This window comes from Streptomyces sp. B6B3 (genome assembly GCF_039871525.1).
Classification (GTDB): Bacteria; Actinomycetota; Actinomycetes; order Streptomycetales; family Streptomycetaceae; genus Streptomyces.
In genome coordinates, this window is the sequence record NZ_JBDPLU010000017.1 from 1 (window position 1) to 208,803 (window position 208,803).

The following is a 208,803-nucleotide window of genomic DNA, read 5'->3' on the forward strand; positions in this document are numbered from 1 at the left end:
GACCACTCGTCGAGCGCCACCACCAGCGGCGCGGGGCCCCCCCGGCCGGCGCCGCCCTGCGGAGCCAGCGTGACCCGGCCTGCGTGCGTGGCCGGACCATCCCGGCCTGGGCGACCCTCGGGCGGCCGGCGTCCGTGCCCGGGCCACGTCGGCCGAGGTCATCACCGGTGGCACGGCCGCCACACAGGGTCCGCCCGGCAGGGCCAGCGTGACCAGCCGGCGTTCGTGCCGCCCGGGCGCGGCTGGCGCCTGCCTCTCGGCCCCGCGGCCGGCCGCCGGTCGGCCAAGCAGCACCAGGCAACCGGCCCGCACACCGGGCCGTCCCGGCCAGGCCACCCCCGCAACCCTTCGGGGCCGGGTCGCTGGGCGCGGCGGGGTGGGATGTACGGGTGGAGCGGCACGCGCGGGACGGCGCCCGGGCTGTCTCGGTGAGCGGGGGAGCCGGCTTTCGCGCCCGGTCGGCGTCGTTCAGGCCCGGGCTGTCGCCCAGGCGTGCTGGACCCGCAGCGACTCGCGTACCTCGGCGAGTTGGGTCGCGACGGCGGACGGTGCCGTGCCGCCGCGGGCCGAGCGCGCGGCCAGCGAGCCCGCCACCGTGAGCACCGAGCGCACCTCGGGGGTGAGCCGGGGCGAGATCTTGGCGAACTGCTCGTCGGTGAGCTGGTCCAGCTCGATGCCCTCCGCCTCGCAGACCTTGACGCACTCCCCCGCGATCTCGTGGGCGTCGCGGAACGGCACGCCCTCCCGCACCAGCCATTCGGCCACGTCGGTGGCCAGGGAGAACCCGGCCGGCGCCAGCTCGCCCATCCGGTCCCGGTGCACGGTGAGCGTGGCCAGCATGCCGGTGAAGGCCGGCAGCAGCACCTCCAGCTGGTCGCAGGAGTCGAAGACCGGCTCCTTGTCCTCCTGGAGGTCCCGGTTGTACGCCAGCGGCAGCGCCTTCAGCGTCGCCAGCAGGCCCGTCAGGTTCCCGATCAGGCGACCCGACTTGCCGCGCGCCAGCTCGGCGATGTCCGGGTTCTTCTTCTGCGGCATGATCGAACTGCCCGTGGAGAACGCGTCGTGGAGCGTGACGAAGGAGAACTCCTTCGTGCTCCAGATGATGACCTCCTCCGCGATGCGCGACAGGTCCACGCCGATCATCGCGGTGATGAAGGCGAACTCGGCGACGAAGTCGCGGGACGCCGTGCCGTCGATCGAGTTGGCCGCGGAGCCGCCCTCGAAGCCCAGGTCGGCGGCGACCGCCTCCGGGTCCAGGCCCAGCGAGGAGCCGGCGAGCGCGCCGGAACCGTACGGCGAGACGGCGGTCCGCGCGTCCCACTGCCGAAGCCGCTCCGCGTCCCGCCCCAGTGCCTGGACGTGCGCGAGCACATGGTGCGCGAAAAGCACCGGCTGGGCGTGCTGCAGGTGGGTGCGGCCCGGCATGGCCACGTCCGGGTGGGCCTCGGCCAGGCCGACCAGCGCCTCCTGGAGGTCCGCGAGCAGGCCGGCGACGATCCGGGCGTGGTCCCGCAGGTACATCCGGAACAGCGTGGCCACCTGGTCGTTCCGCGACCGGCCGGCGCGGAGCTTCCCGCCGAGCTCGGGGCCCAGCCGCTCCAGCAGCCCGCGCTCCAGGGCGGTGTGCACGTCCTCGTCGGCGACGGTGCCGGTGAACGAGCCGTCGGCGACGTCCGCCTCGAGCCGGTCGAGCCCGGCGAGCATCCGGGTCAGCTCGTCCTCGGTCAGCAGCCCGGCGCGGTGCAGCACCCGGGCGTGCGCCCGGGAGCCCGCGATGTCGTACGGGGCCAGCCGCCAGTCGAAGTGGACCGAGGCGCTGAGCGCCTCCAGGGCCGCGGCCGGACCGTCCGCGAACCGTCCGCCCCACAGCCGGACGTCGCCCGGTCCCGCGCCGCCCTCGGGTTCCTCGTGCCGCACGTCGCTCACCGGACCGGGCCCCGCGTGCTGGCGATCCGGCCGACGCGGACGGTGGTGTCCGGTCCGCCGGAGTGGGCGAGTACGACGCGCTCGGGCACGGGGCCTCCTCGGGAAACATGCAGGAACGCGAATAAGTATGCAGCGCTCTGCATGACGAGTCAAACCGCGGTCGCCGCCCCCAGGCGCCTCTCCCCCGGACCAGCGTCGCATACTGCCCAGATGGGGAAAACATACGAACGCATAGCCGGCAGGCTGCGGGAGTTCATCGAGCGCCAGCCCGTGTTCTTCACCGCCACCGCACCGCTGTCCGGCGACGGTACCGTCAACCTCTCGCCGAAGGGCGTGACCGGCTCCTTCGTCGTGCTGGACGAGCACACCGTGGCGTACCTCGACTTCGCCGGTTCCAACGCCGAGACGATCGCCCACCTGCGGGAGAACGGCCGCATCACGCTGATGTGGTGCGCCTTCGACGGACCGCCCACCATCGTCCGGGTGCACGGCCGGGGCGAGCCGGTGTTCCGCGACGACGCCCGCTTCGGCGAGCTGCTCGCGCGCTTCCCCGACGCCGAGGAGCCCTACCGCCACGGCCTCCGCGCGATCATCGTGGTCACGGCCGAACTGGTCCGTGACACCTGCGGCTACGCCGTGCCGTTCCTGGACTACCGGGGCGACCGACCCCTGCACGCCTCCCGTTTCGCGCGCGAGACGGACGAGTCGCTGGACGCCTACTTCACCAGGAAGCCGCACGTGGCAACGAGCATGGACGGCCTGCCGGGACTGCCGCTGCCGCTGCCGCCAGCCCCCGCCGGGACCCGGTGCGAGCCGGCCGAGGACGGTGATCTACCCTCGGCCGCGAGCCGGACGACCAGCGATCCTGGAGGCGAACATGCTGGCGACTTCCCTGGGTGAGGGCGCGGAACTGCGTCCCCTCGAACCCTGGCAGGCGCCCCTGCTGGCGGCCTACACCGACCGGGTGCGGGAGCACCTGACGCCGTGGCTGCCCTGGGCCCACGCCGTGACGGACGTCGACTCGGCCCGGTCCTTCCTGCAGGGCTACGCCGACCGGCAGGCCGCCGACCGCGGTCGGATCTACGGCATCTGGCTGGGTGACGAACTGGTGGGCGGGATGATCTTCCGCCTGTTCGACATCGACCAGGGATCGTGCGAGCTGGGCGCCTGGCTGGCCCCCGAGGCGCAGGGCCGGGGTCTGGTCACCGGCGCCGCCTCGGTGATGACCGACTGGGCGGTCAGGCAGCGCGGGATGTCCCGGGTGGAGTGGCTGGTCAGCCCGGCGAACGCGCCGAGCATCGCGGTCGCCCGGCGCCTCGGGATGACGCACGAGGGGACGCTGCGGAGCGTGTTCGCCATGGGGGGCGAGCGGCACGATCTCCAGGTGTGGGCGGTGCTCGCCGATGAGTGGCTGCGCCGCGAGGGATAACCCACACGGGTGATCCGTGCGCGGGTTGTGCGGCGACCGGGTCGAGCAGTGGCCGGAAAGTAACGCCAGGTCAGCTCCCCCGAGCCGTCTCAACGCGCCGTGCGCCGTGCGCCTCCGGCGTGAACCGGAACTCGAACGCGCCGTTCCTGCACGTGCGTTGGGAGGCCAAGCTGAGCGGACGATCATCCTGCGAGGGAGTCCCGCGATGTCCGTCAGCCTTGGCATGCCCGCCCCGCCCGCCCCCGCCCGTCGCACCACCCGCCGCGTCATGGTGGGTGGGGTCCCCGTGGGCGGGGGCGCGCCCGTCTCCGTGCAGTCCATGACCACCACCGTCACCGCCGACGTCGACGCCACGCTCCAGCAGATCGCCGAACTCACCGCGGCGGGCTGTCAGATCGTCCGCGTCGCGGTGCCCTCCCAGGACGACGCGGACGCGCTGCCGGCGATCGCCGAGCGGTCCCGCATCCCCGTCGTCGCCGACATCCACTTCCAGCCGCGCTACGTCTTCGCGGCCATCGACGCCGGCTGCGCCGCGGTGCGGGTCAACCCGGGCAACATCCGGCGCTTCGACGACCAGGTGCGGGAGATCGCCCGGGCCGCCGCGGCCGCCGGGGTGCCCATCCGCATCGGCGTCAACGCCGGCTCCCTCGACCCGCGGCTGCTGGCCAAGCACGGCAGAGCCACGCCGGAGGCGCTGGTGGAGTCCGCGCTGTGGGAGTGCTCGCTCTTCGAGGAACACGGCTTCACCGACCTGAAGATATCCGTCAAGCACCATGATCCGGCCACCGTCGTCGCGGCGTACCGGCAGCTCGCCGAGCGGTGCGACTATCCGCTGCACCTCGGCGTCACCGAGGCCGGGCCGCTGCTGCAGGGCTCCATCAAGTCCGCGGTGGCCTTCACCCAGTTACTCACCGACGGCACCGGCGACACCATCCGGGTCTCGCTGTCCGCGCCGCCGGTGGAGGAGGTGAAGGCGGGGCTCGGCATCCTGGCGTCCCTGGGCCTGCGGGAACGCTCGCTGGAGATCGTCTCGTGCCCGTCCTGCGGGCGCGCCCAGGTGGACGTCTACCGGCTGACCGAGGAGGTGGCCGCCGCGTTCGACGGTTTCCCCCACCCGTTGCGGGTGGCGGTGATGGGGTGCGTGGTCAACGGCCCCGGCGAGGCGCGGGAGGCGGACCTCGGGGTGTCCTCGGGCAACGGGAAGGGCCAGATCTTCGTCCGCGGGCGCACGGTGCGCACCGTGCCGGAGGCCCGGATCGTCGAGGCGCTCGTCGAGGAGGCGCTCCGGCTGACCGAGGAGGCCGCGGACAGAGCCGGTGAGGCCGAGGGCGGCGGGAACGGGGGCGAAGGGGACGGCGGGGACGGAGGTGGCGGGGACACCGGGGATCCGCCGGGCCCGCGGCGGCCGGCCGGGGCGGGGAACGGCGCGACGGCGGTCGAGGGGGCGGTCCGCTCATGACCACCGCGCCCGAGACCCAGGGGGAGCGCGGCACCGCGCGGGAGGCCCTGCACCGCGCCCGTGCCCTCGTCGACCCGGCGCTGCGCGAGTGGGTGGGCCGGCTGCCCGCCCCGGTGTCCCGCGTCGCCTCGTACCACTTCGGCTGGACCGACAGCGCCGGGCGCCCGGACGACGCGCCGGCCGGCAAGGCGCTGCGGCCGGCGCTGGTGCTCGGCTGCGCGGAGGCGGTGGGCGGCTCGGCCGAGGCCGCGCTGGTCCCCGCGGTCGCCGTGGAACTGGTGCACAACTTCTCGCTGCTGCACGACGACATCCTGGACGGCGACACCACCCGCCGGCACCGGGCCACGGCCTGGACGGTGTTCGGCTCCTCCGCGGCGCTGCTCGCCGGGGACGCGCTGCTCATCCACGCCAGCCGGGTGCTGGCCGACCGGCCGGTCTGGCCGCGCACCGACACCGGCATCCGATGGTTGAGCGAGGCCGCCACCCTGCTGATCGAGGGGGAACAGACGGACCTCAGCTTCGAGGAGCGCTCGCACGTCACGCTGGTCGAGTCGCTGGCGATGACCGAGCGGAAGACCGCCGCCCTGCTCTCCTGCTCCTGCGCTCTGGGGTCGCTGTGGGGCGGCGGCTCGCCGGACCAGACCGAGGAACTGCGCCGGTTCGGCCTCCACCTCGGCATGGCCTTCCAGCTGGCGGACGACCTGCTCGGCATCTGGGGCGATCCGTCGGTCACCGGCAAGCCGGCCGGCGCCGACCTGTCCAGCCGGAAGAAGTCGCTGCCGGTGGTCGCCGCGCTGGACTCCGGCACGGCGGCGGGGAGCCGTCTCGCCGAGCTCTACGGCCGCCCCGAGCCGCCCGAGGACGCCCAGGCGCGGGCCGAGGAGGTCGCGCTGCTCGCCGCGCTGGTGGCGGAGGCCGGCGGCCGCTCGTGGGCCGAGGAGATGGCCGAGGAGCAGCTCGGCCGGGCGCTCTCCTGCCTGCGCGCGGCGAGCCCCGAGGGACCGGCGGCCGCGCGCCTCGCGGCCCTGGCCCGGTTCGCCGTCCGCCGCGACCGTTAGCCCGTCGGTCCCGTCCGGCCCGTCAGGCCCGCCCGGCCCGTCGGCACACAGGACCGCATAAGCCCCAAGCCCTCCGTCGGATCCGTCAGGCCCCGCCGGGCCACCGTTCCGTCCACCACCGCGACCCGCCCGGGGCCGTCAGGCCTCGCCCTCCTTCTCCTTCTGCGCCAGACGCAGCAGGTGTTCGGCGAGCGCCTGACCGCCCGTGGGCTCGCGACTGATCAACAGCAGGGTGTCGTCGCCCGCGATCGTGCCCAGGATGTGGTGCAGCTCGGCCTGGTCGATCGCGGAGGCGAGGAACTGCGCGGCGCCCGGCGGGGTGCGGGCCACCACCAGGTTGGCCGACGCCTCCGCCGAGATCAGCAGCTCGCCGGCCAGTCGCGCCATCCGCTCCTCCTTGGCCGACTCCCCCAGCGGCGCCCTGGGGGTGCGGTAGCCGCCCTCGCTGGGCACGGCGTAGATCAGCTCGCCTCCGGTGTTCCGGATCTTCACGGCCCCCAGGTCGTCCAGGTCGCGGCTGAGCGTCGCCTGGGTGACGTTCAGCCCGTCGTCGGCGAGCAGCTTCGCCAACTGGCTCTGCGAGCGCACCGGCTGGCGGTTGAGGATCTCCACGATCCTGCGGTGCCGGGCGGTGCGCGTCTGGGGTACGGACGGCCCTGCGTGGTGCCGCTCGTCTGTCATGCTCCCTCTCCGGGTCATCGGTCCGCGGCCGCGGAATCCACGGCGTCCAGGACGCCGGGGAGCGCCGAGAGGAACGCGTCCACCTCCGCGTCGCCGATGATCAGCGGCGGGGCGAGCCGCACCACGTCGGGCGCGACGGCGTTCACCAACAGTCCCGCGTCCTGAGCCGCCTGTTGCACGCGCGGTGCAAGTGGCTCGGTGAGCACGATACCCAGCAGCAGTCCGGCACCCCGGACGCGGTCCACCAGCGGGTGGCCCAGACTCCAGACTCCGTCACGCAGCCGCTCCCCCGCGTCCTTGACCCGCTGGAGCAGGTCCTCGGAGGCGATGGTGTCCAGCACGGCGAGAGCCGCGGCGCAGGCCACGGGGTTCCCGCCGAAGGTGGAGCCGTGCCGGCCGGGGGTGAGCAGGAGGGCCGCGTCGCCGAAGGCCATGGTGGCGCCGATGGGCAGCCCGGCGCCGAGTCCCTTGGCCAGCGTGATGACGTCGGCCTCGACGCCCTGCGCCTGGCCGGCGAACCAGTGTCCGGTCCGGCCGATGCCGGTCTGCACCTCGTCGAGCACCAGCAGGGTGCCGGTGGCGCGGGTGATCTCCCGGGCCGCGGCGAGGTAGCCCTCGGGCGGCACGACGACGCCGTTCTCGCCCTGGATGGGCTCGACGATGACCAGCGCGGTGTCGGTGGTGACCGCCGCGCGCAGCGCCGCGACGTCGCCGTACGGCACGTGGTCGACCCGGCCGGGCAGCGGCTGGAAGCCGTCCTGCTTGGCCGGCTGGCCGGTGAGCGCCAGGGCGCCCATGGTGCGGCCGTGGAAGCCGCCGACGGTGGCGACCATGTGGTCCCGGCCGGTGAGCCGGCCGATCTTGAACGCGGCCTCCACCGCCTCCGCGCCGGAGTTGGAGAAGTAGACGCGGCCCTCGCGGCCGGCCAGGGCCAGCAGCCGCTCGGCGAGCGCCACGGGCGGCTCGGCGACGAAGAGGTTGGAGACGTGGCCGAGCTGCGCGATCTGGTCGGAGACGGCGCGCACCACGGCCGGGTGGCCGGTGCCGAGCGAGTTCACGGCGATGCCGCCGACGAAGTCCAGGTACTCGCGCCCGTCGGCGTCGTAGAGCCGGCTGCCCTCGCCGTGGGTGAGCGGGAGGCGCGGGGTGCCGTAGTTGTCCATCAGGGCGCCCTGCCAGCGGGTGGTCAGCTCCTGGTTGCTCATCAGCTCACGCTCCTCGTGCCTGTCCGTGTCCCGTCCCCGTACTCGTGTGCGGCGGTCCCCGCGCGCCCGGGTTCCCGCCTGCCGCCCGCGCCGGTCACGGGTCGGGGACGACCATCGTGCCGACGCCCTCGTCCGTGAAGATCTCCAGCAGGATGGCGTGCTGGACCCGGCCGTCGATGACCCGCGCGGTGCGCACGCCGTTCCTGACGGCGTGCAGGCAGCCCCGCATCTTCGGGACCATGCCGCTGGCCAGCTCCGGCACCAGCTTCTCCAGCTCGCTGACGGTCAGCCTGCTGATGACCTCGTCGCTGTTCGGCCAGTCCGCGTACAGCCCCTCGACGTCGGTGAGCACCATCAGCGTCTCGGCGCCGAGGGCGGCGGCCAGCGCCGCGGCGGCGGTGTCCGCGTTGACGTTGTAGACGTGGTGGTCGTCGGTGCTCCGGGCGATGGAGGAGATGACCGGGATCCGGCCGTCGTCCAGCAGCGCCCGCACGGCGCCGATGTCGATGTCAGTGATGTCGCCGACCCGGCCGATGTCCACCCGCTCGCCGTCGACGTCGGCGTAGTGCTTCGTCGCGGTCATCAGGTGGGCGTCCTCGCCGGTCATGCCGACCGCGAGCGGGCCGTGCCGGTTCAGCAGGCCGACGAGCTCGCGCTGCACCTGGCCGGCGAGCACCATCCGGACCACGTCCATGGTCTCGGGCGTGGTGACGCGCAGCCCGGCGCGGAACTCCGAGGTCAGGCCGAGCCGGTCGAGCTGCGCGGTGATCTGCGGGCCGCCGCCGTGCACCACGACGGGACGCAGGCCGGCGTGCCGGAGGAAGACGACGTCCTGGGCGAACGCGGCCTTGAGCTCCTCGTCGACCATGGCGTTGCCGCCGAACTTGATGACCACGGTCTTCCCGTGGTGGCGGGTCAGCCAGGGCAGCGCCTCGATGAGGATCTGCGCCTTGGGCAGCGCCGTGTGCCGGCGCGTCGGGGTCGCCGTCATGAGGAGTACGCGCTGTTCTCGTGGACGTAGTCGGCGGTGAGGTCGTTCGTCCAGACGACGGCGGACGCCTCCCCCGCGGCCAGGTCGGCGGTGATGCCGACCTCGCGGAACCGCATGTCCACCGTGTTCCGGTCCTCGCCGACCGAGCCGTTCTTGCAGACCCAGACGCCGTTGATCGCGACGTTCAGTTGGTCGGGCTCGAAGGCGGCGGCGGTGGTGCCGATGGCGGCCAGCACCCGGCCCCAGTTCGGGTCCTCGCCGTGGATGGCGCATTTGAGCAGGTTGTTCCTGGCGATGGAGCGGGCCACCTCGAGGGCGTCCGCCTCGCTGGCGGCGCCGACCACCTCGACGCGGATGTCCTTGGAGGCGCCCTCGGCGTCCCGGACCAGCTGCTGGGCGAGGTCGGCGCAGACGGCACGGACGGCCTCGGCGAACTCCGCGTACGGCGGGGCCACGCCGGCGGCGCCCGAGGCGAGCAGCAGCACCGTGTCGTTGGTCGACATGCAGCCGTCGGAGTCGACCCGGTCGAACGTGGTCCGGGTGGCGGCGCGCAGGGCCTGGTCGAGCGCGGCGGCGTCCAGGTCGGCGTCGGTGGTGAGCACGGCCAGCATGGTGGCCAGGCCCGGGGCGAGCATGCCGGCGCCCTTGGCCATGCCGCCGACGCGCCAGCCCTCGCCCTCGACCACGGCGGTCTTGTGCACCGTGTCGGTGGTCTTGATGGCGATGGCGGCGCTCTCGCCGCCGTGCCCGGAGAGCTCCCGGGCGGCCGTGTCGACGCCCGGCAGCAGCCGGTCCATCGGCAGCCGCTCGCCGATCAGGCCGGTCGAGGCGACGGCGACCTCGCCGGCGCTGTGGCCGAGCGCGGCGGCCACCCGTTCGGCCGTGGCATGGGTGTCCTGGAAGCCGAGCGGTCCCGTGCAGGCGTTGGCGCCGCCGGAGTTGAGGACCACGGCGGAGACCCGGCCGCCGGCCAGCACCGTCTCGGACCAGACCACGGGGGCGGCCTTCACCCGGTTGCTGGTGAAGACGCCCGCGGCGTCCAGGCGCGGCCCCTGGTTGACGACGAGCGCGAGGTCCGGGTCGCCGCTCTCCTTGATTCCGGCGGCGACGCCCGCCGCGGTGAAGCCCTGTGCGGCCGTGACGCTCATGGTGCGACTCCGATCGTGGGAAGGCCCAGATCCTCGGGGAGGCCGAGGGCGAGGTTCATGCTCTGCACCGCGCCACCCGCGGTGCCCTTGGTGAGGTTGTCGATGGCGCTGATCGCGACGACGCGGCCGGCCGTCTCGTCGAGCGCGACCTGGAGGTGCGCGGCGTTCGACCCGGACACCGCTCCGGTGCTGGGCCACTGGCCCTCGGGCAGCAGCCGGACGAACGGCTCGGCGGCCAGCGCCTTGGCGTACGCCTCGCGCAGCGCGGTGCCGGTCACGCCTGGTCTGGCGCGCGCGGAGCAGGTGGCGAGGATGCCGCGCGGCATCGGCGCCAGGGTGGGGGTGAACGAGACCGTCACCCGCTCCCCCGCCACCCCGGAGAGGTTCTGGATCATCTCCGGGGTGTGCCGGTGGGTGCCGCCGACGCCGTACGGGCTCATGGCGCCCATCACCTCGCTGCCCAGCAGGTGCGGCTTGGGCGAGCGCCCGGCGCCCGAGGTGCCGGAGGCGGCCACGATCACGGCCTCGGGCTCGACGAGCCCCGCCGCGTACGCCGGGAAGAGCGCGAGGGTGACGGCGGTCGGATAGCACCCGGGGACGGCGACCCGCCGGGTCCCGCGCAGCGCCTCGCGGGCCCCGGGCAGCTCGGGCAGCCCGTACGGCCAGGTGCCGGCGTGCGGCGAGCCGTAGTACCGCTCCCAGTCGGCCGCCTCGGCCAGCCGGAAGTCCGCGCCGCAGTCGACGACCAGCACCTCGGGGCCGAGCTCCGCGGCCACGGCGGCGGACTGGCCGTGCGGCAGGGCGAGGAAGACGACGTCGTGGCCGCGCAGGGCCTCGGTCGTCGTCGGCTCCAGCACCCGGTCGGCCAGCGGCCCGAGCTGCGGCTGCAGCACGCCGAGCGGCTGCCCCGCGTTGGACGCGCCGGTCAGGGCGCCCGTCTCGACCTCGGGATGGCCCAGCAGCAGGCGGAGGATCTCGCCCCCCGCGTAGCCGCTGGCTCCCGCCACAGCAGCGCGCACCGCCATCGTTCATGCCTCCGTCCCGCGAATAGCATGAGTATACGTAGCGCAGAAGATCTATGCAATCCCCTTCTCGTCCCGGCCGGCGCCGGATGAACCCGGATGAACAGCGGTGTGCCGCGATGAAGATTTTGTCCGGACTGTTGACGTAAATGGGAACGCCTCGGACACTCGTCCGCATGGCAGAGCAGGAAGGTGTGCTGGCGCGGCTCCGGCGCGGTCACGAGGAGCGCGTGCTCGACCTGCTGCGCCGTCACGGGGCGCTGAGCCGGGGCGAGTTGGGACGGCGTTCTGGCCTGTCGCGGACCACAATGCACGACATCGTCTCCGGCCTGATGGCCAACGGCGCCGTGCTGGCGTCGGCGCCCGAGCGGGTGGCGCGGGGACGCGGCCGGCCCGCGGAGTCCCTCAGCCTGAACCCCGCCGCGGGGCAGGCCATCGGCATCGACTTCGCGCACCGGCGACTGCACGTGGCGATCGTCAACGTGGCGCACGAGATCGTCGGCTCCGCCAGCGAGGGCCACGCCGCCGACCTGCCCTGGCAGCGCCGCGTCGAGATCGCCGACCGGCTGATCGGCGAGCTGTCCGAGGGCGAGGTGCGGCTCGGGGCGCTGAAGGCGATCGGCGTCGGCGTCGTCGGCCCCGTGGGCAGCCCGGGCGAGGAGAGCGCCGCCTCCCGGCAGCTCGACGCCGTGCCCACCGTGCTCCGCAAGCGCTTCGGCGTCCCCGTGCTGATGGACAACAACACCCGGCTCGCCGCCCTGGCCGAGTCGATCTGGGGCGCGGCGGCGGGCTGCCAGGACGTGCTCTACCTGCGGCTGTCCCACGGCGTCGGCGGCGGGCTGGTGCTCGGCGGCTCCCTGCACCGCGGCGCCCACGGGGTGTCCGGCGAGTTCGGCCACATCACCGTCGACCCGGCCGGCCGGCCGTGCCGGTGCGGCAGTCGGGGGTGCCTGGAGACCATCGCCTCCGTCAAGGGCGTGCTGGACGCCCACCGCGAGGCCGGCGGGCGGGCGCGGAGCCTGCGCTCGTTGGTGGCGGCGCTGGAGGCGGGCGACGCGGACGTGCGCGACCTGCTGGCGCGGGTGGGCGGCCACGTCGGGCTCGTGCTCGCCGCCGTGTGCAACACGGTGGGGCCCGATCTGGTCGTGCTCGGCGGGGAGGTGGCCGAGGTCGGCGGCGCGCTGACCGAACCGGTGGAGCACGCGCTCCGCGCCCACGCCATGCCCATGATCCGGCGCCGGCTGAGGGTTCGCCAGGCGCGGCTCGGCGAGATCGGCGGCGCGCTGGGCGGCATCGCCCTCGTGCTGCACGAGTCGCCGCTGCTGGCCGGCTACCCGGCCGCACCCGACCCCGACGAAGGGTTGCGCTCATGACAGCAGTCACCGTTCCGGACACCGCGTCGAAGGCCACTCCCCGGGAGACCGGGCGACGGCGCTCGGTTCCGGCCCTCGTCCTCAACCTGGTCGCCGTGCTGATCGGCCTGGCCGTCTGGTCGTCGCTCGCCGCGGCGGAGGTGGAGGGCCTGCCCGGGCCCGTCACGGTCGGCGAGCGGGCCGGCGAGATGATCTCCGACGGCACGCTGGGGACCGACGTGCTGGCCAGCCTCAGACGCGTGCTGACCGGGTTCGCGCTGGGCACCGGGCTCGCCGTCCCCGTCGGCTTCCTGATGGGGTGGTACGGGGTGGCCCGCGGGCTGATCGAGCCGTACGTGCAGTTCTTCCGCACGATCCCGCCGCTGGCCATCATCCCCCTGGCGATCGTGCTGCTGGGCATCGGCGAGACCTCGAAGACCTTCGTGATCTTCCTGGCGGCGTTCCTCTCCAGCGTCGTGGCCACCTACCAGGGCGTCGTGGACGTGGACCGGACGCTCATCAACGCCGCACGGGTGCTCGGGGCGCGGGACCGGACGATCTTCCTGAAGGTCGTGGTGCCCGCCTCCACCCCGTTCATCCTGGTCGGCATGCGCATCGGCCTCGGCGCGGCCTGGTCCACCGTGGTCGCGGCCGAGCTGATCGCCGCGCAGGAGGGGCTGGGGCGCCGGATGCAGCAGGCCCAGCTCTACTACGACCTGCCCACCATCTTCGTGGCGCTGATCAGCATCGGCCTGCTGGGCCTGGCGATGGACCGCCTGCTGCTGCTCGCCGAGCGTCGCCTCACCTCCTGGCAGGAGCGCCGATGAACCCGAGCACGACGGCCGACCCGACCGCCGACGCGACGCCCAAGATCTCCTTCCGCGAGGTCGTCAAGACCTACCCGATGAAGGCCGGGACGTTCACGGCCCTGGACACCGTCTCGCTGGATATCGCCGAACGCGAGTTCGTCACCGTCGTCGGGCCCTCGGGATGCGGGAAGAGCACCCTGCTCGGCATGGCCGCCGGGCTGGTGGAGCCCACCGCGGGCGAGACCCTGCTGGACGGCCGGCCGGTCCGCGGGCCGGGACCCGAGCGGGGCGTCATCTTCCAGCAGTACGCGCTCTTCCCGTGGCTGACGGTGCGGCGGAACGTCGAGTTCGGCCTCCGGCTCGCCTCGATCTCCGCCGAGGAGCGCCGGCGGCGCGCCCAGCGGGCCATCGACCTGGTGGGCCTGGGCGACTTCGCCGACGCGCTGCCCAAGACCCTGTCCGGCGGGATGAAGCAGCGCTGCGCGATCGCCCGCGCCTACGCGGTCGACCCGCAGGTGCTGCTCATGGACGAGCCGTTCGGGGCGCTCGACGCGCTGACCCGGGTGCAGATGCAGGACCAGCTCCTCGCGACCTGGAGCAAGGAGCGGCGGACGGTCCTGTTCATCACCCACGACGTCGACGAGGCGGTCTACCTGGCCAGTCGGGTCATCGTCATGGCCAGCCGCCCCGGCCGGGTCCATCGGACCATCGACGTCGACCTGCCCTATCCCCGAACCGAGGCGATCCGGCTGTCACCGGAGTTCGCCCGCATCCGCAACGACGTGTGGCACTCCGTCTACCACCAGACACCGGCCGCGTCGGACGCCTGAGACCTCCCCGAAGACCTCCCCGGAAACCTCTCCACACACCTCCCCAGAAGGGACGTCAGCGCATGCGTGTGTCTCGTCGCACCCTGCTCACGACCGCGTCGGCGACGCTGGCGGGGCTGGCCCTGCCCGCCTGCGGCTCGGGCGGCGGCTCGAACGGCGGCCGGGTCCGCTTCGGCTACATCGCCGACTTCAACGGCGCCAGCCTGCTCGCCATCGCCGAGCGGCAGGACCTGTGGAAGCGGCACGACCTCTCCCCCACGACCGAGGAGTTCACCAACGGCCCGCTCCAGGTCCAGGCGCTCGGCGCCGGGGACCTGGACTTCGGCTACATCGGCCCGGGCGCCCTGTGGCTGCCGGCATCCGGCCAGACCAGCATCGTCGCCATCAACACCCTCACCAAGGCCGACCGGGTCATCGCCAGGTCCGGCATCACCAGCGTGGCCGACCTGGCGGACCGGCAGGTCGGCGTGCCGGAGGGCACCTCGGGCGAGATGATCCTCAACCTGGCGCTGCGGGACGCCGGCATGTCCCTGGAGGACGTCCAGAAGGTGCCGATGGACCCCTCCACCGTGGTCTCGGCCTTCTCCTCCGGGCAGATCGAGGCGGCCGGTATCTGGTACCCACTCATCGACACCATCAAGGGCAACGTGCCCGACCTGGTCGAGGTCGCCGCGACCGACGACTTCCCCGACCACACCTTCCCCACCGCGTTCGTGGCCGGCAACGGCGTCGACTCCGAACTCGCCGAGAAGGTGGTCGGGGTCCTCCAGGAGGCCAACGACTGGCGGGCGGAGAACCCCGACGAGGCCGTCCGCCTCACCGCCGAGATGCTCGACCTGGACCCGGAGGCGGTGGCGTCCGACGCCTCCCACGTGGAGCTGCTGACCACCGCCGACCTGGTGGACCGCACCGACGACGGGACGGTCGTGGGGTGGTTGGACGGGCTGAACGAGATCTTCGCCGACACCGGCCAGCTCTCGGACGTCCCGGACGCCACCTCCTACTACTCCGGCGACGTCTACTCGAGGGTCTTCCGCGCGTGAACCTCCTCTTCCTGATGACCGACCAGCACCGGGTCGACACGCTGGGGTGCTACGGCAACGCCCACGTGGACACCCCGAACCTGGACCGGCTCGCCGCCACCGGCACCCGCTTCGACCGCTGTTACACCCCCACCGCGATCTGCACCCCGGCGCGGGCCAGCCTGCTCACCGGCCAGGCCCCGTTCCGGCACCGCCTGCTGGCCAACCAGGAACGCAACGTCGGCTACCTGGAGGACCTGGCGGAGGACGCCTTCACCTTCCCCGACGCCCTGCGGCAGCGCGACTACCAGCTGGGCCTGGTCGGCAAGTGGCATGTCGGCACCCACCGCACCGCGGCCTCGTTCGGCTTCGAGGGACCCCCGCTGCCCGGCTGGCACAATCCGGTGGACCACCCCGACTACCTGGCCTATCTGGCCGAACGCGGCCTGCCGCCGTACCGGATCTCGGACCGGATCCGCGGCACCACGCCCAACGGCAACCCGGGCAACCTGCTGGCCGCCCGGCTGCACCAGCCGGTCGAGGCGACGTTCGAGCACTACCTGGCGACCCGGGCCATCGAGCATCTGGAGCGCTACGCCGCCACGGGACGGCCGTTCTTCCTGGCCACCCACTTCTTCGGCCCGCATCTGCCCTACCTGCTGCCGGACGCGTACTTCGACCGCTACGACCCCGACCTGGTCGAGCTGCCCGCGTCGATCGCCGAGACCTTCGACGGCAAACCGCAGGTCCAGCGCAACTACAGCGCGCACTGGACGTTCGACTCCATGCCGCTGGAGGTCACCCGCAAGCTCATCGCCGTCTACTGGGGCTACGTCTCCCTCGTCGACGAGCAGCTCGGCCGGATCCTGGACCGGCTGGACGAGCTCGGCCTGGCCGGGGACACCGCGGTGTTCTTCACCGCCGACCACGGCGAGTTCACCGGCGCCCACCGGCTGCACGACAAGGGTCCGGCGATGTACGAGGACATCTACCGCATCCCCGGCATCGTCCGCCTGCCCGGCGCCCCGCCGCAGGTCAGGCAGGAGTTCGTGAACCTGATGGACTGCACCGCCACCATCCTGGAGCTCGCCGGCTGCGACCCCGCGCCCGCGGTGGACGGCCGCAGCCTCGTCCCCCTGCTGCGCGGCGAACACCCGGCGTGGGCGCCGGACATGACCGCCGAGTTCCACGGCCACCACTTCCCCTATCCGCAGCGCATGATCCGCGACGAGCGCCACAAGCTCGTCGTCAACCCCGAGTCGGTGAACGAGCTGTACGACCTGCGCGCCGACCCGCACGAACTGCGCAACCGCTACGAGCATCCGGAGCTGCGGCCGGTGCGGCGGCGCCTGATGCGCCGGCTGTACGACCTGCTGCGCGAGCGCGGCGACAACTTCTACCACTGGATGACCCCGATGTACGACATCGGGGCCCTGGACCACGACCCCAGCCTGAGCGTCTTCGAGACGGAGGAGACCCCCCGATGAGGCGCACCGAACTCTCCCGACGCCGCCTCCTCGCGGCCACCGGCTCCGGCGCCCTGACCGGCTGGGCCGCGGCCGGCCGGGGCCACGCCGCACCCGCGCCGGGGGGCGGACCCGACCCCCGCGCCATCCCGCTGAACGACGTCCCGCTGAACGACGGCTGGCGCTACGTCGGCGCCGCCGGGGCGGACGCCAGGCTGCCCGGCTTCGACGACACCGGATTCCCCGAGGTGTCGCTCCCGCACACCGCCGTCCCGCTGTCCTGGCGGCGGTGGGACCCGGCCGACTGGTCGGACCGGTTCGTCTACCGGCGCCGCGTGACCCGGCCGGCGGACACCCGGGGGATGCGGGTGTTCCTGGACTTCCAGGGGGTGCTGACCAGCGCGGGCGTCACGGTCGAGGGCACCGACCTGCCCCCGCACGTGGGCGGGTACCTGCCGTTCAGCCACGAGGTCACCGACCTGCTGGAGCCGGGCGGGACCGGCCTCGTCGCGGTCACCGTCGACGGCACCTGGCAGGACGTGCCGCCGGGCGGCTCACCCGACGGGCCCGACGCCATCGACTTCCTGGAACCGGCCGGGCTGACCCGCGAGGTCGCGTTGCGCGCCGTGCCGGAGACCTTCCTGTCCGACGTGTGGGCCGCCCCGGCGGACGTCCTCGACGCCGACCGCCGACGCGTCGAGGTCACCTGCGCGCTCGACGCGGCCGGGCCCGGCGACCTGCCGCTGCGGCTGGTCGCCCGGCTGTGGGACGGGGACACCCGAATCGCGGAGTCGACGCGGGAGGTGCCCGCGGACGCCGCCCTGGCCACGCTCACCCTCGGCGACCTGGGCCCGGTGCGGCTGTGGGACGTGGTGCGCCCCGCGCTCTACCAGGTGGAGGTCGTGCTGTTCGTCGGCGACGCCGCGGTGCACCGCGTGGCCCGCCGGATCGGCTTCCGCGAGGCGCGGTTCGAGGCGGACGGCTTCCACCTCAACGGCGAGCGGCTGCGGCTGGTCGGGCTCAACCGGCACGAGCTGTTCCCCTACACCGGCATGGCCATGCCGCCGCGGGTCCAGCGGCGCGACGCGGAGTTCCTGCGGCACGAGCTCAACTGCGCCCTGGTCCGCTGCTCCCACTACCCGCAGTCCGAGGCGTTCCTCGACGCCTGCGACGAGGTGGGCCTGCTGGTCTTCCAGGAGCTGCCGGGCTGGCACTACATCGGCGGTGCGGCCTGGCAGGACCGGGCGGTCGCCATGGCGGAGGAGATGGTCCGCCGGGACCGGAGCCGCCCGTCGGTGGTGCTGTGGGGCACGCGGATCAACGAGAGCGTGGACAGTCCGCTGCACGCGCGCTGCGAGCGGGCCGTCAAGGCCCTGGACCCGACCCGGCAGACGACCGGGGCGATGAACCTCAGGACCGAGGAGGAGATCGCCGGCTTCGACCACGACGTGTTCTCGTTCAACGACTACCAGGTGGGTCCCGACGAGCACGTGAGCCTGCGCCCGCCGGTCGAGGGCAGGCCGTACCTGGTGAGCGAGGCCGTCGGCCAGTTCCCCCGGTTCCGGCAGCACTACCGGAGGATCGACGACCTCGCCGTCCAGCAGCGGCAGTGCGTCGAACACGCGCTCGCCCACGCGCAGGCCGCGGCGGACGACCGCTACGCCGGAGTCGTCGGCTGGGCCGCCTTCGACTACCCGAGCCGGCACGGCACCGTGTACGAGGCGCTGAAATGGTCGGGCGTGGCCGACGTCTTCCGGGTGCCCAAACCGGGCGCGGCGATCTACCAGGCCCAGGTCGACCCCGCGGTGCGCCCGGTCCTCCTGCCCGCCTTCCACTGGGACTTCGGCCCCGGCTCCCCCGCCGAGGGACCGGGGCCCGACGCGGTGATCTGCTCGAACTGCGACCGGCTGGAGATCTATCTGGACGACGCCCACCACGCCACCGTGCACCCGGACCGGGAGCGCTTCGGCGAGCTGCGCCACCCGCCGTCGTTCGCGGACCTCAGCGTGCCCGGCGGCACCCGTCCGGAACTGCGCGTCGACGGCTACGTCGGCGACCGGCTGGTCGTCTCCCGGCGGTTCAGCGGCGACCCCGCGGGCGACACGCTGTCCCTGGTCGCCGACGACGCCGAACTTGTCGGCGACGGCCGCGACGCCACCCGGGTGGTGTTCCGCGTCGTCGACGCGCACGGCGCGCCGCGCCCGTACGTGTCGGGAGACGTGGCGCTGGCGCTGACCGGGCCCGGCACCGTGGTCGGCGACCGGCCGTTCCCGCTGGGCGACAACGGCGGCGTCGGCGCGGTCTGGGTGCGGACCGCCTCCGGCGGGGGCGGCGACATCCACCTCACCGCGCGGCTGGCCGGCTACCCCGAGGCGGCGGTGCGGATCGCGGTCACGCCGCCGGCCCCGCCGCCGGCGTGACCGGACGGCGGGGCCGCGACGCGGGAGGTCAGTCGGTGCCGGACTCCATCGCGACGTGGTCGAGCAACGCGTCGTCGCCGGTGACCTCGCCGCGGGAGGCGATCGACTCCGCCCCGCCCTCGGGCATCGCGCCGATCAGCCCGGTCGAGGCGGCCTGCGCGGCGCCGATCAGCGCCGGGTGCTGGCTGCCGACCATGCCGAGCCCGGCGTACTGTTCGAGCTTGGCGCGGGAGTCGGCGATGTCCAGGTTCCGCATCGTCAACTGACCGATCCGGTCCACCGGGCCGAAGGCGGAGTCCTCCGTCCGCTCCATGGAGAGCTTGTCCGGGTGGTAGCTGAACGCCGGTCCCGAGGTGTCCAGGATCGAGTAGTCCTCACCGCGCCGCAGGCGCAGGGTCACCTCGCCGGTCACCGCGGTGCCGACCCAGCGCTGCAGCGACTCGCGCAGCATCAGCGCCTGCGGGTCGAGCCAGCGGCCCTCGTACAGCAGCCTGCCGAGGCGCCGCCCCTCGGTGTGGTAGCTGGCGAGGGTGTCCTCGTTGTGGATCGCGTTGACCAGCCGCTCGTACGCCGCGTGCAGCAGCGCCATGCCGGGGGCCTCGTAGATGCCCCGGCTCTTCGCCTCGATGACCCGGTTCTCGATCTGGTCGGACATGCCCATGCCGTGCCGGCCGCCGATGGCGTTCGCCTCCAGCACCAGGTCCACGGCGGAGGGGAAGTCCTTGCCGTTGATCGTCACCGGCCGACCCAGCTCGAAGCCGATCGTGACGTCCTCGGTGGCGATCTCGACGCGGGGGTCCCAGAACCGCACGCCCATGATCGGCTCGACGGTCTCGATGCCCGCGTCGAGGTGCTCCAGGGCCTTGGCCTCGTGCGTCGCGCCCCAGATGTTCGCGTCGGTGGAGTACGCCTTCTCCGTGCTGTCCCGGTACGGCAGGTCGTGGTCGCGCAGCCACTCCGACATCTCCCGGCGGCCGCCGAGCTCATGGACGAAGGCCGCGTCCAGCCACGGCTTGTAGATCCGCAGGGCGGGGTTGGCGAGCAGCCCGTAGCGGTAGAACCGCTCGATGTCGTTGCCCTTGAAGGTGGAGCCGTCCCCCCAGATCTGCACGTCGTCCTCGAGCATCGCGCGCACCAACAGGGTGCCGGTGACCGCGCGTCCGAGCGGGGTGGTGTTGAAGTAGCCGCGGCCGCCCGACCGGATGTGGAACGCGCCGCAGGACAGGGCCGCGAGTCCCTCCTCGACGAGCGCCGCGCGGCAGTCGACGAGCCGGGCGACCGCGGCGCCGTAGGTGGTGGCGCGGCCGGGCACCGAGGCGATGTCGGGCTCGTCGTACTGACCGACGTCGGCGGTGTAGGTGCACGGAACCGCGCCCTTCTCGCGCATCCACGCGACCGCGACGGAGGTGTCGAGACCACCGGAGAAGGCGATGCCGACGCGTTCGCCGGCGGGCAGGGAGGTGAGTACCTTAGACACGATCAGGATTATATGCACTCCTCTGCATGGTCATGCAACCCGGGGGGACGATCCGACCTCTCCCGACCGCGTGCCGCATGGCCCGGCGGCGGCGCCTCACCCGCCGGGCCGACCCGTCCTCCGCCGCTCGGGGGAGGCGGTCAGGACCCGCGGGCGACGCGCCCGCGGAGGCCGTCCGCGCAGGCTGAGGGCCTGACCGCAGGGAGGCGTCGGCGTGGCACGGTGGGACGGGATGGGCCGTATCGGGGGTTACGGGGCGGCGTTGGCGATGACGCCGTACCTGGTGATCAAGATCTCGTGGGTGGTGGGCGCGCTGTTCGGGCTGCTGCCGACCGGCGGCGACGCCACGCTCGCGGAGTGGGTGGTGCTCAACGGCGCCACCGTCGTGATGGCGGGGGTCGGCATCGCCCTGGCGCTCGCCCTGGTGCGGCCGTGGGGGATGCGGATACCGGGTCCGCCGCTGGCGCTGGCGGCCTGGGTGGGGGCGGGGTTCCTGGTGTCGGTGCTGCCGTTCGCCGTCGTCGGTTCGCTGCTCGGGTCGGACGACGCCGAGCCGGACGGGGCGGCGGACGGTCCCGCCGCGACCGACCCCGGTGGCGACGCCGGCGCCACCCTGCCGGCCTGGGAGGCCGGGCTGATCCAGGCCGGTTTCGTCGGCATGGGGCTGGGCCTGGCCCTCGCCCTGCCCGGGTACCTGCGGCGACGCTGGCCGACGGCCTTCGCCGGCCGGCTCGGGGACGGTCCCGGCCGGTCGTCGGTCCGGTGGGCCATCCGGTCGGCGATCGCGGCCGGCGCCGTGCCGGGAGCGGTCTGGCTGTACTGGGCGGCCGGCGGCACCGCGGGCCTGGCCCACCCGGACCGGCGGGACACCGCCTGGTACCTGCTGACGGCGCTGGGCGCGTGGTGGGCGCTGGCCGCGGTGGCGGCCGGCTGGGCGGTCGCCGCCGGTCGGCCGGCGGGGACGCCCCGATGGGTGCCGCTGGCGCTGGGCTGGCTGGGTTCGGGCTCGCTGTTCGCGTGGAGCGGCTGGAAGCTGCCGCTCACCCTCTACGTGGCGCTGGCCCGCCCGGACGACACGGTGCCGCCCGAGCACCCCGCGGTCGCCGTGGCGTTGTACGGGGTGGCGATCACGGCCGGCGCGGGGCTGCTGCGCGCGCTGGTCGACGCCGCCCGCCCGCGGGACCGGCCGCCGGGCTGACGGCCCGGCCCGCGCCGCGGGCGGCGGCCGGCTCAGGGTGCGCCCACGACGCCGGCGTCGTGGGCGATCAGACCGGCCTGGGTGCGGTTCGCGCAGTCCAGCTTGTCCAGCAGCCGCGAGACATGGCCCTTGACGGTGGCCTCGGAGAGGTACAGCCGGGCCGCGATCCGCGCGTTCGACAGGCCCTCGCCCAGGCAGGCGAGCACCTCCACCTCCCGCTCGGTGAGCGAGCCGACGAGCCGCCTGGCGCGGTCCCTGGCCGGATGGTCGTCGCTGGACGCCGCGACGAGCCGGCGGGCGGCGGCGGCCGACAGCACGGTGTGCCCCTCGGCGGCGACCCGCACCAGCCCGATCAGGTCCTCCGGCGGGGTGGACTTCACCAGGAAGCCGGCGGCGCCGGCCCGCAGGGCGCGCAGCACGTACTCGTCGGCGTCGAAGGTGGTCAGCACGACGACCGCCGGCGGATCCCGCAGTTCGGCGATCCGCTCGATCGCGGTCAGCCCGTCCATGCCCGGCATCCGCAGGTCCATCAGCACCACGTCGGGCCGTTGTCGCGTCACCGCCTCGACGCCCGCCGTCCCGTCGTGCGCCTCGTCGACGACCTCGACGTCCGCGGCCGAGCCGAGGATGGTGCGCAGGAACCGGCACACCATCGGCTCGTCGTCCACCACGACCACCCGCACCGTCCGGTCCACGGTCACGCCACCGCCTCGGCGGTGGGCACGTACCCGGGCAACGCGGCCTCCACCCGGAAGCCGCCGTCCGGCGTGGGGCCGGCGCGCAGCGTCCCGTGCACCAGCTCGATGCGCTGCCTGAGGTGGGCGATGCCCAGTCCCGAGCCGGTGGCGGCCAGCGCGCCGCCGGGCCGCCCGGTGGGCGGCGTGTTCCTGACCGAGACCCGGACGCCCGACTCCGCGTACTCCACCCGCACCTCGACCCGGGTGCCGGGGGCGTGCTTGCGGACGTTGGTCAGCGCCTCGCGCACCACCCGGTACGCGGTACGCCCGACGACCGGCGACGCGAGCTCCCGGTCGCCCTCCTCGACCAGTTCGGTCGGGACGCCGACCGCGTTCGACTCGGCGACCAGCCGGGCGACGTCCGCGGCCGTCGGCGCCTCGTCGCCCGCCGCGCCCTCGGCCGGCGCGCGGAGGATGCCGACCAGGTCCCGCAGCTCGTCCAGGGCCTGGCAGCCGGCCGCGCGCAGTTCCTCGGCCGCCTGCCGGGTCGCCTCGTCGGCGGCGGTCATCCGCAGCGCGCCGGCCTGGAGCACCATCAGGCTCACCCGGTGGGTGACCACGTCGTGCATCTCGCCCGCCAGCCGCTTGCGTTCCTCGGCGCGCGCCTGCTCGGCGAGCAGGTGCCGCTCGCGTTCGGCCCGTTCGGCGCGCTCGGTGAGCGCCAGCACCAGCCGCCTGCGGGCGTCGAAGTACAGCGCGAGCAGCGGGCCGAGGGCGGTGCGCAGCAGCCCGATGGTGATCACGGTGATCGACGGCTCCCACGGGCGGGCGACGACGATGGTGAAGGCGGCGAGCGCGACGAGGGCCACCCGGCGGCTCGCCCGGCCCTCCCGGTGCCGGGTGTAGAACAGCGGCCCGTACGCGGCGACCGCGGTCGAGAAGGGCGCCCAGACGTTGCCGCCGCTCGCCGGCGTCAGCGCGTGCAGCGGGGAGATCAGCAGCGTCACCAGCAGCGTGTATCCGCCCAGGATCGCGATGACCGTCAGCGGGGCCCGGCGGCGGGCGATCAGCGAGAGGCAGGCGAGCGCCTGCCCGACCAGCAGCGCCCAGGCGAGGGCGCCGGGGTCGTTCGGCCACCAGCTCCCGCCGACGAGCGTGGCGCCGGTGTCGACGAGTGCGAGGAGGACCGCGATCGCCAGGTCCGGGCCGACGCCGCGGGCGCGAACGCACCGTGGGTCGTTCATGCCGCATACCGTAGGACATTTCCCGCGGGGTTCGGCCTGGTAGGGGACGATCGGCGGGGGCCGCCCCCTACGAAAGTCGCATGCCGGCGCCGGAGACCCTCCGTTCGCCGAGCCGTCGCCGACGGCCGGCGCTGTTCCGGACCCGGTCCGCGGGCGTGGAATCGTGGCATGGCAACCGAACGCAACTCCCGCACGACCACGGCCGGCCTTGGCCGCTACGAGATCGACCCGGACGCCTCGACCGTCGCCTTCCGGTGCCGCGCCGTGTTCGGCCTGGTGCCGGTGCGCGGCACGTTCACCGTGCGGAGCGGGACGGTCGACGTCGCCGAGCCGCTGGCCGACTCCCGGATCCGGGCCGAGATCGACACGGCCAGCTTCCACACCGGCAACCGCCGGCGGGACGACCACGTGCGCTCCCCCGACTACCTCGACGCCGCCCGGCACCCCCTGATGACGTTCGTCGCCGACCAGGTGAGCGTGTCCGCCGTGGCCGGCGCCCTGACCGTGTGCGGCGTGCGCCGGCCGGTGCGGCTGGCCGTCACCCAGGCCGACGCGACGGCGGACGCCCTGTCCGTGCGCGCCACGACGCGGGTGGACCGCACCGCGTTCGGGATCACCACGGCCCGCGGCATGACCGGCCGGTGGCTCGACGTGACCCTGGACATCCGGTGCGCGCGCCGATGAGCACGCGGTCCGACCGGGGCGCCGTCGTCGTGGCTGACCTGCACAGGAGCTACGGCGCGGTGCGGGCCGTGCGCGGGGTGAGCTTCACCGTCCGGCACGGGGAGATCTTCGCGCTGCTCGGCCCGAACGGCGCGGGCAAGTCGACGACGCTGGAGATCCTGGAGGGGTTCCGCGCCCGCGACGGCGGGCGGGTCGAGGTGCTGGGTCTGGACCCGGGCGATCGCGCGGTCGGGCGGGAACTGCGCGAGCGCGTCGGGCTGATGCTGCAGGACGTCGCGGTCGAGCCCTACCTCACGGTGCGCGAGACGGTCGCCCGCGACGCCGGGTACTACCGCGCCCCGCGGGACGTGGACGAGGTGATCGCGCTGGTCGGCCTCGCCGGCCTGGAGCGGCGGCGGGTGCGGTCGCTCTCGGGCGGCCAGAAGCGCCGGCTGGACCTGGCGCTGAGCCTGGTCGGGGATCCGCGCCTGCTCTTCCTCGACGAGCCGACCACCGGCTTCGACCCCACCGCGCGGCGCGCGGCCTGGCGCCTGGTGCGTTCGCTGCGGGACGCCGGCACCACCGTCGTGCTCACCACGCACTACATGGAGGAGGCCCAGGCGCTGGCCGACCGGGTGGCGGTGCTCGCCGAGGGCCGGATCGTCGCGGAGGGCGCGCCGTCGGAGCTCGGCGGTCGCGCCGCCGCGCCGACCCGGATCGGCTTCGCGCTGCCGGCCGGATGTTCCCCCGCCGACCTGCCGCTCGCCGCCGCGCACGGGGTCGTGGCCGACGAGGACGGGCTGGTGACGGTGCGGACCGACGAGCCGACCGGGACGCTGCACCGGCTGACGGCCTGGGCGCTGGGGCGGGGTGTGACGCTCGACCGGCTCGCGGTCGAGCGGCCGAGCCTGGAGGAGGTCTACCTGGGCCTGACCGACGGGGCCGCGGCGGCCCCGGAGCGGAGCGTCCGGTGAGCGCGACCGTCGCCCGACCCACCAGGTCTGGCGCCGCCCTGGCCTGGCACCAGGTCCGCTACGAGCAGCTGTCGTTCTGGCGCAACCCGCAGAGCGCGTTCTTCACCTTCGTCCTCCCGGTGCTGGTGATCGTGGTCTTCGGCGTGATGTTCCACGGCGGCGAGCGCAGCGACTACTTCCACGGCGTGACGCCGTTGCGGTACTACGTGGCGACCATCGCCGTCGTGTCCGTGCTCGGCGCCTGCTACAGCCAGCTGGCCATCGTGCTGGCCACCCGGCGGCAGAACGGGATGCTGAAGCGGGTCCGGGCCACCCCGCTGCCGACGTGGACGTACTTCGTCGGGCTGCTGGCCCACTGCGTCGTGGTGAGCGTGGTGGACGTGCTGCTCATCCTGGGCGTGGGCCGGCTCTTCGGGGTGCCGGTGCCCGATCCCGGCCAGTGGCCGGCGATCGCGGTCACCCTGGTGCTGGGCGCGACCGCGTTCTGCGCGCTGGGCGTCGGCGTCGCCTCGCTGGTCCGCAACGCCGAGGCCGCGCCCGCGGTGGTGCAGTTCGTGCTGTTCCCGCTCGTGTTCGTGTCCGGCACCTACCTCCCGATCCACTCCGACGCGGTGAACGCGATCGCCGGCGCGCTGCCGGTGCGGCCGTTCAACGAGGCGCTGCTCGGCGCCTTCGCCCAGCAGACCGGTTTCGCCTGGCGGGAGCTGGCGGTGCTGCTGCTCTGGGGCGGGGTCGGGGCGCTGGTCGCCGTCCGCCGCTTCCGCTGGGACCCCGGTCCGGGCGGCGGATGACCCGTCACCCGCCGGCCGGCGGCAGGTTGTGGTTCAGCCGGAAGGTGTTGGCCGGGTCGTGGGCGGCCTTCAGGGCGGTGAGCCGGCGGAGGTCCGCGGCCCGGTAGGCGGTGCGCACCCGGTCCGCCGAGGCCGGTCCCTCGGGTCCCGTGCCGTGGCCCATGAAGTTCACCAGCCGACCGGCGAGCCGCGGCCCCAGGGCGGCCAGCAGGGCTCGGTGGGCGGCCATCGCCCGGGCGTCGTCCGGGCCGCCGAGCCGGGAGAGCACGCCCAGGCTGTAGCGGGCGTCCCGGTGGCCCACGGCGTTGGGCACGGCGGGCGGCCGGGCCAGCGCGCCGCCGAGATGCCGCACCTCGACGATGCACGGCACCGCCGCCTCCGGCCCCGCGAGCTCGACGACGCTCGGCACCGCGGCCTCGTCCAGATCGTCGAGCAGGGCCACGTCGCCGTTCCACGGCATCGGCACCGAGGGGTCGTCGTGCACGCTGTCGGCCGCGGTGAACGGGAGGCCGGCGAGGTGGTCGAGCAGCCGCGGGCCGAGGGCGCGCAACGGCGCCACGCACCGCTCCCCCGCCGCCTCGGATCCGGTCCAGGCCACGCGCACATGCGCCACGTGCCGGCCGCGCAGCGGCTCGGGCAGCGCGGGCACGTCGGGCAGCGGCACCAGGGCCAGCGAGGAGTTCATCTCCTCGGGCACGGTCGCCGTCCAGCGCCGGTAGCCGTCGAGGATCTCGGCGGCGCGCGCCGCGCCGCCCGCGTCGAAGTACAGGCCGCCGCCCCAGATCCGGGTGAGCGGCACCAGGCCGATCTCCAGGGCGGTCACCACGCCGAAGTTGTCGCGCCCGCCGCGCACCGCCCAGAACAGGTCGGGCTCGGCGTCGGCGGTGACCCGGCGGGACCGGCCGTCGGCGGTGACCAGATCGAACGCGTGCACCCGGTCGGCGGCGTAGCCGAAGGTGCGGCCCAGCAACGGCAGCCCGCCGCCGACGGTGTAGCCGACCGCGCCGACATGCGACGCGGAGCCGCTCAACGGGGCCAGCCCGTGCCGGGCCGCGGCCTCGATCACCTCGCCCCAGCGCACCCCCGCGGCCAGCCGCGCCCGGCGGGCGGCGGGGTCGATGCTGACCCCCGTCATCCGCCGGGTGGTGACCAGCACCCCGCCCGCGGCGCCGAACGCGGCCCCGTGCCCGGTCGCGGAGACCCCGACCGGCAGGTCCGCGGCGGCGGCCAGGGCGACCGCCGCCCGCACGTCGTCGGCTCCGGTGGCGCCCACGATCACGTCGGGGCGCTGGTCGACGGCGGTGTTGAAGCCCGACCGCTCGGCGTCGTACTCCTCGTCGCCCGGCACCAGCACCGGCCCCCGGACCCGGTCCCGCAGCGTGCCCAGGTCGTTGTCGCGTAGCCGGCCCATGGCCTGCCCCTTTCGTCTCACGTTCGCGTCCCGCGCGCCGTCGCGCGCCCGGCGGCCGATCCCGCCTGCCGCCGGTCTGGGCCACAGGTTGCCTCCCTAACCTGACACCCCCCGTCAACTTTTTCGGGCGATGCTGGGCGGGTGAAGTCCGATCGCCTGCTGTCCCTGCTGCTCCTGTTGCAGACCCGCGGCCGCGTGCCTGCGGCCGAGCTCGCCGCGCGCCTGGAGGTCTCGGTGCGCACCATCTACCGGGACGTCGAGAGCCTGTCGGCGGCCGGCGTGCCGGTGTACGCCGAGCGCGGAAGGCACGGCGGCATCGCGCTGCTGCCCGGGTTCCGCACCGACGTCACGGGGCTGACCGCGGAGGAGGCGCGGGCGCTGTTCGTGCTGGTCGCCCAGGGAACCCACGAGGCGCTCGGGCTGCGCGAGGCGCTGGGCTCGGCGCTGCGCAAGGTGATGGCGGCGCTGCCGGCGCCGCACCGGCCGGCGGCCGAGCTGACCAGCCGGCGGGTCCTGGTGGACCCGGACCGCTGGCTGGTCGGGCGGCCGAGCGCCGACCTCGGGGTGTTGCAGGACGCCGTCTTCGCCGACCGGCGGCTGCGGATCGGCTACCGGCACAGCGGCGCGGCCGAACCGCGCACCTACACGGTGGATCCGTACGGGCTGGTCGCCAAGGCGGGGACCTGGTACCTGGTGGCGGACCGGCGGGGTGTGCCCCGGCTGTTCCGGGCGGACCGGGTGGTGGCGGCCACGCTGACCGCCGCGCCGGTGCGGCGCCGCGCCGGTGTGGAGCTGGCGGACGTCTGGGAGGTGCTGCGGCGGCGGGTGGAGCGGCGGCCCGTGGCCCTGCGGGTCCGGGCCCGGGTGCGGCGGGCGAAGCTCGACCTCTTCCTGCGCCTGGTCGGCCATTCGGTCCTGGAGCGGCCGGAGCCGGCTGGGCCGGCGGAGACGGCGGGACCGGAGTCCTGGGTGGAGGTGACGCTGGGCTACGAGGTGCTCGGGGCGGTGCACCAGCTGCTCCAGCTGGGCACGGAGGTGGAGGTTCTCGACCCGCCGGAGGCGCGGGCCCTGCTGGCCCGCACGGCGTCCGCGATCGCCGAGCGCTACGCGGATCCGGCGAATCCAGGAGATCCGGAGGATCCGGGGAGCGGTTCGGTCGAACGGGCGACCGGATAGGTTGGCTCGCATGGCGAGGGGCGAACTGCTGGGCACCGGGCGGACGGCGGACGTCTTCGCCCTCGACGACCACCGGGTGCTGCGCCGTTACCGCGCGGGCACCGACGCCACCGCGGAGGCCCGGGTGATGGCCCACGTCGCGGCGCACGGGTATCCGGTGCCGGCCGTCTTCCCGGGTGACGGGGACCCGGCCCGCGGGGATCTGGTGCTCGAGCGGTTGGCCGGGCCGACCCTGGCCACGGCCGTGGTCGCCGGGGAGGTGACCGCCGAGCGGGCCGGCACGATGCTGGCCGGGCTGCTGAACGCGCTGCACCGGCTGCCGCCCCGGCCGGAGGACGAGCCGGGGGCGCGGGTGCTGCACCTGGACCTGCACCCGGAGAACGTGCTGCTGACCCCGCGCGGTCCGATGGTCATCGACTGGGCGAACGCCGTCGCGGGCCCGCCGGGGTACGACCGCGCGGTCTCCGCGCTGATCCTCGCCGAGGTCGTGGCCGGCGAGCACCCACTGGCCGACGCCGCGCACCGGATGCTCGCGGAGCTGTTGCCGGGCCTGGACGCGGCCGGCGGACCGGCCGACCGGGACGGCTGGCCGGCCGACCTCGCGCGGGCGCACGCCCTGCGCGCCGCCAATGCCACGCTGAGCGCCGAGGAGCGGGCGCGGCTGGGCGAGGCGGTGGCGCTGGTCGGGACCCTCAGCCCAGCCGCAGGCTCCAGTGGCCGCGCGACCCGCTGATGCTGACCACCGAGAGCGGATGCACCTCGGTGCGCCAGTACGACTGCGGCGGCGCCTTGAGGGCGTAGAGCATGGCCGCGCGGATCACCGAGGACTCGGTCACCGCGACGATCCTGCCGTCCCCCTCGATGGGCCGGGTGTCCAGCCAGCCGCCGATCCGGGAGACGAACGACAGCAACGGCTCCCCGCCGTGCGGGGCCGACCGCGGATCGGACAGCCACAGGTCCACCGCCTCCGGCTCCCGGGCGGCCACCTGCTGCAGGGTCATGCCGCGCCACCGGCCCATGTCGCAGTCGCGGAGTGCCGGCTGGGCGATCGGGGAGAGCCCGAGCGCGTCGCCGGTCTGCCGGCTGCTCGGGGTGGGCGAGCAGTAGCGCAGCTCGGCCGCCGCCAGGGGCACCAGGGCGGGGATGGCGCGTTCCACCGCGTGCCATCCCACCGAGTCGAGTGGGCGGTCATCACCGAAACGGGCGTCGAGAAGCGGCGCACTGCGCGCTGCGGCGATCAGCGTGACCAGCATGCGGCGATCGTACGAGCAGCCGAACAGACGCACCAGCAGGGAGCGCGAAGCCGAAGGGGAAATCCGCGCGCCGCGTGCCACCGGCCGGAAAATCCGAACTCCCTTTCCTCTTAGCGAACTTCAGCACCAGCCACGCGCAGGCGCCGCAAACCCTCCAGGAGTTCGGGCACCCCGGTCGCCGGCGCGAAGCTGAGGCGCAGATGGGGGGCCGGCGGTTCGGCGGCGAAGTAGGGGTGCCCCGGCGCGACGGCGACGCCGGCCCGCAGCGCGGCGGCGGCCAGCGCGGCGTCGTCCGCGCCCTCGGGCAGCTCCAGCCAGAGATGGTTGCCGCCGCGCGGGGCGTGCGGCGGGCGGGCACCGGGAACGACGGGGGGACCAGCCGTCAGCGCGGCCAGCACCGCCTCCCGGCGCTGCCGCAGCGCGGCGGCCACCGTCCGCAGGTGCCGGCCCCAGGCCGGCGCGCCCACCAGTTCGAGCGCGGCCTCCTGGAGCGGACGCGGCACGAAGAAGCTGTCCACCACCTGGATGGCGCGGAGCCTCCGGAACACCGGTCCGCGGGCGGCGAGGGCGGCCACCCGCATGCTGGGCGAGGTCACCTTGGTGAGCGAGGAGACGTGCACCACCGTGCCGTCCGGGTCCTCGGCGGCGAGGGTGGGCGGCAGCGGCCCGGCGTCGGCGTGGGCGAGCCGGCGCGCGAAGTCGTCCTCGACGACGAACGCGCCGGCGGCGCGCGCCGCGGCCAGCACCCGCGGCCGGCGGTCGGCGGCGAGCACCGCGCCGGTGGGGTTGTGGAACAGCGGCTGGCAGACGAAGACCCGTGAGCCGGTGGCCCGCAGGGCGCGTTCCAGCAGCTCCGGGCGCACCCCGTCGCGGTCGACCGGGACCGGCACCGGGCGCAGCCCGGCGGCCCGGGCGATGGCGAGCATCCCCGGATAGGTGGGCGACTCGACGAGCACGGGCGCGCCGGGCGGCGCCAGGGCACGCAGCGCGGTGCTCAACGCGCTCTGCCCGCCGGCGGTGATCAGCACCTCGGCGGCGGTCACCGTCCCGGCTCCGCCGCCGATCTCCCGGGCGAACCAGGCCCGCAGCTCGGCCAGGCCCTCCATCGGCGGTCGTCCCCAGGCGCCGGGGCGGCGCCCGGCGCGGGCCAGCGCGGCGGACAGCGCGCGTTCCGGCCGGAGACCGGGCGCGAGGTAGCCGCCGCTGAGCTCGATCACGCCAGGCGGCGGCGCCGCCAGGGTGGCCAGCACCCCGCTCGCGTCGACGGTGCGCGGTACCCGCGGCGAGCCCGTCTCGGCGCTCAGCGAGACCTCCTGCCACGAGGTGTCCCCGTCCGCCGGCGGCGCGGCGGGTGGCGCGGCGCGGAACGCACCGGCGCCCGGCCGGGTGACCACGAGCCCCTCGGCGGCGAGCACGGCCAGCGCCCGGGAGACGGTCACCGGACTGACCCGATGGCGTTCCACCAGTGCGCGACTGGCCGGCAGCTTCTCACCCGGAGAGTAGCGGTGAAGCTCCTCACGCAGGGATGCGGTCAGCTGGGCCACACTGCTATCGTTGATCATGAGAGTCCAGGATAGCGCTATCGCCCGAGAGTCGGTAGCGGTTCCGGCCCCGCCGGCCGACCGCGGCGGGCTCGCGCTCGCCGGCCTCGGCGTCGCCGTCTTCTCCCTGACCTTCCCGACCACCAGCTGGGCCCTGGAGGGCTTCGGCCCCTGGTCGGTGACGAGCGTCCGGATCGCGCTGGCCGCGCTGATCGCGGTCGGCTGCCTCGCCGCCGCCCGGGTCCCCCCGCCCGCCCGGCGGCACTGGCCGGGGCTGGTCACGGTCGCCGCGGGCTGCGTCCTGGGCTTCCCGCTGCTCACCACGTTCGCCCTGCGCACCACGACCGCCGCCCACGCGGCGGTGGTCGTCGGCCTGCTGCCGTTGACCACGGCCTGCTACGCGGCCGCCCGGGGCGGCTTCCGACCGCGTCCCGCGTTCTGGGCCGCGGCCCTGGTCGGGGCCGCGGTGGTGGTCGGCTTCACGCTGCGGGAGGGCGGCGGCACCCTGGGCGCGGGCGACCCCTACCTCTTCGCCGCGCTGCTGTTGTGCGCCGCCGGCTACGGCGAGGGCGCCCGACTGGCCCGCGACCTGCCGGGCTGGCACGTCAGCGCCTGGTCGCTGGTGGCGTGCCTGCCGCTGTCGCTGCCCGGCGCCGCGCTGGCGCTGCTCGTCGAGCCCGCCGCGCCGACCTGGCGGGCCATGGCGGGGGTGCTGTGGCTGGCGGTGGCCGCCCAGTTCCTCGGCCTGCTCGCCTGGTACCGCGGGCTGGCGCGGGCCGGCACCGCCCGGGCCAGCCAGCTCCAGCTCGCCCAGCCGCTGCTCACCCTCGGCTGGGCCGCCCTGCTGCTGGGCGAGCGGCTCACCCCGCTCACGGCCGCCGCGGCGCTGGCCGTGCTGGTCTGCATCGCGGTCACCCAACGGGTCGCGCGCGGGCCCGGCGCGGGAACCCGCCGTAGACTGGAGAGAGCGTGACCTACCTCACTTTTCGGACAGGAGGTGCCTCCTGATGCGAGCCAACGTCGGCGACCGGCTATTGACCCACGGCCGGATCGTGGGTCAGCAGGACCGGGAGGGCGAGATCGTCGAGGTGATGGGGAGCGAGGGCGAACCGCCGTTCCGCGTCCGCTTCACCGACGGGCACGAGTGCGTGATGTCGCCCGGCCCCGACTCCGTCGTGGAACACCGCGCCGAGCGACCGGCGGCCGGGCCGAGGTAGCCCCGGGCTCCCCGGGGCACCGCGGCCCGTCCCCGGCCGGCCGGCGGCGGACCAACGGGCCGCGCCCGGACACGGTCGAACCGTGTCCGGGCGCGGATGCTGCCGCGGAGCGGGCGGGGTCAGATGCGACCGACGCCGGCGCCGTTCATCACGTTGTTCTTGACGCTCGAGGCGGAGTCCAGGCTGTAGCTGTAGGGGACGCCGCCGACCGAGCCGCAGGTCTGGCCGGAGCCGGAGCCGGTGAAGTAGTTGTTCGTGGCCCTCAGGTTCCCGGGGTCGGAGTCGCCCTCGCCGCAGTGGTAGGGGTCGTCGGTGTTCTCGAAGTAGTTGCCCTCGACGAGGACCCCGGCCTCCTCGGTGGAGGCGACGCCGTAGCTGCCGACGCCGTCGTAGTAGTTGTTGAAGACGTGCACGACGTTGCCGAAGCGGACGCGCGGGTTGCGCTGGTTGGTGCCGTCGAACCAGTTGTGGTGGTAGCTGACGTGCAGCCTGCCGCGGTCCTCGGACCCGTTGCCGTCGTCGTGGCCGAGCAGCATGTTCTTGTCCTGGTCGTACATGCGGTTCCAGGACACGGTGATGTTGTCCGAGGCGCGCTTGATGTCGATGCCGCCGTCGTTCGCCCCGGTGATGGTGTTGTGGTCGATCCACACGTTGGTGGAGTACTGCACGTTGATGGCGTCGTCGTTGGAGCCGGACAGCGTCAGGTTCTGGAGGATGACGTTGTTGGCGTTGGCGACGTTCAGACCGCTACCGGTGATCCGCCCCGAGGTGCCGACGCCGATGATCGTCTTGTTCGACGCCACCTTGGTCATGCTGCTGAGGTTGATGGTCCCGTTGACCCGGATCTCCAGGGTCGAGCTGCTCTTCGCGTAGTTGATGAAGTCGGTGGCGTTCGACACCGTGACGACGCTGCCGCCCGCGCCGCCGGTCGTGCTGCGGCCGTAGCCGGCCGGCGTGCCGACGACGTAGGTGTCGGCCTCCTCGGCGGCACTGGCCGTCGCTCCGTTGATCGCGGTGAACCCCGCGAGGGTGGCCACCGCCGTGGCGATCGCCGCGAAGCCGGCCAGTCTGAACCGTGCGCTCGTCCTGCGCATGACAACTCCAGGAATGCTGGTGACGGGGGGGTGGTGGGCTGCGGTACACCCGGAAGCACCTGCGCCGCGCGGCTCGGCATGGACATGCTAGGACGGAACTTGTGGACGATGAGGGGCCATGTGTGGACTATTGCGCGCTGCTGTGAAGTTGCGGAACCCGTACTGAAACCGAAGCGAACGTTCGTGCCCGATCGGTGACCACCTCGCGGCGTGCGAGTGCCGGATCCCCGCGACGGGGATCCGGCACGTGACCCTCGGGGGTTCGCGCAGCCCGCGCCGGGCTGCGGCCCGGCACCTGACACGCGGGGATCCGCGGGTCGGCGGCGGACGGCCGCGGGCCGCGTCGGCCCGCCGCCGCCCCGCGGCGCGGCACCGGCGGGGCCCCGCGCCCGGCCGGTGCGTCCGCGCCGGCCCACACCGGTCCCTGACCGGCTACCGGGCGGCAGCCCCGTGGTGGCCGTGGTGCTTGTCCTGGTAGTGGTCCTCGTGGACCCGCGCCATGGCCCCGATCGGGTCCTCCACCACGTACGTCGCCGAGTAGAAGACGTTGCCGGTGACCTCGGGATGGTCCTGGCAGAGCGTCAGATGGCGGGAGAGCTCGGCGGGGTCCTGCCACTCCGCGGGCTGGGCCGGGTCGCCGGCCTTGTAGAGCGCCTCGCCGATGTAGAGGTCCACTCCGGTGCCGCCGCAGACCTCGGCCCACCAGGGCACCAGGACCGCGTAGTCGGCGACCTCGAAGCCGATGTTCCAGTAGACCTGCGGGATCACGTAGTCCAGCCAGGACTCCCGGACCCAGGTGCGGACGTCGGCGTACAGGTCGTCGTACGTCTCCACCCCGCCCTGGGTGGCGGAGCCCTCCGGGTCGGTGCTCTGGTTCCGCCAGACGGCGAACGGGCTGACGCCGAACGGGATACCGGGCCGCGCCGCGCGCACCCGGTCGCGCATCTCCTGGACCAGCAGGTTGATGTTGTTCCGGCGCCAGTCGCCGAGGTCGGTGAAGTCGCCGCCGTACTCGGCGAAGGTGTCCGCGTCGTCGAAGGTCTCGCCGGCCACCGGATAGGGGTAGAAGTAGTCGTCCCAGTGCACCCCGTCCAGCTCGTAGCGCTCGACGGCGTCGATCATCGCGTCCTGCACGAAGGCCCGCACGTCCGGGATGCCCGGGTTGTAGTACAGCTTCCCGCCGTAGGGGACCACCCACTCGGGATGCTCCCGGGCCGGATGCCCCTCGGCCAGCTTCGAGGGATCGGTGTGCATGGCGATCCGGTAGGGGTTGAACCAGCCGTGCAGTTCCAGGCCGCGCTCGTGCGCCGCCGCCACGGCGAAGCCGAGCGGATCCCAGCCGGGGTCCTGACCGGGCACGCCGGTCAGCCACTCCGACCACGGTTCGAGCGGCGAGGGCCAGAACGCGTCCGCCGTCGGCCGCACCTGGAGGAACACGGTGGTGAGGTTGAGGCTCACCGCGGTGTCCAGCAGGCTGGTCAGCTCCGACTCCGCCTCACGCTGCGTCAGTCCCGGAGCCGAGGGCCAGTCTATGTTCGCGACCGAGGCGATCCACATGCCGCGCAGCGTGGTCGACTCGGATCCGCCGTGGCCGTGCCCGTGTCCGCGCCCGCGCGCGGCGGTCGCCTCGCTGGTCGACGCGGACGCCGACGCCTGGGTGAGCGTCGCCATGCCTGCCACCGCACCGGCGGCGGCAGCGGTCATGGTCCTGCGGGTGATAGGTGCCATGTATGTCGTACTCCCTGCTGTGGCTGGTAGCGGATTCCTGCCCTGACACAGCCTCCCCAGCCCTCCCCGTAATGTCCTTGTGACACACCCTTATGGGAACAACATTCGACGGTTAGCATCAGCGACACGCGCGACTGGGAGCGCTCCCATCGATGGTCTCGCCAACCGTTCCGCGTGTCCCCCCACCTCGCCACTCCCGTTTCCCCACCCATCCACCCGTCCGCCGCCGCATGGTCCGGCGGCGGATCGAGGAGAGGAGTGCCACCGTGCGCAGATGGAAGCAGGCGACCTGCGGGCTGGCCGCACTGGCGCTGACCGGCGGCCTGTTCGCCGCCACGGCGACCACGGCCAGCGGACAGCCGGAGTCCGGGGGGTCGGCGTCCGCCGCGGCGGAGCCGCTGGCCGAGAACACCGAGAACGCCGCGAACGCCGAGAACTACGCCTGGCAGAACGCCCAGATCGCCGGCGGCGGCTTCGTGCCCAGCATCGTCTTCAACCGCTCCGAGCCCGACCTCGTCTACGCCCGCACCGACATCGGCGGCGCCTACCGCTGGAACGAGCAGGGTCAGGAGTGGATCCCGCTGCTCGACCACGTCGGCTGGGACGACTGGGGCTACAGCGGCGTCGCCTCGATCGCCACCGACCCGGTGGATCCGGACCGGGTCTACGCCGCCGTGGGCAGCTACACCAACGACTGGGACCCGAACAACGGCGCCATCCTCCGCTCCGCCGACCGCGGCGAGACCTGGCAGACCACCGAGCTGCCGTTCAAGGTCGGCGGCAACATGCCGGGCCGCGGCATGGGCGAGCGGCTCGCCGTGGACCCCCACGACAACGACGTGCTCTACTTCGGCGCGCCCAGCGGCAACGGCCTGTGGCGCAGCACCGACGCCGGCGTCACCTGGCAGGAGGTCACGGCCTTCCCCAACCCCGGCGACTACGCCATCGACCCGAACGACGCCACCGGCTACCTCAGCGACGTCATCGGCGTGGTGTGGGTGACCTTCGACCCGCGCGGCGGTTCGCCGGGCAGCCCGACGCGGACCATCTACGCCGGCGTGGCCGACCTGGAGCAGAGCGTCTACCGCTCCACCGACGGCGGAACCAGCTGGGAGCCGGTGCCCGGAGCCCCGACCGGCTTCCTGCCGCACAAGGGGGTGCTGGACGAGGAGACCGGCGACCTCTACGTCACCACCAGCGACGACCCCGGCCCGTACGACGGCACGGACGGCGAGGTCTGGAGCCTCGACACCGCCACCGGCGCCTGGACGGACATCTCCCCGGTGCCGTCGGGCTCCGACCGCTACTTCGGGTTCAGCGGCCTGACCGTCGACCGGTCCAACCCCGGCACGCTGATGGTCACCGGCTACAGCTCCTGGTGGCCGGACACCCAGATCTTCCGCTCGACGGACGGCGGCGCCACCTGGACCCGCGCCTGGGAGTGGACCAGCTACCCGAACCGCGACAAGCGCTACGAGGTGGACGTCTCGGCGGTGCCGTGGCTGGACAACGGCACCACCCCGCAGCCGCCGGAGGAGAACCCGAAGCTCGGCTGGATGACCGAGGGCCTGGAGATCGACCCCTTCGACCCCGACCGCATGATGTACGGCACCGGGGCCACGCTGTACGGCACCACCGAGCTGACCAACTGGGACAGCGACCAGACCCTCACCGTCGAGCCGATGGTGACGGGCCTGGAGGAGACGGCGGTCAACGACCTGGCGGCCCCGCCCGGCGGCGTGGAGGTGCTCAGCGGCCTCGGCGACGTCGGCGGCTTCCGGCACACCGATGTGGGGCAGGTGCCGGCGACGTCCTTCCCGACGTTCGGCACCACCACGAGCCTGGACTTCGCCGAGTCGAACCCGAGCTGGGTGGTGCGCGTCGGCAACCACGTCGGCGACGGCACGGCGCCGACCATCGGCTTCTCGACCGACGGCGGCGCCAACTGGTTCCAGGGCACCCGGCCGGTGGAGAGCGCCAACGGGGGCACGGTCGCCGCGGCGGCCGACGGCAGCGGCTTCGTCTGGGCGCCCTCGGGCACCGCCGTCTACCGCACGGAGGGCTTCGGCCAGTCCTGGACCCAGTCCCAGGGCATCCCGCAGGGCGCCAGGGTGGAGGCCGACCGGACGGACCCCGACCTGTTCTACGGCTTCCACCAGGGCACCTTCTACGTCTCCACGGACGGCGGCGCGACGTTCGCCGCCTCCCCGGCGACCGGGCTGCCGAGCGGCGAGGCCCGCTTCGCCGCGGTCGCCGGCGCCCGCGGCGACGTGTGGCTGGCCGGGGGCACCGGGCTGTGGCACTCGACGGACGCCGGGCAGTCGTTCACCCGGGTGGCCGGCGTCCAGGCCGACACCATCGGCTTCGGCGCGGCCGCGCCGGGCGCCGACTATCCGGCCCTGTACAGCAGCGGCGTGGTGGACGGCGTGCGCGGAATCTACCGGTCCGTCGACGCCGGGCAGAGCTGGGAGCGGATCAACGACGACGAGCACCAGTGGGCCTGGACCGGCGCCGCCATCACCGGCGACCCGGACGTCTACGGGCGCGTCTACGTCAGCACCAACGGCCGCGGCGTGATCTACGGCGAGCCGTCCGGCGGCTGAGGCCCCCGGCACGCCCGCCCCTCCCCCGGCCGCCCAGCCCGCGGGAGGGGCACCACGCGCGCGGCGCGACGGGGAGGACCGGGATCCGGCCGGTCCTCCCCGTCGCCGTGCCGCCCCATGCCGCGGGGTACGGTCGTTGCCCACGGCTGAAAGGGGCAGGTGTGAGCGACATCGAACGCGTCGGCGTGGTGGGCTGCGGCCAGATGGGCGCCGGCATCGCGGAGGTCTGCGCACGGGCCGGACTGTCGGTCCGGGTCGCCGAGACCACCGGGGAGGCGCTGGAGCTGGGCCGCACCCGGCTGGTCAACTCGCTGGACCGGGCCGCCGAGCGCGGCAAGCTCACCGAGGAGGAGCGGGACGCCGCCCTGGCCCGGCTCAGCTTCACCACCGACCTGGGCGAGTTCGCCGACCGCGACCTGGTGGTCGAGGCGGTGGTGGAGAGCGAGCAGGTGAAGACGGAGATCTTCCGGGTGCTCGACCACGTGGTCACCCGCCAGGACGCGATCCTGGCGACCAACACCTCGTCGGTTCCCGTGGTGAAGCTCGCGGTGGCCACCTCCCGGCCGGCCCAGGTGCTCGGCATCCACTTCTTCAACCCGCCCCAGGTGCAGCGCCTGGTCGAGCTGATCCCCGCGCTGACCACCAGCGAGGACACCATGCTGCGGGCCGAGGCGCTCGTGGTCAGGACGCTGGGCAAGCATCCGATCCGCGCCCAGGACCGCTCGGGGTTCGTGGTGAACGCGCTGCTGATCCCGTACCTGCTGGCGGCGATCCGGATGTTCGAGTCGGGCGCGGCGGGCCGCGAGGACATCGACAGCGGCATGGAGCTGGGCTGCGCCCACCCCATGGGGCCGCTCCGGCTGGCGGACCTGATCGGGCTCGACGTGGTGACGGCGATCGCGGACTCGATGTACGAGGAGTACCGCGAGGTCGCGCACGCCGCGCCGCCGCTGCTGCGGCGGATGGTGGCGGCCGGACACCTGGGGCGGAAGACCGGCTCGGGCTTCTACGCGTACGGCTGAGGGCCGCGGCCCGCGGTCAGGAGGCGCGCCGGCCGCCGGACGCCCGCTTCCTGGCGGGCGCCTTCTTCTTCGGCTGCTCGGCCTCCTGCTTCTTCGTGCTCTTCGCGGCCTTGGTGGACTTCGCCGTCTTCGTGGTCTTCTTCGCCGTGGTCTTCTTCGCGGCGCTCCCGCCGGTCGTCGACTTCTTGGCGGCGGCCTTCTTCGCCGGTGCCTTCCGCGCCTTCTTCCCGGCGCCCGAACCGGTGAGCTCCGTGACCGTGGCTCCGCCCTCCTCGCCGCCCTCGCCGCGCGCCCGGCGGGCGGTGCGCACGCTGTCCTCCAGGGCGGACATCAGGTCGATGACCCTGCCACCGGCCTCGGCCGGCTCGCGCGGCCGTTCCGGTTCCGCGCCCGCCAGCTTGGCGCTGACCAGCTCCTCCACGGCCTCCCGGTACTCGTCGTGCAGCTCCTCCAGCTCGACCGAGCCCAGGGTGTCCATCAGCGTGTCGGCGAGGTCCAGCTCGGCGTCCCGTACGGTGACCTTCTCGCTGGGAGCCAGGCTGGCGGCGGACCTGATCTCGTCCGGCCACAGCAGCGTGTGCATGCCCAGCACCTCCTCCCCCTCCCCCTCCAGCGACCTGACCAGGGCCAGCGTCTCGCGGCCGCGCATCGCCAGCTTGGCGATGGCGCCCTTGTCGGCCCGGCGCAGCGCCTCGCGGAGCAGCGCGTAGGGCTTGGCGGCGCCGGTGTCGGGCGTGAGGTAGTAGGAGCGGTCCAGCTGGTAGGGGTCGATGGAGCTGATCGGCACGAAGCCGAGGATGTCCACGGTGCGGGCGGTGGGCAGCGGCATGGCCTCCAGATCGGCGTCGCTGATCGGCACCAGCACCCCGTCGGACGTCTCCCAGGCCCGGCCGATCTCGTCACCCGAGACCTCCCGGCCCTCCTCCTCGCACACCTTGCGGTACCGGATCCGGCCCAGGTCGGCGGTGTGGACCTGCCGGAAGGAGACGCTGTGGTTCTCGGTGGCGCTGACGACCCGGACGGGAATGCTCACCAGACCGAAGGATATGGACCCTTTCCATATGGTTCGCATGAGCTGCCCCTTTCGTGCAGTCTCAGGGTATGCCGGTCGTCGAGGTCGAGGGACGTCGTCTGCAGCTGACCAACCTCGACAAGATCATCTATCCCGACGGCACCACGAAGGGCGAGGTGCTGCACTACTACGCGGTCACGGCCGCGGTGCTGCTCCCGCATCTCGTCGACCGGCCGCTGAGCCTGCTGCGCTTCCCCGACGGTCCCGAGGGGGAGAGGTTCTTCACCAAGAACGTGCCGCCGGGCACACCCGACTGGGTGACGGTGCGCGATGTGCCGCGCTCGAAGGGGCGGACGATCCGGCACGTGCTCGCCCAGGACGTGCCCTCGGTGGTGTGGGTGGCGAACCTGGTCGTGGAGTTCCACGTGCCACAGTGGACGGTGGACGCGCCGGGGGTGGCGGACCGGCTGGTCTTCGACCTCGACCCGGGGGCGCCGGCCACGGTCGTGGAGTGCTGCGAGGTGGCGCGCTGGCTGCGGGACCGGCTGGCGGCGGACGGCCTCACGGCGTACCCGAAGACCTCGGGATCCAAGGGGCTGCACCTGCTCTGCCCGCTGAGCCCGGTCGACTCGGCCCGGGCGTCACGGTACGCGCGGGGCCTGGCGGTGGAGGCCGCGGCGGAGCTGCCGGGGCTGGCGATCTCCGAGATGGCGCGGCACCGGCGCCCGGGGCGCGTCTTCATCGACCACAGCCAGAACGCGGCGGCGAAGACGACGGCGGCGCCCTACACGCTGCGCGCCCGGCCGGAGCCGACCGTCTCCACGCCGCTGACCTGGGACGAGGTCGAGCGCTGCGCCGACCCCGGCGATCTGGTGCTCACCCTGCGGGAGGTCCCCGACCGCCTCACCGACCACGGCGACCTGATGGCCGACCTCCACGACCCCACCCACGCCCGCCCCCTGCCGTAGCCCCGGCCCTTCCCGGGCCGAGCGACCCCGGGCGGGCCCGCCCGGCTGGCCACCGCGCCCGCCCGCTGCGCGGTTCGGGCCGAAGGCTGGCCCATCCGCCGAGCCGCGGCACCTTCCGACGGCCCGTCGCCCCGCGGAGGCAGGACCGACCGGCCGCCGGCACGCGGCGGTGATGGCATGGCCCCGGAAGCGCGGCCTCCCGGCCGAAGGCCGGCACGGACCCCCAAGGCACGGCACCGACCGCCGGCCCCCCTCCCCCGCGGGAACGAGCCCGACCGGCAGGGCCGCCGGACGCGCGGCGGAGAGGCGGACCGCGTGGTGGATCGCGAGCGGTCTCGGCGGCCGCCCGTCAGTCCGGCCGAAGGCCGGCGCGGATCCGCGGGACGCGGAGCCGGCCGGCGGACCGTTGCCTCGCGACGGAGACGAACCGGTGTGGGTCGCGGCCGCGGATGACGCGGACCGCGTGGCGGCCGCCCGGGAGCGCGTCGGGGCCGGGGAGCCGAACCCGGCGTGCGCCTGATGCGGCGGGCGCCGCGGGGGCGGCGGTCCGTGGCCGACAGCGGGGCGGGTCCTTTCGGGCCGGTGCGGGACCGCGCGGCAAGCGCTACGCGCCGCGGAGCGCGGCTCCCGTGCGCTCGGACGCGGCGGCGACCGCCGCGTCACGGGCCGCGCTGGCCTCCTCCGCGGTGAGCGTGCGGTCCGGCGCCCGGAAGCGCAGCGCGTACGCGAGGGACTTCCGGCCCTCGCCCAGCTGTTCGCCGGTGAAGACGTCGAACAGCCGCAGCGACTCCAGCAGTTCGCCGGCGCCGGCGCGCAGCGCCTCCGTCACCTCCGCCGACGGCACCTCCGCGGCCACCACCAGGGCCACGTCCTGGGTGGCCACCGGGAAGCCGGAGATCTCCGGCGCGGTGGGCGCCCCCGAACCGGCCCGCTGCAGCAGGTCCAGGTCCAGCTCCATGGCCGAGGTGCGGGCCGGCAGCCCGAGCGACTTCAGCGCCCGCGGGTGCAGCTCCCCGGCATGCCCGACGAGCGTCCGCTCGCCGTCGATCCGGACGTGCAGCGCCGCGCAGCGTCCGGGATGCCACGGCTCGTGCCGGTCGCCCGTCACCGTCAGCTCGGCGCCGGCCTCCCGGGCCACCAGGCGGGCGGCCTCGACGGCGTCGGCCCAACCGGCGGGCCGGCCCTCGCCCCACCAGCCGGGCAGCTCCCGGTGGCCGGCGAGCACGACGGCGACGCGGCGCGGCTGCTCGGGCAGCGCCGCGTCGAGGGCGGCGATCTCCTCGTCGCCCGGCCGGCCGGTGACCGGCAGGGCCGGGGCCGCCGACTCCTCGCCGGTCGGCCGGAACACCAGGCCGGTCTCGAACAGCGCCAGATCGTGGCTGCCGCGCCCGTCGTTGCGGCGCAGCGCCTCCAGCAGCCCGGGCAGCAGCGTGGTGCGCAGCTCGGGCTCCTCGTCGGAGAGCGGATTGACCAGCCGCAGCGTGCGGCGCCTGCGGTCGTCCGCCGGCAGCCCGAGCCGGTCGAACGCCGGCTGGCCGAGGAACGGCGAGTTCGGCGCCTCCACGTAGCCGGCGCCGGCCAGCGCCCTGCCGACCCGGCGGTGCAGCCGCTGCCGGGCCGTGAGTCCCCGGCCGGCCGGCGGGCGGGGCAGCGTGGCGGGCAGCGCCTCGTAGCCCTCCAGCCGGATGACCTCCTCGGCGAGGTCGTTCGGGGCGGTGAGGTCGGGGCGCCAGCTGGGCACGGTGACGGTCAGCTCGTCCGTGCCGTAGACGTCGCAGCCGATGTCCTGCAGCCGGCGGACCACGATCTCCCTGCCGTACGTGACGCCGGCCACCCGGTCGGGGTGGTCGGCCGCGAGGGTCACCGTGCGGGGCGTGTCGTCCGCGGCGTCCGCGACGACCTCCGTGACGCCGGGCTCGGCGCGCCCGCCGGCGAGCAGCACCATCAGGTCGACGGCGCGCTGCGCCGCGGCGGCCGCGGCCCGCGGGTCGACGCCGCGCTCGAAGCGTCGGGACGCCTCGGAGGACAGTCGGTGCCGGCGCGCGGTACGGGCCACCGCGACCGGGGCGAAGTGCGCCACCTCCAGCACGATCTCGGTGGTGCCGACGGGCGGCCCGACCAGCGGCTCGGGGACCGCGGAGTCGGCGATCTCGGTGTTCGCGCCGCCCATCACCCCGGCCAGGCCGATCGGCCCGGTGCTGTGGGTGATCCGCGGGGCCGGGTGTTCGTGCGGGGGCTCGACCCCGTCCAGGGTGGTCAGCCGCTCCCCCGGCGCGGCGCGGCGCACGCCGATGGGTCCGGAGACCCGCGCCCGGTCGTACGCGTGCAGCGGCTGACCGAGCTCCAGCATCACGTAGTTGGTGATGTCCACGGCCAGCGAGATCGGCCGCATGCCGGCCTTCTGCAGCCGGCGCTTCAGCCAGATCGGCGAGTGCGCCGAGGGGTTGACGCCGGTGATGGTGCGCGCGACGAACCGGTCGCAGGCGGGGTCGGCCACCTCGACCGGGAAGCCGTCCGCGTTGGCCGCGGGCACGTCGAGCAGCGCCGGGTCGCGCAGCGCCCGGCCGAAGGCGATGGCGGTCTCCCGGGCGATGCCGCGCAGCGAGAGGCAGTAGCCGCGGTCCGGGTTGACCGCGATGTCCAGCACCTCGTCGACGAGTTCGAGCAGCTCGATGGCGTCGGTGCCGGGCTCGTGCTCGGGCGGGAGCACCACGATGCCGTCGTGGTCGTCGCCCAGGCCGAGCTCCCTGGCCGAGCAGATCATGCCCTCGGAGAGGTGGCCGTAGGTCTTCCGGGCGGTGATCTTGAAACCGCCGGGCAGCACGGCGCCGGGCAGCACCACGACGACCTTGTCGCCGGGGCGGAAGTTGGTGGCGCCGCAGATGATGTTCTGTGGTTCGCCGGTCTGGTTGGCGGTGCCGACGTCGACCTGGCAGTAGCGGATCGGCTTCTTGAAGCCGCTGAGCTCCTCGAAGTCGAGCACCCGGCCGACCACCAGCGGTCCGGTGAGGTCGGCGCCGAGCCGCTCGACGGTCTCCACCTCGAGACCGGCGGAGATCAGCCGGTCGGCGACCTCGCGCCCGGTGGTCTCGGCCGGCAGGTCGACGTACTCCCTCAGCCAGGAGAGCGGGACGCGCATCAGATCTCCATTCCGAAGGGGCGGGTGAACCGCACGTCGGCCTCGATCAGGTCGCGCATGTCCCGCACGTTGTGCCGGAACATCAGCATCCGCTCGATGCCGAAGCCGAAGGCGAAGCCGCTGTACCGCTCGGGGTCGATCCCGCAGGCGGTCAGCACCCGGGGGTTGACCACGCCGCAGCCGCCCAGCTCGATCCAGCCCTCGCTGGAGCAGGTGCGGCAGGGCCGGTCCGGGTTGCCGACGGAGGCGCCGCGGCAGACGTAACACACCATGTCCATCTCGGCGGACGGCTCGGTGAACGGGAAGTAGTCGGGGCGCAGCCGGGTGCGCATGCCCTCGCCGCCGAACAGCGACTGGACCATGTGGTCCAGGGTGCCCTTCAGGTCGGCCATCGTGAGCCCCTCGTCCACGGCCAGGAGCTCGACCTGGTTGAACACCGGGGTGTGCGTGGCGTCCAGCTCGTCGGTGCGGTACACGCGGCCGGGGCAGATCACGTAGATGGGCGGCTCGCGGTCCAGCATGGACCGGATCTGCACCGGCGAGGTGTGGGTGCGCAACACCGTGCCGGAGTCGCGGCCCTCGGACCCGGCGACGAAGAAGGTGTCGCTCTCGGCCCGCGCCGGGTGGTCGAGATCCATGTTGAGCGCGTCGAAGTTGAACCACTCCGCCTCGACCTCGGGGCCCTCGGCCACCTCGTAGCCCATGGCCACGAAGATGTCCTCGATCCGCTCGGAGAGCGTGGTGAGCGGGTGCCGGGCGCCGGCGGGCCGGCGGTCGTACGGCAGCGTGACGTCCACCGCCTCCTCGACCAGCATGCGCTCGTCGCGCTCGGCCTCCAGCTCCTCCTCGCGGGCGGCGAGGGCGCGGGTGACCGCGCCGCGGGCCGCGCCGACGCGCTTCCCCGCCTCCGCGCGGGCCTGCGGCGGGAGCGCGCCGATCTCGCGGTTGGCCAGCGCCAGCGGCGCGGTGGCGCCGGCGTGGGCGGCCTTCGCCTCGCGCAGCGCGTCAAGGTCCCCGGCCGCGGCGATCGCCGCCAGTGCGGCCTCGCGGGCGCGGTCGATCTCTTCCGGTTTCAGTGCCTCGACCTCGATCGGGTCGTACGACTTGTTGGGTGCCGACATCTCTTCCCGTGCTTCCGTGTGGTCTGCGCTGACAGGCGCCGCGCCCCGGTGGCCGAGTCTACGGGGGCTCGGCGCACCGGTGACGCGGTGGTGAGGCGCGATGGTTCCGCGTGCGGGGCGGTGGTGCGCGAGGAGGCCCGCGGGCGGCGGGGCGGGGCGGGGCCGCGAGGACGCGGCCGGGCCCTCAGCTCAGGAACGCCGGGATGCCCGCGGGCAGGATAAATCGGAAACGGGCGCCGCCGCCGGCGGAGCGGCCGACCGTGACGGTGCCGCCGTGGGCCTCGACGATGCCCTTGACGATGTACAGGCCGAGACCGGTGCCGCCGCGGTCGCTGCCGCGCCAGAAGCGCGTGAAGACGCGGTGCATCGCCCCGTCGGGGATGCCAGGGCCCTCGTCGCTCACGGTGACGGCCGTCCCTTCCTGCCGCGTCCTGTTCGGCGGTACGCCGTGCAGTTCGATGGTGACAGTTCCGGCGCCGTGCCGCACCGCGTTTTCCAGCAGATTGCGCAGCACCTGGTCGATCTTGTGCGGATCGGCCCACAGCGCGGGCAACGGGTCGGCGATGCGCAGCGTGAAACGGTCCCGCTGGCAGCCCTCGCCGACCAGGCTGTCCACGTGGCGGCGCACGGCCGCGTCGAGATGGACCGGCTGCCGGCGGATCTCCAGCCGCCCCGAGTCGATCCGGGAGACGTCGAGCAGCTCGGTGATCAGCCGGGTGACCCGGTCCGCGTCACCGTCCACGGTCAGCAACATCAACCGCTTCTGTTCGTCCGTGAAGCGGTCCCACTTGTCCAGCATGGTGGCGGTGAAGCCCTTGATGGAGGTCAGCGGGGAACGCAGCTCGTGGGCCACGGTGGCGATCAGTTCGGCGTTGCTGCGCTCGCTGCGCTGCCGCGCGTCGGTGCCGCGCAGCGTGACGACCAGCCGCCGCACCGGGCCGCCGGGCCCGACCCGCACGTACCGGGCGGAGACCAGCACCTCGTTGCCGCCGGGCAGCAGCAGGTTCCGCTCCGGCTGTCCCGAGCGGGTGGCCAGGCCGCGGTAGGGCCGGGTGAGCTCCCACCAACGGCGCCCGTCGGGGTCCTCCAGCGGCAGCACCGCCTCGATCGGGCGGCCCAGTGCCTCGGCGGGACGGGTCCCGGTCAGCCGTGCCGCCTCGACGTTGAAGCAGCACACGAGCCCGAGCCGGTCGGCCACCACCAGCCCGTCGGGCAGATCATCGGGGTGCAGGTCGAGACCTCCGGCACCGGCCGCGCTGTCCATCCGCTGCTGCCCCTCTCCCACTGCTGGTCACCGTCCTCACACCCGCCGTATTCATCCCTGCCCCGGCCGGGGCCGGTGATCACCGCGAGGCGCGCCTCACTCGGCGCGACAACCGCCGGGGGCACGCTGGGCGCGGGCCGAGGCGTAGAGGCAGACGGCGGCGGCGGTGGCCAGGTTCAGGCTCTCCGCGTGGCCGTGGATGGGGACCCGTACGGCGGCGTCCGCGAGCGCCCTGGTGGCCTCGGGCAGGCCCCACGCCTCGTTGCCGAACAGCCACGCGGTGGGGCCGCCCATCGCGCCCTCGTCGAGCTCCGCGTCCAGCTCGCGCTCCCCGGCGCCGTCGGCGGCCAGCACCCGCACGCCCGCCTCCGCCAGCCCGCGGACCGCCCGTTCGACCGGGACCCCGACGGCCACCGGGAGGTGGAAGAGGCTGCCGGCGGAGGCGCGCACCGCCTTCGGGTTGTAGGCGTCGACCGAGGCGTCGGTGAGGATCACCGCGTCCGCCCCCGCGGCGTCGGCGCAGCGCAGCACGGTGCCCGCGTTGCCCGGGTCGCGCACGTGGGCGAGCACGGCGACGAGCCGCGGCCGGTCGGCCAGCACCGCCTCCAGCGTCCGGTCGAGGAAGCGGCACACGCCGACCAGGCCCTGCGGGGTCACGGTCTGCGAGAGCGCCGCGAGCACCTCGGGCCCGGCCAGGTGCACCGGAACGCCGGCGTCCCGGGCGGCGGCGAGCAGGTCGTCGTGTCGCTCGGCGGCCTCGGCCGTGGCGAACAGTTCGACGAGGGTGCCCCCGTCCGGCGTGCGGTGGGCGACGGCCTCCCGGATCGCCTGCGGTCCCTCGGCCAGGAAGCGCCGCTCCCGGCCGCGGGCCGTGCGGCGGGCTAGGCGCCGGGCGGCGACGACGCGCGGGGAGCGCGGTGAGGTGAGGTCGACGGCGGGGCCCATGGGCGACGGCTCGCTTCCGTGGGGACGGGGGTGGCGGGGCGGGCGGCGAGGCGGCCACGGCGCCGGGGTACGGACGCCACGGACCCGCGGGCGGCGCCCGCGGGTCCGGTCACGGTGTGGTGCCCGGGCGAGGCCCGGGGGTCCTCCGCGCCGTCTCCAGGAATCCCGGCCCTCAGGCGGCCTTCGGGGCGTTGACGTCGCTGGGCAGCGCCTTCTGCGCGGTCTCGACCAGCACGGCGAACGCGCCGGGGTCGTTGACGGCGAGCTCCGCCAGCATCTTCCGGTCCACCTCGATCTCCGCGGCCTTCAGGCCCTGGATGAAGCGGTTGTAGGTGATGCCGTGCGAGCGGGCGGCGGCGTTGATGCGCTGGATCCACAGCTGCCGGAAGTCGCCCTTGCGCTTCTTGCGGTCGTTGTAGTTGTAGACGAGGGAGTGGGTGACCTGCTCCTTCGCCTTGCGGTACAGCCGCGAGCGCTGACCGCGGTAGCCGCTGGCCTGTTCGAGGATCGCCCGGCGCTTCTTGTGGGCGTTGACCGCCCGCTTGACGCGTGCCACGTGTGTACTCCTTCTAGGGGGCCACGGGGTACGCGGCCCGATAACGGATGAGGTCCCGGTCGGCTCTCCGGCGCCGTCGCCGCCCGCGGGGCGGCCGGCGCGCGCGGATCACTTGCCGAGCATCTTCTTGATCCTCTTGGCGTCGGCCGGAGCCGTCTCCGTCTTGCCGGCGAGGCGGCGGGTGAGCGTGGACGGCTTGTGCTCCAGGTAGTGACGGCGACCGGCACGCTGGCGCATCACCTTGCCGGAGCCGGTGATCTTGAAGCGCTTGCCTGCTCCGGTGTGCGTCTTGTTTTTCGGCATGTCGCCGCAACTCTCCTCGTCCGTGGCGCTCCTGGGCGGCCCGACGACGTGGGGCTCGGGCGGAGCGCGGTGCTGTTTCGTGTTGGTGCTGGCGGCGGCCTGGAGGGCGCGCCCTCAGGCCGACGTCTTGCCCTGCTGGCGTTCGGCCTTGCGGGCGGCCTGCGCCTCCCGGGCCTCGGCCATGGCCTCGGTCTTCTTCTTGTGCGGACCGAGAACCATGATCATGTTCCGTCCGTCCTGCTTCGGGTTGGATTCCACGAAGCCCAGGTCCTGGACGTCCTCCGCGAGCCGCTGCAGCAGCCGGTAGCCCAACTCGGGGCGGGACTGCTCGCGACCGCGGAACATGATCGTGATCTTGACCTTGTCCCCTTGTTTGAGGAACCGGACGACGTGACCCTTCTTGGTGTCGTAGTCGTGCGGATCGATCTTCGGCCGGAGCTTCATCTCCTTGATGACCGTGTGCGCCTGGTTCTTGCGCGCCTCACGGGCCTTCATGGCCGACTCGTACTTGAACTTTCCGTAGTCCATGAGCTTGCACACGGGCGGACGGGCGTTCGCCGCGACCTCGACCAGGTCAAGGTCGTACTCCTGGGCAAGCTCCAGGGCCTTGGCAAGCGGCACGATGCCGACCTGCTCGCCACTGGGACCGACGAGTCGCACCTCGGGGACGCGAATCCGGTCGTTGATGCGGGGCTCGGCGCTGATGGGGCCTCCTCGGTTGCGCCGCACGGTTGCCTGGCGGGCAGCCATGCCGGAATTGTCGTGACGACCACCGGGCCGGAACATCAGAAACGCCCCGGTCGGTACGCAGGCGGGGCTCCTCGGACGGGGAGCACCGCCGCGAGGCACCGCGGGGCGCAGCCTGACCAGTGACCTGCCGGCCGGGAGGGCCGGTCAGGTGGGAGCTTAGGAGCCTCCACTTGCGGGCCGGGCGTCTTGTGCACCCGGCCGGTCGTCTACCAGATTACCGCACCCGAGGGCGCGGCGCGTCCGGTGGGTCGCGGCGGCTAGCCGGGCACCGGCCCGGGAGCGGTGGCCGCGGAGCCCGGGAGCGCGTGCCGGGGGTGGAGCAGCAGGTGCGCCAGCACCCCGAGCGCCGCCCCGACCAGCGGCATGACGATGAACAGCCACAGCTGGGCCAGCGCCTGGCCGCCGGCGAAGAACGCGGGTCCGATGCTGCGGGCCGGGTTCACGGAGGTGCCGGTGAGCGGGTTGCCGACCAGGTGGACCGCCGCCAGGGCGAGCCCGACGGGCACCCCGTCGAAGCCGGCCACGGCGACCGCGGCCCCGCCGCCAGCCCCCTCGGGGCGGGGGTAGGTCACCGACAGGTACACGAAGACCAGCAGGCTGGTCAGCATGATCTCGGCGATGATGGCGCCGCCGACGTTGAGGCCCACCGCCGAGCGGTCGCCCCAGCCGTTGCTCCCGAAGGACTCGCTGGTCTCCAGGCCCGGCACCTGGTGGGCCAGCAGGAACAGCAGCGCCGCGCCGGCGAACGCGCCGACCAGCTGGGCCAGCCAGTAGCCCCCGGCCGTCCTGGAGTCGATCCGCCCGGCGAGCAGCATGCCCAGCGTGACGGCGGGGTTGACGTGGCAGCCGGAGACCGGGCCGATGGCGTACATCAGCACCAGCAGTGTGAAGCCGAACGCCAGCGCGATGCCGAAGCTGCCGATGTACTCGGACGCCAGCACCACGGAGCCGACTCCGAAGAAGACCAGGGCGAAGGTCCCGACGAGCTCGCCGGCGAGTGGTTGCTGACCGGGCTGCCAGTCCCTGAGTGACTCCCTGGACCCCGTGAACAGGTCGGTGAACATCGCGGCCTCCATGCATGAGTCCGGGCGTTCGCGCCGTCTCCCTGGCAGTGTCGTGTCGGCGGGTCGGCGGCGCACCCCGGGGAGACCCGGCCGGGTGTCAGCGGCGGTACGTCGGCTCGCCGGGCAGCGGCGTGCCGGGCGGCAGCACGGCGAGGTCGAGGCCGCGCACCAGGTGGCCGCGGAGCACCTCGTCGGCGGCCAGCGCCCGGGCCAGCCGCCCGACGACCTGTCCGGTGTCGGCGTCCGGGTCCAGGGTCAGCGCCAGGGTGCCGTCCGCCGGGCCGCCGGGCACCAGTCGCGCGGCCACCACCGCGGGCTCGGCGCCGAGCACCGTGCGCACGGTCTCGGCCACCAGGGCGTTCTCGGCCGGGGCGCCACCGCCCGCGAGCGCGCGCAGCCCGGGGCCGGTGAGCTCGTAGCTGACCGGGCCCGCCACGTCGACGACCAGGGTGTCGGCGCGCTCCTGCGCGGCGGCGTGCAGCGCCTGGGCCGGGGCGACCGCGACGGGCCTGGCGTCGGGGCGCCAGCGGGCCAGGGTGTCGGTGGCGGTGAACACCGGCAGGGCGCGCCGGCCGCTCGGCAGGGCGAGGGTGAGCACGGCCATGTCGCTGCTCTTCTCCCGCCGCAGACCGTCGGGGCCGGTCTCCGCCTCGCCGAGCACGGCGACCACCGGGACCAGCAGCCGGGAGCGGGCCAGCGCGGTGAGCAGCCGCGATTCGGCGGCCGGGTCACGGGAGAAGTCGGCGAGCGCCCGGCTGACCGCGGGGTCGGCCGAGCCGTCGTCGCCGTCGAAGGCGGGCCGCGGGATGTTCTTGGGCGCCACGCGTCGAGGGTAACCGGGGGCGCTCGGTCGGCTCGTGCAGGGGCTTACACCCCGCCCGATACGCCCCCTTCCTCACCGACTGTTACGTGTTCGTCATTCGGTACCCGATGACTCGTTGGATCTCCTCGGGATAGCGTGCGTAGCCATGACCCTCCCGGTTCCCCGCCTGACGGCGTGGCGGATCAGGCCCGTCCTGGTGGTGAACACCGCGCTGGCCACAGCGCTGTTGCTGCTCGCCGCGGGTGACGTGGCGCGGTTTCCGGAACCGGTGGGCGCGGCGTCGTCCGTGCCGCCCGACGGGTCGGGAGACACCGAGGCGGCCGGGTCGGACGACGCGGTGACCGACGACGGCGTCGGCGAGACCCAGGGGGCTTCGCCGCACTCGCTGCCGCCCGAGGACGCGGCGCGCGAGCGGCTGGCCGACGAGATGTCGCGGCTGCTCGCCGACACGCAGGCCCGGTTGTCCGTCTCCGTACTGGCCATGGACGGCGGCCTGAGCGTGGGGTACGGCGAGGGTGCCTTCGACACGGCCAGCATCGTGAAGGTCGACGTGCTCGCCGCGCTGCTGCTTCAGGCGCAGGACGAGGGGCGGGAGTTGACCGGGTACGAGCGCGGTCTCGCCGAGGCGGCGATCCAGCGCAGCGACAACGCGTCGACCGACGAGCTGTGGACCCTGATAGGGACGGGCGACGGTCTCGACGCGGCCAACGAGCGGCTGGGGCTGACCGAGACGACGGCGGGCCCGGACTACACCTGGGGGCTGACCCAGACCACGAGCGAGGATCAGATAGCCCTGCTCCGAGCGGTGTTCGGGGACGACTCGCCCCTGGAGCCCGAGTCCCGCGCGTACATCCAGGAGTTGATGGGCTCGGTGGTGCCCGACCAGCAGTGGGGCATATCGGCCGCCGCCGACGGGGACTTCGAGCTGAAGAACGGCTGGCTGCCGCGCAGCCAGACCGGGTTGTGGGACATCAACAGCATCGGTCGGGTGGTCGTGGACGACGACGCCCACTTCGCCAACGGCACCTACCTCGCCGGCGACACCTACCTCGTCGCGGTCGTCTCCGACGGGCACGTGTCGCAGGCGGCCGGCATAGCGGTGGTGGAGGCCGCAGCCCGGCTGGCGGTGGAGGCGATCAGCGCCGGTCCGGACGTCTGAGCCGCACGAACAGCACGCCCGCGGCGCCCAGCAGCAGCGCGCCCAGCGCGCCGGAGAGCGGCGCGAGCCAGCCCGTTCCGCCGCCGTCGGCCTGCGGCCGGGGACCGGGGCCGAAGTACTCGGCGGTGTACGCGCCGGACGCCGTCGCGGGCTCCTCGTCCAGCGCCGCGGCCGCCTCGATGGCCGCCGCCGGATCGACGACGCCGGCGCCGACCGCGTCGTCCCGACCGCCCTCCGGCGGGTTCTGCGCGGTCTCCGCGAGCAGCCGCTTGACCTGACCCGGAGTCAGGTCCGGGTGGGCGGCCAGCAGCAACGCGGCCGAGCCCGAGACGAACGCGGCGGCCGCGGACGTGCCCCAGCCCGAGTAGTACTGGCCGTCGGGATCGGCGACTATCACGTCCTTGCCGGGTGCGCTGACCGTGGCGTACCAGCGTCGGGTGGAGAAGTCGGCGGGGCTGCCGGACCGGTCCACCGCGGCGACCGCGATGACGCCCGGGTAGCCGGCCGGATAGGACACCGGGTCGCCCTCCTCGCCGCCGTTGCCGGCCGAGGCCACCACGACGGCGCCCTTGCTCAGCGCGTAGCGGACCGCGGCGTCCTCCTGGGGGTCCGCGTGCGCCGACTCGCTGTCGTCGCCGAGCGAGAGGTTGATGATGTCGGCGCCCTGGTCGGCGGCCCACCTGATGCCGTCGGCGAGGGCGTCGCCGCGCGCGTCGCGGGCCTCGTCCCTGGCCGGATCGTCGTCCTCCAGCAGCACCCTGACGGGGAGTATCTCGGCCTCGGGGGCGACGCCGAGCACGCCGCTCTCCTGGCCGGCCCCGTGCCCGTGGCCGGCGATGATGCCGGCCATGGCGGTGCCGTGCGCCGCCCACTCCGGGTCGCCGGGGCGGGCGCCGATCCCGACGAAGTCCCGGCCGTCGAGCACGGTGCCCACCAGGTCCGGATGGTCGGCGTCGACGCCGGTGTCCAGCACGGCCACGGTGACGCCCGCGCCGCGCGTGGTGTCCCAGGCGTCGGGGGCGTTGACCGCGTCCAGCGCCCACTGCTGCTGGTCCCTGATGGCGTCGGCACGGGCCGGTGCCGCCCCCGCGGCGACCAGTCCGGCGCCCGGGAGCAACGCCAGCGTGGCGGCGAGCGCCAGCGCGCGGCCGTGCCGCCGGGTGCTGCCGGTGGGCGGGGTCATGGCGTCTCCTCGCCGTCGGCGCCGTCGGCGGCGTCCCGCAGGCCGGCCTGGACCCGGTCGGCGATGCCCTCCGCGTCGTGGCCGAGCCCGGCCAGCGCGACCGTGCTGTCCTGGCCCTCCTCGGTGGCCTCGGCGGCCGGCTGCGGGTCGGTGATGGTCCGTCCGTCGACGAAGCCGGTCACGGCGTAGACCACCACCGGGAGGTCGCCGAGCACCCGGACGGTCCAGGCGGCGCGCTGTTCGTCGCCGAAGTCCTCGGCGAGCGTGCCGGCCGGCCCGTAGGCGCCGGGAATCAGGTCGGGACGCTGCTCCAGCGCCTCGACGTCGAACCGGTCGTGGAGCGCGCGCATGTCCGCCGCCTCGCCCCGGGTGAACAGCAGGCCGACGGTGGTGACGCTGGTCTCGGTCTCGTCGACGTAGGTGGCGCGGACCAGGCGCTCGCAGCCGACGGCGGCGAGCGTCTCCGCGAGCAGCGTGTCGAAGGCCTCGCCGCAGCCGGCGTCCGGGGCGACGGCGATCCGGTTCCAGAGCCGGTCGGAGCCGCCGGGGCCGGCCTCCCGGCCGGTGAGCTGCCGCGGGAAGAGCTGGTCGACGGGCACGTCCCGCCAGAGCGAGCGGGCCTCCTCGAACGCCGCCTGGGAGGTGGCGCCCCGGTCGGTGTCGTCGGTGAGCCAGGCGCCGGCGGCGGCGCCGCCCAGCAGGCCGGTGCCCAGCACGAGGCAGGCGACGGGCGCCACCAGTCGCGCGGTGCGGCGGCGGGCACCGATGGGGCGCAGCAACAGGGTGGGGGGCGAGGCGTCGTCGTCGAGGGCGCCGGGCCCGTCGGCGCGGCCGGCGGCGGGGTCGGGGGATCCGGCGGGCCGTGGCGGCGTCGCCGGGCGCGGGGGCGCCAGCACCTCCACGGTGCGGCGCGGCGGCGCGGTGGGCCGAGGCGGTGTGGCCGGCGTCGGCGACGCGGCGGCCGGCGCGGGCCGCCGGGGTGGCGCGGCCGCGGTGGCGGTGGACTTCGCCGCGGGGCCGGGAGTTCGCTCGGATTCGAGGGGCGCGCCCGGGCGCGGCGGCGTCGCGGGTCTGGGCGGTGCGGCGGGCTTCGGCGGAGCGACGGGCGGGGGCGGCACGCGCCGCTCGCCCTGCTCGGTGTTCATCCGCACACCCCCCTGGCCGCCGGCTGCGGGTCGGCCGGTCTGGATCGACGGAGTCACTTTACGGGCGCCGCCTCACGCGCCGGTACCGGGTCCGTCGGAGTCGGCCCGCACGCCGTCGACGATGCGGTCGACGTCCGCCACCGGCGGCGCCTCGCCGCCGATGTCGAACCCGATGCGGAGCAGCAGCATGCCATCCCCGTTCGGCGCCGGAAAGGCCACCGACTCGACGAACGCCTCGGTGCCGGCGGCCGTCTCGATCCGCCACCTGACCCGGTAGCCGTCCTGGCCCGCGACGACGACCTCCTCGGCCAGCACCTCCTCCTGCGCCACGATCCGCCCGTACGCCTCGGGGCTGTACGACTCCTCGGCGTTGCCCGCGATGTCCGCCGCGGCCGCCTCCCGGGGGGTCTCGCCGTCGTGTTGCGGTGCCCTGCTGAGGAACGCGCCGCCCGTCAGGCACTCCTGGGCCGCGTCGGCGGGGCAGGGATAGCCGGTCGTGGTGCTGATCCCGGCGCCCCGCTGCAGGCTGACCTCCTGCCAGCCGTCGAGCAGCGGCAGGGTCGCCCCGCCGGCCCGTCCCTCGGTGGCCGGGCCGGGTGGCGTCGTCTCCGGGACGTGGGTCGGGTCGGGCGAGGGCCGGTCGTCGGGCCGCGCGGTCGCGGACGGGTCGCCACCCGCCTCGGAACCGCCGTCGGAGCCGAGCAGCAGCACGGCGCCGACCACGAAGGCGACGATCACCAGCGTGCCGCCGGCGATCGCGGTGACCAGCGCCCAGCCGCCCCGCGCGGGCGGCTCCTCGCCCGGCGGGCGCGGCAGTCGCTCCCGGTCGCCGCGCCCGGCCGGCGCCCGGGGCGGCGGCGGCACCGGGGTGGCGGCCACCGGCCCGGGGATGAACTCGCCGGCGACGCGGGTGTGTCCGGTCCAGGAGGTGCCGTTCCACCAGCGCTCCTGTCCGGGCCCTTGCCCCGGGTGGTCGGGGTCGGGATACCAGCCGGGCGGGGTCGTCATGCCGGTGCCCTCCTGCTCCGCGGTCCGTGCGCCGTGCCACCGTCGCTCACGTCGCCGAACCTCTCACAGCGTGCCACCGCGCCGCCACCGCGGGTTCGACCGATGGCCGGCGCTCACAGCGGCGTGACGTAGGCGCCCGCGATGCCGCCGTCGACGAGGAACTCGGCGGCGTTGACGAAGGCGGCGTCGTCGCTGGCCAGGAAGGCCACGGCGGCGGCGATCTCCTCGGGCTCGGCGAACCGGCCCATGGGGACGTGCACCAGACGGCGCGCGGCGCGCTCCGGGTCCTTGGCGAAGAGCTCCTTGAGCAGCGGGGTGTTGACCGGTCCCGGGCAGAGCGCGTTGACCCGGATGCCCTCCCTGGCGAACTGGACGCCCAGTTCCCGCGACATGGCCAGCACGCCCCCCTTGGAGGCGGTGTAGCTGATCTGCGAGGTGGCGGCGCCCATCACGGCGACGAAGGACGCCGTGTTGATGATGGATCCCCTGCCCTGGCGCCGCATGTAGGGGATGACGGCGCGGCAGCAGAGGTAGACGGAGGTGAGGTTGACGTCCTGCACGCGGCGCCAGGCGTCGAGCCCGGTGGTGAGGATGGAGTCGTCGTCGGGCGGCGAGATGCCCGCGTTGTTGAACGCGACGTCCACGGATCCGTAGCTCTCGTGGGCGGTCCGGAACAGCGCCTCCACCTGGTCGGCGTCGGTGACGTCGGTGTGCACGTACCGGCCGCCGATCTCCGCCGCGGCGGCCTCGCCGCGCTCCTCGTCGACGTCGGCGCAGACCACGTGGGCGCCCTCGGCGGCCAGCCGGCGGGCGGCGGCCAGGCCGATACCGCTGCCGGCGCCGGTCACCACGGCGGTGCGCCCCACCAACCGGCGGCACACGACGGAATCATCGGTCACGGCGACTCCCGCTCCTCACTGTCGGTTCTGCGTGTCGGTTCTGCGTCCGGGTCAGTCCTCGGAGCTGATGAAGACGTTCTTGGTCTCGGTGAACGCGGCCAGCGCCTCGGGGCCCAGTTCCCGGCCGAGTCCCGAATGCTTGTAGCCGCCGAAGGGGGTGGCGTAACGGACGCTGCTGTGCGAGTTGACGGAGAGGTTACCCGCCGCGACGGCGCGTGAGACCCGGAGGGCGCGGCCGACGTCGCGGGTCCACAGGGATCCCGAGAGGCCGTAGTCGGTGGCGTTGGCCAGCCGGACCGCGTCCGCCTCGTCCTCGAAGGGGGTGACGACGGCGACCGGCCCGAAGATCTCCTCGACGGCGGCGCGCGGGCCCGCCTGGTGGGCCTCCAGGACGGTCGGCGGGTACCAGTAGCCGGCGCCGCCCGGGGCCGCGCCGCGGATCGCGGCCGGGGCGTCCTCCGGGACGTAGCCGCGCACCCGCTCCCGCTGCCTGGCCGAGACGAGGGGGCCCATGACGGTGTCGGGATCGGCCGGGTCGCCGACCCGGACGGCCCGCACGGCCGGGGCCAGGAGTTCGAGGAAGCGGTCGTAGACGGGGCGCTGCACCAGGATCCGGCTGCGCGCGCAGCAGTCCTGGCCCGCGTTGTCCAGGAAGGAGCCCGGCGCGGTGGCGGCGGCGCGCTCCAGGTCGGCGTCGGCGAAGACGATGTTGGGGCTCTTGCCGCCGAGCTCCAGGGTCAGCCGCTTCACGCCGGCCGCGCAGGCGGCCATGATCCGCCGGCCGACGGCGGAGGAGCCCGTGAAGACCACCTTGGCCACGCCCGGATGGTCCACCAGCGCGGCGCCGGTGACCGGCCCGGCGCCCGGCAGCACCTGGAAGAGGCCGTCCGGAAGCCCGGCCTCGGCGGCCAGCGCGGCCAGCCGCAGCGCGGTCAGCGGGGTCGTCTCGGCGGGCTTGAGCAGCACCGCGTTGCCCGCGGCGAGGGCCGGCGCGGCGCCCCAGGCGGCGATCGGCATGGGGAAGTTCCAGGGCGCGATGACGGCGACCACGCCGAGCGGTTCCAGCAGCGTGACGTCGAGCCCGCCGGCCACCGGGATCTGCCGGCCGGTCAGCCGCTCCACGCCGCCGGCGGCGTAGTCGAGGAGGTCGCGGACGTTGCCGGCCTCCCACCGGGCGCTGCCGACGGGGTGGCCGGCCTCGCGCACCTCCAGCAGCGCCAGTTCCTCCACCGCGGCGTCCACGGCCGTGGCGAAGCGGCGCAGCAGCCGGGCCCGGTCGGCCGGGGCGAGGGCCGCCCAGCCGCGTTGGGCCTCGGCGGCGCGCCGGACGGCGGCGTCGACGCCGGCGGGGCTGGTGGCCGGGACGGTGGCGATGACCTCCTCCGTGGCCGGGTTGACGATCCGGTGCTCGGTGGGCTGGTCGTGCGGGTCTGGCACGGCGCGTCTCTCTCGTCTCTGTTCCCGTGTTCCGGCCCCGTGTCCGGGCGGTTCACATGCGCTCGAAGGAGCGGTACCGCTCCCAGTCGGTGACGGCGGTGTCGTAGGCGTCCTGTTCGACGCGGGCCATGTTCAGGTAGTGGTCGACGACCTCGTCGCCGAACGCCGACCGCGCCAGGGCGCTGTCCCGCCACAGCTCGGCGGCCTCCCGGAGCGTGCCCGGCACGTGGGCGGCATCGCCCGCGTAGGCGTTGGAGGTGCAGGGGGCGGGCAGGTCGAGACGCCGGTCGACGCCGTCCAGGCCGGCCGCGATCATGCCGGCGACCGCGAGGTACGGATTGACGTCGCCGCCGGGCAGCCGGTTCTCCATCCGCAGCGCGCCGCCGTGGCCGACGACGCGCAGCGCGCAGGTCCGGTTGTCCGGGCCCCAGGCGACCGCGGTGGGCGCGAACGAGCCGGGGCGGTAGCGCTTGTACGAGTTGATGTTCGGCGCGTACAGCAGGCTGAACTCGCGCAGCGCGGCCAGCTGCCCGGCCAGGAAGTGCCGCATCACGTCGGCCATGCCGTGCTCGCCGTCCGGGTCGGCGAACACCGGGCGGCCGGCCTCGTCGCGCAGCGAGAAGTGGACGTGGCAGGAGTTCCCCTCGCGCTCGTCGTACTTGGCCATGAAGGTGAGCGCGCACCCCTCCTGGGCGGCGATCTCCTTGGCGCCGGTCTTGTAGATCGTGTGCTGGTCGCAGGTGGTCAGGGCGTCGGCGTAGCGGAAGGCGATCTCGTGCTGGCCGAGGTTGCACTCGCCCTTGGCCGACTCCACGACCATGCCGGCGCCGCCCATCTCGTTGCGGATCCGGCGCAGCAGCGGCTCGACGCGCCCGGTGCCGAGGACCGAGTAGTCCACGTTGTACTGGTTGGCCGGGGTGAGGCCGCGGTAGCCGGACCGCCAGGCGTGCTCGTAGCTGTCGGTGAAGACCTGGAACTCCAGCTCCGTGCCGGCGTACGCGCGCCAGCCGCGCTCGGCGAGCCGGTCGAGCTGGCGGCGCAGTATCTGCCGCGGCGCGGCGACCACCGGCGAACCGTCGTGCCAGGACAGGTCGGCGGTGATCATGGCGGTGCCGGGGTGCCAGGGCACCCGGCGCAGGGTGGCGCGGTCGCCGCGCAGGGCGAAGTCGCCGTAGCCGCGCTCCCAGGAGGACATGGCGTAGCCGTCGACGGTGTTCATGTCGGCGTCGACGGCCAGCAGGTAGTTGCAGCCCTCGGTGCCGTGCTCCAGCACCTCGTCGAGGAAGAACCGGGCGGCGAAGCGCTTGCCCTGGAGGCGGCCCTGCATGTCGGCGAAGGCGAGGACGACGGTGTCGATCTCGCCGAGGTCGGCGAGTCCCCTGAGCTCCTCCACGGAGAGCGGGGGCCTGCGGCCCGCCTCGGATCCTGCCAGCGAACCTGCCACGGAAGGGCCCTCCTGACGCGTCGGCCGGACGCCATAAGGTATCGGTGCAGACCATTGATTGGGAAGTAGGTCCGATGGACGACGCCGGCGGCGCCGCCGCGGAGCGGCTGGCCGGGGTGCTGCGGCCGGTCCGCGCGGGGAACGGGTTCGAGGAGGCGCTGGAGCAGATACTCCAGGTGCTCCGCCTCGGCCTGGTGCCCACGGGCGGGCGGCTGCCGGCGGAGCGGGAGTTGGCGGAGCGGCTCGGGATCAGCCGGGTGACGCTGCGTGAGGTGCTGCGGGTGCTCCAGGACGAGGGACTGGTGGAGAGCCGGCGCGGCCGGTACGGCGGCACCTTCGTCCGGGGCGCGCCCGGCGGGACCGAACGGGCGAGCGTCCGGGAGGACGCGCGCCCCGGTGCGGGGCTGGGCACCGGACTGGGCCCGCCGGTCAGCGTGGAGGACACGCTGCGGCTGCGCGAGGTGCTCGACGTGGGCGCGGCCGGGCTGTGCGCGGCCGACGGCGCGGCGGGGTCGGGCGCGCGCCGGCTGCGGGACGCGCTCGCGGCGACCTACGAGGCGCCGTTGGCCGAGTACCGCCGGGCCGACACGCTGCTCCACCTCACCCTGGCCGAGCTGTCGGGCTCGCCCTCGCTGGCCGCCCAGTACGTGGCCGTCCGCGCCCGGTTGAACGACCTGCTGGACCGGATCCCGCTGCTGGTGCGGAACCTGGCGCACTCCCAGGAGCAGCACGCCGAACTGGTCGCGGCGGTGCTGGCCGGGGAGCCGGAGCGGGCGCGTGTGGCGATGCGGGAGCACTGCGACGGCACCGCGGCGTTGCTCCGCGGCTTCCTCGGCGGCCGACCCGGACCGTAACCACCGCTTCACACCGGGGGGTTGCGCGGCGCGCCGGAAGCCGCAATGGTGTGCGCGCAGACCTTTGCGGCGCGAGGCGGGAGCGGCCCATGACCGACGGCACCGAGTCCACCCCCGCGGCCCATCCCGGCCCGCCCCGGCCGGCGGCCGCCCACCCGGCGCCGCCGGAGGACGAGTACCTCAGCCGGCGCACGCTGCGCGCGGGCAGCGCGGGCCCGCTGCTGCTGACCGGCCTGGGCGTGGCGTACGTGGTGTCAGGCGACTTCGCCGGCTGGAACTACGGCCTGGCGGAGGGCGGTTTCGGCGGGCTGGCCGTGGCCGCCCTGCTGATGGGCGTCATGTACACCTGCATGGTGTTCACGCTGGCCGAGCTGGCCGCGATCCTGCCCACCGCGGGCGGCGGCTACGGCTTCGCCCGGAGCGCCCTCGGCCCCTGGGGCGGCTTCCTGACCGGCACGGCCATCCTCATCGAGTTCGTGCTGGCCCCGGCCGCCATCGCGATCTTCATCGGCGACTACGTCGAGTCCCTCGACCTGTTCGGCCTCACCTCGGGCTGGCCGGTCTACCTCGGCTGCTTCGTGGTCTTCCTCGCCATCCACCTGTGGGGCGTGGGCGAGGCGCTGCGCTTCAGCCTGGTGGTCACCGCGGTCGCGGTGGCCGCGCTGCTGGTCTTCGTGGTCGGGGCGGCGACGGAGTTCGACGCCGGCTCGCTGGACGACATACCCGTCGACGGGGAGGCCCTGGGCGCCAGTTCGTGGCTGCCCTTCGGACTGCTCGGCATCTGGGCGGCGTTCCCGTTCGGCATGTGGTTCTTCCTCGGCGTGGAGGGCGTGCCGCTGGCCGCCGAGGAGACCAGGGACCCGGAGCGCACGCTGCCGCGGGCCATGGCGTGGGCGATCGGCGTGCTGCTGGTGCTGGCTCTGCTGACGTTCGTGGCCGCGAGCGGGGCGCGCGGTTCCGCGGCCGTCCAGGACGCCGGCAACCCGCTGGTGGCGGCGCTGGAACCGGACGGTGAGGCCACCGCGCTCAGCCGGTTCGTGAACTACGCGGGCCTGGCCGGCCTGGTGGCCTCGTTCTTCTCGCTGGTCTACGCCGGCTCCCGGCAGCTCTTCGCGCTGTCCAGGGCCGGCTACCTGCCCCGTTTCCTGTCGCTGACCAGCCGGCGGCGGGCGCCGTACCTCGGCCTGCTGATACCCGGCGCGCTCGGCTTCGGACTGGCCGCGGCGACCGGCGACGGGGCCCGGATGCTCAACGTGGCGGTGTTCGGCGCGACGATCTCCTACGCCCTGATGACGCTCTCGCACATCGTGCTGCGCCGACGGGACCCGGGGCTGCCGCGCCCGTACCGCACGCCGGGCGGGATCGTCACCTCGGGCACGGCGTTCGTGCTGGCGCTCGCGGCGCTGGCCGCGACGTTCCTGGTGGACCGCACGGCGGCGCTCATCGCGGTCGCGGTGTACGCGGTGGCGGTCGGCTACTTCGCCTTCTACAGTCGGCACCGGCTGGTGGCCGCGGCGCCCGAGGAGGAGTTCGCGGCCCTGGCCGAGGCGGAGACCGAGCTCAGGCGCGACTGACGCCGCCCCCGAGCGGACCCGACGGAGACGTGGGAAGGGAGGCGCCGGTGCCGGCACCGCTGCCGCTGATCGGCATCAGCACCTACCTGGAGGAGTCCACCCGCTGGGGCGTGTGGGACGTGCCGGCGGCGCTGCTGCCCGCCTCGTACCTCAGGCTGGTGACCCGGGCCGGCGGCCTTCCCGTGCTGCTGCCGCCGGACGCGCGGCCGGACGCGGCGGCGACGGCGGTGGCGCGACTGGACGGTCTGGTGATCGCCGGCGGCCCCGATGTGGACCCGGCGCGGTACGGGGCGCCCCGCGATCCGCGGACCGGCCCGCCGGCGCCGGAGCGCGACGCGTGGGAGCTGGCGCTGATCCACGCGGCGCTCGCGGCCCGGGTGCCGCTGCTGGGCGTCTGCCGCGGGATGCAGTTGCTGAACGTGGCGTGCGGCGGCACGCTGCACCAGCACCTGGACGGCCACGCGGGACCGCCCGGGGTGTTCGGCGAGCACGAGGTGACGCCGCTGCCCGGCACCCGGCTGTCCCGCACGCTGCCGGAGCCGGTTCGGGTGCGCACCTTCCACCACCAGGCGGTGGACCGGCTCGGCGCGGGGGTGACGGTCGCGGCGGTCGCCGCGGACGGCACCGTGGAGGCCATCGAGCTCCCCGACCGGGACGGCCTCGTGCTCGGCGTCCAGTGGCATCCGGAGGCCGGGCAGGGCGAGCACGACGTCCGCCTGCTGCGCGCCCTCACCACGGCCGCCGTCCGGGACGCCGAGGCGCGCGGCGCGCCGCCGGGATCCGCGCTCGACCCCGCCCCGGGCTGACGGGCCAGGAGCGCGGCCGGCGCGTCGCCCGCCCCGCGGGCGTCAGCGTCCCGCGGACGCCGGCGTGGACCGGTCGGGGCGCCCGGCGTCGTCCCCGGCGTCGCGGCCCGGCAGCCACCGGGCCAGCCAGTGCGACCGGCCGGCGACCAGCGGCGCCACCACCGCGAGCACCAGCACGTAGCCGGCGATGAAGGGCGACAGCCGCTCGTCCAGGCCGGCGGTCGCGGCCATGGTCGCCAGGATCAGCGCGAACTCGCCCCGGGCCAGCAGGGTGGTGGCCACGTTGGCGGCCGGCCGCGAGCCGAAACCGTAGATCCGGGCCGTGACCAGCCCGGCCACCAGGTTCGTCAGCAGGGTCACGGCGAGCGCGACCAGCACCGGCCAGACCACGCTCCGCAGGTCGCCCGGGTCGATGGACAGGCCGAAGGCGAAGAAGAAGATCGCGGCGAAGGCGTCCCGCAGCGGGTGCACCAGCTCCCGGATGCGCTCCCCCGACGTGGTGTTGCCCAGGATCAGGCCGACCATGAACGCCGCGATGGCGTCCGCCACCCCGAACTCCTCGGCCACCCCGGCCAGCAGGACCACGGCGCCGAGGAAGGAGATGGTCAGCAGCTCGTTGTCCCTGATGGCGAAGAGCCGTCCGACGAGGCCCGTGCCGTAGCGCGCGGCGACGGCGAGCAGCAGCAGGAACCCGAAGGCCTTGCCGATCTGCCAGACCGTGGATCCCAGGCCCTCGGAACCGGCGATCACCGGCTGGAGGGCGGCGAGGTAGAGCGCGAGGAAGACGTCCTCCACGACGATGATGCCGAGGATCGGGCGGGTCTCCTCGTTCCCGATCCGGTCCAGGTCCACCAGGATCTTGGTGACGATGGCGGACGAGGAGATGCCGAGCACCCCCGCCAGCACCAGGGCCTCGGACGTCCCCCAGCCCACCGCGAAGCCGAACAGCAGGCCGGCGCCGACGTTCAGGACGAGGTAGGTGCACCCCGCCACGGCCATCTTCCGGCCGCCGGTCTTCAGGTCGTCCAGGTGGAACTCGAGTCCCAGGTAGAACAGCAGCAGCACGAGGCCGAGCGCGGAGAGCATCTCCAGCTGGTGCGGATCCTCCACGTGCACGTAGCCCGGCGTGTTCGGGCCGAGGAGCATGCCGGCCAGGATGAAGAGCGGGATCGTGGGCAGCCCGATGCGGCTGCCGAGGCGGGCGAGGACGGCGGCTGCCACGAAGGCGCCGCCCATGGCGAGCAGGGTCTCGGCGTGTCCCATCGATTCACCGGCGGGGGCCGGGTCGGGCGGGCGTCAGCGAGCGCATGGGCTCCTCCTTGGCGTCCGGACGGCTCGGTCAGGGTGCGCGGGGCGCGTCAAGAAATCGTTAATACTTAGCCTACCAAACGATTTTTGGGCCCTTGCTGCGCCCCCCGGACGGCGTCGGTGCGGCATGATCCGTTCCGTGACCTCTGCGACCCGACGCCTGATGCTGCTCGACACCGCCTCCCTCTACTTCCGCGCCTACTTCGGGGTGCCCGAGTCCGTGCGCGCCCCGGACGGGACGCCGGTGAACGCGGTCCGCGGCCTGCTGGACTTCGTCGCCCGGCTGGTCGCCGACCACCGGCCCGACGACCTCGTGGCCTGCCTGGACGCGGACTGGCGACCCGCCTGGCGGGTCGAGCTGATCCCCTCCTACAAGGCGCATCGGGTCGCCGAGGAGGCGGCCGAGGGCCCGGACACCGAGGAGGTGCCCGACACGCTCTCCCCGCAGGTGCCGGTCATCGACGCGGTGCTCGACGCCCTGGGCATCGTCCGAATGGGTGCCGCCGGATACGAGGCGGACGACGTCATCGGCACGCTCAGCGCGCGGGCCGCGGGCCCGGTGGACATCGTCACCGGGGATCGCGACCTCTTCCAGCTGGTCGACGACGCGCGCGGGGTGCGCGTGCTCTACCCGGTGAAGGGCGTGGGCACGCTGGCCACCTACGACGAGGCGGCGCTGCGGGAGAGGTACGGCGTGGACGGGCCGGGGTACGCCGATCTGGCGCTGCTCCGCGGCGACCCCAGCGACGGGCTTCCCGGCGTGCCCGGCATCGGCGAGAAGACGGCGGCCAAGCTGCTGGAGCGGCACGGCGACCTGGCCGGGATCCTGGCCGCGCTCGATGATCCGGCGGCGGGCTTCACCCCGACCCAGCGCCGGCGGCTGGAGGAGTCCCGCCCGTACCTGGCGGTCGCGCCCCGGGTGGTCAGGGTCGCCCTGGACGTGCCGCTGCCCGACCGCCCGCTGGCGCTGCCGTCCGCCCCCGCGGACCCGCGGGCGCTGGAGGAACTGGACGCCCGCTGGAACCTGGGCGGCCCACTGCGCCGCCTCCTGACCACCCTCACCGGCTGACGCCACACCGCGCCTCCGGCGCGAGCCGCCGGACCGCACACCCGGCACGCCTCGCGCCGGCGCACGGCCGCGGCTGAGCGCGCTCGGCGCCGTCGCCGTCCCACCGCCGCGCTCGGCGGCAGGCCAGGCGCCGGGAGGCCGGCCGTCCGTGCCTGGCCCGCCAGCGGCCGTGCCGGCCCCGCGCTCCTCCGGTCGCGGATGATGACGCGCCGATCCCTGGAGACCGCCGCCGCCCACCGTCGTCGGGAGAGTCGGGGAGCGGCGCCCGCGGGAAGGGGCCGGCCGCGGGCCATGCCGGGTCTCCCCCGGCGGTCGAGGCGCCCGCTCCCGGGACCGCGCGGCAAGCGCCGAGCGCCTAGCCGACCGAGCTGTAGGCGACCACGCCGCGGAGCATTCGGTCGACGGCGCGGTGGGCGTGCTTCGCGACGGTGCCGTCCTGCGGAGCCGCGGCGGCGATCTGGCCCAGCACGTCGATGATCTGCTTGCACCAGCGGACGAAGTCGCCGGCCGGCATGTCCGCCTCCCGCAGCACCGCGTCGAGCCCGTCGCCCTCCGCCCAGCGATACGCCGCCCAGGCGAAGCCGAGGTCCGGCTCTCGCTGCCCGACGCCGGTGGCCTGGTTGATCCGGTGCCGCTCCTCCATCGCGTCCAGCCGGCCCCAGATCCGCACCATGTCCCCGAGCGCCTGACGCGCCCGCCCGCCGGGCAGCTCGGGCGCGGGGGCGTCGTCGGCGACCCGGGCCTCGTAGACCAGGGCCGAGGCGCAGGCGGCCAGCTCGGCCGGGTCGAGACCCTCCCAGACGCCGTCCCGCAGGCACTCGCTGGCCAGCAGGTCGAGCTCGCCGTGCAGCCTGGCCAGCCGGCGGCCGTGCTCGGTGACCTCGTCGCCGTGCAGGTAGTCCAGCTCGGTCAGCAGCGCGCACACCTGGTCGAAGGTGCGGGCCACGGTGTTGGTCCGGCCATCGATGCGCTTCTCCAGCGACCTGGTGTCCCGCAGCAGCCGGTGGTAGCGCTCCGACCACCGCGCGTGGTCCTCGCGTTCGGCGCAGCCGTGGCAGGGATGGGCGCGGATGGCGGTGCGCAGCCTCGTGATCTCGGCGTCGTCCGCGGCGGCGGCGCGCTCCCGCCGCCGGCGGCCGCCGTGCGGGCCGGGCGGGGCGCCGCGGCCGCCGCCGGCGGCCTTGGTGCGCAGCGCCGAGGCCAGGTCGCGCCGGGAGGCCGGATTGCGCGGGTTGAACGACTTGGGGATGCGCATCCGGTCCAGTGGCTCCACGGGCACCGGGAAGTCCATCGAGGCCAGCCGCTTCACCTGGCGCTCGGCGGTGAGCACCAGCGGACGCGGCCCGTCGTGGTGGTCGTACCCGCGCGAGCCGGGGCCGCGCCCGGGGGCCACACCGGGGTCGAGGACCAGGGCCAGACCGGCGAACTTGCCGCTGGGCACCTGGATGATGTCGCCGGGGCGCAGCCGCTCCAACGCGGTGGTCGCGGCGGCCCGGCGCTGCGCGGTGCCCTGCCGGGCCAGCTCCGTCTCCCGGTCCTTCAGCTCGCGGCGCAGCCGCCCGTACTCCTCGAAGTCGCCCAGATGGCAGGTCATGGCCTCGCGGTAGCCGGCCAGCCCCGTCTCGTTGCGCTGGACCTGGCGGGAGATGCCGACCACCGCCCGGTCCGCCTGGAACTGGGCGAAGGAGGTCTCCAGCAGCTCGCGGGAATGGTGCCGTCCGGACCGGGCGACCAGGTTGACCGCCATGTTGTACGACGGCTTGAAGGAGGAGCGCAGCGGGTACGTGCGGGCGCCGGCCAGGCCGGCCAGCGCGTCCGGGTCCATGCCGCGCTGCCACAGCACGACGGCGTGCCCCTCGACGTCGATGCCGCGCCGCCCGGCGCGGCCGGTCAGCTGGGTGTACTCGCCGGGGGTGATGTCGGCGTGCTGCTCGCCGTTCCACTTCACCAGCTTCTCCAGCACCACGGAGCGGGCCGGCATGTTGATCCCCAGGGCCAGCGTCTCGGTCGCGAACACCGCCTTGACCAGGCCGCGGACGAAGAGCTCCTCGACGATCTCCTTGAAGGTCGGCAGCATGCCGGCGTGGTGCGCGGCGATACCCCGCTGCAGGCCCTCCAGCCACTCGAAGTACCCCAGCACGTGCAGGTCCTCGTTGGGGATGCCCTCGGTGCGGCGCTCGACGATCTCCCGGACCTGCGCCCGGGCCGGCGCGTCGTTCAGCCGCAGGCCGGCGAAGAGGCACTGCTGGACCGCGGCCTCGCAGCCGGCCCGGCTGAAGATGAAGGTGATGGCGGGCAGCAGCGCGGCCGCGTCCAGCCGGGCGATGACCTCGGGGCGGGCCGGGGTGTACACCCGGGCCCGCTGGCGGCGCTCCCGCTCCCGGTCGGCGGCGCCGCGGCGGTCCCGCCCGTTCCGGTACCGCTCGCGGGGCAGCGGGCGGCTGTTCTCCATCCGGGCCATCCGCCGCAGGTCGGGGTTGACCTCGCGCTTCTGGCCCTTCTCCTCGAAGAGGTCGTACAGCCGGCGGCCGGCCAGCACGTGCTGCCACAGCGGCACCGGGCGGTGCTCGGCGACGATCACCCGGGTCTCGCCACGGACCGCGCCGAGCCAGTCGCCGAACTCCTCGGCGTTGGAGACGGTGGCGGACAGCGAGACCAGGGTCACGGACTCCGGGAGATGGATGATGACCTCCTCCCACACCGCGCCGCGGAAGCGGTCGGAGAGGTAGTGCACCTCGTCCATCACCACGTAGCCGAGGCCGCGGAGGGTGGCGGAGCCGGCGTACAGCATGTTCCGCAGGACCTCGGTGGTCATCACCACGACGGGGGCCTCGGCGTTCACGCTGTTGTCGCCGGTCAGCAGGCCGACCCGGCCGGGCCCGTACCGCTTGACCAGGTCGGTGTACTTCTGGTTCGACAGCGCCTTGATCGGCGTCGTGTAGAAGCACTTCCGGCCCTGCTCGAGGGCCAGGTGGACGGCGAACTCCCCGACGATCGTCTTGCCGGAGCCGGTCGGCGCGGCGACCAGCACGCCCGACCCGGACTCCAGGGCCCGGCACGCCTCGATCTGGAAGCCGTCAAGATCGAAGTCGTACATCTCGCGGAAGGAGGCGAACGCGGTGGCCTGCTCGGCGGCGCGCCGGCGAGCGGCGGAGAAACGCTCGGCGGGTGACATCTCGTCGGTCATTGTGCTTACGAGCCTACCGGCCGCCTCGGACAGCACGCCGCCGCCGGTCACCGCGGCGGAGGACGAGACGACGGGCTAACCGGCGGCCGGCTCCGGCAGCCGGGCGCCCAGCACCCGCACGGCGCCCGGCACGCATTCGGCGGTCAGCGGCAGCGGTCCCAGCGGTTCGCCGTCCGCGTACGCGGTGACGCCGGGGGCGTCGAGGGCCACCCTGACCGCCCGGTGCACGGTGACCGCCGGATGGTCGAGGTGGGTGCCCCGGTAGACCCGGGGGAAGACCCGCACCAGGGTGCTGCGGCTGCACTCCCCTACCACGGTGACGTTGAAGAGCCCGTCGTCCAGCCGGGCACCCGCGCACATCCGCATGCCGCCGCCGTAGTCCGGCCCGTTGCCGACCGCGACGAGGGTCGCGGCGAGCTCCTGCCACGGCCCGTCGTCGAACCGGATCCGGAACGGGAAGGTGCGCAGCGCGGCGAGCTCCGCGAGCATCGCCGCGTCGTAGCGCAGCCGGCCGCGCGGCCAGCGCATGCGGTTGCCCCGGTCGTTGACCCGGGAGTCGAAGCCGGAGGCCAGCACGCCGCCGAACCAGTCGGAGCCGCAGCGGCCGAGGTCCACCGCCCGGCCTTCGCCCGCCTTGAGCGAGGCGGCGACCACGCGGGCGCCCGCGAGCGGGTCGCGCACCGGCAGGCCGCAGGCCCGGGCGAAGTCGTTACCGGTGCCGACGGCCACGATCCCGAGCGGCGTGGCCGTGCCGGCGACCGCCTGGAGGGCCAGCGAGACCATGCCGTCGCCGCCGACCGCGACCAGCGCCCCGGTGCCCTCGGCCACGGCCGCATGGGCGCGGCGCAGGGCGTCGGGCGCGTCCTCGCCGACGACGGCGCGCACGGTGAAGCCAGCCTCGCGCAGGGCGCTGCCGGCCGGCTGGGCGGCGCCGGCGGCGCGGCCGCGTCCTGCCGTCGGATTGACCAGCAGGGTGACGTCACTGCTCACGCGCGGGGTCTACCTGGTCACGTGGCGTCGTCGTAGCCGTTGCGGGCGGTGGTGGCGCTCGTGTCCTCCGCGCCGTTCGCCGGGACCCGCTCGGCCGACTCGATGGTGGACGGTGTGAGGTCGAGCTGCGACGCCTCGTCGTCGGCCAGCTCCGCGTCGGGGTTGCCCCGTCGTTTGCGCTTGTCGTTGAACAGGGCGATGCCGCAGGCGATGAAGTAGAGGCCGGTGACCGGGACCTGGAGCGCGACCATGGACATCATGTCGGTGGGCGTGATCGCGGCGGCGAAGATCGCGATGCCCACCACCATCCACCGCCACCAGCTGAGCATCCGCTTGCCGGTGACGATGCCGCCGAGGTTCAGCAGCACCAGCACGAGCGGCAGTTCGAAGGACAACCCGAAGGCGAGGGACATCCGGACGGCGAGGTCGAGGATGTCGTCGACCGCGATCTGGTTCTCCGCCTCGTCGGCCGAGAAACCGAGCAGCACGTCGACGGCACGCGGCAGCAGCCAGGTGGCGAAGAGCGCGCCCGACAGGAAGAGCGGAACGCCGAAGGCGACGACGGCTCGCGAGTACTTCTTCTCGTTCTTGTGCAGGCCCGGGGCGATGAACGCCCACGCCTGGTACAGCCAGATCGGGGACGCGGCGATCACACCGACCAGCAACGAGACGCGGAAGTACGTGGCGAACGGCGAGACGATGCCCGTCTGGATCACCCTGGCGCACTCTCCGCCGGTCCGCTTCTCGCCCTCCTCGCAGATGGGCACGAAGCTGGTCAGGACGTTCATGACGTCCTTGGCGAAGAACAACGCCACGATGGTGACGGCGAGCACCGCCGCCAGGGCCATCCCGAGCCGGTTCCGCAACTCCCGCAGGTGTTCGGTGAGGGGCATCCGCCCCTCGGGGTCCTTCTCCCTCTTCCGAGCGGCTCTAGGCACCCCACGTCCTCATTCTCGTAGGGCAGCCGGACCGCTCCGGCCGCCTGGCTTCACTTGAAAGTTACGAACCGTCGGTCAGCTCTGCGAGGTGCCCTTGGGCTCCTGGACCGGCCGGGAGTCGGTGACCTCACCGGGCGCGGCCTGGATCGTCTTCGGAGCGGGCTGCTCGGTGGTGTTGGCGTTGGCCGTGTTCTGGTTGGCCTGGTTCTCGGCCTTCATGGCCTGGGTCTCGCTCTTCAGGATGCGCATGGACTTGCCCAGCGACCTGGCGGTGTCAGGCAGCCTCTTCGATCCGAAGACCACCACGACGACAAGAAGAACGAGCAGCAGGTGCCACGGTGAAAGGGAGCCCATAGTGTTCGTCCACTTCCTTCTCTGGGGAGGTCCTGGCCGGATTCCACCGGCCGGGCGTCCCGAACGTCCCGCTCGGGCGGCAATCTTAACGCGCAAGGGTGAACACGAATCAATGCCCGAGGGTACACGTAGTCTCCCCGGCTACTCACGCCTCGCGCCAGACCGCCGCAGCGAACCGCTCCGTGCGGCGAGCGGGCCGGCGACCCGCTCGAGCTCGTCGGCGGCTTGGCCGATGCGCTCGGCGCTCTCCCCGACCGCGCGGGAGAAGCGGCGCACCTCCAGTCCCACCCGCACCGCGAGCACACCGAGCACGGCCACCCCGGCGAAGGCCAGGGCCAGCTGGAACATCGGCCAGAACATCGCGGCTCACCGCCTCCCGCGGATCGTGGTCCGGGCGTCCCCGGCGTTGCTCCCGGTCACGGGACCGGCAGCCGCTCGTACTCGGCCAGCGCCGCCCGGGCGGCCTCGCGGGCGCTGTCGGCCAGCTCGGGCGGCGAGACGATCCGCCCGTCCTGGCCCAGCCGCAGCGCCAGCCGGCGCAGCGTGGCGGGGTCGGGGGTGCGCAGCCGCACCCGCAACCCGCCGTCCGGCAGTTCCTCGGCGACGTCGTGGGGGTAGTACTCGGCGACCCAGCGCCCGCCGGGACCCACCTCGATGACCACCTCGGGGTCGGTGGGCGCCGGCTGCACCAGACCCTCGCTGAGGTCGCGCGGCTCCAGCGGCGGCGGGTCGGCGGGCACGTCGAGAAGCTCGATCCTGGCCACCCGGTCGAGCCGGAAGGTGCGCCGCGCCTCGGTCCTGCGGCACCACGCCTCGACGTAGGTGTGGCCCACGGCGAACAGCCGGATCGGGTCGATCTCCCGGTCGGTGAGCTCGTCGCGGCCCGGGGAGTAGTAGCGGATGCGCAGCCGGCGCCGCTCGGCGATGGCCCGGTCCACCTCGGCCAGCACCCCGCCCTCGGCCTCGAAGGTGACGTTCAGCCGGGAGCTGACCGCGGCGGTCTCGCCGGCCGCCGCCTCCAGCTTGGCCGTCGCCCGCAGCAACGCGTCGCGGTCCCCGTCGCTGAGCCCGGGCAGCGTGGCCACCGCCCGCGCCGCCACCAGCAGGGCGGTCGCCTCGTCGGCGGCCAGCCGCAGCGGCTGGCCGGTGCCCGAGGCCACGGCCTCCGCGTTGTGCCACCAGATGTGCTCGCCGTCGGTGTCGATGTCCAGCAGGTCCCCGCCGCGGAAGCTGGTGCCACACATCGGCAGCACGCCGAGGTCGCCGATCAGCTCGTCCTCGGTGATCCCGAAGGCACGGGCCACCTCGTCCACCCGGGCCCCCGGCCGCTCCCGCAGGTACGTGATGAGGGACAGCATCCGCCGCGTCCGGTCGATGGCGGTGGTCGCCATGTCGCTCTCGATCCTCCCAAGTCGTTACTCATCCGACGGGCCGCCGGGTCCTGGCCTAGCCCTTGGCGACGGCGCGCAGCCGGTCGACCACGTCCGCCCGCAGCTCGGCGGGCTCCAGCACGATCACGTCGGGCCCGAACTCGGCCAGCCAGGCGTCCAGGCCGTGTCCGAACGGGATCTCCAGCTCGTCCCAGTCCGCGTCCCGGCTGGTGACCGCGGTCGCCCGGGCCCGCAGCGGGTACCCCGAGCCGACCCGCAGCCGGATCCGGGCCTGCGCCGTCGCGGTCTCCCCCGCCCAGCGGGCCACGCTCTCCCGCACCGCCACCTGGCCCGGCACCTCGGCGGTGAACGCCCCCGAGCGGGACCTCACCCGGCCCACGATCCGGGACAGCCGGAACACCCGCGCCGCCCCGCGCTCCCGGTCCCAGCCTGCCAGGTACCAGTGGCCGCGCCAGCACTCCAACGCCCAGGGCTCGACCTGCCGGGTCCGCGGGTGCACCGCGTTGGACTTGCGGTAGTCGAAGGTGACCGGACGCCGGTCACGGCAGGCGATCATGAGCGGCTCGAAGGCGGCCTCGCCGGCCGGGATCCGCGGCTCAAGGGCGCTGTACGGCTCCTGCTCCTGCGGAGCGAGCGGCATGCCCGCGGCGCGCAGCTTCTGCAGCGCGCCGCTGGCGGCGCCGGCCAGCCGGGCCTGCTGCCACACCTTGGCGGCCAACCCCAGGGCGGCGGCCTCCTCGGCGTCCAGCGTCACCGGCGGCAGCCGGTTCCGGTCCCGGTGGGCCAGGTAGCCGACCTCGCCGTCGAGGCTCTCCACGGTCTCGATGACCATGCCCAGCTCGCGCAGGTCGTCCTTGTCCCGCTCGAACATGCGGTTGAAGGCTTCCTCGCCGGTTACCTCCAGATACGCCTCGATGGAGGTGCGCAGGTCCCGTTTGGTCAGCGGCCGGCCGGTGCCCAACAGGCACAGGGCGAGGTTCATCAGCCGCTCTGCCTTGGCAATCGCCATCGACGCGCCGCCCTCTCTTGATCCGTCAAACACCGTGGGCCCGTCCCGGTTTCGGGATGGGCCCACGGTACCGCCAAGCGAGTGGCCGCGATTACGCCGCGACCAGATCGCAGACGAAGATCAGCGTCTCGCCCGGCTTGATCCGACCGCCACCGGCCCCGGCGTCGCCGTAGGCCAGGTGCGGCGGGATGGTCAGCTGGCGGCGACCGCCGACCCGCATCCCCTGGACGCCGCGGTCCCACCCCGGGATGACCTGGCCGGCCCCGAGCTCGAAGCGCAGCGGGGCGCCGCGGTTCCAGCTGGCGTCGAACTCCTCACCCGTGCTGAAGGAGACCCCGACGTAGTGCACGGAGACCTGCGCTCCGGCCGCGGCGACCGGCCCGTCGCCCTCCCAGAGATCCTTGATCTCCAGGTCGGCGGGCGGCTCGCCGCCGGGGAAGTCGACCTCGGGCTTCTCGATGTTCACGTTACTGCTCCTTGAGACGTTCGCTTGCGTCGTGCTGCGTCGTACAGGGTGCCGCGTCGTGCGGGGTGCTCAGGCGGCGCCGACGATGTCCACCACGAACACCAGGGTGGACCCGGCGGGAATGGCCTCCTGCTCCTCCTCGCCGTACCCCATGTCGGGCGGCAGAACCAGCAGCACCCGGTCGCCGACGTGCTTGCCGACCAGGCCCTCGTCCCAGCCCGGCACCACCTGACCCGTGCCGATCTGGAACGCCGAGGCGCTCTCCCGGTCCCAGGACGAGTCGAACTTCTCGCCGTCGGCCCAGGTGACACCGGTGTACTGGACGGCGAGCGCCTGGCCGGCCTCCACCTCCGCCCCGTCACCCTCGATCAGCACCTGGTCGCGCAGCTCCTCCGGCGGGTCCTGGCCCTCGGGGATGGTGATCGTCGCGGCCTTCTCCCCGTCGGCCTCGACCTCGGGCATGCCCTCCTCGACGGCGGCCTGCTCGCCCTCGGCCCTGGCCTTGGGCTCCACCTCGACCGCGCCCACCACGTCGATGACCCAGACCACGCCCTCGTCCTCGGCCATGCCGTACTGGGCGGCCACGTCCGCGCCGAAGACATCGGCGGCCCGGCCCTCGACCTGGACGCGGCTGCCGACCGTCTTGCCGATCAGCGGCTCGGTGACCGACGGGGGCAGGTACGACTCGACGCCGGCCTGGCTGACGATCTGCTGCCGCGGGTCCTCCGCGCCGCCCTCGTCCTCGGCGTCCGGGCTCTCGCTCTCCTGGCTCTCGTCGTCCCCGCCGTCCTCGGCGGCCGACGCCCAGGTGTCGATCAGGTCCTCCTGGCCCTGGACGAGGCGGGCCAGGACGTCCATCCGAAGGAAGGAACCCTCGGCGATCTCCGCGCCGTCACCCTCCTCCAGAACCCGGGTGACGGTCTCCTCACCGACGACCGGGTCCTTGCCGATCTCGATCTCGGGACGCTCGCCGAGCGGGCCGGAGACGGTGGCCACGGGGCCGGAGGAGGCAGCGTCCGTGGTGTCGTCCTCGCCGCCCTCCTCGGAACCGCAGGCGGCGGTGAGCAGGAGCGCGGCCGATACGGCCAGTGCCGCGACGGTGCGGCGGACTCGTGTGGTGGGGATCATCAGTCCAACTCGGGGTAGAGGCGGTCGGGGGGCGGGACACACTGGTCCCGCCCCACCCTACGACCTCCGCGACCCCTGACTCCGGTCACATGCCGGCGATGAGCTTCTCCACCCGCTCGTCCACTGACCGGAACGGGTCCTTGCACAGCACGGTGCGCTGGGCCTGGTCGTTGAGCTTCAGATGCACCCAGTCCACGGTGAAGTCCCGCCGCTGCTCCTGGGCCCGGCGGATGAAGTCGCCACGCAGCCGGGCGCGCGTGGTCTGCGGGGGCACCGACTTGCCCTGGAAGATCTTCAGGTCGTTGCAGATCCGCTGGGCCTGGCCCCTGCGCTCCAGGAGGTAGTACAGGCCGCGCCGCCGGTGGATGTCGTGGTACGCGAGGTCTATCTGCGCGACCCGCGGATGCGACATGGTCAGGTTGTGCTTGGCCCGGTACCGCTCGATGAGCTGGTACTTCATGACCCAGTCGATCTCGGTGTTGATCTTGTCGAGCTCCTGGGCGCGGATGGACTCCAGGGCCCGGCCCCACAGCTCCAGCACCTGCTCGGTCAGGCCGCTGCGCATGCCCCGACGCTCGCAGAAGTCCAGCGCCTTGTCGTAGTACTCCTGCTGGATCTCCAGCGCCGACGCCTCCCGGCCGGTGGCCAGGCGCACGCGGCGCTGTCCGGTGATGTCGTGGCTCACCTCGCGGATGGCGCGGATCGGGTTCTCCAGGGTGAGGTCGCGCATCACCGTGCCCGCCTCGATCATCCGCAGCACCAGGTCGGTGGCGCCGACCTTGAGGAGCATGGTGGTCTCGGACATGTTCGAGTCGCCGACGATGACGTGCAGGCGCCGGTAGCGCTCGGCGTCGGCGTGCGGCTCGTCGCGGGTGTTGATGATCGGCCGGGAACGGGTGGTCGCGGAGCTCACGCCCTCCCAGATGTGCTCGGCCCGCTGGCTGACGCAGAAGACCGCGCCGCGTGGGGTCTGCAGCACCTTGCCGGCGCCGCAGATCAGCTGCCGGGTGACCAGGAAGGGGATGAGCACGTCGGCCAGCCGGGAGAACTCGCCGTGCCGGGCCACCAGGTAGTTCTCGTGGCAGCCGTAGGAGTTCCCCGCGGAGTCGGTGTTGTTCTTGAAGAGGTAGACGTCGCCGGCGATGCCCTCTTCGTGCAGCCGGCGCTCGGCGTCCACCAGGAGCCCTTCGAGGATGCGCTCGCCGGCCTTGTCGTGGGTGATGAGCTCGGTGACGTTGTCACACTCGGGAGTGGCGTACTCGGGATGCGAACCGACGTCCAGGTAGAGCCGGGCGCCGTTGCGTAGGAACACGTTGCTGCTGCGGCCCCATGACACGACTCGGCGGAAGAGGTACCGGGCCACCTCGTCCGGGGACAGCCGTCGCTGTCCCCGGAACGTACAGGTGACCCCGTACTCGTTCTCCAGCCCGAAGATTCGGCGATCCATGACTGAACAGTACGCCCGAAGGCCGCGTTCGAAACCGGGTTCCCGGACGGCGTTTCGATCATTTTCCGCCTACCGGCGACCCGGTGGCGTGCCTGGGAGCTGGGGGAACGCGTCAGCCCTCGTCCGAGGAGCCGGACGAACCGCCCGCCTCCTCGGCGTCGCCAGCGTCCTGGGCCGGCTCGTCGGCGGTCTCCGCGGCCGCGTCCTCCTCCAGCAGCCGGGCCAGCTGGCGGCTGAGCACCCGCTTGAACTTCCGCTGCTGCGGCCGGGTGCGGTCGAGCACCGCGACCTCCAGCTGGTCCGCGGTCAGCTCGCGCTCCCCGCCGTTGTCCCTGGACAGGGACGCGAGGGCCAGCCGCACCGCCTCGCCCAGGCTCATGCCGTCCTCGTGGCGCTGGTCGAGGTAGCTGCCGATCTGGTCGGAGTTCCCGCCGACGGCGACGGAGCCGTGCTCGTCGATGATCGAGCCGTCGTGGGGCAGCCGGTAGATCTCGTCCTCCGCCGGGCTCTCCCCCACCTGGGCGACCAGGAGCTCCACCTCGTACGGCTTCTCCGCGGTGCTGGAGAAGATGTTGCCCAGCGTCTGCGCGTAGAGGTTGGCCAGGCCCCGGGCGGTGACGTCCTCCCGGTCGTACGTGTACCCGCGGAGGTCGGCGTAGCGGGTGCCGCCGATCCGCAGGCTCTCGTACTCGTTGTACTTGCCCGTGGCCGCGAAGGCGATCCGGTCGTAGATCTCGCTCACCTTGTGCAGCGCGCGGGAGGGGTTCTCGGCGACGAAGACGATGCCGTCGGCGTACTGGAGCACGACGAGGCTCCGGCCGCGCGCGATGCCCTTGCGGGCGTACTCGGCGCGGTCCGCCATGGCCTGCTGGGGTGAGACATAGAACGGCGTCGACACCGGCTACTCGTCCCTTCCTGTCCGTCAGATGGGTGGGCCAGATGGGTGGGCCACTGAACTCAGTGGGGTGGGCCACTGAACCGGGAATCTACACAACCGGCGCGCGCGGGCCGTCGGGCAGCTCCAGACGGCCGTCGTAGACCGCCTGCGCGATCTCCGCGAGCTCGTCCTCGGTCAGCCGCCGGAAGCCCTCGTCGGTGATCACCGTGACGATGGGGTAGATCCTGCGCACGAGGTCGGGGCCGCCGGTCGCGGAGTCGTCGTCGGCGGCGTCGTAGAGCGCCTGCACCACGACGGTGGCGGCCTGGCGCTCGGTGAGGTCCTCGCGGTGCAGCTTCTTCAGCGAGCCGCGGGCGAAGATGGATCCCGAGCCGACGGCGGCGAAGCCGAGCTCCTCCGAACGGCCGCCGGTCACGTCGTAGGAGAAGATCCGGCCCTTCTCGCGCTCCAGGTCGAAGCCGGCGAAGAGCGGGACGACCGCCAGCCCCTGCATCGCCATGCCCAGGTTGCCGCGGATCATGGTGGACAGCCGGTTGGCCTTGCCCTCCAGCGAGAGCACGTCGCCCTCGACCTTCTCGAAGTGCTCCAGCTCCAGCTGAAAGAGCTTCACCAGCTCGACGGCGATGCCCGCGGTGCCCGCGATGCCCACGGCGGAGTACTCGTCGGCCGGGAAGACCTTCTCCACGTCCCGCTGGGCGATCATGTTACCCATGGTGGCGCGGCGGTCACCGGCGAGCACCACCCCGCCGGGGAAGGTCGCGGCCACGATGGTGGTGCCGTGCACCGCCTCCAGCGCGCCCTCCACGGGCGGCAGGATCCGGCTCCCCGGCAGCCGCTCGGGGGCGTGGTCGGCGAGGAAGTCGAGGAAGGAGGAGGAACCGGGCCTCAGGAATGCCGCGGGGAGTCGCCCCTGCCCGTGGGAGTTGGCTGCCACAGATTTCCCTCCAGGTAGGTGGAAACGGCTCGCTGGAACACGTTCTGCTGATCACTCGGCCGCGCCGTCACGACGGCGCGGCCGAAGCGGGATACGCCACGGACCCTACCCGTCACGGGGTCATGATCCACATCGCGCCGGCGTCACTCGCCGCCCTTCTGCACGAAACTGCGTACGAAGTCCTCGGCGTTCGACTCCAGGACCTCGTCGATCTCGTCCAGCACGGAGTCCACGTCGTCCGTCAGCTCCTCCTGGCGCTCCTTGAGCTCCTCGGAGACCTCCACGTCCTGGGTCTGCTCGTCGGTCTCTTCGGTGGTACGCGACGCCTTCTGCTGGCCGCCGCTGGTGTCCTTGGTCGCCATCTCCCTCACCCCATGCTCGGCTTCGACGTATCAAGATCAGACCCTACTAGCCGGGGCTGACATCGGCTCTTCCACCGTTTCTCGTACCTGTAACGCGCAGGGGCCACCTCCATGATTCCCGTATCCCCGGAAAACGGGGAAACCAAAGGAACTCAGCCGCCGGACAGCGCGCGCACCAGGTCCTCCGCCGTGGCGCAGCGGTCCAGCAGGTCCTTCACGTGGTCCCTGGTGCCGCGCAGCGGGTCCATCGTGGGCACCCGTTGCAACGAGTCACGGCCGGGGAGGTCGAAGATCACCGAGTCCCAGGAGGCGGCGGCGACGTCGTCGGCGTACTGCTCCAGGCAGCGGCCCCGGAAGTAGGCCCTGGTGTCCTCAGGAGGGCTGCTCTGGGCCCGCAGGATGTCCTCGTCGGTCAACAGCCTGGTCATCCGGCCCCGGGCCGCGAGGCGGTTGTACAGGCCCTTGTCGGGGCGCACGTCGGCGTACTGCAGGTCCACCAGGTGCAGCCGGGCGGCGTCCCAGCCCAGGCCGTCCCGGCGCCGGTAGCCCTCCATCAGCTCCCGCTTGGCCACCCAGTCGAGCTGCCCGGCCAGGCTCATCGGGTCGCTCTCCAGCCGGGTCAGCACGTCCTCCCAGCGGCTGAGCACGTCCGCGGTCTGCTCGTCGACGTCCGCGCCCCAGCGCTCCTCGACGTACTTGCGGGCGAGCTCGCAGTACTCCATCTGCAGCTGCACCGCGGTGAGCGACCGGCCGCTGCGGAGCGTGACCAGCTCGCGGAGGCCGGGGTCGTGGCTGACCCGGTGCAGGGTGCGCACGGGCTGCTCGACGGCGAGGTCCACGGCGATGAAGCCGTCCTCGATCATCGACAGCACCAGCGCCGTGGTGCCCAGCTTGAGGTAGGTCGACACCTCGGCGAGGTTGGCGTCGCCGATGATGACGTGCAGCCGGCGGTACTTCTCGGCGTCGGCGTGCGGTTCGTCGCGGGTGTTGATGATCGGCCGCTTGAGCGTCGTCTCCAGGCCGACCTCGACCTCGAAGTAGTCCGCGCGCTGGGTCAGCTGGAAGCCGTGTTCGCCGCCGTCCTGGCCGAGGCCGACCCGGCCGGCGCCGCAGACCACCTGGCGGGAGACGAAGAAGGGGGTCAGGTGGCGCACGATCTCGGAGAACGGCGTCTCCCGCTTCATCAGGTAGTTCTCGTGCGTGCCGTAGGAGGCGCCCTTGTTGTCGGTGTTGTTCTTGTAGAGGTGGATCGGCTGGGCGCCGGGCACCTCGGCGGCCCGTCTCGCCGCCTCGGCCATGATCCGCTCGCCCGCCTTGTCCCACAGCAGCGCGTCCATCGGGCTGGTGGTCTCGGGGGCGCTGTACTCGGGGTGCGCGTGGTCCACGTAGAGCCGGGCGCCGTTGGTCAGGATGACGTTGGCCAGGCCGATGTCCTCGTCCGTCAGCTGGCTGGCGTCAGCGTTCTCCCTGGCCAGGTCGAAGCCCCGCGCGTCGCGCAGCGGGTTCTCCTCCTCGAAGTCCCAGCGGGCTCGCCTGGCCCGGTGCATGGCCGCCGCGTAGGCGTTCACGACCTGGGAGGAGGTGAGCATGGCATTGGCGTTCGGGTGGCCGGGCACGGAGACGCCGTACTCGGTCTCGATGCCCATCACTCGCCGTACAGTCATGCGACCCTCCTTGCCCGGCGCCGGCCCCGCACGACCGCGCCCCTGGGTACGAGCCTAAGCGACACGGCATGCGGTGGGGAGATCACTGCGGGTTCCTTCGGCCTGTCTGGGGCTGTCTCGAACTGTCTGGGAAAGGCGTCCGGCTGCGGGGCACGGCATGCCGTGCCCCGCAGCCGGACGTCGGATACGTGGGACTACAGGTACTGACCGGTGTTCGCCACCGTGTCGATGGAGCGGCCGGTGTCCGCGCCCTGCTTGCCGGTGACCAGCGTGCGGATGAAGACGATCCGCTCGCCCTTCTTGCCGGAGATGCGGGCCCAGTCGTCCGGGTTCGTCGTGTTGGGCAGGTCCTCGTTCTCCTTGAACTCGTCCACGCAGGCGGCGAGCAGGTGGGAGACGCGCAGACCCTTCTGGTTGTGGTCGAGGAAGTCCTTGATGGCCATCTTCTTCGCCCGGTCCACGATGTTCTCGATCATGGCGCCGGAGTTGAAGTCCTTGAAGTACAGGACCTCCTTGTCACCGTTGGCGTAGGTGACCTCGAGGAAGCGGTTCTCCTCGGTCTCGGCGTACATCTGCTCGACGACGGTCTGGATCATGCCGGCGATGGTGGCGTCACCGCTGCCGTTGTGCTCGTTCAGGTCGTCGGCGTGCAGCGGCAGCCGGGGGGTGAGGTACTTGGAGAAGATGTCCTTGGCGGCCTCGGCGTCCGGGCGCTCGATCTTGATCTTCACGTCGAGCCGGCCGGGGCGCAGGATCGCCGGGTCGATCATGTCCTCGCGGTTCGAGGCGCCGATGACGATGACGTTCTCCAGGCCCTCCACGCCGTCGATCTCGGAGAGCAGCTGGGGGACGATGGTGTTCTCCACGTCCGAGCTGACCCCGGAGCCGCGGGTGCGGAAGAGGGAGTCCATCTCGTCGAAGAAGACGATCACCGGCGTGCCCTCGCTGGCCTTCTCCCGGGCCCGCTGGAAGACCAGGCGGATGTGCCGCTCGGTCTCGCCGACGTACTTGTTGAGCAGCTCGGGGCCCTTGATGTTGAGGAAGAAGCTCTTGCCCGCCGGCTTGCCGGTGACCTCGGCGACCTTCTTCGCCAGGGAGTTGGCGACCGCCTTGGCGATGAGCGTCTTGCCGCAGCCGGGCGGGCCGTAGAGCAGCACGCCCTTCGGTGGGCGCAGCTCGTGCTCGCGGAACAGGTCGGGGTAGAGGTAGGGCAGCTCCACCGCGTCCCTGATCAGCTCGATCTGCCCGCCCAGGCCGCCGATCTGGGTGTAGTCGATGTCCGGCACGTCCTCGAGGATCAGCTCCTCGACCTCGCTCTTGGGCACGACCTCGTAGACGTAGCCGGAGCGGGGCTCGAGCAGCAGGGAGTCGCCGGCCCGCAGCGTGATGTCCAGCAGCGGTTCCGCCAGCCGGACGACCCGCTCCTCGTCGGTGTGCCCGACCACGAGGGCACGCTCCCCGTCCTCGAGCACCTCCTTCAGGGTGACGATGTCGCCGGCCCGCTCGAAGGCCATGGCGGCGACCACGTTCAGCGCCTCGTTGAGCATGACCTCCTGGCCGCGCCGGAGCTCGCCGAGCTCGATGTTCGGGCTGACGTTGACCCGAAGCTTGCGGCCACCGGTGAAGATGTCCGCGGTGTCGTCGTCCTCGTTGGCGCGGAGGAAGACACCGAAGCCGGACGGCGGCTGGGCGAGCCGGTCGACCTCCTCCTTGAGCGCCACGATCTGGTCGCGGGCCTCACGGAGCGTGTTCGCGAGCCGCTCGTTCTGCGCGGACACGCCGGCCAGGTTGGTCTGCAGCTCGACAATCCGCTCCTCGAGAATCCGAGTGTGCCGCGGAGAGTCGGCCAGCTTGCGGCGCAGGACGGTGATCTCCTGCTCAAGATCGGCGAGCTGCCTGGAAGGGTCGTCGGAACCCCGCCCGGGCCGGACGCCGCGGTTGCTGTCGTCATCGTGGGATGCCACGGTCCTCACCTCCTCCAAGGGGAGCTGGACGCTTCCAGACCCTACCTGGACCGGTGTAGTTCGAAACCCCTAGATCACAAAGACGGTCGGGGTGTGTCCGATCTTCACCCTTGCGCACTCCCTCACGCCAGGGAATACCCACCCTGCCTCGTCGGAAAGCGGGGCGCTGTATCGTCGGGACTGGTCAACACCCGTCAGGGACGGCTGTCTTTGCGTCCCGGGATCGAGGACCCCTTCTAGGAACGGTAGGCCACATGACCGCGTCGAACGAAACCGCCGAGGCTCTTGAGGTCTGGATCGACCAGGACCTCTGCACGGGTGACGGGATCTGCGCGCAGTACGCGCCAGAGGTGTTCGAACTGGACATCGACGGCCTTGCCTATGTGAAGCCCCCGGCGGCCGCCGGGGAGGAGGCGGACCTGCTGACCGAGCCCGGGGCGACGGCCCCGGTGCCGCTGCCCCTGCTGCGCGACGTCGCCGAGTCGGCCAAGGACTGTCCGGGCGAGTGCATCCACGTGCGCCGGGTCTCCGACCGCACCGAGGTGTACGGGCCGGACGCCGCCGCCTAGGCCCTGTCCGGCCTGCCGGGCCGGGAGCGGACACACCAGCGGACCGGGGTCAGGCCGAGGTCGCCGCCGGGGTCTCGGCGGACAGCCGCAGCCGGCCGTCCTCCCAGGCCCAGGTCACGTCCCGCTGGAGGTCCGGCTGGGAGCGCGGCACGTCGATCGAGGAGTACCCGAACAGCCGCACGGAGACCTCGTGCCCGGCGGCCTCCAGGCCGTCGACCGTCATGCCCTCGGCGGGGTCCACCAGCGTCTCGGCGATCCGCGGCGCACCGCCGGACTCGTCCGCCCCGGTCAGCACGTAGAGGCCGCTGGGCGGGGTCCCGCCGCCCGCGTCGCAGCGCACCGCCGCCACGGTCTCGGCGTGGCCGTCGCCGTCGAAGTCCACGCCGACCTGGTCGGTCACCAGGATCGGAAGCGGTCCGCAGTCCAGCGGGTACTCGGCGGCCGACGGGTCGGGGCCGGGAGCGGCGGAGGCCGGAGCGTTCGCGGTGGCGTCGGACGGCTGCACCAGGATCGCGCCGCCCGCCACCGCGGCCAGCGCCGCCGCCGTGGTGACCCAGTGGACGCCGCGGGCGCGGGTGTGCGGGAGGTCGAGACCGGCCGGGAGCTGCACGCGGGGACTCCTGAGGGCGAGAGGAGGGGCGCCTGGGGGTCGTGAGAAACGCCACAACGTCCCGCGAGGGGCCCGCCGTCAGCGCGTCCCGGCATCGTGCCATATCTCACACGGGGTGGGAACGGCGGGGTACGCCCTGCTCCCCGGCCTCAGTCCGCGCCGGGTCCGGTGTAGTCCTCGCCGTACGCGCCGGGTGCCGGACGGCGCCGCCGCCGGGGCGGCTCCACGCCGTCCGCGAGGCGCCTGGCGGTCATCAGGAAGCCGGTGTGGCCGATCATCCGATGGTCGGGGCGGACCGCGAGGCCCTCCACGTGCCAGGTCCTGACCATGGTCTCCCAGGCCGTCGGCTCGTTGAAGCTGCCGTGCGCGCGGACGGTCTCCACGACGCGTGCCAGCTGGGTGGTGGTCGCGACGTAGGCGCACACGATGCCGCCGGGCACCAGGGCCTTGGCGACCGCGTCCAGGCATTCCCAGGGCGCGAGCATGTCCAGGATGACGCGGTCGACGTCGGTGTCCGAGAGGTTGTCCTGGAGGTCCCCGACGGTCAGCCGCCAGGCGGGGTGCTCGGCGCCGAAGTACCGGGTGACGTTCTCCCTGGCGATGTCCGCGAAGTCGGCGCGCCGTTCGTAGGAGTGGAGCATCCCCTGGTCGCCGATGGCGCGCAGCAGGAAGGTGCTCAGCGATCCCGAGCCGACCCCGGCCTCGACGACGCGCGCCCCGGGGAAGATGTCGGCCATGGCCAGGATCTGCCCCGCGTCCTTGGGGTAGACCACGGCGGCACCGCGGGGCATGGACAGGACGTAGTCGGGGAGCAGGGGGCGCAGCGCCAGATAGGCGACGTTGCCCGTGGTGCGGACGACGGTTCCCTCGGGGGCGCCGATCAGCTCGTCGTGCGGGAAGGCTCCCTTGTGGGTGTGGAAGCTCTTCCCGGCCTCGAGCGTGAAGGTGTAGTGGCGTCCCTTGGGATCGGTGAGCTGGACCTGGTCCCCGACCTGGAAGGGCCCGCGACGGCGGGCGGCGCCGGTCGGTTCGGACATGATCCCACCCTAGTCCAGCCGGGTGGTGGCGCCGAACAGGGCCCGGGACAACACACCTAGGGGGTGGGTGAGGCGCCGGGGGACGGGGCGGTGCGGGACATCGCGTTGATGAAGGCGCGTTCCACGTCGCTGGTGGACAGCACGCCGTAGATCTCGCCGGTGTCCTCGACCACCAGGTACTCGGTGGCCGGGGTGGCGCGCAGGTGGTCGAGCAGTCCCTCGCCGCTCAGGTCGGCGGGCATCCGCATGCCCTCGGTGAGGTCCTGGGCCAGGGTGCCGACCGGGACCCAGGGGCGGCGGTGCTGCGGGATGCCGGCGATGCCCGCCTCCCGCACCAGCGCGACCGGCTCGCCCGTGCCGTCCACCACGACCAGCGCCCGGGCGCCGGCGTCGTTGGCCCGGCGCAGGGCCTCGGACAGCGGCATCTCGCCGGAGACCGGCACCGCCCGGCGGGTGAGCAGGCGGGCGGTCAGGTCGGGCAGCCGCTCGCGCAGCCGGGCCATCCGCAGGCTGTTGCCCGCGCCGGTCCAGATGATGGCGGCCAGGATCGCCGCCAGCAGGGCGTCGGTGAGCGAGGCGATGCCGGTGAACGAGTCGCGGTCGGTGAGGGATCCGGTGTGGGTGGCGAGCGGGAAGCCGACGAGCACGGCGACGGCCAGCGCCCGGCCGGTCCACGCGGCGGCGACGGTGCCGGCCATGGGCCGGCCCGACAGCTTCCACACGACGGCGCGGAGCATCCGGCCACCGTCCAGCGGCAGCCCGGGCAGCAGGTTGAAGACGGCGACGATCAGGTTGGAGATCATCAGCCCGGCCAGCAGCACGCCGGGCACCGTGCCGGACTCGACCGCGAGCATCCCGGCGTAGCAGACCCCGGCGAGCACCAGCGAGAGCAGCGGCCCGACGCCGGCCAGGACGAACTCGCGTCCCGGGGTCTGGGAGTCCTTCTCGATCTCCGAGACGCCGCCGAAGAACTGCAGTTGGATGCGGCGCACGGGGAGGTCGAAGCGGAGCGCGGCGACGGTGTGCGCGAGCTCGTGCACCAGCACCGAGGCGTAGAAGGCGACGGCGAAGAAGAGAGACACGAGATACCGGCTGCCGCCGAGCTCGGGCAGCACCCGGTCCAGCTGGTTGCCGAAGAACCAGGTGATGAGCGCGGCGACCAGGAACCAGCTGGGGGCGACGTAGACCGGGACGCCCAGCACCCGGCCCATCAGCAGGCCGCCACCGGCGCTCCTCGGGCGGGGCGGCCCGTCGTCCTGGCCCTTCTGGCCTCCGGCACGCGGTGTCCGGTCCGATTCCGAGTCTCCCACCAGGTCCCCTTGCTGCGAACGGGCTCCGTACCTCGCCGGTGCCTCGGCAGCGATCATGCCGGGCGTACGGGTCCGAAGTCGATGGTAAGCGGCTACTTGTCAGTGACGCGCCGTAGGGTTCGCCACATGGAACGGTCAACCACCGCGCGTCCAGATTCCCTTTCACCTTCCAGGGCCGCGGACTTCATGCAGTGTCCCCTGCTGTACCGCTTCCGGGTGATCGACAAACTGCCCGAGGCACCGAATGCCGCGGCGACCCGCGGCACCGTGGTGCACGCGGTGCTGGAGCGGGTCTTCGACGTGCCCGCCGCGGAGCGGAGCGTGCCGCGGGCCCGCGCGCTGGTGGTGCGGGAGTGGGAGCGGCTGCTGGCCCGGCGTCCCGAACTGGCCGGGCTGTTCGCGGCGGAGACGGCCGAGGCGGCCGAGGCGTCGGCGGGCCGGCAGGACGGCGACCCGGCGGAGGGTGCCGGGGGCGCTGCGGAGGCGGACGGGTCCGGAGCGGCCGGTCCGGTGGCGCCGGACCCGGCGCGGCTGGCGGAGTGGCTGGCCGGCGCCGAGGAGTTGGTGGAGCGGTGGTTCTCGCTGGAGGACCCGACGCGTCTGGAGCCGGCCGAGCGGGAGCTGTTCGTCGAGACCCGGCTGGAGTCCGGGCTGCGCCTGCGGGGCGTGATCGACCGGGTGGACATCGCGCCCACCGGCGAGGTCCGCGTCGTGGACTACAAGACCGGTAAGGCGCCGGGGCCCCAGTTCGCGGGCGGCGCGCTGTTCCAGATGAAGTTCTACGCACTGGTGCTGTGGCGGCTGCGCGGCGTGGTGCCGCGCCGGCTGCAGCTGGTCTACCTGGGCAGCGGCGAGGTGCTGACGTACGACCCGGACGAGTCGGACCTGCTCGGCGTGGAGCGCAAGCTGCTGGCCCTGTGGGAGGCCATCCGGCGGGCCACCGAGTCGGGCGACTGGCGACCCAGCCGGAGCCGGCTGTGCGGCTGGTGCGACCACCAGGCGCGCTGCCCGGAGTTCGGCGGCACTCCCCCGCCGTATCCGCTGGTCGTGCAGCCTGAGTTGCCGCTCCAGGCCCGGGCGTCCGCGGCGCCGGAGCGGGCCGAGGGCCCCGCCGGCGGCGAGGCCGGAGACGGCGCCGTGGACGGGACCGGGGACGGGACCGGGGACGGGACCGGGGATGGGACCGAGGACGGGACAGGGGACGGCGGCGAGCCCGGCGCGGCGGTCAGGGCCGGGGAGCGCCCCGGCGAGGCACCGGCGCTGCGGTAGGCGAGAATGGGGTTCCGCTAGCCGAAGGGTGCCCCCATGCCGATCCGCGTTCTGCTGGTCGACGACCAGCCGCTGCTGCGCACCGGGTTCCGGATGATCCTCGAGGCGGAGCAGGACGTGGCCGTCGTCGGCGAGGCCGGCGACGGGCTGCAGGCCCTCGACCAGGTCAGAGCGCTGCAGCCGGACGTGGTGCTGATGGACATCCGGATGCCCCGGATGGACGGCGTGGAGGCGACCCGGCAGATCACCGGCCCCGCCAAGGACGGCCCCGCGAAGGTGCTGGTGCTGACCACCTTCGACCTCGACGAGTACGTGGTGGAGGCGCTCCGCGCCGGCGCCAGCGGGTTCCTGCTGAAGGACGCCCCGGCCGCCGAACTGGTGCAGGCCATTCGGGTGGTGGCGGCCGGCGAGGCGATGCTGGCGCCCAGCGTCACCCGCCGCCTGCTCGACATGTACGCGGGCCGGCTGCCCTCGGGCGAGGAGCCGGTGCCCGACTCGCTGACCACGCTGACCGAGCGCGAGGTCGAGGTGCTGAAGCTGGTGGCGCGCGGCCTGTCCAACGCGGAGATCGCCGCCGACCTGTTCGTCAGCGAGACCACCGTGAAGACGCACGTGGGCCACGTGCTCACCAAGCTGGAGCTGCGGGACCGGGTGCAGGCCGCCGTCTTCGCCTACGAGAGCGGGCTGGTCCGGCCGGGCAACTGACGGGCACCGGGCGGGCACCGGCTACATGCCGGGGATCTTGCCGATCTCCCAGAAGCGGAAGACGGTGGAGACGTCCAGCGTCCACTCCAGTCCGGTGATGTCCTCGGCGGCGACCGCGTACTGCCGGCCCTGCCAGAGCGGGATCAGCGGCAGCTCGTCGGCGACGATGTCCTGGATCGTCCCGAAGTCGTCGATGGTCTGCACCCGGTCGCTCTGGGTGGCGGTGCGCGGCAGCAGCTCGTCGGTGATCCGGCCGGCGTCGTAGTGGTTCGCCAGCACGTTGTCCTGGCCGAAGAACGGCGCGGTGAAGTTGTCCGGGTCCGGGTAGTCGGGCACCCAGCCGCGCACGTACGCGGCGTAGTCGCCGTTCGCGACGCCCTCGGCGAACTCCTCGGTGTCCGCGCTGCGGACGGTGGCCTCGAAGAGACCGCTGTCGTTGAGCTGCCTCGCGAGGTACTCGAACGCGGCCACGGTGTCGGGGCCGAAACGCACCGGCGTGGCCCACAGGGTCAGCCGCACCGGCTCGGTGATGCCGGCGTCCCGGAGCTCCTCCTCCGCGAGGTCCGGCTCCGGGGTGCTGCCGTAGCGGTCGTAGAAGGCGGTGTTGTGGCCGGTGATACCGGCGGGAACGATGGAGTACAGCGGTTCGGTGGTGCGCTGGTAGACGTCCCGGGTGAGCGCCGACCGGTCGAGCAGGTAGGCGACGGCCCGGCGCACCGCCGGCTCACCCGCCACCGGGTCGGCCATGTTGAAGACCAGGTGCTGCACCTCGGCGCTGGTGCCGTCCACCACCTTCAGGTCGTCGTGCTGGTCGAGCGTGGAGGTCTCCAGTTCGGCGATGTCCTCGGCCGACAGCCCGCGGTAGGCGACGTCCACCGCGCCGCTGACCACGGCCCGCCTCAGCGCTTCCTTGTCGCCGTGGAAGAGCCGCATCGTCATGCCGGAGTTCTGCACCTCGGCCGGTCCCTGGTAGTCCGGGTTGACCTCGAAGACGGCCTCGTCGCGGTCGTAGGTCTCCAGGGTGTAGACGCCCGAGCCGACCGCCTGGCCATCGGTGCGCAGCGTGTTCGCCGGATACTCCCGGTGGTCCACGATGGACCCCGCGCCGGAGGCGATCTTCAGCGGGAACGTGGCGTCGGGCTGGCTCAGGTGGAAGGTGATGGTGTGCTCGTCCGGCGTCTCGATGCGGTCGATGGAGGAGAGCATCACGGCGGGGCCGTTGGGGTCGTCGATGCGCAGCGTGCGCTCGAAGGAGTAGCGCACGTCGGTCGAGGTGAGTTCGTTGCCGTTGCTGAAGGTCAGACCGTCCCGCAGGATGCACGTGAAGCGCTGGCTGATCCGGTCGGTGAACCCGCACTCCTGGGCCGCCTCGGGCTGCGGCTCGCTGCCGCCGCGGGGGAAGCTCAGCAGTGACTGGAAGACGTTGTTGAACACCAGCCAGGAGCCCGGGTCGTACCCGGAGGCCGGGTCGACGGCGAGGACGTCGTCCGTCATCCCCATGACGATCGCCTCGCCCTGGCCGGGGCCGTCGTCGTCCAGCCATCCACAGCCGCCGAGCAGGGTGGCGGCCAGCCCCAGGACAAGCGGGACCGCCGCCCACCGGACGCGTTTCCTCACGTGCTTCTTCCTCAGTCTCTCGTGCGTCGTGCCGCGCCGCCCGGCCGCGTGCGCGGCGCGAGAGCGGCCTCGACGAGGCTAACCCGGGCGGCCCGCGCCACCGGCGGGGGCACCCGCCCGGCCGCGACCCAGCGGGCGCGTCGTCCGCACGGCGGCGGGGGCGGCCAGGGAGCGGAGGAAGGCCAGGTCGACGGCCTCGAGCGAGCCCACCACCATCCGGCCGGTGGCGGGCGGGATCGGCGCCACGGAGGGCACCGCGATCACCCGGCAGCCGGCCGCCTCGGCCGACGCCACCCCGGTGGCCGTGTCCTCCACGGCCACGCAGCGCGCCGGCTCGGCGCCCAGCCGGGCCGCGGCGGTCAGGTACGGGTCGGGGTGCGGCTTGGTGCGCGGCACCTCGTCGCCGGCGATGGTGAGCGTGAAGCTCTCCGCGCCCAGCGACACCAGCATGCGGTCGATGACGGTCCGGTGCGACGCCGACACCAGGGCGGTGGGCACGCCATGCGCGGCCAGCTCGGTCAGCAGCCGCCGGGCGCCCGGCATCAGTGCCACACCGCGGTCGATGCGGCGCAGGAACGCGGCGTTGAGCAGCCCCTTCAGCTCCTCCAGCGTGATGTCGGCGCCCGTCTGCTCGATGAGGTACCCCGCGCTGCGGGTCATCGGGCCACCGACCACCACCTGCCGGTGGCGCTCCGCCAGCCGGTGCCCCAGGCCGCGGAACACCTCCACCTCGGCGTCCCACCAGAACCCCTCGGTGTCCACGAGAGTGCCGTCCATGTCGAGCAGGACGGCCCGCGGGTCGGGCTCGGGAACCAGCCGGGTGTCGAGGGCCGGAAAGGAACGTGTCATCCGCGCACACCTCCGTAGGGGGCGAGAAGGCCGGCCACGCCCCTCTCCCGAAAGGGGTGGCCGGCCTTGTACCGGATCGTCCAGTCTACGCCCGGAGATGAACGCTCGCCCGACGCCCGGCGCTGAGGCGTTAGCGGGCGTTGAAATAGTTGGCTTCCGGATGGTGCAGCACGATCGCGTCCGTGGACTGCTCCGGGTGCAGCTGGTACTCCTCGGAGAGGGTCACGCCGATGCGCTCGGGGCGCAGCAGCTCGGCGATCTTGGCGCGGTCCGCCAGCTCGGGGCAGGCCGGGTAGCCCAGCGAGTAGCGGCAGCCCTGGTACTCGGTGCGGAACATGCCGGCGAGCTGCTCCGGATCCTTGCCCGCGATGCCCAGCTCGGCACGGACCCGGGCGTGCCAGTACTCGGCCAGCGCCTCGGCGAGCTGCACGGACAGGCCGTGCAGCTCCAGGTAGTCGCGGTAGGCGTCCGCGGCGAAGAGCTCGGCGGTGGCCTCGCTGACCCGCGGCCCCACGGTGACGGTCTGCAGCGCCACGACGTCCCGCTCGCCGCTCTCGGCGGGGCGGAAGAAGTCGGCCAGGCACAGCCGGCGACCGCGGCTCTGCCGGGGGAACGTGAAGCGGGTGCGCTCCCCGCCGTCCTCGTCGAGGATGACCAGGTCGTCGCCCTCGGCGTGGCAGGGGAAGTAGCCGTAGACCACGGCCGCCTCCAGCAGGCCCTCGGTGTGCAGCCGGTCCAGCCAGCCGCGCAGCCGGGGCCGGCCCTCGATCTCCACCAGCTCCTCGTACGACGCGGCGTCGGCGCCGCGGGACGCCTTCAGGCCCCACTGGCCCTTGAACAGCGCGTCCTCGTCCAGCCACTCGGCGTACTCCTTGAGGGCGATCCCCCGGACCACCCGGGTGCCCGTGAAGGGCGGCCGCGGCACCGGCACGTCGACGGCGGTGGCCGACCGCACGGGCACGGCCGCGTCGGCGCCGGCGGCGCCCTCGCCGGCCGGTCCCTCGGCCTCCCGGCGGGGCACCCGGCGGCGCTTCAGCTCGGGCAGCACGGCGCCCGGCACGCCCCGCTTCACCGCGACCAGGGCGTCCATCAGCCGCAGCCCCTCGAAGGCGTCCCTGGCGTAGCGGACCTCGCCCTGGTAGATCTCGTGCAGGTCCTGCTCGACGTAGGCGCGGGTGAGCGCGGCACCGCCGAGGATCACGGGGAAGTCGGTGGCCATGCCGCGGCGGTTGAGCTCCTCCAGGTTCTCCTTCATCACCACGGTGGACTTCACCAGCAGCCCGGACATGCCGATCACGTCGGCCCGGTGCTCCTCCGCGGCGTCGAGGATGGCCGAGACCGGCTGCTTGATGCCGAGGTTGACCACGTTGTAGCCGTTGTTGGTGAGGATGATGTCCACCAGGTTCTTGCCGATGTCGTGGACGTCGCCGCGGACGGTGGCCAGCACGATGGTGCCCTTGCCGGCGTCGTCGGACTTCTCCATGTGCGGTTCCAGGTGGGCCACCGCGGCCTTCATCACCTCGGCGGACTGGAGCACGAACGGCAGCTGCATCTGGCCCGAGCCGAAGAGCTCGCCGACCACCTTCATGCCGGCGAGCAGCGTGTCGTTGACGATGTCGAGGGCCGGCCGCTCCCGGAGCGCCTCGTCGAGGTCGTCGGTCAGGCCGTTGCGCTCGCCGTCGATGATCCGGCGCTGGAGGCGTTCCTCCAGCGGCAGGGCCAGCAGTTCCTGCGCCTTGCCGGCCTTCATCGACCTGGTGTCCACGCCCTCGAAGAGCTGCAGGAAGCGCTGCAACGGGTCGTAGCCGGGGCGGCGCCGGTCGTGGATCAGGTCGAGGGCGACCTCGACCTGCTCGGCGTCGATGCGGGCGATGGGGAGGATCTTCGCGGCGTGCACGATGGCCGAGTCGAGTCCGGCCTGGACGCACTCGTCCAGGAAGACCGAGTTCAGCACCAGGCGGGCCGCGGGGTTGAGGCCGAAGGAGATGTTGGACAGGCCGAGGGTGGTCTGCACGTCCGGGTGGCGCCGCTTGAGCTCGCGGATCGCCTCGATGGTGTTCCTGCCGTCCTCGCGGGACTCCTCCTGTCCCGTGCAGATGGTGAAGGTGAGGCAGTCGATGATGATGTCGCTCTCGGCGACGCCCCAGGTGCCGGTGAGGTCGGCGATCAGCCGCTCGGCGATGGCGACCTTGGCCTCGACGCTGCGGGCCTGGCCCTGCTCGTCGATGGTGAGGGCCATCAGCGCGGCGCCGTGTTCCACCGCCAGGCGGGTGATCCGGGCGAACCGGGAGTCGGGGCCGTCGCCGTCCTCGTAGTTGACGGAGTTGATGACCGCGCGGCCACCCAGCGCCTCGAGCCCGGCCTGGATCACGCCGGGCTCCGTGGAGTCGAGCACCACGGGCAGCGTCGAGGCCGTGGCGAACCGGCCGGCCAGCTCCCGCATGTCCGCCACGCCGTCCCGGCCGACGTAGTCCACGCACAGGTCGAGCAGGTGGGCGCCCTCGCGGATCTGCTCCCTGGCCAGCTCCACGCAGTCGTCCCAGCGGCCCTCCAGCATGGCGGTGCGGAACTTCTTCGAGCCGTTGGCGTTGGTCCGCTCGCCGATCGCCAGGTACGCGGTGTCCTGCCGGAACGGCACCGTCTGGTAGAGCGAGGAGGCGCCCGGCTCGGGGCGCGGGTCGCGCGGGGCCGGGGTCAGGTCCCGCACCCGCTCCACGACCTGGCGCAGGTGCTCGGGCGTGGTGCCGCAACAGCCGCCCACCAGGGACAGGCCGAACTCGGCGACGAAGGTCTCGTGGGCGTCGGCGAGCTCGCCGGGGGTGAGCGGGTAGTGGGCGCCGTCCCGGCCCAGCACGGGCAGGCCGGCGTTGGGCATGCAGGACAGCGGCTTCCTGGCGTGCCGGGCGAGGTACCGCAGGTGCTCGCTCATCTCGGCGGGGCCGGTGGCGCAGTTCAGCCCGATCATGTCGACGCCCAACGGCTCCAGCGCGGTGAGCGCGGCGCCGATCTCGGAGCCGAGCAGCATGGTGCCGGTGGTCTCGACGGTCACCTGGACCAGCAGCGGCAGGTCCACGCCCGTGGCGGCCAGGGCGCGCCGGGTGCCGAGCACCGCGGCCTTGGTCTGCAGCAGGTCCTGGCTGGTCTCCACGACGAGCGCGTCGGCGCCGCCGGCGACCAGCCCCTCGGCGTTCAGCTGGTAGGCGTCGCGGAGCGCGGCGTAACCGATGTGGCCCAGGGTGGGCAGCTTGGTGCCGGGGCCCATCGAGCCGAGCACCCAGCGCTGCCGCCCGTCCGCGGCGGTGAACTCGTCGGCCACCTCGCGGGCGATCCGGCCGCCAGCCTCGGACAGCTCGACGATCCGGTCGGCGATGTCGTACTCGCCGAGGGCGGCCAGGTTGGCGCCGAAGGTGTTGGTCTCGACGCAGTCCACGCCCGCCTGGAAGTACTCCCGGTGGACCGAGGCCACGATGTCGGGGCGGGTGACGTTGAGGACCTCGTTGCAGCCCTCCAGCTGCTGGAAGTCGTCGAGCGAGGGCTCCTGCGCCTGGAGCATGGTGCCCATCCCACCGTCGGCCACCACGACGCGGGAGGCGAGGGCGTCGCGCAGGGCGGCGGCGCGCTGCCGCTGGTCGGCGAGCCCGGTCGAGTCCGGCGGGGCGGCGGGGCGGTCGGCGGATTCGGGGGGACTGAGCGAGGTCATGGGCGGGCTCCCAGGATGCGACGGCTGTCGGCTATGCACCCGGCGCCGCCGGGAGCACCCGGCCAGCGTAGCCGGACCGGGCCGCGCGTCCCCGGGTATTCCGGGGTCCGGACGGCCTTAGACTCATTTCCGGCTTCCGGGGGTATCGACATCACCCGATGTCGTTCGACAATGCCGAACAGGGCCGGTGACCCGTTGCCGGTCCCCCGCCACCCGCCGCCAGCGCGGCCGGGCGGCCGTCATGGTGATGGACAGCAGGGAGGCAGCCCGATGGCGCGGACCATTCAGTCGCTGGAGCGAGCCGCGGCCGTGCTGCGGCTGCTGGCCGGTGGCGAGCGGCGCCTGGGCCTGTCGGACATCGCCTCCTCCATAGGCCTCGCCAAGGCCACCACGCACGGCCTGCTGCGCACGCTCCAGCAGGAGGGCTTCGTCGAGCAGGACGAGCGGTCCGGGCGGTACCAGCTCGGCGCCGAGCTGCTGCGCCTCGGCAACAGCTACCTGGACGTGCACGAGCTGCGCGCCCGGGCGCTGGTGTGGACCGACGACCTGGCCAGGGCCAGCGGCGAGAGCGCCTATCTGGGCGTGCTGCACCAGCAGGGGGTGCTGATCGTGCACCACGTCTTCCGGCCGGACGACAGCCGCCAGGTGCTGGAGATCGGGGCCATGCAGCCCCTGCACAGCACCGCCCTGGGGAAGGTTCTGGCCGCCTTCGACCCGGTGGCGCACAACGAGGCGATGGACGGCGGCTTCCAGGCGATCACCGCACGCACCGTGACCGACCCGGCCGAGTTCGACGCGGGCCTCGATCTGGTGCGGGCGCGCGGCTGGGCCAGCGACGTGGGCGAGACATGGGACGGGGTGGCCTCGATCGCCGCGCCGATCCTCGACCGCCGCAAGATGCCGGTGGGCGCGGTCGGCATCACCGGCGCCGTGGAGCGCATGCAGTCCGACGGCGAACTGGGGCCCCGACTGGTCGCGGCGGTACGGGACTGCGCCCGTTCCGTGTCGCGCGACCTCGGGGTCGGGCGTTTCTAGGACAATCCCCACGAGTCGGGAATCCGCCGGCGCCGTGAGTTCTCTGCCGCACAGCCTCTTGACGGCACGGCTTCCCGGAGAAAAACTGCCGGTCAATGGTCGACATTGTCGAACAATGGACGAGGGTTGACCGTCAATCCCCTGGACGTAGGACAAAGGAGTCACGGTGTCCAGCTCCGACATCTTTTTCGGCGAGGTCGTCGGCACCGCCGTGCTGACCCTGCTCGGTGGCGGCGTGTGCGCCGCCGTCTCGCTCAAGAAATCCAAGGCGTTCGAGGCGGGCTGGGTTGCCGTCACCTTCGGGTGGAGCATCGCCGTGCTCGCCGGCGCCTACATCTCCTTCGGGCTCTCCGGCGGCCATCTCAACCCCGCCGTCACCATAGGCGTGGCCGTCGACACGGGCGAGTGGGGCGACGTGCCGACCTACCTGGCCGGCCAGATGCTCGGATCCCTGATAGGCCCGCTGCTCGTCTGGCTCGCCTACTACGGACACTTCGAGGCGCATCTGCGCGGTCTCGAGGTCACCGGGGGCTCGCAGACTCCCGGCCCCGAGACGGTGAAGCAGCCACGGGACGCGGGCCCCAGGCCGGCCGCCGACCCCAAGGCTCCCGGCCCGGTGCTGGGCGTCTTCGCCACCGCCCCCGAGATTCGCAACCCGGTGCAGAACGTGGTCACCGAGGCCATCGCCACCGCCGTCCTCATCCTGCTGGTGCTGAGCGTCGGGATCAACGAGGGTCTCGTGCTCTCCGGCACCGGCGTCCTCATCGTCGCGCTGACGGTGCTCGGCCTCGGCCTGTCACTCGGCGGCCCCACGGGGTACGCGATCAACCCGGTCCGCGACCTGGGCCCACGGATCGTGCACGCCCTGCTGCCGCTGCCGAACAAGGGAGGCTCCGACTGGGAGTACGCCTGGATACCCGTGGTCGGGCCCGTCATCGGCGCCGTGGTGGCCGCCGGAATCCACAACCTCATCCACTGACCTCACCCACCCCGCCGCATTCACCGATCAGGAGCCGCGGTATGACCGACACACCCACCGCCCCCCGCGAGTACATCGCGGCCATCGACCAGGGCACGACCTCCAGCCGCTGCATCGTCTTCGACCGCGACGGGCGCATCGTCTCGGTGGACCAGAAGGAACACGAGCAGATCTTCCCGCGTCCCGGCTGGGTGGAGCACGACGCCTCCGAGATCTGGACCAACGTCCAGGAGGTGGTCGCCGGCGCCCTGCAGAAGGCCGGGATCACCAAGGACGACGTCAAGGCCATCGGCATCACCAACCAGCGCGAGACCACGCTGCTGTGGGACAAGGCGACCGGTGAGCCGGTGCACAACGCCATCGTCTGGCAGGACACCCGCACGGACGCGCTCTGCCGTGAGCTCGGACGGAACGTCGGCCAGGACCGGTTCCGGCGGGAGACCGGCCTGCCGCTGGCCTCGTACTTCGCCGGCCCGAAGATCCGCTGGCTGCTGGACAACGTCGAGGGCCTGCGCGAGCGCGCCGACCGCGGCGAGCTGCTGTTCGGCACCATGGACTCCTGGGTCATCTGGAACCTCACCGGCGGCGTGGACGGCGGCGTGCACGTCACCGACGTCACCAACGCCTCGCGCACGCTGATGATGAACCTCCGCACCCTGTCGTGGGAGGAGCGCATCGTCACCTCGATCGGCGTGCCGCCGTCCGTGCTGCCGGAGATCCGGTCCTCCTCCGAGATCTACGGGCACGCCAAGGGCGGCCCGCTGGACGGCGTGCCGGTCGCCTCGGCGCTCGGCGACCAGCAGGCGGCGCTCTTCGGCCAGACCTGCTTCTCGGTCGGCGACGCCAAGTCGACGTACGGCACCGGCACCTTCCTGCTGATGAACACCGGCAGCGAGGCGATCAACTCCTACGCCGGCCTGATCACCACCGTCGGCTACCGCATCGGCGACCAGCAGCCCGTGTACGCGCTGGAGGGATCCATCGCGATCACCGGCGCCCTGGTGCAGTGGATGCGCGACCAGATGGGCCTGATCAACAGCGCCGCGGAGATCGAGACGCTCGCCCTGTCGGTGGACGACAACGGCGGCGCCTACTTCGTGCCGGCCTTCTCCGGCCTGTTCGCCCCGTACTGGCGTTCCGACGCCCGCGGCGTGATCGCCGGCCTCACCCGGTACGTCACCAAGGCGCACATCGCCCGTGCCGTGCTGGAGGCCACCGCCTGGCAGACCCGCGAGATCGTCGACGCGATGAAGAAGGACTCGGGCGTCGAGCTCACCTCGTTGAAGGTGGACGGGGGGATGACCTCGAACAACCTGCTGATGCAGAACATCACGGACTTCCTGGACGCCCCCGTGGTGCGTCCGATGGTCTCCGAGACCACCTGCCTCGGCGCCGCCTACGCCGCGGGCCTGGCGGTCGGCTTCTGGTCCAGCGTCGAGGAGCTGCGGGCCAACTGGCGGCGGGCCGCCGAGTGGACCCCGTCCATGGACCCGACCGAGCGGGAGCGCGAGTACCAGCTGTGGCTCAAGGCGGTGCAACGGACCATGGGCTGGCTCGACGAGGAGGACTGACCCCGACCGGACGCCGGCCCGACGCCGGCCCACAGCAGGGCGACGTCCGACGGACGCCATGGACGCAGGACGCCGAGGAGGAACCACGCGATGAGCACCCCGCCCCCGACCGCCGACCCCGCCGCCATATCCGGATCCGCCGCGCCCAGCGGGGGCGACCGGCGCGCCGCGACGCGGGAGCGGCTGGCCGGGGCGGTCTACGACCTTCTGGTGGTGGGCGGCGGCATCCTGGGCACCTCGGTGGCCTGGCACGCCGCCCAGGCCGGGCTGCGGGTGGCGATGGTGGACGCCGGCGACTTCGCCGGCGCCACCTCCTCCGCCTCCTCCAAGCTGGTGCACGGCGGCCTGCGGTACCTCCAGACGGGGGCGGTGCGGCTGGTCGCCGAGAACCACCACGAGCGTCGCGTGCTGGCCAGGGACGTGGCGCCGCACCTGGTCAACCCGCTCACCTTCCATCTGCCCGTCTACAAGGGCGGCCCGCACGGCGCCGCCAAGCTGGGCGCCGGCGTCTTCGCCTACTCCGCGCTGTCCGCCTTCGGCGACGGCGTCGGCCGGATCATCTCCCCGGCCAAGGCCAGGGCGGCGAACCCGGCGCTGCGCACCGAGCACCTGCGCGCGGTCGCCGTCTACGCCGACCATCAGATGAACGACGCCCGGGTCGCGGTGATGACGGTGCGCGCGGCCGTGCAGTCCGGCGCCACCGTGCTCAACCACGCGGAGGTCACCGGGCTGCGCACCAGCCGCGGTCGGGTCACCGGCGCCGAACTGCGGGACCGGCTCGACGGCACCGAGTTCGGCGTCACCGCCCGGCTGGTGCTCAACGCCACCGGGCCGTGGGTGGACCACCTGCGCCGGATGGAGCACCCCGGCGCGGCGCCCAGCATCCGGCTGTCCAAGGGCGCGCACCTGGTGCTGCGCCGGGCGACCCCGTGGCGCACCGCGCTGGCCACCCCGGTCGACCGGTACCGCATCACCTTCGCGCTGCCCTGGGAGGACCATCTGCTGCTGGGCACCACGGACGAGGTCTACGAGGGCGATCCCGGCGAGGTGGCGGCGACCGAGGCGGACATCACCCAGATCCTCGACGAGGCCGCCTGTTCGGTGCGCGACGAGCAGCTGGACCGCTCGCTGCTCACCTACGCGTTCGCCGGCCTGCGGGTGCTGCCCGGCGGGCCCGGCGGGGTCGAGTCGGCCAAGCGCGAGACCGTGCTGACCGAGGGCCGGGGCGGCATGCTGTCGGTGGCGGGCGGCAAGTGGACCACCTACCGGCACATCGGCCGCGGCGTGCTCGCCCGGCTGGCCTCGCTGCCCGGCGTGCCCGGCGCGGATCTCGGCGCCGAGATGGAGCCGGTCTCCGGCCTGGTCCGCCGGGTACCGCTGCCCGGCGTGGCCAACCCCAACGCGGTGGCCCACCGGCTGCTGGCCGACCGGGAGCTGGCCGCCCCCATGGACCCGGCGACCGCCCGGTTCCTCGCGACCCACTACGGCTCGCTCGCCTTCGAGGTCGCCGACCTGGTGCGGCGCGACCCGGCCCTGGGCGAACCGGTACACCCCGACGGGCCCGAGATCTGGGCCCAGGTCGTCTACGCGCGAGACCAGGAGTGGGCCGAGACCGTGGACGACGTGCTCCGCCGGCGTACCACGCTGACCGTGCGCGGCCTGGACACCGACGAGGTCCGGGCCCGGGTGGCCCGGCTGCTGGGCGGCGCCGGCTAGTCGGCTGGGCCCCGGGGGCCGACGAGCGGTGGCCACCGGCGCGGAACCGGAGCGCGACGGTGGTGCGGCGGAGCGTGACGCAGCACCGGCGGGAGCGCGGCCGGGGCGGGGCCGTCCCCATGCGTACGAGGGCTGCGGGGTGGGCACGGTGACGCCGTAGGCTGGGGCCGCACGGAAACATCGGCAGCCGGGGCGGGCCGTCCCGCACCGGCCGGAAGGAGGCGCTGGGTGATCGAGCTCGAGGGCATTCCCGAGCTGGTCGACCCGGTCATGGTGGCCGCGTTCGAAGGCTGGAACGATGCCGGTGACGCCGCCTCCGCCGCGGTCGCCCATCTCGAACGGGAGTGGAAGGGCGAGGTGTTCGCGGCGTTGGACGCCGAGGACTACTACGACTTTCAGGTGAACCGGCCGCACATGTGGCTGGACGCCGGCGTGCGGCGCGTCACCTGGCCGACCACCCGGCTGTCCGTCGCGCGGGTCGGCTCGGAGCACGGCGCCGAGCGTCGGCGGGACCTGGTGCTGGTGCGCGGCATCGAGCCGAGCATGCGGTGGCGCTCGTTCTGCAACGAGATCCTCGGCTTCGCCCACGAGTTGGGCGTGGAGATGGTGGTGGTGCTCGGCGCGCTGCTGGGCGACACCCCGCACACCCGTCCGGTTCCGGTGACGAGCGTGACGTCGGACGAGGAGCTCGCGCGCACCCTGGACCTGGAGGAGTCGCGGTACGAGGGGCCGACCGGCATCGTCGGCATCCTTCAGGAGGCCTGTGCGCACGCCGGGGTGCCGGCGGTGAGCCTGTGGGCGGCGGTGCCGCACTACGTGTCGCAGCCGCCGAACCCGAAGGCGTCGCTGGCCCTGCTGAACGCCCTGGAGGACCTGCTGGGCGTGGGCGTGCCGCTGGGCGACCTGCCGGAGGACGCCCGGGCCTGGCAGATCGGCGTGGACCAGCTGGCCGCCGAGGACAGCGAGGTCGCCGAGTACGTGCAGTCGTTGGAGCAGGTCAGGGACACCGCCGAGCTGCCGGAGGCGTCGGGCGAGGCGATCGCCAAGGAGTTCGAGCGGTACCTACGCCGCCGGGACGGCTCGACGCCGGGCGTCGACGGCGGCAGCGGCACGTACCTGCGCGATCCGGGCAGCGGCCGGACCCGGCCGCGCCGCCGGCCGCCCGAGAACGAGCCGTCGTCCGATCAGGGCGACCGAGGCGACCAGAGCGGACGGGGCGACCAGAGCGGTCAGGACCAGAGCGGCCAGGGCGACGGCGACGAGTAGCCGCCGCGCCCGGTCGCTCAGATCGCCACGCCCAGCAGGGCGTCCACGGCCCGACTCACCAGCCCGGGGGCGCCCGGGTCGTCGCCCCCGGTGGCCAGCTGCGTCTCGGCCCAGTCGTCCACCGCCGTGAGCGCGGACGGGGCGTCCAGATCGTCGGCCAGTGCGGCACGGATCCGCCGCGGCACCTCGTCGGCGGGCGCCCCGTCCGGCCGGGAGACCGCCGCCCGCCAGCGCGCCAGGCGGGCCACCGCGTCGGCCAGCACCGCGTCCGTCCACTCCCAGTGCGTGCGGTAGTGGTTGGCGAGCAGGGCCAGCCGGATCGCGGCCGGGTCCACACCGTCGTTCCGCAGCGCGGAGACGAAGACCAGGTTCCCCTTCGACTTGGACATCTTCTCGCCGTCGTAGGCGACCAGCCCGGCGTGCACGTAGCTGGTGGCGTACGGATGGTCGCCGGTGAGCACCTGGGCGTGCGAGGCGCCCATCTCGTGGTGCGGGAAGGCGAGGTCGAAGCCGCCGCCCTGCATGTCGAAGCCCATGCCGAGGTGTTCCAGCGCGATGGCGACGCACTCGATGTGCCAGCCGGGTCGGCCCCGGCCCAACGAGCCGCCGTCCCAGGACGGTTCGCCCGGCCGCGCGGCGCGCCACAGCAACGGGTCCAGCGGGTTCTTCTTGCCGGGCCGCTCGGGATCGCCGCCGCGCTGCGCCGAGAGCACCCGCATCGCGGCCGCGTCCAGCCCGGACACCGAGCCGAAGTGCCGGTCGGCGTCCACCGAGAAGTAGACGTCGCCCTCCAGGTCGTAGGCCGCGCAGTGCGACCGCAGCCGCTCCACGAGCGGGATGATGAGCGGTATCGACTCGACGGCGCCGCAGTAGTGCCGCGGCGGGAGCACCCGGAGCGCGGTCATGTCCTCGCGGAACAGCGATGTCTCCCGCTCGGCCAGCGCCCGCCAGTCCTCACCGGTGTCGGCGGCCCGCTCCAGCAGCGGGTCGTCGACGTCGGTGACGTTCTGCACGAAGTGCACCTCGTGGCCGGCGTCCAGCCAGACCCGTTGCACCAGGTCGAAGGCCGTGTAGGTGGCGGCGTGCCCGATGTGTGTGGCGTCGTAGGGCGTGATCCCGCAGACGTACAGCCGAGCAACCGGCCCGGGGGTGAGGGTGACCCGTCCGCCCGACGCCGTGTCGTGAACAGTGAGGTCGGGCCCCTGACCGGGCAGAGCGGGAACGTTGGGGGCGGGCCAGGCGTACATGCCCCGAGCCTAACCGGAGGATCGACCCCCGGACGACACGGGCCTGAGCGGTGCTCAGAGGATCGGCCAGGGGAGGGCCGGCCATTCGCCGCTCGGCCGGGGGTAGCGGCCGGTGCGCAGCAGCTCGGCCGTTCTGGCGCGCAGCGCCTGGCGTTCCTCGTCGCTGATCAGGGCGTGCAGCCGAACGGCCAGCGGGCGGCCCTCGGCCAGCTCCGGCGCGAGCCGGCGCAGCGCCGCCAGCACGACGTCCGGCAGCGGCTCCCCCGCCCAGCCCCAGAGCAGGGTGCGCAGCTTGTCGTCCGTGTGGAACGTCACGCCGTGGTCGATGCCGTACAGCCGGCCGTCGGGCAGCGGCAGCAGGTGGCCACCCTTGCGGTCGGCGTTGTTGATGACCGCGTCCAGCGCGGCCATCCGGCGCAGCCGCTCGTCGTCGGCGTGCACCAGCAGCGCGGACCGGCCCTCGCCGACGGTGGCCCGCACCACGGCCCGCCAGCCGGGTGCCGGCGCGTCGCCCTCGACGAGGGCGAGCAACTCGTCCGGTCCCTGCCCGTCGGCGTCGGCGTCGGGTGTCTCCGCGTCCGGGGCCGGGCCCACCCACTGCTGGCACATCCCCCGGCCGAGCGGCCCGTCGCGCAGCAGGGTGGGTGGCACCAGATCCCAGCCCAGGGCCCGGCACACCTCGTAGGCGGCGACCTCGCGCTGCGCCAGCGTGCCGTCGGGGAAGTCCCACAGCGGGCGCTCGCCGGCGACCGGCTTGTAGACGCAGGGCACCCGGCGTCCCGGCAGCTCGGCGGTGGCGTAGAGGACGGCGTTGGAGGCGTCGGCGATGCGGCCGTGGACGGTGAGCTCGCCCCGCGCCAGCACCTCGACCGCGGTCAGGCCCTGCTGCGACGGTATCCGTTCTGACGCGGACATACGTGGCCCTCCGGATCGAGCGGGAGACTGCACAGCGGGCACGGCGGCCGTCCCGCGTTGACGACCTCCAGGGCGCGTTTGGCGAAGGCGCGGGCCATGGTGCCGCTCAGCCGCACGCGCAGCATGGGCGGGCCGTTCTCGTCGTCGCGCAGCAGCCGCTCCTCGGCCTCCGCGAACTCCTCCTCGGAGTCGGCGTCGAGCTCCACCAGCGCCTGGGCCTCGACGATCATGCGCTCGGTGTCGCTGTCCCAGGCCAGCGCCATGGTGCCGACCCGGAACTCCTCCTCCACCGGCGTGGTGAGGGGTCCGGCGTCGGTCAGCTCGGCCGGCGCCACGGCCGGCACCGAGGTGTTGCCGCCGGATCTCCTGACGACCTCGTCCAGCAGCTCGTCGATACGCTCGGCGAGCGCCTCCACCTGGGCCTTCTCCAGCGCAACGCTCGTGGTACGGCCCGCCGCCGTCGCCTGGAGAAAGAAGATACGGCGGCCAGGCAGTCCGACCGTCCCGGCGACGAAGCGTTCGGGAGGGTCGTAGAGGAACACCTGACGGGACACGCACTGCTCCGGGTGGTTGGTGGGACGGTGGCTCGGGTCGCTTGCTGGGTCACTGGCACCCTACTGCGCATCGTGCCCGAGGTGATCAGGAGCCGCCGCCCACCGGCGCCTCGCTGTCCTCGGCCTTCCGCGCCGCGGCTCGCTGCCCCGGCACGAACTCGGCGAGGTCGCCCGTGTCGCCGAAGCGCAGCAGCAACGGGAGCCTGCCGTAGCGGATGGCCGTCACCGACGCCGGGTGCGGGACGATGCGCTGGAAGAGGTCGAGGTGGAGGCCGAGCGCGTCGGCCACGATCGCCTTGATGTTGTCACCATGCGTGCACATCAGCCAGACCGCCTCGGGGCCGTGGTCGCCGGCGACCCGGGCGTCCCAGTCGCGCGCCGCGTCCACCACCCGGGCCTGCATGGAACGCAGCGACTCGCCGCCGGGGAAGACCACGGCGGCCGGCTGCTCGCGGACCGTCACCATCAGCGGATCCTCGGCGAGCTCCTTGAGCTCCCGGTTGGTCCAGGCGCCGTAGTCGCATTCGGTGATGCGCTCGTCCGCGTGGACCGGCAGGTCGGGGCGGGCGGTGCGCAGCGGGCCCAGCGTCTCCACGCAGCGCTGGAGCGGGCTGTGCACGGCGACGGCGAGCGGCACGCCCGCCAGCCGGGCCGGCAGCGCCGCCGCCTGGGCCACCCCGTGGCCGTCCAGACCGACCCCTGGGGTGCGGCCGGCGAGCACGCCGGTGGAGTTGGCGGTGGTACGGCCGTGACGGAGGAGCAGCAGGGTGGGCATGGCGCCCACCCTAAGCGCTGGCCGCGCCCGGACGGCGCGAGGCGCCGTCCGGAACGCCCTCCCGGGCGTCGACGCGACAGGCGTCAGCCGAGCCCCGCGCGGTCCAGGGCCTCGACGCCGGCGCGCAGGCCGGCGATCCGCTGCTCCAGGTCGAAACCGGCCGGTGCCAGCGACAGCGTCGTCGCGCCCGCCTCCGCGTAGGCCCGCATCCGGTCGGCGATCCGCTCCACCGGGCCGATCAGCGTGGTGGCGTCGATGAGCCGGTGCGGCACCGCGGCCGCGGCACCGTCCCGGTCCCGTGCCAGATAGCGGTCCTGGATCTCGACGGCCTCCCGCTCGTAGCCCATCCGCCGGGCCAGCCGGTTGTAGAAGTTCTGCCGGCGGCTGCCCATCCCGCCCACGTAGAGGGCGGTGTACGGGCGGAAGTGGTCGGCCAGCGCGGCCAGATCGTCGCCCACCGCGAGGGGCACGGTCGGCACCACGTCGAACCCGTCCAGGGTCAGCCCGGCGCGGGCCCGGCCCTCGCGCAGCGGGCCGAGCGTGGTCTCCTCGGCGTGCTCGGGGGCGAAGAAGACCAGCAGCGCGCCGTCGGCGATCTCCCCGGTCTGGGCGAGGTTCTTCGGGCCGATGGCGGCGATGTAGAGCGGGATGCGCTCCCGCACCGGATGCACGGTGAGCTTGATCGGCTTCCCCTGGCCGCCCGGCAACGGCAGGGTCCAGTGGTCGCCGTCATGGGTCAGCCGCTCGCGGGTCAGCGCCTTGCGGACGATCTCCACGTACTCGCGGGTCCGGGCCAGCGGGTGGTCGAAGCCGACGCCGTACCAGCCCTCGGAGACCTGTGGTCCCGACACCCCGAGGCCGAGCCGGAACCGGCCGCCGGACAGCGAGTCCAGGGTGGCCGCGGTCATCGCCGTCATGGCGGGGGCGCGGGCCGGGATCTGCATGATGCCCGCGCCCACGTCGATGCGCTCGGTGTGCGCGGCGACCCAGGTCAGCACCGTGGGCGCGTCGGAGCCGTACGCCTCGGCGGCCCAGCAGACCTCGTAGCCCAGGCGTTCCGCCTCGCGCGCGACCGCGAGATTGTCCGCGTCCATCCCGGCTCCCCAGTAGCCGAGGTTGATTCCCAACCGCACGCTCTCTCCTCACCGTCGTCGCTGGCCGGCCGGCACGGCCGCGTTACTGGCGAGTAACGATACCGTCCCCGGCGCCGGGGGGTCTCCGGCGCAAGTACGCTCAACGGCCATGAAGCACAGGCACCTCGGCCGAACCGGTCTGCGCGTCTCCCGGCTCGGACTCGGCACGCTCACCTGGGCGCGGGACACCGGCGAGGAGGTGGCCACCGAGCTGCTGAAGACGTTCTGGGAGGCGGGCGGCACGCTGGTGGACACCGCCGACGTGTACGCGGACGGCGGTGCCGAGTACCTGCTGGGGCGACTGCTCGACGGCCTGGTGCCCAGGGAGGACCTGGTCATCGCGACCAAGGCGGGCAGCGTGCCGGACCCCGACCGCCGCTTCGACACGTCCCGCGGCCACCTGCTGGCCGCGTTGGACGCCTCGCTGGAGCGGCTGGGCACCGGCTACGTGGACCTGTGGCAGGTGCACGCCTTCGATCCGGAGACGCCGCTGGAGGAGACGCTGCAGGCGCTGGACATCGCGGTGGCCAGCGGGCGCGCCCGGTACGTCGGGGTGTCCAACTTCTGCGGCTGGCAGCTGGCGAAGGCGGCGACCTGGCAGCTGGCGGCGCCGGGGGCGCGCACCCGGATCGCCAGCACCCAGATGGAGTACTCGCTGCTCCAGCGCGGGGTGGAGCGCGAGGTGTTGCCCGCGGCGCTCGACCTGGGGATCGGACTGCTGCCCTCGTCGCCGCTGGGACGCGGGGTGCTGACCGGCAAGTACCGCAACGGCACGCCGCCCGGCTCGCGGGGCGCCTCGGAACATCTGGCGCCGTTCGTCGACCCGTATCTGGACGAGGCGGCGGGGCGGATCGTGGAGGCGGTGGCGATAGCGGCGGACGGGCTCGCGGTGACGCCGCTGCAGGTGGCGCTCGCCTGGCTGCGGGAGCGGCCCGGGGTGGCCGCGCCCATCGTCGGGGCGCGCACGGGACGGCAGTTGAGCGAGGCGTTGTCAGTGGAGGAGCTTAGCCTTCCGGATGAGATCAGCCGGGCGCTGGACGACGTGTCGGCGCCCGTGCACCGCTACCCCGACCAGGACTGGAGCGCGCTGTGAACGCCGAGCACTCCGAGACTTCCCCGCCCTCCGAGACGCCTCCGCCGGCCGGTTCGGGCAGTGTCGCCGACGAGTTGCGGGCCGCCGTGCTCGCCGTCCAGCGTGGGGAGCGCTCCGCGGACTCGTTCTTCCCGCGGGCCGAGCCCGCCCCCGCGGCCCAGGGGCGGGCGGCGGGCCGAGCGGGGTCGGTCCCTCGGCCCGGGGCCGGGGCGGCCGGCGGGACGCCGCCCTCCGCGGCAAGCGTCGAGGGCGTGGCCAAGCTGCTCGCCGAGGGCGCGGCGCCCGAGTCACTGGCGGTGCGGGCCGCGGCCGTGCTGGGCGAGTCGGCCGAGCGGGAGCTGCGCGCCGACCCCTGGCTGCTGTTGGCGGTGCCGGGTGTTCCGGTGGAGCAGGCCGACGACTTCGCCCGGGCGCTGCTGGGCGCCGACTGCTCGCCCGCCGACGAGCGGCGGACCCGGGCGCTCACGGCCTGGCTGCTCGACCGGGCGGCGCTCGCCGGACACACCGCGGTGACGGCGGACGAGGTCACCCGCGGCCTCGCCGGACAGGCGGTGCCGGATCCGGACGAGGCCATGCGCGACGCGGTCGAGGCCGGCGCCGTGCTGGCCTTCCACGACCCGGACCCCGACCTCGACCTGGCTGCGGAGCCGGCCGCGGACGCCGGTCCGGACGCGCCGGAGGCGGAGCCGCGCCAGACGCTGCTCGGCCTCGACCGGTACGCCCTGGCGGAGGAGAGCTTGGCCGACGGGCTGGTGCGGCTGCTGGCCACCTTCGGTTCCGCTCCGGAGGCGGAGGCAGCCGCGGACGAGGCGGCGGACGGAGACACCGGCGGGGACACGGGCGCGGACACGATGCGCTCCCGGTGGGCGGCGGCGGCCGACGCGGCGCCGTCCCCGTCGGCGGCGGCCCTGATCCGGGCGGTCGCCGGAAGTGGGCTGGTGGCGCACACCGGTGGTGAGGCCGCCAGGGCCGAGCCCGCGGCGCTGATCGCCGCGGCCAGATCGCTGGGCCTGCGGGCCTGCGCGGCCGCGCACACCGCGGACGGCCGGCGGCGGCTGGCGGCCTCCCTGCCCGCGGAGGCGGCGGACGCGGCGGTCACCGTGGACGGGCTGATCGCCGGCCGGGAGGGACCGGACCGCGATCCGGACGGGCTGCTCCCACTGGACCTGCTGGCCGTGCTCGACGCGCCACAGCTGGGCGCGGAGGCCGCCGCCTTCCTCGTCGAGGCGCTGCCCGACGGGGCCCGGCTGGTGCTCAGCGGCGACCCCGGCCTGCTGGGCGCCGCCGCCCCGGGGCAGGTGCTGGTCGACGTGCTGGCGGCGGGCGTCTGCCCGCACGTGACCTCCCGCGAGACGACGCCGGGGCCGGTGGGCCGGCTGGTGGCCGGCATCGCCGACGGCGCGCTGCCGCAGGTCGAGGCGCCGGACCGGGAGGTGGTGATCGTGCCGGTGCGGGACGCCGGGGAGGCCGTGCACCGGACGGTGCAGCTCGTCGCCGACTCCATCCCCCGCGCCTTCGACCAGCCGGCCGACACGATCCAGGTGATCACCACCGGGCACGGCGGCGCGGCCGGCACCCGCGCGCTGAACGCCGCCCTGAAGGAACGACTGCACCCGGGGCCCGGCAGGTTCGGCGGCTTCGACCCCGGAGACCGCGTGGTGTACTCCCCCGCTCCCGGTCACGTCCGGCCGGCGACGGTGGCGTCGGCGGACGCCGAGGGCCTGTGGCTGACGGACGAGCAGGGCCGCTTCGCGGTGCCGCGGGAGCGGGTGACGGAGACGGTGCGCCACGGCTGGGCCATCACGGCGCACCAGGCGGCCGGCAGTCGTTGGCCGGCGGCGGTGGTGGTGCTGCCCGGCGACGCGACCGCGGCGCTCGACCGCTCCTGGGTGTACACGGCCTTCGGCCGCGGCGAGCGGCACCTCTCGGTGGTGCAGGGCGTGGGCGGGGCGCTGCCGAGGGCGGTCGCCGGCCCGGGCGCGGCGGGCCGGACGACGCGGCTCAGGGCGCTGCTGCGCGCCCAGGGGACGGCGGACTAGCGCGGGACAGGACTAGAGGGCGCTCTCCATGTCGTCGCCGTCGAACGCCTCGCTGATGTCGAAGCGACAGATCACGCGTTCCGGGTCGGCGGCCTCGAAGGGCGACGGCAGCCACTCGCCCGGCTCCGCGGGCTCGTCCACCGCCGTGACCCACAGCGTGGCGTCGCCCTCCTCCAGTCCGAACTCCTTGTGACGGCTGGCGATCTCGTCCGGCTCGAACTCGCCGAAGAGCACCCCGAGCGCGGTCGGCATGCTGCGGCCCGCCGCGTCCTGGGCGTCGGCCTCCTCCTCGTCGGCGGCGGCCTCCGGATCCAGTTCGGCGACCCGGCGTGCCTGGGCGAGCAGCCGCCGGGGATCCACCACCGTGTAATCCCTCCGGATGAAAACGCTGAGCGCCTCGGGGTCCTCCGGCCCCGCGTAGGCGGCGGTGCCGTCCGTCTCCGGCACCTCGAACGGGGTGACCTCGTCGTAGACGTCGTACAGCAGCTCGTCGTACGCCTCGCCCGCGGCGGCCATCTCGTTGAACGCGGCGAACACCTCGGCGTCCGCGTCGGCATCGGCGTCGGGCTCCGCGGCCCGCCGTTCGATGGCCGCGAGGTGCCGGTCGACCGCCTCCTTGAGGGCGTCGGCCGCGGCACGGACTTGGGCAGCGCCTGGCTGCACAGCATCAGACATGGTGCAGACGGTATCGGCATCGAGGGCGTGGCCGCACAATAGATTCGATGCTGGAATACGAGTTTCGCGATGTGTATGTGCCGCGGGGGGTCTCCCGTGCCGCCACCACCCGCCTGCTGACCGAGCACGCGGAATACGGTCACTGGGAGTTGGCTCGGCTGCGCCTCTACCCCGACGGCAGTCGGCGGGTTCGTCTGAGACGCAAGATCATCCGGCAGCTCCGCCCCACCTGGTGAGGCCACGCGGCTCGCGGGGGGAAGCGCGGGAGGACGCGCGGGGGGAAGCGCGCGAAGAAGAAGGACCGCGGAGAAGGAGTGGGCCCCGCCGTGCGGGGCCCACTCGAAAGGGTGAAGCGGATCAGCCCCGACCCGCCAGTCGGGCCCGGCGACGGTAGAGCACCACTCCCCCGACGACCAGCCCGGCACCCAGCGGCAGGCCCACCAGCAGGGTCGAATTCGAACCGGTCTCGGCGAGCTCGCCCACCGGCTCCTCGGCCTCCGGCTCCATCCCGATCGGCTCCGGCTGAGAGGGGACCTCTTCCTCCGGCTGCTCGGGAGCCGGCGGCTCCTCGGGCTCTTCCTCGGCCGGCGGCTGCTCCGGCTCCTCGGGGGCCGGCGGCTGCTCGGGCTCCTCGGGAGCGGGCGGCTGCTCCGGCTCCTCCGGCTTGTCGTGCCCGTTGGCGCACTCGTTGCCCATGGACGGATTGAGCACGCCGATGACGTCGACGCTGTTGCCGCAGGCGTTCACCGGTACCTCGACCGGAACGTCCACGTTGTTGCCCGAGCCGACGCCGGGCGAGTCCTGGGCGCCGCCGTTGGCCTCGGCGCCGCCGTCCTGCTGGCCCTGGCCGCCGCCACCCTCGTTCCCACCGCCGGCACCCGAGCCGCCGTTGTTCACGCAGGTGTTCCCGAAGGCAGGGTTCAGCAGACCGACCACGTTGATGGTGTTGCCGCAGACGTTGACCGGCACGTGGACCGGCACCTGCACGTTGTTGCCCGAAGCTACGCCGGGCGAGTTCTGAGCCACGCCGTTGGCGTCGGCATCGGCCTGGGCCGTCCCGGTCGCCATGGCGAGAACGCCGCTCGCGGCGGCGACTGTGAGCAGGCCCTTTCGCGTGACCTGTCGCATGGTTGATCCCCTTGTTCGCTCTGTGGGTCGCGGGGTGGGGGGTGAGGGCGCCCGCGCCCGCCGTACAGCCGAACGGCCCCGGGGCGTGGACCACGCATCCCGGGGCCGCAGACGTCAAGCCCTCATGGAATGGGGCAGGGCATCAGTCGTTGACGCAGACGTTGCCGAAGGCGGGGTTCAGGATGCCGATGATGTCGACCGTGTTCCCGCAGACGTTGATCGGCACGTGGACGGGCACCTGCACAACGTTCCCGGAGAGGACGCCCGGGGAACCGACGGCGGCACCGTTGGCACCGGCGTCGGCAACGGCCACGCCCGCACCCGCGAGCATCAGACCGCCAGTGGCAGCCGCGGCAGCGACGACCTTCTTGATCATTCTTCCTCCTTGGTGACAAATGCGGTCCCAGCTGGGAACTGCACTCGATGTAACGAGGAGGGTCGGGTGAGGGCACGAATCGCCGAGGCCATTCACCCGCTATGGGGAATCTCGTACATGTGGACGACTGCCGTCGCCCCCGTTCAGCAGGCGTCGAGGAAGCGGTCGAGCACCCGGACGCCGAACTCCAGTCCGTCCACCGGCACCCGCTCGTCCACACCGTGGAACATCCCCGCGAAGTCGAGCTCCGGCGGCAGCTTGAGCGGCGCGAACCCGAAGGCGCGGATACCGAGGTCGTCGAAGGACTTGGCGTCGGTGCCGCCGGACAGCATGTACGGCACGGCGCGGGCCACCGGGTCCTCGGCGCGCAGCGCGGACTGCATCGCCTCCACCAGCGCACCGTCGAAGGTCGTCTCCAGGGCCTTGTCGGTGTGCACGTCCTCGCGGCGCACCCGCGGCCCCAGGATCCGGTCGATGTCGGCCAGGAACTCCTCCTCGTACCCCGGCAGGAAACGGCCGTCCACGTGCGCGGTGGCCTGGCCCGGGATGACGTTGACCTTGTATCCGGCGCCGAGTTGGGTGGGCGTGGCGGTGTTCTGCAGGGTGGCCCCGATGATCTTGGCGACGCCGCCGAGCCGGGCCAGCGTCTCCTCCATGTTCTCCGCGTCGAGCTCGATGCCGAAGGCGTCGGAGAGCTCGTCGAGGAAGGCGCGCACGGTCTTCGTCGCGCGCACGGGGAAGCGGTGCCGGCCCAGCCGGGCCACCGCCTCGCACAGCTCGGTGATGGCGTTGTCGTCGTTCGTCATCGAGCCGTGTCCCGCGGTGCCGTCCACGGTGAGCCGCATCCAGTGGATGCCCTTCTGGGCGGTCTCGATCAGGTACAGCCGCAGATCCTCGTTGACGGTGAAGGAGAAGCCGCCGACCTCGCTGATCGCCTCGGTGACCCCCTCGAAAAGCTCCGGATGGTTGTCCACGAGGTACCGGGCGCCGTACACGCCGCCGGCCTCCTCGTCCGCCAGGAAGGCCAGGACCACGTCGCGCGGCGGCTTGCGGCCGGTGCGCATCCGCTCCCGGACGACGGCCAGCGTCATCGCGTCCATGTCCTTCATGTCCACGGCGCCCCGGCCCCAGACGCATCCCTCGGCGATCTCGCCGGAGAACGGGGGCAGCCGCCAGTCCGCGGCGTTGGCCGGCACGACGTCCGTGTGCCCGTGGATCAGCAGGGCGGGCCGTGAGGGGTCCTCCCCGGCGATCCGGGCGACGGTGGAGGCGCGACCAGGGCGCGACTCGAAGATCTGCGGTTCCAGCCCCACCTCGGCGAGCTTCTCGGCGACGTACTCCGCGGCGGCGCGCTCACCCGGTCCCGAGCCGTCCCCGTAGTTGCTGGTGTCGATGCGGATCAGGTCGCGGCACAGACCGACGACCTCGCTGTCCACGTCTCCGACGCCCTGTCCGGTCCCGCTGCGGTCCTGTCCGGCGCTCGACTGGCTCACGCTGCCTCCTCCTCCGTGGTGCTTGCCCCCCATCCTCCCCTGCCCACACATCCCCGGGAGATCGCGGGGTCCAGGATTTTGCTATGGTTTCCCACGTCGCCACGACCACAGGTCGTGCGCACACCTGTCCGGGTGGCGGAATGGCAGACGCGCTAGCTTGAGGTGCTAGTGCCCGACTAAGGGCGTGGGGGTTCAAGTCCCCCCTCGGACACGAACCATTTCCCAACGCGGAGATGTGACGCCAGCCAGGTGCGGGTCGAGGTTCGCCTCGACCCGCACGCGTCGTTTCGCGGGGTGACAGGTCCCCCGGAGGCCGAGCGCGCGGTACGCCGCCGCCTTCTCCTGGGGCGTGGCACCACTGATCGCCTTCGCCAGGTCGCCGAGTCCGGTGATGAGCGCTGTGCCGTCCTCCCGGGAGGAGCCGCGCGACGGCGCGGGGCGGCACGCAGCTGCGCCTGCGCATTGATCTTCGGAGCCTTGACGTCGTTGGTCATCGAGGATGTCGTCGACGAAGGTGAGCGGCTCGTGGTGCTCGTGTGGGCTCGGCGGGACACTGCGGTCTGCCCGGTGTGCGGGGCCTCGTCGTCACGGGTGCGCGGCTATCACTGGCGGACAGTGGCCGACGTGCCGGTCGATGAGCGACGGGTGGTGGTCCGTGTGCGGGTGCGGCGCCTGGTGCGTCCCACGCGCGGCTGCCGCCAGCCCTTCCGCGAGCAGGTGCCCGGAGTGCTGGACCGATACCAGCGCCGCACGACCCGTCTGACCAGATGGGAGACCCTGCTGACCGAACCAGGGCATCCTGGCGACCACCTGGGGCTTCGACCCCGGCTCCCACGCGTTCGCCAACGGCAAGCCGCTGACGCCGATCAGCGGCGCCGAGCTGCTGGCCTGCTGAGCGAGGCGGGGCTCACGGGTCATCTCGGCGCCGCGCCGGCGCCGGCAGAGGATCAGGCTTCACCCGTCGCCACCGAGCGCGATGGCCGGCCGCCGTCGAACGGGGGCGGATCGAGGCCGCCTGCTCCAGTCATTTCCATAAACAATGAATATAAAAATGCTATGCTTCTGGCATGAGTCGTGAAGACACCGCTCCCGACGCGTCCGCCGCCATCGGGGCAGCCCTCTACGGCCTGGCCACCAGGGCCGCGAGACGCCTGCCCCGGGACATGAGCCTGACGTCCGCCGCCACCCTGGCCACCCTGGACCGGACCGGCCCGCGGCGCATCACCGATCTGGCCGCGGTCGAGGGCGTCACCCAGCCCGCGATGACCGCCCTGGTCCGGGTGATGGAGGAGTCCGGCCTGGTCGAGCGGCGGGGCGACGCGTCCGACAAGCGGGTCACGCTGGTGTGCCTGACCGAGGCCGGTGCCTCCTATGTCCGGACGCGGCGCCAGGCGGGCGTCCACGCGTTCGAGCGGTTGATCGGCGAGCTCACCGGCGACGAGGTCGAGGCGCTGGTGGCAGCCCTTCCGGCGCTGAAGCATCTGGCAGAGCTCGAAAGCCAGGACCGCGAAGGGCCGAAGCAGTGACCGGGCAGCCGGTCGGCGGGGTCGCGGTGAGGGCGTTCCCGGTGGCGCGTTCCGAGGCGCGGCTGCTGGTCCCCGCCCTGATGTTCATCGCTCTGGTCGTGGCGGTGGTCGCCAGCCTCGGGACGCCGCTCATCACCAGCGTGGCGACCTCGTTCCACGTCTCGCTCGGCAGCGCGCAGTGGACGCTGACCGTCGCGCTGCTCAGCGGCGCCGTCGCCACGCCGCTCCTGGGCCGGCTCGGAGCCGGCCCGCACCGGCGGGCCACGATCCTCGTCACGCTGGCGGTCGTCGTCGCCGGCGGCGCGCTCACCGTGCTGCCGCTGCCGTTCGTGTGGCTGCTGGCCGGCAGGGCGGCCCAGGGCGTCGGGCTCGGGTTGACAGCGCTGATGATGGGCGTGGCCCGGGACCACCTCCCCGAGGAGCGCAGCGCGGCCGTGATCGCCCTGATCTCGGTGGTCTCGATCATCGGGGCCGGCGTCGGGTACCCGCTGGCCGCACTGCTCGCCGAGCTGGGCGGGGTACGGGCCGCCTACGGCCTCGGCCTGGTCGTCAGCGCCGCCGCCCTGCTGACCGCGTGGCGCTCCATGCCCGAAGCCCCCGAAGGCCGCTCCGCCCACGTGGACGTGGCAGGCGCGGTCGTCCTGGCCGCTGCGCTGCTCCTGGTGCTGTTCCTCGCCGGCGACCGGAATCTGTGGAGCCGGCACCTCGCCGTGGCGGCGGGCCTCGCCGTCGTCGCGGTGGTGCTGCTGTGCGTCTGGGCCGTCATCGAGCTGCGCAGCACAACGCCCCTGGTCGATGTGCGGGCGGTGCGGCACCCGGCGGTCGCCGGGGCGAACCTCGCCATGTTCGTCGGCGGGATCGGTGCGTACCTCCTCCTCACGCTCATCACCCGGTACGCGCAGACGCCGCACGGTGCCGGCTACGGCTTCGGGCTGACGACCTTCGTCGCCGGGCTGGTCCTCATCCCGTTCTCGGTGCTGGGGTTCGTCGCCGGCAAGCTCACGCCGCGGATCCGGACGCGGATCGCCGACCCCCTACTCCTGGCCGGCAGCGCCGTCGTGGTCGGCGGCGGGTTCGCCCTGTTCGCGGCGGCCCGGTCGGACCTGGCCGAACTGTTCGTGGCGATGGGCGTGCTCGGCCTCGGCGTCGGCGGCTTCGCGGCCGCGATGCCCGGCGTCATCCTGGCCGTCACCCCCAGGAGCGAGACGTCGAGCGCCATGAGCTTCAACTACGTCGTCCGCAGCGTCGGGTACTCCCTGGGCAGCGCCATCGGCGGCCTGATCCTCGCCACGGGCACCGGCCCCGGCCACCTCTTCCCCGACGACAGCTCCTACACCACCGCGGCGCTGGTCGGCATCGGCGCCATGGCGATCACGACGCTGACAAGCCTCGCTCTTATCCGCCGACGCTCGTCCGAGACCAACCCGTAAGTCAGATGCACTCATCCCACCACTGGAGGTTCCATGCCCAAGGGCTACTGGGCCAGCGTCTACCCCACCATTTCCGACCCTGAGGGGCTGACCGCCTACAACGAGCTGGCGGGTCTGGCTGTCCGGGCTGGGGGCGGGCGCGTCCTGTCCAATTTCGGTCGAGTCGTCGCCCACGAGGCCGGAATCGCCGAACGCGTCGTTCTCATCGAGTTCGACAGTTTTGAACAGGCGGTCGCGGCATACCAGAGCGAGGCATACCAGAAGGCGCTGGTGGCCCTCCCCGACGGCTTCGAGCGCGACTTCCGCATCGTCGAAGGCATCGACTGACCGAGGTCCAGTCGGATCTTCCCTGAAGGGCCCTGTCGGGGAATCTTGAAGACGGACAGGTAACGATCGGCGCCTCCATGTCCGCTTCCCCGGCAGCGCCCTCCCGGCGCAGGCCGAGGTGCTCCGGCAGATCCTGGTGCAGCACTTCCTGGTCGACGGGCGCGGTAGGTTCCGGCCGCGCACCGAGCGCGATGGCCGGCCGCCGTCGCGGGTGCGGATCGAGTCGCCGCATGAAACCGAGGCCCGGAACCGGCCCGCTCCGGCGGCTGCGGCCGCGGCGTCGCCGGCTGTGCGGGCGACCTCGTGGTAGATGGCGGCTGTCTGCCGCTCGGCGGAGGGCTCATGGGTCATCAGGGCCCGCCAGGCTTCGCGGAGGGCGCGGGTCGCCGTGGTCGGTGATTCCCTGGTCCGCGTTCCCATGTCGGTGCGCGTCCAGGCTGCGAAGGCGCGAGCCCCTCCCGGGCGGCCCTGCGCTGCTGGGCGGCTGAGGCGTAGGGCGCGTCGAGGGGTGAGGGCCGGGCGGGAGGGAGATGCGGTGGAGGGCGGCGTCGAGGTGGGCGCGGGGCACCGTTGTGCCTGCGATCTCGGCGGTGGCCGGGGTGGCGGTGACGGCGTGGTGCTCGGCGTCGGCTGCCGGCGGGTAGGCGTCGGCCAGGGCGTCGAGGCGGCGGGCGGGGACGGGGTACCACCGCAGCTGACGGGGCAGCCCCGGGGGGTGGCCCTCGATCCCGGTCACCAGGGCCGGGCGGGCGGCCTGGAGGATGTGCGCCCTATTCGGTGTACGCCGAACGCCGAGCAGCCGCTGCTCGCCGTTGTGGCGCGGCAGCTCGCTGGCGGCTCGACACTCCGGGGTGGGCCGTGAACTCGCACCGCTTCGCCGCGCCGCGTGTGCTCCGTGACGCCCCGGCCCCGGGCGGCGAGCAGGTCCGGGGCGGCCGTGAAGGTCTGGATGGATGTTGAAACGAGGCAGAGAAGCGGTGTTTCCGTGGGCGGCAACGGCGCGGTGTCTGAGATGTCCACCGCTGGCTCCGTCCCGCCGGGGAAGGAGAACGGTCCTTCACAGGACCGCCTGCTCAGCGCCCGCATCGTGCCCTCCCCCTGCGCGGATCGGTGCCAGGCCGGCTCAAGCCGTCGTCGACGTGCCCGTCAGGCGTGGGGGATGACCGCGACGGGGGTGGGTGAGTGGTGGAGGAGGGCGTGGGTGATGGGGCCGATGCGGGGGGTGAGGGGGGTGTGGCGGGCGCGGCGGCCGAGGACCACGAGGGAGGCGCTGGCCGCGGCCTGGACCAGTTGGTGGGCGGGGCTGCCCTGCGACACCTGCTCGACGACCCGCGCCTGGGGGCGGGCCTCCCGCCAGGGGCGCAGCGTGGCGGCGAGCGCTTCCACGTGTTCGGCCTGGAGGGCGTCCATGAGGCCGGGCGCGAACTGCTCCGGGGCGTAGCCGAGGCGCGGGGACGGGGTCCAGCCGTGCACCACGCGCAGCGTCGCCGCTCGTCGCTCGGCCGCGTCGAAGGCGAAGGCGATCACGTCGTCGCTCGGGCGCTTCGGGTCGAGGCCGAGGAGGACGTCGCCGCTGTCGGCGGCGGCGCGTTCGGACGCGCGGACGGCGACGACCGGGCGCCGGGCGTGGGAGATGGTGGGCAGGGAGACGGAGCCGAGCAGGTAGCCGACGAGACCGCCGAGTCCTCGGGAGCCGAGCACCAGGAGTTCGGTGTCCGCGTCCTCGTCGGAGTCGGTGGAGTCGCCGGCCAGGGCGGCCAGGGTCTTCGCGGGGTCGCCGACGATCTCCTCGGTGGTGATGGTGACGGCCGGGTGGCGGCGCCGTAGGTCGGTGGCGGCCTCCTCCAGCGTCTCCTTCAGCTGTTCCGGACGCTCCTCGGGGAGCGGGTAGGGCATCGGGCCGCGGAGGGCGGGCTGGTGCACGTGGACCAGCCGCAGGGGCAGGTCGCGGCGTTCGGCCTCGCGGGCGGCCCAGTCGGCGGCGGCGAGGCTTTCGGGGGTGTTGTCGAGCCCGGCGGTGAGGGTGCGGGACATGGCGGGGTCCTTCTCTCGGTCGGGGCCGCGGACGGCGGCCGGATGCTGGTTTCACTGTCCCGGCGGGACCGGTGCGGGCGCCGGGGCCGAACGGCCCTGGTGTGCGGGCCGGTTGTCCCGGGCTGCCGGGGTGTCACAGGGCCCGCAGGCCGTGGTACTCGAACTGGGAGCGCACGCGTCGGACCAGTGCCGGGTCGGGGGTGGGGGTCTCGCGGAGCGGGAAGGGGATGCCGAGGGCGTCGTACTTGGCGGCGCCGAGCTTGTGGAAGGGCAGGACGTCGACGCGTTCGACGACGTTCAGGCCGGCGGCGAACGCGGCGAGGCCGTCGATGGCGGTCGGGTCGTCGGTCCAGCCGGGGACCAGGACGTAACGCAGCCAGATCGGGATGCCGAGCCGGTCGAGCCGCGTGGCGAAGGAGAGGGTGGGGGGCCAGGCGGCCGCCGGTCAGGCGGCGGTAGAGCCCGGCGTCGAAGGCCTTGATGTCCAGGAGCACGAGGTCGGTGTGGGCCAGCAGGGCATCGTCGGCGCGGGCGCCGAGGAGGCCGGAGGTGTCGAGGGCGGTGTGCAGGCCGAGGTCCTTACAGCCGGCGAACACGTCCGCCACGAAGCGGGGTTGCTGGAGGGGTTCGCCGCCGGAGAGGGTCACCCCTCCCCCGGTGGCGGTCAGGAAGGTCCCGTGCCGGGCGATGTCGGCCAGCACCTCGTCGACGGTCGTCGAGCGGCCGTCGCGCTGCTGCCAGGTGTCCGGGTTGGCGCAGTACAGGCAGCGCAGCGGGCAGCCGCTGAGGAAGAGCACGAACCGGGTCCCGGGCCCGTCCACTCCGGTGGACAGGTCCCAGGAGTGGACGCGTCCGGTGCGCGTGCGGGTCCCGTTCATCGCGCCGTGTGGAAGGTGCGGCTGATGACGTCGAGCTGCTGCTCGCGGGTCAGCCGGACGAAGTTGACGGCGTATCCGGAGACCCGGATGGTCAGGTCCGGGTACTTCTCGGGGTGCGCCATGGCGTCGTGGAGCGTGGCGCGGTCCAGGACGTTGACGTTGAGGTGGAAGCCGCCGGCCGCCAGGTAGCCGTCGAGGAGGCCGACCAGGTGGTCCGCGCGCTCGGCCGGGTCGTGCCCCAGCCCTTCTGGGGTGATGGTCGAGGTCAGGGAGATGCCGTCGCGCGCCTGGTCGTAGGGGATCTTCGCCACCGACAGGGCGGCGGCGGCCATGCCGTGGCGGTCGCGGCCGTTCATCGGGTTGGCGCCGGGGGCGAACGGGGTGCCGGCGCGGCGCCCGTCCGGGGTGTTGCCGGTGTGGTGGCCGTAGACCACGTTGGAGGTGATGGTCAGCACGGACTGGGTGTGCTCGGCGTCGCGGTAGGTGGGGTGCCGGCGCAGCTTGTCCATGAAGGCACGCACGAGGTCCACGGCGATGGTGTCGGCGCGGTCGTCGTTGTTGCCGTAGGCCGGGTAGCCGGGGGAGGTCGAACGGGCCGGGTCGTCGCCGGATTCGGTGGCCGGCTCGATCGCGAAGTCCACGGCGAGGCCGGTGGCGTCGCGGATCACCCGGACCTTGGCGTGCCGGACGGCGGAGATGCTGTCGGCGGCGACCGAGAGGCCGGCGATGCCGCAGGCCATGGTGCGGTGCACCGGGTGGTCGTGGAGCGCCATCTGGAGTCGCTCGTAGGCGTACTTGTCGTGCATGTAGTGGATGATGTTGAGCGCCGCGACGTACGTCGCGGCCAGCCAGTCCAGGGTGCGGTCGTACGCGGCGACCAGCTCGTCGTGGTCCAGGTGGTCGCCGGTCAGCGGCGGGGTGGGCGGGGCGACGTGCTCGCCGGTCATCTCGTCCCGGCCGCCGTTGATCGCGTAGAGCAGGGCCTTGGCGAGGTTGACGCGGGCGCCGAAGAACTGCATCTGCCGGCCGGTGGTCATCGCCGAGACGCAGCAGGCGATGGAGGTGTCGTCGCCGGTGCGCGGTCGGATCAGCTCGTCGGACTCGTACTGCACGGCGCTGGTGTCGATGGAGACCTGGGCGCAGAACCGCTTGAAGCCCTCGGGCAGCTTCGGGGACCACAGCACGGTGAGGTTGGGTTCGGGTGCCGGGCCGAGGTTGTAGAGGGTCTGCAGGAAGCGGAACGAGCTGCGGGTGACCAGCGGGCGGCCGTCGTCGCCGATGCCGCCGATCGACTCGGTGACCCAGGTAGGGTCGCCGGAGAACAGCGCGTCGTACTCGGGGGTGCGCAGGAAGCGCACGATCCGCAGCTTGATGACGAGGTCGTCGATCAGCTCCTGCGCGCCGGTCTCGTCCAGGCGGCCCTCGTCCAGGTCGCGTTGGAGGTAGACGTCGAGGAAGGTGGAGGTGCGGCCGAGCGACATGGCCGCGCCGTTCTGCTCCTTCACCGCGCCCAGGAAGCCGAGGTAGAGCCACTGCACTGCCTCGCGTGCGGTGCCGGCGGGGCGGGTGACGTCGCAGCCGTAGGAGGCGGCCATCCGCTCCAGCTCGCCCAGGGCGCGGATCTGTTCGGCGAGTTCCTCCCGGTCCCGGATCACCGCCTCGGTGGCGGGGCGGGCGTCGAGCTCGGCCCGTTCGGCGCGCTTCGCGGCGATGAGGTGGGTGGTGCCGTAGAGCGCGACGCGGCGGTAGTCGCCGATGATCCGGCCGCGTCCGTAGGCGTCGGGCAGGCCGGTGATGATGCCGGCCTTACGGGCCCGACGGATCTCGGGGGTGTAGGCGTCGAAGACCCCGGCGTTGTGGGTCTTGCGGTGCCGGGAGAAGACCTCGGTGACGAACGGGGCGGGCTCGTAGCCGTAGGCGCGCAGCCCGTTCTCCACCATGCGCAGGCCGCCGCGCGGCATGATCGCGCGCCTGAGCGGGGCGTCGGTCTGCAGGCCGACGATGAGCTCCCGGTCCCGGTCGATGTATCCGGGCGCGTGGGAGGTGATGGTCGAGGGCGTGGCGGTGTCCGCGTCGAGGATGCCGCGCTCCCGTTCGGCGGGGAAGAGCGCGGCGACCTTGTCCCAGACGGCGCGGGAGCGTTCGGTCGGGCCGACCAGGAAGCGGTCGTCGCCGTGGTAGGGCGTGTAGTTCGCCTGGATGAAGTCGCGCACGTCGACGCGTTGCCGCCACGCCTCTCCGGCGAAGCCGCGCCAGAAGGCGGCGGTCTCGCTCGGGCTGTCGACCGGCGCCGGTGTCGTCTGTGTCATCGCGTGCCTCCGTCTGGGCCACGGGTTCTGTCTCGTCTCTGATTCGATGGTCGTTCGGCGGGTGCGCCGCGGGGCAGGGCCGGCAGGGTCCACGGCGGTGGCCGGCCGGCTCATCGGGGACGGGGCGGTCCGGCCCGGATGCCGGGGCCGTTCGGCCCACCCCGGCGCGGTGTCCAGGTCAGCCGATGTTGACGGTGACGCCCAGCGGTTGGCGCAGCGTGTTGTGCACGGTGCAGTGGTCGACCACGGCCGCCAGCGCGTGCCGCCGCGCCGGATCCAGCGGGGCGGGCGGGATGACGCGCATCCGCACGTCGGTCACCCGGGAGGGCCCGTGGTCCGCCATCGCGTAGGTGGTCTCCACGCGCAGCGCGTCGCGGGACATCCCGTGCCGGGCGAGATAGCGCCCGGCATAGAAGGCGACACAGGACGCCAGCGAGGCGACGAACAGTTCCAGGGGGGTGGGCGCCCGGTCGTCGCCGGAGGCGTCGAGCGGCTGGTCGACGGTGATGTCGTGTCCGCGCACGGTGATCCGGTAGCTCTCCCCGGCCACGAAGACCACGTCCATCTTGTGCATGTCTGCTCCCTTCCGATTCCAGGCAACGCCCCCACCCGCCCCGACACCAGGGGCCGACCGGCCGGCGATGAGGGCCGACCGGCCCCCGTCCCGGGGGGGTCACGCGCCGGACGATGAAGCCGAACGGCCGGCTCCGCGACACCACGACGGATCCGGTTGGGCGGGACGGAGGAGGACGATGGTGACCACACGGAGCGGGCTGCTGGCGGTGTTGCCTCCGGACAGCCGGAGACGGCTGGAACGCATCGCGCGGCAGGTGAGCCTTCCCCCCGGCACGCGGGTCTTCAAGGAGGGTGGCCGGGCAGACCGGTTCTGGATCATCGACAACGGCTCGGTCGCGCTCGACCTGCACGTGCCCGGACGCCGGGCCGTCGACATCGACACCCTCGGCCCGGGCGACCTGCTCGGCTGGTCGTGGCTCGTGCCGCCGTACACCTGGTATCTGGGCGCGCGCACCCTCGGGCACGTGCGGGCCACGCAGTTCGAGGCCACGGTGGTGCGGGCGCTGTGCGAGGCGGATCCGGTCATGGGGCGGGCGGTGGCCTGTGGGGTCGCCGAGATCATCGGGCGGCGGCTGCACCGCACCCGGACCCGGCTGCTCGACCTGTACGGGCCACACGGCAGCGGTCCCGAGCGATGAGCGCCGCGACGCCGTGCCCTCTGCCGTACCGGGTGGTGCGGCGGGTGGCGGAGACCGCGGACACGGCGAGCCTGGTGCTGGAGCCGGTCGGCACGCCGCTGCCGCCCTTCGCGCCCGGGCAGTTCGCCGAGGTGACGATGTCCGACATCGGCACCCTCCCGGTGCCGGTCAGCGCCATCCTCACCGGCGCGCGGCGCCTGGTGCACACGGTGCGCGCCGGCGGCGCCGAGACCGAGCTGTACCGGATGCGGGCGGGCATGGAGCTGGCGGTGCGCGGCCCGTTGGGTACCGGCTGGCAGCTCTCCGGAGTGCTCGGGCGCGACCTCCTGGTGGTGGCCGACGGCATGGGGCTGGCCCCGTTGCGCCCGCTGGTGCGGGAGGTGTTCGCCCGGGCACCGGTGCTGGGCCGGATCAACGTGCTGGTCGGCGCCGCGTCGCCGGCCGCGGTGGTCTACGCCGACACGCTGCGCTGCCTCGGCCGGGCCGCCCCCGGACACGTCGCCGTCACCGTGGACCGGCCCGACGCCCGGTGGCGCGGGCCCGTCGGGCGGGTGACTCACCTGCTGGACGGCGCCGCCTTCGACGCCCCCACCACCACCGCCTTCGTGAGCGGCCCGGAGGCCATGGTCCGCGCGACCGCCGAGGAACTGCTCCGCAGGGGCCTGCCCGCCGACCGGATCCAGGTCTCCCTGGAACACGTGATGCGCTGCGCGTCGGAATCCCACGAGAGGACCGGCGGACGCCTCGGTTGCGACCGCTGCCGCCTCGTCAGGACCGCGCTGAACGACGCCGGCCCGGTCGTCACCTACGACCGCGCCCGCCCGCTGCTCGCCCTCGCGGAGCGATGACGGGACCCGCGGGCGGTCTCGTTTCAGCAGGCGTGCGCGTGTGCTCCACCCGCCCGCACGACGCCACTCGGGTGGTGGCACCGGGTGGCCCGCGAACGAGGGACCTTCGGCCCCGGGTCGGGGCCCGGCCGGCCGAGGGTCCGGGCGCGGCGGGCGGCGTGGAATGAGGGGGACCCGACGAATCCCCGAGGTGATGTCCCATGCCACGCACCACCGCAACTCCCGCCGCCAGGCCGAACAATCCGCCCGACCCGCCCGACCGGGCCACGCGGGATGTCGCGCGCGATGTCGACGCGCTGGTGGCCGCGGCCGCCAAGGCGCTGGAGGACTTCGCGTCCTTCACCCAGGCCCAGGTCGACCACATCGTCAGGAAGGCGTCGTTGGCCGCCCTGAGCCAGCACGACGAGCTGGCGCGGCTGGCCGTCGAGGAGACCGGGCGCGGCGTGTTCGAGGACAAGGCGGTGAAGAACATCTTCGCCTGCGAGCACGTCGCCCACTCGATGGCCGGGCTGAAGACCGTCGGCATCGTCCGCCGCGACGAGCTGGACGGCATCGTCGAGATCGCCGACCCCGTTGGCGTCGTCTGCGCCATGACCCCGGTGACGAACCCGACGTCGACGACGATCTTCAAGGCGCTGATCGCGCTCAAGACCCGCAACCCGATCGTCTTCGCCTTCCACCCCAACGCCCAGCGGTGCAGCGCCGAGGCGGCCCGGATCGTGCGCGACGCGGCCGTCGAGGCCGGCGCCCCGGCCGGCTGCGTGCAGTGGATCGAGCGGCCGTCGATGGAGGCGACCACCCTGCTGATGCGCCACGAGGGGGTCGCCACCATCCTGGCGACCGGCGGCAACGCGATGGTGCGGGCCGCCTACTCGTGCGGCAAGCCGGCGCTGGGCGTCGGCGCGGGGAACGTGCCCGCCTACGTGCACGCCAGCGCCCGGCTGCGGCGCGCCGTGCACGACATCGTGCTGTCGAAGTCCTTCGACAACGGCATGATCTGCTCCTCCGAACAGGCCGCGATCCTGGACGCGGAGATCTACGACGAGGCGCTGGCGGAGTTCCGCCGGCTGCACGCCCACGTCGTGAGCGGCACCGAGAAGGCGAAGCTGGAACGGCTGCTGTTCGGCGTGAGCGGCGGCGCGGGCGACGCGGCCCGCGCGAAGCTGAACCCGGCGGTGGTCGGACGGTCCGCGCGGTGGATCGCCGAACGGGCCGGGTTCCCGGTGCCCGAGGACACCTCCGTGCTGCTCGCGGAGTGCGCCGAGGTCGGGCCGGCCGAGCCGTTGACCCGGGAGAAGCTCTCCCCCGTCCTGGCGGTGCTGCGCGCGGAGGACACCGGCCACGGAATCCGGCTGGCCGAGCGGATGGTGGAGTTCGACGGCCTGGGCCACAGCGCCGTCGTCCACACCGAGCACCCCGAGCTGACCGAGGAGTTCGGCGCGCGCGTGAAGGCGGTCCGGATCATCGTCAACGCGCCCAGCTCGCTGGGCGGCGTCGGCGACGTGTACAACGCGTTCCTGCCGTCGCTCACGCTCGGCTGCGGCTCCTACGGGCGCACCTCGGTGTCGGGAAACGTCACCGCCGTCGACCTGCTGAACATCAAGCGAATCGCCCGGCGCACCACCAACATGCAGTGGTTCAAGGTCCCGCCGAAGATCTACTTCGAGCGTGACGCGCTGCGCTACCTGCGGGAGATGCCGGGCCTGGGCCGGGTCACCATCGTCACCGACCGGACGATGGACCGGCTGGGCGTGCTGGACCGGGTCAAGGACATCCTGCGCTCCGGACCGGAGCCGGTCCACCTCCAGGTCATCGACGACGTCGAGCCGAACCCGGAGTTGGCCACGGTCGAGCGCGGCGCCGCCCGGATGCGGGAGTTCGAGCCGGACACCATCGTGGCGCTGGGCGGCGGCTCGCCGATCGACGCGGCGAAGGTGATGTGGCTGATGTACGAGCACCCGGAGGTCGCCTTCGCGGACGTCAAGGAGAAGTTCTTCGACATCCGCAAGCGCGCCTTCGCCTTCCCGGAGCTGGGCGCGAAGGCCCGGCTGGTGGCGGTGCCCACCACCTCGGGCACGGGCGCCGAGGTGACGCCGTTCGCGGTCATCTCCGACCCGGCGGCGGCCCGCAAGTACCCGCTGGCCGACTACGCGCTGACCCCGCACGTGGCGATCGTCGACCCGGTGCTGACGGCGACGCTGCCCCCCACGGTGACCGCGGACTCCGGCTTCGACGCGCTGACCCACGCGACCGAGGCGTACGTCTCGGTCTACGCCAACGACTACACCGACGGCCTGTGCCGCCAGGCGATCTCGTTGATCTTCGCCCACCTGGAGCGCTGCGTGCGGCACGGCGAGGACACGGTGGCCCGGGAGCGGATGCACAACGCCTCGACCATCGCCGGCATGGCCTTCGCGAACGCCTTCCTCGGCATGGTGCACGCCATGGCGCACACCCTCGGGAACACCTTCCACGTCGCGCACGGCCGCACCAACGCGCTGCTGCTGCCGCACGTCATCCGGCACAACGGCCGCATCCCGGGCAAACTCACCGGCTGGCCGAAGTACGAGACGTACCGGGCGCACGAGCGGTACCAGGAGCTCGCCGCGATGCTCGGTCTGCCGGCGGCCACGCCGGAGCAGGGCGTGGAGTCCTACGCCCGCGCCGTCGAGGAGCTGCGCGACCGCTGCGGCGTTCCCGCCTCCTTTCGGGCGGCGGGCGTGAATGAGCGGGCGTTCCTCGACGCCCTGCCCCAGCAGGCCCGTAACGCCTATGCCGACCAGTGCGCCCCGGCCAACCCGCGGATGCCGATGCTCGCCGAGATGGAACGGCTGATGCGGGACGCCTACTACGGAACCCACCGCTCCCCCGCCGGATGACCGGCGGCCGACACGACGGTGCCCCCGCCGCCCGGGAACGGGATCGGCGGGGGCACGGTTCGTGGCCCGGAGGTGGGCGTCACGCGGAGTCGTCGTCGTGTTCGGGCGGCAGCATCAGCGTGGCGCGGGCCGCCTCCAGCCGGGCCACCGGCACCCGGTACGGGGAGCAGGAGACGTAGTCCACCCCGGTCGCGTGGAAGAAGTGGATGGACGCGGGATCGCCGCCGTGCTCGCCGCACACCCCCACGCTCAGCCCGGGGCGCCCGGCGCGGCCGAGGAACACGGCGCTGCGCACCAGCCGGCCCACGCCGTCGCGGTCGATGGTCTCGAACGGCGAGGCGTCGAGGATCCGCCGGTCCAGATAGGTCGAGACGAACGACGCCTCCACGTCGTCCCGCGAGAAGCCCCAGGTGGTCTGCGTCAGGTCGTTGGTGCCCAGCGAGAAGAAGTCGGCGTGCTCGGCGATGTCGTCGGCGGTCAGCGCCGCGCGGGGCAGCTCGATCATCGTGCCCACCGGACAGTCGACGTGGACGCCGGTGGCCCGCGAGACCTCCGCCAGCACTCGTTCCACCTCCGCGCGGACGGCACGGAGTTCCGCGACGGTGGCGGTGAGCGGAACCATGATCTCCGCCCGGGGGTCGCCGCCGGCCCGCAGCCGCGTCGCGACGGCCTCCGCGATGGCCCGGGTCTGCATGGCGACCAGGCCCGGCACGACGAGCCCCAGGCGCACGCCGCGCAGTCCGAGCATGGGGTTTCGCTCGTGCAGCCGCTCGACCTCGGCCAGCAGCCGCACGTCCCGCGGTTCCGGCGTGCCGCCGGCGGCCCGCGCGGAGGCGACGCGCACGGCCAGGTCGGTCCGGTCGGGCAGGAACTCGTGCAGCGGCGGATCGAGCAGCCGGATCGTCACCGGCAGCCCGTCCATCGCGGCGAGGATGCCGACGAAGTCCTCCCGCTGCAGGGGAAGCAACGCGTCCAGCGCGCGGCGTCGTTCCTCGTCCGTGCCGGCCAGGATGAGCGCCTCGACCAGCATGCGGCGGTCGCCGAGGAACATGTGCTCGGTGCGGCACAGGCCGATCCCCTGCGCGCCGAACCGCCGTGCCCGCGCCGCGTCCTCGGGGGTGTCGGCGTTGGCCCGCACCGCCATACGGCGGACGGCGTCGGCGTGCCGCATCGTGCGATCCACCGCCGCCACCAGGCCGTTACGCCGCTCGGCCCCACCGTCGCCGGCGCCGGCCGAACGCTCGAAGTACTCCGTCACCGCCGACGTCGCCAGGGGCAGCTCCCCCAGGTGCACGGTGCCGGCCGAGCCGTCCACCGAGACCACCGTGCCCTCGGACACCACCGTGCCGTCGCCGACGGTGAGGCGGCGCGCCACCGGGTCGACGGTGAGGTCCCCGGCGCCGCACACGCACACGGTGCCCATGCCGCGCGCGACGACCGCCGCGTGGCTGGTCTTGCCGCCGCGGCTGGTGAGGACCGCCCGGGCAGCCACCATGCCGGGCAGATCCTCCGGCGTGGTCTCCGCCCGCACCAGGATCACGTCCTGACCAGCCGCGGCCCGGCGCACGGCCTCGGCGGAGTCGAAGACGACCTGGCCGGTGGCCGCGCCGGGCGAGGCCGGGACTCCGGTGACCAGGGGCGGGCCCGCGGCACCGTCGGCGAAGCGGGGGAACATCAGCCGGGCGAGTTGCTCGCCGCCGACGCGCCGCACCGCCTCGTCCGGCGCGATGAGTCCCTCGTCGACGAGCTGCCAGGCGATCCGGAAGGCGGCCTCGGCGGTCCGCTTCCCGACCCGGGTCTGCAGCATCCACAGCCGGCCCCGCTCGATGGTGAACTCCACGTCGCACAGGTCCCGGTAGTGCCGCTCCAGGACGCCCAGATGCTCGCGCAACCGCCGGTAGCTCGCCGGGTCGAGGTGTGCGAGTTCCGCGAGCGGCATGGTGTCGTGGTCGCCCGAGACGACGTCCTCGCCCTGCGCGTCGGCGAGGTAGTCGCCGTAAGCGCCGGGGCGGCCCGTGGCGGGGTCCCGGGTGAAGGCGACGCCGCTGCCCGAGTCCGGGCCCAGGTTGCCGAACACCATGGCCTGCACGGTGACTGCGGTGCCCAGATCGTCGGGGATGTGTTCCCGCCGCCGGTAGAGGCGGGCCCGCTCGCCGTTCCAGGAGGCGAACACGGCGCGCACGGCCCGTCGGAGCTGCTCTCGGGGATCCTGGGGGAACTCCCGGCCGGTCGCCTCCCTGATGACGGCCTTGAACCGCTCCACGAGCACCCACGGGTGGTCCGCCGGCGCCGGGTCGCGGGCCGCCCGGGCGAACCGTTCGCCGTCGACGCCCAGGACCGTGGTGCCGAACATCAGCAGCAGGCGGCGGTAGGAGTCCCAGGCGAACCGTTCGCGCCCCGAGGACTTGGCCAACCCGACCACGGTCGCGTCGTTCAGCCCCACGTCGAGGATGGTCTCCATCATGCCCGGCATGGAGTACCTGGCCCCGGAGCGCACGGACAGCAGCAGCGGCTCGTCGATGTCGCCCAGCCTGCGCCCCGTGGCCTGTTCGAGCGCCACGAGGTGGCCGACGACCTCCTCGTCCAGGCCCGCCGGCTCGGTGCCGGCCGCCAGGAACGCCCGGCACGCCTCGGTGGTGATGACGAACCCCGACGGCACGGGCAGTCCCAGCCTCGTCATCTCGGCCAGGTTGGCGCCCTTGCCGCCCAGCAGGTCGGCCATCTCACGGCCGCCCTGGGCGAAGCCCAGAACATGGGTGTTCTTCGTCATGGCTCGGACCCTCCTTCGAGTCGCAGCGTGAGTTCAGTCGTGCGGGACGACCGCGACGGGCGCCTCGCTGTGGTGCAGAACCGCGTGGGCGACGGAGCCGAGCCGGGCGCCCACGGGGCCGCGGCGGGTCCTGCGCCCGACGACGACCAGTGCCGCGCCCGCGGAGGCCTCCGCGAGGCGGTGGACGGGGCGGCCGGGAACGGCGTCCTCGACGATCTCGACGTCGGGGTACGTGCCACGCCAGGGACGGAGCGCGTCGGCCAGCGCGCGGGCCTGTCCCACGCCGAGCTCCTCGGCGCGCGTCACGTCGATCGCCTCGGTGTTCGCGTTCTGCAGGGAGGGGGTGGTGAAGCCGTGGACGACGCGGAGCCTCGCCCGGCGCCGGTTGGCGGCCTCGAAGGCGAACGCGATCAACGCGTCGCTGGGACGGGCCAGGTCGAGGCCGAGCACCACGTCCTTGGCCTCGACCTCCTCCCCGACCGGCGTCCGCTCGCGGACGAGGACGACGGGGCAGCGCGCGTGTGCCGCCACGGACAGGGAGACGGAGCCGACGAGGAAGCCGGTGACGGCTCTCATGCCCCGGGTGCCGAGCACCAGCAGTTCGGACTCGGCCGAGACGGCGGCCAGGACGAACCCGGGATCGCCGGTGATCTCCTCGGCGCGCACCTGGAGACCGGGGTGCCGGTCGCGCAGGTCGTCGGCGACACCGCGCAGGAGGGCCGCGGCGATCTCGTGGCGGGACTCCGACTCGGGGAGCGGCAGGTCGGCGTAGGTCCGGGTCCGCATGACGTGGACCAGTCGCAGGGGCAGGCCACGGCGTTCGGCCTCGCGCGCGGCCCATCGGGCGGCGACGTGGCCGCGGGGGCGGTCGTCCAGGGCCGCGGTGACGGTGCGGGACATGAGGGGCCTTCCTTCTGGTCGGGTCGGGCGCGGGCGGAAAGCGCGGGCCCGGAGGGCGGCGAGGATTCGGGAGGAACGGGCCCGCCCGGCCGCCGGGGGGTTCGGCGACCGGGCGGTGGGGCGTTCAGCGGAGCCAGGGGTGGCGGCGGACCAGCGGCAGGTCGGCCCACACCCGGCCGGCGCCCCAGGTGTGGCCGGCGGAGAAGGCGGCCAACACGATCAGCGCGACGGCGTAGATCAGGTGGTAGTCCACGAACGGGTTGGTCGACATGCTCGGCGACCCGTCGGACAGGTGCTGGGCCGGCGGCCACTCGGCCACCCACATCAGCGCCATCATCACGGTGCCGGCCACGGCGGCCAGCCGCAGTCCGATCCCGGCCAGGACCGCCACGCCGATGCCCAGCAGCCCGAGCATGAACATCCAGTCGGCCCAGGCGTCGCCCGCCCAGGAGTGGAAGGTCGACTCCCACGGGCCCACCGCCACGTGGCCGAGGAAGCCCTCGGTCGGCGACCCGCCGTCGATCCACGCCTCGCCCGAGGAGGTCGCGTAGCCCCAGCCGAAGGTCTTGTCCAGGAACGCCCACAGGAAGACGAAGCCCGTCAGCACCCGCAGGGACGCCAACGCGTACGCCGAGGCCGTCGTCGTGTCGGCCACCGCCGGGGCCGCGTCGGTGGAGGTGGCGGACGCCGTCGCGTCCGGTGTGCGGCTCCTGCGCCAGACCAGCCGGTGGTCCGCGGGGCGCTGGTGGGGGTGGTGGTGAACGGCCATGATGCTCATTCCCTTCGGGGATTCTCACGGGGACTCGGTCGGGATGCGTCCGTGTGTTCCGTGCTCACTGTCCCGTCGGGCGGGGCGCGAGCGCTGGGGCCGTCAGGGGCCGGGTCGGGGCCCGAAGGGCCCTCGCGGCGGGCCCGTTCGGCCCACCCGTCCGTCACGGGGCTTCGGGCTCACCCGGTCCCTCCGGCCCGCACGGTCCGCCTCATCGGGCGAGGCGGATACGGGGATGATCAGGACGGGGCAGCGCGACCGGCGCAGCAGCAGGCGCGTGGTGGCGCCGAGCCGGTGCCCCCACCACCGGATCCGCCGACGGGTGGCCACCACCACGACGTCGGCCCCCTCGGTGGCGGCGAGCAGCGCCTCGCGAGGTGACGGGCCCGGTGCCCGCCCTGATGGCCCGGCGATCCCGTCCTCCCCCCGGGCCTCGGAGGCCTGGGAGGCGCCCCCATCGTCGACGGGCAGTACCCGCAGTGAGGCGTGGCGACGGGCGGTCTCGGCGAAGGCGTACGTGGCGGCGTCGGCCCCCGCGGCACCGCTCGCGCCGAGCAGGACGGTGCCGCCGTAGACGCTCCGCGACGGGATCCCCTCCCCCCGCACCACGAGCAGCGGACCGAGCGAACGCCGGGCGAGCCGGGCGCTCACCGAGCCCAGCAACCGCCCCGAGAGCGCGCCCAGACCGCGGCACCCGACCACGGTCAACGTCGCGTCGCGGCCTCGCCCTAGCAGCGTGCCGGCCGCGTCGCCGGGGGCCGGAACACGGGTGACCGGCAGTCCGGGATGGCGCCGCCGGGCCCGGCGGGCGGCGGTGGTGAGCACGGCCTCGATGTCGGCCGGATCGGCGGCGGCGCCGACGAGCTCCAGGCTCGTGCCGTGCCGCACCGCCTCCGCGGCGGCGTGGTCCAGGGCGCGGAAGGCGGCGAGCGTACCGTCCACGCCAACGACGACGGGGGGTTTCTGACGCGGCGCCATGAGTGTTCTCCTCTCGCACCGGCACCGGTGGCACGACGTCGTGCCACCGACGGGCGGGCTCTCCTACTTGCAGCGTGGCCGTGGCGGCGGAGCACCGCCCAGGGCCGGACGGCCCACCTCTCCTGCTCCGACCGGCCCTTCAACGGCGCCCCACCCGCCGCGGAGGGTGGGAGCGGCTCCGAACGGGAGCCGAGTAGGAAAGGCCGAGAAGGGGAGAGCGATGACCCAGACCCTGCGGAGCGCGCCGTCGACGCACGCGCTGCTGACCGACGGCCGGACCCTGGAGGTCCGGCCCTCTCGACCCGAGGACCACGCCGGAGTGCTGGCGATGTACCGGCAGCTGTCCGCGGAGAGCACCCGGCGCCGGTTCTTCGGCGTGAGCGCCCGTTCAGCGGCCCTGGCCGCCGAACGCGCGTGCCGGTCGGAGACTTCCGGGCACCTGGCCCTGCTCGCCCTGCACGACGGCCGGACCGTCGGCGTCGCCGAGTACGAGATCCAGAACGAACTCGACGACCAGATCGGGGAGATGGTCACCGACTCCGGGGCCGTGACCGCCGAGGTCTCGCTGGCGGTCGCCGACGACCTCCACCACGTCGGCGTGGGCACCCTTCTGCTGGAGCACCTGGTGCACGCCGCCCGTCAGGCCGGAGTGACGACGCTGACCGCCGTGGCGCTGGCGGACAACCACCCCGTGCTGGGGATGTTCCGTGACCTCGGACTGCGGGTGACCCGTCGTCCGGCGGGCACGGAGGTGTACTGCACCGTCTCCCTGGCCTCCGACGAGGAGTACCTGACCGCGTGCGACGAACGGGCCCGGATCGCCGACCTCGCCAGCCTGCGCCCGCTGCTACGACCGGGTTCCCTGGCGGTGATCGGCGCCAGCCGCCGCCCGGACTCGGTCGGTCGGGCCGTGTTGCGCAGCGTGCGCCGCGGCGGCTTCGCCGGACGGCTGTACGCCGTCAACCCGCACGCCAAGGTCATCGAGCGCACCCCGACCTATCCAGAGGTCGACGCGTTGCCGTGCGTGCCGGACGTGGCGGTGATCGCGGTGCCCGCCGCCGGGGTGCCCGAGGTGGCGGAGGACTGCGGACGGGCCGGAGTGCGGGCGCTGGTGGTGGTCTCCTCGGGGTTGGACGCGGGACAGGGCGCCGCGCTGCTGGGGTCGTGCCGGGCGCACGGCATGCGGCTGGTGGGGCCGAACTGCCTGGGGATCGCGAACACCGAGGAGAGCGTGACGCTGGACGCCACGTTCGCCGCGGCCACGCCGGCCCGGGGCGGAGCGGGGGTGGCGGTGCAGTCCGGCGGGGTGGGCATCGCCCTGCTGGGCGGGCTGTCACGGCTGGGCATCGGCGTCTCCAGCTTCGCGTCGTTGGGTGACAAGTACGACGTCAGCGGCAACGACCTGCTCCGGTGGTGGGAGGCCGACGGCACCACCGGGATGGCGGTGCTGCACCTGGAGTCGTTCGGCAACCCCCGCGCGTTCTCCCGCACCGCCCGGCGGGTGGCGCGCCGCATGCCGGTGCTGACCGTGGACGCCGGACGCTCGGACGCGGGCCGGCGGGCGGCCGCCTCGCACACGGCCGCGGCGGCCACCCCGACGATGACCCGGCGGGCGCTGTTCACCCAGGCCGGCGTCATCGCGACGAACACGGTGGCCGAACTGCTCGACGCCGCCGCCCTGCTGCACACCCAGCCGCTGCCGGCGGGCTCCCGGGTGGCGGTGCTGTCCAACGCCGGCGGAGCCGGGGTGCTGGCCGCCGACGCCCTGGTCGAGGCCGGACTGACCGTTCCCGAACTTCCCGTGGACCTCGTCGCCGACCTGCTGCACGTGCTGCCACCCGGCTCGTCCGTCGGCAACCCCGTGGACACCACCGCCGCCGTCAGCGGCGCGGTGCTGCGGGCCTGCCTGGACCGGCTGGCCGCCCACGACTCCGTCGACGCCGTGATCGTCGTCCTGGTGCCCACGGCGATCGCCGCCGCGACCGGGGACGACCCGGTGCGGGCCCTGGTCGACCCGCACCGGGATGGTGGAAACACCCCGGTCGCGGTGGTGCGGCTGGACCAGGGCGAGCACGTCCGGCTGCTGCCCGGGCCGGCAGGTGACCTGCCCTGCTACGGCGACCCGCAGGACGCCGCCCGCGCCCTGGCACACGCCGCCGAACGCGCCCGCTGGCTGAGCCGGTGGACCGGGGCCGTCCCCACGTTGTCCGGGATCGACGCACCCGCCGCCCGGGCCCTGGTCGACGCCTACCTCGACGCGCATCCCGACGGCGGCTGGCTGGAGCCGCGCGAGTGCGCCGAACTCCTCGGCCACTACGGCATCCCGCTGGTGCCCTGGGCCTGGGCCGCCACCGAGGACGAGGCCGTCGCCGCCGCGGCCCGGGTGGCCGGACCCGACGGGCCGGTGGTGCTCAAGGCCCACTGGCCGGGTCTGGTGCACAAGAGCGACCAGGGCGCCGTGGCGCTCGACCTGAAGGGCGAGGAGCAGGTGCGCGACGCCTACCGCCGGTTCGCCGGCCGCTTCGGCGACCGGATGACCGGTGTCCTGGTGCAGGCCATGGCCCGCCGCGGCGCTGAGCTGTTCGCCGGCGTCGTCCAGGACGACGTCTTCGGCCCGCTCATCGTGTTCGGGCTGGGCGGCACCGCCACCGAGCTACTCGCCGACCACGCCGCCCGCCTTGCCCCGCTGACCGACCAGGACGTGCGCGACCTGATCGGCACGCCGCGGTGCGCGCCCCTGCTGTTCGGCTACCGCGGCGACCCACCGGCCGACCTGGCGGCCCTGGAAGGACTCCTGTCCCGGCTGTCCCGACTCGCCTGCGACCTGCCACAGCTCGCCGAGGCCGACCTCAACCCGGTCGTCGCACGCCACGACGGAATTCTGGCGCTGGACGCCCGCATCCGGCTGCTGCCCGGGACCGCCACCGATCCCCATCTGCGCCGACTGCGCTGACGCCTGACGTGGCGGAGCGACAGGCCAGGGCCACCGCGCCCGCATGGGGCCGTTCGGCCCTGGCCTCTGCCCGCCTTCCGGTCCACCATCGACGAGACGACAAGCTGGGGAACTGACGAGCCGTGATGGGGACCGACATGACCGAGGCAGCGCGGAACTTCTCCCCGGAGAACCCGATCCGGGTCTTCCTGCTGGACGACCACGAGGTGGTCCGCAGAGGGGTGTACGACCTCCTCGACGCCGAGCCGGAGATCGAGGTCGTCGGCGAGGCCGCCACCTGCGCCCAGGCGCTGGCCCGTGGCCCCGCGTTGCGGCCCCACGTCGCGGTGCTGGACGTGCGGCTGCCGGACGGGGACGGCATCACCGCCTGCCGCGAGCTTCGCTCCCGGATGCCCGGTCTGGCCTGCCTGATGCTGACGTCGTTCGACGACGACGACGCCCTGCTGGACGCGATCATGGCGGGCGCCGCCGGCTTCGTGCTCAAGCAGATCAAGGGCTCCGACCTGGTCACCGCCGTGCGCACCGTCGCCACCGGACAGTCCATGCTGGACCCGGCCACCACCGCCCGCCTGATGAACAGCCTGCGCGGCGCCGAGGAGCCCGCCACGCCCCAGGACCAGGCGCTGGCCGACCTGTCCCCGCGCGAGCGGGAGATCCTGGAGCTGATCGGCGAAGGACTGACCAACCGTCAGATCGGCCAGCGGCTGTACCTGTCCGAGAAGACGGTCAAGAACCACATCTCCCGGCTGCTGGCCAAGCTCGGCGTCGAACGCCGCGTCCAGGCCGCCGTCCTGGCCACCCAGGCCCACCCACCGGCGTCCCCCGACCGCCCCCGCTGACGGACCGGGCCCTTCGGCCCACCCGGGAGGACCAGCGGCCCCTGCCCGACGGCCCCGCCCGAGCGGAGCCTGGAGTCAGGCACCGCACGGACAGCCCGGGAGGAGCAACCCATGTCGTCTGTCACCCTCGACGCGGAGGCCCTGGAGACGCTGATCTCCGCCGCGGCGTCGGCACCCTCCATCCACAACTCCCAGCCCTGGCGGTTCCGACTTGACCCGGACACGACCACGCTGGAGGTGCGCGCCGCACCGGAACGCGGGCTGCGGCGCACCGATCCCGTAGGGCAGGCCCTGTACCTGTCCGTCGGGGCCGCGCTGTTCAACCTTCGCGTGGCCGCCACCCACCTCGGTTGGACACCCGTCGTACGACCACTGCCACGTCCGGCGGACCCGCGGTCACTGGCCAGCGTGCGACTCGTCCCGCGCCCCCGACGCGGCCACCGGCACGCGGACCCGGACGACGGGCTGTACGAGGCGACACGTCACGGCCTGTACGACGCCGTCTGGCGACGGCACAGCAGCCGCTTCCCCTTCGAGGAGATCCCCCTCCCCGACGTGGTGCGGGACGAACTGACCGCCGCGGCCGAAGCGGAGGGAGCGGCGCTGTTCTGGCCGGACCGGAGCGAGACCGCCCGCCTGCTGCGACTCACCTGGGAGGCGGAGCACCGCAACGCGGCCGATCCCGGCCGGGTCAGGGACGACCGGCTCTGGCTGCGCGAGACCACCACCGACGGTCTCCCCGCCGCCGCCCTGGGCGTTCGGGACGCGACCGGCACGGTACCGATGCGGGACTTCACCCACCGGCACGGACAGGGGCGGCGCACCGTGCTCGACTTCGAACGCGCCCCCACCATCGCCGTGCTCACGACCGCCCACGACCGCCGCGCCGACTGGCTGCGCGCCGGCCAGGCCCTCGAACGCCTCCTCCTGACCGCCACCACCCACGCCGTGCGGACCTCGCTGCTGCACCAGGCCGTTGAATGGCCCGACCTACGGTGGGCGCTGGCGCGTACCGGGCGGCAGTCCGGCCACGCCCACATGCTGGTCCGCCTCGGTTACGGCCCGGAAGGCGCACCCACCCCGCGCCGCCGGGCCGAGGACGTGGTCAGCCAGACTCGCGGCCGGTGAGGACCGGCGCGCGTCAGCGACGCGGCACCGGCACGCGCCACGTCAGGCGCGTACCACCACCGTCCGGGACGTCCAACGCCAGCGCGCCGCCGAGCCGTTCCGCCCGTTCGGCGAGGTTCCGCAGCCCGCTGCGCCGCCCACCCGAGTCCGTCGGAAGCCCGACGCCGTCGTCCGAGACGACCAGACACAGCTCGCCGGACCTGACCGTCAGGGCCACCGCGGTCGAGCCGGCCCGCGCATGCCGGGAGACGTTCGACAACGCCTCGCCCAGCACCGCCACCACGTCGTCCGCGACGTCGGAGGGCACGTCGGTGTCCAGCAGCCCTTCCATCAACAGGCTCGGGGTGAAGCCGAGTGTCGGAACGAACTCCTCGACGGTACGGGCCATTCGCACCCGGAGGCCTCCCACCGCCGGTCCCGACTCGTGGGCCCGCAGCCCGAAGATGGTCGAGCGGATGATCTTGATCGTCTCGTCGAGGTCGTCGACCGCCCGCAGTAACCGGTCGCTGGCCTGGGGGTCCTTCACGAACCGCACCGCGCTCTGCAGCGTCATCCCGGTGGCGAACAACCGCTGGATCGCCAGGTCGTGCAGATCCCTGGCGATACGGTCCCGGTCCTCCAGCACCGACAGCCGCTCGGCGGTCCGGCGCCGCTCGGCCAGTTCCATGGCCAGCGCGGCCTGCCCCGCGAAGGTCAGCAACGACGCCGTCTCGTCCGCCGCGAACGCCGCCTGTCGCGCCGAGCGGACCAGCAACAACGCGCCGCGCATCGACTCCCCGATCCGCATCGGCACGGCCACGGCCGGCCCGAGCCCGGCCCACCGAGCCGTACCAGCGGCAGACGCGCGCGGGTCGACGCTGATGTCCTCGCTCGTCACCGGCTCGCCCGCCAGCACCGCGGCGCCCACGAACGACCCCACCCGAGGAAGTCTCAGGTCCCGGTGCGCCTCCGCGCCGGGCCCCGCCACCAACGCCACCCGCAGATCGTCCCCCTCGCCCTCCGGCAGCGCCAGCAACCCCAGGTCCGCGCCCAGGATGCGACGGGCGTGACCCACGATCAACTCGAGCGCCGGCATGCCGTCGGCTCCGGACAACAGGCCGCCGATGATCTCCGAGTTGGCCTCCAGCCACCGCTGTCGATGCCGCGACTGCTCGTACAGCCGCGCGTTCTCGATGGCCACCCCAGCCGCGACGGCCAGCGTCGACAGCACCGACTCGTCCTCGGCATCGAACTCCCCGCCACCACGCTTCTCCGTGAGGTACAGGTTCCCGAACACCTCGTCCCGGACCCGGATCGGCACCCCAAGGAACGAGTCCATCGGCGGATGGTTCGGCGGGAAGCCGTGAGAGTTGGGGTGCTGGGACAGGTGCGGCAACCGCAACGCCTCGGGATGCCGGATCAGCTCGCCCAACAGCCCATGCCCCGACGGGAGCGGGCCGATCGCCGCGATCTGCTCCTCGGTCACGCCCACCGGCAGGAACTGCGACAGCCTCCCATGGCCACCGATCACCCCCAGCGCGCCGTACTCGGCGTCCACCAGCACCACGGCGGCCTCGACGATGCTGCGCAACACCTGCGGCAGGTCCAGCTCCCGCCCCACCGACAGCACCGCCTCCAACAGGCTGTGCACCCGATCCCGCGTGCCGCGTGCCTCGTCGATCCGGGCCTGCAACTCCTCCAGCAACTCGTCCAGCCGCATCCGAGGCACCCGCCCGCCCCGGAACTCGCCGCCCGCACCCTCACTCACCCGCGCCCTCCATGAGCTGGACCGCCCCCGTGGACCTACGCGCTGAGGATCACCGTACCGACCAACGACGCACCCGCGCTCGGGTGTCGTGGCAGAACGACGGCCACGGGTGCTCGGGGAGCATGTGGGAGCGCGCGAGTCGCCTCCGAGGCGCTGGGAGGTCACTCACCGGTGCGGCACGACCGCCGGCGGACCTCGCAGTGATGCCGCACGTGGGTGACCGGCCCGATACGCGCGCCGATCCGCGCGTCGCGCAACCGCCGGCACACCGGCGGCACGGTCCAGCAACGGGCGTCGTCCGCCGCGGCGAGCACGGCACTGGGCACGCCGGTGATCCGCTTCGCGGAGACCGTGAGACCGGGGTGTCGGCCGACAGGCCGGCCGCGACCTCCCGCGGGATGCGCTCGACCCAGTGCCGGACCGTCGCCCGTTCCCGCGCCGACACCGACAGGCCCGACGGGGTCCGGCCCACCGAGCCAACCGGCCCGAGCGGGTGCGCGCGTCTCGTACGGGCGACGGCGGAGGGTATCCCATGGTCCGCCCCCGGCACGTGTGTTTCGACGATCGACCGCCCCGTTCTGGTGGTTCCTCACCGAGTCCCGGTGGGCGCACGGCTCCGCGTGTCAGCGTCGGCGGCGATGGATCAGTCAGCAGTCCAGACCCGCGCTCCGACCGGCGTCGTCACGCTCAAGCCGCTCGGCTGCCAGGGCGACCCGATCGACTGGGATCCCATCGCCTCCTCCGGCGCCATGAGCGCCTTCTGCGGCATCGTCGCGGGCTTCGTCTTCGCCGGCATCGTGACGGTGATCGGAGTGCGCAATCCCCCTGGTGGCGACGGCCACGGGGCCCGCGGTCTGCGGCTGTTACTGCCCTGCTTCACCGGGCTCGCCACGGCCTCCTACCTGTACGCCGTCATCGCCGGCGAACGCGTCTGCTCACGCGCCAACACCGAGGCCGTGCTCGCCGGCGCCATCCTCGGGGCGGACACCGTCGTGGTCATCGCCGCGCTCGCGTGGCTGCTGCGGGCCTACGAACGGGACACGCACGGAGAGGTGCGCTTCTTCCGCGGGCTGGTCCACTTCACGGCGCAATTCGCCGCGTTCATACTGACCGGGTCGTCCATGATCTTCGTCCACGCGATCCTGGGGAGCCGGGTCTCTCCGTGGGCCGACGCCACGATGTCCGCGAGCGGCGCCGCGCTGATGGCGGTGCTCCTGCGCTGCTGGTGGAGAGCGCCGCCCACGCCCCCACCGCCCTGGGCCTCGGACCACTGGCTCCACGAGGTCTTCTACGCCCGGCGAGTCACGACGTGCACCTGGACGAGCCTGAGCATGACCGGCCTGCTGGCCCTGGGCGCCGGGGTCGCCTCCAGCGTCCCCCACGGAACGTGGGGTTCCCCGGCCCCCTGGCTGGTGTACGCCTGCGGACAGATCGCACTGATGGCGGCCGGCGCCATTCTCATCACCGCCGTCCGCGCCGTGCCCACCGAGGTGCCGGACCCGACCGCGAGACCGGTCTGGTAGCGAGCGAGGCGAGCCCTCATAAGCGGAACGCGGGCCCGCGCGGCGTGGGCGCGGGCAGGCAAGCGGGCTGTCCCCGAAAGGGGACGGCCCGGATCTGGTCTCACGGCTCCGGCGCCAGCAGCGCCGTGAGCGCCGCCGCCGGGTTCTCGTCGGGGGCTCCCTCCGGCCACCAGGCGTCCTCGGCCGTCTCCGGGGTGCCGGGCTCCGCCGCGTACGGATACCAGTGGCCGTTTCGGCCGAAGCGGAGTTGGACGCCGCGGGCTTCGTCCGTGAGCCGGTTGGCTCGTGGGCGCAGGCGGGGGAGGCCGGCGGCGGCCAGCGCCGGGCGGGCGCGGTCGAAGGGTCCCGCGGGCGGGTTCCAGGAGTCTTCCAGGACCGACAGGGCCTCGGCGCCGCCCTGGTGCCAGGCCGCGACCGCGCGGGTCAGGGCCTTCGGGGTGCGGCCGGTGGCGGCGGCCGCGCGGGCGTACCACGCCCGGGTCGATCGCGTGAGACCCGCGGTGGGAGCCCCCGCCGCCAGGCGGACCACGTCGGACCAGAGGTCCGGTGGCGGCATCGGGGCTCCCCCGGCGCGCAGGGCCGCGTGGGCGCGCTTCGCCGCGTCCGCGGCCAGCAGTTCCAGGGAGGTGACCTCCAGTGCGACCGCCGCGGGTGCGTCCGGCAACGCCGGGGCCGGGCCGGGGTGGTCGGGTAGCGGGAGCGGGGGCGGAAGCCGGGGCAGGAGCCCGCGGCTCAGCACCTCGCGGGCGGGCGTGGTCCGCATGCGCCGCGACTCCCGCGTCGTCCGCGCCGCGTTCCGCATCCGGAACTCCTCCAGGAGCTCCGACTCCCCTCGCCCGCGCATCAGCAGCAGGACGAACGGGTCCGCGTCCAGCAGCCGCGCCGCCTGGTAGCACAACGCGGCCGCGTGTTTGCACGGGTGGCCGCGGTCCGGACAGGAACAGTGCGGAACCAGGTCGTCGGCGCCGGGAAGCAGCGGCACCCCCGCCCGCGTGGCGGAATCCGCCAGGGTCCGCGACATCTCCTTGTCCAGCAACGCCGCCATATGGTCCGGCTCGGCCTCCACCGTGGCCAGCAGGAGATCCCACTGCGCGTCCGTGAGTGTGCGTAGCCGTGCCTCGACGCGGTAGGGGCGCGGGCGGCTGCCCTGCACCAGTGCCGCGACCCGGCCCGGCGTCACGGTCACGTCCAGCACATGGCCGGCGCGAGCGTACGTGCGGCCCCGCGCGAGGCGTCCGGCGTCCATCGACGTCCGCTCCAGCGCCGCCAGCCACGCCTCGCCCCACCACGTGTCCGCGAACGGCTCGCGCGAACCGGGTGGACGGGCGGCGAAGGCGGGGAAGGTACGGCGGCGGTCGTCGCTGGGGACGCGCACCGGCTCCCGGCTCACGGCTCGCTCCGCAGCGTCACCAGCCGGGTCAGGTCCGCGTCCGACAGCTCCGTCAGGGCGGTCTCCGTGCCCTGTGCGCCCAGGATGGCGTCGGCCAGGGCGCGTTTCGCCAGGAGCAGTTCGTCGATGCGGTCCTCCACGGTGCCCTCGGTGATCAGCCGGTGGACCTGCACCGGCTGTGTCTGGCCGATGCGATAGGCCCGGTCCGTGGCCTGCTCCTCCACCGCCGGGTTCCACCAGCGGTCGTAGTGAACGACGTGGGCGGCGCGCGTGAGGTTCAGGCCCGTGCCCCCCGCCTTGAGGGACAGCAGGAACACCGGGACCTCGCCCGACTGGAAGTGGTCGACCATCTCGTCCCGCGCCCGCACCGGCGTCCCGCCGTGGAGGAACCGGACGCGGACCCCGCGCGCCGCCAGGTGGCGCTCCAGGAGCCGGGCCATCGTCACGTACTGGGTGAAGACCAGTGTGGCGCCGCCCTCCGACAGGATGGTGTCGAGCAGCTCGTCCAGGAGCTCCAGCTTGCCCGAGCGGCCGGGCAGCACGGCGTTCTCCTCGCGCAGGAACTGCGCCGGGTGGTTGCAGATCTGCTTCAGGGACGTCAACAGCTTCATCACCAGGCCGCGCCGGGTCATCGCACCGTCCGCCGTCGCGATCTCCTCCAGCGCCTCGCGTACCACCGCCTCGTACAGCACCGCCTGCTCCCGTGTGAGCGCGACCGGGTGATCGGTCTCGGTCTTCGGAGGCAGCTCCGGGGCGATGCCGGGGTCGGACTTGCGGCGGCGCAGCACGAAGGGGCGGATCAGGCGCGCGAGCCGCTCGGCGGCCTCCGGGGCGCCCTCGGACTCGATGGCGCGGGCGTGTCGGGCACGGAAGTTCTTCAGGTCGCCGAGGAGGCCCGGGGTGGTCCAGTCGAGGATGGCCCACAGGTCGGAGAGGTTGTTCTCGACGGGAGTGCCGGTGAGGGCGATGCGGGCGCGGCACGGGAGGGTGCGCAGCGCCCTGGCGGCCGCGGCGTGCGGGTTCTTGACGTGTTGGGCCTCGTCGGCGACCACCATGCCCCAGTCCACGGCGCCCAGTTGGGACGCGCTGGTACGCAGCGTGCCGTACGTGGTGAGGACGATGCCGGGGCGGGCGGCGTCCAGGGAACGGCCCGCGCCGTGGTAGCGGTGCGCCGGAACGCCGGGAGCGAAGCGTTCGATCTCGCGCTGCCAGTTGCCGAGCAGGGAGGCGGGGCACACCACCAGGGTCGGCCCGGCGGGCTGCCGGCGCAGGTGGAGGGCGATGACGGTGATCGTCTTGCCGAGGCCCATGTCGTCGGCGAGGCAGCCGCCCAGACCGACTGAGGTCACCCGGTCGAGCCAGGCCAGGCCGCGGAGTTGGTAGTCGCGGAGGGTGGCGGCCAGTTCCGGCGGCTGGGCGACGGGTGGCGCCACGTCCGAGAGCCTTCCGCGCAGTTCGGCCAGCGTGCCCACCGGGCGCACCGGCACCGACTCGCCGTCCACCTCCGCCTCGCCGGTGAGCGCCACGGCGAGCGCCTGGGCCGGATCGAGGTAGCCCAACGCGCGCTTGCGGGCCTTGCGCACCAGCTCGGGATCGACCACCACCCACTGGTCGCGCAGCCGCACCAGGGGGCGCCGGGCCTCGGCCAGCTCGTCCATCTCCCGCTCGGTCAGCGGCAGTCCGCCCAGTGACACCTGCCAGCGGAACTCCAGCAGCCGTTCGGCGTCGAAGGAACCCGTCTCGTTCGACGCCGTGCCGGGCGCGGGGCGCAGCACCGCCTGTGCCGTGAGGTCGCGCAGCAGCGTCCTGGGCCAGTGCAGCCTGACGCCGGCGGCATCCAGACGGCGGCCCGCGGGGCCGAGGAGCTCGGCCAGTTCGCCGTCCTCCAGGACGAAGGTGTCCGGCACCGACCGTTCCAGCAGGCGCGCCAGCGGCGGCCACACCCGGGCCGCGCGGCGCAGCGCCAGCACGGTGTCGACGCGGGCGCGCGGTCCGAAACCGGCACGCGCCGAGCCGTCCCACAGGGCGCGGACGTCGGCGAGCAGCGTCGGGTCAGCCAGGCTGTGCACCTGTACGGCGACGGCGGCGGGGCGGGCGTCCGGCTCGTACAGCTCGTGCGCCGCCAGGTGCAGCCGCAGCGAGATCCGCACGCCCGCGTCGGCGCCCGCCGCTACCTCGGCCGCCCAGCCCGCCGCTGCCGGCAGGTGCTGGGGTTCGACGGCCGCGTACGCCTCCGCGCCGGCGGCGGCCGGGGCGCCGGGGGTACGCGGAAGGGTGTCGGCGACGGCGTCGAGGAACTCGCGGAGCAGCACCTCCGCGTCCGGCAACCGCGGCGGCGTGCTCTCGACGGGCACCGCGCGCGCCTCGTACGGCATCGCGGCCGCGATGGCGCGCAGGTGGGCCACGTCCTCGGCGTCGAACGGTCCGGCGCGCCAGGCGTCGTGGCCGGAGTCGGTGAGACCGGGGAGCAGTCGGCCCCGGGCGACCAGGTGCAGCGCGTGCTCCGCGGCGGCACCCCAACAGGCGGCAGCCGGGTGCACGGCGCCGTCGTGCCGCGCCGCCACGAGGAACGGCAGGGCCTCGGCGACGGTGCACAACCGGGCCGGGACCGTGATCCTGCGGACGCCGCGCCCATGGGCGCGCACCACCTCCAGCTCGGCGTCCGCGTCCGGAGGCGGATCGCCCTGCGACGACCAGAGGGCGAACCGACCCTGGCGAGGCGGGCTTCCCGGCAGGAAGACGACGGGGCCGCGCACCACGTCCCACCTGCCGAGTTCCGTCACCCGGCCGAGTGTACGGACCGCGTCGGAGGGTTCAGGCGAGCATGACGACCACGAGGGCCGCACGTCGGCTCTGGTGCCGAGCGAAGTCCGCGACAGAATCCTCGAACAAACTCGTTCTCATGACTTATTAGCCGCCCCCTCGGCACTTATAGGCTTTGGCTCGAAATCAAGTTCGAGACCGGTTCCCGCTGGTCCTCCCGGTCCTCCCGCGGAGGTCTCGCGACCGGCCCCGGCGAGGCGTAGCACCGCCGAGGGGCTGTCTCCGAGGAAGGGTCGAGGTTGTCATGCCGAACTCACGTTCCGGGCCGAGGCGGAGAAGGTTCCTCACCGCCACCGGAGTCGCCGCCGCCACCGTCAGCGGCATGCCGCTGCTGTCCGGCTGCGGCGGCGAGGGGAGCGGCGGCGGAGAGGGGCGGGTCTCCCAGGACGAGCTCAGCTCCATCCTGCCCACGTACCGGGCGTCGGACAGCGGCGTGGAGCCGGACATCCCGGCCCCCGAAGGAGCCAGCCCCGGCTTCACCCGGTGGATCCCGGAGGAGGAACTGGGCGTCACCGTGCCGGAACCCCGCAGCAGCGGGCGGTTCTCGGCGATGACGCCGCTGTGGGGCACCGCGCCGTCGGCGGGCAACCCGTTCTGGAACACGATGGACGAGGCCATCGGTGCCCGGATGCGCTGGCAGACCCAGGACGGCGAGTCCTACAGCGAGAAGCTCGGCGCCACCCTGGCCGGCAGCGAGAACCCGACCTGGTGTGCATTCCCTCCTGGGAGATGGCCGGACAGATACCGCAGGCCATCGCCAACCGCTTCGCCGACCTCGGCCCGTACCTCTCCGGCGACAAGGCACTCGACTACCCGAACCTCGCCGCCATCCCCACCGTGGCCTGGGAGGCGTCGGTCTTCGGCGGGGCCCTGCGCGGCCTGCCCATGCCGCAGCCCATCCCCGGCGACATCGTCCCCTACTACCGGCAGGACATCTTCGACGCCAACGGCTGGACCCCGCCGGGCAACGCCCGGGACTTCCACGACTTCTGCGTCGACGTCACCTCTCCCCGCAACCGCGTGTGGGCCTCCGAGAACATGAAGTGGCTCGCCTCGAAGATGTTCGGGGTGCTGCCCGACCAGCCCTCCTACTGGAGGCAGGAGAACGGCGGGCTGGTGCACAAGCTGGAGACCGAGGAGTACGTGGAGGCCCTGGAGTGGGCCCGCACCCTCTACACGGCCGAGGTGATCCACCCCGACGCGGTCGCCGTCGCGGGCGACCCCGCGACGCGCTTCACCGCCGGTGAGTCGCTGATGTGGTTCACCGGAGACGGGTCGTGGTAGGGCACCACCGCCGAACAGCGGGCCGGCAACCCCGACTTCCACATGAACGGCTTCGACTACTTCGCCCACGACGGCGGCGATCCGGTGCTGTGGTCCCGGAACGGCGCCAGCATCTGGACGTTCGTCAACAAGAACCTGTCCGAGGACCGGATCCGCGCGGCCCTGGAGGTCGCCAGCTTCACCGCCGCGCCGTACGGCACCGTCGAGCAGCGGCTGCAGCAGTACGGCATCGAGGGCACCCACTACACCATGGAGAACGGGCTGCCCGTCCGCACCGAGCAGGGCAACCGGGACGTCGTCGCGGAGACCTACGTCTTCATCTGCTCGGCCGCGGACGTCATCGCCTACCCCGACCTGCCGCAGGTGGTGGAGGACTACACCTCCTGGCAGCAGCGGAACCTGCCCTTCTACCAGGAACCGCTGTTCTCCGGCCTCCAGATCCAGGAGCCGGCCCGGCTGGCCAATCTCGGCGACCCCTTCGAGGACCTGGAGGACGACATCGTGCGCGGCCGCCAGTCGATCCGGGACTTCCGCAACGCCGTGGACGAGTGGCGCCGCAACGGCGGCGACGAACTGCGCGACTGGTACCAGCGGTTGCTCGACGAGGGCCAGGGGGGCGGGAACGCCTGAGCCCGCGCCGGCCGGCGCGGGCTCGTTCCCGGCCCCGGACGGGCCGCCCGCTCAGCGGGACGGCGGCTCCCACGCGAAGCCGTCCGGGTCGGTGAACGGCCCGGCGTCGCTGCCGAGCGCGAGCCGGTGCGATCCGGTGCCGTCGGGCGAGACGCCGGCGACCTTGGCGAGGCCACGGCGCCGGTAGAGCGCCAGCTTGACGGGGCTCGACGGCGCGGCGAACATGACGTACCTGCTGCCGTAGCTCTTCTCCACGGCGAAGCCGCGGTCGACGTAGAAGCGCTTGCTGGCGGCCACGTCCGCGACGCCCAGTTGGAGCACGAGCTCGTCGATCCGGCGGGTGTCAGGACCGGTGTTCTTCTTCGTCGAGGACGCGACCGTGCAGATGGTCCCGTCCGGGGCTCGTACGACGCCGCCGTAGCCCCAGAGCGACTTGGCGGCCGGCTTCAGCGTCGTGGCGCCCGCGTCGACGGCGGCGCCGACGAGCCCGTCGACGGTGGCGGGCTGGGACACGACGAGCGACAGCGTGAAGCCGCGGAAGCCGGTGGTCGGCGTCTCCGAGGCCCGCGAGCGCACCTCGTCGCCCAGGCCGAAGGCGGTCGTGTAGAAGCGTTCGGCGGCCGTGGGGTCGGCCGCTTCGACGGTGACGAACTCGATGGAAGCCATGACCGTCACGCTAGGGCGACTCGGGGGTCCACGCTTCTCGAATCCTGACCGGTCCGGTCGCGGCCGACCGGGCGGTGCCCCTGACAGTATTCAGGGACCGTCCGGCCCGAACGAGAGGACACCGATGACCTACTCCTCGTCCATCCGCGGACCGGGCTCGTCGCGCCCCGGGCGCCGTGCCGGAGTGCGCGCGCCAGGGGGCGGTCGCGACGCCGGGAGCGTGGCCGTATGTCCGTGACCCAGCTCGTCGCGCTCGGCGGCGTCGTCCTGCTCGCCGCGATGGCACCGGGCCCCGACTTCGCGATCGTCACCCGCAACGCGATGGTCTCCGGCCGGCGGGCCGGAATGGCGTGCGGTGCCGGGATCGCCGTCGGCGTCCTCACCTGGGCGGTGGTCACCGCGATGGGCGTCGCCGGCCTGCTGGCCGCGTCCGCCGTCGCGTTCACCGTGGTCAAGCTCGTCGGCGCCGGCTACCTGGTGCTGCTCGGCATCCGCGCGCTGCTGGCCACCCGCCGCGGCGACTACGCCGAGGAGCAGGACGTCCCCGGCGCCCGCGCGACCGGCGCTCTCGCCGCGTTCCGCCAGGGCGTGGTGACCAACCTGCTCAATCCCAAGGTGGCGGTCTTCTTCGTCGCGCTGCTCCCCCAGTACCTGCCCACCTCGGCGACCGTCGTCGACCACCTGCTGCTCGCCGGGGTGGCCGCGAGCGTCACGCTGACCTGGTTCACCGTGCTGGCGGTGGTGGTCGGCGCGCTGCGCCGCCTGCTCACCTCGAAACGGGTCCGCCGCACCCTGGACGCGGCGATGGGCACCCTGCTCGTGGGCCTCGGGATCCGGATCGCCACCACCTGACCGGCGAAGGCCGTCGGCGAGGCGCGGCGCTCGGCCGCGCCCGCCGGGCGGCGGGTGAACGGCCGTTCGAACCGGGTGTACTATTCCGCGTGGGATAGTACATATGGGCCGACCAACGGACGGCCATCGATCCCGGGAGCACGCGATCCGGACCCTCACCCCTCTCGCCGTGGCCTGTCTGGCTGTTCTCGTCGAGCGACCGATGCACCCCTACGAGCTGTTCTCGCTGCTCAGGGAGCGACACGCGGACAGCATCGTGAAGGTCAACCCCGGCTCGCTCTACCACACGGTCGAGCGGCTGGCACGCCACGGGCTGGCGGAGCCGGTCGCCACCGAACGGGCGGGCAACCGGCCCGAGCGGACCACGTACGCCATCACGCCGGCCGGTCGCGCGGCGCTCGTGGCGAGCGTCAGCGACATGCTCGGCGCGCCGGTCAACGAGTACCCGCAGTTCCCCCTGGCCCTCGGCGAGGCGCACAACCTGCCGCGCGAGCAGGTGATCGGCCACCTCGAGGACCGGGCGGAGCGTCTGGAGGCGATGCTCCGCGAGGCGGACGCGCTGATCGACGAGGTCAGCGAGGCCGGCGTGCCCGAGGCGTACTGGTTCGTCGTCGACTACCGGCGCACCGTCCAGACCGCCGAACTCGCCTGGATCCGCTCCCTCACAGCCAGACTGCACAGCAAGGAGTTCCCGTGGCCTCTGGAGACCACCACACGGCCGTGAAGGGCGCGGCCGTGAGCCCATGGCCCGCACTGTGGGCGCTGGTCCTCGGCTTCTTCATGATCCTCGTCGACTCGACCATCGTGTCGGTCGCGATGCCGGCGATCATGGAAGACCTGGACGCCAACGTCAACTCCGTGGTCTGGGTGACGAGCGCGTACCTGCTGGCGTACGCCGTCCCGCTGCTGGTGACCGGCCGACTCGGCGACCGGTTCGGCCCGAAGAACCTCTACCTCACCGGGCTCGCCCTCTTCACGTGCACGTCGCTGTGGTGCGGGCTCACCGGCAGCATCGAGCAGCTCATCACCGCCCGCATCTTCCAGGGCCTGGGCGCGGCGCTGATGACGCCGCAGACCATGGCGGTGATCACCCGGACGTTCCCCGCGAACCAGCGCGGCCGCGCGATGAGCCTGTGGGGTGCCGTCGCCGGGATCGCCACGCTCGTCGGCCCTCTTCTGGGCGGCACCCTGGTCGACTCGCTGGGCTGGGAGTGGATCTTCTTCATCAACGTGCCGGTGGGCGTGGTCGGCTTCTTCCTCGCCCTGCGGCTGGTACCCGCGCTGGACACCCACCGGCACCGCTTCGACCTGCTCGGCGTGGTGCTCAGCGGCGTCGGCATGTTCCTGCTCGTCTTCGGCATCCAGGAGGGGCAGACCTACGACTGGGGCACCATCAGCGGCCCGGTCTCGGTGTGGAGCCTGATCGTCGCCGGCGTCGTCGTGCTCGCCGGCTTCCTGTACTGGCAGGCGCGCAACTCCGGCGAACCGCTCATCCCGCTCAGCCTGTTCCGGGACCGCAACTTCAGCCTGGCCAACGCGGCCATCACCACGGTCGGCTTCGCCATCACCGCGATGTCGTTCCCGCTGATGCTGTGGGCCCAGATGGTGCGCGGCTACAGCCCGACGCAGGCGGCGCTGCTGCTGGTGCCGATGGCCCTCATCTCCGGCTGCCTGGCGCCGTGGGTCGGCAGGCTCACCGACCGGACGCACCCGAGCAGGCTGGCCGGGATAGGCCTCGCCGCCTTCCCCGTCGCGCTGGTCTGGCTGAGCCTGGTCGCCTCACCGGACGTGCCGATCTGGCAGGTCCTGCTGCCGATGGCGCTGCTCGGGGTGGCCAACGGGTTCATGTGGTCGCCGCTGGGCACGACGGCGACCCGCAACCTCCCGATGCACCGGGCGGGAGCGGGCGCCGGCGTCTACAACACCACGCGCCAGGTCGGGGCGGTGCTCGGCAGCGCCAGCATCTCGGCCCTGATGGAGAACCGGCTGGCCGCCCACCTCGGCGGCGGCGCGGCGGGGTCGGGGGGCGACGCCACCGAGGCCACCATGGCCGGCGGCGGCCACCTGCCGGAGGCGTTGCGCGACGGGTTCAGCGACGCGATGACGCAGGCACTGCTGCTGCCGGCCGGCGTGATCGTGGTCGGGCTGGTCGCGGCGCTCTGCTTCACCAGGCCGGCCGTGCTCGGCACCCCGGACGTCGGCACCACGAGCGCCAAGGACCGGGCGGCCGTACGGCCGTAACGACGAGAGCCGGCGAGAACAACCAGGCCAGCGCCAAGATATTCGCCCAGTTCAAGCGGACGACTCCGCCCGGCTCCTGACCGCGGCCCGACCGGCCACCGGCCGCACCGACGGGGGTCCGGAGAGACCTCCGGTGTTCACCTGAGGCGCCGCTCGCGTTTTCCGGGAGTTCTCCCGCAATTCTCATGTTCCTCTCAGACGCCGTTGTTTGGGTTGCCACCGGTACGTCAGACGGGGCTGAAGGAACAGGAGGTGCCCGAGGTGGTGCTGCGGCCCCCCAGAAGGCGCGTCGGGAGCAGGACGGGCGGATCCGGTGCGCCGGAGGTCAGCGCGTCGCGCGTGGCGCAGGCCGATGAGGCGGAACGGAGAACGCGGGAGGCGGCGGAGCCACCGCGGGTCGCCAGCCGTCTCCACGCGTTCAACCGGTACGAACTGAAGTACCTGGTTCCGGTGGAGGAAGCCCGGGACATCCGCGACGAGCTGGCCGAGCGGATGGATCGCGACGTGAACAGCCCGCCCGGTGGCTACGGGGTGTGGAGTCTGTACTACGACACCCCGCGGCTGCGCTTCTACTGGGAGAAGATCGAAGGGCTGAGGTTCCGGCGGAAGCTGCGCATCCGGCACTACGGCGACCTGGCGTCGGTGACCGACGACTCGCTGGTGTGCGTCGAGGTGAAGCAGCGGGTGAACCGGGTGACCCAGAAGCGGCGGATCGCGCTGCCGTACCGGTCGGCGCTCCGGCTGTGCGACGGGCGGGAGCTGATCGACCACTCCGCCGCGGAGCGACCGTTCGTACACGAGGTGCTGGAACTGATCGTCCGGCTGAACCTGTGCCCCACCGCGATCACCGGGTACCAGCGCGAGGCGCTGGTCGGACGCGACCAGGACACCGGGCTTCGGGTCACCTTCGACCGGCGCGTCCGTGGTCGGGACCGTGACTTTCACTTCGGCACCGCCACCCCGGAGAACCGGTTCATCGTTCCGCCGCACCTGGCGGTGATGGAGGTCAAGGTCAACGAGCGCACCCCCTACTGGGTCACCGACCTGGCCGCCCGGCGCAACCTCAGCCTGATCAGGGTGTCGAAGTACGTCCAGAGCATCGAGACGTTCGGCCGCGCGCCCCGGTCGGTCTTCCACGTCACCGGCGAGGACCTGCCCAGCGCCTCGCACACATCCCCCCATCCGTCCCGTGTCACCGGGACCCGCACGGAGGCACGAGTCTCGTGAATTTCGACGTCCAGGAGCTCAGCGGAACCTTCAGCGTCATGGACATCGTCCTGGCCATGGGGCTGTCGTTCGTGCTCAGCACGATGATCGGCTACGTCTACCGCGGCACCCACCGCAACATCTCCTACAGCCAGTCCTACGTGCAGACCCTCGTCATCATCGGCATGGTCATCGCGCTGATCATGCTCGTCGTGGGCTCCAACCTGGCGCGCGCGTTCTCCCTGGTCGGCGCGCTGTCGGTGATCCGGTTCCGGAACGCCATCAAGGAGACGAGGGACGTCGGGTTCGTCTTCCTCACCATGGGCATCGGCATGGCCTGCGGCGCCCGTTTCTACACGCTCGCCGCCGTCGCCGCCGCCGCGATCTGCCTGATCGTCGTGGTGATGCACCGCTTCAACTGGTTCCACCTGAACGTCCAGCGCCAGGTGGTGAAGGTACAGGTGCCGACGGGCGAGGACCACAGTCCGGCGATCCGCGACGTGCTGATCAGGTACACGACGGAGTTCGAGCTGGTCAGCACCGAGAGCATCCGCGGCGGCGCGTTGTCGGAGCTCTTCTACACGGTGCGGCTGAAGAAGGGCGCGGAACCGGGCGAGCTGGTCGCGGCGCTGCAGGAACGCACCTTCGGCCAGCGGGTGAGTGTGCTGACCGGATACGACCAGACCGATCTGTGATGGGCGAGGCGAGCGTCCGGCGCGTGCCGCGCGGACCACGGCTGAGGAACCGCCTGCCGGTGCGGCTGCGGCAGCACTGGAAGCCGGCCGCCACGTTCCTGGTGGGTCTGAGCATCCTGGTGGTCGTGTTCGGTGACTCCCGGGTGGCGCCCCTTGTCTTCAGCGCCTCGCAGGCCGAGGCCGACCAGATCACCGAGGACATCGAGGGGACAGTGGACTTGTACGACGCCTCGGAGGCGCACTCGGTCCGGCTGGACTACACCCAGGACGACTTCGACCGGATGATGGACGAGTTCCGCGAGGAGGGGACCAAGGACTTCATCCGGGCCGACCTCACGATCGACGGGACCGTCGTGGAGGACGTGGGGATCCGTCTGAAGGGCAACTCGACGCTGATGAGCCTGCGCGAGGGCGGCCTCGGCGGGATGCCGGGGGACGGGGACGGCCAACAGTTCCCCGGCGGCCAACCGCCCGGCGGCGGGGACGGCGAGCAGCAGGGTCCGGGCGGCGGCATGACGGTCTACGACCTGTCGCCCGACCGGCCGGAGGAACTGCCCTGGCTGGTCAGGATCGACGAGTACGTCGAGGGCCGCACCTACCAGGGGCACCGGGAGATCTCCCTGCGGCCGGGCAGCGACGCGGAGATTCCGCTGAACGAGGCCCTGTCGCTCCGTCTCACCGCCGACAGCGGCCAGCCGGCCGAGCCCTACAGCTTCGCCTCCGTGACGGTCAACGACCGCCCGACGGTGACGCGTCTGCTGGTGGAGAACCCCAGCACCGACTACGCCACCACGGAGCTCGGTGGCGACGGCGTGCTGTACCGGGCCCGCGCCGAGGGCAGCTTCGAGTACGTCGGGGACGATCCCACCGATTACCAGGACTCCTTCGAACAGCTGAACAAGGAGGGCAGCCAGGACCTCGGGCCGGTGATCCGCCTCATCAGATGGGCCAACCAGGCCAGCGACGAGGAGTTCGCCGACCACCTCGCCGACCACGTCGACGTCGAGTCCTTCGCCACCTACGTCGCCACGCAGAACCTGCTGCTGAACTCGGACGACATGGCGGGGCCGGGCCGGAACTACCTCCTCTGGTACGACCTGGACACCCAGAAGTTCAGCGTGCTCGGCTGGGACTACAACCTCTCCTTCGCCGGCGCGGCCGACACCGGCCCGGACGAGCAGGGCGGCATGGGCGGCATGGGCGGCGGCCAGCCGCCCGAGGACAACGCTCCCGGAGGGCAGCCGCCCGAGGGTGAGATGCCGGAAGGTTTCCCGGGAGGCGAAATGCCCGAGGGTGAGATGCCGGAGGGATTCCCGGGAGGCGAAATGCCCGAGGGCGAGATGCCCGAGGGTGAGATGCCGGAGGGTGAGGCACCCGAGGGCGGAATGATGGGCCACGTCCTCAAGGAGCGGTTCCTGGAGGAGGACGCCTTCACCGCCAGGTACCACTCGGCCTACGCGCGGCTGTACGAGCAGTTCTACGGCTCCGACCAGGCCCTCGACGCCCTGGAGGAGATCACCCGTCAGGTCGCCGAAGCCGGCGTGGACGCCGCCGCCCTCGACACGGCGGCGGAGAGCCTGCGCACCACGATCACCGACCGCACCCGGGCCCTCGCGGCCAACGATGTGGTCACCGGATGAAGCCCCGGGGAGGGGACGGGACGCCGCCGGATCCCACCCCTCCCCGGCCCACCCCCACGACAGAACGGACCATCCGAGCGCCATGGCTGACCGGTCGGGCCCGCACGCCCCCCGCCATGTCCTCATCGTCGAAGACGATCCGAGCATCCACGCCCTGCTGGTCTCCGCGCTGCGCGCGGCCGGTTACGCGGTCACCAGCGCCACCACCGGATCCGACGCGCTCGCCCGAGTCGGGGACGCCCACCCTGATCTGGTGGTCCTGGACGTCATGTTGCCCGACTTCACCGGCTTCGACGTGACCCGCCGGATGCGGGCCACGGGCGACTACACGCCCGTCCTCCTGCTGACCGCGCTCGGCGACCTCCCCGACCGGATCACGGGACTGAGCTCGGGTGGCGACGACTATGTCACCAAGCCGTTCCACGTCGAGGAGGTGCTGCTCCGGATCCGCGCCATCCTCCGGCGCGCCACCGTGGCCGCACGCGCCGCCGACGAGCCCGGTCCGGCCGACGACGGCGTGTTGCGCTACGCCGACCTGGAGGTCGACCTGATAGCCCACGAGGTCCACCGCGCCGGAACCCGCCTGCGGCTCTCCCCGACCGAGCTGCGGCTGCTGGTCTGCCTGCTCTCCCGGCCCAACCGGGTGCGGTCCAAGGTGGAGATCCTCCAGGAGGTCTGGCGCTACGACTTCGCCGGCGACACCAGGATCGTGGACACCTTCATCAAGTACCTGCGCAGGAAGATCGACCGGTTCCCCCCGCCGCTCATCCACACCGTCCGCGGCGTCGGCTACTGCCTGCGCCTCCCCCGCGACGACGTCGACTCCGCCTCGGCATGATGCGCGCGCTCGCCCGACTGCCTCGCCCCCGATCCCTGCGCGACCGCCTGATCCTGGGCGTCACCCTGCTGGCCCTCGCGGCGGTCCTCGCCTCCCAGACCGCGGGCCAGGCCGTCGTGAACTCCGTGCTGCTGGACCAGGTCGACCGGCAACTCGCCGTCTTCCACGTACCCTCCGAGCTCTACCGAGACGTCACCGACCCGGACGGGGTCCACGGCTCCGGACAGGGGCCCGGCCCCTTCCCCACCGACTTCCACGTCCGGTTCTACGACAGCGCCGGTCGGCTGGTGGACGAGGTGCTCGGGGAGGACCGCTCCCCCGGCCCTCAGTTGCCCGGGACGGCGAACCACCTGGACCTGCGCCCCGGGCACCCGGTGACGCTGCCCGCCACCGATGGCGAGGGTCGCTGGCGGGTGTTGCTCCAGGAGCCGGGCCCGGACGGCATGCTCGCCGTCGTGGCGCTGCCGCTGGACAACGTCGACGACGCCATCTCCACCCTGATGGTGGTCAACCTCGTGCTCTGCGCGATCGCCGTGGTCGGCCTGCTGCTGCTCGGCCACGCCGCGGTGCGTCTCGGTCTCCTCCCGCTGACCCGCGTGGAACGCACGGCGCGGCGCATTACCGCGGGCGACCTGGATCTCCGGCTACCCGACACCGACGACCGCACCGAGATCGGACGCCTCAGCCGAGTGCTGAACACCACGCTGGAGCGACTGCACGAGGCCCTCCGCCAGCGCCAGGCATCCGAGGAACGGCTGCGGCGCTTCGTCGCCGACGCCGGACACGAGCTGCGCACCCCGCTGACCGCCATCCAGGGGTTCGCGGAACTCACCGCCCGCGACGACCGGTTGCCGGAGCACGACCGGCGCGAGGCCAGCCGGCTGATCGCCCAGAACGCCGAGCGCATGAGCCTGCTCATCGACGACCTGACCCTGCTCGCCCGCCTCGACCGCGAACCCACCTACGCCCGCGAGCCCGTCGACCTGCTGTCCGTGGCCGCCGACGCGATCACCGCGACCGCGGTCCAACACGTCGACCGCCGGGTGGACCTCGCCCCGCTGTCCGAGAGTGACGGGGCCGAACTGGATCTCGTCGAGACCACGGGCGACCCGCACCGTCTTCGCCAGGTCGCCGTCAATCTCCTCACCAACGCCCTGGTCCACACCCCGCCGGCCACGCCGGTGCACGTCCGCGTGGGCACCACCGTCGCGAGCCCTCGCCGGGGCACCGACCGCCCCGGGCGCAGCAGTACGTCGCCCCCGCTCCTCCGCGGCGTCCCCATCCACGTCCTGGAGGTCACCGACGAGGGCCCCGGGCTCACGCCCGCCGACGCCGCACGCGTCTTCGAACGCTTCTACCGCGCCGGCCCGGCACATCCCGGGGAGGGAAGGAACAGCGGCCTGGGTCTGACCATCGCCGCGACCATCGCCCAGGCGCACGGTGGGCGTCTGGAGCTCGACGTCCACGACGGCTGTACCTTCCGCCTCGTCCTGCCCGCCGATCCTCATCCCGGGCCTGAGGGCCCGGGATGAGGAGGAGGCCGGGAGGGGGGTCTCGCGGACCGGGGGAGGTCAGCGGCAGCGGGTCGGGACCTGGAGCAGCGCGTTGGGTGTGTCGGTGGTCGGCACGCCGGTGAGCGTGTCGTCCACGGCCGCCCGGACGAGTTCCCGGCCCACCTCGCGCGGGGTGGCCCTGGGGTGGTCGCCGAGATAGAGCGCGGCCACTCCGGAGACGTGCGACGCGGCGACGTGGGTGCCGGTCATGGTGGACGTTCCGCCGCCCGGCGCGTCCGAGGTGATGTCCACGCCGGGAGCGTAGAGGTCCAGCCCCGCCCCGTGGTTGCTGAACGAGGCGACCTGGTCGGCGCAGTCGGAGGCGCCCACGGTGATGCCCTCGGCCACCCGTGCCGGGGAGGCGTTGGCGACGTCGTCGGAGTCGGCGCCGGCCTCCAGCGAGTAGGTGACCCCGGACGCGATGGAGGCCCGGACCGCCTCGTCGACCACGTCGCTCACCGGGAGGCCGATGACCCAGTTGACGACCGAGGGACCGGAGGCGTGCTCGGTGATCCAGTCGATCCCCTCCACGACACCGGCGATCGTTCCGCCGCCTTCCGCATTGAGCACCTTCACGGAGATGAGCTCGGCCTGCTTTGCGACACCGAATTCCGTGCCACCGATGATGCCGGCCATATGCGTGCCGTTTCCGTTGTCGTCACTCCCGTCCCCGCCGAAGGCGTCGAAGCCCGGCCTGGCGCGCGGGAAGAGATCGGGGTGGTCGTAGTCGATGCCGGTGTCGACCAGATAGACGTCGACGCCCCTCCCGGCGCGGTCCGGGTAGTCGTAGGAGCCGTCGAGGGGAAGCGCCGGCTGGTCGATCCGGTCCAGGCCGCAGGACGTCGAGCCCGCCTGGGTCGCCGCGGGTGACGGCACCCGTTCCACCCGGGTGTTCTGCTCCACCACCCGCACGGACGGGTCGCCGGCCAGGCGCCGCGCCTGTTCCGCGTCGGCCTCGACGAGGGCCCCGTTGAGCGCGCTGCCGTACCTCTCCAGCACGCGCACGCCGTACTCGTCGGCGATGTTCGGCCGGGCGCCCTCCTCGAACACCACGAGATAACTTCCGTTCACCGCCGCGGCGCTTCCGGAGTTCACGACGCGACCGAACTCCTCGGCGTGTACCGGGGTGGCGGACGTGCCCACGACCAACAGAGCGCCCACCGAAATAACGGTAACGACATTTGCACGGCGAATAGTTACCGAAGCTGCTCGCACTTTGTCCCCTCGCGTCGAAGGCTCTGTCGCTCACCTGCCGGTGCGACACCCTGCCGGAGCGGGATCGGCGGCACAAGGCCTCGGCGCGACCACGAGGTGAATCCCTAGGGCATCCCTTGGACTTCCCTAGGGCAACGCCTCCACCACGGCGTTCTCCTCGGGCATCGCCCGCTCCCTGTCCCGGGCCTGGTCCGAGTCGGCGGGCCACTCGCGGAAGCGCCGGAACAGCATCGGCACGCCCCGGGCCACCGACGGGTCCGCGCCGTCCATGGCCTGGATGTGCACGTGCGGCTGGGTCGAGTTGCCGGAGTTGCCGCAGTCCGCGAGGTGCTGGCCCGTCACCACCCGCTGGCCGACGGAGACGCGGACGGAGCCGGCCTTGAAGTGCACGAGGGCGACGTGGGTGCCGCTGTCCCGGAGCGAGATGATCACGTAGTTGCCGGCGATGGCGGACACGCCCTGGCGGAGCCGCCCGGCCTGGCCCAACGCGTAGGGCAGCAGGGCGAACTGCGACCGCCGCGCGTCGTGGTCGGGTTCGGCGTCGTGCACCTCGACGACGGTGCCGTCCGCCGGGGCCAGGACCGGCCGGCCGAAGGCGTAGAAGATCTCCGGCGGTTCGGTGGCGAACAGGGTCCGCCAGGTGGCGCCCCCGGCCGTCCGGTGGCGGTCGTCCACGCCGACGAAGTCGATGGCGTACCGTCCGCCGAACACGTCGGTGCCGTGACTCGGGACCCGCCGGGCCGGGCTGTTCCGTGCCCGCCACCGACCCGCGAAGGGCAGCGCGAGCTCGACCCCCGGGGCCCCGGCACCCGATGCCTGACCTGGTCCGTCGCCGGCCACGGCCTCAGCGTAGGCGATTCCGGTGGCGAGGGTGGTGGCTCCGACGGCGACGGTGCGGGCGACGAAGAGCCGACGTGAGGCATCGGCGGCCGAGGGGTCGTCCGCCGGCCCGGCCGCCGGATCGCTCTCGTGCGGCCCGTCCGGCGATCGCGTGGCCCGGCGGTCCGCGCGCCGGGCGAGGCCGCGGCGGAGCAGGGGGCGGATCAACTCGCCCACCAGCAGCGCGGGGGCGAGGTAGAGCAGCAGGGTCAACCAGGGCGAACCCGCCGCGAGGAGGACGCCGACGACCGCGAAGGGCGCGCCGTCGGGTCCGGAGACCAGCACGCCGAGGGCGGCGGCCGAACACAACCACACAAGCACCGTGCCGGCGCGCCGCCACGGGCCACCCCCGCGGAAGACGTCCCTGACCAGGCGCCGCCAGAGGTACCAGTGGACGGCGCCGAGTACGGCGAGCACCAGGCCGACGTTCAGGAGCGGAAGGGCCATGTCAGAGCTCCTCGTCCGTTGGGGCAGGGACGGCCTCTCGGCGGCCGGGGGTCCCGTCGGCAGCCGCACTTCGCGAAGGGGACTCGGATGGTGACTCTCCGCCCATGCCGCAGCATAGGTGAGCGTCATGGTGTGCGACAGACGTGGCCGGCTCGCGAACGGAAGCCGTCGGTTCGGGTCCCTGGCCGGATCACACCGGGCGCGAGGGCGGCGCGGAGCCGATCCGGGGGCCGTCGTTCCGCTCCCCGACGGCGACGCATCGCGGCAGGTCAGCGGGGTGGGAGGAAGGAACTCCTGGGGCCGCGGACGGGGAGTCGACGCCAGCGATCCGATTCAGCCTTTGTCTCACGTGGTGTCACACGACGTATCACACCGTGTCAGACAGACGCGTCATCATACACGTCATGCATCCTGGACTGTCGCAGCGGTTGGTTCCTGATGAACTCTGGTCGATTGTGTCGCCGATGCTCCCGTCGTTCGCGTCCCGCCCACAGGGGGGCGGCACCGCCCCCGTGGACGAACGGGCAGCGTTCACCGCGGTGGTGTACGTGCTGACGAGCGGCTGCGCCTGGCGACACCTTCCGGTGGGGTTGGGCGTCTCCCCCGCCACCGCGCACCGGCGGTTCTCCGCCTGGACCGAGGTCGGTCTGTGGCGGCGACTGAACCAGGCCGTGCTGGACGGACTCGTGACCCGGGGCGAGCCCGACTGGGTCTCGGCGATCGTGGACGCGGCCCACGTTCGCGCGCACCGGGCGGACCGCTGACGGGTCCGCGTTCGGCGCCGCGGGGACGACTCGACTTCCCAAAGTTGAATCATCAATCTCCCCGGGATCCCATACCACCGAGGGGCGCCTCGGCAACATAAGGAAATCCCTAGCACCCACTGCCACTTCCCTTGCCCTCGAATCATCGCCGACCCGCTCAAACGGGCCTGTAAACTCACCACATGAGACACGCGACCAGTTCTTGATCGTCAATTGACAACGTCGACGCGACCTGTTGACGGACCCCTTCTACGCGTATCAACATACCGAGGGATGCGGGACGCCAGAGATGCGTTACCGTGGAGACGCCATAGCAGCCATACAAGCGAGGTCCCGTCACCTGTGAGTTCCACAGGGACTGTTCTCAACGGGGGACTTGACGTGGATGAACCGGCCAGAGTCAGATCCGTGGGCTGTCGCCCTGCGCACGGTCCTGCCATCACCGCCTTAACCGGCGTCAATACGACATGCTTTCGCAGACATGGGGCTACGCCGGGTGGGCGGCGGTGGATCCGGAGTGGATCGGCGTGCCTCTCGAGGGCGCTACCGATCCGAAAGACCAGCGAAACTGGTATTTCCCCTAGAACCCCGGGGAAAGTGTGGACCGGGCCGTCGAGCCGCCTGGTCCGACCAGCGCACCGGCGCTCCCGCATGGCCTCTGAGCTGTGCCTTTCGGGAGCCCGCGCCGGCGGGTCCGGCCCGCACTCCCTCGACCGGCGCCGCCCAAGCGCCCACCACCCTCACGAATCCCATCTGCATCCGCAGCTTCACCGCGATCGGGGAGAACCCCGCCGAAAACGCACGTCCGGCTCGCCGAACGCGCATTCGGAGCGTGGTTCCGGGGCAACCGTTCCGCCCCGAGACTGATCACGCCAACGGCCCGTTACCGGAACGTCCGGTTTTTCCGCCTGGCCGTTAACGACCGGTTAAACCGGGCGTAATCCTGACTCGCCGTGATCGGCTGCGTCAACGGGCACGAGGACCCGGGACGGTCGATGGAGACCGTCACAAGACAACGGCATGCCTGTCTTCCTCCGGCACGCCGTCGTCTTCCTTAGTCATGTCCGGAAACGCACATCACCTTTGATTTCAGAGGACTGCTGCCTTGAGCACTTTTCGCGAATCAGAGCGAGACCTCCCCGCATTCTCCGGAGACGGTCGGGTCGAGATCTCCTACCCGATGACACCCACTCAGCGGGGCATCCTCTTCCAGTCCCGCCATGGGAAGAGAACCGGGCTCTACCATGCGCAGGTCGTGCTCGAGGTCACGCATGACGTGGACGTCGAGGCACTGCGCCGGAGTTGGGCGCACGTCATGCACCGACACGCGGCGCTGCGGACCTGCTTCCGCGAGCGGCCGGGCGACGAGCCGGTACAGACCGTCTGGGAGAACCTCGACGTGCCCTTCGCGTACGAGGACCGACGGGCCTCGGCCGGGCAGCGGCGGCCGGACGAGCTGGCGGCGTTGCTGGAGCGGGACCGCGCGCGCGGCTTCGCCCTGGACGAGGCCCCGTTGTGGCGGCTGCACGTCTCCCGCCTGGAGGACGCGCGGTACCAGATCCTCTGGAGCTTTCACTACATCCTCCTCGACGCACGCAGTCAGGCGCGGGTGCTGGACGACGTCGCCCGGGCCTACGCGTGCCTGACCGCGCGGCGACCGGTCGAGGACCGGCCGGTGACACCGTTCCGGGAGTACGTCGACTGGCTGGGCGGCCAGGACGTCGGCCGGTCGGAGGACTTCTGGCGGGACGCGCTGCGCGCCGCGCCGTCCGCCAGCCCGCTCCCCGTCGAACTCAGGCCGCCCGTCGACGAGGACCCGGAGGCGGACACGCCGCCGGCCGCGTACGCCCAGGTCTCCCTGGAGCTGGACGAGCGGGAGACCGCCGCGCTGCGGGCCGCGGGCGAACGGGCGGAGCTGACGCTGGCCACGCTCGTGAGGGGCGCCTGGGCCTTCCTGCTGAGCCGCTACCAGGGGACCGACGAGGTGGTCATGGGGGTCACCACCCCCGGCCGGTCCGCCGAACTCCCCGGCGTCGCGGACATGGTGGGGCTGCTCATCGCCACGCTCCCGCTGCGCGTCGCCGTGCCACCCGCCCAGGGCTGGGCGGAGTGGATGCGGGGCCTGGAGCACCAGTACCAGCGGATCCAGGAACACGAGTACAGCCCGCTGCTGCTGGTCCAGCAGTGGAGCGGGATCGGCTCGGGCGAGTCGCTCTTCGACACCGTCCTGACCGTCGAGGACCACGAAACGGGGGCCGCGGCCGGCCCGCTCCGGATGACCAGGCGCTGGGAGGAGAGCCACGCCGGCTATCCCCTGAGCGTGGTGGCGACACCCGGGGAGCGCCTCACCCTCACGATCCACCACGACACCCAACGCTTCGCGCCGCGGACGGTCGAGCGGATGGCGGGCCACCTCCGCGAGATCCTGACCGATCTGGTGCGCAGGCCCCAGGCGCGGCTGGGCGAACTGACCCTGCTCACCCCCGCGGAGTTCTCCCAACTGGTCCACGAGTGGAACGACACGGACGCGCCGTACTCCGGGGACCTGTGCATCCACCAGCTGTTCGAGCGGCGCGTCGAGGAAGCCCCCGACGCGCTCGCCCTGCTGTTCCGGGACGAGCGCTGGACCTACCGCGAGGTCAACGAGCGCGCCAACCAGATCGCCCACCACCTGAGCGGGCTCGGCGTCGGACGCGGCGACCACGTCGCGATCCTGATGGAGCGCTCCGCGGAGATGGTCCCGGCGCTGCTGGGGATCCTCAAGACGGGCGCCAGCTACGTCCCCCTGGACGCCAACGCGCCCGTGAAGCGGTGGCACTGGATCATCGACTCGCTGGCCATCGGCTGCGTGCTGACCCAGCACACGCTCGTGCCCCGCCTGCTGACCGCCGACCCGCTGCCGAACCTGGCACACGTCGTGTGCCTGGACGACGCACCCGCGGACCCGGCGGAGAACGAGGCGCCGCCCACGGACTCCCGCCCCGCGGTGCACGCGTCCACCGAGCTCGCGGCCATGCCCACGGCCAACCTCCCCCTGCGCGGGAGCCCGCAGGACATCGCGTACATCATCTTCACGTCCGGCTCCACCGGAACGCCCAAGGGCGTCACGGTCGCGCACTTCCCGGCCGTGAACCTGATCGAGTGGGTCAACAACACCTTCTCGGTGGGCCCCGACGACCGCATCCTCTTCATCACCTCGCTGACCTTCGACCTGTCCGTCTACGACGTCTTCGGCATCCTCGCCGCGGGCGGGTCGATCCGGGTGGCGTCCGGCGAGGACGTCCAGGAGCCGGCGAACCTGCTGGGGTACCTCGCGGACGAGCCCGTCACGTTCTGGGACTCGGCGCCGGCCGCCCTGATGCAGCTCGTGCCCTTCCTCCCCACGAACGGCGAGGGCGCGCACGAGGTCGTGTCCCGCTCCCTGCGCCTGATCTTCATGAGCGGGGACTGGATCCCGGTCCATTCGCCGGACGTGATGAAGGCGGCGTTCCCCAGCGTGCAGGTCGTCGGCCTCGGCGGGGCCACGGAGGCGACGGTCTGGTCGAACTTCTTCCCGATCGGCGCCGTGGATCCCGCCTGGACGAGCATCCCGTACGGCAGGCCCATCACGAATGCCCGCTACTACGTCCTCGACGAGAGCCTGCGCCCGTGTCCGATCGACGTGCCGGGCGACCTCTACATCGGCGGCATCTGCCTGAGCTCCTGCTACGCGCGGGAGCCGGAGCTGACGGCGAGCAAGTACCTCGCCTCGCCCTTCCAGGCCACGCCCGGCGCACGCATCTACAAGACGGGCGACATGGCGCGGTGGCGGGCCGACGGGAACATGGAGTTCCTCGGGCGCACCGACTCCCAGGTCAAGATCCGGGGCTACCGCATCGAGCTCGGCGAGATCGACAGCGTGCTGAGCGAACACCCCGCCGTCCAGGACGCGGCGACGATCGTCCGGGAAACCGCCCCGGGCCCCGACGGACCGGGCGGTGTCCCCGCGCTGGGCGACCGGTCGCTGGTGTCGTACGTCGTGCTGCATCCGCAGCGCGCGCACGCGGCCGTGCAGGGCGAGGAGGACCCGGGGTCCCTGGCCGGCAAGCGCATCGACCACTGGCGCGAGGTGTACGACGCGTTCGACGCGAACGCGGCGGCGGCGACCGAGGACGGTCACGACTTCTCCGGCTGGGACAGCAGCTACACCGGCCAGCCCATCCCGCGGGAGGAGATGCGGGCCTGGCAGGAGGACACGGTGGCGCTGGTCGCGGGCCACGACCCGCGCGCGATCCTGGAGATCGGCTGCGGCACCGGGCTGCTGCTCTTCCCGCTGGCGCCGGGCTGTGAGCGGTACTACGGCACGGACTTCTCCTCCGCGGCCCTCGCGTCCGTCCGCGGCCGCCTCGACGCCCGCCCGGAGCTCCGGGACGCGGTCGTCCTGCACCAGCGGGAGGCGGACCGCCTCGACGAACTGGACCTGGAGCCCGTCGACACCGTCGTCATCAACTCGGTCATCCAGTACTTCCCCGACATCGACTACCTCCTGAGGGTTCTCGACGGGGCGCTCGCCCGGGTCTCCGACGGCGGCCGGATCATCGTCGGCGACGTGCGCAGCCTCCCGCTGCTCGACGCCTTCCACGCCAGCGTGGAGGCGAGCCGCGCGCCCGAGTCCATGACCCGCCAGCAGCTGTGGCAGCGCGTCCAGCACCGCGTGCGGCAGGAGGAGGAGCTGACCCTCGACCCCGTGTTCTTCCGGGACTGGGCCGCCCACACCGGCCGCGTCTCCCGGGTCGAGATCCGCCCCAAGCGCGGCCGCCACCGCAACGAGCTGTCGATGTTCCGCTACCAGGTGGTGCTCCACGTGTCTCCGCCGGCCGGGGCCCCGGCCGGCGGTCCGGGGTCGCGGATCCCGGAGCTCGACTGGGCCGCCGAGGCGCTGACGTTGTCCGGGCTGCGTGACGCGCTGGTGGGCGACCGGCCCGAACGGCTCCGGCTGCGCAACGTCCCGAACGCCCGCGTCGAGGAGGCCGCGCACACGCTGCGTTGGCTGAAGGGCGAGTCCGGTCTGGAGACGGTCGAGGCCTGGCGGGCGCACGCCCGCGAGGCGCGGGGCGTCGACCCCGAGGACGTCCACGAGCTCGCCGAACGACTCGGCTACGAGGCGCGCATCGACTGGGGCCGCCACGGTGCCGACGGCGCCTTCACCGTGCTGCTGAGCCGCGCCGGAGTCGACCACGGGCCCGACGCGGAGGAGTTCGTCACCGGATCGGCGCCCGAGTCCGGCGACTGGGCGGGCTACGCCAACCAGCCACTCAAGGCGGAGATCCAGCACCTGCTGATGCCGCGACTCCACGCCTACCTGGCCGAGCGGCTGCCCGGCTACATGGTGCCGTCGGAACTCGTCGCGCTCGACGCGCTGCCCGTCACCTCCAGCGGCAAGCTCGACCGGCGCTCGCTGCTGCTCCCCGAGGCCGCGGCCGCGTCGGAGCCGGCGACCCGGGTGCCGCCGCGCACCACCACCGAGGCGCTGCTCGTCTCCGTCTGGGAGCAGACCCTGGGCCGGGCGCCCGTCGGCGTCCTCGACACGTTCTTCGAGCTGGGCGGGCACTCGCTGATCGCCGTGCAGCTGGTCACCCGGATCCGCCAGGTGTTCGCGCTGGAGGTGCCCGTTCGCCTCTTCTTCGACCTGCCGACGATCGCCGAGGTCGCGCGCGAGGTGCAGCGGCGGCAGGACGAGCTCCAGCCGCTGGAGGTGCGGCCGCTCGCCCCCGCGCCGCGCGGCGGTCCGCTGCCGGCCACCTTCGACCAGCAGCGGATCTTCTTCATCGACCGGCTGAGCCCCGGAACCACGTCGTACACCGTCAACTGGCTCATCCCGCTGCCGACGTTCGTCGAGCCCGAGACGATCGGCGCGGCGCTGCACGAGATGCTGCGGCGCCACGAACCGCTGCGCACCACCCTGCACGAGACGGACGGCCAGGTCTGGCAGGTCGTCGCCGAGGACTGGCAGGCCGAGCTGCCGGTGCTCGACCTCTCCGCGCTCCCCGAGGAGGAGTGCGAGCGGCGGGCGCGGTCCGAGATCCGCCGGTGGTGGGACCAGCCCTTCGACCTGCGGCACGGACCGCTGCTGCGCGCCCGGCTCGTCCGGCTGTCCGAGACGGAGCAGGTCGTGGCGCTCGGCGCCCACCACACCGTGTTCGACGGCTACTCGATCGGCCTCTTCGGCCAGGAGTTCCTCCAGATCTGCCGGGCCCTGGTCGACGGGGCGCCCTCCCCGCTGCCGGACCTCGACGTGCAGTACGCCGACTACGCGGTGTGGCAGCAGAGCTGGTTGGAGGAGGACCGGCTCGCCTTCCACCTGGACTACTGGAAGGGGCAGCTCGCCGAGGCCCCCGAGGTGCTGGCGCTGCCCACCGACTTCCCGCGGCCGGACGAACGCAGCTTCCGGGGCGACTTCCTGAGGCGGCGGCTGTCCCCCGAGACGACCGAGCGGGTGGCGCAGCTGAGCCGCGAGCACCAGGTGACCAACTACATCACCATGCTCAGCAGCTTCGCGGTCTTCCTCTCCCGCTACAGCGGACAGGACGACGTGGTCATCGGCGTGCCGATCGCCAACCGCAACCGCGCCGAGCTGGAATCCATGATCGGCTTCCTGGTCAACACGGTCGCCATCCGCGTCGACCTGCGCGACGATCCCACCTTCGAGGAGGTGCTGGTCCAGGTCCGCAGGCAGCTCTTCGACGCCCAGAGCCACCAGGAGATCCCGTTCGAGCGGATCGTCGAGGCGCTCCGGCCGACCCGCAGCCTGGGCCACAACCCGATCTTCCAGGTGATGTTCGCGGACGAGAGCCTGCCGCTCCTGGACCACGCCTCGGCGCTGAGCCAGCCGCAGCCGTGGATGCACACCCTCATCGAGGAGGGCATGAGCGTCGGCGTCGCCCGGTTCGACCTCACGCTCATGGTCCAGGCCGCCCCGGAGGGGATGCACTTCGCCTTCGAGTACAGCACCGACCTGTTCGAGGAGCGGACGGTCGCGCGGATGGCCGACCACTTCGAGACGCTGCTGCGCTCCGCGCTGGCGAACCCCGGACGGCGCGTCCAGCGGCTGACGCTGGTCGAGGAGGCCGAACGCGGGCGCATCCTGGAACAGGGCAACGGGACCCGCGACGAGGACACCCGCACGCCGGCGCCGCTGCCCGAGCTCTTCGGGGAACGGGCGCGCCGGTTCGCCGACCGGACCGCCGTGGAGTTCGGCGACCGCCGGATGAGCTACGCGGCCCTGGACGAGCTGTCCAACCGGCTCGCCCATCTCCTCAGGAGCCGGGGCGTGGACCGGGAGAGCCTGGTCGGCCTCTGCGTGCCACGATCCCTGGAGATGGTCGTCGGCCAGCTGGCCATCCTCAAGGCGGGCGGGGCCTACGTGCCGCTCGACCCGTCGTATCCGCGGGAACGCCTGGCGTTCATGGGCGCGGACGCCGGACTGCGCGTGGTGTTGGCCCAGCGCTCGGAGCTCGCGGCACTGCCGGAGTCGGACGCGCTGCTGCTGGCCGTCGAGGACGTCTGGCCCGAGCTGGACTCCTGGCCGGACACGCCTCCGGCCGCCGGGAACACCTCCGACGACCTGGCCTACGTGATGTACACCTCCGGGTCGACGGGCCGGCCGAAGGGCGTGGCCGTCACCCACGCGGACGTGGCGACGCTGGCCCTGGACAGCCGTTTCGCCCAGGGGCACGAATGCGTGCTGCTGCACTCGCCGCAGGCGTTCGACGCGTCGACGTACGAGCTGTGGGCGCCGCTGCTGTCCGGTGGCAGGGCGGTCGTGGCACCGCCGGGGCCGGTGACGCCCGCCATGCTGCGGGATGTCGTGCCGCCCCACGGGATCACGGCGGTGTTCCTGACCACGGCGCTTTTCCACCTGTTCGCGCAGGAGGATCCGGAATGCCTGGCCGGTCTGGGCGAGGTGTGGACCGGCGGGGAGCCGGTGCGGGCGGAGGCGGTGCGGCGGGTGCGGGCCGCCTGCCCCGAGTTGGTGGTGGTGGACGTCTACGGGCCGACCGAGACCACGACGTTCGCCACCTGCCACCCGATGGAGCCGGGGGCGGAGGTGCCGGCCGCGGTGCCGATAGGCCGGCCCCTGGACAACATGCGGGCCTTCGTGCTGGACCGGCACATGGAGCCGGTCCCGACCGGGGTTCCGGGTGAGCTGTACCTCGGCGGGGTCGGCCTGGCCCGCGGGTATCTGGGGCGGCCGGAGCTGACGGCCGAGGTCTTCGTCGCCGACCCGTTCGGCGACGCCGCGGGCAGTCGGCTGTACAAGACCGGCGACCTGGCCCGGCTGCGGCCGGACGGCACCATCGAGATCCTCGGCCGGGTCGACGACCAGGTCAAGATCCGCGGCTTCCGCGTCGAACTCGGCGAGATCGAGGCCGTGCTGGCCCAGCACCCCGACGTCCGCAACGCCGTCGTCCTGCTGCACCAGGACGGCACCGCCAAACGCCTCGTCGGCTACGTCGTCTCCCGCGCCCCCGTGGCCGCGGCCGACCTGCGGGCGTTCCTGGGCGAACGCCTGCCCGCCTACATGGTCCCCGGCGTCTTCGTCCCGCTGGAGTCCCTGCCGCTGAACCCCAGCGGCAAGGTCGACCGCAAGGCCCTGGCCGCGCTCTCCTGGGAGAGCCACGCGACCAGCCAGGCCGAGTACGTCGCGCCGCGCACCCCCGTCGAGGAACGCCTGGCGGGAATCTGGCGGGAGGTGCTGGGCCTGGGCCGGCCGGTCGGCGTCCACGACAGCTTCTTCACGCTGGGCGGCGACTCGATCCTCAGCCTCCAGGTCATCTTCCGAGCCAACCAGCAGGGCCTGTACTTCACCGTCAAGCAGCTCTTCCAGCACCAGACCATCGCCGAACTCGCCCCCGTCGTCGAGCAGCAGGACGCCCCGCGCGTCCAGGCCGAACAGGGCCTGGTCACCGGCCCGGTCGAACTGACCCCGATCCAACGGTGGTTCTTCGACCACGAGTTCGCCCATCCGCACCATCTCAACCAGTCGCTGGTGCTGGACGTGGACGCCGACCTCACCGCCGGGCAGTGGGAGGAGATCATCCGGCGGCTGCTGGAGCACCACGACGGACTCCGCACCCGCTTCCACCACGACGGGACCGACTGGCACGCCGAGATCACCGGCCCGCCCGAGGCCCTCCCCTGGGAGGTGCACGACCTCTCCACCGTCCCGCCCGCCGACCGCGAACACCGCCTCCTGGACATCGCCCAGCGCACCCAGTCCGACCTCGACCTCACCAGCTCACCCCTCCTCCGCGCCGCCCTCTTCACCGGCGCGCGCGAGCAGACGTCCGCCGGGCCAGAGGACCACAAGTTCTCGGGTTCGGAGGATCAGAGGTCCACCGGGTCGGAGGACCACAAGTTCTCCGGCCCGGGGGGCCACACGCACCGGCTGCTGCTGGTCGCGCACCATCTGGTGGTCGACGTGGTGTCCTGGCGGGTGCTGCTGGAGGACCTCGGCACGCTCGTCGCCCAGCTGCGCCGGGGCGAGGATCTGGCCCTGCCGCCGAAGTCCAGCTCCTGGCAGGAATGGGCGGCCCGCCTCCGGCAGGAGGCGCACGGCAGCACGACCACCGACGAACTCGCCTACTGGCAGGAGCAGACCGAACCCGCGGTCAACCCCCTGCCCACGGACGGCCCGGACCAGGACAACACCATCGGCCGCAGCCGCGCCTACGAGGCGGTGCTCACCGCCGAGGAGACTCGCGCCCTCCTCCAGGACGTCCCCGCCGCGTTCGGCACCCGCGTCAACGACGTCCTGCTCACCGCCGTCGCCGCCGCGGTCGGAACCTGGACGGACAACAGCCACATCCGCGTGGACCTGGAGGGACACGGCCGCGAGGACCTCTTCGACGACCTCGACGTCTCCCGCACCACCGGCTGGTTCACCACCATCTCCCCCCTCCGCCTGCCGGTCCCCTCCCCCACCGGCCTCGGCGAGGGACTCAAGCGGATCAAGGAACTCCTCCGCCAACGCCCCCGCCACGGCATCGGCTACGGCCTCCTCGCCCACGGCGCGGCGGACACCGGGCTGTCCGCCGCCGCGCCGGCGCAGCTCAGCTTCAACTACCTCGGCCGGTTCGACGGTTCCCTCGCCGGCAGCTTCGCCGCCTCCTCGGGCAGGGCGGGCCCCGACTGGCATCCGGACAACCGGCGCCCCTACCTGATCGACATCATCGGCCGCGTCGAGGACGACCGGCTCCGGCTGGAATGGACGTACAGCGAGGCCGCGCACCACGAGGACACCATCCGACGGGTCGCCGAACACGCCCTCGACGCGCTCCGGGCGCTCACCGACGAGGCCAGGAACCCCGACGTCCGGGGCTACAGCCCGTCCGACCTCCCGCTCAGCGGCCTCAGCCAGCCGCAGATCAACGACCTGATCGACCGGCTCCGAGCCCTGCCCGCCTGGCGGGCGGGCCGCCGGCCGCGACCGCTGGAGGACTGCTACCCGCAGACGCCCATCCAGCAGGGCCTGTGGTTCCAGAGCCAGTTCGCCCAGGGCGAGGGCGTCTACCACGTGCAGATGATCCACCGCATCGAGCAGAGCCTCGACGTCGACGCCTTCCGGCGCAGCTGGTCCCAGGTCATGCGCCGCCACCCCATCCTGCGCACCAGCTTCTGGACGACGGAGGGCAAGGACGCCCTCCAGCTGGTCTGGGACGACAGCCGCGTCCCGCTCCAGGTGGAGGACTGGCGCGCCGAGACGCCCGACGGGCAGCGGGCCCGTCTGGACTCCTACCTGGAGCGGGACCGCGCCCGGGGCTTCGACCCGCACGACCTGCCGCAGTGGCGACTCCTCCTCGTCCGCACCTCCGACGAGTCCTACCAGCTCGTCTGGAGCGCCCACCACGCCATCATCGACGGCTGGAGCATCAGCCTGATCCTCAACGACGTGGTCCGCTGGTACGGCGCCCTGACCCGGGACGACCGCCCCCTGGACCTGCCGCCCGTCCGGCCCTACCGCGACTACCTGGCCTGGCTCCAGCGCCAGGACCTGCAACAGGCCGAGGACTACTGGCGGGAGACCCTCCGGGGGGTCGAGCAGGCCACCCCGCTCAGCACCGAACGCCACGGCGTCGCGGGCAGCACGACGCCCTCCGGGCTGGCCGACCAGGCCGAGGTCACCGTCGCCTTCGGCGAGGAGGACACCCAACGGCTGCACGAGCTGGCCCAGGCCAACCGGCTGACCCTCAACACCGTCCTGCAGGGCTGCTGGGCGCTGCTGCTCGGCCGCTACGCCGGCACCGACGACGTCGTCTTCGGCACGGTGGCCTCCGGACGCCCCTCCGAGGTCCGCGGCGTCGAGCGGATGGTCGGCCTCTTCATCAACACCCTGCCGCTGCGCGTCCGGGTGCCCGACCGGGACTCCGCGCTGGAATGGCTGCACCGCCTGCAGGAACAGAACGTGCGGATGCGCCAGTTCGACTACAGCCCGCTGGGCCAGATCCAGCAGTGGAGCGACCTGCCCGCCGGCGCCGCCCTGTTCGAGACCCTCTTCGTCTTCGAGAACTACCCCGTGGACAGGGACGACGCCGCCACCCTCCGCTTCGACCTGGTCCACGCGGAGGAACGCATCAACTACCCGCTCGGCGTGGTGGCGATGGTTCCCGGCCCGGTCCTGCAGATCACCGTCCAGTACGACACCGGGCGCTTCGAACGGGACGCGATCGACCGCCTGCTCGGCCACTTCCGGAGCATCTGCTCCCAGATCGCCGGGGACCCGGGGATGCGGCTCAGCGAGATCACCCTCCTCACCGAGGAGGAACGTTCGCAGATCCTTCGGCAGGGGGTCTCCCCGCCCGAGGAGACGGTGATCGATCCCGACGTCGACCTCTCGGCCTTCGCGGCGGGGATCAGCAGCCCCGAGGAGCGTGAGCTCCTCGAGCGGCTCGTCGCGGAGGTTCAGGGCATGTCGCCAGGCGATCTTCAGGCTCAGATCTTGGGTGCTTCACCGGCTACGGAGACGAGTGAGAACCATGACTGAACTTCTTCCCCAGCAAGTCGCGAACCTGTCTGCCGAGCAGCAAGCACTCCTGCGCCTTCGGCTCCAGCAGATCAGGCAGCAGGCGGCGCGGCCGACGTCCTGGCACGAGCTGTTCGAGGGCCGGGCGCGCCGGTTTCCCGACCGGGTGGCGGTGGCGTTCGGTGACTGCCAGCTGAGCTACGCGGCCCTGGACGCGCTCTCGAACCGGCTCGCCCATCTCCTCAGGGACCGGGGCGTGGGCCGGGAGAGCCTGGTCGGCCTGTGCATGCGGCGGTCGGTGGAGATGGTCGTCGGCCTGCTGGCGATCCTGAAGTCCGGCGCGGCCTACGTGCCGCTGGACCCCACCTATCCGCGGGACCGCCTGGAGTACATGGTCACGGACGCCGGGCTGCCGATCGTGCTGGCCCAGCGGTCGGTGCTCGAACTGCTGCCGGAGTCCGACGCGGCGGTGCTGGCCGTGGAGGAGATCTGGTCCGAGCTGGAGAAGTGGCCGGACACGGCCCCCGCGTCGGGCGGCACGCCCGACGATCTGGCGTACGTGATCTACACGTCCGGGTCGACGGGCCGGCCCAAGGGTGTCCAGGTCACTCATCGCGGTTTCCGTCACCTCTCCCAGTGGCAGCACGAGAACTACGGCCTGGACACCCCGCAGCGGGTGCTCCAGGGCACGTCCCTGAGCTTCGACATCTCCGTGTGGGAGTTCTCCGCGGCGCTGCTCTCCGGCGGCACCCTGGTGCTGCCGCCGCCCCATCTGCAGATGATGGGCGCCGATCTGGCCGAGCTCCTGGTGGAGCAGGCCGTCGAGAACATCAGCCTGACGCCGTCCGCGCTGTCCACGCTCCCCGTGGAGTCGCTGCCGTTCCTGCGCTGCGTCACGGTCGGTGGCGAGGCGTGCCCGCTCGACCTCGTCCGGCTCTGGGCCCCCGGCCGGGCCTTCTTCAACGGCTACGGACCGACCGAGGCCACGGTCGGCGTGTGCCTCGCCCGCTACACGCCGGATCTGGACCGGGTGCACATCGGCCGGCCCCTGGGCGGGGCCCAGTTGTACGTGCTCGACTCCCGGCAACAGCTGCTCCCGGTGGGCGTCGCGGGTGAGCTGTACATCGGCGGGGCCGGCCTGGCCCGCGGGTACCTGGGGCGGCCCGACCTGACCGCCGACGTGTTCCTCGCCAACCCGTTCAGCGACGCCGCGGGCAGCCGCCTCTACCGGACCGGCGACCTCGCCCGGCTGCGGCCGGACGGCAACATCGAGATCCTCGGCCGGGTCGACGACCAGGTCAAGATCCGCGGCTTCCGCGTCGAACTCGGCGAGATCGAGGCCGTGCTGGCCCAGCACCCCGACGTCCGCAACGCCGTCGTCCTGCTCCATCAGGACGGCTCCGCCAAACGCCTCGTCGCCTACGTCGTCTCCCGCGCCCCCGTGGCCGCGGCCGACCTGCAGGCGTTCCTGGGCGAACGCCTGCCCGCCTACATGGTCCCCGGCGTCTTCGTCCCCCTCGACAGCCTGCCGCTGAACCCCAACGGCAAGGTCGACCGCAAGGCCCTGGCCGCGCTCTCCTGGGAGAGCCACGCCGCGACCGAACGCGAGTACGTCGCACCGCGCACCCCCGTCGAGGAGCAGCTGGCGGGAATCTGGCAGGACGTCCTGGGCCTGGACCAACCCGTCAGCGTCTACGACAGCTTCTTCACGCTGGGCGGCGACTCGATCCTCAGCCTCCAGGTGATCTTCCAGGCCAACCAGCAGGGCCTGTACTTCACCGTCAAGCAGCTCTTCCAGCAGCAGACCATCGCCGAACTCGCCCCGGTGGTGGAACAGCAGGACGCCCCGCGCGTCCAGGCCGAACAGGGACTGGTCACCGGCCCGGTCGAACTGACGCCGATCCAGAGCTGGTTCCTGAACGCGGACTTCGCCCACCCGCACCACTTCAACCAGTCGCTCCTGGTCGAGGTCGACGCCGACCTCACCGCCGGGCAGTGGGAGGAGATCATCCGGCGGCTGCTGGAGCACCACGACGGACTCCGCACCCGCTTCCACCACGACGGGACCGACTGGCACGCCGAGATCACCGGCCCGCCCGAGGCCCTCCCCTGGGAGGTGCACGACCTCTCCACCGTCCCGCCCGCCGACCGCGAACACCGCCTCCTGGACATCGCCCAGCGCACCCAGTCCGACCTCGACCTCACCAGCTCACCCCTCCTCCGCGCCGCCCTCTTCACCGGAACGGAGGACGGCGGGGACCGGCTGCTGCTGGTCGCGCACCATCTGGTGGTCGACGTGGTGTCCTGGCGGGTGCTGCTGGAGGATCTCGGTGCCCTGGCCGAACAGGCCCGGCACGGCCGGGAGCCGGCGCTGCCGGCGAAGTCCAGCTCCTGGCAGGAATGGGCGGCCCGCCTCCGGCAGGAGGCGCACGGCAGCACGACCACCGACGAACTCGCGTACTGGCGGGAGCAGACCGAGGCACCGGTCAACGCGTTGCCCACGGACGGTCCGGAGCGGGACCAGGACACCACGATCGGCGGCAGCCGCGCCTACGAGGCGGTGCTCACCGCCGAGGAGACCCGCGCCCTGCTCCGGGACCTGCCCGCCGCGTTCGGCACCCGGGTCAACGACGTCCTGCTCACCGCCGTCGCCGCCGCCCTCGGAACCTGGGCCCAGGGCTCCCATGTGCGCGTGGACCTGGAGGGACACGGCCGCGAGGACCTCTTCGACGACCTCGACGTCTCCCGCACCACCGGCTGGTTCACCACCGTCTCCCCCCTCCGTCTGCCGGTCCCGGCTCCGGACGGCCTCGGCGAGGGACTCAAGCGGATCAAGGAACTCCTCCGCCAACGCCCCCGCCACGGCATCGGCTACGGCCTCCTCGCCCACGGCGGATCCGTGGAGGGCGCCGCGCTGGGCCGCGGGACGGCCTCGCAGGTCTCGTTCAACTACCTCGGCCGGTTCGACGGTTCCCTCGCCGGCAGCTTCGCCGCCTCCTCGGGCAGGGCGGGCCCCGACACGCATCCGGACAACCGGCGCCCCTACCTGATCGACATCGTCAGCCGCGTCGAGGACGACCGGCTGCACATGGCCTGGACCTACAGCGAGGCCGCGCACCACGAGGACACCATCCGACGGGTCGCCGAACACGCCCTCGACGCGCTCCGGGCGCTCACCGACGAAGCCAGGAACCCCGACGTCCAGGGCTACAGCCCGTCCGACCTCCCGCTCAGCGGCCTCAGCCAGCCGCAGATCAACGACCTGATCGACCGGCTCCGAGCCGAGCCCGCCTGGCGGCAGGCCGGCGCGGTGGCCCGGCCGCTGGAGGACTGCTACCCGCAGACGCCCATCCAGCAGGGCCTGTGGTTCCAGAGCCGGTACGCGCAGGGCGAGGGGCTCTACCACGTCCAGACGCTGCTGCGGATCGAGCAGAGCCTGGACGTCGACGCCTTCCGACGCAGCTGGTCCCAGGTCATGCGCCGCCACCCCATCCTGCGCACCAGCTTCCGGGAGGCGGACACCCAGGCCCTCCAGCTGGTCTGGGCCGACCTCCCCGTCCCGCTCCGGACGGAGGACTGGCGCGCCGAGACGCCCGACGCCCAGCAGGCCCGCCTGGACGCCTACCTGGCCAGGGACCGGGCCCAGGGCTTCGACCCCGGCGACGCCCCGCAGTGGCGGATGCTGCTGGCCCGTACCGCCGACGACGACCACCAACTCGTCTGGAGCGCCCACCACACGATCCTCGACGGCTGGAGCATCAGCCTGCTCCTGGGCGAGGTCGTCCAGTGCTACGGCGCGCTCACCCGGAACCAGAACCCCGACCTGCCGCCCGTCCGGCCCTACCGCGACTACCTGGACTGGCTCCAGCGCCAGGACCTGCAGCAGGCCGAGGACTACTGGCGCGTCACGCTGCGGGGACTCGACGAGCCCACCCCCCTGAACACGGGCAGGCGCGCGGAGGTCGACGTCACCGCCGACGACTCGGCGGAGCTGGCCCCGCAGGCGTGGACCACCGCGTACCTCGGCGAGGCGGAGACCACCGAGCTCCAGAACTTCGCGCAGCAGCACCGCCTCACCCTCAACACCGTCCTGCAGGGCTGCTGGGCGCTGCTGCTCAGCCGCTACACCCGCACGGAGGACGTCGTCTTCGGCACGGTGGCCTCCGGACGCCCCTCCGAGGTCCGCGGCGTCGAGCGGATGGTCGGCCTCTTCATCAACACCCTCCCGCTGCGCGTCCGGGTGCCCGAGCACGCCTCGGTGCTCGACTGGCTCCACGGCCTGCAGGAACAGAACGTGCAGATGCGCCAGTACGAGCACAGCCCGCTGGGCCAGGTCCAGCAGTGGAGCAACCTGCCCGCCGGCGCGCCGCTGTTCGAGACCCTCTTCGTCTTCGAGAACTACCCCGAGGACGAGAACGGCGAGCGGGCGCTGCGCATGGCGGCGACCGGCTCGAAGGAGCAGACCCACTACCCGCTCAACGCCGTGATCACCGTCGGGGACCGGATCGGCATCAACATCCTCTACGACACCCGGCGGTTCGACGACCACACCGCCGAGGCGATGCTCGGGCACCTGCGGCAGACCTGCCGCGAGCTGGTGGCCTCGCCGAGGAAGTCCCTGGCCCAGGTCGCGATGCTCACCGACGCGGAGCTCACCCGGGCGCTGGACGAGTGGAGCACCGACACCACCTCGGACGTCGAACCGACCTACCTGCACGAGCTGATCGAGGCGCAGGCGCGGCTGACGCCGGACTCGATCGCGGTGGTCCACGAGGACGGACACCTCAGCTACGCCGAGCTCAACAGCCGCGCCAACCAGCTGGCGCACTGGCTGCGGGACCAGGGCGTCGGCCCCGAGGTGCTGGTCGGCCTGTGTCTGGAGCGGTCGCTGGAGGGCATCATCGGCCTGCTCGGCATCCTCAAGGCCGGCGGGGCCTACGTCCCCATCGACCCGCGCTACCCCCTCGACCGGATGACGTTCGTCATCGAGGACGCGCGGATGCGGCTGATGCTCACGCAGGCGCACCTGCTGCCGAGGCTGCCGGCCGACGGCCTGCGCACGCTCTGCCTGGACACCGACTGGTCGTCCGTCGCCTCCGCGAGGACGGACGCGCCGGCGACGGATCTGCTGCCGGAGAACCTGGCCTACATCATCTACACCTCGGGCTCGACCGGACGGCCGAAGGGGGTGATGGTCGCCCATCGGTGCATCCATCACGTGGTGCCGTGGATCCGCCGGCACGCCTGCTTCGACACCCCGCAGAACGTCCTCCAGGTCGCCTCGCTGAGCTTCGACTTCTCGGTGTGGGAGATCGCCATGCCGCTGGTGACCGGCGGCACGTTGACCATCCCCCCGCGGGACACGCGCATGATCGGGACCGACCTCCACGACGTGCTGGCCGAGCGGGCCATCCAGAGCCTGAACTTCACGCCGGGCGCGTTGGCCACCCTGCCGACGACTCCCCCGCTGCCGCACCTGCGCACGCTGGTCGTCGGCGGGGAGGCGTACTCGGCGGACCTCATCAGGACCTGGGCGCCGGGTCGCGTCTTCTTCAACGTCTACGGGCCGACCGAGACGACGATCTTCGCCACCGGAACGCACACCGACGAGCACCTCGACGTCATCCACATCGGCCGCCCGATCACCAACGTGCGGCTCTACGTCCTGGACCCGTCCATGCAGCCCGTCCCGGTCGGGGTGCCGGGCGAGCTGTACATCGGCGGCGTCGGCGTGACCCGCGGCTACATGAACCGCCCCGACCTGACCGCCGAGTACTTCGTCGCGGACCCGTTCGGCGGCGAGCCCGGGGGCCGGCTGTACAAGAGCGGCGACCTCGTCCGGTATCTCCCCGACGGCAACATCGAGTTCGTCGAGCGCGTCGACACCCAGGTGAAGATCCGCGGCTTCCGGATCGAACTCGGCGAGATCGAGGCCGTGCTCGACCAGCATCCGCTGGTGCGAGGCTGCGCCGTGCTGGCCCAGCCGGACGGTTCGACCAAGCGCCTGGTCGGCTACGTGGTGCCGCAGGAGGGCGCGCCGCGGGACACCGAGTCCCTCCAGGCCCACCTGCGGGAGCAGTTGCCCGCGTACATGGTGCCCTCGGCGTTCGTCTACCTGGACGAGCTCCCGCTCAACGGCAACGGCAAGCTGAACCGGCGGGCGCTTCCGCTGCCGGAGGAGGGCCCGGCGCCCGCGCTGTCCACGAGCGCGCTGCCGCGGACCACGACCGAGGCCCGGCTGGCCGCGATCTGGGAGGAGGTGCTCGAGCGCGGCCCGGTCGGCGTCTCCGACGACTTCTTCGCGCTGGGCGGGCATTCGCTGCTCGCGGTGAGGGTGCTGGCCCGCATCCGGCAGACGTTCGAGGTCGAGATGCCGGTCCGGGTGCTGTTCGAGCAGCCGACGGTCGCCCAGGTGGCCCCCGAACTGGACGGCCTGCTGGAGGAGAAGCACCCGGACGGCGTCGTGCCGCTGGTCCCGGTGGCGCGCGACGAGCCCGTGCCGGCGACGTTCGACCAGCAGCGGCTCTGGTACATGGACCGGCTGCACCCGGACAGCGCCCTCTACACGGTCGGCTGGCTGCTGCACCGGCCCACCGGGGTGGACCGCGAGCGGCTCGGGCGGGCGCTCGACCTGCTCGTCGCGCGTCACGAGACGCTGCGGACCACCTTCCGGGAGCACCGGGGGCGGGTCTGGCAGGAGATCGCCGCGACCGGATCCGTCGAGCTCACGGAGGCCGACCTGTCGGCGGAGCCGGCGGAGCGGCGCCCCGAGGCGGTGCAGGCGCTCGCCCGGGAGCTGTGGACCCGGACCTTCGACCTCGCCGAGGGCCCGCTGTTCCGGACGCTGCTCATCCACCTGTCCGACGGCGAGTCGCTCCTGGTCTTCAGCGGGCACCACGCCGTCGTCGACGGCTACTCGGTCCGCGTGCTCAACGAGGAGTTGCTGCGGATCCACGACGCCCTGGCGGCGGACGACGCGTTCGTCCCCGACCCGCTGGCCGTCCAGTACGCCGACTACGCCGTGTGGCAGCAGCAGTGGCTGGAGGAGGACCGCCTGCGGCCCCACCTCGCGTACTGGAAGGAGCAGTTGGCGGACGCGCCCGCGCTGATCTCGTTGCCGACGGACCACCCCAGGCCGGCGGTGCAGACCTACGAGGGCGCCAACCTCGGCCGCGCCCTGCCGGCGGAGCTCACCGAGCGGCTCACCCGGGTCAGCGCCGAGCACCGGACCACGCACTTCATCACGGTGCTGAGCGCCTTCGCCGTCCTGCTCTCGCACTACAGCGGGCAGGAACGGGTGGTGATCGGGATACCGGTCGCCAACCGCGCCCGCGTCGAGACCGAGCCGCTGATCGGGTTCCTGGTCAACACCGTGGCTTTGTGCGTGGACCTGTCGGGCAACCCGACCTTCTCGGACGTGCTCCAGCAGGTGCGCTGGAAGCTCCTGGAGGCGCAGAGCCACCAGGAGGTGCCGTTCGAACGGATCGTCGAGGAACTGCGGCCCGAGCGGAGCCTGAGCTACAACCCGGTGTTCCAGGTGATGTTCACCGGGCTCGACAAGCTCTTCGAGGAGGTCGCCGAGGAGCGGCAGCAGCCGGCCTGGATCCACGACGTCACGGGCGAGGGCATCGGCGTCTCGAAGTTCGACCTGGGGCTCAGCATCCAGCAGCGGAACGGTGAGCTGGGGTTCACCTTCGAGTACAGCACCAGCCTCTTCGAGCGGGACACCATCGCCGACCTGGGCGAGCATCTGCGGACCCTCGTGGAAGCGGCGCTGGCCGAGCCGCGGACGCCCGTCGCGGCGCTCCCCCTGCTGCGGGACGCGGAACGGGCCGCGATCCTCGGCGAGCGCAACGCCACGCACGACGAGAGCGCCCTGCGGCCGGTGACCCTGCACGAGCTCTTCGCCGAACAGGTGCGCCGGGCGCCCGACCGCGTCGCGCTGTCCTACGAGGACGAGCAGCTGAGCTACGCCGAGCTGGACCGGCGCACCAACCGGCTGGCCCGGACCCTGCGCGACCAGGGCGTGGGCCCGGAGACCCGGGTCGGCGTGTGCATGCACCGTTCGCTCGATCTGGTGCTCAGCCTGCTCGCCATCGTCAAGGCCGGCGGCGCCTACGTGCCGCTGGATCCCGACTACCCGCGGGAGCGGCTCGCCTTCATCGCCGAGGACGCCCGGATCGGAATCGCCCTGGTGGGACCCGAGACCGGGGAGCGGGTCGGCTTCCTGAACGAGCACGGGATCCGGCTCGTCGACGTCGGCGGGGAGGACGCCGGCTGGCTCGACACCAGCCCCGACCCGGTGGACGCCGAGGTGAGCCCGGACAACCTGGCCTACGTCATCTACACCTCGGGCTCCACGGGCCGGCCCAAGGGGGCGATGCTGTCGCACCGCGGCATCTGCAACCGGCTGCTCTGGATGCAGGACGCCTACGGCCTGCGGGACCACGACCGGGTGCTGCAGAAGACGCCCTACAGCTTCGACGTGTCGGTGTGGGAGTTCTTCTGGCCGCTGATCACCGGTGCGCATCTGCACGTCGCGCGCCCGGACGGGCACCGGGACCCGGCCTACCTGGCCGAGTTGGTGGAGCGGCAGCGGATCGACGTGCTGCACTTCGTGCCCTCGATGCTGCAGGCGTTCCTGGCGCAGCAGAGCGTCGCCGAGCACTGCCGCGACGTCAGGCACGTGGTGTGCAGCGGCGAGGCGCTGCCGCTGGACGTCCAGGACCAGTTCCTGCGGACCCTGCCGAACACCCGCCTGCACAACCTCTACGGGCCCACGGAGGCGTCGGTCGACGTCACCTTCTGGGAGTGCGCGACCGTCCCGGGGGCGACCACGGTGCCCATCGGCCGTCCGGTGGCGAACACCCGGATGTACGTCCTCAACGAGGCGATGTCGCCGGTCCCCGACGGGGTCGTCGGCGAGCTGTACATCGGCGGCGTCCAGCTCGCCCGCGGCTATCTGGAGCGTCCCGACCTCACCGCGGAGCGCTTCGTCGCCAACCCCTTCGGACCCGGTCGCCTCTACGCGACCGGCGACCTGGCCAGGTACCGGGCCGGCGGCGTCATCGAGTACGCGGGCCGCAAGGACCACCAGGTCAAGATCCGCGGCTACCGCATCGAGATCGAGGAGATCGAGGCCGTGCTGGCCGACCACCCGGCCGTCCGGGCCTGCCTGGTCGTGGTGCACGAGGTCACGTCCGCCGACAAGCGGCTGACCGCCTACCTCACGACCGGGGAAGGGCAGGAGGCGACGCCGGACGGGCTGCGGGCGCATCTGCTGGAGCACCTGCCGGAGTACATGGTGCCGACCTACTTCGTGCCGCTCGACGAGTTCCCGCTGACCGGCAACGGCAAGGTGGACCGGAAGGCGTTGCCGGGGCTGTCGGACATCGTGCGGCAGGCCCGGGCGGGCGAGAGCCACGTCGCGCCCCGGACCGAGACGGAGACGGTGCTGGCCGAGCTCTGGGCGACGCTGCTGGAGATGGACCGGGTGGGCATCCGGGACGACTTCTTCAGCCTCGGCGGTCACTCGCTCCTGGTGGCCTCCATGGCGACCGAGGTCCAGGAGAGGTGGGGCATCGCGCTGATGCTCCAGACGGTCTTCCAGAACCGCACGGTCGAGGCGCTCGCGCAGGTCATCGACCACAGCGTCGAGGAGGGCGACAGCGAGGAGTTGGACGCGGCGGAGCTGTTCGACCTGCTCTGAGCGTCCGGCGCACCACCCACCGTCACCGCACTCCCACGGATCAGGAGGAAGGACCATGTTCGCTTCGGAGACATCCCTCGTGAGCCCCCGCGTCGCCCAGGTCGTGGAGGCCGTCGAGGCCGGGCGACCCGACGCCGTCGACGAGCTGTGGAAGGAGGTCGCCGAGTCGGGCTCGCCGCTCATGGAACGGGTCGGGGACGACGCCTCCCGGACCCTGGTCACCTTCCTGTGGCGGGATCCGGGGGACACGGAGAACGTGCTCGTGCTCTTCTTCAGCGCGCCGAGCACCGAGGACTTCGGCGAGTACCAGATGTCCCACGTCCCGGGCACGGACCTCTGGTACAAGTCCTACTTCCTGCCCTCGGACCTGCGGACGACCTATCTGTTCTCGGTCAACGACCCGATGGTGCCGTTCGAGTCGTACGCGGACGTCCTGGGGCGCCTGCCCGCCTACCGGACGGACCCGTTGAATCCCCGCGACTACACGCTGATGGGGAATCCGCACGAGTTCAAGGTGTCGGTGCTGGAGCTTCCCGAGGCCCCGAAGCAGCCGTGGAACATTCCGCGCCGCGGGGTGCCCAAGGGAAAGACCCACATGCACACGATGGACAGCGCGGTTCTGGGGACGCGGCACCACATCAGCGTCTACACGCCGCCCGGCTACACCGCCGACGGCGACGAGTACCACGTCTTCCTGCTCTTCGACGGGTGGTCGTACTACAACTTCGCGAACATCACCACGGTGCTGGACAACCTCCGGTTCACCGGTCGGATCCCGCCGTACGTCCTGGTCATGCACACGAACGAGGACCAGGAGATCCGGGCGCGCGAACTCCCCTGCCACGCGCCGTTCGTCGACTTCCTCAACCGGGAGTTGATGCCGTGGGTCCACGAGAACTACCACGTCACGTCGGACCCCGCGCGCACGGTCGTCGGCGGTTCCTGTTTCGGCGGCCTGGCGGCGGCGTTCGCCGCGTTCACGTCGCCCGAGCGGTTCGGCAACGTGATCTCCCAGTCGGGCTCCTTCTGGTGGCCCGGCAAGGGCGCGCCGGACCTGGCGGACGAATGGCTGACGGAGCAGTTCCGGAACAACGACCGACGGCCGATCCGATTCTCCATGGACATCGGAAGCCTGGAACTCGCGATCATGGAGTACGACCCGATGACCACCCACCGGAACGCGCGCGACGTGCTGCTCGAAAAGGGCTACGAGGTGGACTACTCCGAGTACACCGGGGGCCACGACATGGTGTGTTGGCGCGGCACCATCGTCGACCGGCTGCTCTCCTTCCATCCCAGACCCCATGCCGAACCGAGGACCGCGTCCGCCGCGCAGCGGAAGGCGGCGGGCCGATGAGCAGCCGTGCCACGATCACCGTGCTCGCCGGGGACGGCGTGGGTCCCGAGGTGACGGAACAGGCCCTGCTGGTGCTGCTCGCCGTGGAGGAGCGGTTCCACCACACGTTCACCGTGCACCACGGCCTCGTCGGCCTGGACGCCATCGCGGCGGAGGGCGTGGCGATCTCCGACGCCACCTTCGAGACGTGCGCCGGAAGCGACGCCGTGCTCTTCGGCGCGGTCGGCGGCCTGCCGGCGGCGGAGCGGCGGGCCGACGGGCCCCGGCCCGAACAGGCGCTGTTCCGGCTGCGCAAGGAGTTCGGGTTCTTCGCCAACCTCCGGCCGGTGCGGCCCCTGGCCACCGCGGCGTCCCCGCTGAAGCCCGAGTACCTCAAGGGCACCGACCTGGTCTTCGTGCGGGAGCTGTCGGCCGGCCTCTACTACGGGCACCTGGAGTCGGTCCCCGGCAAGCCGAGCGAGATCCGCCGCGACGGGCCCGAGGCCGAGGCCGTCGACACCCTCCGGTACACCGAGGGGGAGATCGAACGGGTGGTGCGGGCCGCCTTCGAGATCGCGGCCGGCCGCCAACGGAGGGTCACCTCGGTCGACAAGGCCAACGTGCTCAGCTCCTCGGTGCTGTGGCGCGAGGTGGTGGACCGGGTGGCCCGCGACCATCCCGCGGTGGCCCACGAGCACATGCTCGTCGACGCCTGCGCGATGCGGCTCATCCGGACCCCGTCGGACTTCGACGTCATCGTCACGGAGAACCTGTTCGGCGACATCCTCACCGACGAGGCGTCGATGCTGACCGGGTCCATCGGCATGCTCCCGTCGGCGAGCCTCGGGCTCCGGCGGACCGCGGGTGGGATGTTCGGACTCTACGAGCCGATTCACGGTTCGGCCCCGGACATCGCCGGCCAGGACCAGGCCAATCCCGTGGGCGCGATCCTCTCCGCCGCCCTCCTGCTCCGGCACTCCCTCGGCCTGCACCGGGAGGCCGCGGCGGTGGAGGAGGCGGTCGAGGAGGTCATCCGGGAGGGCTACCGGACGGTGGACCTGCACGAGGGCGGACGCACGGTCATCGGAACCCGGGAGATGGGTCGGCGCGTCCGGGACGCGTTGGCGCGGTCCTGAGCCCACCGCCGTCTTGAGCCGTCTCGACGAACTGGTAGCTGGAGGTTACCCACTCATGACGTCGCAGCGTCCCGCCACCGGGACCGAGCCCGGCCTGGAGGAGCAGCGCCTGCTGGTCCGGCAGGCCCGCACCGAGATACTCCAGCGCCACCGGGGCCGTCACCGGGGGGGCGGCGCGGAGCCGCCGATCCGGGTCATGGCGCGCATCGTCCAGGACCTGGAACGGGAGTGCGCGGAACGCCGTTTCGACCCGCGGGCCACCCGGCTCGAGATCGTCAACCGGACGATCGGCGACGTCGACGTGCGCCGCATCACCGAATGGGAGGGGGAGGCGGGCGGTCCCGGGGACTTCAGGGCGCTGGGCGACGAGCTCGGCATCGCGCTGCCGGGCGAGGACCTCAACGGGCACGTGGCGTCCGGCGCGGGCTACCGGTGGCTTCGGGCGCGGATGCTGGACGCGGAGCGGGAGCTGCTCGACGCCGGCTACGACCCCCGCGTCTACGACATCCACGGCGTCGGCAATCCGGTGCTGCGCGGCTGGTTGGGGGCGGACATGCGGCCCTGGGGGCTGTCGGCCACCGCCGAGCACGTGGCACTCGGGCTGGGCGCGACGGACTGCATCGACAAGGTGCTGCGCGGCCTGGCCCACCTCGCCCAGCTCAGGTCCGAGCCGCCCGGCGCCGTCCTCTTCGCCACCCCCGGGTTCAACATGCCGGAGATCCAGGCGACGTCCTACGGGTACCGGCTGCACCCGGTCAGGACCCACGCCGAGGACAGCTTCAAGCTGACCGACGCGCGGCTCTCCCGGCATCTCGAACGGAACCCGGACGTCACCGTGATCTACCTGACGGTGACGAACAATCCGACGACGTTCGCCTACGCGCCCGAGGAACTCTCGGCCCTGCAGGCCGTGGTGCGGCGCTTCGCGGACCAGGGGCGCCGCCTCCACGTCCTCGCCGACCTGGCGTACGTGGGGACGGGCCCGCCCGCCGAGGACGAGGCGCGGATGCGGAGCCTGACCGCCGACGCCGACCTGGCCGGTCGGATGATCTACGTCAGCAGCTACTCCAAGACGCACACGCTGACCGGCGAGCGGTTCGGCTGGGCCGTCTTCGGCGACGCCGGGTTCGCCCGCGCCATGGGATCGAGCTGGACGAACAGCGTGGGCTCGCTGCCCGGGGAATGGCAGCTCCGCTTCATGGCCTATCACGCCCTCTTCCGCGAGAACCCCCGACTGATCGGCAAGATCCGCGACTTCTACCGGCTGCGGCGTTCCCGACTGCGTCGGCAGCTGGAGCGATTCGACAAGGAGCATGGGCTTTTTGAGCACATCTATCTCGACGACGACGCGACCATCTACAACTGGAGCAGGCTCAGGGCTGGCGAGGACTGCTTCTCCGTCCTCGAGAAGACCGGGCTCGCCGGAATACCCGGTTCCACCTTCGGTTACTCCGACGACTACATCCGCTTCTCGGTCGGCATCCTGCCTGTTCCGACGGACTGATGGTCGGTCGCGTCGCCGAGGTGATCGGTTCCGACAAGGAGAGAAACATGCAGAAGGAAACAGGCACACACGAAGAGAGCGCGCGGCCGGACATCAACTCCCTCGATGTTCCGATGAACTTCAACTGGAACAACGAGGAGAGTCCGCTCTCGCCGATCCCGGAGCACATTCCCGGTGAGCCGCTGGCCGCTCAGGTCGCCGGCACGGACATCCTGTCGGAGTGTCTGAGGGACGGCCTCCAGGGAATCTCCGGCTATCCGTCGATCGACGAGATGATGCGGTACCTGCACCTGCTCGACGAGTTCGGCGTCAGGTACGCCACGGTCGGCATCTACCCGGGCGGCGCGGACACCCTCAGCGCCACCATGAAGGGGCTGCTGGCCCGGATGCGGGACGAGGTCCCCGCCATCGTGCCCTCCGTGCTCTCCATGTGCACGGAGGAGTCGCTGAAGTGGACCGTCGAATGCCGGGAGATCCACCCGGACCTCGAGTCCCTCGTGTTCATGGGCAGCGCGCCGTCGCGGAGGCTCGCCCAGGGCTGGGACCTGGACTTCATCCGGGACAAGCTGGACACGTTCATCAGGAAGACCGTGGACATGGGCATCCCCGTGATCGCGGGGACCGAGCACACCACCCAGACCTCCCCCGAGGACGTCCGCGCCATCATCCGCACCCAGGTGGAGAGTGGCGCGTACTGCATCGCCCTGGCCGACACCATCGGCATCATCCGGCCGCTCGGCACCTACCGCCTGGTGCGCTTCGTCCGCGACGAGCTGGAGGCCATGGGCGCGCCCGACGTGAAGCTGGACTGGCACGGCCACCGTGACACGGGGAACGCGTTGGGCAACGCGATGATGGCGACCGCGGCCGGGGTCAACCGCATCCACGTGGTGTCGCGCGGCGTCGGTGAGCGCTCCGGCAACGCCTCCCTGGAGGAGGTGGTGCTGAACTTCGCCGCCATCCAGCAGGAGGCCGGGCTTCCCGTTCCCTGGGAGATGTCGCAGCTGCTCCGGTTGATCTCGTTCTACCAGGAGATGGTCGGCGTCACGACGCCGGAGCACGGGGTGCTCGGACTGCGCTACAGCCACACCTCCTCCGGCATCCACACGGACGCCATCCTCAAGGCCCACGGCCTGGCCGACCGGGCGCGCGAGGCCAGCAACCACGTGCTGGAGGGCAGGCTGCGGGAGATGGCCCGCACCGTGTACTCGGCCGTCGACCCGACCACCGTCGGCGGCACCCAGTCCGTGGGCGTCAGCCCGTGGAGCGGCCAGAGCGCCGTGAAGCTGGCCTACCTGAACAGCGGGCGCGATCCCCGCGAGCTCTCCTCCGAGACCATCGAGACGATCCTCGCGCACGCCAACCGGCTGGGGCGCGAACTGACCACGGAAGAGCTCGAGGAGTGCTACGCGGCGGCGCCGCGGGGAGCCTGAGCGCTCCCTCCCGTTCCGACCGGCACGTTTGGAGAACCGTACGATGCCCCGAACGATGTTCGAAAAGATCTGGGACGCGCACGTCGTGCGTGACGAACCAGAAGAGATGCCGATGCTGTACATCGACCGGCATCTGACCCACGAGGCGACCTCGCCGCAGGCCTTCGCCGGGCTGCGGGAGCGCAACCTTCCGGTGCACCGCCCCGAGACCGTGGTCGCCGTGATCGACCACAACGTGCCCACGGTGCCGGGCCGCAGGCTCGTCGACGTCGTCGACGACCAGAGCGTCCTGTGCATCGAGACCATGGAGGACAACGCCAGGGACTTCGGCGTCCGGCTCCTCGACATGAACGACGACGACCAGGGGATCGTCCACGTCATCGGGCCCGAACTGGGCCTGTCCCTGCCCGGCATGACCGTGGTGTGCGGCGACTCCCACACGTCGACCCACGGCGCCCTCGGCATCTTCGCCGTGGGCATCGGCACCAGCGAGGTGGAGCACGTCCTGGCCACCCAGTGCCTGCTGCAGCAGAAGCCCAGGACGATGAACATCCGGATCGACGGGGTGCTGGCGCACGGCGTCTCCGCGAAGGACGTCGCGCTGGCCGTGATCGGCCGGTTCGGCACCGACGTCGGCACCAACCACGTCATCGAGTTCAGCGGCTCCGCCGTTCGCTCCCTGTCGATCGAGGGGCGCATGACGCTGTGCAACATGGCGATCGAGGCGGGCGCCCGGGCGGGCATGGTGGCCCCCGACGACGTCACGATCGAGTACGTGCGCGGGCGCCGTTTCGCGCCCACGGGCGAGCTCTTCGAGCGCGCGGCCGAGCAGTGGCGGCAGCTCGCCACCGATCCCGGGGCCCGCTTCGACGCGGAGTACCGGCTGGACGTCGACGACCTGGCCCCGCAGGTCACCTGGGGCACCAACCCCGGGATGGTCGTCGACGTCACGGGGACGGTCCCCGACCCGGCGGCCGAGCGCGACCCCGCGACCCGGGCGGGGATCGAGCAGGCGCTGGCGTACATGGGGCTGGAGCCGGGACAACGCATCCAGGACGTCCCGGTCGACACCGTCTTCATCGGATCCTGCACCAACTCGCGCATCGAGGACCTGCGCCGGGCGGCCGGGCACGTCGCCGGGCGGCGCGTCGCGGACGGCGTGCGGGCCATCGTCGTCCCCGGCTCCATGCGCGTCCGTCGGCAGGCCGAGGCGGAGGGCCTGGCGGACATCTTCCGCGCGGCCGGATTCGAATGGCGCGAGGCCGGCTGCAGCATGTGCATCGCGATGAACGGCGACCGCCTCTCGGCCGGCGAGCGATGCGCCTCCACGAGCAACCGCAACTTCGAGGGACGTCAGGGACGCGGGGGACGGACCCATCTGGTCAGTCCCGCCACGGCGGCGGCCACCGCCGTCACCGGCCGCTTCGCCGACGTTCGCCAGCTGGAGAGAAAGGACCTGGGATGAAGTTCATCACGCATGAGGGAATCGCCGCGCCCCTGGTGCGGACCAACGTGAACACGGACGACATCATTCCCGCGCGTTTCCTCAAGTCGATTCGCCGCACCGGATTCGGGAAGTCGCTGTTCGCCAACTGGCGCTATCTGGAGGACGGGCACACCCCCGATCCGGCGTTCGTGCTGAACCAGCCGGGATACGAGAACGCGAGCATTCTCGTGTCGGGCGAGAACTTCGGCTGCGGCTCCTCGCGCGAACACGCGCCCTGGGCGCTGCGGGAGTACGGATTCGTGTCCGTCATCGCGCCCAGCTTCGCCGACATCTTCCACAACAACTGCTTCAACAGCGGCATCCTCCCGATCGCCCTGGCGGCGTCGGAGGTCGAGACGCTGCTCAAGTCCCTCGCGGAGGGCGCGTCCCGGCTGCTCGTCGACCTGCCGGCCCAGTCGGTGACGACCCGGGACGGACACGTCTTCCGCTTCGACATCGACCCCTTCAAGAAGAACGCCGCGATGGAGGGCCTGGACAACATCGGATGGTCGCTGTCGCACAAGGACGACATCCTCGCCTACGAGCGGCGCCGCAGCCAGGAGGCGCCCTGGCTCTTTCCCGCGGCCTAGGACCGACGGGTACGGCTCACGACAAGGGTTGGAGATCAGCAATGGACGACAACGGAACCAAGGTTCTCGTCAACGACGAGGAGCAGTACTCGCTGTGGCCCGGCTACCTCGCCGTTCCCTCGGGCTGGCGGGACACGGGCGTCACCGGATCGCGGGAGGAGTGCCTCGCCTACGTGCGGGAGACGTGGACCGACATGCGCCCCCGGAGCCTGCGCCGGCAGATGGAGGAGTCGGCGAACAACGGCGCCCGGGCGTAGCCGTATCCACCGCGACCGTCAGCACTTCCGAGAACCACTCGTCACGTGCCGTACCAGTCTGTTAGGAGCAGCTCATGGACGAACTCGTCGAACGTCTCTGTGCCGAGGGGAAGAACGTCGTCGTCGGCGGCCCCTCCCCCTCCGCGGCGGAACTCCACCGGCGCATCACGGAGATGGGTTATGTCTTCATCACGTTCTCCGACTCGCGCGGCGGGACCAACCTCGGTGTGCGCGTCGACGAGTCCGCCACCGACCTCCGTTCGGCGGACTTCGCCAACGCCACCGGCATCGTGCACGTCGAGGGCACGCTGACGCTGAACTACGTGAAGGTCCGTTGCGTCGCCGACATCGACCTGTCCTCGCTCAGCGGGACCGGCCGGCTGAGGGTCCTCGACGAGGCGCTCGCCGAGTAGCCGCCACACGCCCCTGAGCGGCGGACGAGCCCGCGACGCGCTCGTCCGCCGCTCAGGAGGGCCGGCGCGGCCGGATGGCGCCGGCGGCTCATCCGGGGCTGCGCGGCGGTGCCCCGAGCCTCGCCAGCGCCGCCCGCGCCCGGGCCTGCCCGTCCGGATCACCCAACTCGGTGAAGACCTCCAGGGAGTCCCGGAAGCACTCCACGGCGCCGGGGTCGCCCAACCGCTGGCGGGCCACGCCCTCGTGGTACGCCGCCTCGGCCTCCCACTCGTCGTAGGCCCGCAGGCTCGCGAAGCCCTTCCTGGCCCGCACCAGCGTCTCCACCGCCTCCGACCAGCGCCCGAGCGCCGCGAGCGCCCCGCCCGCGCGGAGCAGCATCAGCGCCTCTCCCGCGTGCTCCTGGCCCAGCTCCCCCTGCGTCCGCCGGTAGCCCTCGCCGGTCTCCCGGTACAGCCGGAGGGCCTCCTCGTGCCGGCCCAGCGCGGAGAGCGCGGTGGCCTCCGAGCCCGCGGCGTAGTGCTCCGCGGTCGGCAGCCCGGCCGCCACGGCCAGCCGGCGGGCGGCCACGCCCTGCTCCACCGCCTCGGCGGGATCGCCGAGCTCGACCAGCAGCCGCGCGGTGTACGCACGGGCCCAGGCCTCCTCGCCGGGATTCCCGACCCGGCCGGCGAGCGCCACCGCCCGGGCGAGCGTCTCCCGGGCGGCGGCGAGGTTCCCGTACATCTTCTGCGCCCAGCCGAGGAAGTTGAGCAGCACCACCTCGTCGTCCTCGCTGCCCAGCGCGCGGGCCGCCGCCACGCCGTGGCCGAACAGCTCCTCCCACGGGACCCGCGCGACGGTGCCGTCGGAGTACCAGTGCATGGCCCGCGCGAAGTGCACCAGCTCCTCGTGCCGCCCCCGGGCGGCGGCCATCCGGGCCGCGGCGATCCAGTGCTCCCGCTCCCGCTCCAGCCACTGGAAGCCCGACTGGGCCTCGCCGTGCGTCACCTGCCGCCGCACGTCGAGCAGCGACCCGGCCTCGGTGGCCCGGACCAGCAGCCAGTGGACGAGCCGGTCCTCGGCCTCCCGCACCCCCGCGGCGGGCTCCTCGGCGGCGAGCCGTTCCCGGGCGAACAGCCGCAGCAGGTCGTGCAGCCGGTACCGGTCGGGCTCGCGGCCCGGCAGCAGCAGGCCGCTGTCGACGAGCTCCTCGAAGACCGGCTCGACGTCCTCCGGCGCGGCGTCCACCAGCGCCGCGCCCGTCTCGACGCCGAACTCGGCGCCGGCCAGCAGGGACAGCCGGCGGAAGACGCGGCGGACCTCGGGGGCGAGCGGCCGGTAGGACAGGTGGAACGCGGCCCGGACCTCCAGGTCACCCGCGGAGAGCAGGCTCAGCCGCCGTTCCTCGTCGGCCAGCCGGTCGGCCAGATGGGCGAGGCTCCAGCGGGGCCGGACGGCCAGCCGGTTGCCGACGATGCGCAGGGCGAGCGGGAGGTGGCCGCACAGGCGGGCCAGCAGGGAGGCCGCCGCCGGTTCGGCGCCCACCCGGTCCGATCCCACGATGCGGCGGAGCAGGCGCAGGCTGCCGTGCTCCGGCAGCACGTCGAGCGGGAGATGACGCACGCCGGTGAGGCCGACCAGGGCCCGGCGGCTGGTGACCAGCGCGGCCGACGACGGTCCCGAGGGCAGCACCGGCCGGATCTGCCGCTCGTCCGCGACGTTGTCCAGAACGAGCAGGACGCGCCGCCGGCGCAGCAGGACCCGCAGCAGGCTGGACCGCTCCTCCACGGTCGCGGGCAGCCGGGACTCCGGCACCCCGGAGGCGCGTAACAGGCGCGCCAGCACGTCGGCCGGCGCGGGTGGACGCTCGTCGGTGCCGCGCAGGTCGAGGAAGAGGCAGCCGTCGGGGAACCGCGCCCCGAGCGTCCTGGCCGCCTCGACGGCGAGGGTGGTCTTGCCGACGCCCGGCTGCCCGTGCAGGCTGGCGACCGCGTAGCTCCCGTCGTGCTCCTGGTCCGACACCTCCGCGGCCCAGGCGCGCAGTTCGGCCAGCTCCCGGTCCCGGCCCGACAGGCCGGGCTGGCCCGTCGGGAGCGCCCACAGGTGCTCGGGGTCGACGGATGGTTCCTCGGGCGCGCCGCCCCGGCCCGGACCCGCGCGATCCCCGTCGGGCCCGTCGCTCCCGCCGCCGGCCGGCGGCGGTTCGGTGGCGGGGTCGGGGCGCGAGGCGCGTCCGGCGGCCGTCAGGAACCGCTCCGTGGCGGCGGCGTCGAGTGAGAGCGCCGCGGCCAGCGCGTGGGCCGAGCGGCGCTGCGGGGTGCGCACCCGGCCGCGTTCGATGTCGCGGACGGCCCGGACGCTCATGCCCGCCCGTTCCGCCAGCTGCTCCTGGCCCAGTCCGCGGGCTCTTCGCAGCCGCACCACCAGGGCGCCGAAGGCCGCTCCCGCCCTCGTGGCCCGCCGTGTCACAGCGTCCCGCGTGTCGTCGCTCATCAGGCACCGTTCTCCTGCCTCGGCGGCCCACCTCCTCAAGGCCACGGGGCCGATGTTACCGAGGCTCCCGGCTCCGTCACACAACGTCCCGAAGGGCGGGACCGGAGGACTCGGGACGGCAGGAGACCGCCAGCAGGGCGGTGTCGTCCTTGAGATTGCCCAGGGTGTGCGCCCTGACGTTCGCCGTCACCGCGTCGACCAGCGCGTCGGGTCCGCGGAAGCGGCGCCCGCGCAGCTCGGCGGCCGGATCGTAGAACTCCCCGCTCGGGTTGCGCGCCTCGGTGACCCCGTCGGTGTACAGCAGGACGAGCGTGCCGGGCGGCAGGTCCGCCCGGGCGAGGCTGGCCGCCGGGCGCGCCTCCCCCGTGCCCAGGCCCAGGGGCAGGGCGCTCTCCGGGATGTGCAGGTACCGGGGCGGGCCGTCGGGGGGCAGCAGGAGCGGCGGCGGGTGACCGCAGCAGACGGCGGCCAGCCGGTCCGGCTGCCCGTGCCCGATCTCCGCCAGCACGGCGGTGACGAACCCCTCGTCCCGGTCCAGCAGCGCCCCCGACCGGTTCTCGCGCAGCAGCGCGCGCTCCACCCGCGCGGCCAGCGACAGCAGGTCCGGCTCGACCGTCGCCCACTCGCGGAACGCGCCCAGCACCACCGCCACGGCGGCCGCGGCGCCCAACCCCTTGCCCGAGACGTCCCCGACGATGACCCGGACACCGTGGGCCGTGTCCGTGGCCGCGTACAGGTCGCCGCCGACGAGCGCTCCGTGTTGCGCGGGCCGGTAGCGGGCCGCGACCCGTATCCCGCCCACCCGGGCCGGCGGGTCCGGCACCACGGCCCGCTGCACGATCTCCGCGACGCCCAGCGCGGAGGCCACCCGCCGGTGTTCGCGGACCACGATGGCGTTGACGAGCAGCGCCAGCGCGGCGCACACCAGCACCGTCGCCACCTGGGCGGCGCGCTCCGCCCCCGCGAGCCCCGGTGGCGTGCTGAGCATGGTGAGCAGCGGCGTGCTGCAGACGATCGACGCCACGCAGGTCACCAGCGTCACCCGGGGCGTGTCCAGCGCCGCGGCGATCAGCGGCGCGGCCACGAACAGGCCGAGGAACGTCACGTTCTGCGCGGTCCCCAGGTTCAGCCCCACACCGGCCACCAGCAGCGCGGCGGGAAGCAGCCGGACCCGACCGCCCGGCTCGCGGCGGACGCCGGCCGGGTACCGGAAGCCGGCGTGCTCCGGTGGCAGCACGGACGCGTCGGTGGCGTGGTCCAGCCACCCCCGCGCCACGGCCCGCCAGTGACGGGTCCTGAACGGCACACCGCCCTCGACGTCGTCACCGCCGTCCCGGCCACCGGGCATCGCCACCTCCGCACGTCCCGGACCCTGCGATACCGCTCGGCGACCGCGTGCGGGACGCCCCCGTGCTGGGGAGACGCCCGCCCCGCGAGGGCGGAGACCGGGCCCCGGCCATCGCCAGCGTACGAGCGGCCCGGGTCGCCCGCCGCCCGGCGGCGGCCATCCGAGGCGCCCGGTCAGCGGGTGGGCAGGGGCCGGTCGACGCCGAGGACGAAGGGGGAACGGGGGGCGCGGTAGCCAGCCCAGTCGTAGGTGACCTCGGCGTGCCGCCCGGCCAGCCGCGCGGTCTCCTCGCGGCCGAGCGCGGCGTGCGCCAGCGCGAGGACGGCCTGGGCCTTCCCCTGCTGCAACGGCAGCCGGGCCTCCCCCGCGAGCGCCAGCGCCTCGCCGGCGTGGGTCAGCGCCTCCCGGGGACGGCCGTCGTGGACGGCGCAGGCGCCGCATCCGAGCAGGCCGGCGATGCGCCCCCTGAGGTAGCCGATGTGCTCCGAGGTGCGGCGCACCTGCCGGAAGTGCTCGAAGGCGGCGGCGTACTGGCCCCGCTGGTAGCGGGCGCGCCCCAGCGAGATCAGCACGTGCACCCGCACCCGGGGGCGGCCCGCCGCCCGGCTGAACCGGTGCGCGGCCAGCGCCCAGCGCAGCGCCTCGTCGCCGTGCCCCGCCTCCGCGGCGACCATGGCCCGGCTGCTCAAGGCCTCCGCCTGGCCGGCGAGGTTGCCGATCTCCGCGTAGCCCGCCTGGGCCTCCCTGGCGAAGCCCCGCGCCGCCGACAGCCGGCCGAGGTCCAGGGAGATGACGGCGAGGGTGTCGTTGACGCGGGCGATGCTGTCCGGCGCGGCGATCGCCTGGAACAGCTCCAGGGCCTGGCGGCAGAGCCGGTCCGCCCTGGTCAGCTGGCCCATCAGGTGGTAGACGTCGCCCAGCCCGTGCAACTGCTGCCCGAGCCATTTGGTGCGGCCCATCGTCCGGTTGAGCCGGATGGCCCGGGTGTAGTGGCGGACCGCCTCGGCGAACCGTCCGGTGTCGGCGCACATGCCGGCCAGGTTGGACAGCGCGGCCTCCTCGCACTCCCCCCAGGACACGCTGCGGGCCAGCACCAGGGCCCGCTCGAAGTGGCGCAGGCTTTCGCCGGCCTCGCCGCGGGCGTAGTGGGCCAGGCCCAGGCTCTGGTGGGCCGCCGCCGCTCCCGGCTGGTCGCCGGCGCGTTCGGCGGCGCCCAGGGCGGCCCGGGCGACGGCCAACCAGCTGTGCACGTGCCGCCGCAGGAAGAAGTAGCCCCGCAGGGTGTCCGCGAGCTCCCACACCGCGCGGTCCGCGGGGACGTCCGCGGCGGCCGAGGTGATGAGCTCGACCAGGTGCTGGCGATGGGTGTCCAGCCAGTTCGCCGCGGCGTTCCGGTCGGCGAAGTGCGCCCGGGGCGGGGCGACGTCGCCGGGCGCCTCGGGCCCGGGTACCGCGCCCGGTTCGAGCCGCACGATCTGCGGGTACAGCCGGCGCGCGGCCGCGTCCGCGGACACCAGGTACCAACGGAGCAACCGGGCCCGGGCCGCGGCGCGTTGGCCGGGCGGGTCCGTGGACTCGGCGAGCAGCCTGGCGTACTGCCAGATCAGGTCGTGCAGCCTGACGTGTCCCCACGCGACCCGCTCGACCAGGTGCTCGGCGAGGAGCCGGTCGAGGACCTCGGAGACGTGCGCCGCGGTACGGCCGGTGAGCGCGACCACCGCGGCCACCTCGCCCCACGGCCCCGGCAGCAGGCCGAGCGTCCGGAACAGCTCCCGCGCCGCGTCGTCCAGCCGGCCGTAGGAGTGCTCGAAGGACAGGCGGACGGCGGAGCCCGGATCGCCCGCGACGGCCAGCCGCTCCAGCGGGTTGCTGGACCTGAGCGCCGCGACGTGGTCGGCGACGGAGCAGTCCGGGTTCAGGGCGAGGTTGGCCGCGGCGACGCGCAGCGCCAGGGGGTTCCTGCCGCAGATCTCGGTGAGTTCGGCCAGCGCCCGCGGCTCCCGGCCGGCCCGGTCCGCCCCGATCACCCCGCCCACCACCGCCGCGGCGTCCGGGGCGGACAGCGGCCCCAGCGGCAGCACCACCCCGCCGTGGCTGACCACCAGGCCGCCGAGCCGGTTCCGGCTGGTCACCAGCGTCAGACAGGCCTGGTCGAACGGCAGCAGCGGCCGGACCTGGTCGGCCGACCCGGCGTTGTCCAGGATCAGGACGACCCGCCGGGCGCCGAGCGTCCGCTGGTACAGCCGGGCCAGGTCGCCCGGGTCGTCGGGCAGTTCGGCGTAGGGCACGTCGAGGGCGCGGAGCAGCGCGGTGAACGCCTCCCCGGTGTCGAGCGGTCTCCCGCCCGAATGGCCCCGCAGGTCCAGGAAGAGCCGGCAGTCCGGCAGTTCCGCGCCGGCCTGCCGGCACCACTGGAGGGCGAGCGCGGTCTTGCCGCTGCCGGCCCCGCCGACGATCATCACCAGCCCCGCACCCTCCCGGGCCGCGGTGACCAGCCGGCTCACGCCCGCCAACTCCCGCGCCCGGCCGACGAAGGCGCCCCGCCGGAACCCGGGCGGCAGAAGCTGGGCCCCCGCCGGGGTGGGCTCGGCCCGGCCCTGGCGGGCCGGCGGGACCGGCGGCGCCTTCGGCGGGGCGGGGTCGGCGGCCCGGAGGATCAGCTCGTGGGTGCGCCTCAGCTCCGGGCCCGGTTCGACCTCCAGTTCCCGTTCCAGGCTCAGCCGCGTCTCGGCGTAGACCCGGAGCGCCGCCGCGCGCTGGTCCGAGCGGTAGAGCGCGACCATCCGCAGCCGGGCCAGCTGCTCGTCGCTCGGGTGCTCGACCGCGATCCGGGCGGTCTCCGCCAGCAGCAGGCTGAACTGACCGAGCGCCAGCCTGGTCTCGGCCCGCTGGGTGACCGCCGACAGGTACAGCCCCTCGAACCCGGCGCCCAGCCGCTGGGCCAGGCCGTCGGGCGCGGTGCCGGCCAGCACCGGGCCGTCCCATTCGGCCAGGGCCAGGCCCAACAGCCGCTGCCGCTCCGCCGGTTCGCGGGCCGCCTCGGCGCGGTCCAGCAGCGCGCGGAACCGGTGCAGGTCCACGGCGTGCGGGTCGCCGTCGAGCAGGTACCCGTTGCCGTTCGTCGAGAGGGTGAACCCGTGCCGCCCGGCGCCCTCGTCGGCCAGCCGCCGGCGCAGCCGGGAGACGTTCGCCTGGAGACTGGCCCGGGCGCTGCGCGGCGGCGGCTCCTCGTGCCACAGCAGGTCGACGAGGCGGTGCACCGGGACGACGCGGCCGAGGTCCAGCAACAGCAGTCCCAGCAGCAGCCGTTCCCGACGTCGTCCGACGTGCAGCGCGACACCGCCCCGGGCCCACTGGGGAGACCCCAGGACGCGAAACCGCATCTCGTCGTCGGCCATCCGTTCATGATTGACACGGCGGCAGCCGGTGGCAAGGAGACGGCAAGCCGCTGACAGGTTCGTGACGCACCTCGCGTGCCAGCCTCGATGGCCGCGACCCCGGCCCGGCCTCCGGCGCGCGGCCGTCCGGGGCGCTGCGCGCGGCGGTCGAGCGAAAGGGCACGTGTCGATGACGACCAGCATCACCTTCCGGCTCCTGGGCATCGTCGAGGTGGAGTCAGCGGCGGAGCGGCTGCCGCTCAACGGCAAACAACGGTCCCTGCTCGCTGCCCTGCTGGTGCAGGCCAACCACACCGTGACCAACGCGCGGCTGATGGACGCGCTCTGGGAGCGGCCTTTCCCGGTCAGCCCGGAGACCCGGGTGCGCACCCTGGTGTCGGAGCTGCGCCGGGCGTTCGCCCTGTTCCAGTTGGCCCCCATCGCGACGCGGCCGTCCGGCTACCTGCTGCGCGTCGATCCCGGCCAGCTGGACCTGGACGTGTTCACGGACACGGTGGCGGACGCGACCCGGGCCCTGGCGGCGGGACGGGCCCAGGTCGCGGTGTGCCGCTACGAACAGGCGCTCGCGCTGTGGCGGGGCCCGGCGTTGGGCGGCGCCAGCGGTCCCCGCGCGGAGGTGGAGGCCACCCGGCTCGAGGAGATGCGGCTGAGCGCGCAGGAGGGCCTCTTCACCGCGCTGCTGCGGCTGGGCGATCCCGCCAGGGTGGTCGCCGACCTCGCGCCGCTCGTGCGCGCGCACCCGCTGCGGGAGACCTTCCACGCGCAGCTCATGCTGGCCCTGTACCGCACGGGCCGCCGGGGCGAGGCACTCGACCTGTACCTGCGCCTGCACCGCCGCCTGGTGGCGGACCTCGGCATGGAGCCGATGCCGATGGTCCAGCGGCTGCACCACGGCATCCTGTCCGGCACCCCGGACCCCGAGGCCCGGCCGCTGCCGGCGCGGTGTCCGGGGTGACCGGGGTGACCGTGCAGCCAGGTCTGCCCCCGGTGGTGCCCCGTCGTGCCTCTCCGGCCGGCCGTCCGGCCGCATAGTGCTGGTGAACGAGGCTCGCCGGAGGGCGAGGCATGCACGCGCACGCACGGCGGAGGCGTCGGGAGCGGGAGGGCACATGAGCTTGTTGGTGGTGGCGGGCGCGATGCTCCGGTGCTCGTTCGGGCTCGCCCCCGGGATCCTGAAGGTGCTGCCGCGCGGGGTCACCGCGTCGCGGCAGCCGGTCGCGCGGATCGACGACATCCGGCCGGTGGTGAACCTCTCGCCCTTCGGCATGTGCACCAGCCCGACGAACCCGGCGGTGATCTCGGCCACCACCGCGGCGGCCGGGGTGCCGACGCCGGCGCCGTGTGTTCCGGCGGTCAGCGCCCCCTGGACCCGGGGTTCCCCGACGGTGCTGGTCGGCCGGGTGCCGGCGCTCACCGCCACCTCCACCTGCCTGTGCCGCTGGACCGGCCTGGTGACGGTGGTGAACCCGGGCCAGCAGATCACCCGGGTCGCGGGCTAGTGCGGGTCCGGCGCGTCTCGTGGTTCAGTCGACGGCCACCCGGGTGCCCGTGACGAAGAGTGACTCCTCGCAGGTGCTGGGCGCGGGGGCGTCGGGCGGGCTGCCCGGCTGACGGCAGGTCACCGACATCTCGATGGTGCTGCCCGGCGGCGCCTCGATGGGCGTCACCCAGTGGTTGTCGTGGCTGCGGAAGTTCTCCAACGCCAGCGAGGTGACCGTGTGGTCGTTGATGGTGACCCGCAGGGTGCCCGTGTCGCCCTGCGGCGCGTCGGCCACGATGTCGGTGATCAGCAGCAGTTCGTCGTCGGCCACCTCGTAGACCGCCGTCTCGCTCTCGCCCGCGGCCACGCTCGTCTCCAGCACGGTGGCGAACTCCTCGCCGCCGCCGGTGCCACCGGAGCCCGAGCCCGCACCGGTCCCGTCGTCTCCCTGCTCTTCGCCGCCGGCGCCCGCGGAGCCCTCCTCGCCGCCCGCGCCCGTGCCCTCGCCGCCCGTGTCGCCCGCGCCGCCCGACGCGTCCTGCGTGGGGTCCGTGGTGTCCTCCGTGGACTCCTCGATGGCCTCGTCCGCCTGTTCCCTGGCCGCCGACCGCACCGCGGGCAGCGCCAGCGCGTACCAGAGCGCGATCAGCGCCAGCAGCAGCGCAAGCAGGGCCAGCAGCCAACGCGGCAGCAGCGGCATCTGGACGTACGTCCCGTTCGGGGCGAGCGGGACGACCGTGTCCTCCTCGCCGTCCCGCCGGACCCGCACGGCGAACGGGTGCTGCACGCCGGTGCCGAACCAGAGCAGCTTCTGCGGCCGGACGGTCAGGTCGACGTAGGTCTCCTCGCCGGGCTCCAGGGTGAGCGTCTCGGAGGAGAGGGTGTGCCGCACCTCCTCGGAGGTGGCCTCGACCGCGAGCGACACCGTGACCGGCGTGTTCCCCCGGTTCGCGACGCGCGCCTGGAAACGGGCCCGCAGCCGCCGCCTCCGCTCCGGGGGCAGCACCTCGGCGTCCAGTTCGTGGAACGGCAGCACCTCGACGCGGCCCTCGGGAACCACCACCTCGCCCGGCCGCTCCGTGGGCAACACCCGCACCCCGTACGGGACGTCGCCGGCCCGCACGGCGGAGGACCGGGGCGGCCGGATGGCCAGCGTCGCGGATCCCTCGGTCCCGGGATACAGCGAGAGTCGCTCCGGCTCCACGCTGATCCAGTCCGAGCCGTCGCCGACGACGGTGAGCTGGTAGGACTCGACGATGTCCCCGCCGTTGCGCACGTGCAGCACGACGTGCTGTTCATCGCCCGGGGCAACGGACACGGAGGGAGAGGCCACGTGGGCGGTGGTACTCATGGTTGCCGACTGTAGGGATTCCACTCGCCTCCGCACACGGCCGAAAAGGGAACCACTTCGGGCAGATTCGCAGGCTGTTAGGTCGGCGTTAGGGGCCTGGAAGGAGCCGTTTCGCACACTGAGTCCCGGTCGACGCCCGGTCGGTCCGTGTCGTTGCCCGTATCCCGCCCGCTCACCGCCTCGTCCGCGGCCCGTGAGGAGTTCCCTTGGAACGCGTTCCCGTCTACGTCCACGCCGACGATCCCATCTCCCAGTCCGGCGTGGTCAGCCAGTTACGCACCTGTCCCGAACTCCGGGTCCTGGACGCGGCGGAGCAGGAGCAGGCCGCGGTGCTGCTCGTCGTGGCCGACTCGGTCGACGAGCGGACGACCGAACTGTTGCACCGGCTGCGCCGCAGCACCACCGCCCAACTGATCCTGGTCGTCTCGCGGGTGGACGACCGCGGGCTGGCGACGGCCGTCGAGTGCGGGGTGGTCGGGCTGGCGCGACGCCGGGAGGCCACCTCGGCCAACCTCGCCAGGACCATCACCTCGGCCGCGCGCGGCGAGGGCAGCATGCCCGCGGACCTGCTCGGGCGGCTGCTGGAGCAGATGGGGCGCCTACAGCGCCAGGTCCTCGACCCGCGGGGCATCCCCTTCTCCGGCCTGGACTCCCGGGAGATCGAGGTGCTCAAGCTGGTCGCCGACGGGTACGGCACCCGGGAGATCGCGCAGCATCTGGCGTACTCGGAACGCACCGTCAAGAACGTGCTGCACGACATCACCAGCCGGCTCCGGCTGCGCAACCGCTCCCACGCGGTGGCGTACGCCATCCGGGAGGGGCTGATCTGACCTCCCGCGGGCGGCTCGGGGACGCGCTGCCCGAACGGGCAGCGGCCACTTCCCCGTGTCCCGTCCCGACGGCCGGGGCGCGGGGGCCGGTCAGCGCGGAGGATGGCTGGCAAAACGACCGCAGGCGGGGCCACCCGCCCCCTGAGGGGATCTTTCGTTGGTGCGTCTTCCCACCCGCGCACCGGGCGGCAGGCTCTGCGCCGTCGTCCTGTCGCTGCTGCTCGTCGTCACGGGCACCGTGTTCGCACAGCTCCAGGCTCCGCCCGCCAGCGCCAGCCCCGACGGCACCTCCGCCGCCGGCAGAATCGCCTACGGCGGCACCCTGCACCGCAGCATGGGCACGGTGGATCCGGCGAACACCGAGTCCAGCACGCCCCTGTTCCCCGACGGACCGCAGCACTACGACGACGAGGCGTCGGCGCTGGGCGACTCCGTGGTGTGGACGAGCCTGCGCGACTCACTGCTCCCGCAGGTGTACCTGAGGGAGGGCGAGGGGCCGGTGGTCCAGCTCACCCAGGACGCCGAGGGCGTGCAGCACCCGGTGCTGTCGCCCGACGGGCAGCGGGTGGCCTTCGCGGCCTCGACCGGCAGCGAGGACGGGGACCGCGACATCTGGGTGGTGAACGCGGACGGCAGCGACCCGCGGCGGGTGACCGACGGGCTGGGCGAGAACACCTGGCCCACCTGGTCGCCGGACGGCACGCAGCTGGCGTTCGCCGGCCAGCGCACCGACGACGGCGGCTGGCAGATCTTCCGGGTGCCCGCCGACGGCGGCGCCATCGTGCAGCTCACCGACGACCAGGTCGACGAGGAGCTCACCGACACCGAGGTGCTCGGCAACATCCAGCCCGCCTGGGATCCGGTCGCGGAGCACGACCGCATCCTGATCACCTGCCACCGTCCCAGCACCGAGGCCGGCGAGGCGGCGGTGCTGAAGTGGATCCCGACCAGCGGGTCGCTCGGCACCACCGGCGTGGAACTGCTCCCGAACCGCGACTCCCGCCAGGGCAGCTGGTCCCCCGACGGCAACAGCATCGCGTTCGTCAGCCACACGCCGCCGGACGACGACCCCGAGGCGCCCGACCGGGACCGGGTCTACACCGCCGAGGTGGCGCTCGACGGCACCGCGAGCGCCCCCCGGATGAGGCTGGACGAGGACCGGCTGCTCGCCACCCCCACCTGGTACCCGGCCGCCGACGGCGACGACCGGCTGCTGGTCACCCGCACCTCCGCCGAGACCGCCGCGACGATGAACCTGATGGACGTGCGGCCCGACGGCTCGGACCCGCGGGACCTCGGGGTGTCGCTGCGCGACCTCAACCAGGACGCGGCGTACGGCTACGACCTCTCCGACGTCAGCCAGCAGTACTCGCCGGACGGCAGCTCCATCGCCTTCACCCGCGTCACCTACGAGGAGGACGTCAGAACCAGCCGGGTGTGGATCGCCGACGCCGACGGCGGCAACCCCCGGCCGCTGCCCGACGACGCCGCCCTGCCGACGACGAGCACCGGCTTCCCCGCCTGGTCCCCGGACGGCAGCCGGATCGCGCTCACCAGATCCTGCCTGCCCTGCGATCCCGGCAGCCGCGTCGCGGTCGTCGACGTGGCCACCGGGGAGGAGCTCTACCAGGTCCCCCGCGGGGACAACGAGTCCGACAGCGAGGCCGCGTACTCCCCGGACGGCGAGACCCTCGTCTTCACCCGGGAGGACCTGGACAGCGAGGCGCAGACCAGCCACCTGTGGGCGGTCGCGGCGGCCGACGGCAGCGGACAGCGCGACCTCACCGCGGTGGACGACCCGCTCGGCCTGCGCGACCAGGACAGTCATGCGGCGTACGCGCCGGACGGCGCCACCCTCGCGCTGGTCGCGGACGGTCGCCTCGGGCTGGTCGGCGCGGACGGCGTCGGACCGACGACCATCCCCGACCCGGACCAGTTGTGCGGGTTCACCTACGGCGGGGGCACCTGCGCGAACCCGACCTGGTCCCCGGACGGCACCCAGCTCGCCGCCAACGGCCAGCAGGGCGAGCAGTTCGTGCCCGCCTACGGCACCTACGACGGATACGACGGCGGCTACCCCACCGGTTACGTGACCGCCTACGACCCCAACCCCTACCGGCAGTTCATCGCCGTGGTGGACCCCGACACCGGCACGTCGCAGCGCATCACGGGCACCGCCGTCCGCGGCATGACGGGCGACGACGGACAGCAGGTGGCGCCCACCTGGCAGCGCACCTCCGACCTGCACACGGAGCTGGTGACCCCGCCCGAGCCGATCACCGTGGGCGACACCGGGGGCCTCGGCCTGACCGTCACCAATCTCGGGCCGGCCCCGGCGCCGGACACCGTGCTCACCATCGCCGTACCGGGCGAACTGCTGCCGGCCACCGCGGTGCCGGACACCGGCACCTGCGACGCGGCCCTGACCTGCCCGCTCGGCACCCTGGAGCCCGGTCAGGTGGTGCAGGTCGAGCTGGACGTGACGGGCAACGCGCCCGGCACCTTCCCGGTCAGCTGGACGGTGGACAGCGGCCTGCCCGACCCCGACGCGACCGACAACCAGGGCGGCGCCGACGTCGTGGTCACGGAGCCGGACCCGGGACCGTCGCCCACCCCGACCCCGACCCCGACCCCCACGCCGACGCCGACGCCGACCGACCCGGGCAACGGAGGCCCCGACCTCGGCCCGGACGACGCGGCCGACCCGGCGCTGGAGATCACCGCCTCCCCGCGCCCCGCCTACGTCGGCGGCCAGCTCACGGTCACCTTCCAGGTGACCAACGAGGGGAACCAGACCGCGACCGGAACGAGCGTCCAGCTCGCGCTGCCCGACGGCGTCCCCGTCGACACCCTTCCCGGGGCGTGCGACGCCGATCTGACCTGCTCGGTCGGCGGGCTGGGGCCCGGCGCGACGACGGGCCTGCGGGTGGTCCTCACGCCCGACGACGCCGGCACGCTGGACTTCGCCGGAGCGATCACCGACACCGACTCCGACGCCGCCTCGGGGAACAACGACGCCGAGACGTCCGTCCGGGTGCTGCAACCCCGCATCGAGGCGGTGCCCGACATCGGCGCCCCCGGCTTCGTCACCAGCGTGCGCGGCACGGACTTCCCTCCCGGGGTCCCGGTCGAGATCTCCTGGTCCCCCGGCATCACCGCCACCGCGCGACCCACCGTCGTCGAGGCCGACGGCACGTTCACGGCGCAGCTGCTGATCCTGCCGGGCGACGCCCTCGGCCCGCGCACCATCACCGCCGAGGCCGCCAACGTCACCGGAGCGCCCCCGTTCTCACCGGTGGACACGCCGTTCCTGGTGGTGGACCAGACACCCGATCCGCCGTTGTGGGACAGCAGGAACTACTAGACCCACCGGCTCAGGAAGGCGGAACCGCGTGATCCACGAGGTGGACGAGACCCTGCAGGGTCTGCTCACCGACGACGTGCTGGGCGACACCGGCGTGGAGGTCGTCTTCGACGCGCCCACCACGGAGTGGGCGGCCCGGCGCAACGCGCCCACGATCAACCTCTTCCTCTACGACATCCGGGAGTCGGTCGCACACCGGCAGCAGGGCCGGATCACCGAACAGGACGCGAACGGCACCACCGTCGCGGTGCACGGGCCGCCCCGCTGGTTCATGCTGTCCTACCTGGTCACCGCTTGGACCCAGCGGCCGCAGGACGAGCACCGGCTGCTGTCGGTGCTGCTCGCCGGGCTGCTGCGGCACACCGCGCTGCCGGCGGACCGACTCGTCGGCTCGCTCGCGGCGTTCGGCCTCACCGTCCCCTACACCGTGGCCCTGCCGCCCGGCGAGGGGCGGGCCCTGGCCGACGTGTGGAGCGCCCTCGGCGGGGAGTTGAAGCCGTCCCTCGACCTGGTCGTCACCGCCCCCCTGGCCACCGGCCGCCAGGCCGCGGCGCCGCCGGTGTCCGACGCGCTGCTGCTGCGCACCACCGACGCCTCGGCGCCGCCCCGCGGCGAGGTCCGGCGGTCCCGGTACGAGGGCGACCCCGAGGCGCCGGGCGGCGGCGCCGTGCCGGTCGGGATGCGCCGGGTGCGCGGCGAGTCCGCGCGGCGCCCGCCCGCCGGACCGGTGCCCCGGTGACCGTCACCGTGCCGGGACGCGCGCCCGGCGCCGCCGACACCGGGCCGGACGACGCCGCGCCCGGCGCCGACCACGCGTGGGGCGCGGCCCATCTCGCGGACCGGCTGCGGGCGACCGAGCGGCGGGTGCGGGACGCCGTCGCGGCGCGGCGGGGCGCGGATCCGCAGCCGGACGATCCGCTCCGCGGGCTGTACCTGACGGACGAGGCGGTGGACCGGATCCTCGCCGCCGGCCCGCCGGCGCCCGAACCCACGGCGAACGGCCGCCCGTCGGGCCTCGGGTCGGACGGCCTCGGCCCGGTCGGCGCCGCGGAGGCCCGCGCGGACGAGGCCGAGGCGGCGGGGGCGCGCCTGCCGCTGCGCGCGCTCGCCCGGAACTTCGCGCTGACGCCGCTCGACGTCGAGGTCCTGCTGGTGGCCCTGCTGCCGGACGCCGACGGCCGCTTCGAGAAGCTCTACGGCTACCTCAACGACGACGTCACCCGGCGCCGGGCCAGCGTCGGGCTCGCGCTGCAGCTGGTCGGCGCCGAACCGCTGCACGCCGCGGCCCGAACCCGGCTGCTTCCCGGGGCGCCGCTGGTGGACGGCGGGCTGCTGCTGGTCGAGGACGCCGACCGCCCCTTCCTCTCCCGTGCGCTCCGGGTGCCCGACCGGGTGACCGCTTACCTGGTGGGCGACGACACGACGGACCCCGGGCTGCGCGGGCTGCTCACCCGGCCCACCGCGCTGCCGTCGCCGGCGGCCACCGGGCTGGCCGGCGCGCTCGACGCCGGCGTACGACTGGTCTACGTGCGGGAGCGGCCCGGTGGTTCGGCGGCGTCCCTGGCCACGGCCGCCCTGCTCGCCTGCGGCCGGACGGCCCTCGGCGTCGACCTGGCGGCGCTGGCCGCGCGGCCGGCCCCGGAGGAGGACCTGCGCACCCTCGTCCGGGAGGCGAGGCTGCTGGGCGCCGGGCTGGTGGCGGGCCCGGTGGAGGCGTTGCACGCGGACCCGGCGTCGCGACGGCTGCTGCGCGGGCTGGCCGGCCTGCCCGTGCCCGTGCTGCTGACCGGCCGGAGCGGCTGGGATCCGCTGTGGGCCGAGGAGGGGCCGCTGCTGCTGACCGCCCCGCAGCTCGGCGTCGCCGAACGGGCCACGCTGTGGCGGGAGGGGCTGGACGGGGCGGAGCCGGCCCCCGGCGTCGAGCCGGCCGCGGAGCTCGCGCCCTTCCTGCTGGGCCCCGACCAGGTGCGCCAGGCCGCCAGGACCGCCCGGCGGCAGGCGCTGCTGGAGGGCGAGGACGTGGTCGCGGCGCGTCATCTGCGGGCCGGTGTGCGGGCGCAGAACGCCGCGGGCCTGGAGCGGCTGGCGCGCCGCGTGGAACCGGCGGTCGGCTGGCGGGACCTGGTGCTGCCCGCCGACACCACGACGCAGCTGGCGGAGCTGGCGCTGCGGGCCCGGCACCGCGATCTGGTGCTCGGGGACTGGCGGATGCGTCCCGGCGGGGGCCGCGGGCGCGGGGTGATGGCGCTCTTCGCCGGCGACTCGGGGACCGGCAAGACCATGTCGGCCGAGGTGCTCGCGGCCGACTTGGGCCTCGACCTGTACGTGGTGGACCTGTCCTCGGTGGTGGACAAGTACGTGGGCGAGACCGAGAAGAACCTCGAACGCGTCTTCACCGAAGCGGCCGAGGTCAACGGCGTTCTGCTCTTCGACGAGGCGGACGCCGTCTTCGGCAAGCGCTCCGAGGTCAACGACGCCCACGACCGGTACGCCAACCTGGAGAGCGCCTACCTGCTCCAGCGGATGGAGCGCTTCGACGGCGTCGCCGTGCTCACCACCAACCTGCGGGCCAACCTGGACGAGGCGTTCACCCGGCGGCTCGACATGATCGTGGACTTCCCGCTGCCGGACGCGAGCCAGCGCCGGGCCCTGTGGGACCGCTGCCTGGGCACCGCGGTGCCCCGCGACGACGCGCTCGACCTGGACTTCTGCGCCCGGTTCGAGCTGGCCGGCGGGTCCATCAGGGCCTGCGCGGTGACCGCCGCCTATCTGGCCGCCGAGTCCGGCAGCCCGCTGCGCACCGCGGACCTCGTGGTCGCGGTGCAGCGGGAGTACCGCAAGCTCGGCCGGCTGGTGCTGGCGGACGAGTTCGCGCCCTTCCCCATCACGGCCACCAGCCGGCCCTGATGCCCCATCGGGCACGTCTCGTTGCCCCCGCCCTGTGCCCAGCAGCCATGGTTCCGCACGCGCCCGGTGCGCGAAGCTGCAGGGCGGACCTCCCCCGGGCTGTGGGGGGCGTGGGTGGTTCCCCATCCGGCCCTCTCGTGCCCTGGGAGTCGTCTCCAGGTCACCCCGGGAAGAGGAGCAGGAATGCCGTCGTATCTGTCGCCCGGCGTCTACGTGGAGGAGTCGCCGAGCGGGCCCCGACCGATCGAGTCGGTCGGGACCTCCGTCGCGGCCTTCGTGGGCTTCGCCGAGAAAGGCCCCTTCCACACGCCGACCCTGGTGACGAACTGGACGCAGTTCACCCAGACCTTCGGCGACTGTGTCGACGGCTGCTATCTGGCCCACTCGGTCTACGGGTTCTTCGCCAACGGCGGCGGCATCGCCTACGTCGTGCGGGTCGGCGACCGGGCCGGCCAGGCGGGCGACGGCAAGGCGGCCGGCGGCCGGAACAAGGAGCTTCCCGCCGGCGAACCGGTCGCCCTGGGCACCTTCACGGTGGCCGCGCGTCCCGGCACGGGCGCGGACCTCACCGTCGAGGTGGCCGACCCGGCCACCGAGTCCGCACCCGAGGACCGTTTCACCCTGGTGGTCAGGCAGGGCGGCAAGGAGGCCGAGCGGTTCGACGTCTCGGCGAAGAAGTCCACCAAGAACTACGTGGTCGGGCAGGTGCGGGACAGGTCCCAGCTGATCGTGGTCGCGGAGGCCGCGGCGGCGAGCGCGCTGGCCCGACCCCAGAAGCAGAGCGTGTCGCTGCCGGCCGCCGCCCCGCCCCCCGGCACGGGCGAGGCGCTGCCCGCCGTGGTCGACGCGGGCGAGTACCTGGGCGCGGCCGACGACCGGACCGGGATCGGCGCGCTGGAGGCGATCGACGAGATCACCATGCTGGCCGTGCCCGACCTGATGGCCGCCTACCAGTCGGGGCTGATCGACGAGGAGGGCGTGAAGTCGGTCCAGCTCGGCATGATCACCCACTGCGAGCTGATGGGCGACCGGCTGGCCGTGATCGACCCGCTGCCCGAGATGACGCCGCGTCAGGTACGGGAGTGGCGTCAGGAGGGCTCCGGCTTCGACTCCAAGTACGCCGCGCTCTACTACCCCTGGATCAAGGTCTTCGACCCCGCCACCGGACAGAACCGCTTCGTGCCGCCGAGCGGTCACGTGCTCGGCGTCTGGTCCCGGAACGACACCGAGCGCGGCGTGCACAAGGCGCCCGCCAACGAGGTGGTGCGCGGCGCGGTCGAGCTCCAGACCGTCGTCACCAAGGGCGAGCAGGACCTGCTCAACCCGATCGGCGTCAACTGCATCCGGTCCTTCCCGGGACGCGGCATCCGGATCTGGGGCGCCCGCACCCTGTCCTCGGACCCCGCCTGGAAGTACGTGAACGTCCGTCGGCTCTTCAACTACCTGGAGGAGTCGATCCTGCTGGGCACCCAGTGGGTCGTCTTCGAGCCCAACGACGAGTACCTGTGGAGCACCATCCGCCGCAACATCTCCGCCTTCCTGATGGAGGAGTGGCGGCGCGGCGCCCTCCTCGGCTCCACCGCCAACGAGGCGTACTACGTCAAGTGCGACAAGGAGACGAACACCCCGCAGACCATCGACTCGGGACAGGTGATCTGCGAGATCGGGGTCTGCCCGGTGAAGCCCGCCGAGTTCGTCATCTTCCGGCTGGCCCAGTTCTCCGACAGCACCAGCCTCGTCAACGAGTGATCACCCAGGCCCAGCGGGACCGGGAGGCACACCGGTCCTGGCACTTCAGCGCGGAAAGGTAGTGGCAGATGGCACAGGAGACGGGTGACGCGCTCGCCACCCATACGTTCAAGGTCCAGCTCGGCGGCATCCAGGTGGAGACCGTCCAGGAGGTCAGCGGGCTCTCCATGGAGCTGGACACCATCGACGTCGTCCAGGTCACGGCGCAGGGGCAGTTGCTGATCCGCAAGCTTCCCGGCGCGCGCAAGGGCGGCGAGGTCACCATCACCCGGGGCATGGACCAGGCCAGTTCGTTCACCGAGTGGATCAAGCAGACGTTCCAGCAGGGCGACGTCGACGGGGCCCGCCAGCAGCTGAGCATCATCTTCACCGACTCCATGAGCGGCGGGGACCGGACGATCAACCTCAAGAACGCCTGGGCCCAGAAGTGGGAGGGCCCCGGGCTGAAGGCCGGCGACGCCCAGCCGGCGACGGAGAAGGTCACCATCGTCTTCGAGGACATCGAGTTCAACTGATGCGACGCAGCGCTGCCGCCACCGTTCCGCCCGTCCCCGGCCTGGCCGGGGACGGCGCGGCGCCCGGGTCTCACGGGGCCGGGCCGGCCGGCTCGGCCCCGGTGGAACGCATCCAGACGGAGTTCGAGTTCGAGCTGCCGCGCGGCTACGTGGACGAGTCGGGCACCGTGCACCGGCGGGGCGCGATGCGCCTGGCCACCGCCCGCGACGAACTCCTGCCCCTGGCCGACCTGCGGGTCAAGGAGAATCCGGCCTACCTCTCGGTGGTGCTGCTCGGCCTGGTGATCACCCGGATCGGGTCGATCACCGACGTGCACGGCGGCGTGGTGGAGCGGCTCTTCGCCTCGGACCTCGCCTTCCTCCAGGACTTCTACCGGCGGATCAACGCGGAGGGCCACACCAGGGCCGCGGTCACCTGCCCCGAATGCGACACCTCCTTCGAGGTCGACCTGGCGGGTGGGCGCCTGGGGGAATCGTGACGTACGCGGCCGACCGGCTCTACGAGGAGACCGCGTACATCGCCTACCACTTCCACTGGCCGCGGGAGCAGATCCTCGGCCTGACGCACGCCGAGCGGACCCGATGGGTCGAGGAGATCGCCCGGATCAACACCCGTGTCAACGAGAGTGAGTGACGGACCGTGGGACTTCGGCACCGCCTGCGTGGCCGGCGCGCCGGACGCCCGGAGGCCGGACCGGCCCCGGACGCTCCGGACGCCGCCCGCGCGTCCGAGGCTCCCGACGCGTCCCGGGACTCCGGCGGGTCCAGCGACCCCGACACGTCAGGCCCCGCCCGTCCGTCCGCCGCGGCCGGCCTCCCGGCGGACGGCGGGTGGCGGGCCGCTCCGCCGCTCCAGCGCGCGCTGGCGGACCAGGTCCTGGTGACCGACCCGCTCGGCTTCCGGGACCGGCTGCCCAGTCACCAGGCGCCGGCGTTCCGCACCGAGCTCGGGCATCTCGTCGATCCGCTGGCCCCGTCCGGGCTGGTGCACGCGGTCGCCGGGCCGCGGCTCGCCGGCGAGGCCACGCACCGCGCGGCCCGTCCCGCCCTGCCGCATCTGCGGCGCGCGACGGCCCCGGACCAGGAGCCCGAACCCGCTGCCGAACCCACTGCCGAACCCGCTCCCGAACCCGTCGTGGCACCCCTCGCCTCGGCGCGCACGCCGATTTCCGGGGCGCCCACCGCAACCGGCGCGGCTATCGCCTCCGCCGCGGCCGCACCGGCCCCGCCCGTGCCCGGTGCGGCGACGCCGCGGTTCGTCGTGAGCCGGGCCCCCGCGCGCGGCCCCGGCAGGACGGACCGTCCGCCGCTGACCGCCGCCCCCGCGGCGCGTCCGCCGGCCCGCCCGCTCGCGGCCCTGCCCGGCCCCGGCCGGAGCCCCGCGAACCGGCCCGGCCCCGGTGCCGCCCCCGCCACGGAACCCCGGGGCGGCGGCTCCGCGCGGCCCGTCGTCGCCCGGCGGGACGCCGGCACCACCCCGCCGGCCGAAGCGCGGCCGCGCCCCGCGGACCGGCCCGCCACGCCGCGCAGGCCGGGGTTGGGCGCGCCCCTGCCCGGTCTGCCTCCCCGGGACCCACGGGTCGGTTCCGCCCCGGCCACGTCGCCGGGCGCCGCCGCGGTGCCGCCCTCCCTCGGGCCCTCATCGCCCGCGGCCCGGCCCGCCCCGGACACGCCGCTGGTCCAGCGGGCGCCGGCCACCTCGGCGCCCGACACCCCCGTCCCGGCGCGCGGCGGGCCCCGACGACCGGGGCTCGGGGCGCCGTTGGACGCGCTCCCCGGCCCACCCTCGGGAGCCGCCGCGCCCCACCGGCCCGCTTCCCCCGAGCCGTCGCCCGCACCCGGAGCGGCGCCGCCCACGCTGCCCGCCGCGCCCGAGCCGACTCCCCCGGGCAACCTGCCCCACGCCCCCGCCCCGGCCGCCGAGTCCGGCACCGTGCCGTCCCCGCGCGAGGACGGCCCCGGCACCCGCCCGAACGCGCCGCGGCGGCCGGCCGCCGGCGCGATGGAGGCGCCGCCCGGGCCCTCGGGGGCCCGGGACAGAGCGACGCGCGACGCGGGCCCGGACGCCGTGTCGAGTGGCGTGACGCCGCCGGCCGCGCGGCCCGCCGCCCCGGACCCCCGGCGCGCGGCCACCCCGACCGGAGGGCCCACCGGCCGGACCGCCCAGCGTGCGGCGGAGGCGCCGCTGCCCGTGGTGCAGTTGCTCGCCGCCCGCCCGCTCCGGCCGGTGCTGGACG

157 protein-coding genes, 1 tRNA gene and 3 pseudogenes are annotated in these 208,803 nt (G+C 73.3%); 81 read left to right on the plus strand and 80 right to left on the minus strand.

Annotated features, from left to right (window positions below; translation table 11 throughout):
- Nucleotides 1-468: 468 nt before the first annotated feature.
- Entirely contained in the window at nucleotides 469-1,917 is a 1,449-nt protein-coding gene (argH, locus tag ABGB06_RS28550) for an argininosuccinate lyase (RefSeq protein ID WP_347594574.1), read from the minus strand.
- Between the two features lie 219 nt (nucleotides 1,918-2,136).
- Here argH and ABGB06_RS28555 point away from each other — a divergent pair, with 219 nt between their 5' ends.
- From ABGB06_RS28555 to ABGB06_RS28570, 4 genes are all read left to right on the plus strand, one after another.
- On the plus strand, nucleotides 2,137-2,826 hold the full coding sequence (locus tag ABGB06_RS28555; protein WP_347594576.1) for a pyridoxamine 5'-phosphate oxidase family protein: 690 nt from the start codon (nucleotides 2,137-2,139) through the stop codon (nucleotides 2,824-2,826).
- Nucleotides 2,804-3,355 carry a GNAT family protein gene (locus ABGB06_RS28560; protein WP_347594578.1) on the plus strand — a complete coding sequence of 184 codons (552 nt, stop codon included), beginning with the start codon at nucleotides 2,804-2,806 and terminating at the stop codon, nucleotides 3,353-3,355. The genes ABGB06_RS28555 and ABGB06_RS28560 overlap by 23 nt, the downstream gene beginning before the upstream one ends.
- A gap of 205 nt (nucleotides 3,356-3,560) precedes the next feature.
- A complete protein-coding gene (gene ispG, locus ABGB06_RS28565) occupies nucleotides 3,561-4,814 on the plus strand; it encodes a flavodoxin-dependent (E)-4-hydroxy-3-methylbut-2-enyl-diphosphate synthase (RefSeq protein WP_347594580.1) in 1,254 nt (417 codons plus the stop codon).
- A complete protein-coding gene (locus ABGB06_RS28570; RefSeq protein WP_347594582.1) occupies nucleotides 4,811-5,872 on the plus strand; it encodes a polyprenyl synthetase family protein in 1,062 nt (353 codons plus the stop codon). The genes ispG and ABGB06_RS28570 overlap by 4 nt, the downstream gene beginning before the upstream one ends.
- 138 nt (nucleotides 5,873-6,010) lie before the next feature.
- On the opposite strand, the gene ABGB06_RS28575 is transcribed toward ABGB06_RS28570, so the two are convergent.
- The 5 genes from ABGB06_RS28575 to argC form a co-directional block, all read right to left on the minus strand.
- Complete coding sequence (locus ABGB06_RS28575) at nucleotides 6,011-6,553, minus strand: arginine repressor (protein ID WP_347594584.1); 543 nt, start codon at nucleotides 6,551-6,553, stop codon at nucleotides 6,011-6,013.
- Nucleotides 6,554-6,567: 14 nt separating this feature from the next.
- Nucleotides 6,568-7,758 carry an acetylornithine transaminase gene (locus ABGB06_RS28580; protein WP_347594586.1) on the minus strand — a complete coding sequence of 397 codons (1,191 nt, stop codon included), beginning with the start codon at nucleotides 7,756-7,758 and terminating at the stop codon, nucleotides 6,568-6,570.
- A gap of 94 nt (nucleotides 7,759-7,852) precedes the next feature.
- Nucleotides 7,853-8,749 (minus strand): acetylglutamate kinase, encoded by an 897-nt coding sequence (argB, locus tag ABGB06_RS28585; RefSeq protein ID WP_347594588.1) that lies wholly within the window; start codon nucleotides 8,747-8,749, stop codon nucleotides 7,853-7,855.
- Nucleotides 8,746-9,897, minus strand: a complete 1,152-nt coding sequence (argJ, locus tag ABGB06_RS28590) for a bifunctional glutamate N-acetyltransferase/amino-acid acetyltransferase ArgJ (RefSeq protein WP_347594590.1) — start codon at nucleotides 9,895-9,897, stop codon at nucleotides 8,746-8,748. Before argJ ends, argB begins: the two co-directional genes overlap by 4 nt.
- On the minus strand, nucleotides 9,894-10,922 hold the full coding sequence (gene argC, locus ABGB06_RS28595; RefSeq protein WP_347594592.1) for an N-acetyl-gamma-glutamyl-phosphate reductase: 1,029 nt from the start codon (nucleotides 10,920-10,922) through the stop codon (nucleotides 9,894-9,896). The genes argJ and argC overlap by 4 nt, the downstream gene beginning before the upstream one ends.
- 173 nt (nucleotides 10,923-11,095) lie before the next feature.
- Between argC and ABGB06_RS28600 the strand changes: the two genes are divergently transcribed.
- From ABGB06_RS28600 to ABGB06_RS28625, 6 genes are all read left to right on the plus strand, one after another.
- A complete protein-coding gene (locus ABGB06_RS28600) occupies nucleotides 11,096-12,292 on the plus strand; it encodes an ROK family protein (RefSeq protein ID WP_347594594.1) in 1,197 nt (398 codons plus the stop codon).
- A complete protein-coding gene (locus ABGB06_RS28605) occupies nucleotides 12,289-13,098 on the plus strand; it encodes an ABC transporter permease (RefSeq protein WP_347594596.1) in 810 nt (269 codons plus the stop codon). Before ABGB06_RS28600 ends, ABGB06_RS28605 begins: the two co-directional genes overlap by 4 nt.
- A complete protein-coding gene (locus ABGB06_RS28610) occupies nucleotides 13,095-13,910 on the plus strand; it encodes an ABC transporter ATP-binding protein (protein ID WP_347594598.1) in 816 nt (271 codons plus the stop codon). Before ABGB06_RS28605 ends, ABGB06_RS28610 begins: the two co-directional genes overlap by 4 nt.
- Nucleotides 13,911-13,972: 62 nt before the next feature.
- Complete coding sequence (locus tag ABGB06_RS28615; RefSeq protein ID WP_347594600.1) at nucleotides 13,973-14,953, plus strand: aliphatic sulfonate ABC transporter substrate-binding protein; 981 nt, start codon at nucleotides 13,973-13,975, stop codon at nucleotides 14,951-14,953.
- Nucleotides 14,950-16,419 (plus strand): sulfatase-like hydrolase/transferase, encoded by a 1,470-nt coding sequence (locus ABGB06_RS28620; protein WP_347594602.1) that lies wholly within the window; start codon nucleotides 14,950-14,952, stop codon nucleotides 16,417-16,419. Before ABGB06_RS28615 ends, ABGB06_RS28620 begins: the two co-directional genes overlap by 4 nt.
- The gene (locus ABGB06_RS28625) at nucleotides 16,416-18,818 is read left to right on the plus strand and encodes a glycoside hydrolase family 2 TIM barrel-domain containing protein (RefSeq protein ID WP_347594604.1); all 2,403 of its coding nucleotides are present in this window, start codon (nucleotides 16,416-16,418) and stop codon (nucleotides 18,816-18,818) included. The genes ABGB06_RS28620 and ABGB06_RS28625 overlap by 4 nt, the downstream gene beginning before the upstream one ends.
- A gap of 28 nt (nucleotides 18,819-18,846) precedes the next feature.
- Here ABGB06_RS28625 and argG read toward each other — a convergent pair whose 3' ends face one another.
- Entirely contained in the window at nucleotides 18,847-20,295 is a 1,449-nt protein-coding gene (argG, locus tag ABGB06_RS28630) for an argininosuccinate synthase (RefSeq protein ID WP_347594605.1), read from the minus strand.
- A gap of 214 nt (nucleotides 20,296-20,509) precedes the next feature.
- Between argG and ABGB06_RS28635 the strand changes: the two genes are divergently transcribed.
- Nucleotides 20,510-21,493 (plus strand): hypothetical protein, encoded by a 984-nt coding sequence (locus tag ABGB06_RS28635; RefSeq protein WP_347594607.1) that lies wholly within the window; start codon nucleotides 20,510-20,512, stop codon nucleotides 21,491-21,493.
- 32 nt (nucleotides 21,494-21,525) lie between these two features.
- On the opposite strand, the gene ABGB06_RS28640 is transcribed toward ABGB06_RS28635, so the two are convergent.
- Together ABGB06_RS28640 and ABGB06_RS28645 are read right to left on the minus strand one after the other, a co-directional pair.
- Nucleotides 21,526-22,188: a response regulator transcription factor gene (locus tag ABGB06_RS28640; protein ID WP_347594867.1), complete on the minus strand. Its 663-nt coding sequence runs from the start codon at nucleotides 22,186-22,188 to the stop codon at nucleotides 21,526-21,528.
- Nucleotides 22,189-22,190: 2 nt separating this feature from the next.
- The gene (locus ABGB06_RS28645; protein WP_347594609.1) at nucleotides 22,191-23,414 is read right to left on the minus strand and encodes a histidine kinase; all 1,224 of its coding nucleotides are present in this window, start codon (nucleotides 23,412-23,414) and stop codon (nucleotides 22,191-22,193) included.
- Nucleotides 23,415-23,582: 168 nt separating this feature from the next.
- Here ABGB06_RS28645 and ABGB06_RS28650 point away from each other — a divergent pair, with 168 nt between their 5' ends.
- From ABGB06_RS28650 to ABGB06_RS28660, 3 genes are read left to right on the plus strand one after another with little or no spacing between them, the layout of a single operon-like run.
- Nucleotides 23,583-24,098, plus strand: a complete 516-nt coding sequence (locus tag ABGB06_RS28650; protein ID WP_347594611.1) for a YceI family protein — start codon at nucleotides 23,583-23,585, stop codon at nucleotides 24,096-24,098.
- Nucleotides 24,095-25,051, plus strand: a complete 957-nt coding sequence (locus tag ABGB06_RS28655) for an ABC transporter ATP-binding protein (RefSeq protein ID WP_347594613.1) — start codon at nucleotides 24,095-24,097, stop codon at nucleotides 25,049-25,051. Before ABGB06_RS28650 ends, ABGB06_RS28655 begins: the two co-directional genes overlap by 4 nt.
- Entirely contained in the window at nucleotides 25,048-25,842 is a 795-nt protein-coding gene (locus ABGB06_RS28660; protein WP_347594614.1) for an ABC transporter permease, read from the plus strand. Before ABGB06_RS28655 ends, ABGB06_RS28660 begins: the two co-directional genes overlap by 4 nt.
- 4 nt (nucleotides 25,843-25,846) lie before the next feature.
- On the opposite strand, the gene ABGB06_RS28665 is transcribed toward ABGB06_RS28660, so the two are convergent.
- Nucleotides 25,847-27,274, minus strand: a complete 1,428-nt coding sequence (locus tag ABGB06_RS28665) for an FAD-binding protein (protein ID WP_347594616.1) — start codon at nucleotides 27,272-27,274, stop codon at nucleotides 25,847-25,849.
- 120 nt (nucleotides 27,275-27,394) lie between these two features.
- On the opposite strand from ABGB06_RS28665, the gene ABGB06_RS28670 reads away from it, so the two are divergent.
- Nucleotides 27,395-28,429: a WYL domain-containing protein gene (locus ABGB06_RS28670; protein ID WP_347594618.1), complete on the plus strand. Its 1,035-nt coding sequence runs from the start codon at nucleotides 27,395-27,397 to the stop codon at nucleotides 28,427-28,429.
- A 10-nt stretch (nucleotides 28,430-28,439) separates the two neighbouring features.
- Nucleotides 28,440-29,162, plus strand: a complete 723-nt coding sequence (locus ABGB06_RS28675; protein ID WP_347594620.1) for a phosphotransferase — start codon at nucleotides 28,440-28,442, stop codon at nucleotides 29,160-29,162.
- Here the strand turns inward: ABGB06_RS28675 and ABGB06_RS28680 are convergent.
- Both ABGB06_RS28680 and ABGB06_RS28685 read right to left on the minus strand, forming a co-directional pair.
- The gene (locus tag ABGB06_RS28680; RefSeq protein ID WP_347594622.1) at nucleotides 29,122-29,682 is read right to left on the minus strand and encodes a histidine phosphatase family protein; all 561 of its coding nucleotides are present in this window, start codon (nucleotides 29,680-29,682) and stop codon (nucleotides 29,122-29,124) included. The two genes, ABGB06_RS28675 and ABGB06_RS28680, sit on opposite strands and share 41 nt — an antisense overlap.
- Nucleotides 29,683-29,792: 110 nt before the next feature.
- On the minus strand, nucleotides 29,793-31,244 hold the full coding sequence (locus tag ABGB06_RS28685) for a PLP-dependent aminotransferase family protein (protein ID WP_347594624.1): 1,452 nt from the start codon (nucleotides 31,242-31,244) through the stop codon (nucleotides 29,793-29,795).
- Here ABGB06_RS28685 and ABGB06_RS28690 point away from each other — a divergent pair.
- The gene (locus ABGB06_RS28690; RefSeq protein ID WP_347594626.1) at nucleotides 31,243-32,196 is read left to right on the plus strand and encodes a DMT family transporter; all 954 of its coding nucleotides are present in this window, start codon (nucleotides 31,243-31,245) and stop codon (nucleotides 32,194-32,196) included. The genes ABGB06_RS28685 and ABGB06_RS28690 overlap by 2 nt on opposite strands.
- 34 nt (nucleotides 32,197-32,230) lie before the next feature.
- On the plus strand, nucleotides 32,231-32,440 hold the full coding sequence (locus ABGB06_RS28695) for a DUF1918 domain-containing protein (RefSeq protein WP_347594628.1): 210 nt from the start codon (nucleotides 32,231-32,233) through the stop codon (nucleotides 32,438-32,440).
- A gap of 119 nt (nucleotides 32,441-32,559) precedes the next feature.
- Here the strand turns inward: ABGB06_RS28695 and ABGB06_RS28700 are convergent, their stop codons facing one another.
- Nucleotides 32,560-33,534 carry a right-handed parallel beta-helix repeat-containing protein gene (locus ABGB06_RS28700; RefSeq protein WP_347594630.1) on the minus strand — a complete coding sequence of 325 codons (975 nt, stop codon included), beginning with the start codon at nucleotides 33,532-33,534 and terminating at the stop codon, nucleotides 32,560-32,562.
- A 432-nt stretch (nucleotides 33,535-33,966) separates the two neighbouring features.
- Nucleotides 33,967-35,262 carry a family 10 glycosylhydrolase gene (locus ABGB06_RS28705; RefSeq protein ID WP_347594632.1) on the minus strand — a complete coding sequence of 432 codons (1,296 nt, stop codon included), beginning with the start codon at nucleotides 35,260-35,262 and terminating at the stop codon, nucleotides 33,967-33,969.
- Nucleotides 35,263-35,528: 266 nt separating this feature from the next.
- Between ABGB06_RS28705 and ABGB06_RS28710 the strand changes: the two genes are divergently transcribed.
- Entirely contained in the window at nucleotides 35,529-37,865 is a 2,337-nt protein-coding gene (locus tag ABGB06_RS28710) for a xyloglucanase (RefSeq protein ID WP_347594634.1), read from the plus strand.
- 161 nt (nucleotides 37,866-38,026) lie between these two features.
- Nucleotides 38,027-38,887, plus strand: a complete 861-nt coding sequence (locus ABGB06_RS28715; RefSeq protein WP_347594636.1) for a 3-hydroxybutyryl-CoA dehydrogenase — start codon at nucleotides 38,027-38,029, stop codon at nucleotides 38,885-38,887.
- A gap of 16 nt (nucleotides 38,888-38,903) precedes the next feature.
- Here ABGB06_RS28715 and ABGB06_RS28720 read toward each other — a convergent pair whose 3' ends face one another.
- Nucleotides 38,904-39,959 (minus strand): Ku protein, encoded by a 1,056-nt coding sequence (locus ABGB06_RS28720; protein ID WP_347594638.1) that lies wholly within the window; start codon nucleotides 39,957-39,959, stop codon nucleotides 38,904-38,906.
- A 29-nt stretch (nucleotides 39,960-39,988) separates the two neighbouring features.
- Between ABGB06_RS28720 and ligD the strand changes: the two genes are divergently transcribed.
- The gene (gene ligD / locus ABGB06_RS28725) at nucleotides 39,989-40,867 is read left to right on the plus strand and encodes a non-homologous end-joining DNA ligase (protein WP_347594640.1); all 879 of its coding nucleotides are present in this window, start codon (nucleotides 39,989-39,991) and stop codon (nucleotides 40,865-40,867) included.
- A gap of 604 nt (nucleotides 40,868-41,471) precedes the next feature.
- Here ligD and pheT read toward each other — a convergent pair.
- The 9 genes from pheT to ABGB06_RS28770 all read right to left on the minus strand — a co-directional run bounded on the left by pheT (nucleotide 41,472) and on the right by ABGB06_RS28770 (nucleotide 50,832).
- Nucleotides 41,472-44,006, minus strand: coding sequence for a phenylalanine--tRNA ligase subunit beta (gene pheT, locus ABGB06_RS28730; RefSeq protein WP_347594642.1), 2,535 nt, complete (start codon nucleotides 44,004-44,006; stop codon nucleotides 41,472-41,474).
- Nucleotides 44,006-45,127: a phenylalanine--tRNA ligase subunit alpha gene (gene pheS, locus ABGB06_RS28735; RefSeq protein WP_347594644.1), complete on the minus strand. Its 1,122-nt coding sequence runs from the start codon at nucleotides 45,125-45,127 to the stop codon at nucleotides 44,006-44,008. The genes pheT and pheS overlap by 1 nt, the downstream gene beginning before the upstream one ends.
- Nucleotides 45,128-45,311: 184 nt before the next feature.
- Nucleotides 45,312-46,391 carry an ATP-binding protein gene (locus ABGB06_RS28740; protein WP_347594646.1) on the minus strand — a complete coding sequence of 360 codons (1,080 nt, stop codon included), beginning with the start codon at nucleotides 46,389-46,391 and terminating at the stop codon, nucleotides 45,312-45,314.
- A 96-nt stretch (nucleotides 46,392-46,487) separates the two neighbouring features.
- A complete protein-coding gene (locus tag ABGB06_RS28745) occupies nucleotides 46,488-47,336 on the minus strand; it encodes an RNA methyltransferase (protein ID WP_347594648.1) in 849 nt (282 codons plus the stop codon).
- Nucleotides 47,337-47,508: 172 nt separating this feature from the next.
- The gene (gene rplT, locus ABGB06_RS28750; protein WP_347594650.1) at nucleotides 47,509-47,892 is read right to left on the minus strand and encodes a 50S ribosomal protein L20; all 384 of its coding nucleotides are present in this window, start codon (nucleotides 47,890-47,892) and stop codon (nucleotides 47,509-47,511) included.
- A 108-nt stretch (nucleotides 47,893-48,000) separates the two neighbouring features.
- On the minus strand, nucleotides 48,001-48,195 hold the full coding sequence (gene rpmI, locus ABGB06_RS28755) for a 50S ribosomal protein L35 (protein WP_347594652.1): 195 nt from the start codon (nucleotides 48,193-48,195) through the stop codon (nucleotides 48,001-48,003).
- 114 nt (nucleotides 48,196-48,309) lie between these two features.
- Nucleotides 48,310-48,945: a translation initiation factor IF-3 gene (gene infC, locus ABGB06_RS28760; protein WP_347594654.1), complete on the minus strand. Its 636-nt coding sequence runs from the start codon at nucleotides 48,943-48,945 to the stop codon at nucleotides 48,310-48,312.
- Between the two features lie 257 nt (nucleotides 48,946-49,202).
- Nucleotides 49,203-50,009 (minus strand): aquaporin, encoded by an 807-nt coding sequence (locus ABGB06_RS28765; RefSeq protein ID WP_347594656.1) that lies wholly within the window; start codon nucleotides 50,007-50,009, stop codon nucleotides 49,203-49,205.
- 97 nt (nucleotides 50,010-50,106) lie between these two features.
- A complete protein-coding gene (locus ABGB06_RS28770) occupies nucleotides 50,107-50,832 on the minus strand; it encodes an SseB family protein (RefSeq protein ID WP_347594658.1) in 726 nt (241 codons plus the stop codon).
- A 145-nt stretch (nucleotides 50,833-50,977) separates the two neighbouring features.
- Here ABGB06_RS28770 and ABGB06_RS28775 point away from each other — a divergent pair, with 145 nt between their 5' ends.
- Nucleotides 50,978-51,991: a serine hydrolase gene (locus ABGB06_RS28775; protein WP_347594660.1), complete on the plus strand. Its 1,014-nt coding sequence runs from the start codon at nucleotides 50,978-50,980 to the stop codon at nucleotides 51,989-51,991.
- Here the strand turns inward: ABGB06_RS28775 and mycP are convergent.
- The 6 genes from mycP to ABGB06_RS28805 all read right to left on the minus strand — a co-directional run bounded on the left by mycP (nucleotide 51,969) and on the right by ABGB06_RS28805 (nucleotide 59,107).
- Complete coding sequence (gene mycP / locus ABGB06_RS28780; protein ID WP_347594662.1) at nucleotides 51,969-53,174, minus strand: type VII secretion-associated serine protease mycosin; 1,206 nt, start codon at nucleotides 53,172-53,174, stop codon at nucleotides 51,969-51,971. The genes ABGB06_RS28775 and mycP overlap by 23 nt on opposite strands.
- A complete protein-coding gene (locus ABGB06_RS28785) occupies nucleotides 53,171-54,319 on the minus strand; it encodes a hypothetical protein (RefSeq protein WP_347594664.1) in 1,149 nt (382 codons plus the stop codon). Before ABGB06_RS28785 ends, mycP begins: the two co-directional genes overlap by 4 nt.
- A 72-nt stretch (nucleotides 54,320-54,391) precedes the next feature.
- Nucleotides 54,392-55,327 carry a DUF2510 domain-containing protein gene (locus ABGB06_RS28790; RefSeq protein WP_347594666.1) on the minus strand — a complete coding sequence of 312 codons (936 nt, stop codon included), beginning with the start codon at nucleotides 55,325-55,327 and terminating at the stop codon, nucleotides 54,392-54,394.
- 113 nt (nucleotides 55,328-55,440) lie between these two features.
- The gene (locus tag ABGB06_RS28795; RefSeq protein WP_347594668.1) at nucleotides 55,441-56,226 is read right to left on the minus strand and encodes a 3-oxoacyl-ACP reductase; all 786 of its coding nucleotides are present in this window, start codon (nucleotides 56,224-56,226) and stop codon (nucleotides 55,441-55,443) included.
- Between the two features lie 51 nt (nucleotides 56,227-56,277).
- Nucleotides 56,278-57,663, minus strand: coding sequence for an aldehyde dehydrogenase family protein (locus ABGB06_RS28800; RefSeq protein ID WP_347594670.1), 1,386 nt, complete (start codon nucleotides 57,661-57,663; stop codon nucleotides 56,278-56,280).
- 52 nt (nucleotides 57,664-57,715) lie between these two features.
- Nucleotides 57,716-59,107, minus strand: a complete 1,392-nt coding sequence (locus ABGB06_RS28805; RefSeq protein WP_347594672.1) for a glutamine synthetase family protein — start codon at nucleotides 59,105-59,107, stop codon at nucleotides 57,716-57,718.
- 74 nt (nucleotides 59,108-59,181) lie between these two features.
- Here ABGB06_RS28805 and ABGB06_RS28810 point away from each other — a divergent pair, with 74 nt between their 5' ends.
- From ABGB06_RS28810 to ABGB06_RS28820, 3 genes are all read left to right on the plus strand, one after another.
- Nucleotides 59,182-59,961: an FCD domain-containing protein gene (locus ABGB06_RS28810; protein WP_347594869.1), complete on the plus strand. Its 780-nt coding sequence runs from the start codon at nucleotides 59,182-59,184 to the stop codon at nucleotides 59,959-59,961.
- An 89-nt stretch (nucleotides 59,962-60,050) separates the two neighbouring features.
- Nucleotides 60,051-61,535, plus strand: coding sequence for an ethanolamine permease (gene eat / locus ABGB06_RS28815; protein WP_347594674.1), 1,485 nt, complete (start codon nucleotides 60,051-60,053; stop codon nucleotides 61,533-61,535).
- Nucleotides 61,536-61,582: 47 nt separating this feature from the next.
- Nucleotides 61,583-62,341: a gamma-glutamyl-gamma-aminobutyrate hydrolase family protein gene (locus ABGB06_RS28820; RefSeq protein ID WP_347594676.1), complete on the plus strand. Its 759-nt coding sequence runs from the start codon at nucleotides 61,583-61,585 to the stop codon at nucleotides 62,339-62,341.
- 42 nt (nucleotides 62,342-62,383) lie between these two features.
- Here ABGB06_RS28820 and ABGB06_RS28825 read toward each other — a convergent pair whose 3' ends face one another.
- Nucleotides 62,384-63,577, minus strand: coding sequence for a cation:proton antiporter (locus ABGB06_RS28825; RefSeq protein WP_347594871.1), 1,194 nt, complete (start codon nucleotides 63,575-63,577; stop codon nucleotides 62,384-62,386).
- Nucleotides 63,578-63,812: 235 nt separating this feature from the next.
- On the opposite strand from ABGB06_RS28825, the gene ABGB06_RS28830 reads away from it, so the two are divergent.
- Nucleotides 63,813-64,718 carry a 5'-3' exonuclease gene (locus tag ABGB06_RS28830; protein ID WP_347594873.1) on the plus strand — a complete coding sequence of 302 codons (906 nt, stop codon included), beginning with the start codon at nucleotides 63,813-63,815 and terminating at the stop codon, nucleotides 64,716-64,718.
- A gap of 355 nt (nucleotides 64,719-65,073) precedes the next feature.
- On the opposite strand, the gene ABGB06_RS28835 is transcribed toward ABGB06_RS28830, so the two are convergent.
- The 15 genes from ABGB06_RS28835 to arc all read right to left on the minus strand — a co-directional run bounded on the left by ABGB06_RS28835 (nucleotide 65,074) and on the right by arc (nucleotide 81,450).
- Nucleotides 65,074-67,905 carry a DEAD/DEAH box helicase gene (locus tag ABGB06_RS28835; protein ID WP_347594678.1) on the minus strand — a complete coding sequence of 944 codons (2,832 nt, stop codon included), beginning with the start codon at nucleotides 67,903-67,905 and terminating at the stop codon, nucleotides 65,074-65,076.
- Nucleotides 67,906-67,980: 75 nt separating this feature from the next.
- Nucleotides 67,981-68,895 carry a diacylglycerol kinase gene (locus ABGB06_RS28840; protein ID WP_347594680.1) on the minus strand — a complete coding sequence of 305 codons (915 nt, stop codon included), beginning with the start codon at nucleotides 68,893-68,895 and terminating at the stop codon, nucleotides 67,981-67,983.
- 17 nt (nucleotides 68,896-68,912) lie between these two features.
- Nucleotides 68,913-69,788, minus strand: a complete 876-nt coding sequence (gene tatC, locus ABGB06_RS28845; protein WP_347594682.1) for a twin-arginine translocase subunit TatC — start codon at nucleotides 69,786-69,788, stop codon at nucleotides 68,913-68,915.
- A 120-nt stretch (nucleotides 69,789-69,908) separates the two neighbouring features.
- Complete coding sequence (gene tatA / locus ABGB06_RS28850) at nucleotides 69,909-70,187, minus strand: Sec-independent protein translocase subunit TatA (protein ID WP_347594684.1); 279 nt, start codon at nucleotides 70,185-70,187, stop codon at nucleotides 69,909-69,911.
- 141 nt (nucleotides 70,188-70,328) lie between these two features.
- Entirely contained in the window at nucleotides 70,329-70,547 is a 219-nt protein-coding gene (locus ABGB06_RS28855; RefSeq protein ID WP_347594686.1) for a hypothetical protein, read from the minus strand.
- A gap of 56 nt (nucleotides 70,548-70,603) precedes the next feature.
- A complete protein-coding gene (locus tag ABGB06_RS28860) occupies nucleotides 70,604-71,578 on the minus strand; it encodes a WYL domain-containing protein (RefSeq protein ID WP_347594688.1) in 975 nt (324 codons plus the stop codon).
- 55 nt (nucleotides 71,579-71,633) lie between these two features.
- Nucleotides 71,634-72,587: a WYL domain-containing protein gene (locus ABGB06_RS28865; RefSeq protein WP_347594690.1), complete on the minus strand. Its 954-nt coding sequence runs from the start codon at nucleotides 72,585-72,587 to the stop codon at nucleotides 71,634-71,636.
- A gap of 91 nt (nucleotides 72,588-72,678) precedes the next feature.
- Nucleotides 72,679-73,053, minus strand: a complete 375-nt coding sequence (locus ABGB06_RS28870; RefSeq protein ID WP_347594692.1) for an FKBP-type peptidyl-prolyl cis-trans isomerase — start codon at nucleotides 73,051-73,053, stop codon at nucleotides 72,679-72,681.
- A 69-nt stretch (nucleotides 73,054-73,122) separates the two neighbouring features.
- A complete protein-coding gene (locus ABGB06_RS28875) occupies nucleotides 73,123-74,181 on the minus strand; it encodes an FKBP-type peptidyl-prolyl cis-trans isomerase (protein ID WP_347594694.1) in 1,059 nt (352 codons plus the stop codon).
- An 85-nt stretch (nucleotides 74,182-74,266) separates the two neighbouring features.
- Nucleotides 74,267-75,628, minus strand: coding sequence for a Pup--protein ligase (pafA, locus tag ABGB06_RS28880; protein ID WP_347594696.1), 1,362 nt, complete (start codon nucleotides 75,626-75,628; stop codon nucleotides 74,267-74,269).
- Between the two features lie 112 nt (nucleotides 75,629-75,740).
- Nucleotides 75,741-76,526: a proteasome subunit alpha gene (gene prcA / locus ABGB06_RS28885; protein WP_347594698.1), complete on the minus strand. Its 786-nt coding sequence runs from the start codon at nucleotides 76,524-76,526 to the stop codon at nucleotides 75,741-75,743.
- 88 nt (nucleotides 76,527-76,614) lie between these two features.
- Nucleotides 76,615-77,460: a proteasome subunit beta gene (prcB, locus tag ABGB06_RS28890; RefSeq protein ID WP_347594700.1), complete on the minus strand. Its 846-nt coding sequence runs from the start codon at nucleotides 77,458-77,460 to the stop codon at nucleotides 76,615-76,617.
- Nucleotides 77,461-77,603: 143 nt separating this feature from the next.
- On the minus strand, nucleotides 77,604-77,822 hold the full coding sequence (locus ABGB06_RS28895; RefSeq protein ID WP_347594702.1) for a ubiquitin-like protein Pup: 219 nt from the start codon (nucleotides 77,820-77,822) through the stop codon (nucleotides 77,604-77,606).
- Nucleotides 77,823-77,974: 152 nt separating this feature from the next.
- Nucleotides 77,975-79,486, minus strand: coding sequence for a depupylase/deamidase Dop (gene dop, locus ABGB06_RS28900; protein ID WP_347594704.1), 1,512 nt, complete (start codon nucleotides 79,484-79,486; stop codon nucleotides 77,975-77,977).
- Between the two features lie 194 nt (nucleotides 79,487-79,680).
- Entirely contained in the window at nucleotides 79,681-81,450 is a 1,770-nt protein-coding gene (gene arc / locus ABGB06_RS28905) for a proteasome ATPase (protein WP_347594706.1), read from the minus strand.
- Between the two features lie 254 nt (nucleotides 81,451-81,704).
- Between arc and ABGB06_RS28910 the strand changes: the two genes are divergently transcribed.
- Nucleotides 81,705-82,019, plus strand: a complete 315-nt coding sequence (locus ABGB06_RS28910; protein ID WP_347594708.1) for a ferredoxin — start codon at nucleotides 81,705-81,707, stop codon at nucleotides 82,017-82,019.
- A gap of 49 nt (nucleotides 82,020-82,068) precedes the next feature.
- On the opposite strand, the gene ABGB06_RS28915 is transcribed toward ABGB06_RS28910, so the two are convergent.
- The 3 genes from ABGB06_RS28915 to ABGB06_RS28925 all read right to left on the minus strand — a co-directional run bounded on the left by ABGB06_RS28915 (nucleotide 82,069) and on the right by ABGB06_RS28925 (nucleotide 84,976).
- Nucleotides 82,069-82,629, minus strand: a complete 561-nt coding sequence (locus tag ABGB06_RS28915; protein WP_347594710.1) for a hypothetical protein — start codon at nucleotides 82,627-82,629, stop codon at nucleotides 82,069-82,071.
- A 149-nt stretch (nucleotides 82,630-82,778) separates the two neighbouring features.
- Complete coding sequence (locus tag ABGB06_RS28920) at nucleotides 82,779-83,666, minus strand: tRNA (adenine-N1)-methyltransferase (protein WP_347594711.1); 888 nt, start codon at nucleotides 83,664-83,666, stop codon at nucleotides 82,779-82,781.
- 56 nt (nucleotides 83,667-83,722) lie between these two features.
- The gene (locus ABGB06_RS28925) at nucleotides 83,723-84,976 is read right to left on the minus strand and encodes a site-2 protease family protein (RefSeq protein WP_347594712.1); all 1,254 of its coding nucleotides are present in this window, start codon (nucleotides 84,974-84,976) and stop codon (nucleotides 83,723-83,725) included.
- Nucleotides 84,977-85,102: 126 nt separating this feature from the next.
- On the opposite strand from ABGB06_RS28925, the gene ABGB06_RS28930 reads away from it, so the two are divergent.
- Nucleotides 85,103-86,245, plus strand: coding sequence for a PD-(D/E)XK nuclease family protein (locus tag ABGB06_RS28930; RefSeq protein ID WP_347594713.1), 1,143 nt, complete (start codon nucleotides 85,103-85,105; stop codon nucleotides 86,243-86,245).
- Nucleotides 86,246-86,281: 36 nt separating this feature from the next.
- The gene (locus ABGB06_RS28935) at nucleotides 86,282-86,950 is read left to right on the plus strand and encodes a response regulator transcription factor (RefSeq protein WP_347594715.1); all 669 of its coding nucleotides are present in this window, start codon (nucleotides 86,282-86,284) and stop codon (nucleotides 86,948-86,950) included.
- Nucleotides 86,951-86,971: 21 nt separating this feature from the next.
- Here the strand turns inward: ABGB06_RS28935 and ABGB06_RS28940 are convergent, their stop codons facing one another.
- From ABGB06_RS28940 to metH, 3 genes are all read right to left on the minus strand, one after another.
- Complete coding sequence (locus tag ABGB06_RS28940; protein ID WP_347594717.1) at nucleotides 86,972-88,567, minus strand: ABC transporter substrate-binding protein; 1,596 nt, start codon at nucleotides 88,565-88,567, stop codon at nucleotides 86,972-86,974.
- 78 nt (nucleotides 88,568-88,645) lie between these two features.
- The gene (locus tag ABGB06_RS28945) at nucleotides 88,646-89,416 is read right to left on the minus strand and encodes an HAD family phosphatase (RefSeq protein WP_347594718.1); all 771 of its coding nucleotides are present in this window, start codon (nucleotides 89,414-89,416) and stop codon (nucleotides 88,646-88,648) included.
- A 130-nt stretch (nucleotides 89,417-89,546) separates the two neighbouring features.
- Nucleotides 89,547-93,116: a methionine synthase gene (gene metH, locus ABGB06_RS28950; RefSeq protein ID WP_347594720.1), complete on the minus strand. Its 3,570-nt coding sequence runs from the start codon at nucleotides 93,114-93,116 to the stop codon at nucleotides 89,547-89,549.
- Between the two features lie 270 nt (nucleotides 93,117-93,386).
- On the opposite strand from metH, the gene ABGB06_RS28955 reads away from it, so the two are divergent.
- The 5 genes from ABGB06_RS28955 to ABGB06_RS28975 all read left to right on the plus strand — a co-directional run bounded on the left by ABGB06_RS28955 (nucleotide 93,387) and on the right by ABGB06_RS28975 (nucleotide 99,683).
- A complete protein-coding gene (locus tag ABGB06_RS28955) occupies nucleotides 93,387-94,151 on the plus strand; it encodes an IclR family transcriptional regulator (protein ID WP_347594722.1) in 765 nt (254 codons plus the stop codon).
- Between the two features lie 166 nt (nucleotides 94,152-94,317).
- The gene (locus tag ABGB06_RS28960; protein ID WP_347594724.1) at nucleotides 94,318-95,130 is read left to right on the plus strand and encodes an MIP/aquaporin family protein; all 813 of its coding nucleotides are present in this window, start codon (nucleotides 94,318-94,320) and stop codon (nucleotides 95,128-95,130) included.
- A 41-nt stretch (nucleotides 95,131-95,171) separates the two neighbouring features.
- Entirely contained in the window at nucleotides 95,172-96,701 is a 1,530-nt protein-coding gene (gene glpK / locus ABGB06_RS28965) for a glycerol kinase GlpK (protein WP_347594726.1), read from the plus strand.
- A gap of 90 nt (nucleotides 96,702-96,791) precedes the next feature.
- On the plus strand, nucleotides 96,792-98,417 hold the full coding sequence (locus ABGB06_RS28970; protein ID WP_347594728.1) for a glycerol-3-phosphate dehydrogenase/oxidase: 1,626 nt from the start codon (nucleotides 96,792-96,794) through the stop codon (nucleotides 98,415-98,417).
- 228 nt (nucleotides 98,418-98,645) lie between these two features.
- Nucleotides 98,646-99,683 carry a PAC2 family protein gene (locus tag ABGB06_RS28975; protein WP_347594730.1) on the plus strand — a complete coding sequence of 346 codons (1,038 nt, stop codon included), beginning with the start codon at nucleotides 98,646-98,648 and terminating at the stop codon, nucleotides 99,681-99,683.
- 17 nt (nucleotides 99,684-99,700) lie between these two features.
- On the opposite strand, the gene mshC is transcribed toward ABGB06_RS28975, so the two are convergent.
- The 5 genes from mshC to ABGB06_RS29000 form a co-directional block, all read right to left on the minus strand.
- Nucleotides 99,701-100,930: a cysteine--1-D-myo-inosityl 2-amino-2-deoxy-alpha-D-glucopyranoside ligase gene (gene mshC, locus ABGB06_RS28980; protein WP_347594732.1), complete on the minus strand. Its 1,230-nt coding sequence runs from the start codon at nucleotides 100,928-100,930 to the stop codon at nucleotides 99,701-99,703.
- 54 nt (nucleotides 100,931-100,984) lie between these two features.
- Nucleotides 100,985-101,845: an SCO1664 family protein gene (locus tag ABGB06_RS28985; RefSeq protein WP_347594734.1), complete on the minus strand. Its 861-nt coding sequence runs from the start codon at nucleotides 101,843-101,845 to the stop codon at nucleotides 100,985-100,987.
- Complete coding sequence (locus ABGB06_RS28990) at nucleotides 101,806-102,399, minus strand: DUF3090 domain-containing protein (RefSeq protein ID WP_347594736.1); 594 nt, start codon at nucleotides 102,397-102,399, stop codon at nucleotides 101,806-101,808. The genes ABGB06_RS28985 and ABGB06_RS28990 overlap by 40 nt, the downstream gene beginning before the upstream one ends.
- Nucleotides 102,400-102,484: 85 nt before the next feature.
- Entirely contained in the window at nucleotides 102,485-103,174 is a 690-nt protein-coding gene (locus ABGB06_RS28995) for an MSMEG_4193 family putative phosphomutase (RefSeq protein ID WP_347594738.1), read from the minus strand.
- A gap of 83 nt (nucleotides 103,175-103,257) precedes the next feature.
- Nucleotides 103,258-104,307, minus strand: coding sequence for an LLM class F420-dependent oxidoreductase (locus ABGB06_RS29000; protein WP_347594740.1), 1,050 nt, complete (start codon nucleotides 104,305-104,307; stop codon nucleotides 103,258-103,260).
- Between the two features lie 109 nt (nucleotides 104,308-104,416).
- Here ABGB06_RS29000 and ABGB06_RS29005 point away from each other — a divergent pair, with 109 nt between their 5' ends.
- The gene (locus ABGB06_RS29005; RefSeq protein WP_347594742.1) at nucleotides 104,417-105,400 is read left to right on the plus strand and encodes an aldo/keto reductase; all 984 of its coding nucleotides are present in this window, start codon (nucleotides 104,417-104,419) and stop codon (nucleotides 105,398-105,400) included.
- Nucleotides 105,397-107,439, plus strand: coding sequence for a helix-hairpin-helix domain-containing protein (locus tag ABGB06_RS29010; protein WP_347594744.1), 2,043 nt, complete (start codon nucleotides 105,397-105,399; stop codon nucleotides 107,437-107,439). The genes ABGB06_RS29005 and ABGB06_RS29010 overlap by 4 nt, the downstream gene beginning before the upstream one ends.
- Before the next feature lie 12 nt (nucleotides 107,440-107,451).
- Here the strand turns inward: ABGB06_RS29010 and ABGB06_RS29015 are convergent, their stop codons facing one another.
- Nucleotides 107,452-108,114, minus strand: a complete 663-nt coding sequence (locus ABGB06_RS29015) for a hypothetical protein (RefSeq protein WP_347594746.1) — start codon at nucleotides 108,112-108,114, stop codon at nucleotides 107,452-107,454.
- A 47-nt stretch (nucleotides 108,115-108,161) separates the two neighbouring features.
- On the opposite strand from ABGB06_RS29015, the gene ABGB06_RS29020 reads away from it, so the two are divergent.
- Nucleotides 108,162-108,350 (plus strand): DUF5703 family protein, encoded by a 189-nt coding sequence (locus ABGB06_RS29020; protein WP_347594748.1) that lies wholly within the window; start codon nucleotides 108,162-108,164, stop codon nucleotides 108,348-108,350.
- Between the two features lie 121 nt (nucleotides 108,351-108,471).
- Here ABGB06_RS29020 and ABGB06_RS29025 read toward each other — a convergent pair whose 3' ends face one another.
- The 3 genes from ABGB06_RS29025 to ABGB06_RS29035 all read right to left on the minus strand — a co-directional run bounded on the left by ABGB06_RS29025 (nucleotide 108,472) and on the right by ABGB06_RS29035 (nucleotide 111,111).
- Nucleotides 108,472-109,242 (minus strand): chaplin, encoded by a 771-nt coding sequence (locus tag ABGB06_RS29025; protein WP_347594750.1) that lies wholly within the window; start codon nucleotides 109,240-109,242, stop codon nucleotides 108,472-108,474.
- A 142-nt stretch (nucleotides 109,243-109,384) separates the two neighbouring features.
- A complete protein-coding gene (locus ABGB06_RS29030) occupies nucleotides 109,385-109,618 on the minus strand; it encodes a chaplin (RefSeq protein WP_347594752.1) in 234 nt (77 codons plus the stop codon).
- A 143-nt stretch (nucleotides 109,619-109,761) separates the two neighbouring features.
- Nucleotides 109,762-111,111 carry a M20/M25/M40 family metallo-hydrolase gene (locus tag ABGB06_RS29035; protein WP_347594754.1) on the minus strand — a complete coding sequence of 450 codons (1,350 nt, stop codon included), beginning with the start codon at nucleotides 111,109-111,111 and terminating at the stop codon, nucleotides 109,762-109,764.
- Between the two features lie 126 nt (nucleotides 111,112-111,237).
- Here ABGB06_RS29035 and ABGB06_RS29040 point away from each other — a divergent pair.
- The 5 genes and pseudogenes from ABGB06_RS29040 to ABGB06_RS29060 all read left to right on the plus strand — a co-directional run bounded on the left by ABGB06_RS29040 (nucleotide 111,238) and on the right by ABGB06_RS29060 (nucleotide 114,394).
- Nucleotides 111,238-111,322 (plus strand) — tRNA-Leu (locus tag ABGB06_RS29040).
- A 251-nt stretch (nucleotides 111,323-111,573) separates the two neighbouring features.
- Nucleotides 111,574-111,879: pseudogene (locus ABGB06_RS29045) on the plus strand (transposase family protein); the annotation flags it as partial.
- A 395-nt stretch (nucleotides 111,880-112,274) separates the two neighbouring features.
- Nucleotides 112,275-112,637, plus strand: a complete 363-nt coding sequence (locus tag ABGB06_RS29050) for a MarR family transcriptional regulator (RefSeq protein ID WP_014173936.1) — start codon at nucleotides 112,275-112,277, stop codon at nucleotides 112,635-112,637.
- The gene (locus tag ABGB06_RS29055; protein WP_347594756.1) at nucleotides 112,634-114,067 is read left to right on the plus strand and encodes an MFS transporter; all 1,434 of its coding nucleotides are present in this window, start codon (nucleotides 112,634-112,636) and stop codon (nucleotides 114,065-114,067) included. Before ABGB06_RS29050 ends, ABGB06_RS29055 begins: the two co-directional genes overlap by 4 nt.
- A 33-nt stretch (nucleotides 114,068-114,100) precedes the next feature.
- Nucleotides 114,101-114,394, plus strand: a complete 294-nt coding sequence (locus tag ABGB06_RS29060) for a DUF1330 domain-containing protein (protein ID WP_347594758.1) — start codon at nucleotides 114,101-114,103, stop codon at nucleotides 114,392-114,394.
- 1,146 nt (nucleotides 114,395-115,540) lie between these two features.
- On the opposite strand, the gene ABGB06_RS29065 is transcribed toward ABGB06_RS29060, so the two are convergent.
- From ABGB06_RS29065 to ABGB06_RS29080, 4 genes and pseudogenes are all read right to left on the minus strand, one after another.
- Complete coding sequence (locus ABGB06_RS29065) at nucleotides 115,541-116,428, minus strand: universal stress protein (protein WP_347594760.1); 888 nt, start codon at nucleotides 116,426-116,428, stop codon at nucleotides 115,541-115,543.
- Nucleotides 116,429-116,561: 133 nt separating this feature from the next.
- Nucleotides 116,562-117,306, minus strand: a pseudogene (pflA, locus tag ABGB06_RS29070) (pyruvate formate-lyase-activating protein).
- Nucleotides 117,303-119,615 (minus strand): formate C-acetyltransferase, encoded by a 2,313-nt coding sequence (gene pflB, locus ABGB06_RS29075; RefSeq protein WP_347594762.1) that lies wholly within the window; start codon nucleotides 119,613-119,615, stop codon nucleotides 117,303-117,305. Before pflB ends, pflA begins: the two are co-directional and overlap by 4 nt.
- A gap of 178 nt (nucleotides 119,616-119,793) precedes the next feature.
- The gene (locus ABGB06_RS29080; protein WP_347594764.1) at nucleotides 119,794-120,189 is read right to left on the minus strand and encodes an OsmC family protein; all 396 of its coding nucleotides are present in this window, start codon (nucleotides 120,187-120,189) and stop codon (nucleotides 119,794-119,796) included.
- 178 nt (nucleotides 120,190-120,367) lie between these two features.
- On the opposite strand from ABGB06_RS29080, the gene ABGB06_RS29085 reads away from it, so the two are divergent.
- The 3 genes from ABGB06_RS29085 to adhE all read left to right on the plus strand — a co-directional run bounded on the left by ABGB06_RS29085 (nucleotide 120,368) and on the right by adhE (nucleotide 124,556).
- On the plus strand, nucleotides 120,368-120,829 hold the full coding sequence (locus tag ABGB06_RS29085; RefSeq protein WP_347594766.1) for a cyclic nucleotide-binding domain-containing protein: 462 nt from the start codon (nucleotides 120,368-120,370) through the stop codon (nucleotides 120,827-120,829).
- Complete coding sequence (locus ABGB06_RS29090; RefSeq protein ID WP_347594768.1) at nucleotides 120,826-121,677, plus strand: oxidoreductase; 852 nt, start codon at nucleotides 120,826-120,828, stop codon at nucleotides 121,675-121,677. Before ABGB06_RS29085 ends, ABGB06_RS29090 begins: the two co-directional genes overlap by 4 nt.
- Nucleotides 121,678-121,877: 200 nt before the next feature.
- Nucleotides 121,878-124,556 carry a bifunctional acetaldehyde-CoA/alcohol dehydrogenase gene (adhE, locus tag ABGB06_RS29095; RefSeq protein WP_347594770.1) on the plus strand — a complete coding sequence of 893 codons (2,679 nt, stop codon included), beginning with the start codon at nucleotides 121,878-121,880 and terminating at the stop codon, nucleotides 124,554-124,556.
- 79 nt (nucleotides 124,557-124,635) lie between these two features.
- On the opposite strand, the gene ppdK is transcribed toward adhE, so the two are convergent.
- The 4 genes from ppdK to ABGB06_RS29115 form a co-directional block, all read right to left on the minus strand.
- Entirely contained in the window at nucleotides 124,636-127,326 is a 2,691-nt protein-coding gene (ppdK, locus tag ABGB06_RS29100; RefSeq protein WP_347594772.1) for a pyruvate, phosphate dikinase, read from the minus strand.
- A 33-nt stretch (nucleotides 127,327-127,359) separates the two neighbouring features.
- Nucleotides 127,360-128,226, minus strand: a complete 867-nt coding sequence (locus tag ABGB06_RS29105) for a universal stress protein (RefSeq protein ID WP_347594774.1) — start codon at nucleotides 128,224-128,226, stop codon at nucleotides 127,360-127,362.
- 124 nt (nucleotides 128,227-128,350) lie between these two features.
- Nucleotides 128,351-128,995, minus strand: a complete 645-nt coding sequence (locus ABGB06_RS29110) for a DoxX family protein (RefSeq protein WP_347594776.1) — start codon at nucleotides 128,993-128,995, stop codon at nucleotides 128,351-128,353.
- Between the two features lie 102 nt (nucleotides 128,996-129,097).
- The gene (locus tag ABGB06_RS29115; protein ID WP_347594778.1) at nucleotides 129,098-129,937 is read right to left on the minus strand and encodes a universal stress protein; all 840 of its coding nucleotides are present in this window, start codon (nucleotides 129,935-129,937) and stop codon (nucleotides 129,098-129,100) included.
- 256 nt (nucleotides 129,938-130,193) lie between these two features.
- Between ABGB06_RS29115 and ABGB06_RS29120 the strand changes: the two genes are divergently transcribed.
- The 3 genes from ABGB06_RS29120 to ABGB06_RS29130 all read left to right on the plus strand — a co-directional run bounded on the left by ABGB06_RS29120 (nucleotide 130,194) and on the right by ABGB06_RS29130 (nucleotide 134,893).
- Nucleotides 130,194-132,926 (plus strand): GNAT family N-acetyltransferase, encoded by a 2,733-nt coding sequence (locus tag ABGB06_RS29120; RefSeq protein ID WP_347594780.1) that lies wholly within the window; start codon nucleotides 130,194-130,196, stop codon nucleotides 132,924-132,926.
- A gap of 137 nt (nucleotides 132,927-133,063) precedes the next feature.
- Nucleotides 133,064-133,765 carry a response regulator transcription factor gene (locus ABGB06_RS29125; protein WP_347594782.1) on the plus strand — a complete coding sequence of 234 codons (702 nt, stop codon included), beginning with the start codon at nucleotides 133,064-133,066 and terminating at the stop codon, nucleotides 133,763-133,765.
- Nucleotides 133,766-133,876: 111 nt separating this feature from the next.
- Nucleotides 133,877-134,893, plus strand: a complete 1,017-nt coding sequence (locus tag ABGB06_RS29130) for a hypothetical protein (protein ID WP_347594784.1) — start codon at nucleotides 133,877-133,879, stop codon at nucleotides 134,891-134,893.
- A gap of 13 nt (nucleotides 134,894-134,906) precedes the next feature.
- Here ABGB06_RS29130 and ABGB06_RS29135 read toward each other — a convergent pair whose 3' ends face one another.
- Entirely contained in the window at nucleotides 134,907-136,592 is a 1,686-nt protein-coding gene (locus ABGB06_RS29135) for a GAF domain-containing protein (RefSeq protein WP_347594875.1), read from the minus strand.
- 209 nt (nucleotides 136,593-136,801) lie between these two features.
- Nucleotides 136,802-136,966: a hypothetical protein gene (locus ABGB06_RS29140; RefSeq protein WP_347594786.1), complete on the minus strand. Its 165-nt coding sequence runs from the start codon at nucleotides 136,964-136,966 to the stop codon at nucleotides 136,802-136,804.
- A 312-nt stretch (nucleotides 136,967-137,278) separates the two neighbouring features.
- On the opposite strand from ABGB06_RS29140, the gene ABGB06_RS29145 reads away from it, so the two are divergent.
- The gene (locus ABGB06_RS29145; protein WP_347594788.1) at nucleotides 137,279-138,163 is read left to right on the plus strand and encodes a hypothetical protein; all 885 of its coding nucleotides are present in this window, start codon (nucleotides 137,279-137,281) and stop codon (nucleotides 138,161-138,163) included.
- A 100-nt stretch (nucleotides 138,164-138,263) separates the two neighbouring features.
- Here the strand turns inward: ABGB06_RS29145 and ABGB06_RS29150 are convergent, their stop codons facing one another.
- Together ABGB06_RS29150 and ABGB06_RS29155 are read right to left on the minus strand one after the other, a co-directional pair.
- Nucleotides 138,264-139,553 (minus strand): SWIM zinc finger family protein, encoded by a 1,290-nt coding sequence (locus ABGB06_RS29150; RefSeq protein ID WP_347594790.1) that lies wholly within the window; start codon nucleotides 139,551-139,553, stop codon nucleotides 138,264-138,266.
- Nucleotides 139,550-142,336, minus strand: coding sequence for a DEAD/DEAH box helicase (locus tag ABGB06_RS29155; protein WP_347594793.1), 2,787 nt, complete (start codon nucleotides 142,334-142,336; stop codon nucleotides 139,550-139,552). The genes ABGB06_RS29150 and ABGB06_RS29155 overlap by 4 nt, the downstream gene beginning before the upstream one ends.
- A 769-nt stretch (nucleotides 142,337-143,105) precedes the next feature.
- Here ABGB06_RS29155 and ABGB06_RS29160 point away from each other — a divergent pair.
- Both ABGB06_RS29160 and ABGB06_RS29165 read left to right on the plus strand, forming a co-directional pair.
- Nucleotides 143,106-143,660 carry a hypothetical protein gene (locus ABGB06_RS29160; protein ID WP_347594795.1) on the plus strand — a complete coding sequence of 185 codons (555 nt, stop codon included), beginning with the start codon at nucleotides 143,106-143,108 and terminating at the stop codon, nucleotides 143,658-143,660.
- A 42-nt stretch (nucleotides 143,661-143,702) separates the two neighbouring features.
- Nucleotides 143,703-144,290, plus strand: a complete 588-nt coding sequence (locus ABGB06_RS29165) for a hypothetical protein (protein WP_347594797.1) — start codon at nucleotides 143,703-143,705, stop codon at nucleotides 144,288-144,290.
- A gap of 51 nt (nucleotides 144,291-144,341) precedes the next feature.
- Here ABGB06_RS29165 and ABGB06_RS29170 read toward each other — a convergent pair whose 3' ends face one another.
- Nucleotides 144,342-144,956, minus strand: a complete 615-nt coding sequence (locus ABGB06_RS29170; protein WP_347594799.1) for a glyoxalase — start codon at nucleotides 144,954-144,956, stop codon at nucleotides 144,342-144,344.
- Between the two features lie 228 nt (nucleotides 144,957-145,184).
- On the opposite strand from ABGB06_RS29170, the gene ABGB06_RS29175 reads away from it, so the two are divergent.
- From ABGB06_RS29175 to ABGB06_RS29210, 8 genes are all read left to right on the plus strand, one after another.
- A complete protein-coding gene (locus ABGB06_RS29175; RefSeq protein WP_347594801.1) occupies nucleotides 145,185-145,808 on the plus strand; it encodes a LysE family translocator in 624 nt (207 codons plus the stop codon).
- Between the two features lie 103 nt (nucleotides 145,809-145,911).
- The gene (locus tag ABGB06_RS29180; protein WP_347594803.1) at nucleotides 145,912-146,532 is read left to right on the plus strand and encodes a PadR family transcriptional regulator; all 621 of its coding nucleotides are present in this window, start codon (nucleotides 145,912-145,914) and stop codon (nucleotides 146,530-146,532) included.
- A complete protein-coding gene (locus ABGB06_RS29185; protein WP_347594805.1) occupies nucleotides 146,502-148,049 on the plus strand; it encodes a DHA2 family efflux MFS transporter permease subunit in 1,548 nt (515 codons plus the stop codon). Before ABGB06_RS29180 ends, ABGB06_RS29185 begins: the two co-directional genes overlap by 31 nt.
- Nucleotides 148,050-148,388: 339 nt before the next feature.
- Nucleotides 148,389-149,276 carry a polyphosphate polymerase domain-containing protein gene (locus tag ABGB06_RS29190; RefSeq protein ID WP_347594807.1) on the plus strand — a complete coding sequence of 296 codons (888 nt, stop codon included), beginning with the start codon at nucleotides 148,389-148,391 and terminating at the stop codon, nucleotides 149,274-149,276.
- On the plus strand, nucleotides 149,273-149,950 hold the full coding sequence (locus ABGB06_RS29195; RefSeq protein ID WP_347594809.1) for a DUF4956 domain-containing protein: 678 nt from the start codon (nucleotides 149,273-149,275) through the stop codon (nucleotides 149,948-149,950). The genes ABGB06_RS29190 and ABGB06_RS29195 overlap by 4 nt, the downstream gene beginning before the upstream one ends.
- Nucleotides 149,950-151,590: a CotH kinase family protein gene (locus ABGB06_RS29200; protein ID WP_347594811.1), complete on the plus strand. Its 1,641-nt coding sequence runs from the start codon at nucleotides 149,950-149,952 to the stop codon at nucleotides 151,588-151,590. The genes ABGB06_RS29195 and ABGB06_RS29200 overlap by 1 nt, the downstream gene beginning before the upstream one ends.
- Before the next feature lie 82 nt (nucleotides 151,591-151,672).
- Entirely contained in the window at nucleotides 151,673-152,428 is a 756-nt protein-coding gene (locus tag ABGB06_RS29205; RefSeq protein ID WP_347594813.1) for a response regulator transcription factor, read from the plus strand.
- Entirely contained in the window at nucleotides 152,428-153,960 is a 1,533-nt protein-coding gene (locus ABGB06_RS29210) for a HAMP domain-containing sensor histidine kinase (RefSeq protein WP_347594877.1), read from the plus strand. The genes ABGB06_RS29205 and ABGB06_RS29210 overlap by 1 nt, the downstream gene beginning before the upstream one ends.
- A gap of 39 nt (nucleotides 153,961-153,999) precedes the next feature.
- On the opposite strand, the gene ABGB06_RS29215 is transcribed toward ABGB06_RS29210, so the two are convergent.
- Nucleotides 154,000-155,142, minus strand: a complete 1,143-nt coding sequence (locus tag ABGB06_RS29215; RefSeq protein ID WP_347594815.1) for a S8 family serine peptidase — start codon at nucleotides 155,140-155,142, stop codon at nucleotides 154,000-154,002.
- Nucleotides 155,143-155,322: 180 nt separating this feature from the next.
- Nucleotides 155,323-156,522, minus strand: a complete 1,200-nt coding sequence (locus ABGB06_RS29220; RefSeq protein WP_347594817.1) for a M23 family metallopeptidase — start codon at nucleotides 156,520-156,522, stop codon at nucleotides 155,323-155,325.
- A gap of 404 nt (nucleotides 156,523-156,926) precedes the next feature.
- Here ABGB06_RS29220 and ABGB06_RS29225 point away from each other — a divergent pair, with 404 nt between their 5' ends.
- The 11 genes from ABGB06_RS29225 to ABGB06_RS29275 all read left to right on the plus strand — a co-directional run bounded on the left by ABGB06_RS29225 (nucleotide 156,927) and on the right by ABGB06_RS29275 (nucleotide 187,151).
- Entirely contained in the window at nucleotides 156,927-157,286 is a 360-nt protein-coding gene (locus ABGB06_RS29225; protein WP_347594819.1) for a transposase, read from the plus strand.
- A 1,180-nt stretch (nucleotides 157,287-158,466) separates the two neighbouring features.
- Nucleotides 158,467-169,308 carry an amino acid adenylation domain-containing protein gene (locus tag ABGB06_RS29230; RefSeq protein ID WP_347594821.1) on the plus strand — a complete coding sequence of 3,614 codons (10,842 nt, stop codon included), beginning with the start codon at nucleotides 158,467-158,469 and terminating at the stop codon, nucleotides 169,306-169,308.
- Nucleotides 169,301-178,996 (plus strand): amino acid adenylation domain-containing protein, encoded by a 9,696-nt coding sequence (locus ABGB06_RS29235; protein WP_347594823.1) that lies wholly within the window; start codon nucleotides 169,301-169,303, stop codon nucleotides 178,994-178,996. The genes ABGB06_RS29230 and ABGB06_RS29235 overlap by 8 nt, the downstream gene beginning before the upstream one ends.
- A gap of 55 nt (nucleotides 178,997-179,051) precedes the next feature.
- A complete protein-coding gene (gene fes / locus ABGB06_RS29240) occupies nucleotides 179,052-180,353 on the plus strand; it encodes an enterochelin esterase (RefSeq protein ID WP_347594825.1) in 1,302 nt (433 codons plus the stop codon).
- The gene (leuB, locus tag ABGB06_RS29245) at nucleotides 180,350-181,468 is read left to right on the plus strand and encodes a 3-isopropylmalate dehydrogenase (protein WP_347594827.1); all 1,119 of its coding nucleotides are present in this window, start codon (nucleotides 180,350-180,352) and stop codon (nucleotides 181,466-181,468) included. Before fes ends, leuB begins: the two co-directional genes overlap by 4 nt.
- A gap of 55 nt (nucleotides 181,469-181,523) precedes the next feature.
- Nucleotides 181,524-182,972, plus strand: a complete 1,449-nt coding sequence (locus ABGB06_RS29250) for a pyridoxal phosphate-dependent aminotransferase (protein ID WP_347594829.1) — start codon at nucleotides 181,524-181,526, stop codon at nucleotides 182,970-182,972.
- A 47-nt stretch (nucleotides 182,973-183,019) separates the two neighbouring features.
- On the plus strand, nucleotides 183,020-184,405 hold the full coding sequence (locus tag ABGB06_RS29255; protein ID WP_347594831.1) for a hypothetical protein: 1,386 nt from the start codon (nucleotides 183,020-183,022) through the stop codon (nucleotides 184,403-184,405).
- Between the two features lie 43 nt (nucleotides 184,406-184,448).
- Nucleotides 184,449-185,870, plus strand: a complete 1,422-nt coding sequence (gene leuC / locus ABGB06_RS29260; protein WP_347594833.1) for a 3-isopropylmalate dehydratase large subunit — start codon at nucleotides 184,449-184,451, stop codon at nucleotides 185,868-185,870.
- A complete protein-coding gene (gene leuD, locus ABGB06_RS29265) occupies nucleotides 185,867-186,481 on the plus strand; it encodes a 3-isopropylmalate dehydratase small subunit (RefSeq protein ID WP_347594835.1) in 615 nt (204 codons plus the stop codon). The genes leuC and leuD overlap by 4 nt, the downstream gene beginning before the upstream one ends.
- A 41-nt stretch (nucleotides 186,482-186,522) precedes the next feature.
- On the plus strand, nucleotides 186,523-186,738 hold the full coding sequence (locus ABGB06_RS29270; RefSeq protein ID WP_347594837.1) for an MbtH family NRPS accessory protein: 216 nt from the start codon (nucleotides 186,523-186,525) through the stop codon (nucleotides 186,736-186,738).
- A 74-nt stretch (nucleotides 186,739-186,812) separates the two neighbouring features.
- Nucleotides 186,813-187,151, plus strand: coding sequence for a hypothetical protein (locus ABGB06_RS29275; RefSeq protein WP_347594839.1), 339 nt, complete (start codon nucleotides 186,813-186,815; stop codon nucleotides 187,149-187,151).
- Nucleotides 187,152-187,239: 88 nt separating this feature from the next.
- On the opposite strand, the gene ABGB06_RS29280 is transcribed toward ABGB06_RS29275, so the two are convergent.
- From ABGB06_RS29280 to ABGB06_RS29290, 3 genes are all read right to left on the minus strand, one after another.
- Nucleotides 187,240-189,624 carry an NB-ARC domain-containing protein gene (locus tag ABGB06_RS29280; RefSeq protein ID WP_347594841.1) on the minus strand — a complete coding sequence of 795 codons (2,385 nt, stop codon included), beginning with the start codon at nucleotides 189,622-189,624 and terminating at the stop codon, nucleotides 187,240-187,242.
- 76 nt (nucleotides 189,625-189,700) lie between these two features.
- Complete coding sequence (locus tag ABGB06_RS29285) at nucleotides 189,701-190,972, minus strand: SpoIIE family protein phosphatase (RefSeq protein WP_347594843.1); 1,272 nt, start codon at nucleotides 190,970-190,972, stop codon at nucleotides 189,701-189,703.
- A gap of 173 nt (nucleotides 190,973-191,145) precedes the next feature.
- Nucleotides 191,146-194,370 (minus strand): BTAD domain-containing putative transcriptional regulator, encoded by a 3,225-nt coding sequence (locus tag ABGB06_RS29290; protein WP_347594845.1) that lies wholly within the window; start codon nucleotides 194,368-194,370, stop codon nucleotides 191,146-191,148.
- Nucleotides 194,371-194,539: 169 nt separating this feature from the next.
- On the opposite strand from ABGB06_RS29290, the gene ABGB06_RS29295 reads away from it, so the two are divergent.
- Both ABGB06_RS29295 and ABGB06_RS29300 read left to right on the plus strand, forming a co-directional pair.
- Nucleotides 194,540-195,325 (plus strand): AfsR/SARP family transcriptional regulator, encoded by a 786-nt coding sequence (locus ABGB06_RS29295; RefSeq protein ID WP_347594847.1) that lies wholly within the window; start codon nucleotides 194,540-194,542, stop codon nucleotides 195,323-195,325.
- Between the two features lie 154 nt (nucleotides 195,326-195,479).
- Nucleotides 195,480-195,869 (plus strand): DUF4280 domain-containing protein, encoded by a 390-nt coding sequence (locus ABGB06_RS29300; protein ID WP_347594849.1) that lies wholly within the window; start codon nucleotides 195,480-195,482, stop codon nucleotides 195,867-195,869.
- Between the two features lie 24 nt (nucleotides 195,870-195,893).
- Here the strand turns inward: ABGB06_RS29300 and ABGB06_RS29305 are convergent, their stop codons facing one another.
- Entirely contained in the window at nucleotides 195,894-197,201 is a 1,308-nt protein-coding gene (locus ABGB06_RS29305; RefSeq protein WP_347594851.1) for a hydrolytic protein, read from the minus strand.
- A 206-nt stretch (nucleotides 197,202-197,407) separates the two neighbouring features.
- On the opposite strand from ABGB06_RS29305, the gene ABGB06_RS29310 reads away from it, so the two are divergent.
- The 9 genes and pseudogenes from ABGB06_RS29310 to ABGB06_RS29350 all read left to right on the plus strand — a co-directional run.
- Entirely contained in the window at nucleotides 197,408-198,031 is a 624-nt protein-coding gene (locus ABGB06_RS29310) for a response regulator transcription factor (RefSeq protein ID WP_347594853.1), read from the plus strand.
- Between the two features lie 160 nt (nucleotides 198,032-198,191).
- The gene (locus ABGB06_RS29315; RefSeq protein ID WP_347594855.1) at nucleotides 198,192-201,395 is read left to right on the plus strand and encodes a CARDB domain-containing protein; all 3,204 of its coding nucleotides are present in this window, start codon (nucleotides 198,192-198,194) and stop codon (nucleotides 201,393-201,395) included.
- A 28-nt stretch (nucleotides 201,396-201,423) separates the two neighbouring features.
- Nucleotides 201,424-202,134, plus strand: coding sequence for a DUF4255 domain-containing protein (locus ABGB06_RS29320; RefSeq protein ID WP_347594857.1), 711 nt, complete (start codon nucleotides 201,424-201,426; stop codon nucleotides 202,132-202,134).
- Between the two features lie 104 nt (nucleotides 202,135-202,238).
- Complete coding sequence (locus tag ABGB06_RS29325; RefSeq protein WP_347594879.1) at nucleotides 202,239-204,302, plus strand: ATP-binding protein; 2,064 nt, start codon at nucleotides 202,239-202,241, stop codon at nucleotides 204,300-204,302.
- A 183-nt stretch (nucleotides 204,303-204,485) separates the two neighbouring features.
- A complete protein-coding gene (locus ABGB06_RS29330) occupies nucleotides 204,486-206,051 on the plus strand; it encodes a phage tail sheath family protein (protein WP_347594859.1) in 1,566 nt (521 codons plus the stop codon).
- Nucleotides 206,052-206,119: 68 nt separating this feature from the next.
- Complete coding sequence (locus ABGB06_RS29335) at nucleotides 206,120-206,566, plus strand: phage tail protein (protein ID WP_347594861.1); 447 nt, start codon at nucleotides 206,120-206,122, stop codon at nucleotides 206,564-206,566.
- On the plus strand, nucleotides 206,566-207,045 hold the full coding sequence (locus tag ABGB06_RS29340; RefSeq protein ID WP_347594863.1) for a hypothetical protein: 480 nt from the start codon (nucleotides 206,566-206,568) through the stop codon (nucleotides 207,043-207,045). Before ABGB06_RS29335 ends, ABGB06_RS29340 begins: the two co-directional genes overlap by 1 nt.
- Entirely contained in the window at nucleotides 207,042-207,200 is a 159-nt protein-coding gene (locus tag ABGB06_RS29345; protein WP_347594865.1) for a DUF6760 family protein, read from the plus strand. Before ABGB06_RS29340 ends, ABGB06_RS29345 begins: the two co-directional genes overlap by 4 nt.
- 6 nt (nucleotides 207,201-207,206) lie before the next feature.
- Nucleotides 207,207-208,803: pseudogene (locus ABGB06_RS29350) on the plus strand (hypothetical protein); the annotation flags it as partial.

Excerpts from the sequence above, each read along its gene's own strand:
- ABGB06_RS28555 (WP_347594576.1), top strand. The coding sequence starts at position 2,137 with ATGGGGAAAACATACGAACGCATAGCCGGCAGGCTGCGGGAGTTCATC.
- ABGB06_RS28560 (WP_347594578.1), top strand. The coding sequence starts at position 2,804 with ATGCTGGCGACTTCCCTGGGTGAGGGCGCGGAACTGCGTCCCCTCGAA.
- ispG (WP_347594580.1), top strand. The coding sequence starts at position 3,561 with ATGTCCGTCAGCCTTGGCATGCCCGCCCCGCCCGCCCCCGCCCGTCGC.
- ABGB06_RS28570 (WP_347594582.1), top strand. The coding sequence starts at position 4,811 with ATGACCACCGCGCCCGAGACCCAGGGGGAGCGCGGCACCGCGCGGGAG.
- ABGB06_RS28575 (WP_347594584.1), bottom strand. The coding sequence starts at position 6,553 with ATGACAGACGAGCGGCACCACGCAGGGCCGTCCGTACCCCAGACGCGC.
- ABGB06_RS28580 (WP_347594586.1), bottom strand. The coding sequence starts at position 7,758 with ATGAGCAACCAGGAGCTGACCACCCGCTGGCAGGGCGCCCTGATGGAC.
- argB (WP_347594588.1), bottom strand. The coding sequence starts at position 8,749 with ATGACGGCGACCCCGACGCGCCGGCACACGGCGCTGCCCAAGGCGCAG.
- argJ (WP_347594590.1), bottom strand. The coding sequence starts at position 9,897 with ATGAGCGTCACGGCCGCACAGGGCTTCACCGCGGCGGGCGTCGCCGCC.
- argC (WP_347594592.1), bottom strand. The coding sequence starts at position 10,922 with ATGGCGGTGCGCGCTGCTGTGGCGGGAGCCAGCGGCTACGCGGGGGGC.
- ABGB06_RS28600 (WP_347594594.1), top strand. The coding sequence starts at position 11,096 with ATGGCAGAGCAGGAAGGTGTGCTGGCGCGGCTCCGGCGCGGTCACGAG.
- ABGB06_RS28605 (WP_347594596.1), top strand. The coding sequence starts at position 12,289 with ATGACAGCAGTCACCGTTCCGGACACCGCGTCGAAGGCCACTCCCCGG.
- ABGB06_RS28610 (WP_347594598.1), top strand. The coding sequence starts at position 13,095 with ATGAACCCGAGCACGACGGCCGACCCGACCGCCGACGCGACGCCCAAG.
- ABGB06_RS28615 (WP_347594600.1), top strand. The coding sequence starts at position 13,973 with ATGCGTGTGTCTCGTCGCACCCTGCTCACGACCGCGTCGGCGACGCTG.
- ABGB06_RS28625 (WP_347594604.1), top strand. The coding sequence starts at position 16,416 with ATGAGGCGCACCGAACTCTCCCGACGCCGCCTCCTCGCGGCCACCGGC.
- ABGB06_RS28645 (WP_347594609.1), bottom strand. The coding sequence starts at position 23,414 with ATGAACGACCCACGGTGCGTTCGCGCCCGCGGCGTCGGCCCGGACCTG.
- ABGB06_RS28650 (WP_347594611.1), top strand. The coding sequence starts at position 23,583 with ATGGCAACCGAACGCAACTCCCGCACGACCACGGCCGGCCTTGGCCGC.
- ABGB06_RS28655 (WP_347594613.1), top strand. The coding sequence starts at position 24,095 with ATGAGCACGCGGTCCGACCGGGGCGCCGTCGTCGTGGCTGACCTGCAC.
- ABGB06_RS28675 (WP_347594620.1), top strand. The coding sequence starts at position 28,440 with ATGGCGAGGGGCGAACTGCTGGGCACCGGGCGGACGGCGGACGTCTTC.
- ABGB06_RS28680 (WP_347594622.1), bottom strand. The coding sequence starts at position 29,682 with ATGCTGGTCACGCTGATCGCCGCAGCGCGCAGTGCGCCGCTTCTCGAC.
- ABGB06_RS28690 (WP_347594626.1), top strand. The coding sequence starts at position 31,243 with ATGAGAGTCCAGGATAGCGCTATCGCCCGAGAGTCGGTAGCGGTTCCG.
- ABGB06_RS28685 (WP_347594624.1), bottom strand. The coding sequence starts at position 31,244 with ATGATCAACGATAGCAGTGTGGCCCAGCTGACCGCATCCCTGCGTGAG.
- ABGB06_RS28695 (WP_347594628.1), top strand. The coding sequence starts at position 32,231 with ATGCGAGCCAACGTCGGCGACCGGCTATTGACCCACGGCCGGATCGTG.
- ABGB06_RS28700 (WP_347594630.1), bottom strand. The coding sequence starts at position 33,534 with ATGCGCAGGACGAGCGCACGGTTCAGACTGGCCGGCTTCGCGGCGATC.
- ABGB06_RS28705 (WP_347594632.1), bottom strand. The coding sequence starts at position 35,262 with ATGGCACCTATCACCCGCAGGACCATGACCGCTGCCGCCGCCGGTGCG.
- ABGB06_RS28720 (WP_347594638.1), bottom strand. The coding sequence starts at position 39,959 with ATGCGAACCATATGGAAAGGGTCCATATCCTTCGGTCTGGTGAGCATT.
- ligD (WP_347594640.1), top strand. The coding sequence starts at position 39,989 with ATGCCGGTCGTCGAGGTCGAGGGACGTCGTCTGCAGCTGACCAACCTC.
- pheT (WP_347594642.1), bottom strand. The coding sequence starts at position 44,006 with ATGCGCGTCCCGCTCTCCTGGCTGAGGGAGTACGTCGACCTGCCGGCC.
- pheS (WP_347594644.1), bottom strand. The coding sequence starts at position 45,127 with ATGTCGGCACCCAACAAGTCGTACGACCCGATCGAGGTCGAGGCACTG.
- ABGB06_RS28740 (WP_347594646.1), bottom strand. The coding sequence starts at position 46,391 with ATGGACAGCGCGGCCGGTGCCGGAGGTCTCGACCTGCACCCCGATGAT.
- ABGB06_RS28745 (WP_347594648.1), bottom strand. The coding sequence starts at position 47,336 with ATGGGCCCCGCCGTCGACCTCACCTCACCGCGCTCCCCGCGCGTCGTC.
- rpmI (WP_347594652.1), bottom strand. The coding sequence starts at position 48,195 with ATGCCGAAAAACAAGACGCACACCGGAGCAGGCAAGCGCTTCAAGATC.
- infC (WP_347594654.1), bottom strand. The coding sequence starts at position 48,945 with ATGGCTGCCCGCCAGGCAACCGTGCGGCGCAACCGAGGAGGCCCCATC.
- ABGB06_RS28765 (WP_347594656.1), bottom strand. The coding sequence starts at position 50,009 with ATGTTCACCGACCTGTTCACGGGGTCCAGGGAGTCACTCAGGGACTGG.
- ABGB06_RS28775 (WP_347594660.1), top strand. The coding sequence starts at position 50,978 with ATGACCCTCCCGGTTCCCCGCCTGACGGCGTGGCGGATCAGGCCCGTC.
- mycP (WP_347594662.1), bottom strand. The coding sequence starts at position 53,174 with ATGACCCCGCCCACCGGCAGCACCCGGCGGCACGGCCGCGCGCTGGCG.
- ABGB06_RS28785 (WP_347594664.1), bottom strand. The coding sequence starts at position 54,319 with ATGAACACCGAGCAGGGCGAGCGGCGCGTGCCGCCCCCGCCCGTCGCT.
- ABGB06_RS28790 (WP_347594666.1), bottom strand. The coding sequence starts at position 55,327 with ATGACGACCCCGCCCGGCTGGTATCCCGACCCCGACCACCCGGGGCAA.
- ABGB06_RS28810 (WP_347594869.1), top strand. The coding sequence starts at position 59,182 with ATGGACGACGCCGGCGGCGCCGCCGCGGAGCGGCTGGCCGGGGTGCTG.
- eat (WP_347594674.1), top strand. The coding sequence starts at position 60,051 with ATGACCGACGGCACCGAGTCCACCCCCGCGGCCCATCCCGGCCCGCCC.
- ABGB06_RS28825 (WP_347594871.1), bottom strand. The coding sequence starts at position 63,577 with ATGGGCGGCGCCTTCGTGGCAGCCGCCGTCCTCGCCCGCCTCGGCAGC.
- ABGB06_RS28830 (WP_347594873.1), top strand. The coding sequence starts at position 63,813 with ATGCTGCTCGACACCGCCTCCCTCTACTTCCGCGCCTACTTCGGGGTG.
- ABGB06_RS28835 (WP_347594678.1), bottom strand. The coding sequence starts at position 67,905 with ATGACCGACGAGATGTCACCCGCCGAGCGTTTCTCCGCCGCTCGCCGG.
- tatC (WP_347594682.1), bottom strand. The coding sequence starts at position 69,788 with ATGCCCCTCACCGAACACCTGCGGGAGTTGCGGAACCGGCTCGGGATG.
- tatA (WP_347594684.1), bottom strand. The coding sequence starts at position 70,187 with ATGGGCTCCCTTTCACCGTGGCACCTGCTGCTCGTTCTTCTTGTCGTC.
- ABGB06_RS28855 (WP_347594686.1), bottom strand. The coding sequence starts at position 70,547 with ATGTTCTGGCCGATGTTCCAGCTGGCCCTGGCCTTCGCCGGGGTGGCC.
- ABGB06_RS28860 (WP_347594688.1), bottom strand. The coding sequence starts at position 71,578 with ATGGCGACCACCGCCATCGACCGGACGCGGCGGATGCTGTCCCTCATC.
- ABGB06_RS28865 (WP_347594690.1), bottom strand. The coding sequence starts at position 72,587 with ATGGCGATTGCCAAGGCAGAGCGGCTGATGAACCTCGCCCTGTGCCTG.
- ABGB06_RS28875 (WP_347594694.1), bottom strand. The coding sequence starts at position 74,181 with ATGATCCCCACCACACGAGTCCGCCGCACCGTCGCGGCACTGGCCGTA.
- pafA (WP_347594696.1), bottom strand. The coding sequence starts at position 75,628 with ATGGATCGCCGAATCTTCGGGCTGGAGAACGAGTACGGGGTCACCTGT.
- ABGB06_RS28895 (WP_347594702.1), bottom strand. The coding sequence starts at position 77,822 with ATGGCGACCAAGGACACCAGCGGCGGCCAGCAGAAGGCGTCGCGTACC.
- dop (WP_347594704.1), bottom strand. The coding sequence starts at position 79,486 with ATGACTGTACGGCGAGTGATGGGCATCGAGACCGAGTACGGCGTCTCC.
- ABGB06_RS28910 (WP_347594708.1), top strand. The coding sequence starts at position 81,705 with ATGACCGCGTCGAACGAAACCGCCGAGGCTCTTGAGGTCTGGATCGAC.
- ABGB06_RS28920 (WP_347594711.1), bottom strand. The coding sequence starts at position 83,666 with ATGTCCGAACCGACCGGCGCCGCCCGCCGTCGCGGGCCCTTCCAGGTC.
- ABGB06_RS28930 (WP_347594713.1), top strand. The coding sequence starts at position 85,103 with ATGGAACGGTCAACCACCGCGCGTCCAGATTCCCTTTCACCTTCCAGG.
- ABGB06_RS28935 (WP_347594715.1), top strand. The coding sequence starts at position 86,282 with ATGCCGATCCGCGTTCTGCTGGTCGACGACCAGCCGCTGCTGCGCACC.
- ABGB06_RS28945 (WP_347594718.1), bottom strand. The coding sequence starts at position 89,416 with ATGACACGTTCCTTTCCGGCCCTCGACACCCGGCTGGTTCCCGAGCCC.
- metH (WP_347594720.1), bottom strand. The coding sequence starts at position 93,116 with ATGACCTCGCTCAGTCCCCCCGAATCCGCCGACCGCCCCGCCGCCCCG.
- ABGB06_RS28955 (WP_347594722.1), top strand. The coding sequence starts at position 93,387 with ATGGCGCGGACCATTCAGTCGCTGGAGCGAGCCGCGGCCGTGCTGCGG.
- glpK (WP_347594726.1), top strand. The coding sequence starts at position 95,172 with ATGACCGACACACCCACCGCCCCCCGCGAGTACATCGCGGCCATCGAC.
- ABGB06_RS28970 (WP_347594728.1), top strand. The coding sequence starts at position 96,792 with ATGAGCACCCCGCCCCCGACCGCCGACCCCGCCGCCATATCCGGATCC.
- mshC (WP_347594732.1), bottom strand. The coding sequence starts at position 100,930 with ATGTACGCCTGGCCCGCCCCCAACGTTCCCGCTCTGCCCGGTCAGGGG.
- ABGB06_RS28985 (WP_347594734.1), bottom strand. The coding sequence starts at position 101,845 with ATGTCCGCGTCAGAACGGATACCGTCGCAGCAGGGCCTGACCGCGGTC.
- ABGB06_RS28995 (WP_347594738.1), bottom strand. The coding sequence starts at position 103,174 with ATGCCCACCCTGCTGCTCCTCCGTCACGGCCGTACCACCGCCAACTCC.
- ABGB06_RS29005 (WP_347594742.1), top strand. The coding sequence starts at position 104,417 with ATGAAGCACAGGCACCTCGGCCGAACCGGTCTGCGCGTCTCCCGGCTC.
- ABGB06_RS29015 (WP_347594746.1), bottom strand. The coding sequence starts at position 108,114 with ATGTCTGATGCTGTGCAGCCAGGCGCTGCCCAAGTCCGTGCCGCGGCC.
- ABGB06_RS29020 (WP_347594748.1), top strand. The coding sequence starts at position 108,162 with ATGCTGGAATACGAGTTTCGCGATGTGTATGTGCCGCGGGGGGTCTCC.
- ABGB06_RS29025 (WP_347594750.1), bottom strand. The coding sequence starts at position 109,242 with ATGCGACAGGTCACGCGAAAGGGCCTGCTCACAGTCGCCGCCGCGAGC.
- ABGB06_RS29030 (WP_347594752.1), bottom strand. The coding sequence starts at position 109,618 with ATGATCAAGAAGGTCGTCGCTGCCGCGGCTGCCACTGGCGGTCTGATG.
- ABGB06_RS29050 (WP_014173936.1), top strand. The coding sequence starts at position 112,275 with ATGAGCCTGACGTCCGCCGCCACCCTGGCCACCCTGGACCGGACCGGC.
- ABGB06_RS29060 (WP_347594758.1), top strand. The coding sequence starts at position 114,101 with ATGCCCAAGGGCTACTGGGCCAGCGTCTACCCCACCATTTCCGACCCT.
- ABGB06_RS29065 (WP_347594760.1), bottom strand. The coding sequence starts at position 116,428 with ATGTCCCGCACCCTCACCGCCGGGCTCGACAACACCCCCGAAAGCCTC.
- pflB (WP_347594762.1), bottom strand. The coding sequence starts at position 119,615 with ATGACACAGACGACACCGGCGCCGGTCGACAGCCCGAGCGAGACCGCC.
- ABGB06_RS29080 (WP_347594764.1), bottom strand. The coding sequence starts at position 120,189 with ATGCACAAGATGGACGTGGTCTTCGTGGCCGGGGAGAGCTACCGGATC.
- ABGB06_RS29085 (WP_347594766.1), top strand. The coding sequence starts at position 120,368 with ATGGTGACCACACGGAGCGGGCTGCTGGCGGTGTTGCCTCCGGACAGC.
- ABGB06_RS29090 (WP_347594768.1), top strand. The coding sequence starts at position 120,826 with ATGAGCGCCGCGACGCCGTGCCCTCTGCCGTACCGGGTGGTGCGGCGG.
- adhE (WP_347594770.1), top strand. The coding sequence starts at position 121,878 with ATGCCACGCACCACCGCAACTCCCGCCGCCAGGCCGAACAATCCGCCC.
- ppdK (WP_347594772.1), bottom strand. The coding sequence starts at position 127,326 with ATGACGAAGAACACCCATGTTCTGGGCTTCGCCCAGGGCGGCCGTGAG.
- ABGB06_RS29105 (WP_347594774.1), bottom strand. The coding sequence starts at position 128,226 with ATGTCCCGCACCGTCACCGCGGCCCTGGACGACCGCCCCCGCGGCCAC.
- ABGB06_RS29110 (WP_347594776.1), bottom strand. The coding sequence starts at position 128,995 with ATGGCCGTTCACCACCACCCCCACCAGCGCCCCGCGGACCACCGGCTG.
- ABGB06_RS29120 (WP_347594780.1), top strand. The coding sequence starts at position 130,194 with ATGACCCAGACCCTGCGGAGCGCGCCGTCGACGCACGCGCTGCTGACC.
- ABGB06_RS29125 (WP_347594782.1), top strand. The coding sequence starts at position 133,064 with ATGACCGAGGCAGCGCGGAACTTCTCCCCGGAGAACCCGATCCGGGTC.
- ABGB06_RS29130 (WP_347594784.1), top strand. The coding sequence starts at position 133,877 with ATGTCGTCTGTCACCCTCGACGCGGAGGCCCTGGAGACGCTGATCTCC.
- ABGB06_RS29135 (WP_347594875.1), bottom strand. The coding sequence starts at position 136,592 with ATGCGGCTGGACGAGTTGCTGGAGGAGTTGCAGGCCCGGATCGACGAG.
- ABGB06_RS29145 (WP_347594788.1), top strand. The coding sequence starts at position 137,279 with ATGGATCAGTCAGCAGTCCAGACCCGCGCTCCGACCGGCGTCGTCACG.
- ABGB06_RS29160 (WP_347594795.1), top strand. The coding sequence starts at position 143,106 with ATGGCCGGACAGATACCGCAGGCCATCGCCAACCGCTTCGCCGACCTC.
- ABGB06_RS29165 (WP_347594797.1), top strand. The coding sequence starts at position 143,703 with ATGAACGGCTTCGACTACTTCGCCCACGACGGCGGCGATCCGGTGCTG.
- ABGB06_RS29170 (WP_347594799.1), bottom strand. The coding sequence starts at position 144,956 with ATGGCTTCCATCGAGTTCGTCACCGTCGAAGCGGCCGACCCCACGGCC.
- ABGB06_RS29175 (WP_347594801.1), top strand. The coding sequence starts at position 145,185 with ATGTCCGTGACCCAGCTCGTCGCGCTCGGCGGCGTCGTCCTGCTCGCC.
- ABGB06_RS29180 (WP_347594803.1), top strand. The coding sequence starts at position 145,912 with ATGGGCCGACCAACGGACGGCCATCGATCCCGGGAGCACGCGATCCGG.
- ABGB06_RS29200 (WP_347594811.1), top strand. The coding sequence starts at position 149,950 with ATGGGCGAGGCGAGCGTCCGGCGCGTGCCGCGCGGACCACGGCTGAGG.
- ABGB06_RS29205 (WP_347594813.1), top strand. The coding sequence starts at position 151,673 with ATGGCTGACCGGTCGGGCCCGCACGCCCCCCGCCATGTCCTCATCGTC.
- ABGB06_RS29210 (WP_347594877.1), top strand. The coding sequence starts at position 152,428 with ATGCGCGCGCTCGCCCGACTGCCTCGCCCCCGATCCCTGCGCGACCGC.
- ABGB06_RS29220 (WP_347594817.1), bottom strand. The coding sequence starts at position 156,522 with ATGGCCCTTCCGCTCCTGAACGTCGGCCTGGTGCTCGCCGTACTCGGC.
- ABGB06_RS29225 (WP_347594819.1), top strand. The coding sequence starts at position 156,927 with ATGCATCCTGGACTGTCGCAGCGGTTGGTTCCTGATGAACTCTGGTCG.
- ABGB06_RS29230 (WP_347594821.1), top strand. The coding sequence starts at position 158,467 with ATGACACCCACTCAGCGGGGCATCCTCTTCCAGTCCCGCCATGGGAAG.
- ABGB06_RS29235 (WP_347594823.1), top strand. The coding sequence starts at position 169,301 with ATGACTGAACTTCTTCCCCAGCAAGTCGCGAACCTGTCTGCCGAGCAG.
- fes (WP_347594825.1), top strand. The coding sequence starts at position 179,052 with ATGTTCGCTTCGGAGACATCCCTCGTGAGCCCCCGCGTCGCCCAGGTC.
- leuB (WP_347594827.1), top strand. The coding sequence starts at position 180,350 with ATGAGCAGCCGTGCCACGATCACCGTGCTCGCCGGGGACGGCGTGGGT.
- ABGB06_RS29250 (WP_347594829.1), top strand. The coding sequence starts at position 181,524 with ATGACGTCGCAGCGTCCCGCCACCGGGACCGAGCCCGGCCTGGAGGAG.
- ABGB06_RS29255 (WP_347594831.1), top strand. The coding sequence starts at position 183,020 with ATGCAGAAGGAAACAGGCACACACGAAGAGAGCGCGCGGCCGGACATC.
- leuC (WP_347594833.1), top strand. The coding sequence starts at position 184,449 with ATGCCCCGAACGATGTTCGAAAAGATCTGGGACGCGCACGTCGTGCGT.
- leuD (WP_347594835.1), top strand. The coding sequence starts at position 185,867 with ATGAAGTTCATCACGCATGAGGGAATCGCCGCGCCCCTGGTGCGGACC.
- ABGB06_RS29270 (WP_347594837.1), top strand. The coding sequence starts at position 186,523 with ATGGACGACAACGGAACCAAGGTTCTCGTCAACGACGAGGAGCAGTAC.
- ABGB06_RS29275 (WP_347594839.1), top strand. The coding sequence starts at position 186,813 with ATGGACGAACTCGTCGAACGTCTCTGTGCCGAGGGGAAGAACGTCGTC.
- ABGB06_RS29280 (WP_347594841.1), bottom strand. The coding sequence starts at position 189,624 with ATGAGCGACGACACGCGGGACGCTGTGACACGGCGGGCCACGAGGGCG.
- ABGB06_RS29285 (WP_347594843.1), bottom strand. The coding sequence starts at position 190,972 with ATGCCCGGTGGCCGGGACGGCGGTGACGACGTCGAGGGCGGTGTGCCG.
- ABGB06_RS29290 (WP_347594845.1), bottom strand. The coding sequence starts at position 194,370 with ATGGCCGACGACGAGATGCGGTTTCGCGTCCTGGGGTCTCCCCAGTGG.
- ABGB06_RS29295 (WP_347594847.1), top strand. The coding sequence starts at position 194,540 with ATGACGACCAGCATCACCTTCCGGCTCCTGGGCATCGTCGAGGTGGAG.
- ABGB06_RS29300 (WP_347594849.1), top strand. The coding sequence starts at position 195,480 with ATGAGCTTGTTGGTGGTGGCGGGCGCGATGCTCCGGTGCTCGTTCGGG.
- ABGB06_RS29305 (WP_347594851.1), bottom strand. The coding sequence starts at position 197,201 with ATGAGTACCACCGCCCACGTGGCCTCTCCCTCCGTGTCCGTTGCCCCG.
- ABGB06_RS29330 (WP_347594859.1), top strand. The coding sequence starts at position 204,486 with ATGCCGTCGTATCTGTCGCCCGGCGTCTACGTGGAGGAGTCGCCGAGC.
- ABGB06_RS29335 (WP_347594861.1), top strand. The coding sequence starts at position 206,120 with ATGGCACAGGAGACGGGTGACGCGCTCGCCACCCATACGTTCAAGGTC.
- ABGB06_RS29340 (WP_347594863.1), top strand. The coding sequence starts at position 206,566 with ATGCGACGCAGCGCTGCCGCCACCGTTCCGCCCGTCCCCGGCCTGGCC.